General features: G+C 65.5%; 224 protein-coding genes, 4 tRNA genes and 1 pseudogene (2 of these 229 cut by a window edge). 107 read left to right on the forward strand and 122 right to left on the reverse strand.

Annotated elements, in window-relative coordinates; genetic code table 11:
- Positions 1-131: 131 nt before the first annotated feature.
- The 6 genes from HUW43_RS08690 to HUW43_RS08715 form a co-directional block, all read right to left on the reverse strand.
- Positions 132-548: a hypothetical protein gene (locus HUW43_RS08690; RefSeq protein WP_188237030.1), complete on the reverse strand. Its 417-nt coding sequence runs from the start codon at positions 546-548 to the stop codon at positions 132-134.
- Positions 549-669: 121 nt separating this feature from the next.
- Positions 670-1,590 (reverse strand): Hsp33 family molecular chaperone HslO, encoded by a 921-nt coding sequence (locus HUW43_RS08695; RefSeq protein ID WP_188237031.1) that lies wholly within the window; start codon positions 1,588-1,590, stop codon positions 670-672.
- A gap of 10 nt (positions 1,591-1,600) precedes the next feature.
- The gene (gene argF / locus HUW43_RS08700) at positions 1,601-2,524 is read right to left on the reverse strand and encodes an ornithine carbamoyltransferase (protein ID WP_188237032.1); all 924 of its coding nucleotides are present in this window, start codon (positions 2,522-2,524) and stop codon (positions 1,601-1,603) included.
- A 100-nt stretch (positions 2,525-2,624) separates the two neighbouring features.
- Positions 2,625-3,812, reverse strand: coding sequence for an aspartate aminotransferase family protein (locus HUW43_RS08705; RefSeq protein ID WP_188237033.1), 1,188 nt, complete (start codon positions 3,810-3,812; stop codon positions 2,625-2,627).
- Between the two features lie 67 nt (positions 3,813-3,879).
- Complete coding sequence (locus HUW43_RS08710) at positions 3,880-4,905, reverse strand: LLM class flavin-dependent oxidoreductase (RefSeq protein ID WP_188237034.1); 1,026 nt, start codon at positions 4,903-4,905, stop codon at positions 3,880-3,882.
- 70 nt (positions 4,906-4,975) lie between these two features.
- Complete coding sequence (locus HUW43_RS08715; RefSeq protein ID WP_188237035.1) at positions 4,976-5,428, reverse strand: Lrp/AsnC family transcriptional regulator; 453 nt, start codon at positions 5,426-5,428, stop codon at positions 4,976-4,978.
- 43 nt (positions 5,429-5,471) lie between these two features.
- Here HUW43_RS08715 and HUW43_RS08720 point away from each other — a divergent pair, with 43 nt between their 5' ends.
- From HUW43_RS08720 to HUW43_RS08730, 3 genes are all read left to right on the forward strand, one after another.
- Entirely contained in the window at positions 5,472-6,092 is a 621-nt protein-coding gene (locus HUW43_RS08720; RefSeq protein WP_223181396.1) for a LysE family translocator, read from the forward strand.
- Positions 6,093-6,197: 105 nt separating this feature from the next.
- Positions 6,198-7,178 carry an aldo/keto reductase gene (locus HUW43_RS08725; protein WP_317450847.1) on the forward strand — a complete coding sequence of 327 codons (981 nt, stop codon included), beginning with the start codon at positions 6,198-6,200 and terminating at the stop codon, positions 7,176-7,178.
- A gap of 62 nt (positions 7,179-7,240) precedes the next feature.
- A complete protein-coding gene (locus tag HUW43_RS08730; RefSeq protein ID WP_188237037.1) occupies positions 7,241-7,705 on the forward strand; it encodes a DUF411 domain-containing protein in 465 nt (154 codons plus the stop codon).
- A gap of 107 nt (positions 7,706-7,812) precedes the next feature.
- On the opposite strand, the gene HUW43_RS08735 is transcribed toward HUW43_RS08730, so the two are convergent.
- Positions 7,813-8,679, reverse strand: a complete 867-nt coding sequence (locus HUW43_RS08735) for a dienelactone hydrolase family protein (RefSeq protein WP_188237038.1) — start codon at positions 8,677-8,679, stop codon at positions 7,813-7,815.
- Positions 8,680-8,906: 227 nt separating this feature from the next.
- On the opposite strand from HUW43_RS08735, the gene HUW43_RS15850 reads away from it, so the two are divergent.
- A complete protein-coding gene (locus tag HUW43_RS15850; RefSeq protein WP_262926793.1) occupies positions 8,907-9,032 on the forward strand; it encodes a hypothetical protein in 126 nt (41 codons plus the stop codon).
- A gap of 46 nt (positions 9,033-9,078) precedes the next feature.
- Here the strand turns inward: HUW43_RS15850 and glmS are convergent, their stop codons facing one another.
- The 5 genes from glmS to glmU all read right to left on the reverse strand — a co-directional run bounded on the left by glmS (position 9,079) and on the right by glmU (position 13,569).
- Positions 9,079-10,902 carry a glutamine--fructose-6-phosphate transaminase (isomerizing) gene (gene glmS, locus HUW43_RS08740; protein ID WP_188237039.1) on the reverse strand — a complete coding sequence of 608 codons (1,824 nt, stop codon included), beginning with the start codon at positions 10,900-10,902 and terminating at the stop codon, positions 9,079-9,081.
- Between the two features lie 18 nt (positions 10,903-10,920).
- Entirely contained in the window at positions 10,921-11,286 is a 366-nt protein-coding gene (locus tag HUW43_RS08745) for a type II toxin-antitoxin system VapC family toxin (RefSeq protein WP_188237040.1), read from the reverse strand.
- A 3-nt stretch (positions 11,287-11,289) separates the two neighbouring features.
- On the reverse strand, positions 11,290-11,535 hold the full coding sequence (locus HUW43_RS08750; protein WP_188237041.1) for a ribbon-helix-helix protein, CopG family: 246 nt from the start codon (positions 11,533-11,535) through the stop codon (positions 11,290-11,292).
- A 364-nt stretch (positions 11,536-11,899) separates the two neighbouring features.
- Positions 11,900-12,214: a hypothetical protein gene (locus HUW43_RS08755; RefSeq protein WP_188237042.1), complete on the reverse strand. Its 315-nt coding sequence runs from the start codon at positions 12,212-12,214 to the stop codon at positions 11,900-11,902.
- Positions 12,211-13,569: a bifunctional UDP-N-acetylglucosamine diphosphorylase/glucosamine-1-phosphate N-acetyltransferase GlmU gene (glmU, locus tag HUW43_RS08760; RefSeq protein WP_223181397.1), complete on the reverse strand. Its 1,359-nt coding sequence runs from the start codon at positions 13,567-13,569 to the stop codon at positions 12,211-12,213. Before glmU ends, HUW43_RS08755 begins: the two co-directional genes overlap by 4 nt.
- Before the next feature lie 97 nt (positions 13,570-13,666).
- Here glmU and HUW43_RS08765 point away from each other — a divergent pair, with 97 nt between their 5' ends.
- Entirely contained in the window at positions 13,667-14,332 is a 666-nt protein-coding gene (locus HUW43_RS08765; protein ID WP_188237044.1) for an HAD-IA family hydrolase, read from the forward strand.
- A 23-nt stretch (positions 14,333-14,355) separates the two neighbouring features.
- Here the strand turns inward: HUW43_RS08765 and HUW43_RS08770 are convergent, their stop codons facing one another.
- The 8 genes from HUW43_RS08770 to HUW43_RS08805 all read right to left on the reverse strand — a co-directional run bounded on the left by HUW43_RS08770 (position 14,356) and on the right by HUW43_RS08805 (position 22,138).
- Positions 14,356-15,372 (reverse strand): nucleotidyltransferase family protein, encoded by a 1,017-nt coding sequence (locus HUW43_RS08770; protein WP_188237045.1) that lies wholly within the window; start codon positions 15,370-15,372, stop codon positions 14,356-14,358.
- Positions 15,369-16,235: an HprK-related kinase A gene (locus tag HUW43_RS08775; protein ID WP_188237046.1), complete on the reverse strand. Its 867-nt coding sequence runs from the start codon at positions 16,233-16,235 to the stop codon at positions 15,369-15,371. The genes HUW43_RS08770 and HUW43_RS08775 overlap by 4 nt, the downstream gene beginning before the upstream one ends.
- Positions 16,232-16,513 carry an HPr-rel-A system PqqD family peptide chaperone gene (locus HUW43_RS08780; protein ID WP_188237047.1) on the reverse strand — a complete coding sequence of 94 codons (282 nt, stop codon included), beginning with the start codon at positions 16,511-16,513 and terminating at the stop codon, positions 16,232-16,234. Before HUW43_RS08780 ends, HUW43_RS08775 begins: the two co-directional genes overlap by 4 nt.
- On the reverse strand, positions 16,506-16,952 hold the full coding sequence (locus HUW43_RS08785) for a MarR family winged helix-turn-helix transcriptional regulator (RefSeq protein ID WP_188237048.1): 447 nt from the start codon (positions 16,950-16,952) through the stop codon (positions 16,506-16,508). Before HUW43_RS08785 ends, HUW43_RS08780 begins: the two co-directional genes overlap by 8 nt.
- A 147-nt stretch (positions 16,953-17,099) precedes the next feature.
- Complete coding sequence (locus tag HUW43_RS08790) at positions 17,100-19,145, reverse strand: TonB-dependent receptor (RefSeq protein WP_188237049.1); 2,046 nt, start codon at positions 19,143-19,145, stop codon at positions 17,100-17,102.
- Complete coding sequence (gene maiA / locus HUW43_RS08795; protein ID WP_188237050.1) at positions 19,142-19,774, reverse strand: maleylacetoacetate isomerase; 633 nt, start codon at positions 19,772-19,774, stop codon at positions 19,142-19,144. The genes HUW43_RS08790 and maiA overlap by 4 nt, the downstream gene beginning before the upstream one ends.
- A 52-nt stretch (positions 19,775-19,826) precedes the next feature.
- Positions 19,827-20,939, reverse strand: a complete 1,113-nt coding sequence (locus HUW43_RS08800) for an SO2930 family diheme c-type cytochrome (protein ID WP_188237051.1) — start codon at positions 20,937-20,939, stop codon at positions 19,827-19,829.
- A complete protein-coding gene (locus HUW43_RS08805) occupies positions 20,936-22,138 on the reverse strand; it encodes a parallel beta-helix domain-containing protein (protein ID WP_188237052.1) in 1,203 nt (400 codons plus the stop codon). Before HUW43_RS08805 ends, HUW43_RS08800 begins: the two co-directional genes overlap by 4 nt.
- A 76-nt stretch (positions 22,139-22,214) precedes the next feature.
- Here HUW43_RS08805 and HUW43_RS08810 point away from each other — a divergent pair, with 76 nt between their 5' ends.
- Positions 22,215-22,646 (forward strand): DUF2147 domain-containing protein, encoded by a 432-nt coding sequence (locus HUW43_RS08810; RefSeq protein WP_188237053.1) that lies wholly within the window; start codon positions 22,215-22,217, stop codon positions 22,644-22,646.
- Positions 22,647-22,680: 34 nt separating this feature from the next.
- Here the strand turns inward: HUW43_RS08810 and HUW43_RS08815 are convergent, their stop codons facing one another.
- The 6 genes from HUW43_RS08815 to HUW43_RS15855 form a co-directional block, all read right to left on the reverse strand.
- Entirely contained in the window at positions 22,681-23,376 is a 696-nt protein-coding gene (locus HUW43_RS08815) for an aspartate/glutamate racemase family protein (protein ID WP_188237054.1), read from the reverse strand.
- A 110-nt stretch (positions 23,377-23,486) separates the two neighbouring features.
- Positions 23,487-24,971 carry an NAD(P)(+) transhydrogenase (Re/Si-specific) subunit beta gene (locus tag HUW43_RS08820; RefSeq protein ID WP_188237055.1) on the reverse strand — a complete coding sequence of 495 codons (1,485 nt, stop codon included), beginning with the start codon at positions 24,969-24,971 and terminating at the stop codon, positions 23,487-23,489.
- Position 24,972: 1 nt separating this feature from the next.
- A complete protein-coding gene (locus HUW43_RS08825) occupies positions 24,973-25,254 on the reverse strand; it encodes a proton-translocating transhydrogenase family protein (protein WP_120219471.1) in 282 nt (93 codons plus the stop codon).
- Between the two features lie 337 nt (positions 25,255-25,591).
- Positions 25,592-26,203, reverse strand: coding sequence for a fasciclin domain-containing protein (locus tag HUW43_RS08830; RefSeq protein WP_188237056.1), 612 nt, complete (start codon positions 26,201-26,203; stop codon positions 25,592-25,594).
- A gap of 130 nt (positions 26,204-26,333) precedes the next feature.
- Positions 26,334-27,455 (reverse strand): NAD(P) transhydrogenase subunit alpha, encoded by a 1,122-nt coding sequence (locus HUW43_RS08835; protein ID WP_188237057.1) that lies wholly within the window; start codon positions 27,453-27,455, stop codon positions 26,334-26,336.
- 10 nt (positions 27,456-27,465) lie between these two features.
- On the reverse strand, positions 27,466-27,588 hold the full coding sequence (locus HUW43_RS15855; RefSeq protein ID WP_262926794.1) for a hypothetical protein: 123 nt from the start codon (positions 27,586-27,588) through the stop codon (positions 27,466-27,468).
- A gap of 239 nt (positions 27,589-27,827) precedes the next feature.
- Here HUW43_RS15855 and HUW43_RS08840 point away from each other — a divergent pair, with 239 nt between their 5' ends.
- The gene (locus HUW43_RS08840) at positions 27,828-29,258 is read left to right on the forward strand and encodes a sigma-54-dependent transcriptional regulator (RefSeq protein WP_188237058.1); all 1,431 of its coding nucleotides are present in this window, start codon (positions 27,828-27,830) and stop codon (positions 29,256-29,258) included.
- Positions 29,259-29,530: 272 nt separating this feature from the next.
- On the opposite strand, the gene folP is transcribed toward HUW43_RS08840, so the two are convergent.
- The 7 genes from folP to glmM form a co-directional block, all read right to left on the reverse strand.
- Positions 29,531-30,661: a dihydropteroate synthase gene (folP, locus tag HUW43_RS08845; protein ID WP_188237059.1), complete on the reverse strand. Its 1,131-nt coding sequence runs from the start codon at positions 30,659-30,661 to the stop codon at positions 29,531-29,533.
- Positions 30,662-30,753: 92 nt separating this feature from the next.
- The gene (locus HUW43_RS08850; RefSeq protein ID WP_188237060.1) at positions 30,754-31,893 is read right to left on the reverse strand and encodes a site-specific DNA-methyltransferase; all 1,140 of its coding nucleotides are present in this window, start codon (positions 31,891-31,893) and stop codon (positions 30,754-30,756) included.
- Between the two features lie 239 nt (positions 31,894-32,132).
- Positions 32,133-33,029 (reverse strand): oxidoreductase, encoded by an 897-nt coding sequence (locus HUW43_RS08855; RefSeq protein WP_188237061.1) that lies wholly within the window; start codon positions 33,027-33,029, stop codon positions 32,133-32,135.
- Between the two features lie 27 nt (positions 33,030-33,056).
- Positions 33,057-33,653, reverse strand: a complete 597-nt coding sequence (locus HUW43_RS08860; RefSeq protein WP_223181399.1) for a ribonuclease HII — start codon at positions 33,651-33,653, stop codon at positions 33,057-33,059.
- A 142-nt stretch (positions 33,654-33,795) separates the two neighbouring features.
- Positions 33,796-34,944: a bifunctional hydroxymethylpyrimidine kinase/phosphomethylpyrimidine kinase gene (thiD, locus tag HUW43_RS08865; protein ID WP_188237062.1), complete on the reverse strand. Its 1,149-nt coding sequence runs from the start codon at positions 34,942-34,944 to the stop codon at positions 33,796-33,798.
- Positions 34,945-35,178: a DUF1272 domain-containing protein gene (locus HUW43_RS08870; RefSeq protein ID WP_188237063.1), complete on the reverse strand. Its 234-nt coding sequence runs from the start codon at positions 35,176-35,178 to the stop codon at positions 34,945-34,947.
- A 120-nt stretch (positions 35,179-35,298) separates the two neighbouring features.
- Entirely contained in the window at positions 35,299-36,636 is a 1,338-nt protein-coding gene (gene glmM, locus HUW43_RS08875; protein ID WP_188237064.1) for a phosphoglucosamine mutase, read from the reverse strand.
- 169 nt (positions 36,637-36,805) lie between these two features.
- Between glmM and HUW43_RS08880 the strand changes: the two genes are divergently transcribed.
- On the forward strand, positions 36,806-38,053 hold the full coding sequence (locus HUW43_RS08880) for a dicarboxylate/amino acid:cation symporter (protein ID WP_188237065.1): 1,248 nt from the start codon (positions 36,806-36,808) through the stop codon (positions 38,051-38,053).
- On the forward strand, positions 38,050-39,045 hold the full coding sequence (locus tag HUW43_RS08885) for an aldo/keto reductase (protein WP_188237066.1): 996 nt from the start codon (positions 38,050-38,052) through the stop codon (positions 39,043-39,045). The genes HUW43_RS08880 and HUW43_RS08885 overlap by 4 nt, the downstream gene beginning before the upstream one ends.
- Positions 39,046-39,176: 131 nt before the next feature.
- Here the strand turns inward: HUW43_RS08885 and HUW43_RS08890 are convergent, their stop codons facing one another.
- The 4 genes from HUW43_RS08890 to HUW43_RS08905 all read right to left on the reverse strand — a co-directional run bounded on the left by HUW43_RS08890 (position 39,177) and on the right by HUW43_RS08905 (position 44,365).
- Positions 39,177-39,878 carry an NnrU family protein gene (locus HUW43_RS08890; RefSeq protein WP_188237067.1) on the reverse strand — a complete coding sequence of 234 codons (702 nt, stop codon included), beginning with the start codon at positions 39,876-39,878 and terminating at the stop codon, positions 39,177-39,179.
- Between the two features lie 189 nt (positions 39,879-40,067).
- Complete coding sequence (locus tag HUW43_RS08895) at positions 40,068-41,369, reverse strand: amidohydrolase family protein (protein ID WP_188237068.1); 1,302 nt, start codon at positions 41,367-41,369, stop codon at positions 40,068-40,070.
- Positions 41,366-42,778, reverse strand: a complete 1,413-nt coding sequence (locus HUW43_RS08900; protein WP_188237069.1) for an amidohydrolase — start codon at positions 42,776-42,778, stop codon at positions 41,366-41,368. Before HUW43_RS08900 ends, HUW43_RS08895 begins: the two co-directional genes overlap by 4 nt.
- A 3-nt stretch (positions 42,779-42,781) precedes the next feature.
- Entirely contained in the window at positions 42,782-44,365 is a 1,584-nt protein-coding gene (locus tag HUW43_RS08905; protein WP_188237070.1) for a peptide MFS transporter, read from the reverse strand.
- Positions 44,366-44,546: 181 nt separating this feature from the next.
- Between HUW43_RS08905 and HUW43_RS08910 the strand changes: the two genes are divergently transcribed.
- Both HUW43_RS08910 and HUW43_RS08915 read left to right on the forward strand, forming a co-directional pair.
- Positions 44,547-45,128: a nitroreductase gene (locus HUW43_RS08910; protein WP_188237226.1), complete on the forward strand. Its 582-nt coding sequence runs from the start codon at positions 44,547-44,549 to the stop codon at positions 45,126-45,128.
- Between the two features lie 71 nt (positions 45,129-45,199).
- Positions 45,200-45,547: a GntR family transcriptional regulator gene (locus HUW43_RS08915; protein WP_120219486.1), complete on the forward strand. Its 348-nt coding sequence runs from the start codon at positions 45,200-45,202 to the stop codon at positions 45,545-45,547.
- Positions 45,548-45,732: 185 nt separating this feature from the next.
- On the opposite strand, the gene HUW43_RS08920 is transcribed toward HUW43_RS08915, so the two are convergent.
- From HUW43_RS08920 to HUW43_RS08935, 4 genes are all read right to left on the reverse strand, one after another.
- The gene (locus tag HUW43_RS08920) at positions 45,733-47,568 is read right to left on the reverse strand and encodes a tetratricopeptide repeat protein (RefSeq protein ID WP_188237071.1); all 1,836 of its coding nucleotides are present in this window, start codon (positions 47,566-47,568) and stop codon (positions 45,733-45,735) included.
- Between the two features lie 134 nt (positions 47,569-47,702).
- Entirely contained in the window at positions 47,703-49,079 is a 1,377-nt protein-coding gene (prsR, locus tag HUW43_RS08925; protein WP_188237072.1) for a PEP-CTERM-box response regulator transcription factor, read from the reverse strand.
- Positions 49,076-51,193 carry an XrtA/PEP-CTERM system histidine kinase PrsK gene (gene prsK / locus HUW43_RS08930; protein WP_188237073.1) on the reverse strand — a complete coding sequence of 706 codons (2,118 nt, stop codon included), beginning with the start codon at positions 51,191-51,193 and terminating at the stop codon, positions 49,076-49,078. Before prsK ends, prsR begins: the two co-directional genes overlap by 4 nt.
- A 2-nt stretch (positions 51,194-51,195) precedes the next feature.
- On the reverse strand, positions 51,196-52,584 hold the full coding sequence (locus HUW43_RS08935; RefSeq protein ID WP_188237074.1) for a TIGR03013 family XrtA/PEP-CTERM system glycosyltransferase: 1,389 nt from the start codon (positions 52,582-52,584) through the stop codon (positions 51,196-51,198).
- A 187-nt stretch (positions 52,585-52,771) separates the two neighbouring features.
- On the opposite strand from HUW43_RS08935, the gene HUW43_RS08940 reads away from it, so the two are divergent.
- Genes HUW43_RS08940 through HUW43_RS08945 form a run of 3 tightly spaced genes read left to right on the forward strand, consistent with a single transcriptional unit; the run spans position 52,772 to position 56,735 of the window.
- Positions 52,772-54,802, forward strand: coding sequence for a TonB-dependent siderophore receptor (locus HUW43_RS08940; protein ID WP_188237227.1), 2,031 nt, complete (start codon positions 52,772-52,774; stop codon positions 54,800-54,802).
- Positions 54,799-55,380 carry a hypothetical protein gene (locus HUW43_RS15690; RefSeq protein WP_223181400.1) on the forward strand — a complete coding sequence of 194 codons (582 nt, stop codon included), beginning with the start codon at positions 54,799-54,801 and terminating at the stop codon, positions 55,378-55,380. Before HUW43_RS08940 ends, HUW43_RS15690 begins: the two co-directional genes overlap by 4 nt.
- Entirely contained in the window at positions 55,377-56,735 is a 1,359-nt protein-coding gene (locus HUW43_RS08945) for a PepSY-associated TM helix domain-containing protein (protein WP_223181401.1), read from the forward strand. Before HUW43_RS15690 ends, HUW43_RS08945 begins: the two co-directional genes overlap by 4 nt.
- Here HUW43_RS08945 and HUW43_RS08950 read toward each other — a convergent pair.
- Positions 56,732-58,120, reverse strand: a complete 1,389-nt coding sequence (locus HUW43_RS08950; RefSeq protein WP_188237075.1) for a short-chain fatty acyl-CoA regulator family protein — start codon at positions 58,118-58,120, stop codon at positions 56,732-56,734. The two genes, HUW43_RS08945 and HUW43_RS08950, sit on opposite strands and share 4 nt — an antisense overlap.
- A gap of 139 nt (positions 58,121-58,259) precedes the next feature.
- On the opposite strand from HUW43_RS08950, the gene HUW43_RS08955 reads away from it, so the two are divergent.
- Positions 58,260-59,852 (forward strand): isocitrate lyase, encoded by a 1,593-nt coding sequence (locus tag HUW43_RS08955; RefSeq protein WP_188237076.1) that lies wholly within the window; start codon positions 58,260-58,262, stop codon positions 59,850-59,852.
- 155 nt (positions 59,853-60,007) lie between these two features.
- Here HUW43_RS08955 and HUW43_RS08960 read toward each other — a convergent pair whose 3' ends face one another.
- The 6 genes from HUW43_RS08960 to HUW43_RS08985 all read right to left on the reverse strand — a co-directional run bounded on the left by HUW43_RS08960 (position 60,008) and on the right by HUW43_RS08985 (position 65,749).
- Positions 60,008-60,994, reverse strand: a complete 987-nt coding sequence (locus tag HUW43_RS08960; RefSeq protein ID WP_188237077.1) for a TerC family protein — start codon at positions 60,992-60,994, stop codon at positions 60,008-60,010.
- A 72-nt stretch (positions 60,995-61,066) separates the two neighbouring features.
- Positions 61,067-61,249: a hypothetical protein gene (locus HUW43_RS08965; RefSeq protein WP_188237078.1), complete on the reverse strand. Its 183-nt coding sequence runs from the start codon at positions 61,247-61,249 to the stop codon at positions 61,067-61,069.
- 458 nt (positions 61,250-61,707) lie between these two features.
- Positions 61,708-63,021 (reverse strand): amidohydrolase, encoded by a 1,314-nt coding sequence (locus HUW43_RS08970; protein WP_188237079.1) that lies wholly within the window; start codon positions 63,019-63,021, stop codon positions 61,708-61,710.
- A 16-nt stretch (positions 63,022-63,037) separates the two neighbouring features.
- Positions 63,038-63,682: a DUF4893 domain-containing protein gene (locus HUW43_RS08975; RefSeq protein ID WP_188237080.1), complete on the reverse strand. Its 645-nt coding sequence runs from the start codon at positions 63,680-63,682 to the stop codon at positions 63,038-63,040.
- A gap of 97 nt (positions 63,683-63,779) precedes the next feature.
- A complete protein-coding gene (locus HUW43_RS08980; RefSeq protein WP_188237081.1) occupies positions 63,780-64,565 on the reverse strand; it encodes a 3-hydroxybutyrate dehydrogenase in 786 nt (261 codons plus the stop codon).
- 26 nt (positions 64,566-64,591) lie between these two features.
- Positions 64,592-65,749, reverse strand: a complete 1,158-nt coding sequence (locus HUW43_RS08985) for a patatin-like phospholipase family protein (protein WP_188237082.1) — start codon at positions 65,747-65,749, stop codon at positions 64,592-64,594.
- Positions 65,750-65,897: 148 nt separating this feature from the next.
- Between HUW43_RS08985 and HUW43_RS08990 the strand changes: the two genes are divergently transcribed.
- Positions 65,898-66,806, forward strand: coding sequence for a neutral zinc metallopeptidase (locus HUW43_RS08990; RefSeq protein ID WP_188237083.1), 909 nt, complete (start codon positions 65,898-65,900; stop codon positions 66,804-66,806).
- Entirely contained in the window at positions 66,779-68,065 is a 1,287-nt protein-coding gene (locus HUW43_RS08995) for a metal-dependent hydrolase family protein (protein ID WP_188237084.1), read from the forward strand. Before HUW43_RS08990 ends, HUW43_RS08995 begins: the two co-directional genes overlap by 28 nt.
- A 135-nt stretch (positions 68,066-68,200) precedes the next feature.
- On the opposite strand, the gene HUW43_RS09000 is transcribed toward HUW43_RS08995, so the two are convergent.
- Positions 68,201-68,665 carry a PilZ domain-containing protein gene (locus tag HUW43_RS09000; RefSeq protein ID WP_188237085.1) on the reverse strand — a complete coding sequence of 155 codons (465 nt, stop codon included), beginning with the start codon at positions 68,663-68,665 and terminating at the stop codon, positions 68,201-68,203.
- A gap of 233 nt (positions 68,666-68,898) precedes the next feature.
- Here HUW43_RS09000 and HUW43_RS09005 point away from each other — a divergent pair, with 233 nt between their 5' ends.
- The 4 genes from HUW43_RS09005 (at position 68,899) to HUW43_RS09020 (ending at position 75,864) form a co-directional block, all read left to right on the forward strand.
- Entirely contained in the window at positions 68,899-70,965 is a 2,067-nt protein-coding gene (locus HUW43_RS09005; protein WP_188237086.1) for an alpha/beta hydrolase family protein, read from the forward strand.
- A gap of 212 nt (positions 70,966-71,177) precedes the next feature.
- A complete protein-coding gene (locus HUW43_RS09010; RefSeq protein WP_188237087.1) occupies positions 71,178-73,859 on the forward strand; it encodes a valine--tRNA ligase in 2,682 nt (893 codons plus the stop codon).
- A gap of 101 nt (positions 73,860-73,960) precedes the next feature.
- Entirely contained in the window at positions 73,961-75,133 is a 1,173-nt protein-coding gene (locus HUW43_RS09015) for a sensor histidine kinase (RefSeq protein WP_188237088.1), read from the forward strand.
- Positions 75,133-75,864, forward strand: a complete 732-nt coding sequence (locus HUW43_RS09020; RefSeq protein WP_120222191.1) for a LytR/AlgR family response regulator transcription factor — start codon at positions 75,133-75,135, stop codon at positions 75,862-75,864. Before HUW43_RS09015 ends, HUW43_RS09020 begins: the two co-directional genes overlap by 1 nt.
- A gap of 58 nt (positions 75,865-75,922) precedes the next feature.
- On the opposite strand, the gene HUW43_RS15695 is transcribed toward HUW43_RS09020, so the two are convergent.
- A complete protein-coding gene (locus HUW43_RS15695; protein ID WP_317450848.1) occupies positions 75,923-76,522 on the reverse strand; it encodes a UrcA family protein in 600 nt (199 codons plus the stop codon).
- A gap of 11 nt (positions 76,523-76,533) precedes the next feature.
- Between HUW43_RS15695 and HUW43_RS09030 the strand changes: the two genes are divergently transcribed.
- Positions 76,534-77,034, forward strand: coding sequence for a hypothetical protein (locus tag HUW43_RS09030; RefSeq protein ID WP_188237090.1), 501 nt, complete (start codon positions 76,534-76,536; stop codon positions 77,032-77,034).
- Here the strand turns inward: HUW43_RS09030 and HUW43_RS09035 are convergent.
- On the reverse strand, positions 77,015-77,416 hold the full coding sequence (locus HUW43_RS09035; RefSeq protein ID WP_188237091.1) for a hypothetical protein: 402 nt from the start codon (positions 77,414-77,416) through the stop codon (positions 77,015-77,017). The genes HUW43_RS09030 and HUW43_RS09035 overlap by 20 nt on opposite strands.
- A gap of 375 nt (positions 77,417-77,791) precedes the next feature.
- Between HUW43_RS09035 and uvrA the strand changes: the two genes are divergently transcribed.
- The 5 genes from uvrA to HUW43_RS09060 all read left to right on the forward strand — a co-directional run bounded on the left by uvrA (position 77,792) and on the right by HUW43_RS09060 (position 84,520).
- Complete coding sequence (gene uvrA / locus HUW43_RS09040; RefSeq protein ID WP_188237092.1) at positions 77,792-80,701, forward strand: excinuclease ABC subunit UvrA; 2,910 nt, start codon at positions 77,792-77,794, stop codon at positions 80,699-80,701.
- Positions 80,698-81,156 carry a Holliday junction resolvase RuvX gene (gene ruvX / locus HUW43_RS09045; protein WP_188237093.1) on the forward strand — a complete coding sequence of 153 codons (459 nt, stop codon included), beginning with the start codon at positions 80,698-80,700 and terminating at the stop codon, positions 81,154-81,156. The genes uvrA and ruvX overlap by 4 nt, the downstream gene beginning before the upstream one ends.
- A 98-nt stretch (positions 81,157-81,254) precedes the next feature.
- Complete coding sequence (locus tag HUW43_RS09050) at positions 81,255-82,250, forward strand: aspartate carbamoyltransferase catalytic subunit (protein WP_188237094.1); 996 nt, start codon at positions 81,255-81,257, stop codon at positions 82,248-82,250.
- Entirely contained in the window at positions 82,241-83,464 is a 1,224-nt protein-coding gene (locus HUW43_RS09055; RefSeq protein ID WP_188237095.1) for a dihydroorotase, read from the forward strand. The genes HUW43_RS09050 and HUW43_RS09055 overlap by 10 nt, the downstream gene beginning before the upstream one ends.
- Positions 83,465-83,548: 84 nt before the next feature.
- A complete protein-coding gene (locus tag HUW43_RS09060) occupies positions 83,549-84,520 on the forward strand; it encodes an NAD(P)H-dependent flavin oxidoreductase (protein ID WP_188237096.1) in 972 nt (323 codons plus the stop codon).
- A 393-nt stretch (positions 84,521-84,913) separates the two neighbouring features.
- On the opposite strand, the gene HUW43_RS09065 is transcribed toward HUW43_RS09060, so the two are convergent.
- From HUW43_RS09065 to HUW43_RS09115, 12 genes are all read right to left on the reverse strand, one after another.
- On the reverse strand, positions 84,914-86,875 hold the full coding sequence (locus tag HUW43_RS09065) for a potassium transporter Kup (RefSeq protein ID WP_188237097.1): 1,962 nt from the start codon (positions 86,873-86,875) through the stop codon (positions 84,914-84,916).
- A gap of 39 nt (positions 86,876-86,914) precedes the next feature.
- Positions 86,915-87,580 (reverse strand): tetratricopeptide repeat protein, encoded by a 666-nt coding sequence (locus HUW43_RS09070; RefSeq protein ID WP_188237098.1) that lies wholly within the window; start codon positions 87,578-87,580, stop codon positions 86,915-86,917.
- A complete protein-coding gene (locus tag HUW43_RS09075; protein WP_188237099.1) occupies positions 87,577-88,008 on the reverse strand; it encodes a cytochrome c-type biogenesis protein in 432 nt (143 codons plus the stop codon). The genes HUW43_RS09070 and HUW43_RS09075 overlap by 4 nt, the downstream gene beginning before the upstream one ends.
- Positions 88,005-88,535, reverse strand: coding sequence for a DsbE family thiol:disulfide interchange protein (locus HUW43_RS09080; RefSeq protein ID WP_188237100.1), 531 nt, complete (start codon positions 88,533-88,535; stop codon positions 88,005-88,007). The genes HUW43_RS09075 and HUW43_RS09080 overlap by 4 nt, the downstream gene beginning before the upstream one ends.
- The gene (locus HUW43_RS09085) at positions 88,532-90,502 is read right to left on the reverse strand and encodes a heme lyase CcmF/NrfE family subunit (RefSeq protein ID WP_188237101.1); all 1,971 of its coding nucleotides are present in this window, start codon (positions 90,500-90,502) and stop codon (positions 88,532-88,534) included. The genes HUW43_RS09080 and HUW43_RS09085 overlap by 4 nt, the downstream gene beginning before the upstream one ends.
- Positions 90,499-90,621 (reverse strand): hypothetical protein, encoded by a 123-nt coding sequence (locus HUW43_RS15860; protein ID WP_262926795.1) that lies wholly within the window; start codon positions 90,619-90,621, stop codon positions 90,499-90,501. The genes HUW43_RS09085 and HUW43_RS15860 overlap by 4 nt, the downstream gene beginning before the upstream one ends.
- Positions 90,618-91,055, reverse strand: a complete 438-nt coding sequence (gene ccmE / locus HUW43_RS09090) for a cytochrome c maturation protein CcmE (protein WP_188237102.1) — start codon at positions 91,053-91,055, stop codon at positions 90,618-90,620. Before ccmE ends, HUW43_RS15860 begins: the two co-directional genes overlap by 4 nt.
- On the reverse strand, positions 91,052-91,207 hold the full coding sequence (locus HUW43_RS09095; RefSeq protein WP_188237103.1) for a hypothetical protein: 156 nt from the start codon (positions 91,205-91,207) through the stop codon (positions 91,052-91,054). Before HUW43_RS09095 ends, ccmE begins: the two co-directional genes overlap by 4 nt.
- Positions 91,208-91,210: 3 nt before the next feature.
- Positions 91,211-91,942, reverse strand: coding sequence for a heme ABC transporter permease CcmC (gene ccmC / locus HUW43_RS09100; RefSeq protein WP_188237104.1), 732 nt, complete (start codon positions 91,940-91,942; stop codon positions 91,211-91,213).
- A gap of 70 nt (positions 91,943-92,012) precedes the next feature.
- Positions 92,013-92,366 carry a YbaN family protein gene (locus HUW43_RS09105; RefSeq protein ID WP_188237105.1) on the reverse strand — a complete coding sequence of 118 codons (354 nt, stop codon included), beginning with the start codon at positions 92,364-92,366 and terminating at the stop codon, positions 92,013-92,015.
- Positions 92,367-92,489: 123 nt separating this feature from the next.
- On the reverse strand, positions 92,490-93,539 hold the full coding sequence (locus HUW43_RS09110; RefSeq protein ID WP_188237106.1) for a Glu/Leu/Phe/Val family dehydrogenase: 1,050 nt from the start codon (positions 93,537-93,539) through the stop codon (positions 92,490-92,492).
- A gap of 98 nt (positions 93,540-93,637) precedes the next feature.
- A tRNA-His gene (locus HUW43_RS09115) sits at positions 93,638-93,714 on the reverse strand.
- 102 nt (positions 93,715-93,816) lie between these two features.
- Between HUW43_RS09115 and HUW43_RS09120 the strand changes: the two genes are divergently transcribed.
- On the forward strand, positions 93,817-94,497 hold the full coding sequence (locus HUW43_RS09120; protein WP_223181403.1) for a prolyl hydroxylase family protein: 681 nt from the start codon (positions 93,817-93,819) through the stop codon (positions 94,495-94,497).
- A 176-nt stretch (positions 94,498-94,673) separates the two neighbouring features.
- Here HUW43_RS09120 and HUW43_RS09125 read toward each other — a convergent pair whose 3' ends face one another.
- A complete protein-coding gene (locus tag HUW43_RS09125; protein ID WP_188237107.1) occupies positions 94,674-95,417 on the reverse strand; it encodes an SIMPL domain-containing protein in 744 nt (247 codons plus the stop codon).
- Between the two features lie 134 nt (positions 95,418-95,551).
- Here HUW43_RS09125 and HUW43_RS09130 point away from each other — a divergent pair, with 134 nt between their 5' ends.
- Complete coding sequence (locus HUW43_RS09130) at positions 95,552-97,333, forward strand: ABC-F family ATP-binding cassette domain-containing protein (RefSeq protein ID WP_188237108.1); 1,782 nt, start codon at positions 95,552-95,554, stop codon at positions 97,331-97,333.
- A gap of 255 nt (positions 97,334-97,588) precedes the next feature.
- Here the strand turns inward: HUW43_RS09130 and HUW43_RS09135 are convergent, their stop codons facing one another.
- The 4 genes from HUW43_RS09135 to HUW43_RS09150 form a co-directional block, all read right to left on the reverse strand.
- The gene (locus HUW43_RS09135) at positions 97,589-98,335 is read right to left on the reverse strand and encodes a 3'(2'),5'-bisphosphate nucleotidase CysQ (protein ID WP_188237109.1); all 747 of its coding nucleotides are present in this window, start codon (positions 98,333-98,335) and stop codon (positions 97,589-97,591) included.
- Complete coding sequence (gene cysN, locus HUW43_RS09140; protein ID WP_188237110.1) at positions 98,332-100,233, reverse strand: sulfate adenylyltransferase subunit CysN; 1,902 nt, start codon at positions 100,231-100,233, stop codon at positions 98,332-98,334. The genes HUW43_RS09135 and cysN overlap by 4 nt, the downstream gene beginning before the upstream one ends.
- A complete protein-coding gene (gene cysD / locus HUW43_RS09145) occupies positions 100,233-101,138 on the reverse strand; it encodes a sulfate adenylyltransferase subunit CysD (RefSeq protein ID WP_188237111.1) in 906 nt (301 codons plus the stop codon). The genes cysN and cysD overlap by 1 nt, the downstream gene beginning before the upstream one ends.
- Positions 101,139-101,220: 82 nt before the next feature.
- On the reverse strand, positions 101,221-102,123 hold the full coding sequence (locus tag HUW43_RS09150; protein WP_188237112.1) for a LysR family transcriptional regulator: 903 nt from the start codon (positions 102,121-102,123) through the stop codon (positions 101,221-101,223).
- 100 nt (positions 102,124-102,223) lie between these two features.
- Between HUW43_RS09150 and HUW43_RS09155 the strand changes: the two genes are divergently transcribed.
- The 7 genes from HUW43_RS09155 to HUW43_RS09185 all read left to right on the forward strand — a co-directional run bounded on the left by HUW43_RS09155 (position 102,224) and on the right by HUW43_RS09185 (position 108,926).
- Entirely contained in the window at positions 102,224-103,393 is a 1,170-nt protein-coding gene (locus tag HUW43_RS09155) for an isovaleryl-CoA dehydrogenase (RefSeq protein WP_188237113.1), read from the forward strand.
- Positions 103,390-103,737 (forward strand): hypothetical protein, encoded by a 348-nt coding sequence (locus tag HUW43_RS09160; RefSeq protein WP_188237114.1) that lies wholly within the window; start codon positions 103,390-103,392, stop codon positions 103,735-103,737. The genes HUW43_RS09155 and HUW43_RS09160 overlap by 4 nt, the downstream gene beginning before the upstream one ends.
- A complete protein-coding gene (locus tag HUW43_RS09165; RefSeq protein ID WP_188237115.1) occupies positions 103,734-104,012 on the forward strand; it encodes a hypothetical protein in 279 nt (92 codons plus the stop codon). The genes HUW43_RS09160 and HUW43_RS09165 overlap by 4 nt, the downstream gene beginning before the upstream one ends.
- Before the next feature lie 33 nt (positions 104,013-104,045).
- Positions 104,046-105,644, forward strand: coding sequence for a carboxyl transferase domain-containing protein (locus tag HUW43_RS09170; RefSeq protein WP_188237116.1), 1,599 nt, complete (start codon positions 104,046-104,048; stop codon positions 105,642-105,644).
- 5 nt (positions 105,645-105,649) lie between these two features.
- Positions 105,650-107,491 (forward strand): acetyl/propionyl/methylcrotonyl-CoA carboxylase subunit alpha, encoded by a 1,842-nt coding sequence (locus tag HUW43_RS09175; RefSeq protein ID WP_188237117.1) that lies wholly within the window; start codon positions 105,650-105,652, stop codon positions 107,489-107,491.
- 131 nt (positions 107,492-107,622) lie between these two features.
- Entirely contained in the window at positions 107,623-108,075 is a 453-nt protein-coding gene (locus HUW43_RS09180; RefSeq protein ID WP_188237118.1) for a MaoC family dehydratase, read from the forward strand.
- Positions 108,075-108,926: an HpcH/HpaI aldolase/citrate lyase family protein gene (locus HUW43_RS09185; RefSeq protein ID WP_188237119.1), complete on the forward strand. Its 852-nt coding sequence runs from the start codon at positions 108,075-108,077 to the stop codon at positions 108,924-108,926. The genes HUW43_RS09180 and HUW43_RS09185 overlap by 1 nt, the downstream gene beginning before the upstream one ends.
- A gap of 63 nt (positions 108,927-108,989) precedes the next feature.
- Here HUW43_RS09185 and HUW43_RS09190 read toward each other — a convergent pair whose 3' ends face one another.
- From HUW43_RS09190 to hisI, 5 genes are all read right to left on the reverse strand, one after another.
- Positions 108,990-110,486: a phospholipase D-like domain-containing protein gene (locus tag HUW43_RS09190; protein ID WP_188237120.1), complete on the reverse strand. Its 1,497-nt coding sequence runs from the start codon at positions 110,484-110,486 to the stop codon at positions 108,990-108,992.
- Between the two features lie 46 nt (positions 110,487-110,532).
- Positions 110,533-112,335 (reverse strand): acyl-CoA dehydrogenase C-terminal domain-containing protein, encoded by a 1,803-nt coding sequence (locus HUW43_RS09195; protein ID WP_188237121.1) that lies wholly within the window; start codon positions 112,333-112,335, stop codon positions 110,533-110,535.
- A 72-nt stretch (positions 112,336-112,407) separates the two neighbouring features.
- Complete coding sequence (locus tag HUW43_RS09200; RefSeq protein ID WP_120219538.1) at positions 112,408-112,833, reverse strand: MerR family transcriptional regulator; 426 nt, start codon at positions 112,831-112,833, stop codon at positions 112,408-112,410.
- Between the two features lie 66 nt (positions 112,834-112,899).
- Positions 112,900-113,436, reverse strand: a complete 537-nt coding sequence (locus HUW43_RS09205; protein WP_188237122.1) for a hypothetical protein — start codon at positions 113,434-113,436, stop codon at positions 112,900-112,902.
- Entirely contained in the window at positions 113,420-113,803 is a 384-nt protein-coding gene (gene hisI, locus HUW43_RS09210; protein WP_188237123.1) for a phosphoribosyl-AMP cyclohydrolase, read from the reverse strand. The genes HUW43_RS09205 and hisI overlap by 17 nt, the downstream gene beginning before the upstream one ends.
- A 142-nt stretch (positions 113,804-113,945) precedes the next feature.
- Here hisI and purF point away from each other — a divergent pair, with 142 nt between their 5' ends.
- Genes purF through HUW43_RS09225 form a run of 3 tightly spaced genes read left to right on the forward strand, consistent with a single transcriptional unit; the run spans position 113,946 to position 116,586 of the window.
- The gene (gene purF, locus HUW43_RS09215; protein ID WP_188237124.1) at positions 113,946-115,403 is read left to right on the forward strand and encodes an amidophosphoribosyltransferase; all 1,458 of its coding nucleotides are present in this window, start codon (positions 113,946-113,948) and stop codon (positions 115,401-115,403) included.
- A gap of 4 nt (positions 115,404-115,407) precedes the next feature.
- Complete coding sequence (locus tag HUW43_RS09220; protein ID WP_188237125.1) at positions 115,408-116,142, forward strand: SDR family NAD(P)-dependent oxidoreductase; 735 nt, start codon at positions 115,408-115,410, stop codon at positions 116,140-116,142.
- 57 nt (positions 116,143-116,199) lie between these two features.
- The gene (locus HUW43_RS09225; protein WP_188237126.1) at positions 116,200-116,586 is read left to right on the forward strand and encodes a hypothetical protein; all 387 of its coding nucleotides are present in this window, start codon (positions 116,200-116,202) and stop codon (positions 116,584-116,586) included.
- Between the two features lie 37 nt (positions 116,587-116,623).
- Here the strand turns inward: HUW43_RS09225 and HUW43_RS09230 are convergent, their stop codons facing one another.
- From HUW43_RS09230 to HUW43_RS09245, 4 genes are all read right to left on the reverse strand, one after another.
- Entirely contained in the window at positions 116,624-117,799 is a 1,176-nt protein-coding gene (locus HUW43_RS09230; RefSeq protein WP_188237127.1) for a serine hydrolase domain-containing protein, read from the reverse strand.
- Positions 117,800-117,818: 19 nt separating this feature from the next.
- The gene (locus tag HUW43_RS09235; protein ID WP_188237128.1) at positions 117,819-119,099 is read right to left on the reverse strand and encodes an SAM-dependent methyltransferase; all 1,281 of its coding nucleotides are present in this window, start codon (positions 119,097-119,099) and stop codon (positions 117,819-117,821) included.
- A gap of 78 nt (positions 119,100-119,177) precedes the next feature.
- Positions 119,178-120,137, reverse strand: a complete 960-nt coding sequence (locus HUW43_RS09240; protein ID WP_188237129.1) for a metal-dependent hydrolase — start codon at positions 120,135-120,137, stop codon at positions 119,178-119,180.
- 331 nt (positions 120,138-120,468) lie between these two features.
- Positions 120,469-121,095 (reverse strand): Yip1 family protein, encoded by a 627-nt coding sequence (locus tag HUW43_RS09245; protein ID WP_223181405.1) that lies wholly within the window; start codon positions 121,093-121,095, stop codon positions 120,469-120,471.
- Between the two features lie 180 nt (positions 121,096-121,275).
- On the opposite strand from HUW43_RS09245, the gene hspQ reads away from it, so the two are divergent.
- Positions 121,276-121,650, forward strand: a complete 375-nt coding sequence (gene hspQ, locus HUW43_RS09250) for a heat shock protein HspQ (RefSeq protein WP_188237131.1) — start codon at positions 121,276-121,278, stop codon at positions 121,648-121,650.
- A gap of 25 nt (positions 121,651-121,675) precedes the next feature.
- On the opposite strand, the gene HUW43_RS09255 is transcribed toward hspQ, so the two are convergent.
- A complete protein-coding gene (locus HUW43_RS09255) occupies positions 121,676-122,548 on the reverse strand; it encodes an ABC transporter permease (protein ID WP_188237132.1) in 873 nt (290 codons plus the stop codon).
- 118 nt (positions 122,549-122,666) lie between these two features.
- Here HUW43_RS09255 and HUW43_RS09260 point away from each other — a divergent pair, with 118 nt between their 5' ends.
- Both HUW43_RS09260 and HUW43_RS09265 read left to right on the forward strand, forming a co-directional pair.
- A complete protein-coding gene (locus HUW43_RS09260) occupies positions 122,667-123,356 on the forward strand; it encodes a GcrA family cell cycle regulator (protein ID WP_188237133.1) in 690 nt (229 codons plus the stop codon).
- A 9-nt stretch (positions 123,357-123,365) separates the two neighbouring features.
- Entirely contained in the window at positions 123,366-123,761 is a 396-nt protein-coding gene (locus tag HUW43_RS09265; protein ID WP_188237134.1) for a PaaI family thioesterase, read from the forward strand.
- Positions 123,762-123,882: 121 nt separating this feature from the next.
- Here the strand turns inward: HUW43_RS09265 and HUW43_RS09270 are convergent, their stop codons facing one another.
- Entirely contained in the window at positions 123,883-124,716 is an 834-nt protein-coding gene (locus HUW43_RS09270; protein ID WP_188237135.1) for an outer membrane protein, read from the reverse strand.
- Between the two features lie 168 nt (positions 124,717-124,884).
- On the opposite strand from HUW43_RS09270, the gene parE reads away from it, so the two are divergent.
- Together parE and HUW43_RS09280 are read left to right on the forward strand one after the other, a co-directional pair.
- Positions 124,885-126,864: a DNA topoisomerase IV subunit B gene (gene parE, locus HUW43_RS09275; protein ID WP_188237136.1), complete on the forward strand. Its 1,980-nt coding sequence runs from the start codon at positions 124,885-124,887 to the stop codon at positions 126,862-126,864.
- Between the two features lie 33 nt (positions 126,865-126,897).
- Positions 126,898-128,232, forward strand: a complete 1,335-nt coding sequence (locus tag HUW43_RS09280) for a serine hydrolase (protein ID WP_188237137.1) — start codon at positions 126,898-126,900, stop codon at positions 128,230-128,232.
- A gap of 5 nt (positions 128,233-128,237) precedes the next feature.
- Here HUW43_RS09280 and HUW43_RS09285 read toward each other — a convergent pair whose 3' ends face one another.
- From HUW43_RS09285 to uvrC, 7 genes are all read right to left on the reverse strand, one after another.
- Positions 128,238-129,029: a LysR family transcriptional regulator gene (locus tag HUW43_RS09285; protein WP_188237138.1), complete on the reverse strand. Its 792-nt coding sequence runs from the start codon at positions 129,027-129,029 to the stop codon at positions 128,238-128,240.
- A complete protein-coding gene (apaG, locus tag HUW43_RS09290) occupies positions 129,026-129,427 on the reverse strand; it encodes a Co2+/Mg2+ efflux protein ApaG (protein WP_011541389.1) in 402 nt (133 codons plus the stop codon). Before apaG ends, HUW43_RS09285 begins: the two co-directional genes overlap by 4 nt.
- A 17-nt stretch (positions 129,428-129,444) precedes the next feature.
- Positions 129,445-130,650, reverse strand: coding sequence for a trans-sulfuration enzyme family protein (locus tag HUW43_RS09295; RefSeq protein WP_188237139.1), 1,206 nt, complete (start codon positions 130,648-130,650; stop codon positions 129,445-129,447).
- On the reverse strand, positions 130,647-131,702 hold the full coding sequence (leuB, locus tag HUW43_RS09300) for a 3-isopropylmalate dehydrogenase (RefSeq protein ID WP_188237140.1): 1,056 nt from the start codon (positions 131,700-131,702) through the stop codon (positions 130,647-130,649). The genes HUW43_RS09295 and leuB overlap by 4 nt, the downstream gene beginning before the upstream one ends.
- Before the next feature lie 48 nt (positions 131,703-131,750).
- Positions 131,751-132,365, reverse strand: coding sequence for a DNA repair protein RecO (recO, locus tag HUW43_RS09305; protein ID WP_188237141.1), 615 nt, complete (start codon positions 132,363-132,365; stop codon positions 131,751-131,753).
- Positions 132,353-132,745, reverse strand: coding sequence for a PaaI family thioesterase (locus HUW43_RS09310; RefSeq protein WP_188237142.1), 393 nt, complete (start codon positions 132,743-132,745; stop codon positions 132,353-132,355). Before HUW43_RS09310 ends, recO begins: the two co-directional genes overlap by 13 nt.
- Before the next feature lie 105 nt (positions 132,746-132,850).
- On the reverse strand, positions 132,851-134,785 hold the full coding sequence (uvrC, locus tag HUW43_RS09315; protein ID WP_188237143.1) for an excinuclease ABC subunit UvrC: 1,935 nt from the start codon (positions 134,783-134,785) through the stop codon (positions 132,851-132,853).
- A gap of 70 nt (positions 134,786-134,855) precedes the next feature.
- Here uvrC and HUW43_RS09320 point away from each other — a divergent pair, with 70 nt between their 5' ends.
- Entirely contained in the window at positions 134,856-135,575 is a 720-nt protein-coding gene (locus HUW43_RS09320) for an SDR family oxidoreductase (RefSeq protein ID WP_188237144.1), read from the forward strand.
- Between the two features lie 314 nt (positions 135,576-135,889).
- Here HUW43_RS09320 and HUW43_RS09325 read toward each other — a convergent pair whose 3' ends face one another.
- The 8 genes from HUW43_RS09325 to HUW43_RS09360 all read right to left on the reverse strand — a co-directional run bounded on the left by HUW43_RS09325 (position 135,890) and on the right by HUW43_RS09360 (position 142,383).
- Positions 135,890-136,420 carry a F0F1 ATP synthase subunit B gene (locus HUW43_RS09325; protein WP_188237145.1) on the reverse strand — a complete coding sequence of 177 codons (531 nt, stop codon included), beginning with the start codon at positions 136,418-136,420 and terminating at the stop codon, positions 135,890-135,892.
- The gene (locus tag HUW43_RS09330) at positions 136,417-136,914 is read right to left on the reverse strand and encodes an ATPase (protein ID WP_188237146.1); all 498 of its coding nucleotides are present in this window, start codon (positions 136,912-136,914) and stop codon (positions 136,417-136,419) included. Before HUW43_RS09330 ends, HUW43_RS09325 begins: the two co-directional genes overlap by 4 nt.
- Positions 136,915-136,994: 80 nt before the next feature.
- Complete coding sequence (locus HUW43_RS09335; RefSeq protein WP_003044110.1) at positions 136,995-137,222, reverse strand: F0F1 ATP synthase subunit C; 228 nt, start codon at positions 137,220-137,222, stop codon at positions 136,995-136,997.
- Positions 137,223-137,262: 40 nt separating this feature from the next.
- A complete protein-coding gene (locus HUW43_RS09340) occupies positions 137,263-138,048 on the reverse strand; it encodes a F0F1 ATP synthase subunit A (protein WP_188237147.1) in 786 nt (261 codons plus the stop codon).
- 68 nt (positions 138,049-138,116) lie between these two features.
- Positions 138,117-138,437, reverse strand: a complete 321-nt coding sequence (locus HUW43_RS09345; protein WP_188237148.1) for an AtpZ/AtpI family protein — start codon at positions 138,435-138,437, stop codon at positions 138,117-138,119.
- 213 nt (positions 138,438-138,650) lie between these two features.
- Positions 138,651-139,055 (reverse strand): YdbL family protein, encoded by a 405-nt coding sequence (locus tag HUW43_RS09350; RefSeq protein ID WP_188237149.1) that lies wholly within the window; start codon positions 139,053-139,055, stop codon positions 138,651-138,653.
- 14 nt (positions 139,056-139,069) lie between these two features.
- Entirely contained in the window at positions 139,070-139,285 is a 216-nt protein-coding gene (locus HUW43_RS09355; RefSeq protein ID WP_223181406.1) for a YnbE family lipoprotein, read from the reverse strand.
- Positions 139,282-142,383, reverse strand: coding sequence for a YdbH domain-containing protein (locus HUW43_RS09360; RefSeq protein ID WP_223181407.1), 3,102 nt, complete (start codon positions 142,381-142,383; stop codon positions 139,282-139,284). The genes HUW43_RS09355 and HUW43_RS09360 overlap by 4 nt, the downstream gene beginning before the upstream one ends.
- Positions 142,384-142,658: 275 nt before the next feature.
- Here HUW43_RS09360 and radC point away from each other — a divergent pair, with 275 nt between their 5' ends.
- Positions 142,659-143,342: a RadC family protein gene (gene radC / locus HUW43_RS09365; protein WP_188237150.1), complete on the forward strand. Its 684-nt coding sequence runs from the start codon at positions 142,659-142,661 to the stop codon at positions 143,340-143,342.
- A gap of 101 nt (positions 143,343-143,443) precedes the next feature.
- Here radC and HUW43_RS09370 read toward each other — a convergent pair whose 3' ends face one another.
- Complete coding sequence (locus HUW43_RS09370; RefSeq protein ID WP_188237151.1) at positions 143,444-143,908, reverse strand: EF-hand domain-containing protein; 465 nt, start codon at positions 143,906-143,908, stop codon at positions 143,444-143,446.
- Positions 143,909-144,105: 197 nt separating this feature from the next.
- Between HUW43_RS09370 and purB the strand changes: the two genes are divergently transcribed.
- From purB to HUW43_RS09410, 8 genes are all read left to right on the forward strand, one after another.
- Positions 144,106-145,416: an adenylosuccinate lyase gene (gene purB, locus HUW43_RS09375; RefSeq protein WP_188237152.1), complete on the forward strand. Its 1,311-nt coding sequence runs from the start codon at positions 144,106-144,108 to the stop codon at positions 145,414-145,416.
- A 135-nt stretch (positions 145,417-145,551) separates the two neighbouring features.
- Positions 145,552-145,896, forward strand: a complete 345-nt coding sequence (locus HUW43_RS09380) for a lipopolysaccharide assembly protein LapA domain-containing protein (RefSeq protein ID WP_188237153.1) — start codon at positions 145,552-145,554, stop codon at positions 145,894-145,896.
- Positions 145,893-146,567, forward strand: a complete 675-nt coding sequence (pyrF, locus tag HUW43_RS09385) for an orotidine-5'-phosphate decarboxylase (protein WP_120219696.1) — start codon at positions 145,893-145,895, stop codon at positions 146,565-146,567. The genes HUW43_RS09380 and pyrF overlap by 4 nt, the downstream gene beginning before the upstream one ends.
- A gap of 116 nt (positions 146,568-146,683) precedes the next feature.
- A complete protein-coding gene (locus tag HUW43_RS09390) occupies positions 146,684-147,313 on the forward strand; it encodes a phosphoribosylanthranilate isomerase (protein WP_188237154.1) in 630 nt (209 codons plus the stop codon).
- 101 nt (positions 147,314-147,414) lie between these two features.
- Positions 147,415-148,668 (forward strand): tryptophan synthase subunit beta, encoded by a 1,254-nt coding sequence (gene trpB, locus HUW43_RS09395; protein WP_188237155.1) that lies wholly within the window; start codon positions 147,415-147,417, stop codon positions 148,666-148,668.
- Entirely contained in the window at positions 148,665-149,456 is a 792-nt protein-coding gene (trpA, locus tag HUW43_RS09400; RefSeq protein WP_188237156.1) for a tryptophan synthase subunit alpha, read from the forward strand. Before trpB ends, trpA begins: the two co-directional genes overlap by 4 nt.
- The gene (gene accD / locus HUW43_RS09405) at positions 149,453-150,304 is read left to right on the forward strand and encodes an acetyl-CoA carboxylase, carboxyltransferase subunit beta (RefSeq protein ID WP_188237157.1); all 852 of its coding nucleotides are present in this window, start codon (positions 149,453-149,455) and stop codon (positions 150,302-150,304) included. The genes trpA and accD overlap by 4 nt, the downstream gene beginning before the upstream one ends.
- A 129-nt stretch (positions 150,305-150,433) precedes the next feature.
- Positions 150,434-151,765: a bifunctional folylpolyglutamate synthase/dihydrofolate synthase gene (locus HUW43_RS09410; RefSeq protein WP_188237158.1), complete on the forward strand. Its 1,332-nt coding sequence runs from the start codon at positions 150,434-150,436 to the stop codon at positions 151,763-151,765.
- On the opposite strand, the gene HUW43_RS09415 is transcribed toward HUW43_RS09410, so the two are convergent.
- Together HUW43_RS09415 and HUW43_RS09420 are read right to left on the reverse strand one after the other, a co-directional pair.
- Positions 151,762-153,183 carry an AmpG family muropeptide MFS transporter gene (locus tag HUW43_RS09415; protein ID WP_188237159.1) on the reverse strand — a complete coding sequence of 474 codons (1,422 nt, stop codon included), beginning with the start codon at positions 153,181-153,183 and terminating at the stop codon, positions 151,762-151,764. The two genes, HUW43_RS09410 and HUW43_RS09415, sit on opposite strands and share 4 nt — an antisense overlap.
- 100 nt (positions 153,184-153,283) lie before the next feature.
- Positions 153,284-153,721 carry a response regulator transcription factor gene (locus tag HUW43_RS09420; protein WP_188237160.1) on the reverse strand — a complete coding sequence of 146 codons (438 nt, stop codon included), beginning with the start codon at positions 153,719-153,721 and terminating at the stop codon, positions 153,284-153,286.
- Between the two features lie 153 nt (positions 153,722-153,874).
- On the opposite strand from HUW43_RS09420, the gene HUW43_RS09425 reads away from it, so the two are divergent.
- Positions 153,875-154,732 carry a pseudouridine synthase gene (locus tag HUW43_RS09425; protein WP_188237161.1) on the forward strand — a complete coding sequence of 286 codons (858 nt, stop codon included), beginning with the start codon at positions 153,875-153,877 and terminating at the stop codon, positions 154,730-154,732.
- The gene (gene rsmD, locus HUW43_RS09430; RefSeq protein WP_188237162.1) at positions 154,732-155,274 is read left to right on the forward strand and encodes a 16S rRNA (guanine(966)-N(2))-methyltransferase RsmD; all 543 of its coding nucleotides are present in this window, start codon (positions 154,732-154,734) and stop codon (positions 155,272-155,274) included. Before HUW43_RS09425 ends, rsmD begins: the two co-directional genes overlap by 1 nt.
- Here the strand turns inward: rsmD and HUW43_RS09435 are convergent.
- Complete coding sequence (locus HUW43_RS09435) at positions 155,271-155,825, reverse strand: septal ring lytic transglycosylase RlpA family protein (RefSeq protein ID WP_188237163.1); 555 nt, start codon at positions 155,823-155,825, stop codon at positions 155,271-155,273. The two genes, rsmD and HUW43_RS09435, sit on opposite strands and share 4 nt — an antisense overlap.
- A gap of 209 nt (positions 155,826-156,034) precedes the next feature.
- Here HUW43_RS09435 and HUW43_RS09440 point away from each other — a divergent pair, with 209 nt between their 5' ends.
- Genes HUW43_RS09440 through HUW43_RS09450 form a run of 3 tightly spaced genes read left to right on the forward strand, consistent with a single transcriptional unit; the run spans position 156,035 to position 160,611 of the window.
- Entirely contained in the window at positions 156,035-158,326 is a 2,292-nt protein-coding gene (locus HUW43_RS09440) for an ATP-dependent helicase (protein ID WP_188237231.1), read from the forward strand.
- Positions 158,327-158,378: 52 nt separating this feature from the next.
- On the forward strand, positions 158,379-159,428 hold the full coding sequence (locus HUW43_RS09445) for an aspartyl/asparaginyl beta-hydroxylase domain-containing protein (protein WP_223181409.1): 1,050 nt from the start codon (positions 158,379-158,381) through the stop codon (positions 159,426-159,428).
- A gap of 19 nt (positions 159,429-159,447) precedes the next feature.
- Positions 159,448-160,611 (forward strand): acyl-CoA dehydrogenase family protein, encoded by a 1,164-nt coding sequence (locus HUW43_RS09450; RefSeq protein WP_188237165.1) that lies wholly within the window; start codon positions 159,448-159,450, stop codon positions 160,609-160,611.
- A 167-nt stretch (positions 160,612-160,778) separates the two neighbouring features.
- Here HUW43_RS09450 and HUW43_RS09455 read toward each other — a convergent pair.
- Positions 160,779-160,854 (reverse strand) — tRNA-Ala (locus HUW43_RS09455).
- Between the two features lie 99 nt (positions 160,855-160,953).
- Here HUW43_RS09455 and HUW43_RS09460 point away from each other — a divergent pair.
- On the forward strand, positions 160,954-161,967 hold the full coding sequence (locus HUW43_RS09460; protein WP_188237166.1) for an NADP-dependent oxidoreductase: 1,014 nt from the start codon (positions 160,954-160,956) through the stop codon (positions 161,965-161,967).
- A 243-nt stretch (positions 161,968-162,210) separates the two neighbouring features.
- Here HUW43_RS09460 and HUW43_RS09465 read toward each other — a convergent pair whose 3' ends face one another.
- Together HUW43_RS09465 and HUW43_RS09470 are read right to left on the reverse strand one after the other, a co-directional pair.
- A complete protein-coding gene (locus HUW43_RS09465; protein ID WP_188237167.1) occupies positions 162,211-163,569 on the reverse strand; it encodes a DEAD/DEAH box helicase in 1,359 nt (452 codons plus the stop codon).
- Positions 163,570-163,685: 116 nt separating this feature from the next.
- Positions 163,686-164,201 carry a hypothetical protein gene (locus HUW43_RS09470; RefSeq protein ID WP_188237168.1) on the reverse strand — a complete coding sequence of 172 codons (516 nt, stop codon included), beginning with the start codon at positions 164,199-164,201 and terminating at the stop codon, positions 163,686-163,688.
- 188 nt (positions 164,202-164,389) lie between these two features.
- On the opposite strand from HUW43_RS09470, the gene HUW43_RS09475 reads away from it, so the two are divergent.
- Positions 164,390-165,814 carry an FAD-binding oxidoreductase gene (locus HUW43_RS09475; protein WP_188237169.1) on the forward strand — a complete coding sequence of 475 codons (1,425 nt, stop codon included), beginning with the start codon at positions 164,390-164,392 and terminating at the stop codon, positions 165,812-165,814.
- A gap of 111 nt (positions 165,815-165,925) precedes the next feature.
- Positions 165,926-166,705, forward strand: coding sequence for a SapC family protein (locus tag HUW43_RS09480; RefSeq protein WP_188237170.1), 780 nt, complete (start codon positions 165,926-165,928; stop codon positions 166,703-166,705).
- Between the two features lie 56 nt (positions 166,706-166,761).
- Here HUW43_RS09480 and HUW43_RS09485 read toward each other — a convergent pair whose 3' ends face one another.
- Positions 166,762-166,971 carry a DUF1674 domain-containing protein gene (locus HUW43_RS09485; RefSeq protein WP_188237171.1) on the reverse strand — a complete coding sequence of 70 codons (210 nt, stop codon included), beginning with the start codon at positions 166,969-166,971 and terminating at the stop codon, positions 166,762-166,764.
- Positions 166,972-167,023: 52 nt separating this feature from the next.
- Between HUW43_RS09485 and HUW43_RS09490 the strand changes: the two genes are divergently transcribed.
- Positions 167,024-168,325, forward strand: coding sequence for an RsmB/NOP family class I SAM-dependent RNA methyltransferase (locus HUW43_RS09490; RefSeq protein ID WP_188237172.1), 1,302 nt, complete (start codon positions 167,024-167,026; stop codon positions 168,323-168,325).
- On the opposite strand, the gene HUW43_RS09495 is transcribed toward HUW43_RS09490, so the two are convergent.
- The 3 genes from HUW43_RS09495 to HUW43_RS09505 are packed head-to-tail and all read right to left on the reverse strand — an operon-like array spanning position 168,317 to position 171,264.
- The gene (locus HUW43_RS09495) at positions 168,317-169,093 is read right to left on the reverse strand and encodes an adenylate/guanylate cyclase domain-containing protein (RefSeq protein ID WP_188237173.1); all 777 of its coding nucleotides are present in this window, start codon (positions 169,091-169,093) and stop codon (positions 168,317-168,319) included. The two genes, HUW43_RS09490 and HUW43_RS09495, sit on opposite strands and share 9 nt — an antisense overlap.
- A 3-nt stretch (positions 169,094-169,096) precedes the next feature.
- A complete protein-coding gene (locus tag HUW43_RS09500) occupies positions 169,097-170,092 on the reverse strand; it encodes a TRAFs-binding domain-containing protein (protein WP_188237174.1) in 996 nt (331 codons plus the stop codon).
- Positions 170,089-171,264, reverse strand: coding sequence for a TIR domain-containing protein (locus HUW43_RS09505; protein WP_188237175.1), 1,176 nt, complete (start codon positions 171,262-171,264; stop codon positions 170,089-170,091). Before HUW43_RS09505 ends, HUW43_RS09500 begins: the two co-directional genes overlap by 4 nt.
- 119 nt (positions 171,265-171,383) lie before the next feature.
- On the opposite strand from HUW43_RS09505, the gene HUW43_RS09510 reads away from it, so the two are divergent.
- From HUW43_RS09510 to HUW43_RS09535, 6 genes are all read left to right on the forward strand, one after another.
- Positions 171,384-172,697: an MFS transporter gene (locus tag HUW43_RS09510; protein ID WP_223181410.1), complete on the forward strand. Its 1,314-nt coding sequence runs from the start codon at positions 171,384-171,386 to the stop codon at positions 172,695-172,697.
- Positions 172,694-173,614 (forward strand): cysteine synthase A, encoded by a 921-nt coding sequence (gene cysK, locus HUW43_RS09515; RefSeq protein WP_188237176.1) that lies wholly within the window; start codon positions 172,694-172,696, stop codon positions 173,612-173,614. Before HUW43_RS09510 ends, cysK begins: the two co-directional genes overlap by 4 nt.
- A 9-nt stretch (positions 173,615-173,623) precedes the next feature.
- Positions 173,624-174,766 (forward strand): cell wall hydrolase, encoded by a 1,143-nt coding sequence (locus HUW43_RS09520; RefSeq protein ID WP_188237177.1) that lies wholly within the window; start codon positions 173,624-173,626, stop codon positions 174,764-174,766.
- 112 nt (positions 174,767-174,878) lie between these two features.
- A complete protein-coding gene (locus tag HUW43_RS09525; protein ID WP_188237178.1) occupies positions 174,879-175,562 on the forward strand; it encodes an RluA family pseudouridine synthase in 684 nt (227 codons plus the stop codon).
- Positions 175,555-175,956: an alternative ribosome rescue aminoacyl-tRNA hydrolase ArfB gene (gene arfB, locus HUW43_RS09530; RefSeq protein ID WP_188237179.1), complete on the forward strand. Its 402-nt coding sequence runs from the start codon at positions 175,555-175,557 to the stop codon at positions 175,954-175,956. Before HUW43_RS09525 ends, arfB begins: the two co-directional genes overlap by 8 nt.
- A gap of 200 nt (positions 175,957-176,156) precedes the next feature.
- Positions 176,157-176,486: a PilZ domain-containing protein gene (locus HUW43_RS09535; RefSeq protein WP_188237180.1), complete on the forward strand. Its 330-nt coding sequence runs from the start codon at positions 176,157-176,159 to the stop codon at positions 176,484-176,486.
- Between the two features lie 109 nt (positions 176,487-176,595).
- On the opposite strand, the gene HUW43_RS09540 is transcribed toward HUW43_RS09535, so the two are convergent.
- The gene (locus HUW43_RS09540; RefSeq protein ID WP_188237181.1) at positions 176,596-177,021 is read right to left on the reverse strand and encodes an EVE domain-containing protein; all 426 of its coding nucleotides are present in this window, start codon (positions 177,019-177,021) and stop codon (positions 176,596-176,598) included.
- Positions 177,022-177,241: 220 nt separating this feature from the next.
- Here HUW43_RS09540 and HUW43_RS09545 point away from each other — a divergent pair, with 220 nt between their 5' ends.
- The gene (locus tag HUW43_RS09545) at positions 177,242-178,171 is read left to right on the forward strand and encodes an isopenicillin N synthase family dioxygenase (protein ID WP_188237182.1); all 930 of its coding nucleotides are present in this window, start codon (positions 177,242-177,244) and stop codon (positions 178,169-178,171) included.
- Between the two features lie 256 nt (positions 178,172-178,427).
- Here the strand turns inward: HUW43_RS09545 and rpsU are convergent, their stop codons facing one another.
- A complete protein-coding gene (gene rpsU, locus HUW43_RS09550; RefSeq protein ID WP_003047635.1) occupies positions 178,428-178,634 on the reverse strand; it encodes a 30S ribosomal protein S21 in 207 nt (68 codons plus the stop codon).
- A gap of 275 nt (positions 178,635-178,909) precedes the next feature.
- On the opposite strand from rpsU, the gene HUW43_RS09555 reads away from it, so the two are divergent.
- The 3 genes from HUW43_RS09555 to HUW43_RS09565 all read left to right on the forward strand — a co-directional run bounded on the left by HUW43_RS09555 (position 178,910) and on the right by HUW43_RS09565 (position 181,240).
- Positions 178,910-179,674: a class II aldolase/adducin family protein gene (locus tag HUW43_RS09555; protein ID WP_188237183.1), complete on the forward strand. Its 765-nt coding sequence runs from the start codon at positions 178,910-178,912 to the stop codon at positions 179,672-179,674.
- A 27-nt stretch (positions 179,675-179,701) separates the two neighbouring features.
- A complete protein-coding gene (locus HUW43_RS09560) occupies positions 179,702-180,241 on the forward strand; it encodes a (2Fe-2S)-binding protein (protein ID WP_188237184.1) in 540 nt (179 codons plus the stop codon).
- 111 nt (positions 180,242-180,352) lie between these two features.
- Positions 180,353-181,240: an RcnB family protein gene (locus HUW43_RS09565; RefSeq protein WP_223181411.1), complete on the forward strand. Its 888-nt coding sequence runs from the start codon at positions 180,353-180,355 to the stop codon at positions 181,238-181,240.
- A 64-nt stretch (positions 181,241-181,304) separates the two neighbouring features.
- On the opposite strand, the gene HUW43_RS09570 is transcribed toward HUW43_RS09565, so the two are convergent.
- From HUW43_RS09570 to HUW43_RS09590, 5 genes are all read right to left on the reverse strand, one after another.
- On the reverse strand, positions 181,305-181,709 hold the full coding sequence (locus tag HUW43_RS09570) for a ribose-phosphate pyrophosphokinase (RefSeq protein WP_188237185.1): 405 nt from the start codon (positions 181,707-181,709) through the stop codon (positions 181,305-181,307).
- Positions 181,685-182,494, reverse strand: a complete 810-nt coding sequence (locus HUW43_RS09575; RefSeq protein ID WP_188237186.1) for a DUF1295 domain-containing protein — start codon at positions 182,492-182,494, stop codon at positions 181,685-181,687. Before HUW43_RS09575 ends, HUW43_RS09570 begins: the two co-directional genes overlap by 25 nt.
- Positions 182,491-183,123: a lysophospholipid acyltransferase family protein gene (locus tag HUW43_RS09580; protein ID WP_188237187.1), complete on the reverse strand. Its 633-nt coding sequence runs from the start codon at positions 183,121-183,123 to the stop codon at positions 182,491-182,493. The genes HUW43_RS09575 and HUW43_RS09580 overlap by 4 nt, the downstream gene beginning before the upstream one ends.
- Before the next feature lie 71 nt (positions 183,124-183,194).
- Positions 183,195-184,010, reverse strand: a complete 816-nt coding sequence (locus HUW43_RS09585) for a ferredoxin--NADP reductase (protein ID WP_188237188.1) — start codon at positions 184,008-184,010, stop codon at positions 183,195-183,197.
- A 294-nt stretch (positions 184,011-184,304) separates the two neighbouring features.
- Positions 184,305-184,381: transfer RNA gene (locus HUW43_RS09590), tRNA-Arg, on the reverse strand.
- Between the two features lie 74 nt (positions 184,382-184,455).
- Between HUW43_RS09590 and HUW43_RS09595 the strand changes: the two genes are divergently transcribed.
- Complete coding sequence (locus HUW43_RS09595) at positions 184,456-185,205, forward strand: queuosine precursor transporter (RefSeq protein ID WP_188237189.1); 750 nt, start codon at positions 184,456-184,458, stop codon at positions 185,203-185,205.
- A 6-nt stretch (positions 185,206-185,211) separates the two neighbouring features.
- Positions 185,212-185,583 carry a hypothetical protein gene (locus HUW43_RS09600; RefSeq protein WP_188237190.1) on the forward strand — a complete coding sequence of 124 codons (372 nt, stop codon included), beginning with the start codon at positions 185,212-185,214 and terminating at the stop codon, positions 185,581-185,583.
- Here the strand turns inward: HUW43_RS09600 and purQ are convergent.
- A complete protein-coding gene (purQ, locus tag HUW43_RS09605) occupies positions 185,545-186,210 on the reverse strand; it encodes a phosphoribosylformylglycinamidine synthase subunit PurQ (protein ID WP_188237191.1) in 666 nt (221 codons plus the stop codon). The genes HUW43_RS09600 and purQ overlap by 39 nt on opposite strands.
- 21 nt (positions 186,211-186,231) lie before the next feature.
- Positions 186,232-186,462 carry a phosphoribosylformylglycinamidine synthase subunit PurS gene (gene purS, locus HUW43_RS09610; protein WP_188237192.1) on the reverse strand — a complete coding sequence of 77 codons (231 nt, stop codon included), beginning with the start codon at positions 186,460-186,462 and terminating at the stop codon, positions 186,232-186,234.
- Positions 186,463-186,644: 182 nt separating this feature from the next.
- On the opposite strand from purS, the gene HUW43_RS09615 reads away from it, so the two are divergent.
- The 3 genes from HUW43_RS09615 (at position 186,645) to HUW43_RS09625 (ending at position 188,187) form a co-directional block, all read left to right on the forward strand.
- Positions 186,645-186,818: a bacterioferritin-associated ferredoxin gene (locus HUW43_RS09615; RefSeq protein WP_120219178.1), complete on the forward strand. Its 174-nt coding sequence runs from the start codon at positions 186,645-186,647 to the stop codon at positions 186,816-186,818.
- A 100-nt stretch (positions 186,819-186,918) separates the two neighbouring features.
- On the forward strand, positions 186,919-187,401 hold the full coding sequence (gene bfr / locus HUW43_RS09620) for a bacterioferritin (RefSeq protein WP_188237193.1): 483 nt from the start codon (positions 186,919-186,921) through the stop codon (positions 187,399-187,401).
- Positions 187,402-187,767: 366 nt separating this feature from the next.
- Positions 187,768-188,187, forward strand: coding sequence for an addiction module antidote protein (locus HUW43_RS09625; RefSeq protein ID WP_188237194.1), 420 nt, complete (start codon positions 187,768-187,770; stop codon positions 188,185-188,187).
- Between the two features lie 167 nt (positions 188,188-188,354).
- Here HUW43_RS09625 and HUW43_RS09630 read toward each other — a convergent pair whose 3' ends face one another.
- Complete coding sequence (locus tag HUW43_RS09630; RefSeq protein ID WP_188237195.1) at positions 188,355-191,246, reverse strand: M16 family metallopeptidase; 2,892 nt, start codon at positions 191,244-191,246, stop codon at positions 188,355-188,357.
- A gap of 166 nt (positions 191,247-191,412) precedes the next feature.
- A complete protein-coding gene (gene purC / locus HUW43_RS09635) occupies positions 191,413-192,189 on the reverse strand; it encodes a phosphoribosylaminoimidazolesuccinocarboxamide synthase (RefSeq protein ID WP_188237196.1) in 777 nt (258 codons plus the stop codon).
- A gap of 222 nt (positions 192,190-192,411) precedes the next feature.
- Here purC and HUW43_RS09640 point away from each other — a divergent pair, with 222 nt between their 5' ends.
- Positions 192,412-193,335, forward strand: coding sequence for a crotonase/enoyl-CoA hydratase family protein (locus tag HUW43_RS09640; RefSeq protein ID WP_188237197.1), 924 nt, complete (start codon positions 192,412-192,414; stop codon positions 193,333-193,335).
- Here HUW43_RS09640 and HUW43_RS09645 read toward each other — a convergent pair.
- Both HUW43_RS09645 and HUW43_RS09650 read right to left on the reverse strand, forming a co-directional pair.
- The gene (locus tag HUW43_RS09645) at positions 193,332-194,963 is read right to left on the reverse strand and encodes an alkaline phosphatase D family protein (RefSeq protein WP_188237198.1); all 1,632 of its coding nucleotides are present in this window, start codon (positions 194,961-194,963) and stop codon (positions 193,332-193,334) included. The two genes, HUW43_RS09640 and HUW43_RS09645, sit on opposite strands and share 4 nt — an antisense overlap.
- 69 nt (positions 194,964-195,032) lie before the next feature.
- The gene (locus HUW43_RS09650) at positions 195,033-196,166 is read right to left on the reverse strand and encodes a DUF3667 domain-containing protein (protein ID WP_188237199.1); all 1,134 of its coding nucleotides are present in this window, start codon (positions 196,164-196,166) and stop codon (positions 195,033-195,035) included.
- A gap of 80 nt (positions 196,167-196,246) precedes the next feature.
- On the opposite strand from HUW43_RS09650, the gene HUW43_RS09655 reads away from it, so the two are divergent.
- The 14 genes from HUW43_RS09655 to HUW43_RS09720 all read left to right on the forward strand — a co-directional run bounded on the left by HUW43_RS09655 (position 196,247) and on the right by HUW43_RS09720 (position 207,246).
- Positions 196,247-197,536: a glutamate-5-semialdehyde dehydrogenase gene (locus HUW43_RS09655; protein WP_188237200.1), complete on the forward strand. Its 1,290-nt coding sequence runs from the start codon at positions 196,247-196,249 to the stop codon at positions 197,534-197,536.
- 31 nt (positions 197,537-197,567) lie between these two features.
- Positions 197,568-197,840: a CopG family ribbon-helix-helix protein gene (locus HUW43_RS09660; protein WP_188237201.1), complete on the forward strand. Its 273-nt coding sequence runs from the start codon at positions 197,568-197,570 to the stop codon at positions 197,838-197,840.
- Positions 197,837-198,124 (forward strand): type II toxin-antitoxin system RelE/ParE family toxin, encoded by a 288-nt coding sequence (locus HUW43_RS09665; protein WP_188237202.1) that lies wholly within the window; start codon positions 197,837-197,839, stop codon positions 198,122-198,124. Before HUW43_RS09660 ends, HUW43_RS09665 begins: the two co-directional genes overlap by 4 nt.
- On the forward strand, positions 198,121-198,774 hold the full coding sequence (locus HUW43_RS09670) for a nicotinate-nucleotide adenylyltransferase (RefSeq protein ID WP_188237203.1): 654 nt from the start codon (positions 198,121-198,123) through the stop codon (positions 198,772-198,774). The genes HUW43_RS09665 and HUW43_RS09670 overlap by 4 nt, the downstream gene beginning before the upstream one ends.
- The gene (gene rsfS, locus HUW43_RS09675; RefSeq protein WP_188237204.1) at positions 198,771-199,169 is read left to right on the forward strand and encodes a ribosome silencing factor; all 399 of its coding nucleotides are present in this window, start codon (positions 198,771-198,773) and stop codon (positions 199,167-199,169) included. The genes HUW43_RS09670 and rsfS overlap by 4 nt, the downstream gene beginning before the upstream one ends.
- 32 nt (positions 199,170-199,201) lie before the next feature.
- Positions 199,202-199,630, forward strand: a complete 429-nt coding sequence (locus HUW43_RS09680) for a 23S rRNA (pseudouridine(1915)-N(3))-methyltransferase RlmH (RefSeq protein WP_188237205.1) — start codon at positions 199,202-199,204, stop codon at positions 199,628-199,630.
- Positions 199,627-200,844, forward strand: a complete 1,218-nt coding sequence (locus HUW43_RS09685) for a murein hydrolase activator EnvC family protein (RefSeq protein WP_188237206.1) — start codon at positions 199,627-199,629, stop codon at positions 200,842-200,844. The genes HUW43_RS09680 and HUW43_RS09685 overlap by 4 nt, the downstream gene beginning before the upstream one ends.
- Before the next feature lie 246 nt (positions 200,845-201,090).
- Complete coding sequence (locus HUW43_RS09690; protein WP_188237207.1) at positions 201,091-202,479, forward strand: S41 family peptidase; 1,389 nt, start codon at positions 201,091-201,093, stop codon at positions 202,477-202,479.
- 74 nt (positions 202,480-202,553) lie between these two features.
- Complete coding sequence (locus HUW43_RS09695; protein ID WP_188237208.1) at positions 202,554-203,036, forward strand: disulfide bond formation protein B; 483 nt, start codon at positions 202,554-202,556, stop codon at positions 203,034-203,036.
- Entirely contained in the window at positions 203,033-203,566 is a 534-nt protein-coding gene (locus HUW43_RS09700; RefSeq protein WP_188237209.1) for a demethoxyubiquinone hydroxylase family protein, read from the forward strand. Before HUW43_RS09695 ends, HUW43_RS09700 begins: the two co-directional genes overlap by 4 nt.
- Before the next feature lie 176 nt (positions 203,567-203,742).
- Positions 203,743-204,345 carry a hypothetical protein gene (locus HUW43_RS09705; protein WP_188237210.1) on the forward strand — a complete coding sequence of 201 codons (603 nt, stop codon included), beginning with the start codon at positions 203,743-203,745 and terminating at the stop codon, positions 204,343-204,345.
- A 208-nt stretch (positions 204,346-204,553) separates the two neighbouring features.
- Positions 204,554-204,952, forward strand: a complete 399-nt coding sequence (locus HUW43_RS09710; RefSeq protein ID WP_188237211.1) for a hypothetical protein — start codon at positions 204,554-204,556, stop codon at positions 204,950-204,952.
- Between the two features lie 152 nt (positions 204,953-205,104).
- Positions 205,105-206,448 (forward strand): TldD/PmbA family protein, encoded by a 1,344-nt coding sequence (locus HUW43_RS09715; protein ID WP_188237212.1) that lies wholly within the window; start codon positions 205,105-205,107, stop codon positions 206,446-206,448.
- A 6-nt stretch (positions 206,449-206,454) separates the two neighbouring features.
- Positions 206,455-207,246 carry an inositol monophosphatase family protein gene (locus HUW43_RS09720; protein ID WP_188237213.1) on the forward strand — a complete coding sequence of 264 codons (792 nt, stop codon included), beginning with the start codon at positions 206,455-206,457 and terminating at the stop codon, positions 207,244-207,246.
- Positions 207,247-207,388: 142 nt separating this feature from the next.
- On the opposite strand, the gene HUW43_RS09725 is transcribed toward HUW43_RS09720, so the two are convergent.
- Positions 207,389-207,790 carry a MerR family DNA-binding protein gene (locus tag HUW43_RS09725; RefSeq protein WP_411157939.1) on the reverse strand — a complete coding sequence of 134 codons (402 nt, stop codon included), beginning with the start codon at positions 207,788-207,790 and terminating at the stop codon, positions 207,389-207,391.
- A gap of 41 nt (positions 207,791-207,831) precedes the next feature.
- On the opposite strand from HUW43_RS09725, the gene HUW43_RS09730 reads away from it, so the two are divergent.
- Both HUW43_RS09730 and HUW43_RS09735 read left to right on the forward strand, forming a co-directional pair.
- Complete coding sequence (locus HUW43_RS09730) at positions 207,832-208,569, forward strand: MauE/DoxX family redox-associated membrane protein (RefSeq protein WP_188237215.1); 738 nt, start codon at positions 207,832-207,834, stop codon at positions 208,567-208,569.
- A gap of 79 nt (positions 208,570-208,648) precedes the next feature.
- Positions 208,649-210,214 carry an alkaline phosphatase D family protein gene (locus HUW43_RS09735; RefSeq protein ID WP_188237216.1) on the forward strand — a complete coding sequence of 522 codons (1,566 nt, stop codon included), beginning with the start codon at positions 208,649-208,651 and terminating at the stop codon, positions 210,212-210,214.
- Here the strand turns inward: HUW43_RS09735 and HUW43_RS09740 are convergent.
- Both HUW43_RS09740 and mutL read right to left on the reverse strand, forming a co-directional pair.
- Positions 210,211-210,741 carry a hypothetical protein gene (locus HUW43_RS09740; RefSeq protein ID WP_188237217.1) on the reverse strand — a complete coding sequence of 177 codons (531 nt, stop codon included), beginning with the start codon at positions 210,739-210,741 and terminating at the stop codon, positions 210,211-210,213. The two genes, HUW43_RS09735 and HUW43_RS09740, sit on opposite strands and share 4 nt — an antisense overlap.
- Before the next feature lies 1 nt (position 210,742).
- Positions 210,743-212,554 carry a DNA mismatch repair endonuclease MutL gene (gene mutL / locus HUW43_RS09745; protein ID WP_188237218.1) on the reverse strand — a complete coding sequence of 604 codons (1,812 nt, stop codon included), beginning with the start codon at positions 212,552-212,554 and terminating at the stop codon, positions 210,743-210,745.
- A gap of 196 nt (positions 212,555-212,750) precedes the next feature.
- Here mutL and HUW43_RS09750 point away from each other — a divergent pair, with 196 nt between their 5' ends.
- From HUW43_RS09750 to HUW43_RS09775, 6 genes are all read left to right on the forward strand, one after another.
- Positions 212,751-213,797, forward strand: coding sequence for a rod shape-determining protein (locus tag HUW43_RS09750; RefSeq protein ID WP_120219152.1), 1,047 nt, complete (start codon positions 212,751-212,753; stop codon positions 213,795-213,797).
- Between the two features lie 17 nt (positions 213,798-213,814).
- Positions 213,815-214,720 (forward strand): rod shape-determining protein MreC, encoded by a 906-nt coding sequence (gene mreC, locus HUW43_RS09755; protein WP_188237219.1) that lies wholly within the window; start codon positions 213,815-213,817, stop codon positions 214,718-214,720.
- On the forward strand, positions 214,717-215,238 hold the full coding sequence (locus HUW43_RS09760) for a rod shape-determining protein MreD (RefSeq protein ID WP_188237220.1): 522 nt from the start codon (positions 214,717-214,719) through the stop codon (positions 215,236-215,238). The genes mreC and HUW43_RS09760 overlap by 4 nt, the downstream gene beginning before the upstream one ends.
- Before the next feature lie 10 nt (positions 215,239-215,248).
- Positions 215,249-217,159, forward strand: coding sequence for a penicillin-binding protein 2 (mrdA, locus tag HUW43_RS09765; protein ID WP_188237221.1), 1,911 nt, complete (start codon positions 215,249-215,251; stop codon positions 217,157-217,159).
- Positions 217,156-218,262, forward strand: coding sequence for a rod shape-determining protein RodA (gene rodA, locus HUW43_RS09770; protein WP_188237222.1), 1,107 nt, complete (start codon positions 217,156-217,158; stop codon positions 218,260-218,262). Before mrdA ends, rodA begins: the two co-directional genes overlap by 4 nt.
- Positions 218,263-218,372: 110 nt before the next feature.
- Positions 218,373-218,448: transfer RNA gene (locus HUW43_RS09775), tRNA-Lys, on the forward strand.
- 275 nt (positions 218,449-218,723) lie between these two features.
- On the opposite strand, the gene HUW43_RS09780 is transcribed toward HUW43_RS09775, so the two are convergent.
- Positions 218,724-219,752 (reverse strand): AraC family transcriptional regulator, encoded by a 1,029-nt coding sequence (locus HUW43_RS09780; RefSeq protein WP_136174348.1) that lies wholly within the window; start codon positions 219,750-219,752, stop codon positions 218,724-218,726.
- A gap of 547 nt (positions 219,753-220,299) precedes the next feature.
- Here HUW43_RS09780 and HUW43_RS15955 point away from each other — a divergent pair.
- Positions 220,300-220,686, forward strand: a pseudogene (locus HUW43_RS15955) (acyl-CoA dehydrogenase family protein); the annotation flags it as partial.
- Positions 220,687-220,778: 92 nt separating this feature from the next.
- Positions 220,779-221,213: an acyl-CoA dehydrogenase family protein gene (locus tag HUW43_RS15705; RefSeq protein ID WP_317450852.1), complete on the forward strand. Its 435-nt coding sequence runs from the start codon at positions 220,779-220,781 to the stop codon at positions 221,211-221,213.
- A gap of 97 nt (positions 221,214-221,310) precedes the next feature.
- Complete coding sequence (locus HUW43_RS09790; RefSeq protein WP_210727638.1) at positions 221,311-222,534, forward strand: thiolase family protein; 1,224 nt, start codon at positions 221,311-221,313, stop codon at positions 222,532-222,534.
- On the forward strand, positions 222,531-224,144 hold the full coding sequence (locus tag HUW43_RS09795; protein ID WP_136174345.1) for an AMP-binding protein: 1,614 nt from the start codon (positions 222,531-222,533) through the stop codon (positions 224,142-224,144). The genes HUW43_RS09790 and HUW43_RS09795 overlap by 4 nt, the downstream gene beginning before the upstream one ends.
- Positions 224,141-224,688 carry the 5' portion of a saccharopine dehydrogenase NADP-binding domain-containing protein gene (locus HUW43_RS15960; protein ID WP_317450850.1) on the forward strand. It continues 25 nt past the right edge of the window, so the window shows 548 of its 573 coding nt (coding positions 1-548); it begins with the start codon at positions 224,141-224,143; its stop codon lies off the right edge, out of view. The genes HUW43_RS09795 and HUW43_RS15960 overlap by 4 nt, the downstream gene beginning before the upstream one ends.
- Positions 224,611-224,688: the start of a DUF5938 domain-containing protein gene (locus HUW43_RS15715; protein ID WP_317450853.1), read on the forward strand. 561 nt of this gene lie beyond the right edge of the window; only the first 78 of its 639 coding nucleotides appear in the window; its start codon is at positions 224,611-224,613; its stop codon lies off the right edge, out of view. The genes HUW43_RS15960 and HUW43_RS15715 overlap by 103 nt, the downstream gene beginning before the upstream one ends.

Here is a 224,688-nt window from a genome sequence, read left to right on the forward strand (position 1 = left end):
AATACACCATCGCCTACACCGGAAATTACACCACGAGCGCGGACGCTAACCCAAATGCCGTCAGGGAGAAGGGCACACATCGGTATGCCGTGCGTTCCTCTTAAACCCTGATGGTTAACATTTTGATTGGGTCAGCATCCACCGGTCCGGCGCGCCTCGATCGCCTGCGAAAAAGGCTTGCCTTCGGCAATCCCCTGCGTGTCGATCTGGACCAGCCGGTTGGTTTCGCTGCGGATCGTCGTGCGGCCGTGGCCCGCGCCGGGACAGGTATAATGAACCGTCACCGCGTCGGGCGTGTCCTCGATGACATAGCGCGAACAAGTGCCGCGCGGATGGTAGATCTGGATCATCCGGCGCGCGTCGCCGAGGCACATCGTCTGCACCACGCTGTTCGAGCCGCGCTCGCGCAGCTGCCAGCTCCCTTTCTCCAGTCGGTCAAGCATCGCCAGCGACGGCGTCTGCGCCGGAACGGCGCCCGCGCCCGCAAGACCGAGCGCCACCAATGCGATTCGTGCCAGCGGAGAGAAGATCGCCATTCGTTGGTCCATGGGCTGCGTGAGCGACAGATTGCGACCCTGCTCTTTCCCAAGCTAGCAACGCGCTTGCGCTATTTCAACCGCCTGGCGCCGAAACACCCCCGTTCACCGCGCGGCCTGGCGTTGAATATCCTCAATCGCCGCGATCATGCCCGGCGATGGCGGCGAGCGGAATGGGGAAAAAGCGCGAACAAAAGGCGCAATCGACGACGATCTCGCCCTTGTCGTCGGCCATCTCTGCACGCTCGGCCGGCGGAAACTGCGCCAGCACGCCCGCGAAATAATCGGTGCTGCACCGGCAGCCGCGCGCCACCGCAGCGCCGGGTTCGACGCGCACCTCGTCCTCGTGAAACAGCCGCCATGCAAGCGTTTCGAGCGAGGTTGCGGGATCGGTGAGTTCCTCGGCCTTCAGCGTCGCGGCGATCGTCCTGGCATGGTCCCATTCGGGATGATCGTGCCGGACGTGCAGCCGGTCGCGGCCCACCTCGCCTTCGGGCAGATGCTGAAGCAGCAGCCCGCCTGCGACGCAGCCCGCGTCATCGTGGCGCGCGGCAAGCTTGATCAGGCTGGGAATCTGTTCGGACTGTTCAAAATAATGTTCGGCGGCATCACCGATCGACGATCCTTCGAGCGGAACGATGCCCTGGTAGCGCTCGCCCGTCGCCGCCTGGTCAAATGTGATCGCAAGAAAGCCTTCGCCGAACAGCGCGAACAGCGTCGGGTCGGACCCGATTTCGGCGAGCCGGTCGGCATCGAACTTGAGATAACCGCGCAGCTCGCCCGCCTTGTAATCGCACACGAGCAGTTCGACCGGCCCGCCGCCGGTCTGCGCCTGCAAGGTCAGTTGGCTCCCCTCGGTCTTGAGCGTCGAGCCGAGCAGCACGGTCAGCACCAGCGCCTCGGCGAGCAGCTTTTCGGCGACCGGCGGATAGCTGTGCGCCGACATGATGGTGTTCAGCACCGGCCCCAGCCGCACCAGGCGTCCGCGCACATGACGCGCCGCGATGGTGAAGATCAGCGGCTGGTCGAACCAGGTTTCGATCGTTTCGCTCACGCTTTTCGCCTCACAGCTTTCCAAGCGCCCAGAGCAGGATCGACTTTTGCGCGTGGACGCGGTTTTCGGCTTCGTCCCAGACGCGCGACTGCGCGCCGTCGATGACCGCATCGACCACCTCTTCGCCCCGGTGCGCGGGCAGGCAGTGGAGAAAGACCGCATCGTCCTTCGCCCCCGCCATCAGCCGCTCGTCGACCTGAAAGGGCGCCATCGCGGCGACCTTGTTGTGCGCATGGTCCTGCCCCATCGACACCCAGGTATCGGTGACGACCAGGTCGGCGCCCGCGACGGCCTCGCGCGCGTCGCGGACGATGTCGATGCGAACCCCCTTCGCGCGCGCCGCCGCGACAAAGTTCGCGTCGGGCTCATAGCCCTGCGGCACGCCCGCGCGCACGTTGAAACCGAACAATCCCGCCGCCTCGATCAGCGAGGCGAGGACATTATTGCCGTCGCCGAGCCACGCGAGTTCAAGCCCCGGCAGGGCCTTGCCATTCTCCACGATCGTCAGCAGGTCGGCGACGATCTGGCACGGGTGCGACAGATCGGTCAGGCCGTTGATGACGGGGACGCTCGCATATTCGGCCAGTTCCTCGGCCTTGGCGTGATCGTCGGTGCGGATCATGATGGCATCGGCATAGCGCGACAGCACACGTGCGGTGTCGGCGATCGTCTCGCCGCGACCAAGCTGCGTCGTGCCCGCGTCGAGGATCATCGGCACGCCGCCCAACTGGCGGATCGCGATGTCGAACGAGGCGCGTGTGCGCGTCGAGTTTTTCTCGAACACCATCGCCAGCACATGATCGGAAAGCGGCCTGTCGGCGTCGGGCCGCGCCTTGGGCCAGCCGGTGCGCGCCGCCTTGCGGTCAAGCGCGTCGGCGATCATCGCGGCGACGGCATCGCCGCCCGCGTCGGCCAGGTTGAGAAAGTGCCTCATATCCTATCCCCGTTCGTATCGAGCAAAGTCGAGACACCCATGATTCGCACCCGGCGGCGCGGCAGCTCGCCTTCGCTCGATGCGAACGGAACCCTCGGCATCAGGTTTCGGGCGGCGTGTAGCTCGCCGCGCCCGCCGACAATTTCTCGACAAACTCATCGATGTGCGACTGTTCGATGTTGAGCGGCGGCAGCACGCGCACGACATTGTCGCCCGCCGCAACGGTGAGCAGCCCGTGATTGTCGCGCAGATGCGCAACGAAAGCACGGCTGTCCGAGCGCATCTTGAGGCCGAGCATCAGCCCCATGCCGCGCACGCTTTCAAACAACTGGTCGTGGTTGGGAATAAGCTGTTCAAGCGCGCCGCGCAGCCGTTCGCCGGTTGCCTTGACCTGATCGAGGAAGCCGTCCTCCAGGATCACGTCGAACACCGCCTGCCCCGCCGCCATCGCGAGCGGATTGCCGCCATAGGTCGATCCGTGAGTGCCGATCACCATCCCCCGCGCCGCCTTTTCGGTCGCAAGGCACGCGCCCAGCGGGAAACCGCCGCCGATACCCTTGGCGGTGGCCATGATGTCGGGCGCGACCCCATACTGTTCATAGGCGTAAAGCGTGCCGGTGCGCGCAACGCCGCACTGCACTTCGTCAAAGATCAGCATCAGGTCGCGTTCGTTGCAGATGTCGCGCAGCCCCTGGAGGAAGGGCTGCGACGCCGGGCGGATACCGCCCTCGCCCTGCACCGGCTCGACCAGGAAACCCGCCGTATGGTCATCGACCAGGTCGAGCGCGGCGTTGAGGTCGTCGAACGGCGCATAGGCAAAACCCGGCAACAGCGGGTCGAATCCCTTGCGCAGCTTTTCCTGATTGGTCGCCGAAATCGTGCCGAGCGTGCGGCCGTGGAAGGCGTTGTTGAACGTGATGAGATTATGCTTCACGGCGTTGCCCGCGCTCGAATGATAGGCGCGCGCGGTCTTGATTGCGCATTCGACCGCCTCGGCGCCGGAATTGGTGAAAAAGACCGTGTCGGCGAAGGTATTATCGACAAGGCGCTGGGCAAAGGCTTCGCCCTGCGGGCTGCCATAGAGGTTCGACACGTGCATCAACGTCGCCGCCTGCTCCTGAATCGCCCGCGTCAGATGCGGATGGCCGTGGCCGAGCAGATTGACCGCGATGCCGCTTGCGAAATCCAGATAACGCTCGCCCCGTTCGCCGATCAGATAGGCGCCCTCGCCGCGCACCGGACGCACAGCGCACCGGGGATATACGGGCATCAATGGCGTGATCGACATGGCAGGCACCTTTCCGTCAAAAGTAAAAAGGCGACCCACGCGCGGGCCGCCCTTGGTCGGGCCGCCCCTATACTGCCGGTGCTGGAGGCGCGTCAACAAGGGGGCGCCAAAGCGAACCGGCGGCCTCCATCGTCAGCGCCAGCGAATGTTTGCGCGCATCATGGTCATAGATGGACGAAGCAATAATGACCTCATCGACGCCCGTGCGCGCGACAAAGGCCCTGAGCGCCGTGGCAATGTCTTCGACCGTCCCTGCGGCCGAGCATTGCAGCACATGGTCAAGCATCGCGCGCGCATCGGGCGGCAGGCTGTCCTTGTAACCCGCGAGCGGCGGCCGCATCCTGCCGGGATTGCCGGAGCGCAGCGCCACGAACGCCTGTTGCTGCGACGAGGCGAGCAGTTCGGCCGCCTCGCGGCTATCGGCCGCGAAAGCGTTGAACGCCGCTGCGGCATAGGGTTCGGCAAGCTGTGCCGACGGCCTGAACTGGCGGCGATAGATATCGAGCGCCTCGTCGAGCGCGCCCGGCGCGAAATGGCTGGCAAAGGCATAGGGCAAGCCAAGCATCGCTGCGAGCTGCGCGCCGAACGTGCTCGACCCCAATATCCACAGCGGCACATGCGTGCCCGCCCCCGGCACCGCGGTGATGCCAAGCTGTTCGTCGCCGGCCAGAAACGCCTGAAGCTCCAGCACATCCTGGGGAAACTGCCGCTCGTCGCTGGCCAGAGTGCGGCGCAGCGCGCGCGCGACGCGCTGGTCCGATCCCGGCGCGCGGCCCAGGCCCAGGTCGATACGCCCCGGAAACAGCGCTTCAAGCGTCCCGAACTGCTCGGCGACCACGATCGGCGCATGGTTCGGCAGCATGATGCCGCCCGCGCCGATGCGGATTTTCGAGGTCGCCTGCCCGATATGCGCGAGCACCACCGCGGTCGCAGCGCTCGCAATCCCCGTCATGCCGTGATGCTCGGCAACCCAATAGCGATGATAGCCGAGCGTCTCGGCGTGGCGGGCGAGGTCGGCGGCATTGGCGAGCGAGCGGGCGATCGTGCCGCTATCGGTCACGGGCACGAGGTCGAGAAAAGAGAGTTTCGGCATGAAACCGATATGCGGCGGGGAGGTGGATCGTTCAAGGACATCGTCGCCCGGCGAAGGCGGCGACGGCCGATCAGGCCCGCTCGTCCTTGGGCGAATCCATCAGCACATAGGTTGTGATCGAATGCACCTGCGGCAGCACGCCCAGCACCTCGGTATGGAAATGCTTGTAGCTTGCGAGATCCGCGGTCTCGACGCGCAGCAGATATTCGATCGTGCCGGTGACATTGTGACATTCGCGCACTTCGGGCGCATCGGCCATTGCCGCCTCGAAATCGGCCTGCGATTTCTTGGTGTGCGACGACAGGCCGACAGTGACATAGGCGAGGAAGGTCAGGCCGAGCCTGGCCGGGTCGATCACCGCGCGATAGCCCTTGATCACGCCGCTGCGTTCGAGTTCCTGGACCCGGCGCAGGCAAGCCGAAGGGGAAAGGCCGACACGATCGGCGAGTTCGATGTTCGAGATTCGCCCGTCATGCGACAGTTCGCGCAATATCTTGCGGCCGATAGCGTCAGTTTTGATCATGGATTGCACAATCTATCCGAAAACGGTTCATCTTTGCAATCCGTTGCTTATCGGAACCGATTATGGTGAGCGTATGAACCAGACCACGCTCGCCGCACTCTCCGCCTTCGCGCTTGTCTCGTCGATCACGCCGGGACCGAACAATATGATGCTGATGGCATCGGGCGCCAATTTCGGGCTGCGCCGCACGGTGCCGCACGCGCTTGGCGTCGGCATTGGCTTTACGGCGATGATCGTGCTGGTCGGCGTCGGACTGATGGGGCTGTTCGACCTGTTCCCGGCGCTGAACCTCGTGCTCAAGGTGGCGAGCGTCGCCTATCTGCTCTGGCTCGCGTGGAAGATTGCCCATGCCGCCGCGCCCGATGCCGACGGGGGCAGGCGCGGCAAACCGATGAGCTTTTTCCAGGCGGTGCTGTTCCAGTGGGTGAACCCAAAGGCCTGGTCGATGGCGCTGACCGCGATCGCACTCTATGCGCCCGACCGTAATCTGGGCGCGGTGCTGCTCGTCGCGGCGATCTTCGGGATCATTAACCTGCCCTCGACCAGCCTGTGGGCGGTCATGGGCGTGTCGCTGCGCGGCTGGCTGTCCAGCCCGGCGCGCCTCAGGGCCTTCAACTGGACGATGGCGGCGCTGCTCGTGGGATCGCTCGCGCTGCTGATCTGATTGCAAGGTTGCGGTTCGCAACCTAAAGACGGCGCTCCCTCCCCCCCTTCCTGACCGGAGAAGAGAGCCATGCAAAGCCGCCGCCTTGGGCAAAGCGCCATCCATGTGTCCGACATCTGCATGGGGACGATGACCTTCGGCAGTCAGACCGACGAGGCACAAGCGCATCGCATCCTCGATCGCTGCTTCGACGAGGGGATCAATTTCTATGACACGGCCGAAGGTTATCCGGTTCCGCCCGATGCGAAGTGGGTCGGCCGCACCGAAGAGATCGTCGGGCGCTGGCTGAAGACCAAGCCGCGCGACGCGATCATCCTTGCGACCAAGGTGTCGGGGCCGAGCCATGTCTGGTTCAAGTCGCCGTGCCGCAGCGGCATGACCGCGCTCGACCGCAGAAACATCTTTCAGGCGATCGACGACAGCCTGGCCCGACTCCAGACCGACTATGTCGATCTCTACCAGACGCACTGGCCCGACCATGACGCGCCCTATCACGAGATGATGGATGCGCTGGACGAACTGGTGCGCGTCGGCAAGGTGCGCATCCTCGGCTGCTCGAACGAGACGAGCTGGGGGCTGATGAAATCGCTCGCGGTTTCGGAGCGGCTGGGCGTCGCGCGCTACCACACGATCCAGAATAATTTCAGCCTCAACAATCGCCGCTTCGAGGATGAGCTGGCGCAGGTGTGCCGAAAGGAAGGGGTCAGCCTGATCCCTTATTCGCCGCTGGCGGGCGGCGTGCTGTCGGGCAAATATCAGGGCGGCGCGACCCCCGAGGGCGCGCGCTTTTCGCGCTACCTTCAGATGGAAGGGCGACAGGCCGCAATGGGCCGCCGCTTCGTCAATGAAAAGACGCTCGCCGCGACCGAACGCTATCTGACGATCGCGGCGGACGCAGGGCTGCACCCGGTGACGATGGCGACCGCCTGGTCGAAACAGCACGACTTTGTCGCATCGACGATCGTTGGTGTAAGCGCCTATGATCAGCTCCAGCCGATCCTCGATGCAAAGGAACTGGTGCTGGATAGCGATGTGATGAAGGCGCTGCACAAGGTCAGCAAGGACATACTCTACCCGATGGGGTAAGCGCCTTGCACTGCGGCGCGGCGACGTTATCCTGCCGCCACTGAATCCAAGGAGACCTCCTAATGGCCCGTGTCCGCCGCGTCCTCTTCACCATCGCCGCCTCCGCTGCGATCATCGGAACCGCGCACGCCGCGAACCCCGTGATGTTCCGCGACGCGGGCTGCGGCTGCTGCCTCAAATGGCTCGAACAGGTAAAGGCATCCTTCGGGCGCAAAGTCACCGTCGTCAATTCGGCCGACATGGCGGCTGTCAAGGACAAGCAGGGCGTGCCGCAGGCGCTGCGCAGCTGCCACACCGTGCTGGTCGGCGGCTATGTGATCGAGGGTCATGTCCCCGCGAAAGAGATCGCCCGCCTGCTACGCGAAAAGCCGAAAGGCGTGAAGGGCCTTGCGGTCGGCGGAATGCCGATCGGCTCGCCCGGCATGGAGCATGGCGACCACCGCGAAGCCTATAAGGTGATGACCTTTGGCCCGGGCGGCCAGCGCGTCTATGCGAGCTATGCCGCGAGCGGCGGCCACGCGCACTGATGTAGTGCAAACCTTCCCGCTCGCTTCGAGCGAAGTCGAAATGCCGATCGTCAGCTCACGCACTCGGCGTGTTTCGACTGCGCTCGACACGAACGGGTCGGGATTGGTTACAAGCTCGCCTTGAACAGCGCCAGCTGGCGGCTCCACGCCTTTTCGGCCGCCGCTTCGTCATAGACACGGCCGTCGGGCGGGCACCAGCCGTGCTGGGCCGGATAGACTTCGACCTCGTGCCATTCAGGCCGCGGTTCGAGCACCGATTTCAGCAAGAGCTTCTCGTTCGGGTTTTCCTTGTCGTCATCCTCGGCGATCGCGAACAGATAGCCCGCCCTGGTGCCGGGGATCAGCAGGTGCGGGCTATCGGGCTTGTCGGTGCCGACGCCGCCGCCGTGAAAACTCGCCGCCGCGCGCACGCGATCGGGCTTCAGCGCTGCGGTATAAATGACCATAGGACCGCCCATGCAATAACCGCTAGTCCCGATTCCCCGCGCCGTATCGACCTCCGCCTGCGCGTCAAGGAAAGCGATATGCGCCGCGGCGTCGGTTTCGACCAGCGGCCGCGTCAATCGCTTCAGATAGCCGAACAGTTTTTCGCGCACCGCGTCGACGCCCCAATGATTCTCGGCATCGACCACCGGCGCTTTCTGCCAGCGATAGAAGGGATTGACGCACAGCACCGCATAACCCTCGCCCGCCAGCCGCTCGGCCATCTGGCGAAAGGCGGGGCGCAGCCCCCGGATGTCGGGCCATATGATCACGCCGGGATGCTTGCCTTCGGCGGGTGCCACAAACCAGGCGTCGCACACGCCGTCGGCGGTGGCAATCGTGACGTCGCGGCCGTTCACCGGCTTGCCCGCGATGGCGCGCGCGGGAAATGCCGCCATCAGCGCGCCAGCCCCCGCGAGTGCGGCAAAGCTGCGGCGCGCGACGGGCATCCCGGCGCGGTCGCGATCGGCTTCCATTCGTTCGGTACACATGGGGGTTCTCTCCTTGGGGGCGTTTCGGAAAGGTGCAGGAAACTGCGCAATTACTTTCGCGATTTTCATGCTCGTCCCGCGTTCGGGATCAGGCCGGGCGCAAAGCTAATCGAGCGTCGCATTGTAGAACAGCGCTTTTTGGTGACATTGTTGAACGGCGGTGCCGGACAGCCATATATCGTCATGCTGGGGCCTCGCCGCGCGACGATATGGCGAGCGAAAGCACAATGCCGATCCCCGAAACCGCCCCCCGCATCGTCCGCGATGTAGAAGCCGCGCATGGCGATGCGCATACACCGCTGAAAGCAGGCGCGGACAACAAAGCCACCAGTGGCGTGATTATTCCCCTATGACGGCCTGCGGGTCAGTTTCGTGCCGGGCGAGGCTGCGCAGGCGCGGTCACTCCACCGTCACTGACTTCGCCAGATTGCGAGGCTGGTCGACGTCGGTGCCCTTCGCCACCGCCACATGGTAGGCGAGCAACTGCACCGGCACCGCATAGACCAGCGGCGCGATCAGCGGATGGACCTTGGGCATTTCGATTGTCGCCATGCAGCCTTCGCCCGCCTCGGCGATGCCGTCGGCGTCGCTGATCAGCACCACCTTGCCGCCGCGCGCCATGACTTCGTGCATGTTGCTGACCGTTTTTTCAAACAAGGGGCCGCTGGGCGCCAGGACGATCACCGGGACCGCCTCGTCGATCAGCGCGATCGGTCCATGCTTCATTTCGCCGCTCGCATAGCCTTCGGCGTGGATATAGCTGATTTCCTTGAGTTTCAGGGCGCCTTCCAGCGCCAGCGGATAATCGGGACCGCGGCCAAGGTAGAGCACGTCGCGCGCGGGCGCGATCAGGTGCGCCATCGCGGCGATGTCGTCGTCGTGGCCGAGCGCGGCGTTGAGCGCGGCGGGCGCCTCGATCAGATGCCTGACGATCTCGCGCTCGTCGTCAGCGCGGAGCTTGCCCTTCCTGAGCGCGAGATGCGCCGCGAGCGCCGCGAGCACCGCGAGCTGGCAGGTGAAGGCCTTGGTCGAGGCGACGCCGATTTCGGGGCCCGCGTGCGTCGGCAGCAGCAGGTCGGCCTCGCGGGCCATGCTGCTCGTCGGCACGTTGACGACGACGGCAATCGTCTGGCCGTTCGCCTTGCAATGGCGAAGCGCCGCGAGCGTGTCGGCGGTTTCGCCCGACTGCGAGATAAAGAGCGCGAGCCCGCCGGGCTGGAGCACCGGGTCGCGATAGCGGAACTCGCTCGCGACATCGATGTCGACGGGAACGCGCGCAAAGGTTTCGAACCAATATTTCGCAACCATAGCGGCGTAGAAACTGGTGCCGCAGGCGACGATGGTGATGCGATCGATCGCGGACAGGTCGAAATCCATCTGCGGCAGCGCGACCGTCTGTTCGAGCGGCCGGATATAGGAGGAAAGCGTCTGCGCGACGACCGTCGGCTGCTCGAAAATCTCCTTCTGCATGAAGTGACGGTAATTGCCCTTCTCGACCGCCGCGGCCGTGACGCCGCTGGTGGTGATTTCGCGTGTGACGGGGTTATTTCCAGCATCGTAGATCTGGGCACCCGCGCGGGTAATGACGACCCAATCGCCTTCCTCCAGATAGGCGATCTTCTGCGTCAGCGGCGCGAGCGCGAGCGCGTCGGAACCGAGGAAGGTTTCGCCCTCGCCGTAACCGACGACGAGCGGTGAGCCGAGGCGCGCGCCGATCAACAGATCGGGATGCTGGCGAAAGCCGATGGCGAGCGCAAAGGCGCCGCGCAGCTGTGGCAGCACCGCCTGCACCGCCTCCTGCGGCGACTTGCCTGCTTCGACCTGCTCGCTGACGAGGTGCGCGACGACCTCGGTATCGGTCTCGCTCTCGAACGTGCGGCCGCGCGCCTGAAGCGCCTCGCGCAATGGCTTGAAGTTCTCGATGATCCCGTTGTGGACCAGCGCAACCTCGTCCGTGGCGTGCGGGTGTGCGTTGCTTGTCGTCGGCGCGCCATGCGTCGCCCAGCGCGTGTGCGCGATGCCGACGGTGCCGGGCGCGGGATTGCCCGCCAGCTCCTTGACCAGATTGGCGAGCTTGCCCTCGGCGCGGCGGCGGATCAGCCGACCGTCCTCGATCGTGCAGACGCCCGCCGAATCATAGCCGCGATATTCCATGCGCCTGAGTCCGTCGACAAGGCGGTCCGCCACCTGGGTTCGGCCGATGATTCCGATGATACCGCACATGTGGGGATGGCCTTCTTTTCAAAGTGTGTAGGGAATGCGAATACCGGGCATCGAGGCCGGAAAATCCTTGGTGTTGCGGGTGATGAGGATCGCGCCGTTCACCTGCGCCGTGGCAAGGATATAGGCGTCGATCAGCTTCATCCGCGAACGAAATCGAATGTCGGCAGCCGCCAGCGATATGCGCGGGTCAATCTCGACGACATCAAATGGGGCGATCAACTGCTTGACCGTATCGCGCCGTTCGAGGGATTCGCCCGCAACTATTTCGGTCCAGACGATCCGGCTGATACGGTGACGCCGGTAACGCGAAATCTCGGCGATTGCGGGTGCCTCGTCCCGCAACCAGTCGATCAGGATATTGGTGTCGAAAAATGGGTCCGACACGGATTATATGTCTTCGTACGGGCGGCGATCTTCACGCATGGCTCGCTGATATTCGACCGCATCAACGATGTCGGCACGATCCTTCCAATAGCCGGCGCCACGCTTGATCCAGTCGCTGCTATTGTCATTCTGGGCGAGATACAGTTTTACCGCGTCGCGGATCGCGGCGGCGCGCGAGCGCTTTTCCCTCGACGCCAGCGCATCGAGCTTCCTGATGTCCTCGTCGGGAATGTCGGTCAGGATTCGCATTGATATATTGATATCATATCATGATATCATGTCAACAACTCGGTCCGCGGACCGGTTCGAGGCCCGACCGATTGCGATCGAAAGGCGCTCGATTCTCGATATCGTCCCTGTGAACACAAACAACTGTCTCTATACCCGCCGCCGCAAGCGATTCAAATGGCGTGCGCCGAAATCAGGCCGGGGCGAATCCGCGACGTCGATACGGCGTTTGCGGGCGATCGGAATTGCCCTCGCCCTGTCCGGCGCCTGACATCCGACGCGACGCTGGTGGCCGTGCAGGGCGATTTGAGCAGCGGCAAGGCAGTTTTTCGCGCACGCCGTGATTGCCGAGTAACGACCTTTCTCTGGCGCCATTTGTGGTTGTTCACGCGCGTCCGAAGCTGCGGTCGACAAAGATCATCGCGAACTGCACCGGATCGGGCGCCGCGCCATTCCCCTTCGCGAAGCGCGCCTTGCCATCGGTCCAGATTTTCCGAATCTGTGCGGGCAGTTCGGGACCGAAGTTCATCTGCGCAGCGACGATCTGGTCCCAGCGTCCCTTGCGGCCAAAGCTTTGTTCGAGTTGCGGCGTCATCGCGCGGCAATAAGCCTCGGTCGCGTCGTCGAGATGGCCGATCGCCTTCAGCACCCAGGCATCGACAAAGCGCAGAAAAGGTGCATCGGTGTAGCGGTCGCTCATTTTTTCTGCCCCGCCGCCTTTTTCTTGCGCATCGCGTCGTGGAAGCGGTCGGCCCAGCCGGGCTTGACCAGCTGCTCGCCGCGAACGATGCGCAGCTCCCCATCGCCGACGTCGATCGTCACCGTGCTGCCCGCCGCGACGATCGCGTCGGCGCCGATCTTCACCGGGGCGACGAGCGCGCTGTTCGACCCGATGAAGGCGCGTTCGCCAATCTGCGTCTGATGCTTGAAATAGCCGTCATAATTGCAGGTGATCGTGCCCGCGCCGATATTTGCGCCCGCGCCAACCGTCGCATCGCCGAGATAGGTCAGGTGGTTGGCCTTGGCGCCCGCGCCCAGCACCGCTTTCTTGACCTCGACGAAATTGCCGATCTTCGCTTTCTCGCCGAGCTCCGTTCCGGGGCGCAGCCGCGCGAATGGCCCCACCTCGCAGCCCGCGCCGATGGTCGCGCCCTCGATATGGCTGAAAGCACGGATGGTCGCGCCGTCGGCGACCTTGACGCCAGGGCCGAATACGACATTGGGTTCAACCGTCACGTCGCGGCCCAGTTCGGTGTCCCACGAGAACCACACGGTTTCGGGGGCGCGCAGCGATACGCCCGCGGCCATCGCTTCCTCGCGCCTGAAGGCCTGCCACTGCGCCTCGGCGGCGGCGAGTTCGGCGCGGCTGTTGATGCCCTGGACTTCCATTTCGTCCGCCCGCACGGTCACGCACTGCCGCCCGTCGCCGATCGCCAGATTGACGATGTCGACCAGGTAAAACTCCCCTGCGGCATTGTCGTCGGTGATCCGCGCGAGCAGCGCGAACAGATCGCGCGACCGCACCGCCATGAGGCCCGAATTGCATATCTGGCATTGGCGTTCCGTTTCGGTCGCGTCCTTATACTCGACCATCTTTGCGATTCGGTCGCCTTCCGCCTCGATCACTCGCCCATAGTGATGGGGATAGTCTGTAAAAAAGGTAAGAACGACGACAGCCGGGCCATCGTCGGCGTGCAGCCGGTCGACCATCTTGCGCATCGTCGCCGCGGGGACGAAGGGCACGTCGCCGTAAAGGATCAGCACATCGCCATCGAAATCCGCCAGCGCGCGCTCGGCCTGCTGCACCGCATGGCCTGTGCCGAGCTGCGGCTCCTGCACCGCAATTTCCGCGGTGCCGCCCAGCGCCGCCGCAAGCTGGTCGGCCTTGTCGCCGACGATCACCACCTTCTTGGCCGGGCGCAGTTCATCGACGCTCGCCATCAGGTGCAACAGCATCGGCCGCCCGGCGATCGGGTGCAGCACCTTGTGCAGGTCGGACTTCATGCGGGTGCCCTTGCCCGCGGCAAGAACGACGGCGGCGATTGCATTGCTCATGCGCGCCGCCATGCCAGCAAATCGTTGCGGTTTCCAGCACATCGCGCCATGCCCGCGATCAAATCCACCCGTGTCGAACGGATTGAAAGGCGCATGAATGACCTTCCCCTTTGCGATCGTCGGCTTCGACCTTGACGGCACGCTCGTCGACACGCTCGGTGACCTTGCAGCCGCGGTCAATCACGCGCTCGCGCTGATGGACCGCGCGCCCCTGACCGAAGCGGCGGTGCGGCCGATGATCGGGCGCGGCGCCAAACATATGCTCGAACAGGGACTGATCGCGACAGGCGGCGCGCCCGACGGCGCGGTAGGGCGGCTGTATCCCGAACTCATCCGATTCTATGACGCGCATATCGCGGTGCAGAGCCGCCCCTTCCCCGGCGCGATCGCCGCGCTCGACCGGCTCGACGCGCTGGGCGTCCGCACCGCGGTCGTGACGAACAAGGTCGAAGGGCTCGCGCGCAAGCTGCTCGGCGAATTGGGGCTTGCCGACCGTATGGCGACGATCATCGGCGGCGATACGCTGGGTCCGGGCGGCGCCAAACCCTCGCCCGCGCCGATCCGCGCGATGATCGAGCGGTGCGGAGGCGGGCGTGCGGCCTTTGTCGGCGACAGCATCCTCGATGTTCAGGCGGCGCGCGGCGCCGGGGTGACCAGTATCGCGGTCGGCTTCGGCTTTCTCGACGGGCCGGTTGCCGCGCTCGGCGCCGACCATGTCATCGGCGATTTCGACGAACTGGTGCCGCTGCTCCGCGAGCTATAGCCCTCTCCTTCAGGCGAAAGGCTTTATTTGCGCTTCCGCCATTTGGTCCACAGATGCTTGGCCAGCATCATGGGCGGCATCCGCAGCCAATGCGAGCGGATGTAGAAGGCCTGTTCGAGCAACGGATGCGTCACCCGCCCCCAATCGTCGCGCGCGAGCAGGCGGCGGCGATACCAGCGATCGCCGCTGTCCTGCCCGTTCCAGCCCGATGGCAAGACACTCCCGTAAAGATCGCGCGCCAGCCGCGCCGCCCGGCGCAGCGCGGCGCGCAGCCCGTGCAGATCCGCGCGCGCGTCGAGCCTGTCCCAAAAGCCCGTGTCCGCGGCGGCGAAATCGCGCGTCAGACAGTGGAAATCCCAAAGGTTGCGCAGTCCGCCCTGCAAATCGCCGTCGGCGAGCATATGCGCCGCACAGTGCACCGTCATGTCGGCGGGGCACAGCACGGCATGACCGCCATCGACCGCCACAGCATCGCTGACGAGCGCGAGCGCGTCGGGCGTAATCCGGTGCGTGCGCGGCAGGATGGTGTGATGCACGTCAATCATCCGGTCGCGCGCCTTATGGATCATCGGCGGCAGCTCGTGCATATGGGCGCGGTAATAATGATCGTCATAGGGGTCGGACCTTACCCATTCCCACCCCGCGTTGAGCAGCGCATTTTCGGCGCGGCGGATGTCGAGCGCGAGCACCAATATGTCAAGGTCGCCGATCTGGCGCCCGACGCTGCACGAAAGGCCCGCGGCGGCATAGGCGGCGCCCTTCAGCAGCACGAACTCGATTCCTTCGGGGGCGAGCGCGCGGCGCGCCATCTCCGCCTCCCACAGCGCCTGTGCGGTCGCGACCTTCGCCGCGGCGCGCTGGTCGGCAAAGAGCGCGGCGACCGGCGGCGGCAGTGCCGCATCCTCCAGCCGGTGCGCCAGCGTCGCCAGCATCGCCTCGGCGCGTGCGACTCCGATCACCCCGTCCCAATCGCGCGGCGCGAGCGTCGCCGCCTCGCGCCGTCCGGCGAGCAGGTCGACGAAGATGTCCGCTGCGCTCATTGGGTTGCCTCGGCCCAAAGCTGTTCGGCCAGTGCGATGCCGGCGGCGCTGTCGGGATAGGATATGCCGAATGCCGGCACCTCGCGCACCAGCCGCGTCAGCGCGGCGAATCCCGCCTCGCCCAGCGCAACATAGTTGGTCGATGCTTCGGTCAGCCGCACGAACGCTTCGCCCTCGCCCATCGGCTCTATGGCCGTCTCGCCGCCGAAGCGCGGGAACAGGAGGAGCGCGGGGCGCACGGGTTGGTGCATCGCCGCGATGGCGTCGGCGCGCGGGATCAGGTGGCGGATGTCCCCCTTTGGCGTCCCCGTCATCAGCGGCCCCAGCCGCGCCGGATCAACGCGCGCCGCGACCTCCGCGATCGCCTGATTCTTCAGGCTGACCGCGCGTGGAAAGGCCAGCGCGTCGCCGCCCGCGAGATCGATCAGCGTGAACTCGTCGCCCATCAGCCGCCACGCGCCTTCGCCGAGCAGTGCAGCGAGCGTCGATTTTCCCGACCCCGATTGGCCCGACATGATAAGCGCGCGCCCGTCCCTTGCGACCGCGCTCGCGTGGAGCAGCAGGTGGCGCCGCCAGCCCAGCGCGACCTGCAAGTTCATCGCCATCTCGGCCGCGAGCAGCCCCATCGACAGCGGCAGCGGCAATGCGTCGGGGACAACAAAGTCGCCGCCGATATGCACCGATGGGCGCAGCCAGCGCCGCCACGGCCGCGCCGCGAACAGCCGCACGGTGGCATCGGCGGGCCGCGCGTCGTCGCGCGGATAGGCGGCGTAGAGCCGATCAAGCGCTGCGACCGGTTCGCGCCATTCGCTGCCGATACGGAATTGCACCGGGCCGACGGCAATACGGCTCACATATTTCACGCCGCCGCCACCAGCCCCATCGCGGCCAGTTCGGCGAGCCGTTCGGCCACGCGCGCCCGTACGTCCTCGACATCATCAAGGTCGAACGCGGTTTCGAGACGCTTTGCGAGCAGCGCCGCATCGCACGGCCCATCGCCCATCAAAGCCAGCATTTCGGGAAGCGGCGCAACGACCAGGTGCGTTTGCATCGATCGCCGGTCGAAAATCGCGGTCAGTTCACCCAACGGCTCGATGCGCAGTGCGCCCCTCGGCGCGGCGCGATAGGCGCGGTCAGTCATAGGTTTCGGCGGCGGCAATCAGCTTGGCGAGCAGCGCCATCAGCGTCGCGCGTTCGTCCGCGCTCAGGTTCGCCTCAAGCCGCGCCTCGCTCGCCAGCGCTGCGGGGACGATCGCATCATAGAGCGAGCGCCCCGTATCGGTGAGCGCCAGATGGTGCGAGCGCCCGTCGGCCTCGTGCGCCTGCCGTGCTATCAGCTGGCGGTCGGCGAGGCCTTTCGCGGCGCGGTTGACCGTCACCTTGTCCATCCGCGTCGCCTGCACCAGCTCGCGTTGCGTCTTGGGCGTCCCTTCGCCCAGGATCGCCATCAACCGCCATTCGGGGATCTTGAGGCCAAAGCGATTTTCATACTCGGCGGCGATCCGGCTCGACAGCGCGTTGGAAGCGATCGACAAGCGATAGGGCAGAAAATTGTCGAGATTGAGCTTCTTCGCGGCCATGCTGTCCTGTTCCCTCACCACCCCGGCCCGCAAAGCCTAAACGGCGCGCAATCGGTGCGCAATCCCGGTGATCGCGGCATGCGGGGCCGCAAGCGGGCGCAACCGGAGCATTCCGGTTATCGTAGTGCCGCACTTGTTTCAGCACCGTCAGAACACCGCCCGCGCGCCGATCCACAATGTCCGCGGTGTCGCACGCTCGACAATGCCCGACGATGAAATCGCTGTCGGCACCAGCTCGTCGAACAGATTTTCGCCGCGCGCCTCGACACTGATCCCGTTCGCAAAGCGCCACGACAGGCCCGCGTCGAACGTCAGCGCATCGTCCAGCCGCAGCAACCCCAGATCGTCCTCATTCTGCGCGCCGATATAGCGCAGGGTCGCAAAGCCGCCGAGCGGGCCTTCGGCTTTGCTGCGCAGCGACACGCTGCCGCCATGCTTCGCAATCTGCGCCGGTCGCCGCCCGTCGAGCAGCGCCGCCGCGCCCGACGCATCGACGTCGGCATCGGTATAGGCCCAGGTCGCGCGCAGCGACAGCGGGCCGATGCCCTGTTCGGCGCTCGCCTCGACGCCCTTGCTGTCGATTGCGTCCAGATTCTGCCGCTGGTTAAGGTTCGGCGCGAGTGTCACATTGGCGATCGCATCGGTCAGCCGGTTGGCGAACAGCGTCACCGACAGCGTGGTTTTACGCGACGCCCAGTCGATCCCGACCTCGCCGCCCCACAGATGTTCGGGCTTCAGCGCCTCGTTCGCCATCGTGACCTCGGCGCCGACGCGGAACGGCCGATACAGCTCGTTGAGCGTCGGCAGGCGCCAGCCGCGATAGGCCGCCGCGCGCAGCGCGACATTATCGCGGCTCCAGCGCACCCCCGCGCGCCCGCTCGCTTCCCAGCCCTGCCGGTTGGCAAAGCGCGCGGCGCTGATCGGCGCGCCACCGATATTGCCCTCGCGGCGATAGCCTCCGCTCAGCCACCAGCGGTCGACGCGCCCGCTCAGCGTCCAAAGAAAGCCGTCATCGCGGCTCCCCGAAGTCCATTCGGCAAAGGCACCGACTGTATCGCTGCTGCCGCCCGCGCTGCGATGGCGCTGCGGAACGCCCGCGGCAAAGAAAAAATCCTCCTCGGTGCGCCCCGTCGTGCGCCGCCAGTCGGCGCCAAACCGCAGCGGGTTCGTACCGCCGATCGCCGGGCGATATTCGGCGCGCGCACCAAGCCCGGTCGCAGGAACGCGCTGGAACAGCACGGGCGCGGCGCTGCCGCGATCCGCCGCGACACTGGCAAAGCCCGTCGCCAAGTCGCGCAGCTGGACATAGGCGAGCGCGAGCCATTGCGCGCCGCCCGCTGGCTCGCGGACGAAGCGCAGGCTGGCGTCGACGCCGTCGACCTTGCTGCGGGTGAAATCGACGCCGCGGTCGCGCCGGTCGGCAAAGCCGCGCAGGCTGGACTCGATGCGGCTGCTCTCGCCGACATCGAAACGGAGCCGCAGGCCAAGGCCGCCCTGTTCATAGGGGGCAGCACGGTCGGCGCTGCCGCGCTGCCCCTTGGCGATAGGGATAAAGCCATCGCCGCGGCTGTAGCGGCCGTCGATCGCCACCTGCCCGTGGCCGATCGCCCCGCCCACGCTTGCCGACGCGTCCCAGCCGTCGCGGCTGCCATGGGCAAGGCTCGTTTCGGCGCCGTCGGTCATCTCCGAATGCAGCCCGATCGTCCCGGCGAGCGCGCCGGGCCCATCGGCGCCGCTGCCGCCGCCGCGCGTGACGACGATCCCGCCAAGCCGGACCGCGTCATAGGCGCTCCACGCGACCCAACCGCCAAAAGGGTCGGCCTGCGGCACGCCGTCGAGCGTCACCAGCGCGCGGCTCGACGCATTGCCGCCAAGCCCGCGCAGCGTCACCCCCTGGCTGGTCGGATGCGCGCTGCGCCCGTCCGAGCGGCGGAACTGGACGATGCCCGCTTCGTCGCGCAGGCGGTTTTCGATGCGCGTGCCCGGCCCCGACCTTACATCCAGCAATATGTCCGACGATTGGACAAGATCGCTGTCCGATGTTCTCAGCAAGCCGCTTCCCGATACAACAATATCTTCACGCGAAACGACAGGCGCGGGGATGATAATTGCCTCCCCCTTCTTCCCCGCCTCCTGCGCCATCGCCGCCGCCGGCAACGCCAGCGCCGCGGTCCCCACAAGCAGCCGGATCACGCGGGCTTCACCGCATCGGGATGCGCCTTTTGGAAAGCCTCCAGCTCCATGCACGCCGCGTCGATCGCCACCAGCCGCGGATAATCGTCGAGCGGCACCTCGAACCGCCGCGCATTATACATCTGCGGCACGAGGCAGCAGTCGGCGATGCCCGGCGCGTCGCCGCCCAGAAACTTGCCATCGCCCGCCATAGCCTCCAGCGCGTCGAAGCCTTGCACGATCCAGTGGCGATACCAGCGGTCCTTGGCCTGCTCGTTCAACCCCAGGTCGCGCTTCAGATATTTGAGCACGCGCAGATTGTTGAGCGGGTGAATGTCGCTCGCGATCACCTGCGCGCGCGCCAGCGCGACCGCGCGCGGCATCGCGTCTTCAGGGATCAGCCGCGGCTGCGGATAGGCGCGGTCGAGCCAGTCGATGATCGCCATGCTTTGGATGATCGGTTCGCCATCGACGACAAGCATCGGCACAAAGCCCTGCGCATTTTTTTCAAGATAGGCGTCGCTGCGCTGTTCACCCGCGATCAGGCTGACCTCGACGCGCCCATAATCGAGGCCCTTGAGGTTCAGCGCGATACGCACGCGAAAGCTGGCCGAGGAACGGAAATAATCGTGGAGGACGAGCGACGTCATCAAGGGAACCTTTTATCGTCATCCCGGCGAAGGCCGGGATAGGGACGGAGCATCAGGCCGCGACGCTAAGATCCCGGCCTTTGCCGGGATGACGATTATGAGGGTGACGACGTTCGTTCAACCCCGATGGAAGTCGGCGCGAACCATCCTTCACCATGTCCGCAATCCATTGCCGCAGCAGCGCCGCACCCTCCTTGTGCACGGTCGACCGTCCGACCTCCGGCATCGCAATGCCCGGATCGATGCTTTCGAGGCGATAGATCATGAAGCTATGATCGGGCGCGCCCGGCGCGATCGCGAAATCCATCCCCCCGCTGCCGCGTCCCGCCGCCGTGGGACGCTTGCCGATGCCGTAATTCACGCCTGCGGGATCGTCGGTCCAGCGCAGGAACAGCCCGCTGTTCGACGCGCTGCCCCCAGGATTGTGGCAATGCGCGCAATTGACGTCGAGATAGGCGCGCGCGCGATCGGCGACGCTGCCGCTGGCGCGGTCGTCCCACGCAGGCATCGTCGGTTCAAGCGCGGCGGGCTGCGCGAAATAGCGCGCGCGCAGCGCCGCCGACGCGGCAGGGTCGAGCACAAGATTGCGCAGCTTTGGCCCGATCGGCACGATCTCGCCGTTCAGGCTGTGGCATTCCTTGCATTGATTCCTGTTCGGGACGGCATAGCGGATCGAATGTCGGTCGCCCGCGGCGGTGGTAAAACTCACGGGCACGCGCCGCCCGCCCAAGGCCAGCGTCGCATCTTCCCCATCGGCGTCCCAGATATAGGGCAGCGCCACCCAGCCGGAGGCGCGGCGGATCAGCAGCCGCGTTTCGACCGGCCTGCCCCCGTTCCAGTCGGGCCAGCCAAAGCTCTTTACCAGCACCGTTCCGACCGGAAAGTCGATCGCGCCGTCGGCCGTGATCGTGACCCTTTCCCCTTCCGGGATCAGCATGAACCGATGCTTTTCGGCATAATCGCTGAACAGGGGCGTGCGCAGCGTATAGGCGATGCCGGCCACCGGACGCAGCGGATCATTGTCGCGAAACAGGCCAAAGGCCGATAGTTTCGTGGGCATTGCGTCGCTTTCGACCAGCGCCCGATCAACCCCCGGCGGCGCGCCGCCGCTTGCACCGCTCGCGCACAGCAGCGCCGCAGCGATCGCGGCGAAAACGCGTCTCACCGGACCTTCGCCTCCATGCTTGCGGGCAGCGTGATTCCCGGCAGCGGCGCAGGCGCCGCGCCTTTGAGGTCCGCGGGCGAAGGCTTCGCCGCGCTTTGCGGCATCGCCATGTCGGGCAGGTTCAGCGACAGCACGCCGACATCGTCGTTGACGATCGCGTCGCCCGATCCGTCCCACAACACCGGGGGAAGCGTGCCGCCCATCGCGGCCGCGATTTCCGCCCCGCCGGGAAATGCGGGCGCATAGCCCGCCGTGCCATGCTGATTGTCCCGCACGACGATCTGCCGCGGCAATGGCTGATAATTCGGGTCCTTGTGCTCGTAGCGATAGCCGACGATCATCACATTGGCGGTGCCGTTCCGGTCGAGGATATTGTCGAAAATCTCGACATTGCGGTTCGCCATCACCAGCACGCCGGTTCCCGTCGGCACGCTCGCGACAATATTGCCTGCGGGCGCGAAATTGGGGACGCTGTTGTCGCTGACGATATTGGAAAAGACGCGGACATTGTGCCCCCCCTGCATCGGCAGGCTGGGGAGGTCGAACACCAGGATGCCGCCCGTGTTCCGGTTCGCGATATTGTCGTGGACGTCGGCGTCATAGCTGTTCTCGATCTCGATCCCCGCGACATTTTCGGTCGCGACCGATTCGCGCACGACGATATTTTTCGACTGGCCGACATAGATGCCGGCATCCGACGCGCCGCGGACATAGACGCTGTCGACCAGCACGTCGCTGCTTTCGACCGGATAGATGCCATAGGCGCCGTTGGTCGCCTTTGGCCCCGCAGTCCATTCGACGCGCAGCTTGTGATAGACGATGCGGTCGGCGCCCTTCGACTTGATGCCGTCACCTTTCGTATTGAGCACCGCGAAATTGGTGAGCAGCACATCGTCGGACGTGACGAGCAGTCCCTCGCCCGCGCCCTGTTGCCCCGAAAAGTCGAGGATCGATCCGCCCTCGCCCGTCCCCGCGCCGCGCACGGTCACATTGTCAACGTCGAGCGACAGTCCGTCGGTCAGCTTCCATACCCCCGCGCCCAGTTCGACGACATCGCCCGGTTCGGCGAGGATCAGCGCCTCCTGCAATTTTTCATTCGCATCGGCGGCATCCGCGCTGACGCTGATCGTCTTGGCCGACGCGGGCGCGGCAACGACCAGCGCGGCGCAAATAGACACGACGAGATGATGGTATCGCATCCGACTCTCCCTTGTTTTTTGCCAGCATGGTGCAAGAGTGAGGCAATGCCAAGCCATGTTGCTGACATGCTTGTAGATGACCGGGGAGATTGCATTGTTTCACCGAATTGCCGTGGTGCTCGGCGCCCTTGTCGCCGTGCCGTCGCTCGCCGCAGCACCGGCGTCGATCGCGGGCCGCTGGAAAACCGACGACGGCAAGGGCATCGTCGTGATGAGCCCATGCGGCGCCAGAATGTGCGGGCATATCGAGCGCCTTCTCATCAAACAGCCCACGGGCGGCCAGCTCGACGCGCGCAACCCCGACAAGGCCAAGCGCGGCCGCCCGTTAACGGGGCTGCGCATTTATTGGGATCTCGCCCCCGACGGCAATGTCTGGAAGGGTGAAGGCTACAGCCCCGAGGACGGCCGCTATTACAAGGCGCATCTGCGCGTAAACGGCAACAAACTGACGATGAAGGGATGCGTCAGCCTGTTTTGCCGCACCGTAACCTGGACAAAGATCGGGTAACTTTACCCCCTCCCGATTGCGGGAGGGGCGAAAGTCACCTCTCGCCCAGAATCCAGTCGACCCCTGCCGCGACATGAATGCGCGTCGTGTCATAGATCGGCAGGACATTGGCGTCGGGATCGACCAGCATCACCAGTTCGGTGCAGGCAAGGATGATCGCCTGGATATCCTGCTTGGCAATATCGGTGATAAAGGTCTTCATCGTGCGCCGCGACGCTTCGTTGACCTTGCCCAGCATCAGCTCTTCGTAAATGATCCGGTCGATCTCGTCCGCCCGGCTGGCGTCATAGGGCGCGAGCGTCAGCCCGTGGCGCACAAGCCGCTGGCGGAACCAGGGTTCGGTCATCACGCCCCGCGTGCCGATTACCGCCGCCGCCTTGATTCCGTCGGCCTTCATCTTCTCGCCCGTTTCGTCGACGATGTGGATCAGCGGGATCGAGATTGCGGACGCGACGTCCTCGGCGACCTTGTGCATCGAATTGGCGGCAATCATCAACGCGGTGGCGCCGGCCATCTCCAGCCGCTGCGCCGACGCGATCAGCACTTCCTTCGCATGCGCCCATTGTGCATCGGTCGTGATCCGCGACAGTTCGCAATAGTTCAAGCTTTCCATCAGGATCGGTGCCGAACAGGCGGTGCCGAGGCGCTTTTGCACCCCCTTGTTGAGATGGCGATAATAAAGCTCGGTCGACGCCCAGCTCATGCCGCCGATCAGGCCGACTTTGCGCATTATGAAACTCGATCCTCTTCATATTGTCGCCCCCGCGACGGCAGGGGCCGCTGACAGCCTTGGTCAAGGCCGGTGGCGGCCCTCGGCCTGCGCGAGGGCGACGTGTCAACTCAATGCCCGCTTCCGCCGATCGCTTTCACAATGTCATCGGCCATCTTCTTGGCATCGCCGAGCAGCATCATCGTCTGGTCCATGTAGAAGACGTCATTGTCGACGCCGGCATAGCCGACCCCGCCCATCGAACGCTTCACGAACAGCACCGTCTTCGCCTTTTCGACGTCGAGCACGGGCATCCCGTAAATCGGCGATGACTTGTCGGTCTTGGCCGCCGGGTTGGTGACGTCGTTCGCGCCGATGACGAAGGCGACGTCGCACTGCGCGAACTCGCCGTTGATATCCTCCAGCTCGAACACCTCGTCATAGGGGACGTTCGCCTCGGCGAGCAGCACGTTCATATGTCCCGGCATCCGCCCCGCGACGGGGTGGATCGCATATTTGACGTTGACGCCTTCGGCTTTCAGCAGGTCGGCCATCTCGCGCAGCGCGTGCTGCGCCTGCGCGACCGCCATGCCATAGCCGGGGACGATGATGACATTCTCTGCCTGGGTCATCAGGAACGCCGCATCCTCGGCACTGCCCGGCTTCCACGGCCGCTGTTCCTTCGCGCCGCCCGCGCCCGCCGCCGCATCATCCCCGCCAAAGCCGCCCGCGATCACGCTGATGAAGCTGCGGTTCATCGCGCGGCACATGATGTAGGAGAGGATCGCGCCCGACGAGCCGACGAGCGCGCCGGTGATGATCATCGCGCTGTTGCCCAGCGTGAAGCCCATCGCCGCCGCGGCCCAGCCCGAATAGCTGTTGAGCATCGACACGACGACCGGCATGTCGGCGCCGCCGATCGGGATGATCAGCAGGAAGCCGATGGCAAAGCTCAGCGCCGTGACGGTCCAGAAAACCCAGGGCGACTGGTCGAAGGTGAAATAGGCGACAAGGCCGATGATCGCGGCGAGCGTGCCGAGGTTGATGACATGCCGCGCCGGCAGCATGATCGGTGCGCCCGACATATTGCCGTTGAGTTTCAGAAAGGCGATGACCGACCCTGAAAAGGTGATCGCGCCGATCGCGATGCCGAGGCCCATTTCGATGCGGCTGACGGTGTAAATCTGCCCCGCGGCATCAGCGATGCCGAACGCCTGCGGGTTAAGATAAGCCGCCGCCGCCACGGCAACGGCGGCAAGGCCGACAAGGCTGTGGAACGCCGCGACAAGCTGCGGCATGGCGGTCATCGCGATGCGGCGCGCCATGACGATGCCGATGACCGCACCGACACCGATCGCCGCAAGGATTTCGATCAGCGCCACGCCGTCGAGCGCCCCGCCATCGACGCGCGGAACGTGCGTCAGCAAGGTCGTGACGACCGCGATCGTCATGCCGATCATGCCGAAACGGTTGCCGCGCTGCGACGAGGCCGGCGACGACAGGCCGCGCAGCGCAAGGATGAAGAAGACGCCCGACACCAGATAGGCGATCGCCGCCCACGGGTTCACCGCGCCATGATCGCCGGTCGCGGCGGCGAGGATCAGCTGAAAATCCATCTCAGCGCTCCTTCTTCTTGTACATCGCCAGCATCCGCGCGGTGACCGCGAAACCGCCAAAGATATTGATGCTCGCCATCACCACCGCAGCAAGGCCGAGCCATTTCGACGTTGCCGATCCCGCCGCCGCGGCGGCGATCAGCGCGCCGACGATGATGACCGACGAAATTGCGTTTGTGACGCTCATCAGCGGCGTGTGCAGCGCCGGGGTCACTGACCAGACGACGAAATAGCCGACGAAACACGCCAGCACGAAAATCGAAAAAATGGCGATAAAATCCACGGCGCGCTCCCCTGCTGATTCCGCTTGGCGCACCTCTTGCCGTGGCGGCGCCAGCCTGTCGACTCCTAAGCTGTCAAAAAAGACGCGCCAATGTTTCGTCAGGCAAGGAATATGGGCGCGGTTCGACATAAAGTTTCATGGGCGCAGGATCTGGCTTCGGCATGGGATGGATGGAATGGCGGCTTTGAGGTGGGAAGCGGCCTTAAAGCCATCCGCCCTCCCGGGGAGAAGATTGGGAGACGGGAACGCATCAAACCCCTTCTCAACAGGGTCCGGTCGGCAACCGGGCGAAACCCGCCTCACCCACCCGCCGCGCGGCAGCGAGCAGACCAGTCGCCTACATTCCGGGCAGCAATACCGCGTCGATCACATGGACCACGCCATTCGCCTGCGCGACATCGGCTTGCGTGACGATCGCCTTGTTGCCCGACGCGCTGGTCAGCAGGATCGAATCGCCCGATTTGCGCACCATCAGTTCCTGCCCGTCGACGGTTTTCAGCGTCAGCTGCCCGCCCGCAGCGTCGATCTGTGCCCCCAGGTCGGCGGCGGTCAGCTTGCCGGGGACGACGTGATAGTTGAGCACACCCGCAAGCACGCTTTGCTGCGCCGGGCGCATCCACCCGTCGCGCGTCACCGGCGGCACTTGCGTAAAGGCGGCGTCGGTCGGGGCAAAGAGCGTGAAGGGTCCCTCGTTCGACAAGGTCTGCGTCAGACCGGCCTGCGTCAGCGCGGCGGCAAGCGACGTATGAACCGGCGACGCTGCGATATTGTCGGCGATCGTCTTTTCGGCGGCCATTCCGCCCCCCGCCGCGTCGGCGCCGATCGCATCGTCCACCCCCTTCGTCTCGGCCGACGTTTCCGGCTCGCTGCTGCACGCAGCGACGCCGAGCGAAAGAGCGGCGACGGTCAGGGCGAGCGAGGGAAGAAGGGCAAGCTTTGCGCGCGGCATCTGGCAATCTCCGGTTGTTGCGGCAATGGGCCGAAAGGCATCTGCCCTATAGTAGCCAGGCGCCGGATCAAGCAAAGGCCGTAATCGGCCATTGCCGACGTTTATTCCGGCGACCGGCGATCCGCCACGATCACCCCAGCAGCCGTTCGTTGACGACCTTGCCGCCCTGCGTCAGGCGCACGGCATTGCCGATTTCCTCGTCGAGCACGGGCCTGCCCGCCTCCTTGTCCCAGAAGGCCGACAGGAAGTTGAACAGGTTGCGGCTGAACAAGGCGCTGGTGTCGGCGGGCATCAGCGCGGCGATATTCTTTGCGCCGATCACGGTCACGCCATGGATGCGCTTGGTTTCGCCGGGCACCGATCCCTCGACATTGCCGCCGCTTTCGGCCGCCATGTCGACGGTGACGCTGCCCGGGCGCATCGTCGCAAGCTGCGCGTCGGAGATCAGCCGCGGCGCGGGGCGTCCGGGGATCAGCGCGGTGGTGATGACGATGTCCTGCTTGGCGATGTGCGACGAGACAAGCTCAGCCTGCGCCGCCTTATATTCGTCGGACATTTCGGTAGCATAGCCGCCCGCACCTTCGCCCTCGATCCCGGCGACATTTTCGACGAAGATCGGCTTCGCGCCGAGGCTGAGAATCTGCTCCTTGGTCGCCGAGCGCACGTCGGTCGCGCTGACCTGCGCGCCCAGACGCCGCGCGGTCGCGATCGCCTGCAACCCCGCGACGCCGACGCCCATGACGAACGCCTTGGCGGCGCTCACGGTACCGGCAGCGGTCATCATCATCGGGAACGCCCGGCCATAGGCGTTTGCCGCCATCAGCACCGCCTTGTAGCCCGCAAGATTTGCCTGGCTCGACAAGATATCCATCGACTGCGCGCGCGTGATGCGCGGCATGAACTCCATCGCCAGCGCCTCGATCCCCAGCTTCGCATATTCATCGACGCGCGCGCGTTCGCCAAAGGGATTGAGCGCGGCGGCGAGCCAGGCGCCTTCGGCGAAGCCCGACAGCGTCGCCGGGTCCGGCCCCTGGATACCAAGGATGATGTTCGCGCCCTTCAATGTCGCGGCACGGTCGCCGAGTTTCGCGCCGGCCGCTGCATAGTCGGCATCGGCAATCGACGCGGCCTCCCCCGCGCCAGATTCGATCGCAACTTCGGCGCCCAGTGCTATGAATTTCTTGACCGTTTCGGGGGTCGCGGCGACGCGGGTCTCGCCAGCGGCGAGCTCTTTCAGGACAGCGATGCGCATATCGGTTATGTCAGGACGCGATAAGGAGGACGACAACGAGCGTCACAATCCCGGTCAGGATCGTCCCGACCTTCAGCAGGCTGAGAAAACCCGAATAGGTTTCGTTCGCCGACTTCATTTCCTGCTGTCCCATCGTTTTTCCCCTTCACCCGTCCCGGTGACCACGCCCAGCGCGCCGCCCGGTATCGCCAGAATCGGCCGTCGCGCCGGTCTTAGCCACGCCCATGACGATGCTCAATAGCCGGTTTGGGGTGTTCGGGCCGGCATGGCAAAAGGCGAACGGCCTTAATCGCCCTTTTACCCCTCGCGGATAGAAAGGGCGCTCACGTCAGCAATATGATGCACAGCGCTCCAGGGGGCAGATTCGATACCATGGCAAGCACGCGCGATACGCGAATGGTGATGATCGTCGACAGCGAGCCTGCGCAGCAGCGCTTCCTCTCGGCGCTCGTGTCGCGCGGCGGCTGGCGCAGCGTCATCGCCGCCGACACCGATACCGCCCTCGCCAGGCTGGGCACGCAGGAAGGCATGGCGCTCGACGCCGTGCTCATCGACCAGGGCGCGCCGGGCATGGACATCGCCCAATTCGTGATCGAACTGCGCCGCTGGCGCCCCGCGCTTCCGCTTGTCGTCATCACGATGCGCAACGGCGTCGAGGTTGCGGTCGCCGCGATGCGCGCCGGGGCGAGCGATTTTGTTCAAAAGCCCATCGCCCCCGACAGGTTGCTCGAAGCGCTCGACCGTGTGATGGCCGACGGCGGCCCGCAGGGCGAACTGCGCCCGCTCACCGAAAAGCTGCGCGCGCCGCTCGCATTCGAGGAAATCATCGGTTCGAGCCCCAATTTCCGCAGCGCGCTCGCCATCGCCGCCAAGGCCGCGCGCGCGCGTGTGCCGGTGATGATCAACGGCAAGCCCGGCACCGGCAAAGAGGTTTTTGCGCGGGCGATCCATGGCGCCAGCCCCCGCGCGCGCGGGCAGCTGGTCATGGTCGATTGTTCGGCGGTGTCGCCGGGCCTTATCGGATCGGGGCTGTTCGGTCACGAACGCGGCGCTTTTCCAGGCGCCTTCGACCGACAGATCGGTCGGCTTGTGCAGGCTGACGGCGGCAGCCTCATCATCGACCATGTCGAGTGCATCCCGCTCGACACACAGGCCAAGCTCGTCGAGTTTCTGAACACGGGCGAAGTGCAGATGATCGGCGGGTCGATCCGCCAGACCGTCGATGTGCGGATCATCGCGACCAGCGCCAGCCCGCTCGACAAGCTGATCGAGGCAGGCCATTTCCGCGAAGACCTGTTCTATGCCCTGTCGAGCGCGCAGCTTACCCTGCCTTCGCTCAGCGAACGCCGCGGCGATGTCGGCCCGCTCGCGCGCCACCTGCTCGCGCGCATCGGCGGGTTGCCGGGCATGGGGCCGATCGGCATCACCGACGATGCGCTGCGGCTGCTCGCCGCCTATGCCTGGCCTGGCAATGTCCGCCAGTTGCAGGACGTGCTGTTCCGCGCCGCGGTCGGCAGCACCACCGACGTGCTGACCGCCGCCGACTTCCGTGCGATCGAGGCGACGCTTGGCGGCGGCACCGCCAGCGATAGCGAGGTTGCGATCAATGGCGAGGCGATCGGCGTGACGCTTTACCTGCCCGATGGCAATCTGCGTCCGCTCGAAGAGATCGAGGCCGACGTGATCCGCCTGGCGATCGGCCATTATCGCGGCCGCATGAGCGAGGTCGCGCGCCGCCTCGGCATCGGTCGCTCGACCCTCTATCGCAAATTGAGCGACCTTGGGATCGATACGGCGGCGTAACGCCGATCAAGGCAATCTGCGCCGCGGTTGAATCCGTGCCGCCTTGCGGTTCCCTTATCCTATGGCACCGGATTGCAGGGTGGCCCAGCGCCCCGCGGTCGGCTGCATCCGCATGCAAGCTCAGGCGGACCACCGCCGCCAATCGCGCGTCGGCAGTGCTCGTTGTCGCCAACGCCCAATAATGCCGAACGCTTAAGTTCATGTGCGGCAATTGCGAGTCAATCGCGCCCGCAAGCGGCTGAACGCCGTCGGCATCGCCGACAGCGACCGACTCAACCGGTGAGCGCCGCGTCGCGCAGCCCGCGCCACATTCGCAGCGCTTGCCGGTTCTCGGCAATATCATGCACGCGCAGCAACTGCGCGCCCTGCGCCGCGGCATGATAGTGCAGCGCGACCGTCCCGCCGAGCCGCTGGTCGGCCGCCGCTTCGTTGTCGAGCGCGCCGATCAATCGCTTGCGGCTCGCGCCGAACAGGATCGGACAGCCGAGCGTGTGGAACAGCGCAAGGCCGTTCACAAGCGTCAGATTGTCGCCGACGCCCTTGCCGAACCCGATCCCCGGATCGACGATGATCTTCGCCGGGTCGACCCCCGCCGCCTTGCACGCGGCTAGGCGCTCGGCGAGCATGTCATAGACGTCGAACAGGGCGTGCGCATAAGTCCCGCCCTGATGCGGATCGCTCGTCGCCGACGGAGCGTGCATCAGCACCACCGGGCAGCCCGCCTGCACCACCACCTCTATCGCGCGGTCGTCATAGCGCAGCGCCGAAATATCGTTGACGATGCTTGCCCCCGCCGCGAGCGCCGCCTCCATCACTGCCGCCTTGCGCGTGTCGATCGACACCGCAACGCCGCCTTTCGCCAGCGCCGAAACGACGCCCTCGATCCGCTGGATTTCGTCGCCTTCCCAGACAAGCGGCGCGCCGGGTCGCGTCGATTCCCCGCCCACGTCGATGATCGCCGCCCCCGCCGCGCCCATTGCGAAGCCCGCGTCGATCGCCGCCGCGGCATCGATATGCTTGCCGCCGTCGGAAAAGCTGTCGGGGGTGACGTTCAAAATGCCCATCAGCTGGGGTTCGCCCAACCGGATGGTGCGTTCGCCGAGCTGGAGAGTGCCGCGCGGCCGGGTGACGCCCGCGCGCTGCGCTTTTGCCGCTTCACCCAGCCGGTCGGGCATCGCGGCGATCCAGCCGTCGAGTTCGGCGACGGGCACGACCGCTGATTTGACCACATCATTGTCGCGCAGGCTGACCTGCCACGCCGCGAACCAGACCATCGTGTCGGCGATGCGCAGCGCGCCCTCGTCCAGCTCGTGCGGGCGATCGATGAAGCAGGTGGGGCGGCAATAGATGCGCGCGGCCTCCCCGCTTTTGCCGAGATCGGCTTTGGTCAGCGGCTGGAACATCGGTTTTCCTTATGCCTTTGGCCGAAAAACGGCCCGTGCTCCCGCCTTCGCGGGAACAAGGGGTTCTCCCGCTCAACGCTTGTCGAATATTCTTACGCCTCGTTCGCCAGCAGCCAGTCCTGCCGCACCGCGTCGATCACGCGCAGTTCCTTGCCGGTATCGACATGCCAGAACGTCCAGCCGTTGCAGCTCGGCGCGCCCTGCACAAGTGCGCCGACCTTGTGGATCGACCCCGGCGCCTGACCTTCGCAATCGAGGCTGCCGTCGACGCGGACGCTGGCCTTCCAGCGCCGCTTGACGTCGGTCAGCACGGTTCCCGGCGCGATCATGCCGCATTCGACCAGCGTGCCGAAGGCAACGCGCGTCGCCGTCTTGGGCGCCATCATCGTCTTCACCGCGCTTTCGTCGAGCGGCAGCGCCATCTCGATGCGCTCCTTTGCGGCGGCGATATAGTCATTCTCGCGCTCGATGCCGATGTAGTGGCGCCCCAGCCGCTTGGCGACGGCGCCCGTCGTGCCGGTGCCGAAGAAAGGATCGAGGATCACGTCGCCGGGATTGGAGCAGGCGAGCAGGATACGATAGAGAAGCGCCTCGGGCTTTTGCGTCGGGTGGACCTTGTGCCCGTCCTTCTTGAGCCGTTCCTGCCCGCCGCAGATCGGGATCAGCCAGTCGCTGCGCATCTGAAGTTCGTCGTTGAGCGTCTTCATCGCGCGATAATTGAAGGTATAGCGCGCCTTCTCGCCCATCGACGCCCAGATCAGCGTTTCATGCGCGTTGGTAAAGCGCGTGCCCTTGAAGTTGGGCATCGGGTTCGCCTTGCGCCACACGATGTCGTTGAGGATCCAATAGCCTTGATCCTGCAACGCCGCGCCGACGCGGAAGATATTGTGATAGCTGCCGATCACCCAGATGCTGCCGCCGGGTTTCAGAATGCGCTTCGCTTCCTTCAGCCACGCATGGGTGAAGCGGTCATAGGTCGCCAGGCTGTCGAACTTGTCCCAATCATCGTCGACCGCATCGACCTGGCTGCCGTCGGGGCGGACCAGGTCGCCGCCAAGCTGAAGATTATAGGGCGGATCGGCAAAGATCATGTCGACCGACGCCGCAGGCAGACGGCGCATCATCTCGACGCAATCGCCCTGCAGGATGCTGTCGAGCGGCAGGTCCGCGGGGGCAACCCTGGGCATCCGCTGCTTCGTTGCCGGCGCCTTCACCCGTTCCATCACACCCATAAGTCACCCCGCTCTGCGATCGAAAGAAGCCCCTGATGAGTCCGGCAGAGTCCGCCGTCAAGCCAGGGATTCTAGGGATTCCCGGTGTCCTAATGGTTAACGCGGCAGGAACGAAACGAGTCCCCCACGACATATGGAGTCCGCCGCGACGCAGAGACTCAACCTCTGGTGGTGTGGCGGGAAGGACTCACCGGTGAAAAAATAAGGCCCCTCCCCTTCAGGGGGAAAGGGTCGGACCATCATATCCCCGGATCCACCCCGGTCAGATCGATCGACCGTTCCCACAGTTCGCGCGCCAGTTTCGGATCGCGCGCCGCGCGACTGGCGCGCGCCGGGCCCGACCACCCCGTCACTTCGCCCAGTCCCTGCGGCCCCAGATAATCCCCGCCCTGCACATGCGCGCCCGTGGCGGCTTGCAAGGTCGGCCACGCCCCCTGCGCCGCGCTGTTGAAAAAGGGCGCGGCGAGCGGCGTCATGTAGCGGAGCGGCAACGGCAGATGCCGCTGCAATTCGGTAAGTGCGACGCCGGGATGACATCCGATCGCCTGCGTCGCCCGCCCCGCGGCGCCCAGCCGCCGGTCGAGCTCGAACATATGCAGCAGGTTCGCCAGCTTGCTCATCTGATAGCGCGCCCAGTTGTGATAGCTGCGCGCCGCCGACAGGTCGCTGTAATCCATCTCGCCGCTTTTGTGCGCGATACTGCCGGTGATGACGATGCGGTCGTCGACATGGCGATGCACCAGTCCGGTGAAGGCGAAGGGGCCAAGATGATTGACCCCGAATTGCAGTTCGTAACCCTGCTTCGTCAGCGTCCGCGGCGGAATCATCACGCCGGCATTGTTGACCAGCACGTCGATCCGCGGCCCCGCGAGCACCGCCGCGGCTGCGTCCCTCACCTGGTCGAGATCGGCGAGGTCGAGCGGCTGGAACGACAGTTCGGCATTGGGCAGATCGCCGCGGATTCGCGCCATTGCGGCTGCGGCCTTTTCCGCATCACGGCATGCGAGCACAACATGCGCGCCGCGCGCGGCCAGCGTGCGTACGACCTCGAACCCGATGCCGGCATTGGCGCCGGTGACCAGAAAGCGCCGTCCGATTTGCGGCCCGACATCGTCGGCGGAAAATCCCCTGCTCATCGCCTTTCCCTCTCAGGCTGCGGGCGGTCAGACCAGTTGCAATTGCGCGACCGGGGCAAAACTGAACCGGTGGTGCGGCGTCGGCCCATATTGGCGCAGCGCCGCCAGATGCTGCGCCGTACCATAGCCCATGTTGCTCTCCCATCCAAAGGCCGGATAATCGCGCGCCGCCGCGATCATCAGGCGGTCGCGATGCTGCTTGGCCAGGATGCTGGCCGCCGAAATGCAGGGATGCAGTGCGTCGCCGCCCACAATCGCGCGCGCCTTGTAGCGCCAGCGGGGCAGCCGGTTGCCGTCGACCAGGATTTCGTCGGGATCGATCTCCAGCGCTTCGACCGCGCGCGTCATCGCGAGAAAGGTCGCCTGCAAAATGTTAACGCTGTCAATTTCGGCAACGCTGGCCTCGCCGATGCCCCAGCGGCAGCGCGCCCGGATTTCGGCTTCCAACGCAATGCGGCGTTTGGCGGACAGTTTTTTGGAATCATCCAGCCCGGCGATACCTTCTTCACAAAGCAGCACCGCCGCCGCGACCACCGGCCCCGCAAGCGGGCCGCGCCCGGCTTCATCGACACCGACGATCATGTCCGCCACCACGGCAAGCCGGGTTTCAAAACCCGTTCGCATCGAGCCCTTCGACTACCCTGGCGGGCGACCGCGATAGAGATCGGCCTTTGGCCGAAGTCGCGATGCCCGCCGACGTGACGCTTGCCATGCGCGCGTGTGGACGTTGCCGGACACAGCCGGGCCAGCTCGGGGTAGGCGACAGCTATATCCGCCACGGCGGATACCTTCGATATTCACCCGCTTGATACAGGCACAGCCCGTTGCCCGCCGGATCGGTCAGCCGCGCCTCGCGCCAGCCCCAATCCTGGTCCTTCGGCATCTGGTCGAACCTTACCCCGCGCCGCGCCAGATAGGCGACCCACGCATCGAGCGCGCCGCTCTCCAGACAGGCCACCGCGCCGCCCGCCTTGCCATCGCCGACATGGACCGACAGGGTGACCCCGTTCGCCGCCTCGAACCGCGCGTAACCATTGTCGGGGCTATCGACGATCTGCGTCAGCCCGAGTTGTTTGTAGAATGCAACCGATGCGGCATAGTCCCGCGCTGGCAGCGTGATCTGGTTGATCGCCGGCCCGGTGAACAGCCCGTCGTTGCGCACCATCTGCTGCCCCATCGGACCATGCCCCTGCCCCAGTCCCGGCGCATCGAGCAGCGCGAGCCGCACGAAATCGCGCGCGCGCGCGATGGCGGGTTCGAGCGGCATTCCCTGCGCAAGCCCGGTCGCAATCGCGCTCGCGAGCGTGCAGCCGGTGCCGTGGCTGTGCGGCGTGTCGATCCGCGGCGCCTCCCAGCGCGCGACCTCGCCCTCGCTCGCTTCAAGCAGCCGGTCGGTCACCGTTTCGCCCTCGGCGTGGCCTCCCTTGACGAGCAGCGAGCAGCCGTGCGCAAGCACCGCCTCCTCGCCGCCCAGCGCTTCAAGTTCGGACAGGTTCGGCGTCGCGACCATTGCGCGCCGCAGCAGCGCATGGAAGGCGCCGATCGTCGTCGCGTCGGCAAGCACCGATCCGCTCGTCGCGACCATAACCGGGTCGAACACCAGCGCCGCATCGGCCAGGTCGGGGCGCGAAAGACGCTCCGCCACCGCCGCCGCGGTTTCGGCGCCGCCGATCATGCCGATCTTGACAGCGTCAACACCGATGTCGGCCACGACGCTGTCGATCTGCGCCAGCACCATGTCGCTCGGCACCGGATGCACGCCCTGCACGCCCAGCGTGTTCTGAGCGGTGATCGCGGTGATCGCGGTCATCGCGTGCCCGCCGAGCATGGTCACCGCCTTGACGTCGGCCTGAATCCCCGCGCCGCCGCCGCTGTCCGATCCGGCGATGATGAGGACGCGCGCGGTGGTCGCCACCTAACCCCGTGCCCCCGGATGCCGCCGCTCGGTCGACGCCGGAAACTTCGCCAGCGCCGCGCCTTCGCGCAGCGGACGGTCGAGCAGGTCGCCGCCGCAATTGGGGCAGCGTTCGTCGAGCTGATCGGCGCAGTTCGCGCAAAAGGTGCATTCGAACGAGCAGATGAAGGCGCCGTGGATGTCGGCGGGCAAATCGCGTCCGCAGCGTTCGCAATCGGGTCGCATTTCAAGCATACTCAAAACATCCTTCAAAATCCGTTTGGGCCGAGCTTGTCGAAACACCGCATTTTCTTTGGACGCGGAACGACGAACGGCCCTTCGACAAGCCCAGGGCGAATGGAGGGATAATATACATCAGGTCGCCGCGGCGCGGACGGCGTCGCAGATCATGTCGACGACGCGCTCGACCTCGCCCGCATCGTCGCCCTCGGCCATCACGCGGATCAGCGGCTCGGTGCCGGAAGGCCGGATGACGAGGCGCCCGCGGCCGTTCAGCGCCGCCTCTCCCTCGGCAATGGCGGCTATGACGTGCTTGTCGTCGAGCGGCTTTCCCCCTGCGAAGCGGACATTCTTCAACAGCTGCGGCACGGCGTCGAACTGGTGCAACAATTCGCTCGCCGGCCGCTGTGCCACGACGAGCTCGGCCAGCAGCTGGAGCGCCGCCAGCGTGCCGTCGCCCGTCGTCGCATGATCCGACAGGATCATATGTCCCGACTGTTCGCCGCCGACGTTAAAGCCGCCCTCCTTCATCCGTTCGAGCACATAGCGATCGCCGACCTTGGTGCGTTCCAGCCGCAGCCCCCGCCCATTCAGAAAGCGTTCAAGCCCCAGGTTCGACATCACCGTCGCAACGACGCCGCCGCCCTTCAGCCGTCCCTGCCGCGCCCAGCTTGCACCGATCAACGCCATGATCTGGTCGCCATCGACGATCGCCCCCTTTTCGTCGACCACGATCAGCCGGTCGGCGTCGCCGTCCAGGGCAATGCCGATGTCGGCGCCGCTCGCGACGACCGTTTCCTGAAGCAGCGCGGGTGCGGTCGATCCGCATTTGTCGTTAATGTTAACACCGTTCGGGTTCACCCCGATCGCGACCACGTCGGCGCCCAGTTCCCAGAATACCGTCGGCGCACTGTTATAGGCGGCGCCGTTCGCGCAATCGAGCACGATACGCAGCCCGTCGAGGCGCACCGTTTGCGGCAAGCTCTGCTTCACCGCGTGGATATAGCGTCCGCGCGCGTCGTCGATCCGCTTGGCGCGCCCGATATGCGCGGCGTCGGCGAGCCGCGGCGATTTGTCCAGCAATCTTTCGATCGCCGCCTCGTCGGCGTCGGAGAGCTTGTATCCGTCGGGACCGAACAGCTTGATGCCGTTATCATGATAGGGGTTGTGGCTCGCCGAGATCATCACGCCCAGGTCGGCGCGCATCGAGCGTGTCAGCATTGCGATCGCCGGGGTCGGCATCGGACCGACCTGCACCACATCCATACCGACGCTCGTAAAGCCCGCGACGAGCGCATTTTCAAGCATATAGCCCGACAGCCGCGTATCCTTGCCGATCACGACGCGATGCTTGTGGTCACCGCGCAGGAAATGCGCGCCCGCCGCCATGCCGACGCGCATCGCGACTTCGGCGGTCATCGGGGCCTTGTTTGTCAGCCCGCGAATCCCGTCGGTTCCGAAAAATGTGCGCATGCCACCTCTGTTGCTCGATCCGCGCCCCGGCACGGCGTCCTGTGACGCCGCGGCCCCATGGGGGCAATGTCCGGCCCAAAAACCGGTTCCCGTTTCGTCTGCAAGCTGCTCTAAGTCACGCTCAATTGCTTGGCAAGCTGACCACAACGAAGCGTGGGGAGAATCCGTCTTGAAATCCGCCTGGTTCATCCTTTCGGCGCTCGTCGCCGGAATGTTTCTGGGGATCGGCGTCGACATTGCCGCGCCCGGCGCCGCGACCGCGTCGCTCGCCTTTGTCGAACCCGTGGGTCTTCTCTGGCTCAACGCGCTCAAGATGACGATCGTGCCGCTGGTCGTTGCGCTGCTCATCACCGGAATCACAGCGACCGCCGACGCGGCGCGCGCGGGGCATCTCGCCAGCCGCGCGGTGATGACCTTCCTCGCCGCAATCATCCTCTCCGGGCTGATGTCGCTCGCGCTGACGCCGCTGCTGCTCCGCCTGTTCCCGCTGTCTCCCGCCGCGGCGGCGGCGCTGCGCGACGGACTTGGCGGCGGTGGCGAGACGCCGCCATCGCCGACCTTTTCGGATTTCATCCTGGGTCTCGTGCCGACCAATCCGATCGCAGCGGCGGCCGAAACGGCGATCCTGCCGCTTATCGTCTTTACCACCGTCTTCGCTTTCGCCATCACCCGCCTCGAACCCGTCCAGCGCGCAACATTGTCGGGGCTGTTCAAGGCGCTTGGCGACGCGATGCTCATCGTCATCGGCTGGGTGCTCGCGCTTGCGCCGCTCGGTGTTTTTGCGCTGGGATACGCGCTCGCCGTCAAGGCCGGACTCGCGGCGTTCGGCGGGCTTGTCCATTATGTGCTCATCGTCTCCGGCATCGGCGTCGCCTGCATCATCCTCGCATTGCTGCTTGCCCTGTTCGTCGTGCGCATCCCCCTTACCCGTTTCATACCCGCGATGGTGCCGACCCTTGCCGTGGCGATCAGCACGCAAAGCTCGCTCGCCAGCCTGCCCGCGATGCTTAAGGCGTCGGAAGACCTCGGCGTCGATCCAAAGAAGGCCGATGTCGTCCTGCCGCTCGCGGTTGCGCTGTTTCGCTTCACCAGCACAGCCATGAACCTCGCGGTGGTCATTTACGTGGCGACGCTCTTCGGGCTCGAATTGACACCATGGGAAATGGCGGCCGGACTCGCGGTTGCAGTCGGCGCGGCGTTGAGCGCGGTCAGCCTGCCAGGGTCGATCAGCTTCGTCACCTCGATCGCACCCATCGCCACCGCGATGGGCGTGCCCGTCGCCCCGCTCGGCCTGCTTGTCGCGGTGGAAACTTTCCCCGACATATTCCGCACCGTCGGCAATGTCGTCGCCGATGTCACCGCGACCCGCTTCGCCGCTGGCGAAGACGCGCACCCGCCCACAGGAGAAAGGCCATGAAATATCGCACGCTGGGCCACGGCCTCGCCGTTTCCGCCATCGGCATCGGTTGCATGCCGATGATCAGGGGGGGCAACATCCTTTATGGCGAGGCGGCGGATCTCGACGAATCGACGCGCACCATCCACCGTGCGATCGACCTTGGCGTCACCTTTTTCGATACCGCGCAAATCTATGGCCCGTTCAGCAACGAGGAGCTGCTGGGCCAGGCGATCAAGGGCAAGCGCGACGGACTGGTCATCGCGACGAAGTTCGGTTTCCGGTTCGAGGGCAAGCAGATCACCGGTGTCGATGGATCGCCCGAAAATGCGCGCAAAAGTTGTGAAGGCTCGCTTCGGCGGCTCGGCATCGACACAATCGACCTTTTTTACCAGCACCGCGTCGACCCCGACGTGCCGATCGAGGAAACCGTCGGCGGGATGATGGAGCTGGTGAAAGAAGGCAAGGTCCGTCACATCGCGCTTTCGGAAGCCGGTCCCGAAACGCTGCGCCGTGCCGCCGCGGCCGCGCCGATCACCGCGTTGCAAAGCGAGTATTCAATCTGGGAGCGAGAGGTGGAGGACGACATCCTGCCCGTCTGCCGCGAACATGGCATCGGCTTCGTGCCCTATTCGCCGCTTGGGCGCGGCTTCCTCGCGGGCGCGGTGCGCAGCCGCGATGATCTACCCGACCATGACTGGCGGAGGAACGATCCCCGCTATTCGGACGAAAACCTCCCTGCCAACCTCGCGATCGTCGATGCGATCGGCGCGGTCGCCGCCAAGCATGGCGCGTCAAAGGCGCAGGTCGCGCTCGCCTGGCTGCTCGCGCAGGGCAAGGACATTGTCCCCATCCCCGGCACCAAGCGCCGCGCGACGATGGAGGACAGCATTGGCGCCGCCGACATCACGCTGACCGCCGCCGACCTCGCGGCGATCGACGCCGCCGCGCCCAGGGGAGGCACGAGCGGCCCGCGCTATGGCGAACAGGGAATGCGGATGGTGCGGCTTTGACTGCTTCCGGCCGGAAGCGGCCATAACCGGAAACGAAGGACCCTTCGCTGAAGGGGATGAGCCTAAACCCCCGCCACGTCCCGTCGCCACCCCACGGCGGACCTGCAACGCCCCGTGTCTGGCAGGAAAAACTATTCCACCCAGCGCCAGATCCCGGCGACCATATAGCCGAGCGCCCCGTGCGCCCAGCTCGCCGCAAGCCAGACGACGAACCCGCCCAGCAGCGCGTGCGCGCGCGGCATGGCGTCGCTCCACGGCGCGGCGCCGCCAAGCTGCCGCGCAAAGGGAATGAAGCTCGTCCGTGCCGCCCAGCCGCGCCACGCGTCGCCCATCAGCCGCGCCTTCTTGACGTCCTGCCCCGCCGATCCGGCAAGTGCGAGGAAGGCGATCATCGCCGACAATATAATCTGCCCCGGCGTCGGCATCACCATGACATGCGCCAGCGCCCACAAGGCAAAGCCCCACATCATCGGATGCCGCGTAATCGCGAACACGCCGCGCGGCGCCGCGGCGGCGGCCTTTTCGGCACCCGGCGCCGCCAGCGCGGGATTGCCGACCAGCGATCCCACGAACAAGATGCTCGCGAACAGCACGATCATCGACGCCAGGATCCACAGGCCATCGCCGACCGCCCACAGCGGCGGCTCGGGCGGCATCCCGCGCCACGCCTGCACCACCAGGATGAAGGTCGCGATCGCAACGATCGAATAGACGATCTGGAACCCCCGCTCGCCCAACCGGCTCGCCAGCCCCGCGCGCAGCGGATGCGACAGCAGCAAATGGGTGCCGACGAACAGGACGCAGGTGGTAATCAGCAGCGACATCGGTTGCATGGCGGACACCCTGGCTGGTCGTTAATCCGTTCGCGTCTTCGACCGCTGATCCTTCAGGCGAGTCGCGATGTTTGCAGTGACAACATCTTGGACGACAAAGATAACATCGTCAACATGGTGTCGGACAATGAGCTATATATATGCCCCAACACGCCACCCCGGCGGAGGCCGGGATGACGAAACCAATAGCTATCTGTCATACGCCTTCGGCAGCGCGCCCTCCTGCGGCGTCGCATAACGATCGCGCAGGCGGTCCTGCCGCGTGGTCAGCGACTGGGCCTTGCCGTCGATCCAGATCGCGACGGGTCGGCTGCCCAGTTCGAGCGGGTCGTCGTCCCAGATCACGACATCGCCCGCCCGGCCGGGACGCAACGATCCGATGCTGCCGTCCATGCCCGCCGCCCGCGCGGGCGCGCTGCTGATCGCGGCAAAGGCCTGGTCCCACGTCATCCCGCTTGCACCGGGAAGGCGCGTCAGCCCCACGAGATTGCCCGCATATTGCGTCGCATACCCCATCTTGTGCGCATCGTCGTCGTCGAACACGCCGACCGATACATCGACCCCCGCGGCCTTCAGCCGCCCGGCGTTCGATTGCGTCGCCGCCAGCCTTTCGAAACTGTCGGGCAGATCGCTCAGCGGCGAGACGAGCACGGGCACCTTCGCTGCGGCGATCTCGCGCGCGACGAGCCAGCCGTCGGTGACGCCGACGAGCACCAGCTTCATCGCCGGAAACTCGCCCTTCAGTTTCAGCACATTGACGATATCCGCGGCGCGGTCGACGCGCACGAACAGCGGCGTCGTGCCGTTGATCACGCGCACCAGCGCCTCGACATCGGCGCGCTGGAGCATCGCGTCGTTTCCCCATTCGGCGAGTGCCTCGGGATTGCGGGCATAGCTGCGCGCCGCCAGCAATTGTTCGCGGAAGAGCAGGAAGGTCGCCGCGCGGCTGCCGCCCGCCTTTGCCGATCCGTCCTCGCCAAACGCCACAAATTGCAAAGCCCGCGGCTTGGTGACCATATCCATGTCGTCGGCCAGATCGACGACCGCGCCCTGCCCGGCGAACAAATTGCTGCTGCCGCCCGGCACGACGATGGCGCGCGTCACCCCCGACGCGCGGTTGACCGCGACGGGCGACCCCATCGGGTTCAGTGCAGGCGCAATGTCGAGCCCCGCGGAAAAGCGCGTGCGCGGCGCCGAACGGTCGTTGGTGCCGCTGACCGCATCGACCTCGACCAGCCCGACGCGGCTGAACGCCGCGACGATGCCCGGCGTCACATAACGCCCCTCGGCATCGACGCGCTCGATGCCCGCAGGCACCGCGACGCCGGCACCCGCCGCGACGACTTTGCCGCCGCGCACGACAACAGTGCCGCCCTCGATCGGTGCGCTGCCGTCGCCGATGACGAGCCTGGCGTTGGTGATGGCGATGTCCTGGGCGGCGGCGGGAAGCGCGATCAACGCCGCCGCCGAAAGGAGAAGCGTGCGCATCATTTCACATCTCCCTCACCCGGCTGCCCCAGTTCGAAATCGCTCACCGGACGACGTTTCGGGTCCATCGCGTCGAACATCAGCGCGCCGTCGATCCACACTTTTTCAGGGCGGGTATAGGCGCTGAACGGATTGCCGTTCCACAGCACGACGTCGGCCATTTTTCCGACTTTCAGGCTGCCCGTCTGTTCGGAAATGCCCAGCGCCTTGGCCGGGTTATACGACAGCCAGCTCCACGCCACCGCGTCGCTGACGTCGATGCCCATGCGGCGTCCGGCCTTCAGCGCCTTCGCCGCTTCCTGGTTCAGCCGCTGGATCTGGTTCGCATCATCGGAATGGACGATCGCGCAGGCGCCCGCCTTGTGAACCAGCGGGACATTTTCGTTCACGCTGTCATAGGCTTCCATCTTGAAGCCCCACCAGTCGGCCCACATCGCCGAACAAATGCCCTCTTTCGCGAGCAGATCGGCAATCTTGTAGCTTTCGACCGCGTGGTGAAAGGTCGAAACCTTGTAACCAAACTCCTTTGACATATCGATCACCAGCGCCATTTCGTCGGCGCGGTAGCAGTGATTGTGGATCAGGATTTCGCCCGCCAGCACCCCCGCAAGCGTTTCCATCGCCAGGTCGCGGTCCACCGCCTTGCCTTCGTCCATTTTCTTTTTGTACGCGGCTGCCTTTGCCCAGGTCTGGCGGTTGACCGCGAAATTGCCCATGCGGGTCGAAGGCATCCGCCCCTTGCCGCCATAGACGCGCTTCGGATTCTCGCCGCACGCCATTTTCAGGCCATAGGGCGCGCCCGGGAACTTCATCCCCTGCACCGTGCGCGAGGGCACATTCTTGAGCGTGATCGACCGCCCGCCCATCAGGTTCGCGCTGCCCGGCAGGATTTGCAGCGCGGTGACGCCGCCGTTCGCCAGTGCGCGGCTGAACCCCGGATCCTGCGGCCAGACGCTATGTTCGGACCAGACTTCGGGCGTCGTCGGCGACGTCGCCTCATTGCCGTCATCATGCGCATCGACGCCGGGCGAAGGATAGTCGCCAAGGTGGCTGTGAATGTCGATGATACCCGGCGTGACGAACTTGCCGCTGCCGTCGATCACATCGTAACCCGCCGGGACCAAAGTGTCGGCGCCGCCCACCGCTTCGACCTTGCCGCTCGCGAACAGCACGACGCCATCGTCGATCCGCCCGCCCTCGCCGTCAAAGATCGTCACCCCGCGCACCGCCGTCGGCCGCCCCGGATAGGGCGTATAGGTCGACGGATAGGGGTTCTTGTCAAACTTCACCGGTTTGTCGGCGCTGGCGGCGGGTTTGTCCCCCGCCGACGCCGTTGTCTTGCCTGTCGCCGCACAGCCGACGAGCGCCAGCGATACCGCAGCCAGCAGGCCGCCTTTCACGCCAGTCCTCATGGATTACACCCCCTTGGGTTCGGGATGGACGCCTGCGGCCTGCGGCTCGGCCAGTTCCTTGCTGCCCGCCAGTTCATCGGCGTCGCGCAGCGTGTCGAGGTGCATCAGCTTCCTGATCAGCGGCGATACGACGATCACCAGCACGCCAAAGCCGATCGCCCACAGGCCGATCGTCTGATAGACGTCGAGCACCAGCGCCTTGCCCGCGCCTTCGCCACTCGCCCTTTCGGAACCCGTCGCCGCGGCAATCAGGCCCGCGGCGAAATTGCCCGTTGCAGAGGCGAAGAACCACGTCCCCATAATCAGGCTCGCCATGTGCGCGGGCGCCAGCCGGTTCATCGCGCTGAGCCCGACAGGCGACAGGCAGAGTTCGCCGGTCGTGTGGAGCAGATAGATGAGGAAGATGAACAGAACCGGGGTGGCGTTGCCCATGCCGACCGCTTCGGCGCCCCATTTGAGGACGAGGAAGCCGAGGCCGAGCTGGAGCATCGCAAGGCCGAACTTCGCGGGCGCCGACGGTTCCATGTTGCGGCGGCCCAGCCACGTCCAGAGCGCCGCGAACAGCGGCGCCAGCAGGACGATATAACCGGCGTTGAGCGACTGGAACACCGATGCGGGCACTCCGGCACGGTCGACATAGCGATCGGTGAACAGGTTGAGCGACGACCCCGCCTGCTCGAACAGCGCCCAGAACAGGATCGAACCCAGGATCAGGAACATCGCGGCAAAGATGCGGTCGCGATCTTCCGACGGCAGCTTCACCACCGCGGTGAAGATGACATAGGCGACGAGGATCGCCCCCGCAACGCCGAGCAAGGTGCCGACAACCGCCTGATTCTGCACCATCCACCAGCAGACGCCGACGGCGACAATGCCGACGATGTAGAGCAGCCATTCGAGCTTGATACCCATCACCGGTGCGGCAAGCTTCGCCGGATCGGGCGCTTCGCCGCGGCCGAGGAGCAGTGGCTTGCCCCAGATAAAGACGATCAGGCCCAGCAGCATCCCGAAGCCCGCGGCGCCAAACCCATAGGCCCAGCCATAGGTTTCACCGAGATAGCCACAGAGCAGCGAACCGAGGAAGGCGCCAAGATTGATGCCCATATAGAAGATCGTATAGGCCCCGTCGCGGCGCACGTCGGTGCGCGGATAGAGCTGGCCGACGATCACCGAGATATTGGCCTTGAGGAAACCCGAACCGACGATGATGAAGGCGAGCGCCAGCCAGAAGATGTTGAGGCTGGCGGGATCCTGCCCGCCGTCGCCTTCGAACCCCATGATGAAATGACCGAAGGTCAGCAATATTGCGCCATAGAGCACCGCCTTGCGCTGCCCCAGCCATTTGTCGGCCAGATAGCCGCCAAGCACTGGCGTTATATAGACGAGCGCCGTGTAAGCGCCGTAGATGACGCCCGATTCACTGTCCGAAAACAGCCAGTGCTTCGTCAGGTAGAAAATCAGCAGCGCGCGCATCCCGTAATAGGAAAAACGCTCCCACATTTCGGCGAAAAAGAGGACGAAAAGCCCCTTCGGGTGGCCGAGGAACGTCCCGGCGGCATCCCCGTGCTGGGCATAGGCTTTGGTCATGGCGACCCTTCCCTGGATATGATGTTGGCCCCGGAAACGGGGCAGATGGCGGTAACACTAACGCAAAAATTGCGTATGGGAAGAATCTAATTGCGCGCGAAACCATCGCGATCGGGACGGACAATGTTGCGAACCGTTCGCAACACTTGCGCATCGCGGCGCAAAAGGCCACATGGCGGCCATGTTCAACGACACCTCCTCGCTCCTCGCCCATCTCGCGACCCGCCGTTCGGGCAAGGCCCGCGACATGGTGGCGCCCGGCCCCGACGCGGCGCAGCTTCGCCGCATCATCGCGCTGGCGCTCCGCACGCCCGACCATGGCAAGCTGGCGCCCTGGCGGATCGTCACCGTCGCAGACGATCAGCGCGCCGCCTTCGCCGCGCTGCTCAAGCAAGCATGGATCAAGGAAAATCCCGGCGCTGCCGGTATGGATCTCTCGGCGCTCGACCAGTTCGCGCATCAGGCGCCGACCCTGCTCGTCCTCCTCTCCACGCCGGTCAAGGACGCCAAGATTCCGGTGTGGGAACAACAGATGTCGGCGGGCGCGGTCGGCATGAACCTGCTCCACGCCGCACACGCGTACGGTTTCGTCGGCAGCTGGCTCACCGGCTGGGCCGCCTACAGCCCCGACGTCGCCGCAGCATTCGGCGCGGGCGAGGGTGACACGATCGTCGGCTATTTTTTCCTCGGCACCCCAAGCGCCGCGCTGTCCGAACGCCCGCGGCCCGAATATGACGATGTTGTTCGCAGCTGGGACATTTAATGTCGTCGTCACGGCACAATGCGAAATAAGTGGCATTTGACTGTGCTGCTGTCTTATGGCATTAAGTCGCCATGCTCGATCAACCGAAACCCGTTTATCAGCGCCTGCGCGACGTGATTGCCAACGCAATCCTCGACGGCACCTATCGCGACGGCGACATGCTGCCATCGGTGCGCAGCCTCGCCGCTGACGAGGGTGCCAATCCGCTCACGGTCGCCAAGGCGTATCAGACCTTTCAGGACGAAGGGCTGGTTACGGTGAAACGCGGCGTCGGCATGTTCGTCGCCGACGGAGCGACCGATCGCCTGCGCGATCTGATGCGCGAAGATTTCCTGACAAATGTGTGGCCCCCGGTCGCGCAGCAGATGCGGCGCATCGGCCTTGATGCGCGAAGCTTGCTGGATTTGACCGAGGCCTGATCCTTTCGACCGTTTTTCCGGGGGGAGCGGCCGTAGCCCTTTCCCCCCAGGGGAGAGGATAGCGCAGCTTGCTTCGCCAGGAGTTGACCAAGCTTGAAGAGGGGGACCCGCGAGTCCCGACACAACTTCGCTGAAGGGGAGAGGGCCGCCATGACCGCTTGCGGTCGACACCGGCCTCACGCCCGCTACTGCCCGATCTGCGCCGCCTTGTCGCGCAAGTCCGCCGCCGCCTGCCGCTTTCCCCGCCGATCCAGCAGCGCGGCGTAAAATGCCATGATGCCCGCGTTCAGCGGCTGCAGGCGATAGGCGCGGTCGATCAGCGGCAGCGCGCGCGCGTCGTCGCCCTTGGCGGCCCACGCGCGTGCCAACTCGCGCAGGATCACGACGTCGCGGTCGCCGATCCGGCGGCGCACGCGTTCAAAATGCGTGATCGCTGCGTCCCAATGCCCAAGGTCCATCGCCAGATGGCCCGCGATCCGGTCGGCGGCGATGCTTGATGGCTGGCGGTCGCGCAGCGCCATGATTGCCGCGCCCGACCCCGCCGCGTCACCGGCGCGGTAGAGCGCATTCGCGAGGCGCAAGGTGGTCCGCTCGCCCGCGTCCAGGTCGCGCGCGGCGCGATATGCCTCGACCGCCAGCGCATAGCGCCCGCTAGCCAGCGCGGCATCGCCGAGCAGAATATGCGCGTCGGCGACGCCCGGATTGGCATCGCGCAGCCGGATCGCGCGTTCGATTGCCCGCGCAGCATTGCCTCGCGCCATGTCCGCCGAGATCGCCGGAATCGCCTTGGCCGGATCGAGCGGAGCGGCGTCGGCGGCCATCGTCAAAAGGGTGTAATCGCCATCGACGGCAAAGGGCACCGCCTCGCCGCGTGCCAGCGTCGCGGCGCGTGCCTGATAATCGGCCGATTCGATATCACGCCCCTGATCGGCCGCCGCGCGCGCCGCAAGCAGCAGCGACCAGCTATCGGCATCGGGCCGCGCGACGATCGGACGCAGCGCCGCCAGTGCTGCCTCGGCATCGCCCCCCGCCCATTCGGCTGCTCCCAACAGGCGCCGCGCGGTGAAATTATGCGGCTGATCGATGAGCAGCCGCTCGGCCCAGCTCGCCGCGATCGCCTCACCGCCCAGTTCGAGTTCAGTTACGGCGCTCAGCAGCATGAACCCCGGCTCGGCGTCGAGCGCGCCGCGCGTGCGTTGCAGCAGGCTGCGCGCGAGCGGATAATTTCCCGCGCGCGCCGCGAGCACAGCCTGGAGATAATATATCCGCGGCTCGCGCGGGACGATCTGCGCCGCGCGGCGCAACGCCGTCAACATGTCGCGATAGCGACCGAGGTCGCCAAGCGTCGCCGCCTGGTCGATCAGCGCAGTCGCATTGTCGGGATCGACGGCGAGCGCCCGGTCGTACCAGCCCAGCGCCGCGCCCAGCCCTTCGGCCCTCCGCACCAGATTGGCCTTGTAGGCCAGTGCGGCGCTGTTCGCCGCATCGAGTTCGATCGCATAGTCGACGGCATCGCGCGCGCCGCGCGTATCGGCGCTGGCGTCGCGAAAGCGCGCGACATCGACCCACAGCGCGGAGCTGCGCGGCAACTCATGCACCGCGCGGTCATAGGCGTCGCGCGCCGCCTCAAGATTCCCGTTCGCAAGGTGGACGTCGCCCGCGACCCACGCGGCCTCGCCCATCATTTCGGGAATGATCGGCCCCGCGTCGAGCGCCGCAAGCGCGCGCCGCCCGTCGCCCTGCAAGGCATAAGCGCGCGCGAGCAGCGGGCGCAGCGCCGCCGCATTCGCCCCCACCGCGAGCGCGCCCTTCACCGCCGCTTCGGCGCCAATGCCGTCGCCCAGCCGGATCGCAACCCGCGCGAACGCGACGCGGTGCGCTATGTCATGCGGATCGTCGGCAATCGCCGCTTGCAGCGAGGCGCGGCGCTGTTCATCGGCGTGGCGCGGCGTGTCGATGCCCGCACCGTCGCACGCGCCCAGAACAGCCGCGAGCAACGCCCCGAACAGCGGGCCTCTCATCGCTCGTCACCCTGAACATGTTTCAACGTCCATGGCCCGGCTTTTCCGCTGGCTCGGCGCCACGCAAAAGCCAGGGTGACGGATGCGGAAACAGGTTCAGCACAACGGAGGGAAAGAATAGCTCCGGTCCCCATTCAGCCCTGCATCCGATATTGCTTGAGCAGGTCGTAAAGCGTCGGGCGGCTGATCCCGAGCAGTTTCGCCGCATGCGAGATATTGCCTTCGCTCTGCGTCATCGCGCGGCGGATGGCGACGCGATCGGCCGCCTCGCGTGCGCTGCGCAGGTTCAGCCACGCTTCATCGCCTTCCTCCGCGGCGCTGGCCATATCGAGGTCGTCGCGCGTCACCAGCTTGCCGTCGGCCATAATGACCGCGCGCTTGATCCGATTTTCCAGCTCGCGGACATTGCCCGGCCAGCGGGCCTCGTCGATCGCCTGCAGCGCGTCGGGCGCAAAGCCGCGCACGCCGGGGTTCATTTCGGGCGCATATTGGTGAAGAAAGTGCCGCGCGAGCAGCACAGCGTCGCCCGGCCGTTCGGCGAGCGAGGGAATCCTGACCACCATCTCGGCGAGCCGGTAATAAAGATCGTCGCGAAAGCTTTGCTGCGCGATCATCGCGTCAAGGTCGCGGTGCGTCGCACAGACGATGCGGGTATCGACGGCAATCGGCTTGCGTCCGCCGATCCGCTCGATCGTCCGCTCCTGCAAGAAACGCAACAGCTTGACCTGCAAGGGCAATGGAATGTCGCCGACTTCGTCGAGGAACAGCGTGCCGCCGTGTGCCAGCTCGATCTTGCCCTCGGTCGTCTTGACCGCGCCGGTGAACGCCCCCTTTTCGTGCCCGAACAATTCGCTTTCGAGCAGGTTTTCCGGGATCGCGGCGCAGTTGATCGCGACGAATGCGCCATCGCGCCGTCCGCTCGCCTCGTGCAGCCCGCGCGCCAGCAATTCCTTGCCGGTCCCGCTCGCGCCGAGCAGCATCACGCTGACGTCGAGGTTGGCGACGCGCTCGATCGTGCGCGCGACCTTCCGCATTTCGGGTGCCCCCGTAATCATCGCGCCGAGAACGCGATTATCGTTGGCGCCCTGCCCTGCCAGCCGCGCATTCTCCACCTCCAGATCGCGGACATGAAAGGCGCGCGCGACAATCAACCCCAATGCGTCGATGTCGATCGGCTTTTGATAAAAATCCCAGGCCCCGCTGGCAATCGCGGTCAGCGCGCTCGCGCGCTCGCCATGTCCCGACACCACGATCACCTTGGTGTCGGGCTTAGCCTCCACGATGGTTTTCAGGGTGCGGAACCCCTCGCGCGTGCCGTCGGGGTCGGGCGGCAAGCCCAGATCAAGCGTGACGACATCGGGTTCCTCGGCGCGAAGCAGTTCGATCGCCGCGTCATGATCGCCCGCGACGAATACCTCATAATCGTCATAGGCCCATCTGAGCTGGGTCTGCAGCCCCGGATCGTCCTCGACCACCAGCAATTTGCGCTTGGCCGCCACCGCGTCGTTCATGTGCGTCCCGCTTTCATCATCTGCGCATCCATCGCCGCGCCGTCATGTGCGTCGGCAAGCGGCAGCCACAGCGTGAAATTGCTGCCCTTGCCGGGTTCGCTCACCACCTCGATGGCGCCGTTCATCGCCTCGACCAACTGCAACGCTTCGAACGCTCCCAGCCCGAATCCATTGTCCTTTGTCGAAGCAAAGGGCTTGAACAGTTCGTCGCGAATGAACTCGCGCGTCATGCCGCATCCCTGGTCGATCACGTCGATGCGAACGCGCCCCCGTTCGACGACCGCGACGACCTGCACCGGCAGATCGGCGTTGGAGGCGTCGATCGCATTGGCGACGAGGTGCCCGACGATCCGGCGCAGCGAGTCAGGGTCGGCCCACGCGGCAAGGCCAGCCTGGCATCCGACGAACAGTTCGCGGCGCGGCCGCGCTTCGGCGGCGACCTCCTTCAATATCGGTTCGATCAGCACCCGCCCCGGCTCTGCCGAGGAGCCGCGTCCACGCGGCGCCAGGCGGACGAGCAGGTCGGACAATCGCCCTGCCGAAATCTTCAGCGTCTGTGTCATGTCGGCGCGAAAGGCCGGATTGTCCGCGTGCCGCTCGGCGTTGCGCGCGAGCAGCCCGATCTGGCTCGCGAGATTCTTGATGTCGTGCATGATGAAGGCGAAGCGGCGGTTGAACTCGTCGAAGCGCCGCGCTTCGGACAGCGCCTGCTGGCTCTGCGATTCGGCGATATAGCTTGCCGCCTGCTGCCCCGCGATGCGCAGCACGTCGAGGTCTTCCCAGTCGAGCGCGCGCGAAACCGCGGGGCGGTGAAGCACGGCGATCGCGATCATCCGCTGGAAATGCAGCAGGGGCACGGCCACCCAGGCGCGATTGTCGGCGAGCAGCCAGGCGGGGATCGCGAGATCCTGTCCCTCCGGCCCGCGCCGTTCGGCGTCGAGTTCAACGATATGTTGCGTTTCCTGGAGCATGAAGGCCGAGCGCAGCGACAGCGTCGCATCCTCGGCGATGTCTCCCGGCCAGTGCCATTGCTCGGCGATCCGAAACCCGCCCCCGGCGCCAGGCGTCATCAGCAGTGCGCCGGGGCTGCCCGTCAGCTCGGCAAGCGCCCTTGCAACGCGGCGGTAAAGGTTGCGATCGTCCCCGTCCCCATGTCCTTGGGCGCCCTGCGCCAGCGTCGCGGTAAAGCGCATCCATTCGGCCCGATAATCGTAACGATGTTCGAAAAAATGCTTCGATATCATTACCGACAGCCACGCGCGCGACCGCGCCGAAGCAATCATCAGCGCTGCTGCGCCAAGCAGCGCGATCAGCGAAATCGCCTGCGCCAGTTCGGCATAATCGCCCCCGGCGGCGCGCGCGATTGCGACGGTCAGCGCGATCAGGATCAGATAGGCGGCGACGCCAAGCAGAACCAGCGTGCGCGTCGCCGCGGGCCGCGACAAGCGCATTCGCTCGCGCCCGACGTCCATCGCCGCGACGACATAGGTTGGGATCGTCAGCAGCGCGACCGCCGGAATCAGCGCGATCAGCGTCGATGCCTTTTTTCCGGTCAGCGCGCCGATCAGCTCGACATTGAGCTGATAGGCCCAGAGCATCGCAAAGCCGCCGGCCACGGCCATCACCGGCATCCTCAGCCTCGCTCCGTGACGTGTCCCGGCATCGACGATGACCAACCCGCCGGTCGCCACGACCATCGCGGCGAAGGTCAGCGTCGGCCCCATCCAGGGTTCGGCCGCGGCGCCGCCGCGCCAAAAGGCGGCCGCACCCAGCAGCAGGGTCAGCACACAGATGGTCCAGAGCATCGTCAGGATCAGTCGCAGCGGCCGCGACATCGGCGCGTCCGGTGGCCAGAAGGTCGTGCCGAGCCAGGCGAGCATCGCAAGATCGCGCAGCGCCTGCACCAGCACCGCCTGCGGCGCACCGGGCGTAAAAGCCATCATTGCCGCCGCCCATAGCGCGCTCGATCCAGCGGCCAGCGCGAGCAGGCGCGGCGCGGGGATCAGCGCCGCCATGCGCACACGCGGCCGCAGGAAAAGCCACAGCGCGACGCAGGCGAAGCCCGCGAACGCCAGGCCCGACAGCATCTGGGAAAGTCCGTCCAGCGCCGCCACGGTTATCGCGCACCCTCGGGCCACAGCACGACGCGCACCGTCTGGAGCAGGATCAACAGGTCCAGGAAGGGCGAATAGTTTTTGGCGTAATACAGGTCATATTCCAGCTTCACGCGCGCATCGTCGACCGACGCGCCATAGGGGTAGTTGATCTGCGCCCAGCCGGTCAGCCCCGGCTTTACCATGTGCCGTTCGGCATAATAGGGCAGCGCCTGTTCAAGCTCGGCGACGAAGCTCGGCCGTTCAGGGCGCGGCCCGACAAAGCTCATGTCGCCCTTCAGCACGCACCACAGCTGCGGCAGTTCGTCGATGCGCAGCGTGCGGATGACCCGCCCGACGCGCGTGATCCGGGGATCGTTCGCGCTCGCCCAGACCGCCTTGCCCTCGGCTTCGGCGTCGGTTCGCATCGACCGGATCTTCAGAATGTCATAAGGCTGGCCGAACAGCCCGACACGCGGCTGGCGGTAAAGAACCGGCCCGCGGCTGTCGAGCTTTACCGCGATCGCCGCGACGATCATCAACGGCAGGCCGATCACCAGCACGATCAGGCTGGCGGCAATGTCGAACAATCGCTTGCCGACCCTGGAAATCCGCTGTCCCGCCGAAAAACCGTCGGAAAAGATCAGCCCGCTGGGGTTGGTAGTGGCCAGGTCGACGCGCCCCGTCTCGCGTTCGATGAAACTGGCAATGTCGTTGACATGCACCCCCGTCGTCTTGACGCGCAGCAGGTCGGCGAGCGGCAGCGCCTTGCGCCGTTCCTCCAGCGCCAGGACGACTTCGCCGGCGCCGAGTGCGACGACATGATCGGCAAGGCTCGCAATCTGTTGCCGCGGTATCGCGTGCGGCACCGCCGTCTCGGTCGCACTCATCGCGACGAAACCGACAATGTCGAGGCCGCTTCCCGGCGCGTTGGCGAGCGCGGCAAGCCGCGCCGCGCGCGGCCCGGCGCCCAGCACCAGGATGCGGCGGCGAAAGGCGTCGGCGCCCGCCGACTGGGTGAGCGCAAGCCGGATCAGGAACAGCGCGCCGATGGCGATTCCCATCGCATAAAGGCTGTTCGCGCGCCAAAGCGTCGCGGTCGGCAACAGGAAGCCCAGCACCGCCAGAAAAATCACGCCGAGCGAGATGGCGGCCAGCAGGCGCGCGGTCGCAAAACGCATCGAGCGCAGCCCCTCGTTGCCGTACATCCCCGTCGCCATCATCGCCAGCGAGTTGGCGACGGCAAAGGTCGCAACCGGCAACGCGCGCTCGCCCAACGGCCCGGCGTCGAACCCGGATTGCCAGGCGTAAAGATGCCACGCCCCCTCGGCCGCCCCCAGCAGCGCGCAAAACTCGATCAGCGCAAGCCAGACGACCGCATAGGGGACATAATGTTTGAACAGCCGGACCATTTCCGCACAATACTAAAAGCGAGGCGTCAACTGTCGGTTAATTTTACACCTGCCACGCCGGATAATGCGGCAAGTCGGCTCGATTGCTCGCATCTCCTATTGTTAATGCGACTGACTCGCATTAGAGGCCGACGCGACTCGTCGGAACAATCAGGGGAAAATCAAAGTGAACACCGCGCGTATCGCCATGCTTGCCTGCACCGCGCTGGCCAGCGGCACCGCCTTTGCCGCCGACGCCGCATCGGCCGACGTCGAGGATCAGGACCAGATCGTCGTCACGGGCTATGCAGGGACCAAGACCGATACCGCGCTCGTCGAACTGCCCCAGCCGGTCAAGGTCATCACCGCCGATCAATATGAGGCGCAGGGGGCGATCAACATCAGCGATACGGTGAAATATGCCGCCGGCGTTCTCGCCAACCCCTATGGCCGCGATACGCGCGTCGACGGGTTCAACGTCCGCGGCATCGACGCACTGCAATTCCGCGACGGGATGCGCGACATCTTCTCCTACTATGCCAGCATCACTTCGGACCCCTATAATTTCGATCGTGTCGAAATCGTCCGCGGCCCGGCGTCGGTGCTGTTCGGCCAGGGCTCGATCGGCGGCCTCGTCAATCTTGTGTCGAAAAGCCCCGGTTTCGAAACGCAGGGCGAAATCAGCCTCGTCTACGGCAGCCATGACCGCAAGGAAGTGCTCGCCGACGTCAATCTCGCGCTGTCCGACAGCTTCGCGATCCGCGCCGTCGGCCGCGCGCGCGACGCCGACACCTATGTCGACCATGTCCCCGACGACCGGGTGATGTTCGCCCCCTCGCTCCGCTGGCAGCCGACCCCCGACACCGACATCACCCTGACCGGCCTCTATCAGGAGGACGACACCGGATCGACGTCGCAGTTCCTGCCGATCATCGGCACCTTCCGCCCCAACCCCGGCGCGCCGGGGCCGCTTGACCGCTACACCTTCGTCGGCAAGCCCGGCTGGGACCGCTACGCCGGCCGCTCGCTCCAGGGCATGGCCAGCGTCACGCATGATTTTTCACACGCGGTGCGGCTCAGCCTCAAGGCGCGCTATATCGACAGCGACCTGGAATATTTCACCCATTACACGGACAGCTATTCGAACCCCACCGATCCCTTCGCCGCCGACCGGCGCACCATCGGCCTTTACGCCGATGCCAGCGATGCGCGGATGAACGTCTTTTCGACCGACAACAATCTCCAGTTCAATTTCAACACCGGCGCCAACGTCCAGCACAAGCTGCTCGTCGGTATCGACTACAGCTGGAACAAGGTCGGCAAGCGCGGCGTGTTCGGCTTCGAAACAATCGATCTCTACGACATCGATTATGACGCGCTGTTGACCTATGATCCGACCGGCCCCTTTGCCTATGACTCGCAAAAGCAGCTCGGCGTCTATGTGCAGGACCAGATCCGCTTCTTCGACCGCGTGTCGGTCGTGCTCGGCGCGCGGCGCGACCGCGTGACCTCGTCCGCGGGGAACAAGGACAATGCGACGACGTTCCGCGCGGGCATCATCGGCGATATCGGTGCGGACGTGTCGCCTTTCCTCAGCTACACCGAAAGCTTCCTGCCGATCGCCGGGCGGAACGAAAATGCCGACGGCAGCGTGGGCGACCCGTTCCGTCCGCAGACTGGCGAGCAGTGGGAAGCGGGGGTCAAGTGGAACCCGCGCCCCGGCACTTTGGTCACCGTCACCGGCTTTCGCGTCAAGGAACGCAACCGTGTGCTGTATCTGGCGGGCGGCGGCACCGTGCAGTCGGGCAAACTCACCACCAAGGGCATCGAGGTCGAGGCGAGCCACAGCCTGCCCGGCAATTTCGACCTGCTCGTCAACTATGGCTATAACAAGCTGAAATCAGAGGTGAACACCGACCTCGACTATCTGCCGCGCCACATCGCCTCGATCTGGTCGACCAAGACCTTCGGGCTGACGGACGAAGCGCGTCTGCGGCTCGGCGCGGGCGTGGTCTATACCGGCAAGCGCCGCTCGACCGGCCCCGCCTGGTCGCTGGTCACCCCCAGCAACACCACGGTCGATGCGCTCGCCGAAGTGAGCTGGAACAACTGGCGTGTGGCGATCAATGCAACGAACCTGCTCAACAACAAATATTTCGCTTCCTGCCTCGCGCGCGGCGACTGTTTCGTCGGCGCGCCGCGCAATGTGATGGCGACCGTCGGTTACCGATTCCAATGAGTGAGACCGCACCTCTGGTCTGGATCGGCGCCGCGGGACTCGTTGCCGCGGTGTTGCAGCTTCGCCGCGCATGGGGCTTGCCGCGCCGTTCGGCGGCGGCGAACGGCATCGGCTGGGCGCTGATGCTCGTCGGCGCGGCGCTGGCGCTTGCCGGCAATGGCGCATGGGGCCTCGCGGTCGCGTCGCTCTTTGGCATGACGACCGCCGCGCTGCTCCTCGCCCACGCCGGCTGGACATCGCCCAAGGGCAAGGGGCGCGCGTCGGACCGCAAGGCGCATATGCTCCCCGACAAGGGCGAGCCACGCCGCCTCGGCCGCCGCCTGCTCACCTTCGTCCTTACTATCCCGCTCGCCTTTGTCGCGGCGCTGCTCGCCGCGCTCGGTGTGCGCGCGCTCGCGGGGATGGCGGGATGGAGCGAGGCCGACGGCAATGCGACGGCGCTCCTGCTCCTGCCCCTCCTCTGGGGCATCCTCGCCTTCTGGCTGCTCATGCTGCCGCGCCGCGGCGCGCAATGCGCCTTGCTGGCGATCCCCGCCGCCGCCGGATTCGGCCTGATCCTCGTCGGAGGCGCCATATGACGCCCGCCATTTCCAAACAGGCCGTCCAGCGCGCGCTGTCGGGGCACGCCGCGATCGGCCTGCTCGCCTCGGCCCTGCTCTACCTCATCTGCCTCACCGGCACGGTCGTCGTTTTCTATCAGGAATGGCAGCGCATCGAGCAGCCGGACGCCCCCGAAATGGCGGCGATCACCCCCGACGCGGTCCAGCGCGCCGTCGCAGCGGTGCTCGCGAGCGAAAAGGGCAAACCCGCCACGACGCACCTCTATGTCCATATGCCGGTGGACGGTCTGCCGCGCACGACGATCACGACCGACCATCAGGCGGTGCATGTCGACGCTGACGGCAGGATCGCCATGCCCGAGGAGAATGCCTGGTCGGAGTTTCTGCTCCACGCCCATTATGCGCTCAACATTCCCGGCCTCGTCGGCATGACGATCGTCGGCATCTTCGGCGTGATGATCCTCGCGCTGTCGCTGTCGGGAATCGTCGCGCATCCGCGCATCTTCCGCGACGCCTTTCGCCTGCGCGCGCGCGACAATCATGGCGTTGGCCTTGCCGACTGGCACAACAGGCTCAGCGTCTGGACCTTGCCCTTTTCGCTCGCGATCGCGCTCACCGGATCGATGATCGGACTCGGCGCCGTCGGCGCCTATGGCCTTGCCGCCGCCTTCTACAAAAATGATGTCGAAGCCGCCTATGCCCCGATCTTCGGCAAAGAACATGGCGCCGACGCCAGCCCCGCCCCGCTTGCCAATGTTAGCGCGGCGCTCACCTGGCTCGCCAGCAACCACCCCGAAGTGCGTCCGACCTATGTCATCCTTCACGATCCGCAGACGCGCGGCCAGCACATCCAGCTTATCGCCGAACACCCGCGCCGCCTGATCTACGGCGAAACCTATCAGTTCGGCGCCGACGGCAGCTATCACGGCAAGGTCGGCATGTCCGACGGCCACATGGGGCAACAACTCGCCGCCTCGACCTATAATCTCCATTTCGGCAATTACGGCGGTCTGCCCGTCAAGCTCGCCTATATCCTTTTCGGCCTCGCGCTCACCGTCGTCGTCGCCACCGGCACCTCGATCTGGCTCGGCAAGCGCCAGCGGCGCGGGCTTCACGAACCGCGGCTGCGCGCGGGGTGGGATGGCGTGATCTGGGGTGTGCCGATCGCGCTGACGCTGACCTTCCTCGCGCGGCTCCTGCTCGGCAACGGTGCGCCGCTGATCGCGATCTTCTGGACGCTGACGATCGCCATTCCGCTGCTCGCCATGTTCGGCCGCCCCGAACCGCGCCCCAAACGGTTGATCCAGCGCCTGTTCGTCGCCGCGTTGCTGGCCGCCCTGATCGTCGCCGTCACGGGTATGTCGATGGTCTAATCCCCCGCGAAATCGAACGCGCTTACCCCGCGCTCGCCGTCGCGGAACCGCAACGGGCGGCCGCGCGGCGGCGTCGACCGTTGCACGCAGCCCGTGCGCGTGCAGCGCCTGCATCCCAGCCCGATCGGCGTTGCGGGCGATCGCATCAGGTCGATACCGCGCGCCGCGATCAATGGCGCCGCGACCTTGGCGTCGACCCCGACGCACACCGCAAAGCGCGCAGGAGTCCCGCTCCCCGTTGCACCGGGCGCCGCGACCGAGCGCGACTGGGTGAACCAGCGCGACCCATCGTCCAGCTCGACAAGGTCGGCGATCACTTCGCCCGGCCGCGCAAAGGCTTCGTGGATGCCCCACAGCGGGCAACGGGCATCGCCATCGGTCAGCGGCGACTGGCTCGCCCCGGCGTAACGCTTGCTCCCCTGCCCGGCGCGGTCGATGCGCAGCATGAAAAAGGGCAGCCCGCGCGCACCGACGCGCTGGAGCGTCGTCAATCGGTGCGCGACCTGTTCAAAGCTCGCGCCGAAGCGCCGCTGGAGCAGCAGCAGGTCATAGCCCGTCGCATCGCAGGCGCGCAGGAAGCGGCCATAAGGCATCATCAGCGCCGCGGCGAAATAATGAACCAGATGCCGTTCGAACAGGCGCGCCGCGGCGACCTCGGCAAACCCCGCGCCCGCGACCAGCGCGTCAATCTCGCCCTTCGCCTCGATCTGCGCCAGCGTCGCCGCCGCCTGAAACGTCCGCGAGGCGGGACGCAACAGTTCGCTGAGCATCAGTTGCCGCGCGTGCCAGTCGAGCCAGCGGAGGCGATCGGGCATCACGTCGGCGGGCAAGATGCGGATGCCGAGTTGGTGGCGTGCGCGCAAACGCTCGGCAATCGTGCCATAAAGGTCACCGCCCGCGAGCCGCAGCTCGTCGGCCAGTTCCTCGGCGCGTGCGTCGAGGTCGGGGAAATGATTGCGCCATTTCTCGATCGCGCGGCGCACCGTGGCCACTTCGGGCGCATCGCCATCGCCTTCGGTTGCCGTTTCGGGCGCCGCGTCGAACAGCCGCGCAAAGGCCGCGGCGGTCGCGGGGGCGGTCTGAAGCCACTCCTCGACCTCCTCGGCACCGATCCCCAGGTCGGCGAAACGCGGGTCGGCAAGACGCCGCCGCAGCCCCGCCACCCCCCCCGGCACCTCGTCGCCACCCAGCGTGGCGGCGTCGAACGCAAAGCGTTCGGCCAGCCTGACCAGCACCGTCGCGGAAAGCGGCCGCTGGCCATTTTCGATCAAATTGAGGTAACTCGGCGAAATGTCGAGCGCGTCGGCCATGGCCGCCTGCGTCATGCCCGCCTCGCGCCGCACCCGTCGCACCGCCGGTCCCGCAAACACCCGCCGCCCGTTCATGCATGTAACTTTCTTTACTAAGTCACATCATCATTATCACCAGTTCGTCTATATTTACAATAATTATTGACAAATCTTTTCACTTTCCGCGGCAACTTCGCCAACATTCGCTCATCATCTCCGCACAAGGACAAAGACGATGGGTTATCAGGAAGACATGGCGCAGGCTGGCCGCCTTATCCGCGATCATGACGGCACGTGGGACGGCATCAGCGGCGAAAGCGTCGCCCGCATGCGCGCCCAGAACAGGTTCAGGACCGGCCTCGACATCGCCCGCTACACCGCGCGCATCATGCGCGCCGACATGGCCGCCTATGACGCCGATCCCGCCAACTATACGCAGTCGCTCGGCTGCTGGCACGGCTTCATCGCGCAGCAGAAGATGATCGCGATCAAAAAACATTTCGGCACCACCAAGGGCCGTTACATCTATCTTTCGGGCTGGATGATCGCCGCGCTGCGCAGCGAGTTCGGCCCGCTGCCCGACCAGTCGATGCACGAAAAGACCAGCGTTCCCGCGCTGATCGAGGAAATCTACACCTTCCTGCGTCAGGCCGACGCGCGCGAACTTGGGCTGCTGTTCCGCGATCTCGACGCCGCACGCGCCGAAGGCGACGAACTCAAGGCCAAACAGATCCAGGCGGCGATCGACAATCATGAAACGCACGTCGTGCCGATCATCGCCGACATCGACGCGGGCTTCGGCAATGCCGAAGCGACCTATCTGCTCGCCAAGAAGATGATCGAGGCCGGCGCCTGCGCCCTCCAGATCGAGAACCAGGTCTCGGACGAAAAGCAGTGCGGTCATCAGGACGGCAAGGTCACCGTGCCGCACGAAGATTTCCTTCAGAAGATCCGCGCGATTCGTTACGCCTTCATGGAACTGGGCGTCGAAGACGGCATCATCGTTGCGCGCACCGACAGCCTTGGCGCCGGCCTGACCAAGCAGATCGCCTATTCGAAGGAAGCGGGCGACCTTGGCGACCGCTATAACAGCTTCCTTGACTGTGAAGAGGTCGAGGGCGCTGGCAACCCCGGCGACGTGCTCATCAACCGCGATGGCAAGCTGATGCGCCCGAAGCGTCTGCCTTCGAACCTCTATCAGTTTCGTCCGGGAACCGGCGAGGACCGCTGCGTGCTGGATTGCATAACCTCGCTCCAGAACGGCGCCGACCTTATCTGGATCGAGACCGAAAAGCCGCACATCGAGCAGATCGCAGCCATGGTGGACCGCATCCGCGAAGTCGTGCCCAATGCGAAACTTGCCTACAATAATTCGCCTAGCTTCAACTGGACGCTCAACTTCCGCCAGCAGGTTTATGACAGCTGGGCGGAAGAGGGCCGCGACCTGTCGGCATATGACCGCACCAAGCTGATGAGCGCCGATTATGACGACAGCGAGCTTTCGAGGGAGGCCGACAACCGCATCCGCAGTTTCCAACGCGATGCGGCCAAGCGGGCAGGCATCTTCCACCACCTCATCACGCTGCCGACCTATCACACCGCGGCGCTCAGCACCGACAATCTCGCCAGGGAATATTTCGGCGACGAGGCGATGCTCGGTTACGTCAAGGGCGTCCAGCGCAAGGAAATCCGCGAGGGCATCGCCTGCGTGAAGCACCAGAATATGAGCGGAAGCGACATCGGTGACGATCACAAGGAATATTTCGCGGGCGAAGCAGCCCTCAAGGCCGCGGGCAAGGACAATACGATGAATCAGTTCGCCGCTTGACCGAGCTAGGCGCGAGGGGTTCCGTTGCACCCCCTCGCGCCAACCCTCTCGGCGCGGGACGCCTTGCACAACCGTCCCGCGCCTCCCGAGCTTTCCTGGGGAGGAAAGCCTGTCCGCCGGAAGCCCCCCAAGGCCTCCGGCGGACATTTTTTTGCTTATTGCGGCATGCCGGCGTCCTCGTTGCGCGTCCTGATAAGCGACCAGATGACGCCGCCTGCGATCAGCGCGACGGTTACGCCCAGGCTGACCAGCGGCGGGAACTTGTCGCTACCGAGGATGAAATCGGCGATAAAGATTTTCGAACCGATGAACACAAGCACCAGTGCAAGCGCATATTTGAGATAGTGGAAGCGATGAACCATCGCCGAAAGCGCAAAATACAGCGCGCGCAGACCCAGGATCGCCATGATGTTCGAGGTGTAGACGATGAAGGTGTCGGTGGTGATCGCAAAGATGGCCGGCACGCTGTCGACCGCGAACACAAGGTCGGCAAGGTTGATGACAACGAGTGCCAGGAACAGCGGCGTCGCCGCAAGCACCTGCCTGCCCGTCTTGCCGTCGGCTATGCGAACGAAGAAACGCTCGCCATGGAGATCGCTGGTGATCGGGATGTGGCGCGACAACCATCTGACGACGGGATTACCCGCAACGTCCATCGGCTTTTCGCCAACAAACAGCATCTTGACGCCCGTGAAGATCAGGAAGGCGGCAAAGACATAGAGCAGCCAGCCATATTCGCTGACCAGCGCTGCGCCGCCGGCGATCATGATGCCGCGCAGCACGATGACCGCGACGATACCCCACAGCAGCGCGCGATACTGGTATCGCGGCGGGATCGCAAAGGTCGTGAAAATAAGCGAAATGACAAAGATATTGTCGATCGACAGCGCTTTCTCGATAAAGAAGCCGGTGTAATATTGCAGGCCGGCCTCGCCGCCCTTCGCGCTCCACACCCACGCGCCGAATGCGAGCGCGATGCCGATGTAGAACGCCGAAAGCTTGAGGCTCTCGCCGATCCCCATTTCCTTGTTTTCCCTGTTGAGAATACCAAGGTCGAACGCGGTTAGCGCAACGACGATCGCGATAAAGGCCAGCCAGAACCAGGCCGGCGTGCCAAGCCAGTCGGCAAACAGAAACTCCATGATGGCTTTTCCCTGAACATGCCGCGCGCGCGGCTTTTGGCCCGCGCGCGCAGCTTTCGATTATCGGATGATTTAGCGGACGAACGCCGGGCGGGACACGAGTGCCGCGAGCCGCCGTTTGACAGCAAGCTTCAGCGCCTTGAGCCGCAAGAGCCGGAACGGATCGGCGTCGTGGCGCCGCACTTCGCGGCGCTCGGCTTCGTCAAGCCGACGGTGAAGCTGGGACAAACGATAGAAATTGCGACGAAAACGCATCGAAAAGGGCCTCCTGATTGAAAAATCAAGCAGATGACGCCGACGCCGCGCCCCGAACAGGGGGGGAGGCAGGGCCGCAAGCATCGGTGTCACCCGATGCGGTCCGACATCACGTAGCGGGATATATCCCGCCGACGCCAGAGGGGCCCGGCCCGCACGCCTGCTATTTAGGGGGCGGCCGTGCGGCTTGCAAGTCCCCTGCCCCACGCCCGCCGCCGACGAGGTGGAGAACGACCCACAACTGTGGGCCGACAACGGGATATGGACCTCAGAGTAGCGCTTGCCCACGAAACCCTCGCGGGGGGGGGCGCGCCGCTGCGCGCAGACGCGGGAGGCGGCGCAAGTTCGACCACGCCAAGCCGGAAAGACGGCTGAGGCGTGGCGAGCGGACATGGCCCGTTTTCCCTGGAACGGGGAGGAGTTAAACGTCCGCAACCAGCCCAATCAAGCCGATGCGACTAACGCTTCGCCATCAGCTTCATCGTCATCGCCGTCAGCGCCTCGGTGGCGGTCGAGATCACCGCGGGCGCGTCGGGCGCCCAGAAGGGCGAATGGAGACTGGGCAGAGTCCGGCCTTCCTTCCTGGCTGCGTCAAACTCGGCCTGCGGGACGCCGCCCACCCAGATGATCAGGCTCTTGATATCCTTGTCCGCGCGCGCGAAGCGGCCAAAATCCTCGCCGCCCATCACGGGGGGAACCTTGACGACGCGCGCTTCGCCAAAGCTGCTTTTCAGAAAGGCCGCCATCTCTTCGGTGAACTCAGGCGTGTTGAAGGTCGCCGGCGTATATTCGTCCTTCTGCACCGTCACCACGGGCATTCGGTCTTCGGGCATCCCCGCCGCGATCGCCTCGCCTTTCGCAATGCGCGCGATGCCGTCCAGCAGATGATCGCGCACCGCGTCGGTGTAGCTGCGCACGGTCAGTTGCAGCCGCGCCTCATCCGAAATGATATTGTGCTTGGCGCCGGCGTGGAAGCTGCCGACCGTCACCACCGCGCTATCGAGGGGACTGATCTCACGCGACACCAGCGTTTGCAGCGCGCCGACGATGCGGCTCGCCAGCACGATCGGATCCTTGGTCGTCTGCGGATAGGCGCCATGCCCGCCGACGCCCTTCACCAATATGTCGACGCTGTCGACATTGGCGAGCGCATAGCCCGGCGCATAGCCGATCATGCCCGCGGGAAACTGCGCTGCGTCATGGAACGCCAGCACATATTCGGGCTTTGGAAAGCGTGTATAGAGGCCGTCTTCCAGCATCATGCGCGCGCCCGCCCCGCGTTCCTCGGCAGGCTGGCCGATCATCACCAGCGTCCCCGACCATTTGTCCCTGTTCGCCGCCATCAGCCGTGCGACGCCGACCCAGGCGGTCATATGCGTATCGTGGCCGCAGGCGTGCATCACACCTGTTTCGACGCCCTCGGCGGTCGTAACCCGCACCTTCGACGCGCCGGGCAGCCCCGTCTGTTCGGTGACCGGCAGGCCGTCCATGTCGGCGCGTACCATCACGACCGGGCCGGGACCGTTCTTCATCACCGCGACGACGCCGGTGCCGCCCACCTTTTCGGTGACCTCGAACCCCAGCTTGCGCGCCTCGGCGGCCAATATGCCCGCCGAGCGCACTTCCATGAAGCTGAGTTCGGGATTGGCGTGCAGATCGTCGTAAATCGCCATCAGCGACGGCATCTGCGCCTGAACCTCGCCGCGCAGCGTCTGTGCCGACGCGGGCGCTGCCAATGCCAGCGCCGCGGCGCTCATCCAGAAAGTGCGCATTGTCCCATCCCCCTTGTCAGTCCGCCGGAACCAGTTCGATCACGTCGAGCAGCGATTCATAGGCCGGAGCGGGCAGCACCAGCCGCCAGCGATTGTCGTCGATCCGTTCGATCAGCCCCGCCATGTCGCGCATCCTGTCGCTGCCGTAATTGACCGCCATTTTTTCATCGCCGAGTTCGAGCGTGCCAAGGAAAATCTGGCGCTTCAGATTGTCGGGAAAGATCAGCCCGACGGGGCGCTGCGACCCGGTGAGTTTGGTGAGGCTTGACAACCCCTGCTCGGCCGCGACGCGGCAGCGGAACCAGCCATAGGCGATATAGCCTAGCCCGCCGCGTCCCTTCGCGCCGACCTTGATCGTCCGGCAGCGATAGTCCCCCGCCGGCAGATGCGCGTTGGGCAACGCGGCCGTCGGCTGGAGCAATGCTCCCTCGCGGTCGATTTCGACACCATGCCCTTTCGCGCGCGCATCGGCGAGCGCGGCCTGCCAGCTCCTGTACCAGTCGCGAATGCGCTGCTTGTCGGCGTCGGTCGCCGTTGCGCGCCACGTTCCGTTCACCTCCGGCGCGTCGGCCGCCGACGGTGGCATCGTCGGCACGACCGTCTGACACGCGCCAAGGGTGACGCCCAGCGCCACCGCCAGAACCCGATTGGTGCGACCCATGATTCTCCGTTTCTCCCCGACCCCTTTGGTTAACCTTAGGAGAGAGAAAAGGAATGCTCAAGCAACTCTACCCTCTCCCGCCGGGAGAGGATTGCCGTTACGCTGCGGTCCAGCCGCCATCGACGCTGAGGTTCGCGCCGGTGATGTTTGCCGCCTCGTCGCGGGTCAGGAAAGCGGCGAGCGCCGCGACCTGCTCGACGGTGACGAACTGTTTGGTCGGCTGTCCGGCGAGCAGCACATCGTTGATCACCTGCTCGCGCGTCATGCGGCGCGCCTTCATCGTGTCGGGGATCTGGTTTTCGACGAGCGGCGTCCAGACATAGCCTGGACTGATGCAATTGACCGTGATCCCGGCGTCGGCCACTTCGAGCGCGACCGTCTTGGTAAGCCCCGCCAGCCCGTGCTTCGCGGTGACATAGGCCGATTTGAACGGCGAGGCGACGAGCGAATGCGCCGATGCGGTGCCGATGATCCGTCCCCACTTCTTCTTGCGCATCCCCGGCACCGCATGACGGATCGTGTGGAACGCCGCGGTCAGGTTGAGCGCGATGATCATGTCCCATTTTTCGACCGGAAAATCCTCGACCGGCGAGACGAACTGCATCCCCGCATTGTTGACGAGGATGTCGACCCCGCCGAAATCCGCCTCCGCACGCGCGAACATCGCCGCAATCGCGTCGGGCTTGGTAAGGTCGGCGTCGTCATAGGCGGCCTTTCCCCCGCTCGTCGCCTCCAACGCCTTGCGCTCGGCCTCGATCGCGTCGACGTCGCCAAAGCCGTTGAGGATGATGTTCGCGCCATCGGCGGCAAAGGCCTTGGCGATGCCGAGCCCGATGCCCGAAGTCGATCCGGTGACGAGCGCGGTCTTGCCCTTAAGGTGCATGTCCTTGTCCTTTCGGTGGGGGAGAATCAGCGAATTTCCTTGTCGGCCTTAGGCCTCAGCCCGTCGGCCTGCACCGCAAAGCTGTCCGACCGTCCTTCGGCGATGCTTTCGGCGAGCAGGTGGCCGTCCTTCATCGCCGCCTCGACCGCATCGCGGCCGAGCGCCCAGTTGACCTCCATCGTCGGGCGCGAAAACTCGAAATCGCGCGCGCCGGTCTGCCAGACGGGCGGTTCGTGGATGAGCTGAACGACGTTGAGCGCCTTGCAGTCGACCATCCGCCGCACCGCCTTCACCTCCGGCAGATTGGCGAGGTCTTCGGGCAATTTCGCGAGCATCCGGTCGATCAGACGATGCTCCTTGCGGCGCCGCACCAGCCCGTCCGAAATCCGCCGCGTGCGGCTGGAATAACGAATGTCCTTCTCACGCGACCAGGCCTCTTCCAGATCGTGCGGGCGCGTCCCGCGGGCGGGAAACAGGTCGACCTGAAACACCAGCATATCCTCATGCGCCGCCGCGACCACATGTTCGAGCGGGGTGTTCGACACCAGCCCCCCGTCCCAATACCAGTGGCCGTCGATCTCGACCGGCGGCAGGCCGGGCGGCAAGGCACCCGACGCCAGAATATGCCGCGCATCAATTGTATCGGTCGTCGTGTCGAAATAACGGAAATTGCCCGTCTCGACCGCCACGGCGCCGACCGAAAGCCGGACCTTGCCATTGTTCACCCGGTCCCAGTCGACCAGCCGGTTCAGCGTCTGGGCCAGCGGCGCGGTGTCATAAAAGCTGATTGCCTCGGGCGTTTGCCGCTCGGCAAAGGCGGGCGGCGGAAAGCGCGGCGTGAAAAAGCCCGGCACGCCAAAGGCCATCACCTGCCCGGCCGCAGCCATATGCGACCATTCGCGCGCCCAGTCATTGTCGGCGATCGGCAGCGACGGCAGCGCCGACGACACGCCTTCCCAAAAGGCGCGCATCTTGCCGACCGCCTGGTCGCGCTCGTTCCCGGCGATGATCGCGGCATTGACCGCGCCGATCGAGATGCCCGCGACCCAGTCGAGCTCGACGCCAAGCTCGATCAGCGCCTCGTAAACGCCGGCCTGAAATGCGCCGAGCGCGCCCCCGCCCTGCAGGACGAGCACGACCAGATCGGGAAGCGGAAGCGCGGCGCGGGCGGCTCGGCGGGGCATGGACTCGCGATCCTCGGGTTGCGGACGGATGATTTGTGCACCGCAACACGCCCTATTGCAATGGCTTGCCCGCTGCGAAGCCCCTTCCAATTGCCCATCGCTGCTGTAACACTCCGGCTGAAACGACCCTTGCCGGTGGAGAAGCCCGATGCGCCTCGACGATTATGATCCCGGAGACGATATTCGCGACCTGGGCCGGGGCGGCGGCGGGTTCGGCGGAGGCGGAGGCGGCGGCCTTGGCGGGCTGCTTATCGGCTTTCTGCCGATGCTGCTCGGCCGCAAGATGGGGTGCGGGACGATCCTGCTGCTCGGCGCGGTCGCCTTTTTCCTGCTCGGACCCGGCGCCAACATGCTGAGCATGGGCGGCGGCACCGCCGATCCGATGGCGGACAGCCGCGGCGCCCCGCAAGGCGTCGCCTGCGATACGGAAGCCGAGCGTTTCGCGTGCAACGTTTTTGGTTCGACGCATCAGATATGGGGCGACCTTATCAACGGCTATCAACGGCCAACGCTCAATTTCTTCACCGACCAGAACCAGTCCGCCTGCGGCGCGGCGCAGGCTGCAATGGGGCCCTTCTATTGCCCCGCCGATCAGGGCATCTACCTCGACACCAGCTTCTTCCGCGAGCTTGAACAGCGGTTCGGCGCGGCGGGCGACGCCGCGCAGGCCTATGTCGTGGCGCACGAGGTCGGCCATCATATCCAGACGATCAGCGGCATCGCGAATCAGGTGCGCCAGGCGCAGGCGCGCAGCTCGCAGGCGGAAGGCAATCAGCTTCAGGTCCGCATGGAACTTCAGGCCGATTGCTACGCCGGTGTCTGGGCGGCGCGCGCGCGCAACAGCGCGGGTCAGCCCGTGATGGAACCGGGCGACATGGAAGAAGCCATGCGCGCCGCCAATGCGATCGGCGACGACACGCTGATGCGCTCGGCGGGACAGCGCCCGGTGCCCGAAAGCTTTACCCACGGGACGAGCGAACAACGCATGGCCTGGCTGCGCCGCGGCCTGCAAACCGGGGATCCGCGCCAGTGCAATACCTTCGACGCCGCCATCTGAGCGCCGCGCTCGCGGCGGGTCTTTTGGCGGCATCGCCGACGTCGGCCGAAAATCTTTATATCGAAGCCGGACGATTGATCGATGGTATCTCCAGCGAAGTCCGCACCGGCCAGTGCATCACCGTCGGGGCCGAGCGCATCGAGGCGGTCGGTCCATGCGGGCCGACGCCCGATGGCGCGAAGCGGCTCGACTGGTCCGCCTTCACCGTCCTGCCCGGCCTGATCGACCTCCACACCCACCTCGCCGACCTTGGCCAGAGCGCCGACCTCGCCGCGCCGATCAAGGCGTCGCCCGCCGAAACCGCGCTCGTCGGCGCGCGCAATGCACGCGTGACGCTGGAAGCCGGATTCACCAGCGTGCGCGATGTCGGCACCTATCGCGGACTCACCGACGTCGCCTTGCGCAATGCGATCGACCGCGGCGACGTGCCGGGACCGCGCATGTGGGTCGCGGGCGCCTATATCACTGTCCCCAGGGGTGGCGGCGAACTGAACGGCGTCGTCCCGAACGAACAATTGCCATCCGATATGCGCCTCGGCGTCGCCGCGACGGCAGAGGAAGCCGGGGCGAAAGCGGCCTGGCTGCTCGACCATGGCGCCGATTTCATCAAGGCGATCGCCACCGGCGCGGTGCTCGCGATCGGAACCGAGCCAGGCGCGCCCGAACTGACGGTCGATCAACTCCGCGCGGTGGTGCAGGTCGCCCATGCCCGCGGCAAAAAAGTTACCGCGCACGCCCACGGCGCAGAGGGGATCAAGAACGCCATCCGTGCCGGGGTCGACAGCATTGAACACGCCAGCCTTGCCGACGAAGAGGCGTTGCACCTCGCGAAACGGCACGGCACCTGGCTTGCGATGGACATCTACAACGGCAGCTGGATCGACGAGGAAGGCACGAAACAGGGCTGGCCCGCCGAATATCTGCGCAAGAATCGCGAAACCACCGACGCGCAGCGCGCCGCCTTTCGCCGCGCGGTCGAACTGGGCGTCAAGATCGGCTATGCAACCGACGCCGGCGTCTATCCGCACGGGCTTAACGCGCGACAGTTTCGCAATATGGTCCAATATGGGATGACGCCGATGCAGGCGATCCAGTCGGCAACGGGCCGCGCGGCGGAGGAAATGGGCCGCACCGACGTCGGCGCGATCGTCCCCGGCCGCTTTGCCGATTTCATAGCGGTAAAGGCCGACCCGCTCGCCGACATCACGGTTCTTGAGAAAATCGACCATGTGATGAAGGGCGGTGTGCTGGTGCGTTAGGAGGCGCAGCTTTGCCTGACCTTCGATGGTCAGGCGACAACGCCATGCACCAAAGCGGCAACGCCCCTGTTCCGTTTGTGTCGAGCCAGGTCGAGACGCCAGCGGGAATACGGCCCTGATGAAACGCGCGCCGCTCTAATATTCGACGATGATGCGGACCCGGTCGATGCCAAGCCCCGCGGCGCGGGCGATCTGTTCGCGGCTGCGGTCGATCACGTCCTGAAAGGATTCGGGTTCGGTATCGCCACGCGATTCGTCGAGCGCGGGTTCCGGGCGTGCCACGCGAACGCTGGATGCAGGCGTCACTGGGTCAATTGCCTCGGGCGCCGGGGCGGGGGCGCTTTTCAACTCCACCGCGCTCAGCGTCGCCGAAGATACCGGGCCTTCGAACTGGCAGCCGAATAGCCGTCCGCTCGCCCAGATGACGACCGCGGTGATGCCCCCCGCATGGGGAAGCTCGATTTCGATCCGGTCACAGGGTTCCAGCTGGATGTCGCTTTCAAACAGCAGCCCCGTTCCCGATATATTGTGGATCTGGACCGCGATGCCCGTCCCGTCATGCTTCACGCCACGGGCAAGCAGGCTCAGTTTGCGGCGCACGTCCTGGCGTTTGTCGCCATTCGGCGCCAGGGGGAGGAAATGTCCGTAAATGGGCATGAGCTTTTGTTGGGGTTGACTGGTTAAAGGAAGGTTAGCGAGCCCGTCGAAAGGCGGCGTTCGGTGCAGAATATCCGGGTGATCGCCGCGGCGGGCCATGCGGACGCGCTGACCGAAAGCCGCGCGTCCGCGACGAACGCGCTTGAACGCGCTCGCGTCGTCGCTAAACCATTTTCATGCGTAACCTTCTCCTGACCAGCGCGCTCGCGCTCGCCGCCGCCCTTTCGTCCCCCGCCATGGCCCGGCCGATGACCGAGGTGGACCTTGCAACATTGAAGCGCGTCGCCGCGCCCGCCGCATCGCCCGACGGGCGCTGGGTGGTATTCCAGATGACCGAGACCGAGGCGGGCACCTACAAGCGTTCGACCGGCCTCTGGCTCGTTGATCGTCATGCCAAAGGCGCCAAGCCGATTCCGATCGCGGACAGTGTTGGCAAAAACGAAAGCGCCCCTGCTTTTGACAGGAACGGCATCCTCTATTTCCTGTCGAACGCGTCGGGCAAAAGCGAGGTGTGGCGGACCGATCCCAAAGTCGGGGGCGCCGCGATGCAGGTCACCGACACCAGGGCCGACGTCGCGGGTTTCAAGATTTCGCCTGACGCGACGAAGCTGCTTGCCTGGGGCGACATTCCCAAGGAATGCACCGACTTCGGTTGCGAAGCGAAAGACAAGGGCGCGCTCGTCGGCCCTGGCAGCGGCCGACTTTACAAGGATGGCGTCGGCTTCGTCCGCCACTGGGACGAATGGGAAACGCCGGGCACCTACAGCCGCCCCTTCATCTTCAACCTGGACGGCGGCAAGGCGACCGCCGCCCGCCCCGCCGATGCCGGGCTGATCGGCGACACGCCGACCAAACCCTTTGGCGGCGGCGAGGAACTCGCCTGGGGTGCCGACAGCCGCACCGTCTTTTTCACGATGCGCAAGGCCGACCGGAACGAACCGATGTCGACCAACCTCGACATCTATCGCTGGCTTGTCGACAGCCGGATGATGCCGGTCAACCTGACGGCGGACAATCAGGCCACCGACACGCTGCCCACGCCTTCGCCCGATGGGAAATGGCTTGCCTATGCCGCGATGGCGCGGCCGGGTTATGAGGCCGACCGGCTGGTGCTGATGCTCCGCGACCTCGAAAGCGGAAAGACCCGGAAACTCACCGACGCATGGGATCGCTCGGTCGGTTCGATCGCCTGGGCGCCCGACGGCAAGTCGCTCTATGTGACTGCGCAGGATGTGCTTGAACATCCCATGTTCCGCGTCGATGTTGCAACGGGCAGGGTCGAGCGGCTGAAGGCATCGCCCGAGGCGCTGGAGGGCAATATCGGCGACGTCACACCGCTTTCCGGCGGCGCGCTTCTTTATTCGCGCAACAGCGCGCTCGCGCCGACCGACCTGTTCGTGCGCGATGCCAGGGGCAAGGTCCGACAGCTCACCAATGTGAATGCCGATCGCCTTGCCGAGTTCGATCCGGTCAAGCTCGAAAAGATCCGCTTCGCGGGGGCGAACGGCGACACCGTCTGGGGCATGATCCTGAAACCCGCGAACAGCACGGCGAAGCTTCCGGTTGCCTTCATCGTCCATGGCGGCCCGCAGAGCAGCTTTGGCAACAGCTGGTCGACGCGCTGGAACCCGCGTCTGTTCGCGCAGCAGGGCTATGGTGTCGTTACCGTCGATTTCCACGGTTCGACGGGCTATGGTCAGGCCTTCACCGACAGCATCAACCGGGATTGGGGCGGCAAGCCGCTCGAAGACCTGAAACTCGGCCTTGCCGCGGCGGGCCAGCAGGATGCGCAGCTCGACGTCGCCAACGCCTGCGCGCTCGGCGCCTCCTATGGCGGCTATATGATGAACTGGATCGCCGGTCAGTGGACCGACGGCTTCAAATGCCTCGTCCAGCACGACGGCGTATTTGATCTGCGCGCCATGGCGTTCGAGACCGAGGAACTATGGTTCGACGAATGGGATCATGGCGGCCCCTGGTGGGAACGCACCGACCCCGAAAAGTGGAACCCGGTCAATCATGTCGACAAGTGGAAAACCCCGATGCTCGTCATCACCGGCGAAAAGGATTTCCGCATCCCCTACAGCCAGGGCCTCGCCGCCTTCACCGCGCTCCAGCGCCGCGGCGTGCCGTCGCAGCTGCTCGTCTTTCCCGACGAAAACCATTGGGTGCTGAAGGGCGCGAACAGCGTCCAGTGGCACCAGACAGTGTTCAATTGGCTGGATAGCTATTTGAAGAAATAACGACCGCTCCGATTCCGTTCGTGTCGAGCGCTTCGACGGCCTTGCAGGCGCTCAGGATAAGCGTCGATCGTTGGTCGAAGTCGATACACCGCGAGGCCGGGCGCCATCGACGGGCGCCTCGACTTCGCTCGATGCGAACGGAACAGCGGTAACGTCCGCCGGACAGCTTCCCCCTTGCCGCCTCGCCGCCCGGCTGGCAAAGGCGCCCCGCTATGCCGATGGAAAAAACCTTTGATCCCGCCGCCATTGAAGCGAAATGGGCCCATGCGTGGGAAAGCCGCGGGCTGTTCCGTCCGCACCGCCCCGACGCCACCCCCTTCACGATCGTCAACCCACCGCCCAATGTCACCGGCGCGCTGCACATCGGCCACGCGCTCGACAATACGTTGCAGGACGTGCTGATCCGTTACGAACGGCTGCGCGGCAAGGATGCGCTGTGGGTCGTCGGCACCGACCATGCCGGCATCGCGACGCAGATGGTCGTTGAGCGCCAGCTCAATGAACGCCAGCAGAAGCGCACCGATTTCACCCGCGACGAGTTCGTCGACAAGGTGTGGGAATGGAAGGCGGAGAGCGGCGGCCAGATCACCCGCCAGCTTCGCCGCCTCGGCTGCTCGATGGACTGGAGCCGCGAACAGTTCACGATGGACCCGCATTTCACCAAGGCGGTGGTCAAGGTTTTCGTCGACCTGCACAAGAAGGGCCTGATCTACCGCGACAAGCGGCTGGTGAACTGGGACCCCAAGCTCAAGACCGCAATATCCGACCTCGAAGTCGAAACGCACGAGGTGCAGGGCGGATTCTGGCATTTCAAATATCCGCTCGCCGACGGCGTGACGCTCGATGACGGGCGCGACCATATCGTGGTCGCGACAACGCGGCCCGAAACGATGCTTGCCGACATGGCGGTCGCCGTGCATCCGGGCGACGAACGCTACAGGAGCGTGATCGGCAAGCTGGTCAAGCTGCCGATTACGGGCCGCCTTGTGCCGGTCGTCGCCGACGAGCATGCCGACCCCGAACTGGGCAGCGGCGCGGTGAAGATCACGCCGGGGCATGATTTCAACGACTTCGAAGTCGGCAAGCGCGCTGGTTTCAAGCCCGGCGAAATGCTGAACATGCTCGACGGCGACGCGAACGTCATCCAGACCGCCGACGGGCTGATCCCGCAGGAATATCTCGGCCTTCACCGTTTTCGGCGCGACGGTGTCGATGGCGCGCGCGAACTGGTGGTGCGGCGGATGAAGGAAGCCGGCTTCCTGATCCCGCACATCGACAAGGATGGGGGCGAACATGATGCCGAGCCGCGCGCGATCCAGACTCCCTTCGGCGACCGCGGCGGCGTGGTGATCGAACCCTGGCTGACCGACCAATGGTATGTCGACGCCGAAAAACTCGCAGAGCCGCCGATGCGGGCGGTACGCGACGGGCGCATCCAGATCGTGCCAAAGACGTGGGAAAAGACTTTCTTCAACTGGATGGAGAATATCCAGCCCTGGTGCGTCTCGCGGCAATTGTGGTGGGGCCACCGGATTCCGGCCTGGTATGCCGACGACGGCCGCATCTTTGTCGCCGAGACCGAACAGGAAGCACAGGCCGAAGCGGGCGCAGGCGTTACGCTCACGCGCGACGAGGACGTCCTCGACACCTGGTTCTCCTCGGCGCTCTGGCCCTTCGCGACGCTCGGCTGGCCCGAAAATAGCGATCTCCTCAACCGCCACTACCCCAACGACGTCCTTATCTCGGGCTTCGACATCCTCTTTTTCTGGGATGCCCGCATGGCGATGATGGGGATGGAGTTCATGGGGGAAGTCCCGTGGCGGACGCTCTATCTCCATGGCCTCGTCCGCGCGCCCGACGGCGCGAAAATGTCGAAGTCAAAGGGCAATGTCGTCGATCCGATCGGGCTGATCGACCAATATGGCGCCGACGCGCTGCGCTTTTTCATGGCAGCGATGGAAACCCAGGGCCGCGACATCAAGATGGATGACGCGCGCCTGGCAGGCTATCGCAATTTTGCGACGAAGCTGTGGAACGCCGCGCGCTTCTGCGAAGCCAATGGCATTTCGGCCTCGACCAGCCTTGACGCCCCCGCGGCGATGCTGCCGGTCAATCGCTGGATCATCGGCGAGGTCGCGGACACCGTCGCCGCGATGGAGACCGCCTTCGCCGCCTATCGCTTCGACGAAGCCGCGAACGCCATCTACAGCTTTGCCTGGGACCGCTTCTGCGACTGGTATCTGGAGCTGATCAAGGGAAATATCGACGACGAGACCAGAGTGGTCGCGGGCTGGGTGCTCGACCAGATCCTTGTCATGCTCCACCCCTTTATGCCCTTCATCACCGAAGAGCTGTGGACGGGGCTTGGCGAGCGCGCGGATTATCCGCTGATTACGGCCAAATGGCCCGCACCGAATGCGGCGCGCGACGCAGACGCCAGCGCCGACATCGACTGGCTGATCAAGCTGGTGAGCGAATTGCGCGCGGCCAAGGCCGAACTCGGCCTGCCCCCCGGAGCGCGCCTGACCGCGCATTTTCCGCCGTCGCTCAACGCTCGCGCCGACAAGCTCAAGGCACAGCTCGACCGCCTTGCGCGCCTCGAAACCATCCGCTTCGACCCTGCCCCCGCAGGCGCTTCGGCGCAGCTCGTCGTCGAAGGCGAGACGATCACGGTTCCGCTTGAAGGCGTGATCGACATCGCCGCGGAACGCGATCGGCTGACCAGGGCACTCGCCGCCGCAACGAAGGAGCGCGACAGCCTCGCGGGGCGGCTCAATAACCCCTCTTTCGTCGAGCGCGCGAAGCCCGAAGCCGTTGAAAAGGCACGCGCCGACCATGCCGCCAAGGAAGCGGAGGCCGACCGCCTGGCCGCCGCGCTCGCGCGCCTGGGTTAATCGGCGCGCGGCGCAGCTTTCGACCAAGGCGCGGGCGGCTTCGACTGGCGGCCCGCTGCGCACTGGTCAGCGGGCGGGTATTGGCGCTAGAAGCGGGGATAATGAACGCCAATCTCCGCAAAGACGCGCTGCGCGACCAGCGCGCGAAAATGCTCGCGGCGGCGCCTGACTGGCGCGCGTCCGACGCGCGCGTCAATCCGCGCGTCGCGATCGGGTCGATCCTCGCCATGTGGCTGATCTATTTCCTCATCACCACCGGCCTCGCCATGCTGACCGGCGCGAGCGAACAATGGTCCTATGCCGGGCGCCGCGCGATCGTCGTGGTCGCGGGCATCCTGTGCACCTTCGTGCTCTATCAATTGCTCCAGCGCGTGCAGCCGCGCAGCTTCGGTGCGCGGCTCGCCGCGGCGCTCGGCGCGGCGGTGCCGCTCGTGATCCTCTATGCGAGCATCAACCTGTTCGTTTTCTTCTATTGGTTCCCGGCGCCCGACACCGCGAAGATCATCGAAGAGGTGCAGTCGAAGTTCCCGGTGGCGTGGGAAATGGTGCTGATCCTCGACAGTTCGATCCGCTGGTATTTCTTTTTTGCCGTGTGGGCGGCGCTTTATGTCGCTTTCGGCTATGCGAACGAGATGCGCGCGGTCGAACGCCGCGCCAATCATTTCCGTATGGAGGCCAAGAATGCGCAGCTCCGCGCGCTCCATTACCAGGTCAATCCGCATTTCCTGTTCAACACGCTGAACTCGCTCTCGACGCTCGTGCTCAAGGGCTCGAAGAGCGAGGCCGAGACGATGATCATGAACCTGTCGTCCTTCCTGCGCTCAAGCCTTGCGGTCGATCCCGAGCAGCTCGTCAGTCTCGACGAGGAAATCGCGCTCCAGCGCCTTTATCTGGACATCGAGCAAGCGCGCTTTCCTGACCGGTTGCAAGTCGAGGTGTCGATGCCCGACGAGCTCAAACATGCGTGCGTGCCGGTGCTCATCCTGCAACCGATCATCGAAAATGCGATCAAATATGGCGTGTCGCCCAGCAAGGGCAAAATCGCGATTCGCCTGCAAGCCAGCGCCGAATATGGCCTGCTCGTCTTGCGCATCGAAAATGACATCGACCCCAAGGCGCCGGTGCCGGCGTCCGGAACCGGCCTTGGCCTCGGCAATGTTCGCGAGCGCTTGCTGACCCGCTATGGCCCCGCGGCTGGGTGCGAATGGGGCAAATCGGACGATGGCGGCTTTGTCGTTTCGCTATGGCTGCCGCTGGCACGGGAGGCTTGCTGATGCTTCAGACCTTGCGCACATTGATCGTCGATGACGAGCCGCTTGCGATCGAGCGGCTTCAGATCCTTGCCGGGCAACAGGATGGGATTTCGCTCGTCGGCACCGCCAGCGACGGCGCCTCGGCGCTGCGCATGGTCGATGCGCTCGCCCCCGACCTGCTGCTCTGCGACATCGCGATGCCCGACCTCAACGGGCTGGAGGTGGCAGCGGCGATCGAGCGGCTCGACAATCCGCCCGCGATCGTCTTCGTCACCGCCTTCGATCGCTACGCCGTTGCCGCGTTCGAGGTCGCGGCGGTCGACTATCTGCTGAAACCCGTTGCCCCCGACAGGCTGGCGCGCGCCTTGTCGCGCGTACGCGAATGGCGCGCAGCCGAGCGCGCTCCGGCGCAGAAGAGCAAGTGGATCACCGAATTCTGGGTCCAGAACCGCGGCGAGATGCTGCGCATCGACGCGGCGCAGGTCGATCTGATCGAAGCCGAACGCGATTATATGCGCCTGCACGTCGGCGCGCGCAGCTGGCTGATTCACCAGACGATCAAATCGTTGGAAGCACGGATGAACCCCGATCAGTTCATGCGTATCCACCGGTCGAAGATGATCCGGCGGGACGGCATCGTCGGGCTGAAACATCATGGCGACGGCGCGTGGAGCGTCGACCTGGGCGAAGGCGGCGTGCACCGCATCGGCCGCACCTATCTGCACGATGTAAAGGCGATCATGCACGCATGAAAAAGCGGCCATGCCGCCAGGGCATGACCGCCTTCACAAATGATCGCAAGGGACACGATCAGGGCGCGGCGGCGATCACGAGCCGGCCAGCCTCGGCATAGCGCGCGCCATTACCGTTGAAAAGTTCGGCCAGCTTGATCTCCGCGTCAGCCAGCGCCGATTTTTCGCAACGGATCGCGATGGCGCGCTCGTGGAGCGGCTGACGATAATGCGGCCGACTGCCGCACACCTTCTGCACCGCATATTTGACCCGCGTTGTCAGCGATTCGCGGCCGTCTTCGGTTGCAAGGTTGAGGTCATCGTAGCGCACGATAGTCGTTCGCCGTTCGCCTTCTTCGTCGACGGCAGCGGCCGCGGGGACCGCAAGGCCGGTCAGCGCCATCGGTGCCGCCAGCAGGATGAAATTAAGGTTCGCCATGGGGGAGTCCTCTCGCAGGGGATCGGATGCGGGATACGAAGCGCCCGGACCGGGGAGACCGAGGCCCTCCGCATCCCGCAGCGTTGGAATGGCGGATTTGCTCCGTTCGATCACCCCAGGTTCGACCGGATCGGCGGGCACGTCGATCAGACCGACCAATGGCATCCAATCATCGACGAATGGCCGACGGCGCAGTAATTTCGTGACACAATTCTTGCGTCTCGGTGTCAGAACGCCCACTTTTTGTCATCGTGAAGAAATTATCTTGCCAAGCGAGTCGGAAGATCGAAAGCGCACTGCTCCGCGGCGTGCTGCTGGTCGGCGTCGGTGTCCTGTGCGGCGCGCTTCTGGGCGACATGGCCGCAGGAAAGCGGTTGAACGCTGACACGGCCGACATCCCAATGTCCTACACAGCGCTCAGCGCCAACCCCGATGCGGCCGCGAATCCCTTGATCGAACCCGACCCTTGCCGCGCTTGCCCCGACAGCTATGGCGTCGCCGCGCGGCTCCGCGCTGACCGGGAAGATCGCGCGGACGACCTGTTCCGCGCGCTGGGGGCCGTCGAACCGAATGTCGACGACGCCGAGGCCGAGGAAAATTATCAGTATGGCGGCAGTTTTCCTGATCTTGCACCGCGATCGCCCGCGTCAGCCATCGAAAGGCCCACCTCGACACCGGATGGCGAGACGGATCGGGATGCGGAACGCCCCGCCCGAACCGATCCGCCCGATTCTATTGCGGAGGCGTCTTGACCGGCGGCGCGCAGCGCGTCGTGTCACCCGCCTTGCATGCAGCGACGTCGGCTTCCCATTTCATCCGCTCCTCGGCAGACATTGCGGCAAGGCGCGCCTTTTCGGCTTCATAGGCAGCAGTTTCCTCGGCAAAGACTTGCTGGTCGTGCGCAACCTGCTGTGCCGCCGCAGAAACTTCCTGCATATAGAGGAGGTTATCGCTCCGCGCCCGCGCCGCCTGCTCGGCGTTGAGACGTGCGGTGTTGGCCCGCTCTTCGGCCGTGGTGCCATCGGGCAATTTCTTTTGGGCCACAGGCGGCGTGTCGGCTGCCTGCTGCGCGGCGGCCTGACCGGCGGCCAGCAGCGCCAGGGCAAATGAAGCGGTCCATATTGTCCGGGTCATCGAGACTTCTCCTTCGATCCACAGCCTTGCTCCAACGCGCCATCTCGCGCCGCGTTCCGGTCGCTTTTAACCTCGCGTCGGCCAGTCGTCGTGCTTGGCCCATCCTTTCCGCGCAATCGGACCCGCATTTGCGAGCCCGATGAAATATCCACTCAACCGGTCCTTATCGACCCGCTCGCGATCCTGCGCGCCGCAATACTGTTCAGCCTGTGGCAGGGCACGGCGATCGTAGCAACGGGACGCCGACGGGCCGTTGCCACGATGGATCGCTGACCCAAGGGGCCATTGCCGCCGCGCGGCGCCCGTCCTATCCACGCGGCGAAGCGGTATAGACGACCCTTGCGTCTTTAGAACAAATCTGGAACATGCCCATCCATGAGTCTCACCCACATTTCCGTGCGCGGTGCGCGCGAGCATAATCTGAAGGGCGTCGACGTCGATCTTCCGCGCGATGCGCTGATCGTCATCACCGGGCTTTCGGGGTCGGGGAAATCGTCGCTCGCCTTCGACACCATCTATGCGGAGGGGCAGCGGCGCTATGTCGAGTCGCTGTCGGCCTATGCACGCCAGTTCCTCGAAATGATGCAAAAGCCCGATGTCGAGCATATCGACGGCCTCTCGCCCGCGATCAGCATCGAGCAGAAAACGACCAGCCGCAATCCGCGCTCGACCGTCGCGACCGTCACCGAAATCTATGACTATATGCGGCTGCTGTGGGCGCGTGTCGGTATTCCCTATTCGCCTGCAACCGGCGAACCGATCAGCGCGCAGACGGTCAGCCAGATGGTCGACCGCGTAATGCAGCTTCCGGATGGCACGCGCGCCTATCTGCTCGCGCCGGTGGTGCGCGGACGCAAGGGCGAGTATAGGAAAGAACTCGCACAGTGGCAGAAAGAGGGCTTCACCCGCGTCCGCATCGACGGTGAATATTTCGAGATCGAGGACGCCCCGGCGCTCGACAAGAAGTATAAGCATGACATCGAGGTCGTCGTCGATCGCATCGTCGTGCGCGAAGGCATCGAGACGCGGCTTGCCGACAGCTTCGAGACCGCGCTGAAGCTGGCCGAGGGACTCGCTTACGTCGACCTTGCCGACGGTCCGGTGCCGGGGCGCGAGGACGCGGATAGCGGCGGGGCGATGAAGGGCGCAGGCATCCCCGCCAACCGCCTGATTTTCTCTGAAAAATTCGCCTGTCCCGTCAGCGGCTTCACCATCGCCGAGATCGAACCCCGGCTGTTCAGCTTCAACGCGCCACAGGGTGCCTGCCCGGCGTGCGACGGGCTTGGCGAGCGGCTGGAGTTCGACCCCGAGCTGGTGGTCCCGAACCATGCGCTCAGCCTCAGAAAGGGCGCGGTGGTGCCATGGGCGAAATCGAACCCGCCGTCGCCCTATTATATGCAGGTGCTCGAAAGCCTCGGCAAAGCCTATGGCTTCTCGCTCGACACGCCATGGCAGGATCTGCCCGGCGAGGTGCAGCTGATCATCCTCTACGGCACCGGCGGCAAGCCCGTCGAACTGACCTTCAAGGACGGCAAGCGCAGCTATACGACGCACAAGGCGTTCGAGGGGGTAATCGGCAACCTCAACCGCCGGATGCTCCAGACCGAAAGCGCGTGGATGCGCGAGGAGCTGGGCAAATATCAGACGGCACAGCCGTGCGAGACGTGTCACGGCGCGCGGCTGCGCCCCGAACCGCTCGCCGTGAAGATTGCGGGCGAGAATATCAGCATGTCGGCGCAGCGGTCGGTTGCCGACGCGCTCCGATGGTTTTCGACGCTCGACGAAAAGCTGACCGAGCAGCAGCGCCAGATCGCCAGGGCGATCCTGAAGGAAATCAACGAACGGCTGGGCTTCCTCAACAATGTCGGGCTCGACTATCTCAACCTCAACCGCACGTCGGGCACGCTGTCGGGCGGCGAAAGCCAGCGCATCCGCCTGGCAAGCCAGATCGGCAGCGGACTTTCCGGCGTGCTCTATGTGCTCGACGAGCCGAGCATCGGCCTGCACCAGCGCGACAACGACCGGCTGCTGGCAACGCTGAAGCGCCTGCGCGATCTCGGCAACACCGTGATCGTCGTCGAGCATGACGAAGATGCGATCCGCCACGCCGATCATATTGTCGACATGGGCCCCGGCGCGGGCGTCCACGGCGGCGAAATCGTCGCCGAGGGCACGCTCGATGAGGTGCTGACGAACACGAAAAGCCTGACCGCGGCGTATCTGACCGGCGCAAAGAAGATCGAGGTGCCAACGCACCGCCGCCCCGGCAACGGCTTCGACCTGGTGCTCAAGGGCGCGCGCGCGAACAATCTTCAGAATGTCACCGCAAGGATCCCGCTCGGCACCTTCACCTGTGTCACCGGCCTCAGCGGCAGCGGCAAGTCGAGCCTGATCATCGACACGCTCTATGCCGCGGCGGCGCGCACGCTGAACGGAGCGCGGCTTGTCGCGGGGCCGCACGAAAGCCTCACCGGCCTCGAACATTGCGACAAGGTCATCGATATCGACCAGTCACCGATCGGCCGCACGCCGCGCAGCAACCCTGCAACTTATACCGGGGCCTTCACGGTCATCCGCGACTGGTTCGCGGGCCTGCCCGAAAGCCAGGCGCGCGGCTACAAACCCGGTCGCTTCAGCTTCAACGTCAAGGGCGGGCGGTGCGAAACCTGCACCGGCGACGGGCTGATCAAGATCGAGATGCATTTCCTGCCCGACGTCTATGTGACGTGCGAGACATGCCACGGCAAACGCTACAACCGCGAAACGCTGGAGGTGAAGTTCAAGGGGATGAGTATCGCCGACGTGCTCGACATGACCGTCGAGGATGCGGCCGAGTTCTTCAAGGCGGTGCCCGCGATCCGCGACAAGATGGCTATGCTCGTCCGCGTCGGGCTTGGCTATATCAAGGTCGGGCAACAGGCGACGACGCTGTCGGGCGGCGAAGCGCAGCGGGTAAAGCTTGCCAAGGAATTGTCGCGGCGCTCGACCGGGCAGACGCTCTATATCCTCGACGAGCCGACGACGGGGCTGCATTTCGAGGATGTGAGGAAGCTGCTCGAAGTGCTGCAGGCGCTTGTCGAACAGGGCAACAGCGTGATCGTGATCGAGCATAACCTCGATGTCATCAAGACCGCCGACTATATCCTCGATCTCGGCCCGGAGGGCGGGGTGAAGGGCGGCGAAATCGTTGCATGCGGCACGCCCGAACAGGTGGTGAAGGAAAAACGCAGCTTCACCGGGCAGTATCTCAAGCCATTGCTGGAGAAACAGGCGGCGCCGCAATGATCACCACCGCCGCCGCCGACTTTGCCGCCGCCTTGCCGAACGGCGGCCGCCTTGCGGGGCTCGATGTCGGCACCAGGACGATAGGCGTTGCGCTGTGTGATGCGGGCTGGTCCTTTGCAACGCCAGACAAGACGATTACCCGCAAGAAATTCGCCGCCGACCTCGACACGCTGAGGGCGCTCGTCGCCGCGCAATCGGTCGTCGGGCTGGTCGTCGGCCTGCCGCTCAACATGGACGGCAGCGACAGCCCGCGCACCCAGAGCACGCGCGCCTTTGCGCGCAACCTCGCGCCGCTCGGCCTGCCTGTCCTGCTGTGGGACGAACGCTGGTCGACCGCCGCGGTCGAACGCGCGATGATCGCTGCCGATGTCAGCCGTGCCAAACGCGCGGAACGTGTCGACAGCGCAGCGGCGGCGTTCATCCTGCAGGGTGCGATCGACGCGATGGTGCGATAGCGCAACGTCAGGACGAGCCGTGCCCCCCGAAAGAGAGCCGGGGTTCTGTTACGGATCACTTGCGATTTCCGCTTCTCGCCCCTAAACGCTCCCCTTTAATGACAAACGCCACCACCCGACCCGCCAGCGACTATCCGCCCGGCGGCGATGCCTTTCGCCATCGCCACCTTACCGGCATCGCCCAGCTCACCCCATGGGAGATTTCCTATATATTGGACGCCGCCGAACAATGGGTCGAACTCAATCGCAGCGGCGCGGCGAAGCATGACGATCGGCTCGCGGGGCTGACCATCATCAACGCCTTTTTCGAAAACTCCACCCGCACGCTTCTTTCGTTCGAGATCGCCGGGAAACGGCTCGGCGCTGACGTCGTCAACATGCACGCCGCGCAGTCGAGCGTGAAGAAGGGCGAGACGCTGATCGACACCGCGATGACGCTTAACGCGATGCGCGCCGACGCCATCGTCATTCGCCACTCGGCATCGGGCGCGGTGCAACTCATCGCCGACAAGGTCGATTGCCCCGTCCTCAACGCGGGCGACGGCCGCCACGAGCACCCGACACAGGCGCTGCTCGACGCGCTGACCATCCGCCGCCGCCTTGGCAAGGTCGAAGGGCTCACCATCGCGATCTGCGGCGACGTTCTTCACAGCCGCGTTGCGCGCTCGAACATTCTGGCATTGACGCTGCTCGGCAACGAGGTGCGCGTCATTGCCCCCGCGACGCTGACCCCGCCCGCAATGGAACGGATGCACGTCGCCACCTTCACCGACATGGACGAAGGGCTGAAGGACGCCGACGTCGTGATGATGCTGCGCCTCCAGAACGAACGCATGGACGGCGCCTACCTGCCCTCGGCGCGCGAATATCATGCGCTTTACGGCCTGACGCCCCAGCGGCTCGAAAAGGCGAAGCCGGACGCCATCGTCATGCACCCCGGCCCGATGAACCGCGGGGTGGAGATCGACAGCAGCATCGCCGACGATCCCGCGCGCTCGACGATCACCGAGCAGGTCGAAATGGGGGTCGCGGTGCGCATGGCATGCCTCGACATATTGACGCGCCGCCAGCGGGGAGTGCCGGGATGGAACTGAGGCCGCTGCATATCGTCAATGCGCTGCTGGTCGATGGCGCCGCGCCGCGCGCGGGCAGTCTGCTCGCGGTCGATGGCCGCATCGCCGCGATCGACCCGACCGACATCCCCGAAGGCGCGGAGACCGTCGATGCCAGGGGCCAGTGGCTCGCCCCCGGCATCATCGACCTGGGCGTTTTTGCGACCGACAAACCCGCCTTTCACTTCGGCGGCATTACCCGCGCCGCGTTGATGCCCGACACGGGCCCGCTCGACGGCGCGGGCCTCGTCGAGCGCGCGGCCAAGGGCGGCAAGCCCGACCTGTGGGTCCACCCGATCGCCGCGGCGACCAAAGGCCTGGAAGGCCGTGAACTCGCCGAAATCGGCTTGATGAAGGCGGCGGGCGCGCGCGCCGTCGCCACCGGCCGCGGCCGCATCGCCGACAGCGGGGTGATGCGCCGCGTGCTCGCCTATGCCGCTTCGCTCGGCCTTGTCACGATCATTCATGCCGAGGATGAGGGACTCACCGCCGGTGCCGTCGCGACCGACGGCGAAATGGCGACACGGCTCGGCCTGTCGTCTGCCCCCGCAATCGCCGAAGCGATGGCGATCGCGCGCGACCTGGCGCTCGTCGAGGAAACCGGCGCGCCCGTGCATTTCCGCCAGGTCACGACCGCGCGCGGGCTTGACCTGATCCGCGTCGCCAAGGCCAGGGGGATGCCCGTCCTGTGCGGCATCACCCCCGCGCATCTGTTTCTTTCCGACACCGCGATCGGCGATTTCCGCACCTTTGCGCGCCTGTCGCCGCCGCTGCGCAGCGAAGACGACCGGCAGGCCTGCCTTGCCGCGGTGGCCGACGGCACGATCGACATATTGTCGTCAGGGCACGACCCGCGAGGGCCGGAAGACAAGCGCCTGCCCTTCGCCGAGGCGCTGCCCGGCATGGCGGGCGCCGAAACCCTGCTCGCCATGGGCCTGAACCTCGTTCGCGATGGACATATTACGCCGGGTCGCCTGTTCGAGATGCTCGCGACCACCCCCGCCCGCCTGCTCGGTGTCGATGTCGGCAGGCTTGCCATCGGCAAGGAAGCCGATCTCATCCTCGTCGATCCCGATACGCCGTGGCAGGTCGACGCCAAGAAGATGGCGGCGTGGGCGGGCAACACGCCCTTCGATGGCATGCCGGTACAGGGCCGCGCGACGATGATCTGGAAGGGCGGTCAGCGGATACGGTGACCGGGGCCGCGCGGCGGCGTTCCCTCTTGCACGACTTTCCGTTTACGTTAAGGTCAGTTTCAAACCGCAACCGGAGAGTGATTCATGGCCCTTCCCCCGATTTTCGACCGCCTGCGCCTGCCCGTCATCGGATCGCCGCTGTTCATCGTGTCGGGGCCCGATCTTGTCATCGCGCAGTGCAAGGCGGGCATCGTCGGCAGCTTTCCCGCGCTGAACGCGCGTCCGCAATCGCTGCTCGACGAATGGCTGCACCGCATCACCGAAGAACTGGCAGCGTGGGACCGCGACAATCCCGACCGCCCCTCGGCGCCCTATGCGGTCAACCAGATCGTCCACAAATCGAACGACCGGCTGGAAGCGGACATCGCAACCTGCGCCAAATGGAAAGTGCCGATCACGATCACTTCGCTCGGCGCGCGTGAAGAACTCAACCAGGCGGTTCACAGTTGGGGCGGGATCACGCTGCACGACGTCATCGACGATCGTTTCGCGCGCAAGGCGATCGAAAAGGGCGCCGACGGGCTGATCCCCGTCGCCGCCGGCGCGGGCGGCCATGCCGGACGACAATCGCCCTTCGCACTCGTGCAGGAAATCCGCGAATGGTTCGACGGCCCCGTCGCCCTGTCGGGAGCGATCGGCCACGGCCGCTCGATCCTAGCCGCGCAGGCGTGCGGCGCCGACCTCGCCTATATCGGCAGCGCCTTTATCGCGACCGCCGAAGCAAATGCCGACGAAGGCTATAAGAACGGCATCGTCGAGGGGTGCGCCGCCGACATCGTCTATTCGAATCTCTTTACCGGCGTTCACGGCAACTATCTTCGCCAGTCGATCGTCGCGGCGGGCATGGACCCCGACAATCTGCCCGAAGGCGACCTCAAGACAATGAATTTCGGGTCGGGAGGCAACACCAAGGCCAAGGCGTGGAAGGACATATGGGGATCGGGCCAGGGGATCGGCGCCGTATCTGCGGTGCGCCCCGTCGCCGAGTTTGTCGCCGAACTGGAACAGCAATATCTTGCTGCGCGCGACGAACTGGCGGCAAAGGTCCGGCTTTAACGCGGCGAGCAGGACAGGCATCGAGCCGCGCAGGACCAACGGATCATATTTGCGGTTCGCCACGCCATGGCCGATCGACGCACGGAAGCTGGCGATTCGGAACCGAACACGACCGCAGGACATGACGGTGGTTTTCCGCGCCCCGGAGCGCGGCGTGCTTGTTTGCGCCTCAGCACCGCAAGCGCGGCAGGGAGCCAGTTTCAGACCGCCAGAGCGGAATATCGATGGCCGCTGGATCCTGCGCTGGATTCCACCATCGTCGGCAGGATGCGACCGTCGTGACCAGCAAGGTCGACAGGTTGCGCCGCTGAAGGGGCTTACGCCGTGCGTCGCAAGACCAGACGCCACATCCCAGCGCCTGTTCCCCGCATGACTAAAGGCTGATCGCGCCGGTCAGATCGCGACCTGACTCCCCAGCTCGACAACGCGGTTGGTCGGCAGGCGGAAATACTCCATCGCACTTTCCGAATTGCGGAGCATCCACGCGAACAGTTTTTCGCGCCAGATCGGCATTCCGGGCTTTTTCGCCGCGATCAGCGTCTGGCGCGACAGGAAAAAGCTGGTTTCCAGCATCTTGAACTCGCCGCCACAGCTCGACACGCGGCTCAGCGCTTCGGGCACGTCGATCGGCTGCATGAAACCGTAATTGAGCACGAGCCGGTGGAACCCCTGACCCAGATCTTCGAGTTGGCAGAGCTTGCTTTCGGGAACGAAAGGCACGTCGGCAATCTTGATCGTCAGCAGGATGATGCGCTCGTGCAGCACCTTGTTGTGCTTCAGATTGTGAAGCAGCGCGTGCGGCACGCCATCGCTGCTCGACGTCATGAACACCGCGGTGCCGGGCACGCGCGTCGCGCTGTTCGCGGCCGATTTCACGAAAATCGGGATCGGCATCGCGCCTTCGGCCATTTCCTGCTGCATCAGTTTGCGCCCGCGCGACCAGGTGGTCAGCAAGGTAAAGATCACCAGGCCGATCGCCAGCGGCACCCAGCCGCCATCGGGCACCTTGATCAGATTGGCGCCGAAATAGGCAATATCGACGATGAAGAAGACCGCGAGCACCGGCAGCGCCTTCCACGCGGGCCATTTCCACAAGGTAAAGAGAACGACGCTCATCAGGCAGGTGTCGATGAACATCGCGCCGGTCACCGCGATACCATAGGCCGCGGCAAGGTTGCTCGACGAACCGAAGCCCAGGACGAGCAGGATCACCATGATCATCAACCCCCAGTTGACGATCGGAATATAAATCTGACCCGCGGCCGACGCGCTGGTGTGCTCGACGCGCAGGCGCGGCATGAAGCCCAGCTGGATCGCCTGCTGCGTCAGCGAGAAGGCGCCCGAAATCACCGCCTGGCTGGCGATGATCGTCGCGAGCAGCGCAAGTATGACGACGGGCAGCTCCAGGAACTGCGGCATCATCTGGAAAAAGGGGTCGGAAATCAGCTCGGCGCGTGGCCCCGCTTCGGCCGCGAGGACCATCGCCCCCTGTCCCATATAGTTGAGCATCAGCGCGGGGAGCACGAAACTGAGCCACGACAGCCCGATCGGCCCGCGCCCGAAATGCCCCATGTCGGCATAGAGCGCCTCCGCCCCGGTCACGGCGAGCACGACCGCGCCCAGGGCTATGAAGGCGGTGAAGCCGTCGAGATAGAAAAAGCGCAGCGCGTTCACCGGATTGAGCGTCTCGACGATAATCCACGGATTATGGCTGATATGCAGGATGCCAAGCCCCGCGAGCATGAGGAAATAGAGCAGCATGATCGGGCCGAACAGCGCGCCGACCTTGGCCGTCCCGCGCGCCTGGATCGCAAACAGGCCGATCAGGATCGCGAGCGCGATCGGCACGATATAAGGCTCGAACCCCTCGTCGACATAGGACAGGCCCTCGGTCGCCGACAGCACCGACATTGCCGGGGTAATCATGCTGTCGCCATAAAAGAGCGCGGTCGCGAACACGCCCAGCAGGACGATCGGCCACGTCCAGCGCTTGCCCTCCGACGACCGGCTGATCAGCGCGAGCAGCGCGAGGCTGCCGCCCTCGCCCTTGTTGTCGGCGCGCATGATCGTCATCACATATTTGAAGGTGACGACGAGCATCATCGACCAGAAGACCAGGCTCAGAACGCCATAGATATGCAGCCGGTCGGGCTCGATCGGGTGATGACCGGCAAAGGTTTCGCGAAAGGCGTAAAGCGGGCTGGTGCCGATGTCGCCAAAGACGACGCCGATCGCGCCGACGGCAAGCTTCAGCTTGCCATCGCCATGATGCCCGTGGCCGTGATGGCCGGTTTCGGCGGCGGCTTCGATAGCGGTTGCCACGCCCTCGGCCGTCTCTTGCGACTCAGCAGTCATCGCGCGCCTTTAGACGAGCCTGCGATTTTGGAACAGGTTTCAATTCGGGACGCTCGCGGTGGCTTCGTCGTTCGCGTCCGGCGGCACTGGCCCCATCGCCCGTCGAAGCTGTGCCAACCGCATTTCGAGGTCCGCCCGCCATGGCGCATCGGCAGGACTGCGCGCGAGCAATTCGCTCCACACCGCCTCCGCGCCTTTAAGGTCGCCGCCCTGCGCCAGCGCCAGCCCGGCGAAAAAGGGCGGCGCGGGATGCGACGGGTCGCGCCGCGCCGCCTCATCGAACGCCAGCGCCGCGGCGGGCGACATCATCCCGCCGCCATGCGCGGCGAGCGCATTGCCAAGGCCGACCCACAGGTCGACATTGTCGGGGTATTTCTCCAGTCCCTTTTCCAGCGTCCTGGCCGCGAGTTCGGTCTTGCCCGTGCGCGCGAAGCCATCGGACATGCCCAGCCATTGCGCGGCCGGTCCAAAGCGTTCGGCCATGCCCTGCCGCCGGTCGGTAATCGCGTCGCCGAACCCTTCGGGCTCCGCGGGCATGGCGACGGGTTTTCCGGGCAGCGCCGGGCTTCCCTGAAGCGCATAACCTGTCAGGCCCAGCATCACCGCCGCCCCTGCCAGCGGACGCGCGGCGACGGGGATTCGGCCAAGCCAGAAAATGCCGCCGATCGTCAGCATCGCGGCGAGCATCACCCACAGCCAGGTCACGCCTTGTCCTCCGCATCGCCATCGCCGCGGCGAAAGCGGCCGAACGCCAGCCATCCGCCGATCGCAAGAAACAGCAACGGCCCAAGCCAAAGCAGCGCCGTCGCCGCGTCAAACGGCGGATCATAGGTCACCCAATTGCCGTAGCGCGCGACGAGCCACGCCTTGATTTCATCGGGACTTTCGCCGGCGGCGATCTTGCTGCGCACCTCGTGCCGCATGTCGCCTGCCAGCGGCGCGTCGCTGTCGGCAATCGACTGGCCCTGACAGACGAGGCAGCGCAGCTCCTCCATCAAGGCCTTGGCGCGCGCTTCCTTCGCCGGGTCGTTCAATTGCTGATAGGCATAGGGCGCGGGCGGCAGCCGGTCCTGGGCCGCCACCGGCAAGGCGAGCGCGCCGAGCAGGCAAAGGAGAACCAGCCGCAGGCTCATTTCATCGCCTCGATCTTCGCGACGATTTCGGGCACCTGATCGGCCAGGATGACGCCCTGGATCTGCTCGCGGATGATGCCCTTGCCGTCGACAAGGAAGGTTTCGGGCACCCCCGACGATCCCAGCGCAATCTGGACGCTGCTCTGCATGTCGGCCCCGATGCGATCGAAAGGATTGCCATATTCGCTCAGGAACCGGGCGACATCCTCCGGCCGGTCGCGGATCGCGATGCCGTCGATCGGCACGCCCGCGGCCTTGAGCGCCTCGAGTTGCGGCGCCTCGGCCCGGCACGGGATGCACCAGCTGGCGAACACGTTGACGAGCCGCGGTCGCCCGTCGGCAAGATCGCTGCTCTTCAGCCCCGGCACCCCCGCGGTCGCGGGCGGCAGGTCGAACAGCGGCATCGGCTTGTCGATCCATTGGGACTGGATCAGCGTTTCGGCGGGCGTGACCAGCCGATAGATGAAGGCGCCGAACAATAATCCCATGATGGCCAGCGGCACAAACAAGACCCAGCGGTTCTTCATGGCGCAAAACGCTCCTGTGTTTTGCGGTGCCGGCGCGCGCGCCACATGGCGGGCAGTTGCGCACGGCCGAGCAGCGACAGCGTCGCGCCGAGCGCAATCAGTCCACCGCCCAGCCATATCCACCACACCAAAGGTTTCCACCACAGGCGAATCTGATAACGGTCGGCACGGCCGTCATCGCCCGGCACCGGCTGGCCAAGCACCGCGTAAAGCTGCCCCCCCGGCCGCGTCAGCAGCGCGGCTTCGTTGGTTTCGGTCGGTGCGGTGCCCATCAGTCCCGGAAAAGTGCGCGCTTCGGGTTTCATCGTAAAGCGGCCGCCCGATGCGGTTGTCGCGATCAGCGAGCCCTCGATGGCGGTATAGTTCGGCCCGGCCACGGGCTTCACTCCCACGAACTTTACCGAAAAATCGGCGATGCGGATGGTCTCGCCCGGCGCGGCCGCGACCAGCCGCTCCTTGATGAAGGCGCTTTCGGCGCCCATGCCGGCGAGACACACCGCGACGCCGAAATGCGCCACAACCATGCCCCAGGTCGGCAAGGGCACGCGGCGAAGCGTGCGTCCCCACAGCGGTGCCAGGCTCGCCACCGCCACGACAGCCGCAACGGTCATGCCGAGCAGCGGCAATATCCCCACGGCGCCGCCGAACAGGATCAGCGCGAAGAGCACCGCCGCCCCCGCAAAGGCCGATGCGGGCAGGCGCGACCACAATCTCTTGCCGTCATCCTTGCGCCAGCTGAGCAACGGCCCCGCGACCATGACGAGGCAAAGGATCAACGCCAGCGGCCCCGCGACGCGATTATAATAGGGTGGCCCGACCGAAATCTTCTCGCCCATCGCTTCGGCGACGATCGGATAGAGCGTGCCGAGCAGCACGAGCGCGAGAATTGTCGTCAGCAGCAGATTGTTGATGACGAGCGCGCCCTCGCGGCTGAGCAGCGCGAACTTCTTGCCCTCCGCAACCGCCCCGGCGCGCAGCGCGAACAGGGTGAGCGCGCCGCCGATATAGATCGCCATCAGCACGAGCAGAAAGGTGCCGCGTTCGGGATCGACCGCAAAGCTGTGGACGCTCGTGAGCAATCCCGACCGCACGATGAAGGTGCCGACCATCGACATCGAAAAGCCGATCACCGCGAGCATCACCGTCCAGGCGCGCAGCGCGTTGCGCGTCGCCGTCACGGCGACCGAATGGAGCAGCGCCGCCCCCGCAAGCCACGGGACGAGCGAGACATTTTCGACCGGATCCCAGAACCACCAGCCGCCCCAGCCAAGCTCATAATAGGCCCAATAGCTGCCTGCGGTGATGCCCAGGGTCAGGAAGATCCAGCTGCCGAGCACCCAGGGCCGCATCGCGCGCGCAAAGGCGGGGCCGATTTCGCGCGTGATCAGCGCGCCGACGGCAAAGCTGAACGCGACCGACAGCCCGACATAGCCGACGTATAGCGTCGGCGGGTGGAAGGCCAGGCCGATGTCCTGAAGCAGCGGATTGAGCCCCTGCCCGTCGGGCGGCGCCACCGGCAACCGCTTGAACGGGTTGGAGGAGAACAGCAGGAAAGCGAAAAAGCCCAGGCTCAATGCCGCCTGTGCGGTCAGCGTCGCGACCAGCGTATCCTCGCGCAGCCGTTTCTCGAACAGCGCGATCAGCGCCCCCGACAGCGACAGAATCATCAGCCACAGCAACATCGACCCTTCGTGATTGCCCCACGTTCCCGCGATCTTGAAGATCATCGGTTTCAGGCTGTTGCTGTTGCGCGCAACCAGATCGACCGACATGTCGGAACGCACGAAAAGCGCGATCAGCAAGCCGAAGGCAGCGGCGGTGAGCACGCCCTGCGCGACGCTTGCCGGCCGGACGAGCGCCGCCAGATCCTTCGGCCCGCCGCGCAGGAACAAGGTTCCCGCGACGAGCGACAGGCAGGCGAGCGACGCGGCGATCCACAGCAGCGCAAGGCCAAGTTCGGCGATCACAACGCCACCACCCCACCAAAGGTCATCCCGGCGAAGGCCGCGATTGCGCCCTTGGCTTTCGCGCGCGCCGGTGAAATCCCGGCCTTTGCCGGAATGACGGTGCAAGGAAGGTCGTTCATCCCTTCACCGCCGCCTTCATATCCTTTGGCATGTCGCCCATCTGCGGCGGCATATAGCGTTCGTCATGCTTCGCCAGAATACGGTCGGCAACAAAGGTGCCGTCGGCGCGCATCCGCCCGTCGGCAACCATGCCGCTTTCCTCGCCGAACAGGTCGGGGACGATGCCCTTATATTCGACAGGTACCGATGCCTTGCCGTCGGTCGCGACGAAACGGATCGTCAGCCCGTCGGCCTGCCGCACGATGCTGCCTTTCGCGACCATGCCGCCCAGCCGCATCGCTTCGCCGACCGCCGCCTTACCGCCCGCGACTTCGTCAGGCGTGCGGAAATAGGCGGCCTCGTCGCGGAGCGCGCTCGCCGCGAGCACGCCCGCGCCGACGACACCACATAGCGCGACGACCGCCAGGACCAGCCGTTGATGCTTTGCCTTCACCGGCGATCCTTTCGCAGCGCGTGGCTGCGCTTCTCGGCCCGCACCATCGCGCGCCAGCTCGACCAGAGCACTGCGGCGGTCAGCGCGACCGTCAGGCCATAGGCCGCGGCCACATAGGCCCATTGATCGCCGCCGCTGATGACCCCCGCCACGTCTTATTCCTCCTCATCGGCCAGCCGCCGCAGCCGCGCCGCGACGCGGTTGTCGGCGATGATCCGCCGCATCCGCATCAGCACGATAGCCCCGAATAGCAGCGAAAAGCCCGCCAAGGTCAAGCCCAGCGGCCACAGCAGTGCGCCGTCGATGCTCGATCCGCCCAGCGTGATGCTCGGTCCCTGATGCAGGCTGTTCCACCATATGACGCTGCGGTTGATGATCGGGATGTTGATCGCGCCCACCAGCGCATAGATCGCCGCGCCGCGCGACAGCGCCCCGCCCTGCCGCTGCGCATCGTCGCCGTTCGTGAGCGCGATAAAACCAGCATAAAGAAAAAGGAGCACGAGCATCGAGGTCATCCGCCCGTCCCATTCCCACCAGGTGCCCCAGGTCGGCTTGCCCCAGATCGACCCGGTGGCGAGGCACAGCGCCGTGAACAGCATACCCGGCACCGCGATCGCGCGCGCGGCGATGCCCGCCAGCGGATGCCGCCATACCAGCTGGACCAACCCGGCGATTGCCAGCGATGTCCACCCCCCCATGCCGAGCCACGCCGACGGCACATGGACATAAAGGATACGCGCGGTTTCGCCCTGTTTGTAATCGCCCGGCACCAGCGCCAGCCCGGCCAGCCCCCCAGCGAGCACCAGCAACAGGCCAAGGCCAAGCAACCAAGGCGTCAGCGGCCTGGCAATCGCCAGAAAACGGGTCGGATTGGCATAAGCGTGCATCGGTTTCGCGTCGTCCTTAGGTGAGGCGGCGCCTGCGGTCCAGCAATTTGCCGAGCAAAGGCGCCGGGATTCACCGTTCCGGCCGCGTCCAGATCCAACTGCCGGTCACGACCGCAGCGACCACCGGCGCCATCGCCCAAGGCCACGGCGCAAACGCCAGTGCAAGCACAATGCTCGCAACGAAGGCAAGCGACGCGGCGACCTTGGCCTTGCGGCTGATCGCACCATGGTCACGCCACGCGACGATATGGGGTCCAAAGGTTCGATGCGTCAGCAGCCACGCCTCCAGCCGCGGCGACGAACGCGCGAAGCAGAAGGCGGCAAGGATGACGAACGGCACCGTCGGCAGCAACGGCAGCACTGCGCCGATCGCCCCCAGGCCGAGCGACAACCAGCCCGCGACCAGATAGAGATGCCGTTTCATCCGCGATGGCTTAGCGTCTTTTCTCCCCGACGCCATGCGCTTACCGTCGGCGCCGTGCGGGCATGGGCCGCCGTCGGGCCTTGCGCCGCGCCGGTGGCGACGCCGCCTCCGCGCGGGCGACGATTACCCGCGCCCGATCAGCTTTTGCGCCATCCGGTCGGCGACGACCGACGCCGGGGTGCCGCTCGCCTTGCTTTCGGCCCAGATTTCGGCGAGTCGGCCGGGAATCAGCCGGATGCGGCTTTCGACCTCTTCCTGGCTGCCTTGCCCCAGATATTCGAGCGCGACATTGATGATTCCGCCCGCGTTGATGACATAGTCCGGGGCATAGACAATACCGCGATCATGAATCCGCTGACCATCGAGCGCGGTTGCGAGCTGGTTGTTCGCACCGCCCGCGACGATTTGGACCTTCAGCTTGGCGATGCTCGCCTCGGTCAAGATCGCGCCCAGCGCGTTGGGGCTGAGCACGTCGGCCTCGACCTCCATGATCGCCGCCGAATCGGCCAGCTCGGCGCCCAGTTCCTCGGCCAGCGCCTTTGCGCGCGCCAGATTGACGTCGGCAAGGGTCAGCTTTGCGCCTTCGGCCGCCAACCGCCGCGCGACGCCACCGCCGACGCTGCCGACGCCCTGGATCGCGACGCGCACGTCTTTGGCGCTGTCGGTCCCCAGCCCTTCGCGAATCGCCGCCTTGATGCCCAGATACACGCCCAGCGCCGTGAATGGCCCCGGATCGCCGCCCGCCGCACCGCTTGCCACGGGCAGCCCGCTGACATGCCTGGTCTGCTTGGCAATTTCGACCATGTCGGCGTCGGTGATGCCGACATCCTCGGCGGTCACATAGGCGCCGCCGAGCGAATCGACCGCGCGGCCGAATGCCGCGAGCAGTTCGGGGGTCTTCGCCTGCCCTTCGTCGGCCAGGATCACGCCCTTGCCGCCGCCCATCGGCAGCCCCGCCATCGCATTTTTATAGCTCATGCCGCGCGACAGGCGGAGCGCGTCGGTGATCGCCGCCGCGCGCTGCGGATAATGCCAGTATCGCACGCCGCCGGCACCCGGACCGAGGTGCGTCGAATGAACGGCGATCACCGCGGTCAGGCCGCTGGCGCGATCGCGGAACATGTGGACATGTTCGTGATCGTCGAAATCGGCGAAATCCCAGACAGCGGCCATGGTAACTTCCTCACGTTAAAAAATTACGAGAAGATGTAATAATGAAACAGGAGCGACGAGTCACCCCAAAAGCGCCGGTCGGCCATGAAAGCAAAAAATGGGGCGACCAACGGGGCTCGAACCCGTGACCTCCGGTACCACAAACCGGCGCTCTAACCAACTGAGCTATGATCGCCACACGCCGCGCGAACCCGCCTGCGACAGCGCGCGGCGATAGGCGCGACCTCCCCCTTCGTCAAGCATTGTTCGCGTCGGTCGACAACAGTAAAAGCGCGCCATGGCTGGCAACATTCATGTCGACATGGCCGCTTCGGGCGCCGACCGCACCGCCGCGCGGCTGGCGGCCGTCCCCGGCATGCGCCGCGCGCCGACGCCCAAGCTTGAACAGTTCGTGCTGCCGCGCTTCCTCGATGGCGAAAGCTGCGCCGCGCTGATCGAACTGATCGACGGCGATGCGCGTCCCTCGACGATCGCCGACCCCAATGGCGACGATGCGTTCCGCACCAGTTCGACCTGCGACCTTGACCACCGCCTTCCGCTCGTGACCGCCGTGAACAAAAGGCTCCACGATCTGACCGGCATCCCGCTCGAATATGGCGAGCCCTTGCAGGGCCAGCGCTATGACGTCGGCGAGGAGTTCAAGGCGCACACCGACTATTTCGACCCGCACGGCGCCGACTGGGACATCTATTGCGCGGTGCCCGGCCAGCGGAGCTGGACCTTGATGATCTACCTCAACCAGCCCGCCGCGGGCGGCGCGACGCGCTTCCTCGCCACCGGCAAGATGCACCAGCCCGAAGTCGGCAAGCTTCTCGCCTGGAACAATGTCCGCCCCGACGGCACCACCAACCCCGACACGCTCCATCACGGGATGAAGGTGCGCAAGGGGCGCAAATATATCATCACCAAATGGTTCCGCGAACGGCCGTGGCCATGGGCAGAGGGGGAGTTGGGGTAACGACCACCTCAAAAACCGTTCGTGTCGAGCGAAGGCGAGACGCCTAGATGCCGCGCGCTCCCATGGGTGCCTCGACGTCCGGTGCGGCCGGCAATTTATCCTGAGCGCCGGCCAGGGCGGCCGAAGGGTTCGACACGAACGGAAACAGGGGCCGGCATGCGCCGACCCCGTTGGAATTACCGCACCAGCCGATACTGGACGTTCAGCGTCAGCGTATTCGACACCCGCCCCGGTTCGATCGGCGTCGATTTGGCATCGGCCGCCATTTCCATCCGCACATAGGGCATCGGCGGTTGCGGACCGGCAAAGCCGCCCTCGCTGATCGACACCAGTTCGGCGCCGCGATAGCCCGCCAGCCGCGCATAGTCCGCCGCCTTGGCCTCGGCCGCCTTGATCGCCGCGCCGCGCGCGCCGACCAGTTGCGCATCGGGATCCTTCATGCCGAACCACGGCCCTTCGATATTGGTGCCGCCCGCAGCGACCAGCGCATCGAGCAGCGGGCCGATGTCGTCGATCCTGCCCGTCGTCGCGCGCACCGTGTTGCTGACCTGATAGCCCAGAAAGCGCGGCGGCTGGCCGTCGGTGCGGTTGCTGTAGTCATATTGCGGCGACAGGTTGATGCCGCTCGTCTGGATGTCCTCTGCCTTGATCCCGCGCGCCTTGGCCGCGGCGATCAGCCGGTCCATCGCTGCGGCATTGGCGCGCATCGCCTCCACCGCGGTGGGCGCGGTGGTGGTCACTCCGGCGCCGACGGTCGCCTGATCGGGACGCGAACGCACCTCTTCGCTGACGCTGAAGCTCAGGATCGGACCCTGCGTCGTCGCTGCCGTCATCGGCGATCCTCCTTGCTGTGCGATGGCGGGCACCGCCGCGATCAGGGCCAGTCCGGATGCCATAGCGGCAAGCATTTTTTTCGTCATTTCTTTCTCCTGTGAACCGGGCTTGCGGTCATTTGCCATTTCCACCCCGTAACGTCGACGGAGCGGACCCGTTCCCGCCTTTGTGCGGACGGCGCTTGCATGATGCTGAACGCGTCAGTAGCGAGCCGTTCATCATGGCGGCACCGATCTTATCATATGAAGGCCTCGGCCTTGTGCAGGGCAGCGGCTGGCTGTTCCGGGACCTCGACATCTATGTCGGGCCGCGCGACCGGCTCGCGCTGATCGGCCGCAATGGCGCGGGCAAGACGACCTTGCTCAAACTGCTCGCGGGGCGCATCGAACCCGACAAGGGCCAGCGCACGATCGTTCCCGGCACGCATGTCGTGATGCTCGAACAGGAACCCGATTTCCGTCCCTTTGCAACGCTGATGGATTTTGCGGTGGCGGGCGCCGACGGCCCCGCAAGCCATGACGTCGCGGCGATCGCCGACCAGCTCGGCATCGACATGAACCGTGCCGCCGCCAGCGCGTCGGGGGGCGAGCGCCGCCGCGCCGCGCTTGCGCGCGCGCTGGCGCAAAATCCCGACGTGCTGCTGCTCGACGAACCGACCAACCACCTCGACCTTGCCGCGATCGACTGGCTTGAAGGCTGGCTCGCGCGCTACACCGGCGCATTCGTCGTCATCAGCCATGATCGCACCTTCCTGACGCGGCTGACGCGCCAGACCTTGTGGCTCGACCGCGGCAGCATCCGCCGCAAGGAAATCGGCTTCGGCGGCTTCGACGAATGGAGCGACGCCGTCGCCGCCGAGGAAGCACGCGCCGCGCAAAAGCTTGATTCCAGGCTGCGGCTCGAAACGCATTGGCTCCAACGCGGCGTCACCGCGCGCCGCAAGCGCAATCAGGGGCGGCTTGAAAAACTGAAGGAAATGCGCGCGACCCGCGCCGCGATGATCGGCGGGCCGGGCGTTGCCAAACTTGGCCTCGCAAATGACGATGTCCGGTCGAAATCGGTGATCGTTGCAGAGAATATCTCGAAAAGCTTTGGCGACCGCACGATCATCAGGAACTTCGATTTCCGCGTCCAGCGCGGCGATCGCATCGGCATCGTCGGCGCCAATGGCGCGGGCAAGTCGACCCTGCTCAAACTGCTTACCGGAGAGCTGCAACCGGATAGCGGCAGCGTCACTCTCGCCCCGACGCTTGACGGCATCGTCATCGACCAGCAGCGCAGCCTGATGGCGCCCGAAAAGCGGGTGCGCGACGTGCTTGCCGACGGCGGCGACTGGGTCGAGGTGCGCGGGGTGAAAAAGCATATCCAGGGCTATTTGAAAGAGTTTCTCTTTGACCCCGGCGTCGCCGAAGCAAGCGTCGGCGCGCTGTCGGGCGGTGAACGTTCGCGGCTGCTCCTCGCGCGCGAGTTTGCCCGCGAATCGAACCTGCTCGTGCTCGACGAGCCGACCAACGACCTCGACCTCGAAACGCTCGATCTTTTGCAGGAAGTCATCGCCGACTATGCCGGCACCGTGCTCCTCGTCAGTCACGACCGCGACTTTCTCGACCGTACCGTCACCGTCACGCTCGGCCTCGACGGGTCGGGCAAGGTCGACATCGTTGCGGGCGGCTATGCCGACTGGGAAGCCAAGCGCGCAAAGGCGGTAGCCACCAAAAGAAAATCCGCCGCCAGCGACGCAAAGCCACCCCCACCTCCGCAGCCGCGTCGAAAACTCTCCTACAAGGACCAGCGCGACTATGACCTCCTCCCCGCCCGGATCGAGGCGATCGAAGCCGAGATGGCGGCCATCGAAGCCGAATTGTCGGATGCCGCGCTGTTCACGCGCGATCATGCCCGTTTCAACGCGCTGACGGCCAAACTCGACACCCTGCGCACCGAAAAGGCCGCAGCCGAGGATCGCTGGCTGGCGCTGGCGGAAGAGGTCGAGGCCCTGCAATAAGCGGGACAGGCGACGCCGCCTGCGCACGGCTTCGGCTTGGGGGTGACATCGAAACCTTCCAAAATCCTCGCCGCTTGCGGGTCATCGGCCGCGCGGAGCGCTGACGGTGGGGGTTCGCATCCTTACACACAGCGGGCTTTGGGCTGCCGGCCCTTTCCACCGCCTCCGGCGGTCCTTCTACCCTCTTCCGGGGACGAACTTCGATGTCCGCTGCGGTCGATGTCCGTCGTTGTAACGACCATCGCCTGAAAACCCTCACCCCCCGGCGCCAAACTCCCGCGCCAGCCGCAACACCGCCTCCGCCAGTTCCTTGCGGCAGATCAGCAGGTCGGGAAGATAGGTGTCGGCATTGTTGTAGCGCAGCGGCGACCCGTCGGCGCGGCTCACATGCAGACCGGCCGCCGCGGCGACGGCGGCGGGGGCGCAATTGTCCCATTCATACTGCCCGCCGCTGTGCAGATAGATATCGGCTTCGCCGCGCACGACCGCCATGGCTTTCGCGCCGGCCGACCCCATGGCGACAAGCTCGGCGCCCAGATGGTCGGCGACGAACAGCGCTTCGGCGGCGGGGCGCGATCGGCTGACCAGCATCTTCGGCGGGTCGTTCGGCGGTGCGAGCGGCGGCGGCGACGCCGACGTCAGCGTCACCCCCAGCCCCGGCAGCGCGACCGCGCCGACCGCGGCAACGCCGTCGATCGCCAGCGCGACATGCACCGCCCAGTCGCTCCGCCCCTCGCCATATTCACGCGTGCCGTCCAGCGGATCGACGATCCACACGCGCGATCGGGCGCAGCGCGCGACATTGTCCTTCTCTTCTTCGGAGAGCAGGGCATCGTCGGGCCGCGCCGCGCGGATTTCGCGGCAAAGCATCGCGTTCGCGGCTTCGTCGCCCGCCTGCCCCAGCGCCTTGCCGTCAAGGTCGCCGCGCGCGCGAAGGTCGAGCAGGATCGCCCCCGCCGCCGCCGCGAGTCGCTCGGCAAGCTGGTCGTCGGTCTCGCTCATCCGAGCAGGCGCTCGACGATCAGGTCGGCCGCAGATTCGGGTGACATGGCGGTCGTGTCAATGCGGATTTCGGGATTTTCGGGCGCTTCATAGGGGCTGTCGATCCCGGTGAAGTTCTTGAGCTGCCCCGCGCGCGCCTTTTTGTAGAGACCCTTGACGTCGCGGCGCTCCGCCTCCTCCAGCGGCGTGTCGATGAAGACCTCGATGAACTCCCCTTCGGGCAGCATCGACCGCACCATTTCGCGCTCCGCCCGGAACGGCGAGATGAAGGCGGTGATGACGATCAGCCCCGCGTCGGTCATCAGCTTTGCGACTTCGCCGACGCGGCGGATATTCTCGATCCGGTCGGCCTCGGTGAAACCCAGATCCCTGCTGAGCCCGTGGCGCACATTGTCGCCGTCGAGCAGGAAACTGTGCCGGTTCATCCGGTGCAGCTTCTTTTCCACCAGATTGGCGATGGTCGACTTGCCCGACCCCGACAGTCCTGTGAACCACAAGAGCGCCGGCTTCTGATTTTTCAGGTTCGCGCGCATTTCGCGGCTGATGTCGCTGGCCTGCCAATGGACATTCTGCGCGCGGCGCAGGCTGAAATGCAGCATCCCCGCCGCGACCGTCGCATTGGTCAGCTTGTCGATCAGGATGAAACCGCCCAGCGTCCGGTTGTCGGCATAGGCCTCGAACACAATCGGCCTGTCGGTCGCCAGTTCGACGACGCCGATGCCGTTCAGTTCCAGCGTCTTGGCCGCCAGATGGTCGAGCGTGTTGACGTTGATCTCATATTTGGGGGCCTGCACCGTCGCCGACACGCTTTGCGTCGCGAGCTTCAGCCAATAGGCGCGGCCAGGGATCATTGCCTCGTCGGCCATCCACACCAGTGTCGCCTCGAACCGGTCGGCGGCCTCGGGCGGATTGTCCGCCGCCGCGATCACGTCGCCGCGCGAACAATCAACCTCGTCGGCAAGTGTCAGCGTCACCGACTGGCCCGCGGCGGCTTCGTCCAGGTCGCCGTCGAGGGTGACGATGCGGTCCACGGTCGTCGTCTTGCCGCTGGGCAGGATGCGCACCGCGTCGCCCGGCCTGACCTTGCCGCCCGCAAGCTGGCCGGAGAAGCCCCGGAAGTCGAGGTTCGGGCGGTTGACCCATTGCACCGGCATGCGGAAAGGCCTGGCTTCGTCGGCGGCGGCGCCGATCTCGACATTTTCGAGATGCTCGATCAGGGTCGGCCCCGTGAACCAGGGCATGTTCGCTGACAGCGCGGTGATATTGTCGCCCTTGAAGCCCGAAATGGGGATCGCGGTAAAATGGGTGATGCCAATCTCGCTTGCAAAGGCGCGGTAGCTCAGCAGGATGCGCTCGAAAACCGCCTTGTCGTAACCGACAAGATCCATCTTGTTCACCGCGAGCACGATGTGGCGGATGCCGATCAGATGCGCGAGGAAGCTGTGCCGCCGCGTCTGGGTGAGCACCCCCTTGCGTGCGTCGATCAGGATCACCGCAAGGTCGGCGGTCGAGGCGCCGGTGATCATGTTGCGCGTATATTGTTCGTGCCCCGGCGTGTCGGCGACGATGAACTTCCGCTTCTCTGTCGTGAAAAAGCGATAGGCGACGTCGATCGTGATCCCCTGCTCGCGTTCGGCGGCAAGGCCGTCGACGAGCAGCGCGAAGTCGATTTCCTGCCCCTGGGTGCCGACGCGCTTGCTGTCGGCCTCGAGCGCGGCAAGCTGATCCTCGAAGATCATCTTGCTGTCATACAGCAGGCGACCGATCAGCGTCGATTTACCGTCGTCGACCGATCCGCAGGTGATGAAGCGCAGCAGCGATTTCTTTTCGTGGCCCGCGAGATAAGCGTCGATGTCCTCGGCAATCAGCGCGTCGGTGACGTAAACAGGATCGGTCATCAGAAATAGCCCTCCTGCTTCTTCTTCTCCATCGACGCATCGCCGCCGTCCTTGTCGATGATGCGCCCCTGCCGCTCGCTGGTCGTCGTCAGCAGCATCTCCTGAATGACCTCGCTCAGCGTCGCCGCCTCGCTCTCCACCGCACCGGTAAGCGGATAGCAGCCGAGCGTGCGGAAACGCACCGAGCGGAGGGTCGGCACCTCGCCTTCCTTGAGCGGGAAACGCTCGTCATCGACCATCAGCAGCAACCCGTCGCGTTCCACCGTCGGCCGCCGCGCCGCGAAATAGAGCGGGACAATGGGGATATTTTCGCGCGCGATATATTGCCAGATGTCGAGCTCGGTCCAGTTCGAGATCGGAAAGACGCGGATGCTCTCTCCCTTCGCCTTGCGCGCGTTATAGAGGTTCCAAAGCTCTGGACGCTGCTTTTTGGGATCCCAGCCGTGGCTCGCGGTGCGGAAAGAAAAAATGCGCTCCTTGGCGCGGCTCTTTTCCTCGTCACGGCGCGCCCCCCCAAAGGCGACGTCGAAGCCATGGAGGTCGAGCGCCTGTTTCAGCCCCTCGGTCTTCCACATGTCGGTGTGCAAGGGGCCATGATCGAACGGGTTGATCCCGCGCGCCTTCGCCTCCGGGTTCTGATGGACGATCAGCTCCATGCCGCTTTCCGCGGCCATGCGATCGCGAAGCTCGTACATCGCCTTGAACTTCCATGTCGTATCGACATGGAGCAACGGGAATGGCGGCGGCGACGGGTAAAAGGCCTTGCGCGCGAGATGCAGCATCACCGCGCTGTCCTTGCCCACGCTATAGAGCATCACGGGCTTCGCCGCGTCAGCCATCACTTCGCGCATGATATGGATGCTCTCGGCCTCCAGCCGGTCGAGATGGGTCAGCGTATCGGTCATGCCTCGCCCTTGCCGCCCCTCCGAAAACCGATCAAGCTGTATGGCCTTTTGGCGCTGCAAGCCAGGCTTGTAAGGCCGGTGGTCACGGCGCGGCATCGACCTTTGCCTGCCGCCACTCGGCACCGATCGCGCCGATCGTCTCGCGCGCATGCGCCAGCCGCGCGCCAATTTCGGGCAAGGCGGCCCAGGCGGGATCGACAATCAGGCCCAGTTCGCGGCGAAAGTCGTAACCCGTGACCTTCAGCGGCACGATGCCGTCGATCGCGAGCGATACCGGCGCCGTGGTGATGCCGATGCCCGCGGCAACCATGCGGAGACATCGCTCGTCGCTTTCGCTGCGCAAAGCAAAGCGCGGGCGCACACCATGGCGCGTGAAAAAGCGGCTCGTCGCCTCCAGAAACTCGCACGATCGGCGTGCGATCATCGTTTCGGCGGCCAGTTCGTCGGGCGTGACTTCGATCCGGCCGACCAGCGGATGGTCGGCGGCGATGAACATCGTCAGCGGCTCGTCATAGAGCGGGATGATATGGTCGCCGCGCTCGCCCGGACGCAGCCCGGCCAGCGCCATATGGATGCGCGCGCTGCCCAGTGCGGCGCGAAGCTCGGTATCGCCGTTTTCGACGATCTCGATCGCAAAACCGGGGCGCAGCGCCGCGACGATCGCCTGCAACAACTCGCCGGGCACCGATCGGATCACACCCAGCTTCAGCTCGGCCGCGGGCCGTTCGCCGGTACGACCGAAATCGTCCGCGGCGCGAAAACCACGGTCGATATCGCGCGCAATCGGCAGAAAGCGCCCCCCCGCTTCGGTGAGGCGTATCTGCCGCCGGTTGCGCAGGAACAGCCGCGTCCCGACCAGCCGTTCCAGTTCGGCGATCCCCGCTGACAGCGCCGGTTGGGTAACGCGGATGCGCAAAGCCGCCTGGGTAAAGCCGCCGGCATCGACAACGGCAAGGAACTGCCGGATATGCGCGCGCTTTATCATAGATTTTCCTTATGCCGAAATGCGACCTCTTTCAATTTCCATATATTAGGATTTTGATGCACATTGCCGGACCATCCGGCCCTCGATCGACAGGTATTCCATGCGCGCCACCCCCGATTTCGACTTCGCCCTCGGCGAAACCGCCGACATGATCCGCGAAACCACCGCCCGCTTCGCCGACGAACGGATCGCGCCGCTGGCCGCCAGGGCCGACGCCGACGACTGGTTTCCGCGCGATGAACTGTGGACGGCGATGGGCGCGCTCGGCCTGCACGGCATCACCGTTGAAGAGGAATGGGGCGGGCTGGGCCTCGGCTATCTTGAACATGTGATCGCGATCGAAGAAGTCAGCCGGGCCAGCGCGGCGATCGGCCTGTCCTACGGCGCGCACTCCAACCTTTGCGTCAACCAGATTCGCCGCTGGGGCAATGCCGAGCAAAAGGCAAAATATCTGCCCAGGCTGATTTCGGGCGAACATGTCGGCAGCCTTGCCATGTCCGAAGCGGGTGCGGGCAGCGATGTGGTGTCGATGAAGCTCAAGGCCGACAAGGTTCAGGGCGGCTATGTGCTGAACGGCACGAAGTTCTGGATCACCAACGCGAGCCATGCCGACACGCTGGTCGTCTATGCCAAGACGTCGCCCGAGGCGGGATCGCGCGGAATCACCGCCTTCCTGATCGAAAAGGACATGCCGGGGTTCAGCATCGGGCAAAAGATCGACAAGGTCGGCATGCGCGGCAGCCCCACCGCCGAGCTGGTGTTCACCGACTGCGAAGTGTCCGAAGAACAGGTCATGGGCCCCGAAAATGGGGGCGTCGGCGTGCTGATGTCGGGGCTCGATTATGAACGCGTCGTGCTCGCCGGGCTCCAGCTCGGCATCATGCAGGCGTGCCTCGACACGGTCATTCCTTATGTGCGCGAACGCAAGCAGTTCGGCAAGCCGATCGGATCGTTCCAGCTGATGCAGGCGAAGGTTGCCGACATGTATGTCATGCTCCAGTCGGCGCGCTCCTATGTCTACAACGTCGCCAGGGCTTGCGACGCCGGACAGACCACGCGTTTCGACGCCGCGGGCGCGATCCTGCTCGCGAGCGAGAGCGCGGTGAAGGTCGCGGGCGAGGCGATTCAGGCGCTCGGCGGCGCCGGTTACACCAAGGACTGGCCGGTCGAACGCTATTGGCGCGACGCCAAGCTGCTCGACATCGGCGCGGGCACCAACGAGATCCGCCGGATGCTGATCGGCCGCGAACTGATCGGCGCCGGCGCGTGATCTGGCTGTGGCTGTCGGCAGCGTTGATGACGACGACGGCCGCAATCCACGCGATTCTTGGCGAGCGGCGGCTGATGGGGCCGCTGATGACGCTCGATCAGGGCATCATGGGCGTCGACCTTGCGCGGCGCGTCTTTCGCCTCGCCTGGCACGCGCTGTCACTGCTCATGCTCGTATCAGCGGTGTCGGTCGTCTGGCCGGGCACCCCGCGCGGGCTGATCCTGCTGATCGGCGCGGCGTGGCTCGCGACCGGCCTTTTCGACGCCATTTATACGCGCGGACGCCATATCGGCTGGCCCTTCCTTGCCGCATCGGGGGCCTTCGCGCTGCTGGGGGCCACATGAACCAGGCCCTGCTCGACGCGCTTCAATATTATGGCGCCGCGGCGGCGACCTTTGCCGCGCTGATCGTCTCGCTCAACCTGGGCGAGCGGTGGACCGGCTGGGCCTTCGTCATTTTCGTGACCAGCAGCCTCGCGCTGATCGCCTGGGGTTTCCTCCAGTCCGACAGCGAAGGCATCGGGTGGCAGAATATCGCGCTGCTCGGTATCAATTGCGTCGGCGTCTATCGCCACCTTATCCGCAAAAAGGCGGGCGACCCGGCGGCCACGCAGGAATAGCGACATGACATGTTTAATGGGAGGTTCGGCAAGGTGAGCGCTCCGGTCCTGGGAACGATGGTCGATCGCGACGGCGACGCATTCCGCGCCAATGCGGCGCACAACCGCGCGCTGCGCGACGAACTGTACGCGCGCGTCGCGCAGGCGGCGCTGGGCGGCAACGAAAAGTCGCGCGAACGCCATGTTAGCCGCGGCAAGCTGCTCCCGCGCGAGCGCGTCGAGCGATTGCTCGACCCCGGCTCACCTTTCCTCGAAATCGGCCAGCTTGCGGCGTGCGACCTCTATGGCGGTGAGGTTCCGGGCGCCGGGATGATCGCCGGCATCGGCCGCGTGTCGGGGCGACAGGCGATGATCGTCTGCAACGACGCGACGGTCAAGGGCGGCACCTATTATCCGATGACGGTCAAAAAGCATCTGCGCGCGCAGGAAATCGCGCAGGAGAACCGCCTGCCGTGCATCTACCTCGTCGATTCGGGCGGCGCGAACCTGCCGCATCAGGATCAGGTCTTTCCCGACCGCGACCATTTCGGGCGCATCTTCTTCAACCAGGCGAATATGAGCGCGCGGCGCATCCCGCAAATCGCGTGCGTGATGGGAAGCTGCACCGCGGGCGGCGCTTACGTGCCTGCGATGAGCGACGAAACGGTGATCGTGCGGGGACAAGGCACGATCTTCCTCGCCGGCCCGCCGCTCGTGAAGGCGGCGACCGGCGAAGAGATCAGCGCCGAAGATCTGGGCGGCGGCGACCTTCACGCAAGGAAGTCGGGCGTCGTCGATCACCTGGCCGAGAATGACGAACATGCGCTGACGATCGTGCGCGACATCATGTCGCACCTTGGCGCCGATGAAGGGTTCAAGGTCGACGTAAAGGAGCCGCGCCCGCCCAAATATGATGCCGAAGACCTCTACGGCATCATCCCGCAGGACGTCCGCGCCCCCTATGACGTCCACGAAGTCATCGCGCGCATCGTCGACGGCAGCGAGTTTCACGAATTCAAGGCGCAATATGGCAGCACGCTCGTGTGCGGCTTTGCGCATATCTGGGGCATTCCGGTCGCGATCCTCGCCAACAATGGCGTGCTGTTCAGCGAAAGCGCCGTCAAGGGCGCGCATTTCATCGAACTGGCACAGCAGCGGCGCATTCCCCTGCTCTTCCTCCAGAATATCAGCGGCTTCATGGTCGGCGGCAAATATGAGGGCGAAGGCATCGCCAAGCATGGTGCCAAGCTGGTGACGGCGGTTGCCACGGCTACGGTGCCGAAGATCACCGTGCTGATCGGCGGCAGCTTCGGCGCGGGCAATTACGGCATGTGCGGCCGCGCCTATTCGCCACGGTTTCTGTTTACGTGGCCCAATGCGCGGATTTCGGTGATGGGCGGCGAACAGGCGGCATCGGTGCTGGCGACCGTTCACCGCGACGCCGACAAATGGACACCCGAGGAAGCCGAAGCCTTCAAGGCCCCGATCCGCCAGAAATATGAGGATGAGGGCAACCCCTATCACGCGACCGCGCGCCTGTGGGACGATGGCATAATCGACCCCGCGCAGACGCGCGACGTGCTGGGCCTCGCCTTCGCCGCAACGCTGAATGCTCCGGTCGAGGACCGCGGCTTCGGCGTGTTCAGGATGTGATGACCATGATCCAGTCCCTCCTCATCGCCAATCGCGGAGAAATTGCCTGCCGTATCATCCGCACGGCGCGCGATATGGGCATTCGCACCGTTGCGGTCTATTCGGACGCCGACGCGAAGGCGCTGCACGTGCGCGAGGCTGACGAGGCCGTGCATATCGGGCCGTCGCCGGCGCGCGAATCCTATCTGGTCGGCGAGAAGATCATCGCCGCGGCAAAGGCGACCGGCGCCGAGGCGATCCATCCGGGCTATGGATTCCTGTCCGAAAACGCCGGGTTTGCGCAGGCAGTCGCCGACGCGGGGCTGATATGGGTCGGGCCGAAGCCATCGTCGATCAAGGCGATGGGCCTCAAGGATGCCGCGAAGAAGCTGATGGCCGATGCCGGGGTGCCGGTGACGCCGGGCTATATGGGCGAGAATCAGGACCCGGCCTTCCTCGCCGAACAGGCTGCGCAGATCGGCTATCCGGTGCTGATCAAGGCGGTCGCGGGCGGCGGCGGCAAGGGGATGCGCAAGGTGGACAGCGCGGCGGATTTCGCCGATGCGCTCGCCTCGTGCCAGCGCGAGGCGGCCGCGTCGTTCGGCAACGACCATGTGCTGATCGAAAAATATATCCTGACCCCGCGCCATATCGAGGTGCAGGTCTTCGGCGACACCCACGGCAATGTCGTCCACCTGTTCGAACGCGACTGCTCGCTCCAGCGCCGACACCAGAAGGTGATCGAGGAAGCCCCGGCCCCCGGCATGGACGAAGCGACGCGCGCCGAGCTTTGCGCCGCCGCCGTCCGCGCCGCAAAGGCGGTCGATTATGTCGGCGCGGGGACGATCGAGTTCATCGCCGACGCCAGCGAGGGCCTGCGCGCCGATCGCATCTGGTTCATGGAAATGAATACGCGCCTGCAGGTCGAGCATCCGGTGACCGAGGAGATCACCGGGGTGGACCTGGTCGAATGGCAATTGCGCATCGCGTCGGGCGAAGCGTTGCCGCTGACGCAAGACCAGCTGGCGATCAACGGCTGGGCGATGGAAGCCCGCCTTTATGCGGAAGACCCTGCCAGGGGCTTTCTGCCGAGCATCGGGACGCTCGAGCTTTTCCAGCTTCCCGAACAACTCGGCCGCATCGACACCGGCGTCTGTGAAGGCGCCGAGGTGTCGCCCTTCTACGACCCGATGATCGCCAAGGTCATCGCCTGGGGCGAGGACCGCGACGAAGCGCGTGCGATGCTGACGGACATGCTGGACGACAGCGCTATCTGGCCGGTCAAAACCAATTCGGCCTTTCTGATCGCCGCGCTTAATCATCCCGATTTCGTCGCGGGCAGCCTCGATACCGGATTGATCGGCCGCGACGGCGACAGCATGACCGCCGAACCGATGCCGTCCGAACAGGCGCTCACCAACGCCGCAATGGCGATGCTCCCCCGTTCGTTGCAGTCGGGGTTCCGCCTCAACGCGCCCGCCGTGCGCAGCGCCCCCTTTCTGCTGGACGGCAGGCGCGTCGATGTGCGGCTGCATGGGCCGGGCGCCGCGGAACCGGCACCGGCCATGCTCGTCGCCGAAAGCGGCGCGGTGTGGCAACTCATGCCTTGGCGTGCGCAAGGCAGCGCGGGCGGCGCGGCGGGTGACGGCGCGATCCTGTCGCCGATGCCGGGCAAGATTATCGCGGTCGATGTGTCTGTGGGCGACATGGTGTCCAAGGGGCAAAAGCTGCTGACGCTCGAAGCGATGAAGATGGAACACAGCCTGACCGCGCCTTTCGATGGCGTTGTCGCCGAACTCAACGCCTCAGCGGGCGCGCAAGTGCAGGTCGAGGCGTTGCTGGCGCGGATCGACGCGGAGACCGAATAAATCCTGCGCTTCGTCACCCTGAACCTGTTTCGCGGTCCATGGCCCGATGTCCACACCGGCGCCGCGCCAGACGCAGGAACAGGTCATGGGTACGAAAACATGGTCAGCATGACGAATAATGGAGAGACGGGATGGCGGGTAAATATTTCGACGAATGGACCATCGGCGACACGCTGACGCACGAGATCCGCCGCACCGTGACCGAGACCGACAATCTGCTCTTCACCACGATGACGCACAATCCGCAGCCCCTGCACCTCGACATCGAGGCGGCGAAGGCGTCGGAGTTCGGGCAGATCCTCGTCAACGGCACCTTCACCTTCAGCCTGATGGTCGGACTGTCGGTCGGCGACACGACGCTGGGCACGCTCGTTGCGAACCTCGGCTATGACAAGCTCGTCATGCCCAAACCGGTGTTCATCGGCGACACGCTGCGCGCAACAAGCGAAGTCATCGCCCTCAAGGAGTCGAAATCGCGGCCCAATGCGGGTATCGTCACCTTCCTGCACCGCTGCATCAACCAGCGCGACGAAATCGTTTGCCAGTGCGAACGATCGGCACTGCTCAAAAAGAAGGATGCCTGATGCGCCTCCGCTCGCTTCTCTTCGTCCCCGGCGACCGCCCCGAACGCTTTGCCAAGGCCGCAGCGTCGGGCGCCGATGCGATCATCCTCGACCTCGAGGATTCGGTGTCGCCCGCGAACAAGGACGCGGCGCGCGCCGCGATCGCCGATTATCTTGCGGGGACACGCGAAGTCGTGACGCTGGTGCGCGTCAATCCGCTCGATGGCCATATGACCGCCGCCGATGTCGCCGCGGTGGTCGGCGCACGCCCCGACGCGATCATGCTCCCCAAGGCCGAAGGGGCGCCGAGCATCCAGCAACTCGACACCATCCTGCGCAGCGAGGCGGCGGATGACGCGTCACTGCCCGCGATCCTGCCGATTGCCACCGAAACGCCCGCGGCGATCTTCGCGCTCGGCAGCTACCGCGAAGTCAAGGATCGGCTGCTCGGCCTGACCTGGGGCGCCGAGGATCTGCCCGCCGCGATCGGTGCGACGACGAGCCGCGAGGAGGACGGCGGCTATACCGAACCCTATCGTGTCGCGCGCGCGCTCACCCTGTTCGCCGCGCACGCCGCCGGCGCGGCCGCTATCGATACGGTGTTCCCGGCGATCAAGGACGAATCGGGCCTTGCCGCCTATGCCGCCCGCGCGCGGCGCGACGGCTTTACCGGCATGATGGCGATCCACCCGTCACAGGTCGAACCGATCAACGCCGCCTTCACCCCCAGTGCCGAGGAAGCGGCGCGCGCGCAGGCGATCGTCGATGCCTTTGCCGCCAATCCCGGCGCCGGGGTGCTGCAGGTCGACGGAAAAATGGTCGACGCGCCGCATCTGAAACAGGCCCGGCATATCCTGTCGCTGGCGGACTGAGACCCGTCATCCCGGCGAAAGCCGGGGTCGCGCCGGTGCATCAGGGCGCAGGGATGGGGGCGGTTAGCGCCCGCGACGCCGAAACGGCCGGTGCCGCTTCATCCAGCTTTTGCCGCGGCGCCAGCTTTTCCTGAGGCCGCGCTCGGCGAAACTTTCGAACATTGCATCGGGGCTTGTCGGGTCGAGCAATTCATTGTCGGCGATGAAATCGTCCAACGGACCCGGCGCCACCAGGTCGAGCAGTTCGAGCGAACGCCCCGGCCCGCGCAGTGCTTCGATCGCGGCGATCAGCGACCCCGACGCTTCAAAGGCGCGCGCAACCTTTGCCGGATCGACGTCCAGATGCTCGCCGATCAGCGATTCGCGCAGTCTGCGGATCATCGGCCCGGCGCCGCGATTTGCAGGCAGTGCCGCGTCGATCGTGACGTCGCATTCGCTGTCGAGTCCCATCGATCGGTTGTTCATGTTCGACGATCCCACGCGCAGCAGCCGGTCGTCGACGATGGCGGTTTTGGCGTGGACATAGATGGGATCGCCGCCCGCCGTATGCGGCACATAGATTCGCAGCCGGTCGCCATGTTTCGCCTTGGCGATCGCGCGCACCAGCTTCACCCGCGCCGCGTCCATCGCCATCTGCTCCAGCCAGCCGTCGGCGGTTTCGGGCATCACCATGACGAATTCGGGCGCGTCCTCCTCTTCGAGACGCGCGGCGATCGCGGCAGCGATCTTGCCGCTCGTGAAATACTGATTTTCGAAATAGATGAAGCGCTTCGCCGCCGCGATCATGTCGAGATAAAGCTGCTCGATTTCGCGCACGCCGGGATAGCCGTCATATTCGGCGCGCGAACGCGAAATAGCGACATCGACATCGGTGAAGTCGGGTTCAAGCGCGGCGGGCCAGACCTCGCCATCGCCTTTGACGTCGCGCAGCGCCTTTTTCGTCGCGCGTTGCCAGCGCTCATTGCCCAGGTCGGCGAGCGCGCGGCCGACGTCCCCCGCAAGGATCATCGTCGAATCATGCCATGGCATATAGATTTTGCCGTCGGGGTTGGTCCGCCGCGTGTCACCGTCCTTGTGGCCGCGCGTGTCCCAGCGCGACGCGGCGACGTCGATGCCGCCGCACACCGCCAGATGATCGTCGAACACGGCCACCTTCTGATGATGGCTGCACCCTGCCGGATGCGCGCCATCGAGGCGAAAGCTGATCGAGCGCGTCGCTTTCCAGCGCAGGATCATCGCGACGATGCGCGGCACCAGAAAATGTTTCAGGCCGCCGAAGTTCCAGCGCAATATGTCGATGTCGCGGTCGGGCTTTGCGCGCGCAAGAGTCAGAAGATAATGACCGAGCGACTCGCCTTTGCCGAGGGCGTCGGGCTCCAGCGCAATGCGTGGATCAAAGTCCCAGCCGATCAGCAGGATACGCTCCCTGGCGCCCGCCATCAGCTCTTTCAGCAGTCGGAAATATTCGGCGGCATCGACGATCATCCGCGCCTTGTCGGCGCGTTCGATCCGCCAGCAGTTGCGGCCTTCGACGACAATCGGATCCGGATCGCTCCCCATCGCCGCCGACACGCTTGGCGGCGGCGATGGTTGCACCGGCACGACTTCAGGCCGCGAAGAATTGTTCGGGGGTCAGCGCCATCATCGTGTCGCTGCCCGCCTCGATCTTGCGGCGCAGCGATCCGGCGTCGGGCAGGAAGCGTTCGCCGAAATGGCGCGCGGTGACGATCTTGGCGTCAAGGAACTCCTTGGCCCCCCGCCCTTCGTCGAGCGCCTTTTGCGCCGCTTCGGCCATGCGCAACCACATCAGCCCCAGCGCGACGATGCCGGTGATGTGCATATAATGATGCGCGCCGGCGCCGACATGGTTCGGGTTGGTCATGCCGTTCTGCATGAACCACATCGTCGCGGCCTTCAGCTCGCCATTTGCCTTTTCCAGCCGCTCGGCGAAATCGGCAAGCGCGGGCTTTTCTTTCGCGGCCGCGCATTCGGCATCGACGATGGCGAACAGCGTCTGGATCGCCCGGCCGCCGTTCTGCGCCAGCTTGCGGCCGACGAGGTCCATCGCCTGCACACCGTTCGCGCCTTCGTAAATCATCGTGATGCGGGCATCGCGAACATATTGGCTCATGCCATGTTCCTCGATGTATCCATGGCCGCCGAACACCTGCTGCGCATTGGTTGCGACCTCATAGCCCTTGTCGGTGCCATAGCCCTTGATCACGGGGGTAAGCAGGCTGACGAGGTCGTCGGCAAGCTGCCGCTCCTCCTCGGTCTCCGCAACATGCGCCAGATCGACCTGGAGCGCGCCCCACAGGCACAGCGCGCGCAGCCCTTCGACCGTCGCCTTGGCGTCCATCAGCATCCGGCGGACATCGGGGTGAACGAACAGCGGATCGGCCTTTTCCTGGGGGTCTTGCGGCCCGGTCAGCGCGCGGCCCTGGCGGCGATCCTGCGCATAGGCCACGGCATTCTGAAAAGCGATGTCGGCCTGCCCCAACCCCTGAATCCCGACGCCAAGGCGCGCGGCGTTCATCATCACGAACATGGCGGCAAGGCCCTTGTTCTCCTCGCCGACCATCCAGCCCTTCGCGCCGTCATAGTTCATCACGCAGGTCGAATTGGCGTGGATGCCCATCTTGTGCTCGATCGACCCGCATTGCAGCGCGTTGCGCTCGCCCAGCGAGCCGTCCTGATGGACAAGGAACTTGGGCACGATGAACAGCGAAATGCCCTTGACGCTGTCGGGCGCGTCGGGGGTCTTGGCCAGGACGAGGTGGATGATGTTTTCGGTCAGGTCATGCTCGCCCGACGAGATGAAGATCTTGGTGCCCGTGATGTCATAGCTGCCGTCGCCATTGGGCACCGCACGCGTACGGATGAGGCCGAGGTCGGTGCCGCAGTGCGGCTCGGTCAGGTTCATCGTCCCGCCCCATTCGCCCGACACCATCTTCGGGACGTAAAGCGCCTTCTGTTCATCCGATCCTTTGACCAGGATCGCCGCGACGGCCGCCTGCGTCAGGCCGGGATACATTGCAAACGCCTGGTTCGCCGCCATGCGATATTCCTCAACCGGAAAACCAACGACGTGCGGCAGGCCCTGGCCGCCGAATGCTTCGGGCTGCGTCAGCAGCGTCCAGCCGGCGTCGCAATAGGCCTTATAGGCTTCCTTGAACCCCTTGGGCGTCGTCACCGAGCCGTCGTCGTGGCGCGTGCAACCTTCGAGGTCGCCGGGCTGATTGATCGGGAACAGCACCTCTTCGCAAAACTTCCCCGCTTCGGTCAGCACCGCTTCGATCATGTCGGGGGTCGCGTTGGCAAATCCGGGCAGGTTCGCATAGCGTTCGACGCCAAGCACCTCGTTGAGGAGGAACAGGCTGTCCTGCACGGGGGCGCGATAGACGGGCATGGAAAATCCTTCTGATAAGCAGTTGATCGGGTCCAACTTGCCTGGGGAGAGGCAGCATGGGGGGCAAGCCGACTATTTCTTGTCGGCGTCGACCTTTTTCACCATTTCGATGAAACGTGACAATTCATCTACAGCGCTGTCAATATCGTCACGCTGACGGCGGAGCAACGCGATGCGTTGCTCGCACTTCTCGATCGTCACCTGTCGCTGCAACTTGCGACCGTCGCCGACGTCATAGAGGTCGATCATCTCGCGGATATCGGCCAGGCTGAAGCCGGTGCGTTTCGCACGCAGGATCCAGGCCAGCCGCGCGCGGTCGCGCTTGGAATAAATGCGCGACAGCCCCTTGCGCGACGGGCTGATCAACCCTTCATCTTCATAAAAGCGCAGCGCGCGGGCGGTGACGCCGAACTCGGTCGACAAGTCGGTGATGCTGAACTGTTCGCGCCCCAGATGGTCGGGCGTATCGATGTGCGAGTGGCCGTATGGTTCGGTCATGCCGACGAAACTAGTTTCCGTTGACGTGAACGTCAATAGCGCCAGAGCGCCCCGATTCGGGGCGATTCAACCGGCGCAGGGCTGAACGACATTGCCGCGCCCGTCGCCGATCCGCAAGCCCCTTGCGTCGTCGACCGACCAGCTCGCGCGCGGCAGCCGCAGCCCCGACAGCGACGCGCGGTTCGGGCACAGCTGCGCGCATTGCGACGGCAGGCTTCCCGGCAGGCGCAGCTCGTCATTTTCCTCGCGGACCAGGACGGCGCAGCCCTCCGCTCCCGCAAAGCGCATCCGCCACTCATGGCCCTCGCGCACGATCGTCCCGCGCGCCGTGCAGGCGAGGGTGGCACCGAAAGCCGCGGTCACCGCAAAGCGCCACTGCCCCGCGCCGTCGGGAACGACGCACATCGCATCGCGGCCCAGATCGTGCGCTCGCTCGAAAACGCCGACCGGCGTTTCAGCATCGGGCCGCACGACGCCGCGTTCGCGTGCCGCTATCTCCAGCGGATTCCCCGCATCGACCCCCTGGTCGCCGCCCGCCGTCCGCTCGCATCCCGCGAGCAGCAGCCCTGCCAGCGCAACGACGGTGCTAGCCCTGCTGTGCATCGTCCGCAAGAAAGGTCAGGCGGCCGTCGCCCTCGACGCGGCGATAAAAGCACGACCGGCGCCCCGTGTGGCACGCCGGTCCGGCGGGTTTGACGCGCAACAACAGCGCGTCCTGATCGCAATCGACGCGCATCTCGACCAACGTCAAGCCGTTGCCCGACGTCTCGCCCTTGCGCCACAGCGCGCCGCGCGAGCGCGACCAGAAATGCGCCTGTCCCGTCGCGCGCGTCGCCTCGATCGCCTCTTCGTTCATATGCGCGACCATCAGCAGCGCCTGCGTATCCGCATCGACGACGATCGCGATCACCAGTCCGGCGGCGTCGAAACGCGGGAGAAATCGGTCGGTCGTGTCGCGCTGATTGTCCATGTCCGACGCTTTAGAGCAGGATCGAAGCCGCTGTCACCCCGCACGGTGCGACCGATGTGACAATATCGTGATTAGGGGGGCGACAATCGGCTTTCCCCTCCCTATATGCGCCGCAGTCACTGCCCCCTGCCGCTGGAACGCCATGCTGACGACCCATCCTTTCGACGACGACAAGCTCCGCGAGGAGTGCGGCGTCTTTGGCATTCATGGCGCGGACAGCGCATCCGCCGTCGTTGCGCTGGGGCTGCACGCGCTGCAGCACCGCGGACAGGAAGCCGCGGGCATCACCGCGTTCGACGGCAAGGAGTTTCACACCCACCGCGCAATGGGCCATGTCGCGGGCAATTTCGACCGCGACGAGATCATCCGCCAACTGGGCGGCGCGTCGGCGGTTGGCCATGTGCGCTATTCGACGACGGGCGAAACCGCGCTGCGCAATGTCCAGCCTTTGTTCGCCGACCTGTCGACCGGCGGCTTTGCGGTGGCGCACAACGGCAACATCTCGAACGCCGCGGCGCTCCGCAAGCTGCTCGTGCGCCGCGGTTCGATCTTTCAGTCGACCAGCGATACCGAGGTCATCATCCACCTCGTCGCGACATCCAATTATCGCTCCTTGCTCGACCGCTTCATCGACGCGCTGAAACAGGTCGAAGGCGCCTATTCGCTGATCTGCCTCACCGCCGAAGGCATGATCGGCTGCCGCGACCCGCTCGGCATCCGCCCGCTGGTGATCGGCAAGCTTGGCAATGCGCATATCCTGGCATCCGAAACGGTGGCGCTCGACGTCGTCGGCGCCGAGTTCCTGCGCTCGGTCGAGCCCGGCGAGCTCGTCATCGTCCGCGACGGCCAACTGACATCGCACCGCCCCTTTGCGCAGCGGTCGGCGCGGCCGTGCATTTTTGAATATGTCTATTTCTCGCGCCCCGATTCGATCGTCGACGGAACCAGCGTCTATTCGGTGCGCAAGGCGATCGGCGCCGAACTGGCGCGCGAAAATCCGGTCGACGCCGACCTCGTCATCCCGGTCCCCGACTCGGGCACGCCTGCGGCCATCGGCTATGCGCAGGAATCGGGCATTCCGTTCGAACTCGGCATCATCCGGTCGCACTATGTCGGGCGCACCTTCATCCAGCCGGGCGACAAGGTGCGGCACCTTGGCGTCAAATTGAAGCACAACGCCAACCGCGCGCTGATCGCGGGCAAGCGCATCGTGCTGATCGACGATTCGATCGTCCGCGGCACGACCAGCCTCAAGATCGTGCAGATGATGCGCGACGCGGGCGCCGCCGAGGTGCATATGCGCATTGCAAGCCCCCCGACGTCGCACAGCTGCTTCTATGGCGTCGACACGCCCGAACGCGCGAAGCTGCTCGCGGCGCAGATGACGGTCGGCCAGATGGCGAATTTCATCAACGCCGACAGCCTCGCCTTCCTGACGATCGACGGCCTCTATCGCGCGCTGGGCGAGGCCGACCGCCAGCAGGACGCGCCGCAATATTGCGACGCCTGCTTCACCGGCGATTATCCGACCACGCTCACCGACTTTGACGAGCACGGGCTGGACGATCAATTTTCGCTGCTTGCCGAACGGGTTGTCTGACATAATGGTTACAAGGTCTGAAGAACTGGCGGGCCAGATAGCGCTCGTCACCGGGGCGAGTCGCGGCATCGGTGAAGCGATCGCCGAGGCGCTTGCGGCGCGCGGCGCGCATGTCGTCATCACCGCGCGCACTGCTGGCGGACTCGAAGCGCTGGAGGATCGCATCCACGCCGCGGGCGGCACCGCGACGATCGCGCCGCTCGACCTTACCGACGGCGACAGCATCGCTCGTCTCGCCAGCGCGATGGCCGAACGCTGGCAGCATCTCGACATGCTGGTGCTCAACGCCGCGATGCTCGGCACGCTGACCCCCGTTGCCGCGATCGACGGCAAGGAGTTCAACAAGACGCTGACGCTCAATCTGATCGCGCAGCAGGCGCTGATCGCCAATTTCGATCCGCTGCTCCGCCGCGCCGCCAACGGTCGGCTGCTCGCACTATCCTCTGGCGTCGCGCGGACCCCGCGCGCCTATTGGGGCGCCTACGCCGCGTCGAAGGCGGCGTTCGAGGTGCTCGTCACCAGCTATGGCGCCGAAATGCGCAACATCTCGGGCGTCCGCACCGCAATCCTCGACCCCGGCGGCACGCGCACCCAGATGCGCGCGCGCGCCTATCCCGGCGAAGATCCGCAGAGCATCAAGGAACCGGCCGCGGTCGGCGAATATGTCGCGAAGCTGATGGTCGAAGGTTTTGACAGCACCGCCTTCCACGCCCTGCCCAAGGTCATGGAAAAAGCTTGACGCCATCCGCGCTTTCCTGCGCTAAGATTCGCGCAAATCGGGTTGGCGGGGGCGTGAATGACCAGGACTATTCTGCGATCGGCGATTTCCGCGGTGGTCGGCATCGCGGTTGCCTTCGGGCTGATCTGGCTGGCGCAATATGCCGGCAGCGAAATTGCGCCGGCCGAATATGATCCGGCGACGGGCGAAATCCTGATCCCGATTGCCTCCACCATCGCGCTGATCATCGGCTGGTTCATCGCGACCTTTGGCGGCGGCTGGCTTGCGATGCGCGCTTCCGGCGGGACCGGCGCCGGATGGGTCGTCGCGGGCGCCGTGATCGGCGCCGCCCTCTATTCCGCCATCGACTTTGCCGACACCTGGTGGATCATGGCGCTCGGCGTTGCCGTCCCGCTCGCCGCGGCGTGGCTCGCGCAGCGGGCCGTCGGCACCGCCGCCGACTGACCTCAAAACGTCATTCGGGCGAAGGGCCGGGGTGACGCTATTTGTTGGCTGCCTCCCGGTCCACCGCCGCCTGCACGCTTTTGTAAAAGGCCTCGCGCGCCGCGCCGACACCTTCGGGATCGGTGGCCGTCGGCCAGTTGCCGTTCGACGCAATCACCAGCCTGCGCTTGGGATCAATGAAGATGCCCTGCCCGAAAATGCCCTGTGCGGCGAAACTGCCGTCGTCGTTCGTCCACCATTGATAGCCATAGCCGCGACCCGGTATGTCGATTCCCGCCTGCTTCGTCGTCGCCGACGCCAGCCAGTCGTCGGGCAGCACCTTCACGCCGCCCGCGACGCCGCCGTTCAGGATGAACTGGCCGAAGCGCGCATAATCCTTAAGGCTCGCCGATATGCAGCAGCCGCTGATCTCATGCCCCGTCGGACCGAGCATCCACACCGCGTCCTGCTCCATGCCAAAGGGTTTCCAGACCTTTTCCGACAGATATTCGGACAGCGTCTTGCCCGTTGCGCTCGACACGAGCACGCCGATCAAATTGGTCTCGCCAGTCTTGTACACCCACTTCGATCCAGCGGGCGCTTCGCGCGGCAAGCGCTTCATATAGCTGACGGTTATGTCCTCGCCCGCGACCGGCCGTTGCAGGTTGAACTGCGCGACGTCGGACTTGGGATCGGTATAATCCTCGTTCCATTTGACACCCGACGTCATCGTCAGCAGCGCCCGCACGCTGACATCGTCATAGGCCGATCCCTTGAGACCGGGGATATAGGCGGTGACCTTGTCGTCGAGGCTCTTGATATAACCGTCCTTCACCGCCGCCCCAACCAGCGTCGACGTAAAGCTCTTGGCGACCGAAAAGCTCGTCCAGCGACCCGCGGCGCCATAACCGAGCGCATATTTCTCCAGCCGGACCTTGCCGTCCTGCACGATGATCAGCCCCGCGTTGCGCTGTGTCGCCATATGGGCGTCGACGTCGATGCCGAGGTCGATCGGCTCGCCCTGCGGCAAGGGATAGACGCCGTCGCCCGCCTCGATCGTGTTGACGACGACCTTGGGCACCGTTTCCATTGTGCGGAAAGCAAGGTCGCGTTGGTCCTGGGTCCAGAAAAGCACGTTCAGATCCTTTGGCAACTGGTCGGTGGTTTGCGTCGTCGCGGGCGCACTGCACGCCGCCGCGGTGCCGAGCAGCACCGCCGCCAAGAGTCTTCGCATCATCGCTCCTCCCCTGTTTTCAGGCTGGTTTTTCAAGCGTGACCTGCGCAACGTCGATGCCGCCGCCGCGAAAGCCCCCCTCGCAATATTGAAGATAATAGCGCCATAGCCCGACAAAACGCGCGTCGAAACCGGAGGGCAGGCGATCGGCGGCGACCGCGGCGTCGAAACGCTCGCGCCACTGGCGCAGTGTTTCGGCATAGTCGCCGCCAAACCGACGGACATCGCGCCAGACGAGTCCCCTTTCCTCGGCAAGCGCGCGAAAACGGCTTTCGGACAGCAGACAACCGCCGGGAAAGATATAGGCCTGGATGAAATCGCTGCTCGCCGCATAACGCTCGAACAGCGCATCGTTGATCGCGATATACTGGATCGCCGCCTTGCCGCCAGGCCGCAGCAATCGCGCGATCGCGCCCAGGTAGGCGGGCCAATAGGCCTGACCCACCGCTTCGACCATTTCGACGCTGGCGATCGCGTCATACGGCCCCTGGACGTCGCGATAATCACAAAGATCGATCCGCGAGCGTCCCGACAGATCGACCGCCGCAAGCCGCGCATCGGCGACTTCGGCCTGCGCGGGCGACAGGGTGATGCCGGTGTAGATCACATCATGTCGTTCGACCGCGCGCTCGGCAAGCGCCCCCCAGCCGCAGCCGATTTCGAGCAGCCGACACCCCGACCGGAGATCGAGCCGGTCGAGGATCGCATCGACCTTTGCCGCCTGCGCCTCTTCCAGCGACTGCCCCGGATCGGCGAACAGCGCGCTCGAATAATTCATCGAAGAATCGAGCCACAAGCGATAGAAATCATTGCCCAAATCATAATGGGCATGAATGTTCCGCCGCGCGCCGCGGCGGTCGTTGCGGTGGAGTGCGTGGATCGCGCGATTGAGCCAGCGCGACGGGCCGTGCGCGCGCCCCGCATCGCCCAGCGCTTCGCCGTTGCGCATGAACAGGTCGAACAGCGGAACCGGGTCGGGCGACGCCCATTCGCCCTTCTCCCACGCACGATACCATCCGACCGAGCCCGACAGGGCGAGCCGCGCCAGCGCCGCCCAGCTGTGCAGGTGAACAATCGCGGTGGGCCCCTTGCCGCGGCCGCCGAGCAATCGCACGCTGCCGTCGGGCAGATGCCCCTCGATCGTCCCCGCAAGCAACCCGGCGTCGATCCGGTCGAGCAGGCGATGGAACAGCACTGATGGCGCAAGGGCGATCAGCCGCGCCATCACCCCGCCCGCACGATAGGCGCGGTCGGCGCGGAGCAGTTCCTTGCCGCGGCGGGGGCTGACATAGGTGTTCACAAGCCCCTTCCTGCCCCAAAGGCGCGCGGCTGACAATCGCCTGAAACGCCTGTCGCCATGACGTCACACACGCGATGTCTATTCGGGCGCGCTCGCGGTATCGGGAGCGGTCAGCCGGACCTGGAAACGCTCTTCCGCCAACGGGTGCATGAAACGCTGGTCGCGCAGCACCAGCGCATCGCCTTCGCGCTCGGCCACCGGCATCCGCGCCCAGAACAGAAAGGCGCGTGCATCGGGATCGCCCTTGACCCAGATAGCGAGCCGCGGATCGTTCATCCCCGTCGGCGCACCGGTCAGATCGACGGCTCCCCCGACGCCGGGCGTGAAGCTTGCCGTGCCATAACGGTCGGCGGTGCGCCAGAAAATGTCGCGCCGCCAGAAGGCGAGCGGCGGCGGGCTCGCGACGACAAGCGCGTCCGCCTTGCCGCCCGCGGCCAGCGCGCCCGACGCCATCCGTTCCGCCGCGCCGGTGATCAGCCCATTCGCGAAGATATAGGCTGAAACGGCCGCAAAACCGATCCACGCCGGGCGCCGCCAATTCGGCGCGCCGCGCCGTTCACGCCGGAACGACAGCCAGAGCGAAACCGCCAGCGCGATCCAGATCCACAGGTCGATGATGAAGATGCTGTCGCCATAGAACCATTGTGACGAGAAGGGTTCGAGCAGGCGGATGCCGTAATTGTTGAGCCAGTCGAGCGCCGGATGGCTGAGACACCCGATGAACGCGATTGCAAGCAGCCACCCGCGATGGATCGGAAGGCGATCGGCGGGCCGTTTTCCGCGCCTTTCCTGCCAGCGGTCAAAGGCCATCATCAGCACCCAGAGGATGATCGGCAGCACCAGCATGGCCACCGGCCCATGGGTAATCCCGCGCCGAAAACCCAGATGCTGCACCCCGTCGAGCCAGAACAGGCAGGCCGCATCGATATCCGGCAGGTTCGCCGCCACAACCAGCGTCGGAATCGCCAGTCCTGTCTTTTTCTTGAGCCCCATCTGTCCCAGCAATGCGCCGACAAGGCTGTGTGTCAGATTATCCATAGGTCCCGTCGCTCGCATGGAAATGGCTTTGCGTAAAGCCTGAAGCCACTGAATCGTCGCTGGAAATTCGCCGGAAAAACGGGTCGCGCAGGGCGCGCATCCGAAGGACGATCGCGGCGCCAAAGGATCGACCCTTTGAGCATCGAAAGGGCGGGCCTGGATCGCTCACGATCGGAGCTGATGGATGATATCGGGTAATCGACTCGAAGGTCGACTTTCGGGGCCGCTATGGATGACCGGGCGTTGCCGGATATCCTCGCCCTTTCCGATCGTTCCTGCGCCTTCCCCGGATCGACGGCCGCCCCCCCCCGACGGAGGACGGCCGCATGGATCATCGCTGGGCGCCGAGCAGCGACGGCGCGGTAACGGAGGAGACCACGGCGCCGATGATGAGGAACAGCACGATCGCAACGATCACGACAATGGCCGTGTAAGCCGCTGCCTTGTCCTGCGGCACCTTCATCAGCACCGGCAGGCCCAGATAGAGGATATAGAGGCCATAGAGCGCGAACAGCAGCCCGATCAGGCCGAGCATCGGGATCAGCCCGAAAATGCCGCCAACCCACGCCGCGGTGCCCGAATAGGCGGCAACCTTCAACGCCTGGATCTGGTCCTTCTGACCGCCGAAACCGGGTGCCAGTCCGTCGATGACGAGCGCCAGGACAAAAACGGTCGCCAGGGTCAGCCCATAAGACAGAATCGCCGAGGTCAGCGCGGCGCCGATCGGCGGATGCCAGGTCATGCCAAGCGCCTGGAACCCGATGAGCTGGCCGCCGACCAGCGAGGCGAACGGCCCGATCGCCGCCAGGGCGACGACATAGGGGACGTAGATCGACTTCGTCGTCGCCGGTTCGGCCGCGATCACGGGCCAGGTTTCTTTGGGTTTCAGCAATATATCCTTGGCGCGCTGGACGATGCCCGCGGCGGGGCCGGAACCATTGGGTGGTAAATCAGCCATCATGCGTCTCCCCTGCTAGGATGCGGCCCGCAACCCGATCGGGACATGCAAAAGCCACGGGGAATGTTCAGCCCCGATGACCAACGCATCTGCAACCCCGATCGCAACCGATTCGGCAAACCGCGGCTCCCGGGAATGTAACGCACTTGAAACAGTCGTAAACCGCCATAGATTGACGGCATGATACCCAAATCCGCCTCCGAAACCCCGAACAGACCCGTGGCGCCGCTGGTCGGCCGCGCGCGCTTTGCGCCCGGCGACATCGTGCGCCACCGCCTGTTCGGCTTTCGCGGCGTCGTTTTCGACATCGACCCGGTCTTTGCGAACAGCGACGAATGGTATGAAGCGATCCCCGAGGAAATCCGCCCGGCAAAGGAGCAGCCCTATTACCATCTGCTCGCCGAAAATGGCGATTCATCCTATATCGCCTATGTCAGCCAGCAGAATCTGGTCGCCGACGGCGACGGCGGCCCGATCGACCATCCGCAGATCGAAACGATGTTCGACGGGCTGGAGCATGGCCGTTACCGCCTTCGCGCGATCCACCGCCACTAGGTAATGGGCGCCGGGGCGCGGCGCGTCAGGCCTTGAGCTTCCAGCCCGAGGCCAGCAGGCGATAGGTCACAAATCCCAACACGACATTGACCGCGACGAGCACCAGCACCGCGGTCGGCACGGGATTGGCGATTGTCGCATCGACCGTTCCGATAAAGCCGTAACGAAAGCCCATGATCGCATAATAGACGGGGTTCGCGTGGGCGATCCCCTGAAACCAGGGTGCGAGCAGGTCGACCGAATAGAAAGTGCCCGACAGGAGCGCGAGCGGGGTTACGACAAAGTTGGTCACTGCCGCGGCATGATCGAATTTTTCGGCCCAGACCGACGTGATGAGCCCAAGGAAGCCCAGCATCATCGCCCCCAGCACGCCAAAGACCGCGACCGCCCACAGATGATCGGCGCCGACATCGACGCCGGGCCAGAACAGCATCGCGATCCAGAGTGCGAAACCGACAAGGATCGCGCGCGTGATCGCGGCGCCGACCAGCGCGATAACCAGTTCGCCGACCGCAAGCGGCGGCATCAGATAGTCGACGATCGTGCCCTGGATTTTGCCCACAAGCAGCGAAAAGCTGGAATTGGCGAAGCTGTTCTGCAACATCGCCATCATGATGAGGCCGGGCGCGATGAAATCGGCGAAGGGGACGCCGATGACGGTGCGCCCGGCCCCGCCAAGCGCCACGGTAAAAATGACAAGGAAAAGGAGCGTCGTGATCGCCGGCGCCCAGATTGTTTGCAGCTGGACCTTGAAAAAGCGCCGCACCTCCTTGACATATAGCGCCTGCATGCCCGGCACGTTGAGCGCGCGGATGTGCGGGACGCCGGGTTCGGCAAAAGCCGGACCGGAGCGGTTATTCGCTGAGTCGGGGTTCGAATTTTGGGGCTGGCCGTTCATGGCGTTCTCGCCTATCGCCTCCCCGATCTTACCGCAAGCTGGGCCGTCGCGACCTCGATCCCGAAAGGATCGCCAGGCACCGGCCATGGCCCGCGGCGGGCAATGATGAGGAATGATTATGTCGTGGACCGATGAGCGCATCGAACAATTGCGCAGCATGTGGGAAAAGGGCCTGACCGCCAGCCAGATCGCCGACGAACTGGGCGGCGTCAGCCGCAACGCCGTCATCGGCAAGGCGCACCGACTGGGACTGAAATCGCGCCCGTCACCCGTCAAGGCGACCGAAAAGACTGCAAAGCCAGCCAAGCCCGCGGCGCCCGCCGCTCCGAAACCCGCACTCGCCGCGGCCACGGCGCGTCCGGCCACCCCTGCCGCGCCGCGCCCGGAGCCGGTTTCCGCACGCCCCGAACCCAAGCCTGCGGCCGAAGCCCCGCGCGAAACGAGCAGCGACGCCGCGCCGAAACCCGATGCGCCGCGCATCGTTTCGATCGGCCCCGGCGGCTTTATCCGTCAAGGCCCCGGCGACCAGCAGGCGCCGATCCCGCCCGCGCCGCCGCGTCGCCTGGTGCCCGCCAAGCCGAGCCCGGAAATTGCCGACAAGACAAGCCTGCTCGACCTCAACGATCGCATCTGTCGCTGGCCGATGGGGCATCCGGGCGAGCCTGACTTCCATTTCTGTGGCGAAGCGGTGAACCCCGGCTTCCCCTATTGCGTCGAACATTGCGGCCGCGCCTATCAGGCACAGCTGCCGCGCGGCACGCGGCGTCCGCCCCCACCCCCGCCCTTTGGCGGCCCGCGCGTTCGTTAAGCGCGCCCGGTGAGGCCGTTCGGCCAGGATTTTGAGTTCGCGCGCGCGCTCGGCCTGCAAATGGTCGCGCGCGGCGACGGATGCTGCACGATGGCGATCGACATCGAGCGTGAACGGCATTTCAATCCGCAGGGCGTCGCGCACGGCGGCGTCGCCTATTCGCTCGCCGACACCGCGATGGGCGGGGCGCTGTTCAGCACGCTCGACGAGGGGCTGTGGTGCGCGACGCTGGAGATCAAGTTCAACTATCACGTCGGGGTGCGCGAAGGCCGCCTGACTTGCGAGGCCAGCGTGCTCCACAAGGGCAAGCGCGTGGCCAATATCGACGCCCGTTTGTTTCAGCACGACCGGCTCGTCGCGAGCGCCAACGGCAATTTCGCCATTTTTCCGGCGCCAAGGAATTAGCCCAACCTGTTTCGCCCGCCATTCCGCCAGGGCGGCGATAATGGAATAGCGGTCAGGGAAAGCCAGAAAAAAGGGCGCCGGATTATCGATCCGGCGCCCCTCTTTTTCCGTTCCTGATGGATCAGAAACGAAAGCTCAGCGTCCCGCGCACGCTGTGGGTGCGGAAATGCGGGTCGCTGCGGCGGATGTCGGTGCCGCCGCCGTTCAGCAGGAACGGGTTGGTTGCAGGCGCGGTCCCCGGCCCGACATTGACGACATAGTCATTGTCCTTGACGTCGGTGTAGAGATATTCCAGCCCGATGCCGATATTGTTCGTCAGCATCAGCTCGGCGCCGCCACCGACGGTGTAACCCCACGCATTCGTCTTGCCATTATCGGCAAAGCTGTTTGCGGTGTTCGTCGTCGTGAACTTGTTGTCGAGCCGCGCATAAGCGCCGCCGCCGGTGACATAGAAGAGCGCGCCGCCGCCCGGCGTGTAACCCGCGCGCAGGCGGGCATTCGCCTGATAATCGGCCTCGCGGCTCATCGTGTAGCTTGCCGGCGTGGTCGAAAAACCGCTCACGCTGTCGCGCGCGACGCTGTGACCGCCCTCGACCACCGCGCCGAGGACGAAATTGCCCATACGCTTGTCATAGCCGAGGCGCCCGAAAAACTCTGGACCGTCCTTGTCGTTGCGGCAGCCGATATTGGCGGTACTTGTGGCCGCGCCGTTACAGAAGCCCGGCGAGAAAGCATTGGCTCCGCTCACTGTGGTGACGGTGTCGCCATAGCTGCCATCGCGGTTGGTGTCGAACACCAGCGTTTCGCCACGGTCGCTTCCCTGAAGCGTCGCGCCGCCGCCGATCGAGATATAGGGACCGTCGAAGTCCTGCGACGGGTCGCGGTTGTCCTGTGCAACGGCAGGAACAGCCAGCACGGATGCCGCCGTGGCGGCGAGGAGAGCTGCGAGTTTCATTGTTTTACTCCACTTTTTGATGACCTTACAGTCGCCCTCCAAACTCTTGGGGCTGTCAAAGGTTCCGCTGACCCGTCGCAATGCGGTGAAGCGCCCCCGCCGCAGGCCGGATGATGCCCGCCAAAACCGCGCTTGCCAGCGGCCTTTCCCGCCCCGTATAGCCACGCCATGAGTCACGATTTGTTCGACGCCGCGACCCCCGCTTCCGACAGTTACAATGCTTCGCAGATCGAGGTGCTGGAGGGGCTCGAACCCGTCCGCCGCCGTCCCGGCATGTATATCGGCGGCACCGACGAGCGCGCGCTGCACCACCTTGCTGCCGAAGTGATCGACAACAGCATGGACGAAGCCGTCGCGGGCCACGCAACGCGCATCGAGGTGACGCTGGACGTCGGCAACCGGCTGACCATTATCGACAATGGGCGCGGGATGCCCGTCGATCCGCATCCCAAGTTTCCGGACAAGTCGGCGCTTGAGGTCATCATGACCATGCTTCATTCGGGCGGCAAGTTCGAGGGCAAGGCCTATGCGACATCGGGCGGCCTCCACGGCGTCGGCGTCAGCGTCGTCAACGCGCTGTCGATGGAGACCGAGATCGAGGTCGCGCGGGCGAAGCAACTCTATCGCCAGCGCTTCGCGCGCGGCGTGCCGCTCGGCCCGCTCGAAGAGCTGGGGCCGACCCCCAACCGCCGCGGCACAAGCGTATCCTTCGTCCCTGACCCCGAAATCTTCGGCGAACATGGCCGCTTCAAACCGCAGCGCCTTTATCGCATGGCGCGCTCGAAGGCCTATCTGTTCGCGGGCGTCGAAATCCGTTGGAAATGCGCACCCGAGCTGATCGGCGACGACACGCCCGCTGACGCGGTGTTCCAGTTCCCCGGCGGCTTGGCCGACCATTTGAAGGAACAGATCGGCACGCGCGAATGCGCGACCGCCGAACCTTTTGTCGGACGCCAGGATTTTCCGGGCGATCAGGGCCGCGCAGAATGGGCGATCGCCTGGCCGCTCTGGTCGGACGGCTCGTACAGCTGGTATTGCAACACGATTCCCACGCCCGCGGGGGGGACGCACGAGGCGGGGCTGCGCGCGGCGCTGACCAAGGGGCTGCGCGCGTTCGGCGAGCTGATCGGGCAAAAGAAGGCGGCGCAGATCACCGCCGAAGACGTGTTCAACGGCGGCGAGATGATGCTGTCGGTGTTCATCCGTGATCCGCAGTTCCAGAGCCAGACCAAGGACCGCCTGTCGAGCCCCGAAGCGGCGCGCCTGACCGAAAATGCCGTGCGCGACCATTTCGACCATTTCCTGTCGGACAATATGGACCGCGGCCGCGCGCTCCTCGGCCTTGTTCTCGACCGCATGGACGAGCGGCTGAAGCGCAAGGCGGAGCGCGAGGTCAAGCGCAAGACGGCGACGAGCGGCCGCAAGCTGCGCCTTCCCGGCAAGCTTACCGACTGCGCGAACGACGGTCCCGAAGGCACGGAATTATTTATCGTCGAAGGCGACAGCGCGGGCGGCAGCGCCAAACAGGCGCGCGACCGCAGGACGCAGGCGATCCTGCCCATCCGCGGCAAGATTCTGAACGTCGCGAGCGCGAGCGCCGACAAGATCCGCGCCAATCAGGAAATCGCCGACCTCGCGCTCGCGCTGGGTTGCGGGATGCGCAAGGATTGCGACGCCGACCGGCTGCGCTACGAGAAAATCGTCATTATGACCGACGCCGACGTCGACGGCGCGCATATCGCGACCCTGTTGATGACCTTTTTCTTTCAGGAAATGCCCGACATCGTGCGCAACGGGCATGTCTATCTGGCGCAGCCGCCGCTCTATCGCCTGACCGCGGGCGCAACTTCGGCCTATGCACGCGACGACGCGCATCGCGCCGAGTTGGAGGCGACGCTGTTCAAGGGCAAGAAGGTCGAAGTCGGACGTTTCAAGGGTCTGGGCGAAATGAACCCGAATCAGCTGAGGGAAACGACGATGGACCCCGCCACGCGCAGCCTGTTGCGCGTGACGCTGCCGCAGGAATATGAGGAGCGTCATCAGGTCAAGGATCTGGTCGACCGGCTGATGGGCAAACATCCCGAACATCGCTTCCAGTTCATTCAGGCGAATGCCGCCAGCCTCGACGAGGCCGCGATCGACGCGTAACCACGTGCCGGTTCATTGATCCAGGGGACATTAATGATCCGCAAGTCCGTCCTCGGCGCGCTCCTGCTCGCCCTGTCGCTTCCGGTCGCAACCGTCGCGGCGCAGTCACCCGAAAGTCAGACTTCGACCGCGTTCGAGCGACGCGCGGCGCAGCTTGTCGCGCTGCTCAACGGCGAAATCGCCTTTGCCGACTATTTCGACCCGGCCTTTCAGGCCGCACTGCCCGAAGCGCAGTTCAAGGCGACGACCGCCGGCCTGATCGCCCAATATGGTCGGCCGATCGCGGTCGAAAACGCGGCGTCGAGCGACGGCCGATCGGGGTCGCTGTCGCTGCGTTTTGAAAAAGGCGTCGCCGCGGTTCGGCTCGACGTCGGCGCAGCCGCCGATGCGCGCGTGATCGGCCTGCGCCTGACCGGCTTTCAGATGGCGAACGACAGCTTCGACAAGGTGGCCGCGGAAATGGCCGCACTCCCCGGAATGGCGGGCTTCCTCGTCGCCGAACTCGACGGCGACAGCATCCGCCCGCTCGCCTCGGCAAATGCCGACCGGCAATTTGCCGTCGGTTCAACGTTCAAGCTCTATATTCTCGACGAACTGGCGGCCCAGGTCACGGCGGGTGAGCGTCAATGGTCGGACGTCGTGCCGTTGTCGCACCCCAGCTTTTCGTCGGCGGACACCGCAAACTGGCCCACGGATACGCCGGTGACGCTGCAAAGCCTGGCCAACTGGATGATTTCGGTCAGCGACAACAGCGCGGCCGATACGCTGATCCACCTGCTCGGCCGCGACAGGATCGAAGCGCGAATGCGCGCCGCGGGGCATAGCGACCCGTCGCGCAACATCCCCTTCCTGACCACGGTCGAAGCCTTCGCGCTCAAGGGCAATAATTTTGCCGCCGAACGTGAAGCGTTCGTTGCGAGCGAGGACGCGGCGCAGCGTCGGCTGCTCGATGCCAATCGCGATCGACTGACCCTCGCCAATGTCGACGGCGTCAGCTTTACCGGGGGACCGCGCTTTATCGACAGGCTCGAATGGTTTGCCAGCCCCAATGACGTCGCCAGGGTGATGATCGACCTGCGCAACCGACAATCGCCGGCAGCCATGGCGGCGATGGCCATCAATCCGGGCGTCAACCCCGGAGCGGTCAAGGACTGGTCCTGGCTCGGCTACAAGGGTGGGTCCGAACTGGGGGTGATTTCGATGAGCCTGCTGGGGCAACGCAAATCGGACGGCAAATGGGTCGTTGTCACCGCAAGCTGGAACAATCCCGACGCGCCGGTCGCCACCGAAACGCTGGTCGATCTGGTCACGCGGCTGCTTGTGCTGGCGGCGAACCGATCCAGCGCGTCGCCTCCACAGGGGCGATAGCAAAGCTAAGCCGTCAACGCCGCGACCAGCGCCTTGACCTTCGCTTGCCGCCATTGCGGCGTCGGCGCGACGAGCCAGTAACCGCGCTTGACCTCTACCGGATCACCCACCTGTCGCACGCGGCCCGCGGCGATGTCGGCCTCGGCCAGCATCGCGGGAACATTGGCCTGGCCCAGCCCGTTCGCCGCCGCATCGATCGCCAGCCCCGCGTCGCCCAGTCGCAGCGCCGGCTCGCCGTCGGCGACCGGACAGCCGGGCCAGGCAATACGCGTGTCGCTGCCTGCGCCAGGCCCCGCGACGGTGACCATCAGCGGTTCCGACAACGCCACGCCCTCATGCTCGCCCGCACTGTCGGTCCAGAAGATCGCCAGGTCGAGGTTCGCTTCGGTGAAATCGATCCCCGTGTCGGCCGAAACGAGCGTAAAGCGCACGTCGGGCGCCTGCTGGCTGTAGCGTGCAAGCCGCGGTGCGAGCCATTTTGCAGTCAGGTCGCGCGGCGCGGCGATCGTCAGCGATTGCGACGATTGCCCCGCCTGCATCGCGCGCACCGATTCCTCGAACTGCAAAAAACCCTGCCGCAGCGCATCAAGCCCCGCCTGCGCCTCGCCCGTCAGTTCCAGCCCCTTGGGCGTGCGGCGGAACAGCACGACGCCCAGCATATCTTCCAGCGCGCGAATCTGTTGCCCCACCGCCGCGGGCGTCACCGCCAGTTCGTCGGCGGCGCGCGTGAAGCTTAAATGCCGGGCAGCGGCATCGAAGACGCGGAGCGCGTTGAGGGGCAGGTGCGTGCGTTTCATGATGCGGTCGCGGGCGCCACCAGCGGGAAATGCGGGATCGCGACGAGCATCTGCGAACCGTCGCTCATTTCCATTGTATAGCTGCCGACCATCGACCCTTCGGGGGTCGGCAGCGGACAGCCGGAGACATAGTCATAGGCGCCGCCCGCGCCGATCAGCGGCTGTTCGCCGACGACGCCCTCACCCTCGACCTCGCTCACCTGCCCGCGCGCATCGCTGATCCGCCAGTGGCGCGAAAGCAACTGCACCGCACTGTCGCCGTGATTTTCGACGCGGACGTGATAGGCCCAGAACCAGCGGCCGAGCGCCGGGTGCGACTGTTCGGGCAGATAGCTTACCGCCACACGCACGGTGACCGGTCCGGTCGTCGCCGAAAAGGGGAAAAAGGAGTCGATCATCGCGGCGCCAGATTCCCCTAAAGCCCGGCCTGGGTCAATGCCTGGTCCAGATCGGCGATGATGTCGCGCGGGTCTTCCAGCCCGATGTTGATGCGCAGCATTCCTTCGACCACGCCCATATCGGCGCGCGCTTCGGCGCTGATCCCATAATGCGTGGTTGATGCCGGGTGGCAGCAAAGGCTGCGCGAATCGCCGATATTGTTCGAAATATCGACGAGTTCGAGCGCGTTAAGCAACGCCATCGCCTGTTCGCGCCCGTCGAGGATGAAGGAAAAGATCGGCCCGCAATCGGCCATCTGGCTTTTCGCCAGATTATGCTGCGGGTGGCTGGGCAACCCAGGGTGAAGAATATGCGGCACGCGGCTCTCGACGAACTTGCCGACGGCAAGCGCATTTTCCGACTGGCGCCGCGCACGCAGGTCGAGCGTCTCCAGCCCCTTCAGCACGACCCACGCATTGAAGGGCGACAGATTCGGCCCGGTGTTGCGCTGAAAGGGTAACAGCAGCTCGTTGATGAACTTGTCGGATCCGCACACCGCGCCCGCGAGCACGCGCCCCTGCCCCTCCATCAACTTGGTCGCCGAATAGGCGACCACATCGGCGCCGAAATCCATCGGCCGCTGAAGCGCGCTTGTCGCAAAGGCATTATCGACCACGGTGGTGATGCCATGCGCCCTGGCCAGCGCGCACACATGCCGCATATCGACGATGTCCATCGTGGGATTGGCCGGGGTTTCAAAGAAGAATACCCTGGTGTTCGCCCTGATCGCGCGTTCCCACGCATCATTGTCGCGGCCGTCGACGACGCTGGTTTCGATGCCGAAGCGCGGACAGAGATGGTCGATCAGCCAGCGGCACGATCCGAACGCCGCCTTGGCCGCGACGATATGGTCGCCCGCCGACAATTGACAGAGCAGCGCGGCGGTCATCGCCGCCATGCCGGTCGCCTGCGTCCGGCAGGCCTCGGCCCCCTCCATCAACGCAATGCGTTCTTCCAGCATCGCAACGGTCGGGTTCTGGAGCCGCGAATAGGTCATGCCCTGCGCCTCGCCCGCAAAGCGCGCGGCGACCTCTTCGGCGCTGTCATAGGTATAGCCCGAGGTCAGGAAGAGCGCCTCCGACGTCTCGCCATGCTCGCTGCGCCACGTCCCGCCGCGCACCGCCTGCGTCGCGGGATGCCAGTTCTTCGTCTTGCTGCGGTCGAGACCCGTGTTTTTCTTCATCTGCCCTGTCCATTCAAAGCCGCCACAACGGCATCGCCCAATGCCGCCGTGCCCATCGTCCCGCCCAGGTCGGCGCCGCGGCAGCCGTCGGCGAGCACGCGCGCCACCGCCGCCTCGATCCGCGCCGCATTGGCCTCGTCGCCGCCCGAATGGCGCAGCAGCATCGCGAGCGACAATATCATCGCAAGCGGGTTGGCGATGCCCTTGCCCGCGATGTCGGGGGCGCTGCCGTGGATCGGCTCGTACAGTCCCCGCGTCCCCGCGCCCAGCGACGCCGACGCGAGCAGCCCGATCGAACCGACGCACATCGACGCCTGATCGGACAGGATGTCGCCGAACAGATTGCCGGTGACGACGACGTCGAACTGCCCCGGATTGCGCACCAGCTGCATCGCGGCATTGTCGACATACATGTGGGTCAGCGCGACGTCGGGATAGTCGGCGGCCACCTCGACCATCACGTCGCGCCACAGCTGAGAGGTTTCAAGCACATTCGCCTTGTCGACCGAGCAAAGCCGTTTCTTCCGTCCTCGCGCGGCCCTGAACGCGACATGCGCGATGCGCCGCACCTCGCTTTCGCTGTATGACATGACGTCATAACCTTCGCGCTCGCCGCTGGCCGTCGTGCGCGTGCCTTTCTCGCCGAAATAGACATCGCCATTGAGTTCGCGGACGATGAGGAGGTCGATCGCCGAGGCGACTTCGGGGCGCAGCGCCGAGCTGTCTTCCAGACCCGCGAACAGCTTGGCCGGGCGAAGGTTGGCGAACAGGCCCAGCTCGGCCCGCAAACCCAGGATCGCCTGCTCCGGCCGCAAATGCCGTTCGACCGCATCAAAGCGCGGATCGCCGACCGCGCCGAACAATATCGCATCGGCGTCCTTCGCCCTGGCCAGCGTTTCCGCGGGCAACGGGTGGCCGTTCGCCGCATAGGCCGCGCCGCCGACAAGCGCGCGGTCGAGCGTCACCGGCAGTTCAAGCGCGGCGAGCAGCTTCTCGGCCTCCGCCATGATTTCCGGACCGATACCGTCGCCAGCCAGCAGCAGGATTTTCAACGCGTCACCCTTTCGTATCTCGCCCGCCGCTTAGACAGCGGCATCGGTTCACGCAACCGCCCTGCCCAGCCGGTCGGTCAATCTTTGCCTTACGCCTGCCAAGGCCCGGTTGCGTCCGTCGAGCAGATCGCGGTCGATGAAATAGCCGGTGACCGACAGGAGATGGAGCACGTCGGCCATGGAGGAACCGGCCGCCACCATCGGCCTGCTTTCCAGCCCGAACCCCAGTTCGGCGAGCAACAGCAGCTCGTAACGGCCAAGTGCGAGCGCCCATTGGCGCGCCGAGGGTGCAACGCCAATCGCCTCCAGCACCGCCGACAGCACCGTGTAAAGCGCGGGATAGGGCTGTCCTTCGGGCAAGGTCGCCGCGGTCAGGCTGGTCACCCAGTCGATCGCCGCCGCCGCCAGCGGTTCGGCAAGCAAGGGCGCGCGGCTTTCCAGCAGTTCCACGGTCGCGCCGCCAAGCTGCGCCTCGGTGCGCGAACGCAGCTCCAGCGCGACGCGATTGCCCGGCACCAGTATCGGCCGCAGCCGCCGCGACCGCCCGCCGCGAACATAGCCTGCGACCAGCCCCGCATCGTGCGTCAGCGCGCGCAGGATCGCGCCATGCTCGCCATGCGCGCGCACGGCGCAAACGATGGCATCGGCGCTCAGGCTGGCCAAAGCACCAGCTGCGTCTGCGTCACCAGTGCGACGTCGGCGCCCTCTTCGGTGCGAATGCGCGTCTGCCACACCGACAGGCGCTTGCCGATCTTTACCGGAGTTGCTTCACCGACCAGCACCGCGCCCACCGGCCCGCCGCCGAGAAAACTGGTCTTGCTCTCGATCGTCGTCGTGCCGCTGGCACCATCAGGCAAGGCCATGAAAGCACCGACCGCGCCGAGACAATCGGCAAAGGCCATGATCGCGCCCCCGTGCACGATATGCCCTGCGGTGCAGATTTCGGGGCGCACGGGAAGCTTTCCCGCGACGCGATCCTTGCTGGCCTCGTCGATCGTCACGCCGAGCGTGCCCGCAAGCGGCATGGTGGCGGCGAAGTTCATATGGATTCTCCTGTTCGATCAACTCGGTAAAGGTCGGCGTCGCGCCGCTGCGTCCGCACGACAGGGTGAGATTCCGGCATTCGCCGGGATGACGATGAACAATGCTCAACCCCCCGGATTGTAGAAATCATACACGGCCTGCGCCACGGCAGCGCTCACCCCCGGCGCCTTCTGCAAATCCTCCAGGCTTGCCCCCTTGATCGCGCGCGCGGTGCCGAAATGCATCAACAGCGCCTTCTTGCGCGCCGGACCGATGCCCGGAACCTCGTCGAGCGGCGAACTTCCCATCGTCTTCGCGCGCTTCGCGCGGTGCGCGCCGATCGCGAAACGGTGCGCCTCGTCGCGCAGCCGCTGGATATAGAAAAGCACCGCATTGTTCGTCGGCAGCGTGAATTCGCGTCCATCGGGCAAATAGAAGGTTTCGCGCCCGGCATTGCGGTCGGGCCCCTTGGCGACGCCGACATAGGGAATATCGTCGATACCCAGTTCGGCAAGCACCGCGCCCGCCGCCGACACCTGCCCCTTGCCGCCGTCGATCAGCACCAGGTCGGGCCATTCGCCCCTGGTCCGCTCTGGATCCTCCTCGATCGCGCGCGCGAAACGGCGCCGGAACACCTCGCGCATCATCGCGAAATCATCGCCCGGCTGCGTTTCGGCGCGTTTGATGTTGAACTTGCGATAGGCGCCCTTGATCCAGCCGTCCGGTCCCGCGACGACCATCGCGCCCAGCGCGTTGGTCCCCTGGATATGGCTGTTGTCGTAAATCTCGATGCGCTGCGGCGGCGCATCGAGGTCCAGGAGCTCGGCAAGCTCGCGCCCCAGCTTCGCCTGGCTGCTGCTTTCGGCAAGCCGCCGGTCAAGCTCCTCGCCCGCGTTGCGCACCGCCTGTTCGAGCAGCCGCTTGCGGTTGCCGCGCTGCGGCACGCTGATCTCGACCTTGCGCCCCGCCGTCTCGCCCAGCGCCTCGGCGAGCAGCATAGCGTCCTCCGGCTCGCGATCGACGAGGATAAGCTTCGGCGGCGGCACCCCCTCGTAAAATTGCACCAGGAAGCTCGCCATCACCTCCTCCTCTGGCACCCCCGCGACATGCGCGGGAAAAAAGCTGCGATGCCCCCAATTCTGGCCGCCACGGATAAAGAAGCCCGCGATGCACAGCTGCCCGCCCTTCGCCGCCAGGGCGAACACGTCGGCATCGCCCAGCCCGCCGGCGTGGACCGACTGGCTGCCCTGGATGAAGGTCAGCGCCTTCAGCCGGTCGCGCAGCACCGCCGCCTGCTCGAAATCCATCGCATCGGCGGCTTTCGTCATGGCTTCGCCCAAGCGCTTCTGCACCACGGTCGACCGTCCTTCGAGGAAGTCCTGCGCGTCGCTCACCAACGCGGCATAATCCGCCCTGGATATGCGGTCGACGCACGGCGCCGAACAACGGCGGATCTGATAGAGCAGGCATGGACGCGAGCGATTGGCGAAGAAGCTGTCGGTGCAGCTGCGCAGCAGAAACGTCTTTTGCAAGGCATTGAGCGTCCGCCCGACCGACCCCGCGCTCGCGAAGGGGCCATAATAGCGCCCCTTGGCACGCCGCGCGCCGCGGTGTTTCTGCACGCGCGGAAAATCATGGTCGGTGCGCAGCAGGATGAAGGGAAAGCTCTTGTCGTCGCGCAGCAGCACATTGTACGGCGGACGGTATCGCTTGATGAGCTGCGCTTCCAGCAACAGCGCCTCGGCCTCGCTCGTCGTGGTGACGATCTCCATCGCGCGCGTCTGCGCGACCATGCGTTGCAACCGCTGCGGCAGCCGCGCGACCTGCGTATAGTTGGTCACGCGATGCTTGAGCGCGCGCGCCTTTCCCACATAGAGCACGTCGCCGCGCGCATCGAGCATCCGGTATACGCCCGGACGCGCGGGCAATTTGCGCACCACGCTGCGGATCACCTCGGCGCCGCGGTCGAGGTCGGGCCTGTCGCCCTCTTCACCGCCGCCGCGGACGACATAGGTGGCCTTTTCTTCGTTGAACCGATCGGGAGCGTTGGGGCGAACCATGATTTGCATGTAGGCGAAGGCGATGCGAGCCGCCATAGTGCGTGACGTAAAAGCGCATGGGAGGGGTCGCATGAAATTACGTGGAAAACTCGCGCTGGTCACCGGCGGCAGCGACGGCATCGGCCGCGAGATCGCGCTGCAACTGCAAGCCGCGGGCGCCGATGTGATCGTCACCGGCAGGGCACCCGACAAGCTGCGGGCGATGGCCGCGCTCGGCTTCGGAACGATCGCCGGCGACCTGTCGACAGCAGACGGTGTCGACGCGGTGGTGCAGGGGGTCGCCGACAGGCCGCTCGCGCTGCTCGTCAACAACGCCGGGGTCGGCAGCGATTACGACCTCGGCAGGCCCGAAACGCTCGAAAGCGCGGCACATTGCGTCCGCACCAATCTCGACGCCCCCATCGCGCTCTGCACGCGCCTGCTCCCCCTGCTCCGCGCGCAGGATGAGGCGGCGATCGTCAATGTGACGTCGGGCCTTGCCATTGCGCCGCGCGCGGGCGGCGCGATCTATTGCGCGACGAAGGCGGGGCTGCGCAGCTACACCCAGGCCATCCGTCACCTGCTGAAGGACAGCAATGTCCGCGTGATCGAGGCGCTGCCGCCGGTGGTCGACACCAATATGACCGCGGGCCGCGGCGGCAAGAAGATGAGCGCCCACGCCTGTGCCGCCGAAATCGTCCACGGCATCCGCACCGGAAAAAGCGAGGTGAACGTGGGCATGGTGAAGATGCTCCAGCTGGTGCACAGCATCTCGCCCGCGCTGGCGCGGCGGATCATGATCCGGTTCTGACGCGACGGGGCAATTATCCGTTCGAACGGCGGCGTTGGGATGGGAGGCGGCCATAGCCCTTCCCCTTCAGGGCAGAGGGTGGCGCGACTTGCTCCGCCACGGGCCGGCGAAGCTTGATGAGGGGACACCGACAGTCGCCTCTCAACTCCGGCCAGCCGCAAGCGGGCAATCCTGCCTGTCGCTTCCCCGAAAAGCAAGCGAGCCGCTATGACCACGTCCGGTCGCTTTCAGCCATGGCGTCCCGGCGAACCCACCCGCACGGCAAAACGCCCGCGGAAATCCGCGGGCGTCCTGTTTCATCCATGCCGGTGCGATCACCCCTTGGCGACGCTCGCGATCGCCTGGTCGATCAGCGCCTTGTCGGCGGCAGCGTCATGCTTGTCGGCGATCAGCTTCGCCGCGGCTTCGGTTGCGGCCTTCGCGGCGGCGGTGCGGACTTCGGCGAGCGCATTGGCTTCGGCGGCGGCGATCCGTTCCTCGGCCATCTGCTTGCGGCGCGCGATCAGCGCGGTCGCGTCGGCCTTCGCCTTGGCGACGAGCGCCTCGGCCTCGGCGTCGGCGCGGGCGCGCATCTCCTCGGCTTCCTTTGCCGCGTCGGCGAGCTTCGCTTCATATTCGGCCTTGAGCGATTCGGCGTCGAGGCGCAGTTGTTCGGCTTCGTTCAGCTGCTTGGAAATGTCGGCGATGCGTTTGTCGAGCATCGCCGCGATCGCGCCGGGCACGCCCTTCCAGACCAGGATGCCCAGAAATACGAGCATCGCGATCGAGACCCAGACGGTCGCGTTAAGGCCGAAAGCCGTCGGTTCGGCCGCGCCTTCGGCAAGGATCAGCGTCAAATCAGTCATTTCAGAACCGCCTTTACCGCCGCCCTGGCATCCGCCGCGGCAATTTTTACGCCCGACAGCTTGGCGACGAGGTCACCCGCCGCTTCGGCCGCCACGGCTTCGATCTCGGCCATCGCCGAGCTGCGCGCCGCCGCGACATCGGCCTCGGCCGCCGCCAGCTTGGCAGCGAGTTCGGCATCGACCTTGGCCAAACGCTTCTCGGCGTCCTTCGCGGCCTTGTCCTTGGCTTCGGTCACCGCTTTCTGCGCGGCGCCGCGACTTGCCTCGCCTTGCTGGCGATAGCGTTCCTCCAGCGCATCGGCGGCGGCATGTGCCGCTTTCGCCGCCGCCAGATCGTCGGCGACCTTGCGATCACGAGCGTCCACCGTCGCTTCGATCTTGGGCAGCATGCCGCGGCCGATCACGACATAAATGCCGGCGAACACGACCAGCAGCCAGAACAGCTGCGAAGCAAGATACCAATTGTCAGCGGTGAGCTGGGCTATCTGGGGCATGAAAGGCGAACCCTGAAATCTTGGAAAGCTGCTGCCGGCGACGCCGACCCCGCAGGACCGGCATCACCGATCGCCCGGAATCAGACGACGAAGAGCAGGATCATCGCAACGACGAACGCCAGCAGGCCGAGAAGCTCGGCAGCGGCGAAGCCGATGAACAGGCGGCCCTGCTGGCCGTCGGCCGCAGCCGGGTTGCGCAGCGCGCTTTCGAGGAAGCTGCCGAACACATTACCCACCCCGATGGCGGCCATGCCGGCGCCAATCGCCGCGAGACCGGCACCGATCAGCTTTGCTGCTTCTGCGTCCATTATCGTAACTCCTTGGTATAAACGTTTGTTATAAACGGGATTAGTGAAGGTTGACCGCGTCGTTGATATAGAGCGAGGTCAACAGGGCGAAAACATAGGCCTGGATGCCGGCGACGAGCAGCTCGAGCGCGCTGATGCCGATCATCAGCGTGAAGCTGAGCACCGACACGATCGAGCCAAGCCACAGCGTTTCGGCATTGAAACCGTTGATGACAAAGCCCGACAACACCTTGAGCAGCACATGGCCCGCGGTCATCGCGACAAAGAGGCGCAGGCCGAGGCTGAACGGGCGGACCATGAACGACACGAACTCGATCGGCGCGATGATCGGGATCATCGGCAGCGGCGTGCCGTGCGGCACGAAGAGCGAGAAGAAATGCAGGCCATGACGCCAGAAACCGACGACAAGGACGATCGCGAAGCTGATCAGCGCCAGAACGCCGGTGATCGCGATATGGCTGGTGACGGTAAAGGGGTGCAGCCCCAGCACGCCCAGCGGCAACATGCCAAGCAGGTTGCAGAAGAGGATGAACATGAAGAGCGAAAAGACATAGGGCGTATATTTGCGGCCTTCGCTGCCGATATTCGCCATCATCATGCTGGAAATGAAGCCGGTGAAGCCTTCCACCGCGACCTGCCAGCGGCCGGGGACAAGCTGACGACGCATGCCACCCCACATGAACAGGCCGAGCGCGATCGCGGCAACCACCATCCACAGCGCGCTGTTGGTGAACAGAATCTCCTGTCCGCCGAGGTTGAAACCGCCGCCGAGCGGGGTCACCTCGAACTGGTGCATCGGGTCGATCTTGCCGGATTCCGCCGCCACTCTTCACTCCACGCGCAATGCGGGGCGGCGCACCCGGCCGTCCCGCCAATAATATCCTTTGGGCCCCGCTATTTGCCGGGCGTTGTTGTCAGGCGAATGATGTTGCGGAACGCCACGACGATCCCCATGCACAACATGCCCAACAGCCCCCAGGGTTCGGTGCCCGCGACCCGATCGATCAGCCAGCCGAACAGGCCGCCGCCGATCAATCCGCCCAGCAGCTCGGCCAGCACCCGGTTGCCGAGCCGGTAATTGGCATCGGATTCCGGCCCGGCGTTCGCTGCGGTCCGCTTCGCCGCTGCGGCCTCGGCCCGGTCCAACCGCTCTTCGAGCGAGACCAGGCGCGAATCCTCCGAGCCAAGTTCCGGATCGCTGCCCTTGCCCGTCATTCCCTCGCCATCCTTCTGAAACGAAACCGGAAAACTTCGATTCCGCCTGCGAAAAAAGGCCCGAAAAATCGGGACACCCCTAAGGCGCGGCCCGTTTAGGAATGACGCCCGGTGAAGTCAATGCTTGTGCTTGCGCTCGCAAAAATGCCGCCGCGTTTAGGGGCGCGGCGGCATCTGAAGGGCCCCGCAGGACCCCGTTATGCGTCATATGGCTTACGGACAGCGCGCGTCCCGCTCGGGCGGGCTCGCATCGCGCGTTTTCCACGCGCCGCCGGGCGTCATATATTTCTCGCCCGGCTTGGTGCTTGCGATCAGGTTGCAGCCGCTGGTGAAGGCGAACTGCTCGACGGTGCTGCCCGTCGCCTGGGCGCGCTCGGTATAGGCGGCCTTGCGCTTGATGTTGATGTCCTGCACCAGCGCGCGGATCGCCGGGGTCGGCGCGGTGACGAACCCCAGATAGCCGTCGGGCTGCTCGCCGATCTGTCCCGCGGCGCGCGCGGCGGCATAGGCCGGGTCGCGCTGCGCCATCGCCGACGGCACGGCGAACGCAACCGCCGCCGTCGCGGCAATAGCCGCCAGCGCCAGCCCGGTCGGTGTGTCCATTTTCAAACGCATCATATGCTTCCCTGTCATCAGAATATCTCGCTATTCTGCTCGATGAGCTTTTTGGCATCGCCATCAAGCCTGTACACCACTTCCTGACGGATATTGATATTCAGGTTGATTTCGATCGGCTTGTCGGGCGTTTCGATCTGAACGCAGCCCGCAAGGGCCGGGATCGCGATCATTATCGCCAGACAGCGCGCCGTGATGGCCAGCCTCCTTGCTCCGATATTGGACGTCGTCATTGCACAGGCTCGCTTTCTGGGGGCTGAACGGGGGTGGCGGCGCCGCGCGCGGCGGCTTCGGCGTCCTGCTGCGCACGCATCAGCGCCGGCAGATTCTGTTCGATCAGCAGCGACGGGTCGTAAAAGCCTTTCGCCGAGGTAAGCAACTGGCGGAAGGGCGCGGTGATCTTTACGTTGAAGACGAACGGCAGCTTCGCGATCTGATCGGTCAGGAAATTGCGCGTGGCGCCCGCGCCCTGCCCCACGCCGCCAAAGCGGATATCGGTCACCATTTCGCCGTCGAGGTCCCCGTTCAGAATGATTGTCAGATCGTCATATTTCAGGCTGCGCAGCGCGCCAAAGGCAAAATTGGCCATCACGCCGAGGTTGCGGTTCGACAGTTCGCCGACATAGGCGAGCGTGCCGCCGCCGTCGCGCGAATCGATACGCCCGCCGACGATCCGTCCACCCAGCCCGTCGAACTCGACCGGCAGCGTGCCGTCGAACTTGCCCGTCGCATTGATATTCTCGAACCCGAAGCTTTGGAGGAACACCGCCGCATCGACCCCCACCACGTCGAAGGTCATCCGCCGCGGCTGGTCGGCGGCAAAGTTCAGCGTCGCAGGATGGAGCAGCAGTTCGCCACCCGCAAAGGGCCAGCGCCCGCCTTCGATCCGCACGCGATTGTCGCCGAGCAGCCGATACTCGATCTCCCCTTCACGCACCGGAATGCCGGGGTTAACTTCGTCGATCCGCGCAATCTGCCCCGGCGCCGAGCGAAGGCCGATCAGGTCGTCGAAGCGGAGCGTCGCGGTCAGGCCCGTTACCGGGCCGAAGGCGGCGGCAAGGTCGGCGTCGGCGGTCGCAAAGGTGCCGTTGCTGGTGACGCCCGCGGCGTCCCATTCGACCCGGCCGTCGCCGACGACCGATCCCCGCACGTTGGCGATGACACCCTTGGCGAGATAGGTGAGCTGGTCGGGCTGGAAGGCATCGTCGAAGCGCAATTCGCGCACCTTCAGGTCGGCCGCGCCGCTGCCGTCAGCGAAGCGGTGGCGGATAACGGTATCGAGGATTTTCGTCCCGGTCGTCCGTTCGGCAAAGCCCGCAGTCGCCTCGATCGCGCCATCGGCAAAGCGCAGCACGGCATCGCGGCTGACGAGCGGATAGAAGCGGGCGTCGGGCGCGGCACCGTCGGTGAGCGTGAGGCCGCCTTCCAATGTCAGCGCGCCATCCGCCCAGCGCCACGCGCCTGCGATCGCGCTCATGTCAAGGGGAACGGCGCCGATCTTGCCCGCCGCGCCGACAAGCTCACCCGCCATGCCCCGGCCCGACGCGCGTCCGGTGAGCCGCTCGACGCTGAAGCGCGTCACGCTCTCGCCCTCGCCCAGCCGGACGTCGGCACCTGACAGCGACCAGCGCAGCGTGGCCAGGTCGATGGTCGCGGGCCCGCTTGCGATTCGCAGCGGCGATTCGCCGCTGGTTCCGGCGAGCGCGATGCGCGGCACGCGAACAGCGCCGCGCACGCCGCCCGGCCCGACGCTCAGCAGCGGCGCGCCTGCTTGGCTGCACAGGTCGAGCGCACTCCCGGCAATCCGGACGCCGCCGACCGCGATCCGGTCGGCGCCGACGCGGCGGCATCCGCCGTCGAGCGCGAACGCACCGGTCGGGCTCAGCACCCCGGCGAGCGGAACACGCAGTCCTTCGACCCGCCCATCGCCCAGCGGCCCCGACAGCAACGCCGTGGTGGCAAAGCGCAACGCGCCGCCGGGGCGGCTTGAAAAACGCACCGGATCGAGCGCAAGCCGACTGGAGCGGGCTTCATAGGCGGCGAATCGCGCCTCTCCGCGCAGCGTTCCATCGGCGCGCCGGTCAAGGCGGAGCCTCGCCGCGGGCAGGTCGCCGCCACCCAGACTCCATTCGCCCGCCACCAGCCACGTCGGCTGTTCGGCGCCGTAAAGATAGCCGATGCGGCTCTCGGCGTTGCCGGTGAAGCGCGCGCCGCTCGTGCTCGTCAGGCGCGGCGCGATCAGGTCGACGCGCGCCAACGCCCCCTCGCCCGCGAACTGGAAACCGGCGCCGCCGTTCACGCTCGCCAGCGCGCGCGCCGTGGCTGCCGCTGCTTTCGCCGCGAGCGGACCGAGCGGCGTCGCTTCGACCCGGCGCGCACTGTCGACGATTGCGCGCCGCGCCGCCGCGCTCAGGCTGGCACGCGCAAAATCGATCGTCCCGTCGAACCGCGGCGCCGCGCTGCCGACGCTGCCCGCCGCCGCAATTCGCACCCTATCGGCGGTGAAATCGGCGCCGCGTAGCCGCGCCATTGCCGCATCAAGTTCGATTCTGGTTTGCGCCGCGCCGCCATCGAAGCGCGCGAGCACGCCAAGGCGGTCGGCGCGCAGCGACGCGGCTGCAAGCGACGCGATGCCCGCGTCCGCGCTGCCGCGCCACTGGCGCAGATCCTCTGACAAAGTAAGGTTGACGGCGACTTCGGCGGACGCGGCTCGCACCGCGCCATTATCGCAAGCCAGCGACTGCCCGCGCAGCGGCCCCGCCAAGGCGGGACGCACGCCGCGCACGCGCAGATCGCCGTAAAAGCTGACCCCGCGCGCGCTGCATCCCGCCACGGCCAGCTCCGGGGCGACGAGGGCAAGCTTGCCCGCGAAATTGTCGCGCAAATTGCCCGAACCGTTCAACGCGGCGCCGACATCGCCCCACGGCGTTTCGACGCGCGCGCGGGCATCGCGCAGCATCACTGCGAGGTCGGGCAAGGCAAAGGGATCGGTGCTTTCGGGATCGCGGAACCTGTCGAGCGCGCCGAACGACAGGCGGCCATCGACGAAACGGCCATAGAGGCGCACGCCTTCGGCGCGGATCTGCGATACATAGGGGCCGGTGAAGCCATAGCCGAGCAAGACCTCGACCTTTTTGGCGGTGAGGTCAGGCCGTTCCGGGTCGCCGATGACGATGTCCGACAGCCGTTCGCTGCGCAATCCGATCGCGTCGATGCGATATTGCGCGGGCACGCCGCGGTTTTCGAGCTGGCCGCGGATGAACTCGTCGGCGATCGGCTCGCGCGCCAGCCACGTCCCCGCCACCAGCGCGGCGACCGCACCCGCGGTCATCCAGCGCTTCCGAAAGAACAGTTTTCGGGAACGCCATCCCCGCCTTATTGCACCGCCGTCCCCGGTCACGCCGTCGCTCGCGGAATATCGGGCGCTTGCCGGATCGAAAAGGCGTCGAATGCCGTCATGGCGTGCGAAACATCGTCCCTCGGCCCCGGCCTGTGCAGGATAGCAACGCCGGAAATCGCGTTTCGCTCCAGCAAATTGGTCCGCCTTGCCATCCTTTCGTCCTATTGCCGTTGAGTGCACCGAACAAGGCGGTTATTCCCGGCGCCATGGGGGACAGGGACACACTCGACCATCTGGGCCACCGCGGCCGGTTGCGCAGCCGTTTGCTCGACGATCCCGACGGGCTCGCCGATTACGAGCTGGTCGAATATCTCCTCGCGCTTGCGGTGCCGCGCCGCGACACCAAGCCGCTTGCCAAGGCGCTGCTGCGCGAATTCGGCTCGCTGGCGCAGCTCGTCAGCGCCGATCCCGAATCGCTGCGCCGCGTCGACGGGCTGGGCGATACCGGCATTGCCGCACTGAAAATCGTCCAGGCTGCCAGCCTGCGCTTGCTCAAGGGCGCGTTCCGCGACAAGCCGTTGCTTTCCAACTGGGACGCGCTGCTCGACTGGTTGCGCGCCGACATGGGGCCGATCGACGTCGAGCGCGTGCGCATCCTCTATCTCAACGCGCGCAACATGCTGATCCGCGACGAACTGGCGAGCGAAGGATCGGTCGACCAGTCCGCCATCTATGTGCGCGAAGTGATCCGACGCGCGCTCGAACTCGGCGCCTCGGCGATCATCATCGTTCATAACCATCCCAGCGGCAGCCCCGAACCGAGCCGACAGGACATTGCGATCACGCGCGAGATCGCCGAGGCGGGAACGCGGCTGGGCATCGTGCTGCATGACCATATCATCATCGCGGGGTCCGATTATCGCAGCTTCCGCGCCATGGGGCTGTTGTAACCGCAGCAGCCCGCTTCAATCCTAGGCACGAAACAAGGCAGCCGCCGGATCGCTCCGGCGGCTGCATTCCGGCTGCGCGGGCGGCAACCCGCGCAAGGGGATTAATTGCCGCGCGACAGGAAGGCGGTCAGCTCCGCCTTGTTCACTCCGCCCGACTTGTCGGTGTCGGCGGCGGCATAGGCCTGTCCGATCCAAGCCTTTACTTCAGCCGATTCGGGATCGACGCCGGGGTCGGTCGCGGCGCGCAGCTTTTTCATCCACGCGGCGAACTCGGCATCGCTCAACTCGCCATTACCGTCGCCGTCATAGGTCGGAAACTCCTGATCGACGATCCCGGCGATCTGCGCGGGGGTCGCCGCCGTCCCCGACGATGCGGGTTCGCTTGCGTCCGGCGGCGCCGAGGCGTCGGGCGCCGGGGCGGGGCTGGTCGTATCGGGCATTGGCGCGGGGGTGGCCGGCTCCATGGTCGTCGGCGCGTTGGCGGGATCGCTGGTCGGCGGGGTCGCCTGCGCGAACGCCGGGACGGCGACAGCGGCGGCACCGATCAAAAGCAGTTGTTTCAGCACAATCATTCTCCTCTGCGGCGACGTTGAACGGTTTGCGACCTGTCGCCTTGGTGATGGGGGCACCAAGGCAACCCGCCGCATTTCGCCAGGTTGCGGCGCCGCGGCATTTGGCGAAACGTCCCGTCCCTGCTAGGGGGCGCCCCGTCGCGGCTCCGCCGGGATTTTGCGACAAGGCGCCCGATAAGGAAGGAAATTCAATGGTTCCGCGTTATGCACGGCCGGAAATGACGGCGATCTGGTCGGCCGAGAATCGCTATTCCATCTGGTTCGAGATCGAAGCGCACGCGACCGACGCGCTTGCCGAACTGGGCATCGTTCCGCATTCGGCGGCGAAGGCGCTGTGGGACTGGTGGGCGACGCGGCCCGTCATCGACGTCGCCGCAATCGACGCGATCGAGGCGGTGACCAAGCATGACGTGATCGCCTTTCTGACCTGGGTCGCCGAAAATGTCGGCGACGAAGCGCGCTTCATGCACCAGGGGATGACGAGCAGCGACGTGCTCGACACCTGCCTGGCGGTGCAACTGGCTCAGGCCGCCGACATATTGCTCGCGGACCTCGACGCGCTGCTCGACGCGATCAAGCGCCGCGCTTTCGAGCACAAGTTCACGCCGACGATCGGGCGCAGCCACGGCATCCACGCCGAACCCGTCACCTTCGGCCTGAAAATGGCCGAAGCCTATGCCGAGTTTTCGCGCTGCAAGGCACGGCTTCAGGCGGCGCGCGCCGAAATCGCGACCTGCGCCATTTCGGGCGCGGTCGGCACCTTCGCGAATATCGACCCGCGCGTCGAGGCGCATGTCGCGGCGAAGCTGGGCCTTGCGGTCGAACCCGTCTCGACGCAGGTGATCCCGCGCGACCGCCACGCGATGTTCTTTGCGACGCTCGGCGTCATCGCCTCGTCGATCGAGCGGCTGGCGGTCGAGGTCCGCCACCTTCAGCGCACGGAAGTGCTGGAGGCCGAGGAATATTTCTCGCCGGGGCAGAAGGGGTCGTCGGCGATGCCGCACAAGCGCAACCCCGTGCTGACCGAAAATCTGACGGGCCTTGCCCGCATCGTGCGCAGCGCCGCCGTTCCCGCGATGGAAAATGTCGCGCTGTGGCACGAACGCGACATCAGCCATTCGTCGGTCGAGCGCTTCATCGGTCCCGACGCGACGATCACGCTCGACTTTGCGCTCGCACGGCTTACCGGCGTGATCGACAAGCTGCTGGTCTATCCGGCGCGGATGCAGAAGAACCTCGACCGCATGGGCGGGCTGGTCCATTCACAGCGCGTGCTGCTCGCGCTGACGCAGGCGGGGGCAAGCCGCGAGGACAGCTATGCGCTCGTCCAGCGCAACGCGATGAAAGTGTGGGAAAGCGACGGCCAGCTGTCGCTGCTCGAACTGCTCAAAGCCGACGCCGACGTCACCGCGCGCCTTTCGGCCGATCAGCTGACGGAACTTTTCGACCTCGATTATCATATGAAGCATGTGGACACGATCTTCGACCGGGTGTTCGGCTGAACCCGCGCGCCACCCGATCCATTCCATCATCCCGGCAAAGGCCGGGATGATGATGAAGACGGTGGCGTCCGGGCTGGAATCGCCGGGCAATCTGTCATAGTGTCCACGCCGGACCGACAGAGGGAGCAAGACGACGTGGGCATCCTGCGAACGATCATCTGGGTGGTGCTGACCGCGGTTCTGGTCATCTTTGCGATGGCGAACTGGCAGGTCGTCACCGTCACCATCTGGCCAGGCTGGGAGGCCGAGACCAAGCTGCCCGTCGTCATCCTCGCCGCCTTCCTGATCGGCGCGCTGCCCATGTGGATCGCGCTGCGCACGACGCGCTGGTCGCTGAAGCGCCGCCTCGACGCCAGCGAGCGGCAGGCCGCCGACCTGCGCGCGCTCGCGCATCGCCCCGTCGAACCGGCTCCCGCCCCCGCGCCCGTCAACGACGCGCCCCCTGCTCCCACGGACCTTTTCGCCCCGGACAAGCCATGACGTCGCCCATTTATCTCGCCATCGACACGCCGCATCTCGACGCCGCGCTGACACTCGCGCAAAAGGTCCGGCACCATGTTGGCGGGCTGAAGCTGGGGCTCGAGTTTTTTTGCGCCAACGGCCATCATGGCGTGCACGAAATGGCCAGGCTCGGCTTGCCGATTTTCCTCGATCTGAAGCTTCACGATATTCCGAACACGGTGGCAAAGGCGATCCAGGCGCTGCGCCCGCTTGAACCCGCGATCCTGACCGTTCACGCCGCGGGCGGCCGTGCGATGCTGGAGGAGGCAAAGGCGGTTGCGGGCAAGAACACCAGGGTCATCGCCGTCACCGTGCTGACCAGCCTAGACGCGCCCGACCTTGACGACATCGGCGTCGCGGGCACCCCGCACGACCAGGTCGTCCGCCTCGCCGCACTCGCCCGCGAAGCCGGGCTCGACGGCATCGTCTGTTCGGGACAGGAAGTGAAATCGGCGCGCAAGGCGTGGCCCGGCGGCTTCTTCGTCGTCCCCGGCGTCCGCCCCGCGAACGGCCGGACCGGCGACCAGAAACGCATCGTCACGCCCGCTCAGGCGATGTCGGACGGCGCGTCGATCCTCGTCGTCGGCCGCCCGATCAGCCAGTCGCCCGATCCCGACCTTGCCGCGCGCGAGATCGAAGCGACGCTCTAAGACACCGCTTTCCATAACCGTTCGTGTCGAGCGAAGTCGAGACACCCATCGGGACAGCGCAAGTTCGAGGGGCATCTCGGCTTCGCTCGATGCGAACGGGCCAACAAAGGCTTTCCATGCCCCCACTCGTCAAAATCTGCGGCATCTCGACGCCCGAAGGCATAGACGCCGCCATCCGCCTCGGCGCCACGCACATCGGCCTGGTCCATTACGAGCCGAGCCAGCGGCACGTCGACCTCAGGACCGCGGCCGAGCTTCGCAAGCGCGCGGGGTCGCACGTCAAGGTTGCACTTCTGCTCGTCAACGCCTCGCAGAAACTGACCGGCGAGGCGCTCGGCATGGTGCGCCCCGACATCGTCCAGTTTCATGGCAGCGAGACACCCGAATGGCTCGCGGTCGTCAAGAGGCTCGTTCCTGCTGAAATCTGGAAGGCGGTCGGGCTCAAGGATGCCGAAACGCTCACCCGGATGCAGAAATATCACGGGATCGCCGACCGCATTCTGTTCGATGCGCCCGCCGCCGCGCTGCCCGGCGGGACGGGCACGCGCTTTGACTGGTCGCTGCTCAAAAATCACCGGCATACAATGGACTGGGGCATCGCTGGCGGGCTGACCCCCGACAATGTCGCAGAGGCGATCGCCGCAACGGGCGCGCCGCTCGTCGATGTCTCTTCGGGCGTCGAAAGCGCGCCGGGCGTCAAGGATATGGACAAGATCGCCGCTTTCCTTAAAGCGGTCGGCCGATGACGACGCTGCAAACCTTCGTCCTGCGCATCGGGAAACGATGGCGCTGATCGCTTGAGACCTGTCTTCAAGTGAATGCCCACCCGTAACCGATGGAAATGACGATGACCGACGCTTCGACCCTGCCCAACAGCCTTCGCTCCGGCCCCGCCACGCAGGCTAACAGCCTGCGACAACAGCCGGACTCGCGCGGCCATTTCGGACCGTTCGGCGGCCGCTATGTCGCCGAAACGCTGATGCCGCTGATCCTCGACCTTGAACGCCATTATCGCGCCGCGCGAGCCGACCCGGCGTTCAAGGCCGAGTTCGACGAGTTGCTGAAAAATTATGTCGGGCGCCCCAGCCCGCTGTGGCTGGCGCAGCGGCTGACCGAGCATCTCGGCGGCGCAAAGATTTACCTGAAGCGCGAAGATCTGAACCACACCGGTGCGCACAAGATCAACAATTGCATCGGCCAGATCCTGCTCGCGAAACGCATGGGCAAGACGAAGATCATCGCCGAAACCGGCGCCGGCCAGCACGGCGTCGCGACCGCGACCGTCGCCGCGCTGTTCGGCCTGCCCTGCACCATCTTCATGGGCGCGGTCGATGTTGCGCGGCAACAGCCCAATGTGTTTCGCATGAAATTGCTTGGCGCCGAAGTCGTCGCGGTCGAAAGCGGCGCAAAGACGCTGAAGGATGCGATGAACGAGGCGCTGCGCCACTGGGTCGCGAACGTCCACGACACTTTCTACATCATCGGCACGGTTGCGGGTCCGCACCCCTATCCGCAGCTTGTCCGCGATTTCCAGTCGGTGATCGGCGACGAAGCGCGCGAACAGATTTTGGAAGCCGAAGGACGCCTGCCCGACATGCTGATCGCGCCCGTTGGTGGCGGATCGAATGCCATCGGCCTGTTCCATCCCTTCCTCGACGACATGGACGTCGAGATCGTCGGCGTCGAAGCCGCGGGCGAAGGGCTGGACGGCAAGCACGCCGCGAGCCTTGCGGGTGGCAAGCCCGGCATCCTCCATGGCAACAAGACCTATCTGCTGCAGGACGCGGACGGCCAGATCACCGAGGCGCACAGCATTTCGGCGGGGCTCGACTATCCGGGGATCGGTCCCGAACACAGCTGGCTCCACGACATCGGCCGCGTCCGCTACGAACCGGTCACCGACGAAGAGGCGCTGGCAAGCTTCCAGAAGCTGACCAAGCTCGAAGGCATCATCCCCGCGCTCGAAAGCGCGCACGCAATTGCTGCCGCCGAACGCATCGCGCCGACCTTGGGCAAGGACAAGATTATCATCGTCAATTGCTCAGGGCGGGGGGACAAGGACATCTTTACCGTGGCCGAGGCGCTGGGGGTGGCATTGTGACCCGCTTCGCTACTGCCTTTGCAAAGCCGCACCGCGCCCTCGTCGCCTTCATCACCGGCGGCGATGGCGATACCGCCGCGAACCTCGACGCGCTCGTCGCGGGGGGCGCCGATGTGATCGAACTCGGTATGCCCTTCACCGATCCGATGGCCGATGGGCCGGCGATCCAGGCGGCCAATCTGCGCAGCCTTGCCAAGGGCACGACCACCGCCGACATTTTCGCCATCGCCGCCGCGTTCCGCCAGCGCCACCCCGACACCCCGCTCGTGCTGATGGGTTACGCCAACCCGATGACGATCCGCGGCGGTGACTGGTTCGCGGCCGAATGCGGGCGTGCCGGCGTCGACGGCGTCATCTGCGTCGACCTTCCCGCCGAGGAGGATGGTGAACTCGGCCCCGCGCTCCGCGCCGCCGGGGTCGATTTGATCCGCCTCGCCACCCCGACGACCGACACCGCGCGCCTGCCCGCCGTGCTCGATGGCGCGGGCGGTTTCCTCTATTATGTCTCGGTCGCCGGCATCACCGGCCAGCAACAGGCCGCGCAGGCAAGCATCGACGAAGCCGTCGCGCGGCTCAAGGCCGCCACCGACCTGCCCGTCGCGGTGGGTTTCGGCGTTCGCACCGCCGAACAGGCCGCGCAGATTGCGCGCGTTGCCGACGGCGTCGTCGTCGGTTCGGCGTTCGTCGACATCATTGCCCGGCATGGCGACGCCGCAGCGCCCCATGTCGAGGCTTTCACCCGCACCCTCGCCGATGCTATCCATAGCGCCAAGGAGATCGCCGCATGAGCTGGCTCGACCGCGTCCGCAACGCCCTGCCCTTTGGCGCCAAGCGCGATACCGCCGATAATCTGTGGCACAAATGCCGCCAGTGTCATCAGATGGTGTTCGTCAAGGAGTGGGAGGACAATCTGAACGTCTGCCCGCGCTGCGACCATCACGACCGCATCGGCGCCAAGCAACGTTTTGCCCAGCTGTTCGACGGCGGGCTGCACGAGCTGATCGCCGCGCCCGCCGCGCCCGAAGACCCGCTGAAGTTCCGCGACACCAAGAAATATGTCGACCGCATCAAGGCCGCGCGCGCACAGACCGGCGACCGCGACGCCTATCAGAACGCCTTCGGCCGCATTTCGGGCCAGGGTGTCGTGATCGGCGTGCAGGATTTCGCCTTCATGGGGGGGTCGATGGGCGTTGCGGTCGGCGAAGCCTTTGTCGCCGGGGTCGAACAGGCGATCAAGCGCGGCGTGCCCTATATCGCGATCACCGCCGCGGGCGGCGCGCGGATGCAGGAAGGCACGCTGTCGCTGATGCAGATGCCGCGCGCGACGGTGGCCCTGGCCCGCCTGCGCCGCGCCGGGCTGCCCTATATCGTGCTGCTGACCGACCCGACCACCGGCGGCGTCACCGCCAGCTACGCCATGCTCGGCGACGTGCAGATCAGCGAGCCCAAGGCGCTGATCGGCTTCGCCGGCCAGCGCGTGATCGAGAACACGATCCGCGAAAAGCTGCCCGAAGGCTTCCAGCGCGCCGAATATCTGCTCGATCACGGGATGATCGACATGGTCGTGCATCGCAAGGACTTGCCAGAGACGCTCGGCCGGCTGATCGGCTATCTGGCGCCGGAAAAGGCGGCGTGAACCCCCTCTCCCCTTCGGGGGAGAGGGTTGGGGAGAGGGGGACTCTCTTCGCTTTGCCCGACCAAAGGCCGGTTTCGGAGACGCCCCCTCTCCCCGGTCCTCTGCCCTGAAGGGGCAGAGGGAGACGATGTGCCCGACCACGCCCGCAGCACCGACCCCGCCGTCCAGGCCCAGCTCGATCGCCTGACCGCGCTGTCGCCGGGCCGCGACATCCTTGGCCTTGAACGCATCGCCCAGCTCTGCCGTCGCCTCGGCGATCCGCAGCACCGCCTGCCGCCTGTGTTCCATGTTGCCGGGACCAACGGCAAGGGATCGACCTGCGCCTTCCTGCGCGCCGCGATCGAGGCGCGGGGCCTGACCGCGCATGTCTATTCCAGCCCGCACCTCGTCCGCTTCAACGAGCGCATTCGCATCGCCGGTGCGCTGATCGACGACGCGCGCCTCGCCGCGCTGCTCGCCGAAGTGCTCGACGTTGCGCACGACCTGCAAGCCAGCTTCTTTGAAGTGACGACCGCCGCCGCCTTCCTCGCCTTCGCGCGCACCCCCGCCGACGCCTGTATCGTCGAGGTCGGGCTCGGCGGGCGACTTGACGCGACCAACATTATGGCCGCGCCGACCGTCTGCGGCATCGCGTCGCTCGGCATCGACCACGAGGCATTCCTGCTCGCGCCCGAAGCCGATGTGCCCACGGTGCCGCACGACCGCATCGCCTTTGAAAAGGCCGGAATCGCCAAGCCCGGCGCGCCGCTGGTGACACAGGCCTATCCCGCGTCGATGCGCGCGGTGATCGCGGCGCGCGCCGCCGCCGTCGGCGCGCCGCTCGTCGATCGCGGCGCAGCGTGGAACGCGGATATCGCCGACGGCCGCCTGAACTATCGCGACGCGCGCGGCACGCTCGACCTGCCGCTGCCGGCGATGGCGGGCGCGCATCAGGCCGACAATGCCGCGCTGGCGATCGCAATGCTGCGCCATCAGGCCGCTGTTTCAGTCGACGACGCCGCGCTCGCCGCCGCCATGACGCGCGCGACCTGGCCCGCGCGGATGCAGCGGCTCGGCGCCGGACCGCTCACCGCCCTGCTACCGCCGGGAACGGCGGTTTGGCTTGACGGCGGCCACAATCCCGACGCGGGCGTTGCGCTTGCCGCAGCGCTGCGCGACATGCCGCCGCTCCACATCGTCTGCGGCCTGCTGGCGAACAAGGACGCGATGGGCTTTCTCCGCCCTTTCGCCGACCGTATCGCCTCGTTCCGTGCCGTGCCGATCCCCGGCCACGACCATCATGCTCCCAAGGATCTGTGCCAGCGGTTGCAGGACGGGCTTGGTATCGTCGATGCCCGCGCATGCGACAATGTGCTCGCCGCGCTGCGCCAACTCGCGGATGCGCCGGGCGACGTCCTCATCTGCGGCTCACTCTATCTCGCGGGCGAAGTGCTCGCCGCGAACGGCGAGTTTCCTGACTAGGTTCGCGCCGGCGCGGGCCGGTTCTCCTCGCGGCGTGGGCGTTCGTGCCCGTCATCCTCTGTGCTCGGCTGCCTGACGGTCTGAACGACGAAGCCCTTGCGCCACAGCACCCAAAGCAGCAGCATTCCGGGCGCCGCGATGACCACGGTCACGATCCAGAAACCGACCCAGCCCAGCCCTTCGGCAATATAACCGCCAGGCGTTGCCAGCCAGGTACGCCCCACGGCGGCAAAGGACGACAGCAGCGCAAACTGCGTCGCGGTATAAGCCAGGCTTGAAAGCCCCGACAAATAGGTAACGAAAACGGTCAGACCGATCCCGCTGGTAAAGTTTTCGGTCCCAACCGCGATCGCGAGCATCAGCGGCGAATGGCCGACCGCCGCCAGAACGGCGAACAGAAAATTGCTGAACATCATCAGCAGTCCGGATATGAGCAACGCGCGGCCCATGCCAAGCCATGCGATGAAGGGCGCACCGCAGGCCGAACCGACAATCAGCGCCACAAAACCGACGCCCTTGTTGATCGCGACGAACTCGGTATCGGTAAAGCCCAGTTCGACAATCATCGGATTGAGCATCCCCTGCCCCATGGCATCGCCGACCTTGTAGACGAGCACGAACAAAAGGATCAGCACGGCGCCATTACGGCCCAGAAACTCGCGGAACGGATTGACAACCGTGTCTTTCAGCCACGCGGCGAAACCTTCAGCCATTGCATTGGCGCGAGTGGGATCGAAGCGCCCCGATCCGGCGTATAGTGCGCCGAGGAAGGCCGGGAGGACCGCCAGTCCGGTAAAACCATATGCCGCTGCCCACCCCAGATTAAAGCCCTCTGGCGATGCCAGCGCGATGGTGCCGACACCCGCAATCAGATTGCCGGTGCGATACCCGAACTGATTCATCGCGGTGCCATGCGGCAATTCGGCATCCGACAGGATTTCGATGCGATAGGCGTCGATGACGATGTCCTGTGTCGCCGACAGAAAGGCGACCGCGATCGCCCAGAAGGCGAAAGGTGCCAAATTGTCGTTCGTCGGGTTGCTTGTGCCGAGATTCCAGATCGCGATCACAAGCAGCGCCTGAATGAAGAACAGCCAGCCGCGCCGCTGTCCAAAGGCTTTGGTCAAAAAGGGCAGCGGCAGGCGATCGACGAGCGGTGCCCACAGAAACTTGAGCGTGTAGGGCGTCGTAAGCCCGATCGCAAAGCCGATGGTCGATTTGTCGATCCCGACCTTTGACAGCCAGAATGTCATCGTTCCGAGCAGCAGGGTCAGCGGAAAGCCGCTTGAAATGCCAAGAAGGAACGCAACGATCGGCATCGGCTTGCGATAGGGCGAAAAGCTGGGGATCACGAACGCCAGGCCAATCACCAGCGCGATCACCGCGATCAGCACCGCCGTGTCCAGCCCAAGTTGCATATGATGTCCTTTCCCCGCCCGCGGCGCTTATCGCACAGGGCCTAAAGCCTCCCTGCCAAAATGGAAGCGGGTAATTGACCGGCGCGCCGGTCCGCCGTGCTCAGGCCGCGGCGGGGCGCCACCAGGTCGTCAGGCCAGCGACCTTGCGCGGCGCCTGGTTCTTGCAAATCATGGTTTCAAGCGCTTTCAGCGCGGCCACCAGCGCGGACGGGCTGTGCGGCTTGTCAAGGCAGGCCATGGCGATGTCGCTCGCATCCTCGGGGCATTGGCCGGTCACCAGCAGCACCGCGATGCCGCGGTCACGCGCCAGACGGGCGACTTCGCGCCCGCTCATATGCCCCGCAAGGCCAAGGTCGAGCACCAGCGCATCGATCGGTTCCGCCGCGATAAAGCGCACCGCCGCCTCGCCCGAATCGACCGTCGCGACAACATCATAGCCCGCTTGCTTCAAGGTATGTTCATTGTCGAACGCTGTCAGCGGGTCATCCTCGATGACCAGCAGGCGCTTGATGCACGAAGGGCGCGGACCAAAGAGCATGCAATCTCCCTTTCGATGGCCATGACTCGCTCCGCGCCTTCGTGCAATATCGCTTCTGCTTGCCATCGACGAAGCGACACTTTTCCGGCTATGAGCGTGGCCACGACGCCACACTATTTCCCGCATAACGACAAGAAAGCCGCATCCGTTCCGATGACCACCCGCCGCCCGCCCCGCACCGCCCCGCGCCCTGCCGCCGATCGCAACGCCGCCGCGGCGGGCCCGCGCGGCCGCCGCGCCGCGCGCGCCGACGCGCCGCCGCGCAAGCTTCCGGCCGAAGCCGAACGCGAGGACGGGCCGCAACGCATTGCCAAGCTGCTCGCGCGCGCCGGGGTCGGCTCGCGCCGCGACGTCGAACGCATGATCGAGGATGGCCGCATCGCGCTGAACGGCGAGGTGATCGCACAGCCCGCGCCGCTCCTCACCTCGCTCGACGGGTTGACGGTCGACGGCAATCCGGTGGCAAAGCCTGTCTCGACCCGCCTCTATCGCTTTCACAAGCCCGCCGGATGCCTTACCGCCGCGCGCGATCCCAGGGGGCGCAAGACGATCTATGACGTGCTGCCCAAGGGGCTGCCGCGACTGATGCCCGTCGGCCGCCTCGACTATAATACCGAGGGGCTGCTGCTGCTCACCAACGACGGCGCGTTCAAGCGCCAGCTCGAACTGCCCGCAAGCGGGGTAGAGCGCACCTATCGCGCGCGCGCCTTTGGCGACATCAGCCAGGCGCAGCTCGAGGAACTGGTGCTGGGGATCGAGATCGACGGGATTCGCTATGGCAAGATCGACGCCAATCTCGAACGCCGCACCGGGCGCAACCAGTGGATCGAAATGACGCTGACCGAGGGGAAGAATCGCGAAGTGCGCCGCGTGCTCGAACATCTGGGGCTTCAGGTCAGCCGACTGATCCGCACCCGCTATGGCGCGTTCACCCTCGCCGGGCTCGACATGGGGGCGGTCGAGGTCGTGCCGCGCGACGAATTGTTCAGGTTCCGGCGGCATCTCGGCTGATGCGCGTGATCGCCGGCGAATGGCGCGGCCGCAAGCTGCTTGCCCCCAGAAACGACGCCACCCGCCCGACCGCCGACCGCACGCGCGAAACGCTCTTCTCGATGCTCGCAAGCCGCCTCGGCAGTTTCGAGGGGCTTTTTGTCGCCGACCTCTTCGCCGGATCGGGCGCGCTGGGGATCGAGGCCTTGTCGCGCGGCGCCGAACATTGCCTCTTCGCCGAACAGGATCGCGACGCGCTCGATGCTCTCCGCAGGAATCTCGCCGCGCTGGGAGCAAGCCCGCGCGCCGACGTCCGCGCCGGGTCGGTGCTCGCGCTCGGCCCCGCACGGCGGACCTGCGACCTGCTGCTGTTCGACGCGCCCTACGCCACCGGCGCGGGCAGTGTCGCGCTCGACAAGCTCGCCCGCCTCGGCTGGATCGGCCCCGAAAGCTGGATCTCGATCGAAACGGGCGAGCGCGAAACGGTAGAGGTCGCGGGCTTCGAGATCGACGCCGAGCGCAAGGTCGGCAAGGCGAAACTCACGCTGCTGCGCCCGGTTTAGCGCAGCCGCGCGCGCAAACGCTGCAATTCGTCCGCGGGCACCGGCGCCAGCGCAGCGGCGGCCTTGCCCTCGCGCAGCCGCTTGCGGTCCTTCTCCGACGGTTCGACGCGTCGCACGCGCACCGGCGCATGGCCCTCGGCGCGCATCCCCAGCGCCTCGGCCGCGCCGCGCGACAGGTCGATGATCCGCCCGCGCGCAAAAGGGCCGCGATCGTTGACCCGCACGATGATCCGCCGACCGGTGTCAAGCGCGGTCACCTCAACATAGGTCGGCAGCGGCAGCGTGGTGTGCGCAGCGGTGATCCAGCCGGGCCGGAACTTCTCGCCATTCGCGGTCCGGTTGCCCGACTCGCTCCCATACCAGCTCGCATAACCGACGGCGTCATAGGCGGGCGCGGCGGCGGGGACATAGGTGGTGCCGCGGATCGTATAGGCGGGCCCGATTCGCACCGGCGTGTCGGCGACCGGGCGGTAATTGCCCCCGGCGCAGGCGGATAGCGCCAGAAGGATCAGCGCGCTGCCCGACGCCCGGATTGTCGACGATTGCTGCATAAACCGATTCTATAGGGCCGGAATGGCGAGATAAAGTCTGGAGAGGCCCGGACGGGGCGGAAGGGCGCCTTCGATAATCCTCCCCATCATTTGCAATGGGGAGAACTTATGACCAATGCCACGACCGCTGGCCGCCCCCCCCCCGCCCGCACTGGACAGCCCGTGCCCCGTTCCCTAATCGTTCGCGCGTGAACGATACCCCCGCCTCGATGCCCGACCTGACCCGTGCCGACCCCTCGGACCCGCCCTATCTGCGCGGATTGAATGGCCCGCAGCGGCAGGCGGTGCTGACGACCGAGGGCCCCGTGCTCATGCTCGCGGGCGCGGGCACGGGCAAGACCGCTGCGCTCACTGCGCGCCTCGCGCACATCATCGCGACGCGGCGCGCCTGGCCTTCGGAGATTCTCGCCGTCACCTTCACGAACAAGGCCGCGCGCGAGATGCGCGAGCGGATCGGGCGGATGATCGGCGACGCGGTCGAAGGCATGCCATGGCTCGGCACCTTTCACAGCATCGCGGCAAAGATGCTCCGCCGCCACGCCGAGCTGGTGGGGCTGCAGAGCAATTTCACCATCCTTGACACCGACGACCAGCTTCGCGTCCTCAAACAGCTTATCCAGGCCGAAGGGCTGGACGAAAAGCGCTGGCCCGCGCGCCAGCTCGCCGGGCTGATCGACAAGTGGAAGAACCGCGGGCTAAGCCCCGCCGACCTCGATGCCGCCGACAAGGAGGCTTATGCGGACGGCAAGGGCCAGCATTTCTACGCGCTCTATCAGGCGCGGCTGAAAACGCTCAACGCCTGCGATTTCGGCGACCTCTTGCTCCACATGCTCGTCATCCTGAAGTCGCACCGCGACGTGCTCGGACACTATCAGGCGCGATTCAAATATATCCTCGTCGACGAATATCAGGACACCAACGCCAGCCAGTATCTCTGGCTCCGCCTGCTGGCACAGGCGCGCAAAAATATCTGCTGCGTCGGCGACGACGACCAGGCGATCTATTCGTGGCGCGGCGCGGAGGTCGCGAACATCCTGCGCTTTGAAAAGGATTTTCCGGGCGCGACGGTCATCCGTCTCGAACAAAATTACCGCTCGACGCCGCAGATCCTTGCCGCCGCATCGGCACTGATCGCGCAAAACAGCGACCGGCTCGGCAAGACGCTCTGGACCGAGCTCGATGCGGGCGACAAGCTGCGGGTCGTCGGCGTGTGGGACGGACCCGAAGAAGCGCGACGGATCGGCGAGGAGCTGGAAACGCTCCAGCATCGCGGCATCAGCCTCGACCGCGCCGCGATCCTCGTCCGCGCGCAGTTCCAGACGCGCGAGTTCGAGGACCGCTTCATCGCGATCGGCATGCCTTACCGCATCGTCGGCGGCTTCCGCTTTTATGAACGCGCCGAGGTCCGCGATGCACTGGCCTATCTCCGCCTCGTCCAGTCGGCCGCCGACGACCTGGCGTTCGAGCGCATCGTCAACGTCCCCAAGCGCGGGCTCGGCGACAAGGCGCTGCAACGCATCCACCGGTTCGCGCGGGCCGAACGCGCCCCGCTGTTCCACGCCGCCTCGCGCATCACCGAAACCGACGAGCTGACGCCGCAGGCGCGCCGCCAGCTCGCCAGTTTCATCGCGATGATGCGCGGCTGGCAGGCAAAGGCAAGCCAGCTGCCACACCCCGAACTGACGCAGCTCATTCTCGACGAATCAGGCTATACCGCGATGCTCCAGGCCGACCGCAGCGCCGAGGCCGCAGGCCGCCTCGAAAACCTGTCCGAACTCGTCCGCGCGATGGAGGAATATGAATCGCTCGAAGCCTTCCTCGACCATGTCAGCCTTGTCATGGACCGCGACAATGAGGACCAGACCGAAACGGTGACGATCATGACGATCCATGCCGCCAAGGGACTGGAGTTCGACCATGTCTTTCTCGCCGGGTGGGAGGACGGCGTCTTTCCGTCGCAGCGCGCGATGGACGAGGGCGGCACCGCCAGCCTGGAGGAGGAACGCCGCCTCGCCTATGTCGCGATCACCCGCGCCCGCCAGCGCGCGAGCATCTATCACGCCGCGAACCGCCGCATCTATGGCCAGTGGATGAGCAGCATCCCCAGTCGCTTCATCGCCGAGATCCCGCCCGAGCATGTGGAGAGCGAAAACAGCTTCGGCGGCGGGCAGAGCCTGTGGCGCGCCAACTGGTCCGCGCAGGGCGATCCTTTCGCGCATGTCGCCGAACGCCAGCCGTCGCGCATCATGACGCGCGGCCCCGCCTGGCAGCGCGCCATGGCGGCATCGAACACCGTCACCCGCGCGCCCGCGCCTTCCGAACGCGGTCCCGCCGCGGCGGTCGGTGCCAAGCCGCGCGCCGACCTTGCGATCGGGCTTCGCGTCTTTCACGAAAAATTCGGTTATGGCGAGATCATCGACATCGACGGCAACAAGCTGGAGGTCGAGTTCGACCAGGCCGGAACCAAGCGCGTGCTCGACAGCTTCGTCCGCGCGGCCTGAAACATCGGGGCGCTCGCTTGCAAAGCCCGGGTCGCGCGTTATGGCAAGGGCGATGACGGCACCCGCAACATGGCTCGATCAGGCGCGCGACGCCCACCGCCGCGGTGACGTCGCGGCAGAGACGGCGGCGCTCGACGGCGCGATCCGTGCCGACCGCGGCAATATCCCCGCATTGCTGGCGATGGCCGAACTCAAGCGGCGGCTTGCCGACGAACGCGCGGCGGGCAGCTTCTATCGCCTCGCGCTGGCCACTGCGGCGCAGGCGCGCAGCGTCCCGGCCGCGCTCCATGCCGGCCTCCAGCGCGCCGAAGCGTTCATCGCCGCGACCGAGCGCGCTTTCGCTGACCATTTGCTTGCGCAACTCGCCGCAGCGGGCATCGACCGGGGCACCGCCCCGCCGCGCGTCGCCCAGGCGCTCCATATTCTTGCGGGCGAACAGCCGCTCTACCTTCAGCAACCCAGCATGTTCTATTTTCCCGGCCTCGCGCAGCAGCCCTTCTTCGAGCGTTCCAGTTTCGCCTGGGCGGAAGCGATCGAGGCGGCGACCGACATGATCCGTGCCGAGCTTCAGGCCTTGATCGAACAGGCGGCCGACCGCTTCACCCCCTATGTCAGCGCCAGCGCCGACCGCCCGCCGCCGAATAATCCGCTGCTCGACAAGTCCGACTGGGCGGCCGCCTGGCTGTGGAAAGACGGCGCGGTGGCCGACGGCATGGACCGGCTGTGCCCCGCAACCCTTGCCGCGCTCGAACTGGCACCACAGCCCGTCATTCCGAACCGCGCGCCGATCGCGCTCTTTTCGCGCCTTACCCCCGGCACGCATATCCAGCCGCATCACGGCATGCTCAACACGCGGCTTATCTGCCACCTGCCCCTGATCGTTCCCGATGGGTGCGGGCTGCGCGTCGGTGCCGAAACGCGTGCGTGGCGCGAGGGCGAGCTGCTGATTTTCGACGACAGTTTCGAGCATGAGGCGTGGAACCGCGGCACGAGCGACCGCACCATCCTGTTGTTCGAAATCTGGCGCCCCGACATCGACGCCGACGAGCGGGACCAATTGACGCGCATCTTCTCTGCGATCGACACATATGGCGAACAATAGACCAGGGGACACAGAAACGATGAGCAATGCGGGAATGGACGCCGACATCTACGATGCTTTCATCGAACAGCTGCAACGCTATGTCCGCGAGCGGCTGATCCCCGCCGAAGACCGGCTTGAGGAGCTTGGCCGCGTTCCCGATGATATTCTGGCCGAAATGCGCGACATGGGTCTGTTCGGAGTGACGATGCCCGAGCAATATGGCGGCGCGGGCATGAATATCAGCCAATATGTCGGCTTCATCCGCGAACTCGCCTATGCCGCGCCCGCCTATCGTTCGATCGTGTCGATCAACATCGGCATGGTATGCAAATCGATCCTCGGTTTCGGGACCGAGCAGCAAAAGGCGCATTGGCTGCCCAAACTGGCAAGCGGCAGCATCGCCGCCTTCGGCCTTACCGAGCCGGACAGCGGATCGGACAGCGCGGCGATGAAGACGCGCGCGGTGCGCGACGGCAACGGCTATGTGCTGAACGGGACGAAGCGCTATATCACCAACGCCCCCTTCGCCGACGTGATCCTGGTGATGGCGCGCACCAATGCCGAGGCGCTGCCCAAGAATGCGCATGTCAGCGCCTTCCTCGTGCCGCGCGACACGCCGGGCGTGTCGATCGGCAAGCCTGACGGCAAGATGGGTCAGGCGGGATCGCAGATCGCCGACGTGATCCTCGAGGATGTGCATGTCGACGGGGACGCGCTGCTCGGCGGCGAGGAAGGCATCGGTTTCCGCGCCGCGATGCAGAGCCTCGACAATGGCCGCCTGTCGGTTGCCGCGGCCAGCGTCGGCTATGCCAGGCGGATGCTCGACGCGGGGCTCAAATATGCGATGGAGCGCAAGGCGTTCGGTGAACCCATCGCCAATTTCCAGCTGATCCAGGCGATGCTCGCCGACAGCAAGGCCGAAATCTATGCCGCCGACTGCATGTTGAACGACGCCTGTGCGCGCGCCGATCGCGGCGAGCAAATCCTCGTCGAAGCCGCCGCGACCAAGATGTTCGCCAGCGAAATGTGCGGACGCGTCGCCGACCGCGTGGTGCAAATCCATGGCGGAGCGGGCTATCTTAAGGAATATCTGGCCGAACGCTTCTATCGCGACTGCCGCATTTACCGCATTTATGAAGGGACGACGCAGATCCAGCAGCTAGTGATCGCAAAGAATATGATTCGCGATTATGCGGGATAGGCTGGGCTGACATTCCGCAAACCGTCATCGTGAGCAGCGTGGCGACGCGGCAATCCGGCTGCTGGCGACAACCGCTCGGGATTGTTCCGCTCCGCTCGCCATCACGATATGCCAGGATTCCGGCCGCACAGCGGGCAGAGGTTTGGGATGTAGGGAAAAAGGATCGCTGGTGGAGCCGAGGGGAATCGAACCCCTGACCTCTGCAGTGCGATTGCAGCGCTCTCCCATCTGAGCTACGGCCCCGCGACCGGCGGCGTCTTAACGGCACAGTCCGGCAGTGGCAACGGCTTTTCTGACCTTTGCCGTCGCCAGGAAGTTTTTTTGGGGAACGGGGGGATTCCGATGAAAGCCTGGCATTTGACCAGTCGTCCGCAGGGGCTGCCGACAATCGACAATTTCGCGCTTCGCGACCTGCCCGACGCGCCGCTCGAAAAAGATCAGCTCCGCGTGCGCAACCGCTGGCTCTCGGTCGATCCCTATATGCGCGGGCGGATGAACGACGCCAAAAGCTATGCCGCGAGTTTCCGGCTCGACCAGCCGATGACCGGCGGCGCGATCGGCGAAGTCATCGAAAGCCGGATGGACGGCTTTGCCCCCGGCGACCTGATCCTCCACATGGGCGGCTGGCGCGAAGGCGGCGTGATCGGCCTCGACATGATGCCGAACAAGTTGCCGACCGCGCTGCTCGACGCGGGCCTGCCGCCGCAGACTTTCCTGCACAATATGGGCCTCACCGGCGGCACCGCGTGGATCGGCCTGCTCCGCGTCGCGGCGGCGAAACCCGGCGATACCGTCTTCGTCTCGGCGGCCGCAGGGGCGGTCGGATCGGCGGTTGTGCAGATCGCGAAGGCACGCGAGATGACCGTGATCGGTTCGGCCGGCGGCGCCGAAAAATGCGCATGGGTCGCCGAACTCGGCGCCGATGAAGTGGTCGATTACAAGGCGGGGCCGGTGCTGCCCCAGCTCTCCGCCGCGCTGGAACGGCTCGGCAAGAATGGAATCGACATCTATTTCGACAATGTCGGCGGCGAACATCTCGACGCCGCTTTTGCGACCGCCAATGATTTTGCGCGCTTCGCGATCTGCGGGATGATCGACGTCTATAACGACGCAAAGCCGCAGGAGATGAAATATCTCATCCGCACCATCCCCGCGCGCATCCGCATGGAAGGCTTTATCTACACCGACCAGTTTTTCGACTGCATGGAGGAGTTCTACGCCGACATGAGCGGGCTGCTCGCCAGCGGCGCGGTAACGATCCGCGAAACGGTGCATGACGGGATCGAGGCGGCGCCCGACGCCTTCCTTGGCCTGTTTTCGGGCGCGAATATCGGCAAGATGCTGGTGCGGTTGTAAAAATGTCCGGCGGCAGCGGCTAACCCGCGGTTGCCGAGGCTCCGGTTATTTTCTGGAACGGGAAGGTGGCAGCACGCAGGGCTGACGGAAACTCAGAACCTCTCGCCGCGATGCACCGTCCCGCCCCGTTCACCACCGTTTCGCGGCGGTTCCCCGCCCCTTGCCGCAGGGGAATTGGCCATGGTCGCTTCCCAGCCCGAAGCGGCCTTCATATCCGACCGGATTTCGTCCGACCGGTTCGATTCAGGTCCCGAAGCCAACCGACAGGAAGCTCGGCATCGGGCCGTTCCAGCCATCATCGGCGCCATCGTCATCGTCGGGCCGGGCCTGTGGCGCCGGTCTGCGTCCGGCGTCCTTCTTCGGAGCCTCGCGCGGCTTTTCAGCGGCACGCTTCGCCCCTCGCGCGGCTTTCGGTTCCGCGCGGCGTGCGCTGCGGCGCGGTTCGCGCGCGTCCTTGTCGCTTTCCGGGGCCGAAGCCGGGTTCGCCGCGCCGCCACCATGCACCGGGATCTTATAGCCCGTCAGCTTCTCGATATTGTCGATCGCCTCGTCATCCGACGGCGTGACCAATGTGAAGGCGCGCCCCTTCGCTCCCGCGCGGCCCGTGCGGCCGATGCGGTGAACATAATCGTCGGGGTGCCAGGGCGCGTCGAAATTGAACACATGACTGACGCCCTTGACGTCGAGCCCGCGCGCCGCGACGTCCGACGCCACCAATATATTGATCGTTCCCGCCTTGAAGCGATCGAGTTCGGCGATGCGGCTCGACTGGTCCATGTCGCCATGAATCTCGCCTGCCTTGTAGCCGTGGCGCTGAAGCGATTTCGCCAGTTCGCGCACGGTCGTCTTGCGGTTGCAGAAGATGATCGCGGTCGCCATATCCTCGGCCTCGATCAGCCCGCGCAGCGTGTCGCGCTTGCCCCTTTCGCTGGTCTTGACCACGAACTGCTCGATATTCTCGTTGCGGCTCGCCGGACGCGCAACCTCGATCGTCTTGGGGTTCGACAGGAACTTGTCGGCGAGTTTCTTGATCGGCGGCGGCATTGTTGCCGAAAAGAGCAAGGTCTGCCGATTCGCGGGCAGCTTGGTGCAGATATTCTCGATGTCGGGAATGAATCCCATGTCGAGCATCCGGTCGGCCTCGTCGATTACCAACAGGTTGCAGCCGGTGAGCAAAATCTTGCCGCGCTCGAACAGGTCCATCAGTCGGCCCGGCGTCGCGATCAACACGTCGACGCCCTTTTCCAGCGCCTTGACCTGATCGCCCATCTGCACCCCGCCGATCAGCAGCGCCATCGACAGCTTGTGATATTTGCCGTATTTTTCAAAGTTTTCAGCGACTTGCGCGGCCAGTTCGCGCGTCGGCTCCAGGATCAGCGAGCGCGGCATCAGGGCGCGGGCGCGACCATGCGCCAATATGTCGATCATCGGCAGCACAAAGGACGCCGTTTTGCCCGTCCCCGTCTGTGCAATGCCGATTATGTCGCGCATCATCAGCACCGACGGGATCGCCCCCGCCTGGATCGCCGTCGGTTCGCTATAGCCCGACTCGTCGATCGCGCGCAAAAGTTCGTCGGAAAGGCCGAGATCGGCAAATTTCATGTGGTATCATGTCCGGAAAAAGAGAGGCTTCGCCCAGCCGCCCACGCAGGCGAGCGATGCCGCGGCCATTGGGCAAATCGCGGCAAAAAGTCAAGGAATACCGGTGAAAAAGACGCTCAATCGTCGTCGCGGACCGGAACCAGCAGGCGAAACTTGTCGACCTCGCACTTCGCGCCCGTGCGCGCATGGATTTCGTCGCGGTCCTCGCAAAGCTTTCCGTCCTTGCTGCCTTCCATGTAAAAACCGGCGTAGAAATCGAGCGCCCGGCACCCGCGGTTGAGCTGCGCGCGCAATCGCTGCTTCTGCCGCGTGATCAGGTCGATGCTGTCGCGCTGCGCCGCGCTCATCCCCACGATATTGCGCATGGCCACGCATTTCGGAGCCTTTTTTTCTTTCCATACAATGGGAACATCGGCGATGCGCGGCGGCGGCGGGGCGGCAAAATTGTTGAGTTGCGAACGCTGCGCGGGCACGCGGATGATCAGCTGTCGTTCGATCACCATCTGCCAGAAGGACAGCGGTGCATCGGGCGCCGGGGGCGGGGCAGGCATCAACGCCTCTGGAACCGGAACGGGCGACGCCACATCGGCCGCGGGCGCGGCCATGATCCACAGGAAAGCTGCCGTCAGCACCGCCGCGCCACCGCCGTTCGCGCATCGTCACTCATATCGCCGCTCACTCGTCACTCCCGCGCCCATCCCCGCTGGACGTAAAGACATTATTTGTCCATCGCAGCTTTACCGTCCATGATTGAACAACCCATGAACTGCAACACGCGGCCGGGTCGGCCGCGAACCCGGACAAGGCCGAACCGAACGACATGACGCGCCCCCCTTCCCCTTCGCTGCTCCGGGCGCTCGCCGATCTGCTGGGCGCCAAAGGGTTCAGCGCCGACGCCGACGCGATGGCGCCATGGCTCACCGACTGGCGCGGCAAATATCGTGGCCAAGCTGCGGCGATGCTGTCGCCCGCCACCACCGAAGAGGTCGCCGCCGTGGTGCGGCTCTGCGCCGAAGCGGGCGTCGCGATCGTGCCGCAGGGCGGGAACAGCGGCATGGTCGGCGGCGCCACCCCCGACGCCAGCGGCAACCAGCTGCTGCTCAGCCTCCGCCGCATGAACCGCGTCCGCCGGATCGACGTCAAGGCCCGGATCGCAGTCGCCGAGGCGGGCGTGATCCTCCAGGCCTTCCATGACGCCGTGCTCGCGCACGGCTTGCGCTTCCCGCTGACGCTCGGCGGCAAGGGATCGGCGACGATCGGCGGGCTGGTTTCGACCAATGCGGGGGGGACGCAGGTGCTGCGGCACGGCACGATGCGCGCGCTCGTCGCGGGGATCGAGGCCGTGCTGCCCGACGGCGGCATCTTCGACGGCCTCGCGCCGCTCAAGAAGGACAATCGCGGTTACGACCTCAAGCACCTCTTGTGCGGCGCCGAAGGCACGCTCGGCGTCGTCACCGCCGCGGCGCTGCATCTCGTCCCCGCGGCGGCGGCGCGGCGCACCGCGTGGATCGGCGTCGAATCGCCCGACGTCGCCCTGGTGCTTCTCCGCCGCCTCGATGCCGCGATGGGCCGCGCGCTCGAGGGGTTCGAGCTGATCCCGCACGCCTGCCTCGACGCGGTGCTGCGCCATATCCCCGGCACGCGCGCGCCGCTTGCCGCCACGCATCCCTGGCATGTGCTCGCCGAACTGGTCGGCGCCGATGATGCGGCGCTCGGCGACGCGTTTGAAGGGCAGCTCGCCGCCGCGTTCGACGCGGGGCTCGTCCGCGACGTCGCGCTCGCCAAGAATGACCGCGAGAGCGAGGATTTCTGGCGGCTGCGCGACTCGATTTCAGAGGCTGAGCGCGTCGACGGCCCGGCGCTTCAGCACGACGTCAGCGTTCCCGTCGACCTGATGCCCGCCTTCATCGCCGACAACCCTGCCCGTATCGCCGCCGCCTTCCCCGGCGTGCGGACCCTCTCCTTCGGCCATCTGGGCGACGGCAATGTCCATCATCATGTCCAGCCGCCGCGCGGTGGCGACGGGGCGGCGTGGATCGCCGCGCACGGCTCCGACGTCAGCCGCCTCGTCTACACCCATGTGATCGAGCTCGGCGGGTCGATTTCGGCCGAACATGGCATCGGCCAGATGAAGCGCGATATCCTTGCCGAGCTCGACAGTCCGGCGCGGCTCGCGGCATTGCGCGGCGTCAAGCGCGGGCTGGACCCCGCGGGTATCTTCAATCCGGGCAAGCTGATCGCCTGACACTTCACCCGCCTTGCGTCATCGCCCCCTTGCGCCGCACGCGCCGGGCCAATAAGGCGCCTTATCTTTTTGCGTGCCCGCCCGCGCGGGACATCTTACCGGAGTTCGATCATGGCCACCGCGCCCGCACCTGCCAACCTGCCGCTGTTCTACAAAGACCTCACCCCGCTTTCGAGCGTCGATCACGCCGATTTCCACGCGCGCCCGCTCGACAGCGCGGAGTTCCTCGTCGGCCAGCACGCGGTCCCGCTGACCTCGGACGAATTCGTGTCGGCGTGCCGCTTTTACCCGATCGTCTTTTCGGCCGGCGACAATCCCGTTCCGCTTGCGCTGATGGGTCTCAACGAAGGGATCAACACCTTCGTCGACGACCAGGGCAAGCTCATCAATCCGGTTTATGTCCCGGCCTATATCCGCCGCTACCCCTTCCTCCTCGCCAAGCTTCAGCCCAACACCGAAGAGCTGTCGCTCTGTTTCGACCCGACATCGGGCGCGATCGGCAAGTTCGACGAGGGCGACGCGCTGTTCGTCGACGGCCAGCCGTCGGACCAGGTCAAGGCGGTGCTGGAGTTCTGCAAGAATTTCGAGGAAGCCGGTCAGCGCACCGGCATGTTCATGGAAGAGCTGAAGAAGGCCGACCTCCTTATGGACGGCGAAGTCGCGATCCAGCAGGAAGGCCATGACAAGCCCTATATCTATCGCGGTTTCCAGATGGTCGACGAGAACAAGCTGCGCGAACTGCGCGGTGACGTGCTGCGCAAGCTGATGCAGAACGGCATTCTCGGCCTCATCTTCGCGCACCTCTTCTCGCTGCAACTGATGCGCGAGGTTTTCGCCGAACAGGTAAAGAGCGGCAAGATGCAGCTTGTCAGCGAAGCGCCGACGGTCTGACCTGTAACAAAAAAGCCGCCTCCGCACTGCACGGGGGCGGTTTTTTGCAGCGGCGGTCAGAAGTCGACCACAATCCCGTTCAGCTCCCAATCGCCATAGCGCACCGGATTGCGGCCGCCCGGCTGATCCTCGGCGCGATCCTCGCGGATCGGTGCGGGCGATGGCAACGGGCTGTTCGTCCAGCCTGCGGGCGGCTTCACATGCTGCGGGCGCTTTACAGCGCGTGGCGTTCCGCCGATGGTCGCATCGTCACTGATGTCGGTCATGCCCGCCATATAGGATCATCGATGCCTGCCGCCAACCATGCCCTGGCCCGTCATGGCTGATCGCCGCCCTGCCCGGCGCAAACGGCCGCGCGGCGAGGTCGATCCGCCGGGCCTTGCGCCGCGGCGCGCGGCGCTGCGGCTGCTCGACGCGATTCTGCGCCGCGGCGATCCGCTCGACATCGCGATGCATGCCGCGGCGCAGGGGCTGGCCGGCGCCGACCGCGCCTTTGCCGTCGCCATCGCGTCGGAGGCGCTGCGCTGGATGACCGACATCGATGCGCTGATCGACGGCGCGACCGCGCAGTCCTTGCCCGACGACGTGAAATCGCGCGCGGTGCTCAGGATCGCGCTGGCGCAGCTGCTCGTGCTCAAAAGTCCCGCCCACGCCGTTGTCGCGACCGCACTGCCGCTCGTCGACGGCGGCCCGCGCCGCCTCGTCCACGCGATCCTGTCGCGCGCGCAGCAGGAAAATTGGGAACTGCCGGAGCACGCGACCTTGCCGTCCCCTGCCGCCGCGCGCTGGGCTGCGATATGGGGCGCACCCATGGTCGACGCGGCCGCCGCAAGCTGGAGCGCCCCGCCGCCGATCGACCTCAGCTTTGCCGCCGAACCCGGTTCCGACGAATGGCCCGATGCGGTGGCGCTCGCACCGCGCCACCGCCGTCTGCCGCGCGGGCAGGCGGTCGAAGCCATGCCCGGTTTTGCCGAAGGCGGCTGGTGGGTACAGGATCTCGCCGCAAGCCTGCCCGCCCGCCTCCTCGGTGCGGGCGACGGGCGGACCATTCTCGACCTCTGCGCTGCGCCGGGCGGCAAGACGATGCAGCTTGCGGCCGCCGGATGGGCGGTCACTGCGGTCGATGCCAGCGCCCGACGCCTCGAACGGCTGCGCGCCAACCTTGCGCGCACCGGCCTCGCGGCCGAGGTGGTGCAGGGCGACATCCGCAGCTGGGCGCCCGGTTCCGCGGCCGATGCCGTGCTGCTCGACGCTCCCTGTTCGGCGACGGGCATCTTCCGCCGCCACCCCGACGTCCTCCACCGCATCGAGCCGCGCCAGATCGCAGAGATGGCGGTGCTGCAATCTGAACTTCTTGCGCGCGCGGCGGATTGGGTCAAACCGGGCGGCACGCTCGTCTACGCGACCTGCTCGCTCGAACGTGCCGAGGGCGAGGATCAGATCGCCGCCTTCGTCGAGGCCAATACGCGCTGGACAATCGAGCCTGCGCGCGCGGACGAGCTTCCCGCCGGAATCGTGCCCGACGCCAACGGCTTCGTCCGCACGCTTCCCGGCCAGCTTGCCGACGCCGGCGGCCTCGACGGCTTTTTCATCGCGCGCGTTCGTGCGCCGTCAGTCTGACCGCCGCGACAGGCGATACAGCGCCAGTTCGCCATAATCCTTGGCGAGCCGCACCTTGCCGACATAGTCGCACGCGAAATCGCCCACATCGTCCAGCGCCAGCATCGCCGCCAGCGGCTGTGTGCAATAGACCTGCCCGACCAGCGTCACCGGCTCGATCCGCGCGGTGCGCGTAACCTCGGTCCCATACCACAGCTCACCGCCGACTATGGGGTCGATGCCGCGATAAATCGGGCCGAAATGAACGCCGATACGCATTCCCGCGCGCGTCCCTTCCAGCCCCAGCCCCGCGGGCAGCACTCGCAGCGCATCCTGCATCGCCAGCGCAATCCGCGCCGCAGTCGTCGGCGCGTCGATCACCGCATAAACCGCATCGCCCCAGGTGTTGCGGAACAGCACCGCCTCGCCAAACCTGTCGAGAACGCGGCCGACACCGCCCATCACCTCACGCGCGAAAACCGGCAGTTCCGCCTCTCCCAGCCGGGAAAAGCCCGCGAAATCGGCGAACAATATCGCGTAAAGTCCCCGCCGCGCTCCATCGGGCACGGTTGGCGCCGCCGGAAAGTCGAGCGCGCGGTCCAACCCCTTGGCGACAAGCCCGACGGTCCGCCCGCCGCAGCGCTGCCACAGCGCGACATCAGCATCGGTTCCCGCCATCGCATCAACAGACCGCGCATCGCCGTCGATCACCGCAAACTGCATCGCCTCGGTTTCCAGCTCGCGCGCGCGCAGCCGCGCCAACCCCATCATCGTCTGCGCCCCCAGCACGAACTAGCCATCGTCCCCGACATAGCGCGCGCCGCTCGCCAGATGGACCGTGGCCGCCCCGGCGCGGCACGCCTCATATCGCGGCAACCAGTCGGCGCCGCCCGATACGACCGACTGGGCGATAAAATCCTCTTCGGCAAAGGGCAGCACCACCGACAGGTCGATATCGCGCGCCATCGCTTCTTCGGCAAAAAGAATGTCGGCACCGCACGCCAGCGGGCCGATCAGCGCCGACAGCGGCTGTGCGTCGAGCGCAGCGGCGATCGCGGCGCGGGCGCTGGCTTCGCCCGCCCCGCCCGCGCGGAACATCCGCCCGCAATAGACCCCGACCGGCGGCGGACGCAGCACCTCGATCACCGCCGCGGCACCGTCGCCGTCGATCGCACCCGCCGCCGCAAGCCGCGCGATCTGGCGGCAGGTCGCGGCGCGATCGCCGATCCGCCGGGCAGCGACCGCACACGCCGCTTCGGCGGCCTGCCGCGCCTCGGCGCCGCGCCCCGTCAGCAGCAGCGCCTCGGCGAGCGTCGCCTGCTCCCAATAATCCTCACCCGCGCCCGCCATCGCAATCGGCCGCGCCAATGCCGCGACCCGCGCACGATCGCCGAGCAGCGCGCACAGGCTAGCGGCATTGATCGCCGGAAAAGCCGCACCCGACAGCGCAAAGGCCCGCTCATAGGCCGCGGCGGCGCGCGCCAGCAATTCGGTGCGGCGCGCGCCCGCGTGGTCGAAGGCGGCGTCCTTCCAGATCCGCCCGGCAAGCGCGACGCAATCGACGTCGTCCGACGCCGCGAGTCCCAGCCGTTCGTACAGCGCCATCGCGCCCATGCTGTCGCCCGACGCTGCGAGCGCGCGCACCATCAGATAGCACAGCCGCGCGCTGTCGAGCCCGTCGCGGTGCGCCGCCGCCGCGCGGTCGAACGCGGTCAGCGCATCGCCGCGCTCCAGCCGCCACGCGACCTCGGCCTCGACCGCCGCCACCGGGTCGTCGGCCGCGATCACCGCGCTGCGGCTTCGGCCGATCTGAGCAGCGCGACATTGGCCTTTTCGACGTCCGACAACTCCACGGTCACGCTCGCCGGGCGATACCAGTCGAACCGCCCGAAATGCGCGCGCAACGCCGGGTCGCTGAAACGGAACCCGTGCCGCGCGAAAATCTCGTTGCGCGCGATCCGCAGCTCGCCCGCGCTCAGCCCTCTCAGCTCGTCCGGGGAGAGCAGCCGCTCCGACGAATCGGGGATGACCACGCCGCTGCCGCCAACCCCGGCCGGAACGTCCACGACCGCAGGCGCCGCCGCGTCTTCGATCAGGCGGATATATTTTCGGTACATGAAACCCGTCGTGCCGTCGGCCTTGCGCACGCGCCACCAGGCGCCCGGTTGCCGGTAAGTCAGAAACGTCTCGCCCTCCAGCACCTTGCCGATGATCGCGTGTCTGGTCCCGCGACCCGCGCGAATGTTGGTAAAGCCGTCGGGATCGTCGATCACCGCGGCAAGGGTGAAAGCCTCGGCAGGCGCGCTCGCCGTCGGCGCGCCTGCCGCAGCGCTTGGCCTTGCGGCGGCATCGCCTTCTTTCTCCGCCACGACCGGCGGCGCATCGGGCGCCACCGGCGCGGGCTGCGTCAGCTTCCATGCGAGCAGCGCGACGGCGACCACCGCCACCCCCAGCAAAACCCAGGGCAGAAAGGAGGATCTGGGCGGCGTCGCGGCGCCGGGGTCAGCGAACGGCGGCATCGGCGGCGGCGCGGCCGGGATGGGTCTTGGCGGCGGCACTGACGCCGCCTCGCGCCCGCACAACTCTTCCAGACTCATCAGCACCTTGCGCCATCCGCTGTGCGCCGGATCCCCCGTCCAGTCGCTGAGGTCGGCAAACTGGATCTGGTTGAACGGCAGCGGCGGCATGACGTCGTCGATCGCCGTCTGGACCAGCTTCTTCTGGTTGCGCGCGACATCGGCTTCGGCGCGCACCCATTCGGACTGTGCCGATGCCTGCGACCAGACGACGATCGCGGCCTTCGCGCTGCCGATCTTTTCGGTGATGACGTCGCCATAGGAGCGGTGCGGCGGCAATTCGGCGTCCCACCACACGTCATATCCCGCCGCAGTCACCGCTGCGGCAATATCGGCCACCCGCGCCTTGTTGTCGCGCGAATAGGAAATGAAGACATCGACCATGGGCGCGCCCCCCCTCGCGCACAAGGCTAGCCGCGCCGCCCCCGATTCGCCAGCATCTCGGCGCGCGCTGTTCACCAAGCCGTCTGGACAGTCGCGAAAAGCTGTTTAGGTGAGGCGCGATGGCGACGATCCCTCCCCCCGAAGGCGAAGATCCGGTCATGCCGGAGGCGGCGCCCAAAGCGCAGTCGCCGCTCAGCTTTCCCGATTTCCGTTATTTCTGGCTCGCGCGTTTCACCGCGGTAATGGCGACGATCGCGATGGTCGTCGTCATCGGCTACCAGCTCTATGACACGGCGCGCAGCGATTATGGCATGTCGATCAAGGAGGCGTCGTTCCAGCTTGGGCTGCTCGGCCTGTTCCAGTTCGTCCCGCTTGCGGTGCTCACCCCTGTCGCGGGCTGGGCGGCCGATCGCTTCGAGCGGCGGCGCGTCGCCATCTTCTCGAACCTCATCGACCTCCTCATCGCCGCAACGCTCGGCTGGTTCACCTGGACCGACGGACTGACGCTCTGGCTGCTCTTTGCACTCGCCGCCCTGCACGGCGTCGCACGCGTCTTTTCGGGCCCCGCGATGAGCGCGATCGCACCGAACATCGTGCCGCCCGCGGTGCTGCCGCGCGCCATCGCGATGAGCAGCATCGCGTGGCAGTCGGCGTCGGTCATCGGCCCCGCCGCTGGCGGCCTCATCTATGCCGCGCATCCCGCCGCCGTCTATGTCTTCGCTGCCATCCTCCTCGCCGCCTCGGCCTTCACCCTCAGCCGCGTGCGGCCCGTGCAACCCCCGCCCGCCGAAGTGCGCCGCCATCCGCTGCGCGAAATGGTCGACGGTCTGCGATTCGTCTGGGTCGAACGCTTCCTTCTGGGGACGATCACGCTCGACCTGTTCGCCGTGCTGCTTGCCGGCGCGACCGCGATGTTCCCGGTCTTTGCGCGCGACATCCTGGATGCGGGACCGGAAGGAGCCGGATTGATGCGCGCCGCCGTCGCCCTTGGCTCGGTCGCGGTCGCTGTGGGTCTCGCCGTCCGCCCGATCGAGCGCAATGTCGGGGTCAAGATGCTGTGGGCGGTCGCGGTGTTCGGCGCGACGACCGTCGCCTTTGGCTTTTCGACCAGCCTCCTCCTGTCTCTTGGCCTGCTCGTCGTCATGGGCGGCGCCGACATGTTCTCGGTCTTCGTGCGTGGCACCTTGATCCAGCTCAACACGCCCGATCATATGCGCGGCCGCGTCAGCGCCGCATCGGGCCTCGCCATATCGGCATCGAACGAGCTCGGCGAAATGCGCGCGGGCGCGATGGCCGCGGCCCTGGGTCCGGTCGGCGCGGTGGTGATCGGCGGCGCTGGCGCGATCGGCGTGACGGCGCTATGGGCATGGATATTCCCCGAACTGCGCCGGGCGCGTACCTTTGAACCCCAATTCAAGGCAGGATCGACATGAAAGCCAATTCCATCCTCGATACGATCGGCAACACGCCGCACATTCGCATGGCCAAGCTTTTCCCCGATGCCGAAGTCTGGGTGAAGTCCGAACGCAGCAATCCGGGCGGATCGATCAAGGACCGCATCGGCCTGGCGATGATCGAGGCGGCCGAGCGCGACGGCAGCCTGAAAGAGGGCGGCACGATCGTCGAGCCGACATCGGGCAACACTGGCATAGGCCTGGCGATGGCCGCGGCGGTAAAGGGCTACAGGCTCGTGCTCGTCATGCCCGAATCGATGTCGCTCGAACGCCGCCGCCTGATGCTGGCCTATGGCGCGACCTTCGACCTCACCCCGCGCGAAAAGGGAATGAAGGGCGCGATCGAGCGCGCGATCGAGCTGGTCGAGACCACCCCCGGCGCATGGATGCCGCAGCAGTTCGAAAATGAAGCGAACATCGACGTCCATGTCCGCACCACCGGACCCGAAATCCTTGCCGATTTCAAGGATACGCCGATCGACGTGCTGATCACCGGCGTCGGCACCGGCGGCCACATCACCGGCTGCGCGCAGTTCCTGAAAGCGCATTGGCCGAACCTGAAAGTCTTTGCGGTCGAACCCGAAGCCTCGCCGGTGATATCGGGCGGCCAGCCCGCACCCCACCCGATCCAGGGCATCGGCGCCGGATTCATTCCGCGCAATCTCCACACCGACCTGCTTGACGGGGTGATCAAGGTCGATGCCGCCGCGGCAAAGGACATGGCGCGCCGCGCCGCGATTGAGGAAGGGATGCTCGTCGGAATCTCGTCGGGCGCCACGCTCGCCGCGATCCGGCAAAAACTTGCCGACCTGCCGCCGGGCAGCCGCGTGCTCGGTTTCAACTACGACACCGGCGAACGCTACCTGTCGGTGCCCGACTTCCTGCCGGAAATCTGACCTTTCGCCATGAACGCGACAAGCGATCGGCCGGTGCCGCCACGGCGCGACTGGACGGGCTGGCTGTTCGTCCTGCTCGCGGCGCTCGCCGTCGGGGCCGTCCTCGATGCGAGCGGCAACCGCGACACCCGCGGCCCGCGCCCGCATCCCGTCGCGCCGCCCGCCGATGTCGTGCCGCAGGTGCCGCCGATGGTCTTTGCGCCGGTGACCGAGGCCGACGCGCGCGCGCAGAATGCCGCGATTGCGCTTGTCACCAGGGGCTTCGTCGCCCCGCGTCCTTTCGTCTATGCCGGCAACGGTGACGCCCGCGCCCGCGCCCGCGACTGCCTCGCCGCCGCGATGCTCTACGAAGCGGGCGACGATGCGCGCGGGCAGCAGGCGGTGGGACAGGTCGTCATCAATCGGGCGCGCCACCCCGCCTTTCCCAAATCGATCTGCGGCGTTGTCTTTCAGGGGTCCGAACGCGCGACCGGCTGTCAGTTCACCTTCACCTGCGACGGGGCTCTCAACCGTCGCTATTCGGACGCAGCATGGCAGCGCGCGCGCGACAATGCCGATCTGATGCTGTCGGGCGGCACCTATCCGCCGGTCGGACTCGCAACCCATTATCACACCGACTGGGTGCGCCCATATTGGAGTGACAGCCTCGAGAAGATCGCCATCGTCGATACGCACCTCTTTTTCCGTTGGCCCGGCTATTGGGGCACGCCGGGCGCCTTTCGCGGCATGGTGTCGGGCGGCGACGGGCCAGTCGCCAAGCTCGCCGCCATTTCGTCGCTCCATGCTGCCGCGCTGGGCCTGCCCGCCGACACCGCCCCCACGGACGCCAATGCCGCCGTCGGCGCGGCACGCGTCGTGCCGGGTCTTGGCGACGCTGCGGGGCGCGACACCATCTATGTCCAGCTCGATCGCCGCGCCGCGCCCGAAAGCTTCGTCACCACCGCGCTTCGCCTCTGCGGCGACCAGCCCTATTGCAAATTCATGGGCTGGACCAATCCGGTGCTCAAACCCGACAGCGACGCGATGTCCGACACGCAGCGCGCGGCGATGAGCTTTTCCTATCTCCGCGACGACAAGGCGGGGTTTGAAAAGGCGCTGTGGAACTGCGCCGAATACAGGCGCGACGACGCGCGCCAGTGCATGAAGCGCTAGGGCCGAATCCCTTACCCCGTCGTCGCGGCGAAGGCCGGGATGGCCCGACAGGAAGGCAGGGCGAGCAGGCTTGGGGGCTTCCACCCGCGCGCGCCGCGCCCTATAGCGCACCATGCTCCTTTCCGACCGCGTCCTTTTCCTCGACGGCGAAGCGCTCGTCATCGACAAGCCGGCCGGGCTTCCCGTCGACGCCCCGCGCGACGGCAGCCTCAGCATCGAGAACCATCTCGACTCGCTGCGCTTCGGATTCAAGCGCTGGCCGATGCCCGTTCACCGGCTCGACCGCGACACATCGGGCTGTCTGCTCCTCGCGCGCAATCCCAGGGCGCACGGCCGCTTCACCCGCGCGTTCGAGGAGCGCGCGGTCGAAAAACAATATCTCGCCATCCTTGACGGCGTGCCCGCGGACGACGGCGGCACCATCGACCTGCCGCTCGCCAAAACCTCGACCGCCGAGGCAGGATGGCGGATGGTCGTCAATCCCGCCGGAAAGCCCGCGCTCTCACATTGGCAAAAGCTTGCCGTCGTGGACGGCCGCGCGCTGCTGCGCTTCCGTCCCGAAACCGGCCGCACGCACCAACTGCGCGTCCACGCGCTTGAAGGACTTGGTTTTCCGCTCGCGGGCGACCCCGTCTATGGCAGCGGCGGTGCGAAGGACCGCACATTGCTCCACGCCGAACGACTGGTGGTAAAACGTGACGTCAAGCCGTCCATAATTGCCGAGGCGCCCTTTCCCGACGCTTTCGCCGCGCTGGGGTTCGCCGTGCCCGAAGGGGCTGCACCGACCCGTGGCTGACATCCCGGAACATGCGATCCGCGAGAAGTTTCTCGCCGGCTCGGGGCCGGGCGGACAGAATGTCAACAAGGTCGCGACCGCGTGCCAGCTTCGCGTCGACGTCTACGCGCTCGGTCTCGCCCCCGATGCCTTCCGGCGGCTAAAGGTGCTTGCGGGCAGCAGGCTCACCAGCGACGGCGAACTCGTCATCCTCGCACGCCGCTTCCGCACGCAGGAAGCGAACCGCACCGACGCGCGCGCGCGCCTCTCGGAACTGATCGACGCCGCGCTCGTCCGCCCCGAACGCCGCATCAAGACCAGGCCGAGCAAGGCCGCAAAAGCGCGGCGCGTCGATGGCAAGAAGGCGCGGGGCGCAATCAAGGCCGGGCGCGGCCGCGTGCGCGCGCCGGACTAGTCCGCTATCGCGCTTCGCCCCGAGCCTCCATCAAGCGAGCGGCTTGATTTTCCTCGGAACCGGATGGCACTGACCTGCCGAGACCGCCCACGATCCGACCCGTTATGGGACAAGGACGCGCGCGTCTTCACCATATCGCTTCATTTCGGGGTAACCAACACGATCATATCCTGTCCGTCAGACAGAGACAGGCGGGGGTCATGGCCGTGTTGGGATACCACAGCATCGAAACCGGATCGGCGCTCAAAAGAGCACGCGGCGCCGAGCGCGCGCCGGTTCGCGGCCGCGCACGCTACCGGGAACCGGGGCTCAACCCCTTCGACGTCGAATTGTTCGATCTTTCCTCGACCGGCTTTCGCATGGTCACCTTTTTCCGGCCGCAGCTTGGCAAACATATCTGGGTAAGCCTGCCCGGCCTCCAGCCGCTCGAAGCGATCGTTCGCCGCGCCGACGGCAATGATTATGGTTGCGAGTTCGTCTGCCCGCTCCACCCGTCGGTCGCCAGGCATCTGCAAATCAAGCTGCGTTGACGTCGAGGCGGGCGACGGCAAGACCATCGGGAGCATGGTCGGCATCCATTCTCTCGCCATGACGGCGGCGGGGAATGAACCGCGAACACCGCAGCGACATGTCGGCGATTCAACCCGCGGCCGTCTCCGACATCTGCAGAATCAGCTTCCATTCGGCCGGCGTCACGCGCCCGACCGACAGGCGCGACTGGCGGATCAGATCCATGCCGGCAAGCCGCGGCTCGGCCTTGATCGCCGCCAGCGTCACGGGATGCGCCAGCGCGCGCACGGGCGCCACGCGCACCACAACCCAGGGCGATCCTTCTTCGGCGGTCGGGTCGGGGAAGCTCTCCTCGACGATCTCCATGATCCCCACGCATTCCTTGCCGATATTGCTATGATAAAAAAGCGCTTCGTCGCCCTTTTTCATCGCCATCAGATTCAGCTTCGCGGTGTGATTGCGCACACCGTCCCAGATGCCGGTGCCATCCTGGACGAGCTGGCCCCACGCATAGGCGTCGGGTTCGGATTTCATCAGCCAATATTGTTTTGCCATGCCGCTCTCTTATCAACCTGCCCGGCCGTGAAAAGAGCGCAGGATTGTTTTCCGTCATCGTCGCCCTGCCCTGGCGCGCGCAAGCTGCACTTCTGGCATCGGGCGAAATCGGGATGCGCCGTGGGGCGACGCGGCGTCAAACCGCGTTTCGACTTCGCTCGACACAAGGGAAATCTTGGCTAAACAGGCGATCTCCATACCCCTCACTACGGATGTAATGATGACCGCTGCCGTCCCCGTCATTTCCATGGCCCTTCCCGCCGACCAGTTCGCGCGCGATTTCGGGGCGTCGTTCGAGCGTTTCGGCTTTGCGATGATCACCGATCACGGCATCGACGCCGCGCTGGTCGACGAAGCCTGGGCGAAAGCCAAGGCGTTTTTCGCGCTGCCCGAAGCGGTCAAGCGCGCCTATCACATTCCCGGCGGCGGCGGCGCGCGCGGTTACACGCCGTTCGGCACCGAAATCGCCAAGGGCGCCAAAGAGGTCGATCTCAAGGAGTTCTGGCACGTCGGGCGCGACCTGCCGCCCGGCCACCCGCTCGCCGCGCAGCAGCCGAACAATGTCTGGCCAACGGAGATCGAGGGATTCCGCGCCGTTTACGACAAGCTTTTCGCCGAGTTCGACCGTGTCGGCGGTCAGCTCCTGTCGGGAATCGCGCGCTATCTCGGCCTCGCCCCCGATTTCTTCGACGACCCGGTGAAGGACGGGAACAGCGTGATGCGCCTGCTCCACTACCCCCCTGTCGAAGCGCCCGCCAAGGGTATCCGCGCCGAAGCGCATGAGGACATCAACACCATCACCCTGCTGTTGGGCGCCGAGGAAGCGGGGCTCGAAATACTCGACAAGGACGGCAGCTGGCTTCCCGTCTCGCCGCCGCCCGGCGCGATGGCGGTCAATGTCGGCGACATGCTCCAGCGGCTGACCAACAACCGCCTCCCCTCGACGACGCACCGCGTCCGCAACCCCGACGAAGGCCGCGCCAGCATCGCACGCTATTCGATGCCCTTCTTCCTGCATTTCCGTTCGGACTATTTGATCGAAACGCTGGACAACTGCATCGACGCCGACCACCCCAATCTTTACCCGACGCCAATCACCGCCGACGATTATCTGCAGGAACGCCTGCGCGAAATCGGGCTGAAAAAATAGGCGGCCATCCCCATCGAGCGTTGTGCGCCAAATCGGCAACGCTGCAATTCCGTTCGGGTCGAGCGAAGCGAAGCAAGTCCGGAGCAGCGTAAACCGCCCTGGATTGCGTCGCTTCGCTCGCGATGACCGCGAGGGGAGAATGAGGTGAATGTGGGCAGCCGCCCGCTCGTCACGATCGCTTGATCAGCAAACAAAAAAGGGCGCCGCGTTGCCGCAGCGCCCCTTTTTCGATCAGGATCCCGAACGGGAACGGGCCTTACTTGATCCCGTCGCGCTCCATCCGCTTGCGCTCCATCTTGCGGGCGCGGCGAACAGCGGCGGCGCGCTCGCGAGCGCGCTTTTCGCTGGGCTTTTCGTAATGACGGCGCAGCTTCATTTCGCGATACACGCCCTCACGCTGCAGCTTCTTCTTGAGCGCGCGAAGGGCCTGGTCGACATTATTGTCGCGAACGATGATCTGCATAAACCGTGTCGTCTCCTGTTCGTCAAAACAGTCCGGGCCACCGGGTCATCCGGTCCGCCGCAAACCGCCGATATTCGGGCAATAAAAAGAGCGCCGCGAAAACGCGACGTTCCGGTTGAACGCCAACTAGAGGGATTCGCCCCGAAATGCAAGCATAAAGGCGGCGAAGCGCGCTGCCCCCACGGTCGACGCCTTAACCGCACGCGGGATTGTGCGCGCCATGCGCCTTGTGGCATAGGTAGCAGGACGAAACCAATCATCCAGGGGACAGGAACATGGCGACCCAGCTCAAGCGGAACAGCAAATATAGCGAAGCCGAATGGACAGCGCGGCAGGAGCTCGCCGCATGTTACCGCATTTTCGCGATGATGGGTTGGGACGAGATGATCTTCAACCATATCACGGTGAAGGTGCCCGACCAGGACGGCGCCTTTCTCATCAACCCCTATGGCCTGCATTTCAGCGAGGTTTGCGCTTCGAACCTTATCAAGATCGACATCGACGGCAACAAGCTCGACGCGGATAATCCCTGGCACGTCAACAAGGCGGGCTTCGTCCAGCACAGCCTGTTCCACCGCGTCCTGCCCGATGCGCACGCGATCATCCACACCCACACCACCGCGACGATGGCGGTTTGCGGGCTCGAAGGCGGGCTGCAACCGACCAATTTCTATGCCTGCAACTTCATCGGCCAGCTTGCCTATCACGATTTCGAGGGCGTGACGGTGCGCGAGGAAGAGGGCGAGCGGCTGGTCAGGAACCTTGGCGACAAGCGCATCCTGATGCTGCGCAACCACGGCCCGGTCGTGATGGGCAAGTCGCTTACCGACGCCTTCATCAAATATTGGGCGCTTCAGCGCGCGTGCGAAATCCAGCTCGCGACGATGAGCATGGGCAAACCGATCCTGGTAAGCGACGACGTCATCAAGGTCCACCAGCGCGACCTCCATATGGCCGCCATCCCCGGCCAGTCGGGCAAGGCCGAGTTCGACGCCATGGTGCGCAAGGTCGACAAGATCGACACAAGCTGGCGTGACTAATCGGCAAAGGGCGCTAACAGAGGCGGCATGACGCGATTCTCGGTCAACGACCGCCCGGTCGAATATCGCATGGAGCCCGACACGCCGCTGCTGTGGGCGCTGCGCGATGCGTCGAACCTCACCGGCACCAAATATGGCTGCGGCACGGGCGATTGCGGCGCCTGCACCGTCGACATCGATGGCGAAGCGATCCGCAGCTGCCTGGTCACCATTGCCGAATGCGAAGGCCGTTTCGTGACGACGATCGAAGGACTTTCGCGCGACCGCAGCCACCCCGTTCAACAGGCGTGGGTCGCCGAACAGGTGCCGCAATGCGGTTTCTGCCAGTCGGGAATGATCATGGCCGCCGCCGCGCTGCTCCGCAGGAACAACAACCCCAGCGATGCCGAGGTTGATGCAGCCATGACCAATATCTGCCGCTGCGGCACTTATCCGCGCATCCGCAGCGCGATCCGTCTCGCCGCGCGGGTGATGCGCGGCGAGGAACGTATCGCCGCCGCGCCGCCGCCGGGCATCCGCGCGGACGATGCCGCGCGCGCCGTGCCCGCGCTGCGCCCCGAAAGCTGAACCGCAGGCAACGGCACGGTCAGGCATCGATCATCTTGCCGCTGGTAAATATCGATTCATCATCCCGGCTGGCGTCTCCAGCGAACGGGACATGAGTTGGAGAATGGCGAGATGAGAAAGATGTTAGGAGGGGTGCTGATCGCTGCGACGATGCTGACCCCGATCGCGCCCGCCGCCGCGCAGGCATCGGGCGAACGTATCCAGATCGCGCAGCGCGGCGACCGCGACGACCGCGGACCGCGCGGTCCAGAGGTTCGCCGCGGCGGATACCGCGATGGCGAAACCCGTCCGCAGCGTCAGCCACGCAGCGAAATGCGGGCCGAGCGCCACGGCGAACAGCGCCAGCAATGGCAGGGACGAAGCGACCAGCAGCGCCAGCACTGGCAGCAGCAGCGCGAAGCGCGTCAGGCCGAGCGTAATCGCGGCAACGCCTATGATCGCAATCGCGACGGCCACATTGATCGCCGCTGGGATCGCAATCGCAATGGCGAGGTTGACCGTCGCTGGGACCGCAACGACAACGGACGCGTCGATCGCCGCTGGGATCGCAACCGTGACGGAAACCTCGATCGCCGCTGGGATCGCGATAACGACAACCGTGTCGATCGCCGTTGGGACCGCAATGGCAACGGCTATGCCGATCGCCGCTATCGCGACGGGCGCCACGACCGCTGGGACCGGGATCACAATCGCTGGAACCGCGACTGGCGCCACGACCGCCGCTACGACTGGCGCAGCTATCGCGATCGCTATCGCAGCTATTACCGGATGCCGCGCTACTACAACCCCTATCGCGGCTATGGCTACACGCGCTTCAGCATCGGCTTCACGCTTGGCTCGCTGTTCTACAGCCCGCGCTACTGGATCAACAACCCCAGCTACTATCGCCTGCCGCCCGCCTATGGGGGCTATCGCTGGATCCGCTATTATAACGATGCGCTGCTTGTCGATACCTACACCGGCGAGGTGGTCGACGTGATCTATGATTTCTTCTGGTAAACTTCCTTTCGGTTACCGGAATGACAGACTGGGGCCGGTTTTCCGGCCCCTTTTTTGCGCCGTTTCAGCGCCTTGCCCAGTAATCGAACACCGCCTGCTGCTGCGTGCGAATGAAGCGCGCAGCCGCCGCGCCTTCCCATGGCCCGTCGTAACCGAGCAGCAGCGCCGTCCCGCCGGTCCACCACCCCTGCCCCGGCAGCCGGTCGCTCTCGCGCACCACCAGCACCGCAAGGTCGGGTTGGCCGTCGAACGCACACAGCCGGTCGACCTCGGCCAGCGTTTTGCACAGCGCGCGCATCTTGGGCCGCGTGAAGCGGAACCCCAGATCGCCAAGCAGTTCGGAATAGCTGACGCTGCGCCCCGCGCGCGCCGCATCGGTCAGGATCGCGCGGATGCGCGGCGCATCGCCCAGCACCCCCGCGTCGTCGGCGGCGACCGCGCCGCCTAGGCCTTCGTCTTTGGCGGCCATGGCACGAACCCCGACGTGCGCTCGACATAGGCTGCATAATCTGGCCGCGTCTTGTGCAGCCCTTTTTCGAGCAGCGCCTTGCCCGACCATCTGGTGAGCGTGAAGGTCAGAAAGACCGGACCGATCAGGCTTGCCAAGGCTGGTTGCCAGCCGATGTCGAGCACGACGATCCAGATGCCCCACCAGCTCAGCGCGTCGCCGAAATAATTGGGATGGCGCGTATAGCGCCACAGCCCCGTGTCGAGCACCCGCCCCTTGTTCGCCGGATTCCGGCGAAAGACGTGAAGCTGCGCGTCGCCGATGCTCTCGAACGCGATGCCCGTCAGCGCCGCCGCCGCGCCGATCCAGCCTAGGATGCCGACGCCGCCGCCCGCGCTGGCCCAGATGCCGACCTGTGCGGGCAGGCAGGTGATGAACAGCAGCGGAGCCTGCGTCAGAAACACGGTCAGCAGTGACGCCCGCGCCCAGCTCCATCCGCGCGCCTCCATCGTTTTCGCCAGGATTCGGGCATAGCGCGGGTCTTCGCCCTCGCGCACCCAGCGCCACGCCAGATGGATGGCGAGCCGCAGCCCCCACAGCGACGTCAGCCCCAGCAGCAACCCGGCATGCGCGCCCCCTATCCCCGCCTGCGCCGCGCTCCCCCACGCCAGCAGCACCATGCCGAACGCCCAGAAGGCGTCGATGAACGAAACGTCGCGGATGGTCACGGCAAAGGACCAGAGCAGCAGGATCACCGCCAGCAGCCCCGCGAAATTGACCGCCAAAAGCCCCGCTATCTCGGTCATACCGGCTTCTCTCCGTCTGCGGCCGTCCCGACAATATCGTCGATCGAACGCACCGCGCGCTCGGGATATTTCGGGATACAGCTTTTATAGATGTCGAACAGCTTTTGCATGTCGGCGCGAAAATCGCCCGTCGGCCAGATCAGCGGCCCCAGCCCGCCGGTCTTGGTGCCATAATCCATCAACCCGACGACCAGCGGCACCTTGGCGCCCAGCGCTATCTGATAAAATCCGGTGCGCCATCTTGCCGTTTTGCCGCGTGTGCCTTCGGGCGCGACGGTCAGCATGAACTCCTCCCGCCGCGCGAACTCGGCGATCATCTGCGCGACGACATCGCCGCCGCCGCGCCGGTCGACGGGCACCCCGCCCATCTGGCGAATGAACCCGCCGATCGGCCAGCGGAACAACGACAGCTTCGCCATGAAAAAGGGCCGGACCTTGAGGTCGGCGGTCAGCCCCAGAAAGTTGACGAAATCCCAATTGCTCGTGTGCGGCGCCGCGATAATGATGAAGCGCCGCGGCTCGGGCACCACGCCCACCGCTTTCCACCCGCGCGCGCGATAGAGCATCAGCAACAGGCGGCGCACCGCGCGCGCCGCCAGCCCCGGCGGATTGTCGTCAATCCTTGTCACGCCCGCTCCTCTCCCGACGCCGGATTGCGCGAAAGCCGCGCCCGACGCAAGGGGGCCAGGCGTGGGCGGTTTTATCCGACGAACGCCCGTTCGATGACGAAATCGCCCGGCGCGGCGTTCGACCCTTCCTTGAACCCCAGCGCCTCGAACCGGGCCTGGAGGTCGCGGATCATCGCCATGCTGCCGCACATCATCACGCGGTCGGTCGCAGGGTCGAAATGCGCGGGGCCGGTCAGCGGATGGCCGAACAGCCGCCCGCCATCGATCAGCGCGTCGATGCGCCCCGTGGTGCGGAACGGCTCGCGCGTCACCGTCGGCAGGTAATGGAATTGCAGCAGCGCCTGATCCTGAACCAGCGGATCTCCCGCAAGCTGGCTTTCCAGCGCGTCGCGAAAGGCCAGATCGCTCACCTGCCGCACGCAATGGACGAGCTGGATCTGGCTGAATCGCTCGTAAATGTCGGGATCGCGCACCAGGCTCAGAAAGGGCGCCAGCCCCGTTCCCGTCGACAACAGGAACAGCCGCTGACCGGGAAGCAGCGCGTCGGCAACAAGCGTTCCCGTCGGCTTTCGGCCAAGATAGACCGGATCGCCCGGCTGGATTTTCTGAAGCCGCGACGTCAGCGGCCCGTCAGGCACCTTGATGGACAGAAACTCCAGCTCGTCGGCATAGGCGGGGCTGGCGATCGAATAGGCGCGCAGCAGCGGCCGCCCCTCGCCCGGCAGGCCGATCATCACAAACTCGCCCGACCGGAAGCGAAAGCTCGGCGGGCGCGTGATCGTGAAACTGAACAGATGCGCGTTCCAGTGCCGCACCGCGCGCACCTGCTCGACAGTCAGCGAGGCGGAGGGGGCCAGCTTGGCGGCGGCAGCAATACGGTCACTCATCATCTTGGCTTTCTTGACGGTTTTCGCGCCGACTGCGCGACATCAAACCACGCGCCGGCATCCGGGCTTTCCCAGAGCGGAATCGCGGCGCCAGGTCCAAGCAGAATTGCTTGCGCTGCTGAAACCGGAAACCACAGCGAATCGCTCGCCCGATCTGGAACGAATATATTAATACTGCAAATCATTATCAATGATGCACTGACGAGGTTTGCACGCCAATCCTCAGGTTCGGCGACGCCAAGCTGGCTGCATCACGCGGTCGAAGAAAGTCGTCGCCTCACGCGAAGCCGAAGCTGGCGCGCCCGGCAGGATTCGAACCTGCGGCCACCCGCTTAGAAGGCGGGTGCTCTATCCAGCTGAGCTACGGGCGCGCAGAGCCGGGTGTTGACGGCTGCGCGAATAGCGTGGTTTGCGCGGACTGCAAAGCAGGTTAAGCAGCGCGTCGATGAACGACACGCCCTTCCGCCCGCCCCCGCCCGTTCATGCGAACGCCGCGAGCGTCCGCCATTTCCGCTATTACGACCTGTTGATGGCGGCCTTTGTCGCCATCCTGCTGTTGTCGAACATCATCGGCGCCTCGAAACCAAGCTATGTCGTGCTGCCAGACGGCAGCGAATGGGCATTCGGCGCCGGGGTGCTCTTCTTTCCGATCAGCTACATCATCGGCGACGTGCTGACCGAAGTCTATGGCTATGCCCGCGCGCGGCGGGTGATCTGGACGGGCTTTGCCGCGCTGGCGTTCATGGCGTTCATGGCGTGGGCGGTCGTGTCGCTGCCGCCCGCCGACGGCTGGCCGGGCCAGGAAGCCTATGAGTTCGTGTTCGGCAACAGCTGGCGTATCGTGCTCGCCTCGATGACCGCCTTCTGGGTCGGCGAATTCGCCAACGCCTATGTCCTGGCGCGAATGAAGCTGTGGACCCGCGGACGCTTCCTGTGGATGCGCACCATTGGTTCGACCGTGGTGGGTCAGGGTCTTGACAGCCTGATTTTCTATCCGCTCGCCTTTTACGGCCTTGCCGGCTGGCCGCCCGAACAGCTTTATCAGGTCGTGCTGTCGCAATGGTTGATCAAGACTTTGTGGGAAGCGGCGTTGACGCCGGTCACCTATGTCGTGGTTGGCGCGTTAAAGCGGCGCGAAGGTGTCGACCTGTTCGACGAAGGCACCGATTTTACCCCTTTTGCCGCCAAGGTCTGACCCCGCATGACGCTGATCGAGATTGCCGCATTGTTCGTCGAGCGAAAGACGTGGATCGTGGCCACGACCGATCTCAGCAAGGATGCGCTGCACATCTATTTCGGGCTGGCGCTGTTTCTGCTCGTGCGTCTTGCGTGGCGCGGCCGCGGCGGCTGGATCGCCGCGTGGCTTGCGGCGCTGGCGATGGCGTGCGGCGGCGAGCTTCTCGACCTGGTCGTCGAACATGGCACGGCCAAGGTCCAGCCCGACGACGCGCACTGGCACGACATCTGGAACACGATGTTCTGGCCGACGGTGCTGGCGCTCGTCGGGCGCTGGCTGCCGCGACCCGATGCGGCGTCAGGCCAGGGCGCCCAGCGCCGCCTCGAACAGGCGTAGCCCGTCGGTGCCGCCGTGCGCGCGGTCGATCGCGCGTTCGGGGTGCGGCATCATGCCGAGCACATTGCCCGCATCGCTCAGCACGCCCGCAATGTCGCGCGCCGACCCGTTGACGCTGTCCAGATAGCGAAAGGCGACGCGGCCTTCGCCCTCGATTCGGTCGAGCGTGTCTTCGTCGGCGAAATAATTGCCGTCATGGTGCGCAACCGGAATGCGGATTTCCTCATCCGAACTGTAGCTGGCGGTGAACAGCGACTGGCTGTTCTCGACCTTGAGCGGCACCGTGCGACAGACGAAGTTGAGGCCCGCGTTGCGCATCAGCGCGCCGGGGAGCAGCCCCGCTTCGGTCAGCACCTGAAAGCCGTTGCAGACGCCGAGCACCGGCACGCCGCGGCCCGCAGCCGCGGCGACCGCGCGCAGGATCGGCGAGCGCGCCGCCATCGCGCCCGAGCGCAGGTAGTCGCCATAGGAAAAGCCGCCGGGCAACGCGATGAAATCGGTGCCGGCGGGCAGCTCGCTCTCGCGATGCCAGACCATCGCGGGGGCCTTGCCCGTGATCGTTTCAAGCGCGACCGCCATGTCGCGGTCACAGTTGGAGCCGGGAAAGACGATGACGGCGGTCTTCATGAGGCAGCTCCCTGGCGCGGATCAGGCACGTTCGATGCGGTAGTTTTCGATCACCGTGTTCGCAAGCAGCCTGGCGCACATCGCGTCAAGGTCGGCATCGCTCGTGCCGTCGGCAACGTCGAGTTCGATGAAGCGGCCCGCGCGGACGTCGGCGACGCCCGTAAAGCCCAGCCCCTCGAGCGCATGATGGATCGCCTTGCCCTGCGGATCGAGCACCCCCGGCTTGAGCGTCACATAGACATTCACTTTCATGGGAGCGGACCTTTGCGCGTGGGAGGGGGTAAGGATGCGCGCGCCTATGCCCGCGAATCGCTTTTCGGGCAAGGGCGGTGTCGGCGAAAATATGCTTATCCGGACTGCGAACCACTCGCATCTTTCTTGTTGCGAATCTGTCGCACTATCCCTAAATCAGGGTTGTTGAGAAGGATTCGCACATGGTCGTCTGTGTCTGCAACGCAATAAGGGAAAGCCAGCTGCGCGACGTCGCGCGGAATGGCGGATTGCGGTGCGCCAAGGCGGCCTATGCGCAATTGGGTCGCAAACCCAAGTGCGGCCAGTGCCTGTCATTCGCTCGCAATATCATCAGCGACGCGACCGCAGCCGCCTGATTTTTCCCAGATTTCTGCCATTTTCACCCTTGGCCTGGCAGGGTCCGGGGCGGTATAATGCCGCCATTGCCACACAGCAGAAAATGACAGGACTGACACCATGAAGGGCGACGAAAAGGTCATCGACTTCCTCAACGAAGCGCTCAAGAACGAGCTGACCGCGATCAACCAATATTGGCTGCATTACCGGATGCTCGACAATTGGGGCGTCGCGCGGCTGGCGCATTTCGAGCGCGAAGAGTCGATCGACGAGATGAAGCACGCCGACAAGCTCGCCGACCGCATCCTCTTTCTGGGCGGGCTTCCCAATTTCCAGCTGCTTGGCCGCCTGCGCGTCGGCGAGACGGTCGAGGAAATACTGAAGGCCGACCTCGCGCTCGAGGAAGAGGCGATCCCGCTGCTCAAGGATGCGATCGCCCATTCGGAAGGCGTGCGTGACTATGTGAGCCGCGATCTGTTCGCCGCCATCCTCGAAAGCGAGGAGCATCATGTCGACGAACTGGAAAAGCAGTTCGAGATGATCGAGCGCATGGGCATCGAAAATTATATCCAGCTCCAGTCGAAGCCGGCCGGCGACGATTGACGCGATCTTCGCCCTCCCTTTCAGCGGAGGGCGACGAGCCGCGGACTTGATCGGGGGCGCAGCGGATGGGTGTCGGCCGTCTGGCGCAGGGCCGATGGCCCCCACCCCGTTCGGCTAAAGGCCCGGAAAGAGGCGCGCCAGGTCTCGCTGGCCCTCCCCCGAAGCGGATACGGTATTGATGGTTTTCATGGGTGTTTTCAGGCGCCTCCTTTTTTGCTTGTAATTGCGATTAAGTCGCAATAGCATAGTCAGGCAGTCCCCTCCTGCCGGCCGCTGCATCTTCAAGCTGCGACAAGGCGGCCGGCATCTTTTTCCGCTGCGATGCAGCGGACCGGCGGATTGCACCGGGCCGGGAGAGAGGATGCCATGCAAAGCCGCATATTGATCCGCCAGCTTACCGAACAGCCGCTCGTGCGCGGCCTGTCGGCGGAGGCCGCGCAGGCGGTGCTGGCCCTGCGTTATTCGATCCTCTGCCGCCGCAGCGGCCGCGACCCGATGCCCGAGCTTGAGCGGCGCTGGGGCAATATTCTGGCGGCACGCCGCTTTCGCCTGGTGGTCGAGGCAATCGCCCATGTCTGGCCCGACCCCTTTGCGGTGGCGCCGCCCTGCTGCCCGCGGCTCAGCTTCGACGAGGCGCTGCTCGCGGCAATCGTCGGCGCGGCATCGCGCGGCGACCGCGTCGATTTCGACTGGCGAACCGCCGAAATGCTGGGCAGCGACGCACGCGAAATGCTGTTCACGGCGTTGGAGAACTTCCTCCGCGCGCAGGCACCGGGGCGGGTTTAGGCCGCGTTTGTTGGGGTGGGAAGCCGACGCTCCCATATTCCCTTCATGTCGCGCGAGGTCGGGACACCCATCGGTGTCAGACCCGGCCCCAGGGGCAGCGCTGCTTCGCTCGATACGAACGGGCCGGGAAGGGTAACGTCGCCTTTCGACCGAAAACCGACCCTCGCCTACTGCTCTGCCTTGTCGCTCACCGCCTTGATCACCAGCGCCTTGTCGTCGGTCAGATAGCGCTGGGCCAGCGCCTGCAACTCGGCGGGCGTCGCCGCCTCGACCGCGGCGATGCCCTTGCGGCTGCGGTCGAGGCGGTCGGCGCGGCTCGTCGCTTCGGCGACATAGTTCAGCCAATAGCCGTTTTCGCGCCGCGCTTTGGTCATCGCCTCGACCAGCGGTCGCCGCGCACGGTCGAGAAGATCGGCGTCGACGGGCGCGGCGCGCAATTCCCTGGCGATGGCAAAGATCGCCGCGCGCGTCGTCGCCAGATCCTTGTAATCGACATTGCTCGCGGCAAAGAGATGGCCATAGCCTGGAAACTCATCCGACAGGCTGGCGGCGGCACCGGGGCTGTAGCTTTCGCCGAGCCGCTCGCGCAATTCCTCGGTCAGCCTCAGCTGCATCACGCGCGCCAGCAGGTTTAGCCGCATCGCTTCGGCCAGATCGCTGTCGTCGCGCGTGGGCCAATAGACGCGCAGTTCCGCCTGTTCGGCGGCCCCCTTGTGGATCAGCGTGCGCTCGCTGCGGTCGGCGGCATAGTCGCGGATGCGCGCGTCGGTGCGTGGGTCGAAGGCGGCGCGGCGCGGCGGCAACGCGCCAAAGGTCGCCGCGATGGCGTCGATCGCCGCCTGCTCGCTTATGTCGCCGACGACGCCGATCTCGATTGCCCCATGCGCCAGGCTGTCGGCGATCACGGGTTTCAGCTGCGCCCAGTCGAGCGCCATCAGTTTTTCGAGCGGCGGGGTCTGCGCGCGCGGATCGTCGTTGGCAAGGATGCCGCCCGCATCGCGCGCGATCACCGCCGCCGGGGTCGCGTCGTTCGCGGCATATTGCTGCGGCAGCACGCGGCGGATCAGCGCGAGGCCGTCGGGGCGATAGCCGGGATGCGTGAGATATGCGGCGAGCAGCTGCGCCTGGAGCATGAAGTCCCTGGGCGAGGTCGTTGCCGTGCCGCCAAAGGCGTCGATCGCGGCACCGAAGGCAGGGCTGACCGTCCGCCCCGCGAGCACCGAGCGCAGGTCGTCGACGCTATGCGCTTCCAGCCCGCCCAGCATGAACGAATTGGCAAGCGCCACGCGCGTCGGATCGTCGCGCGTCGCGAGCAGTGTCCCGCCATCGACGCGCAGCGACAGCAGCACGCGATCCTTCTGGAAATCGGTCGTCTTGATGTTCAGCATCACATTATTGGCAAAGCGGACGCGGCGGATGCCCAGATCCTCGATCCGGTCGTCGGCGACGATCGCGCCCGGCGCGCCGAAATCATCATAGGCAAAGGCGGTGCTCGCAACCTCGGCGGGCGGCGCAACCGCGACCTGCATCGAGGATTGCAGGCTGGCGAGGATCGCGTCGGCACCGCCCGCGATCGGTGCCTTCGCGGTCACGCGGACGAGCGGTGCGCTCAGCCCCGCCATCCGTTTGCGGAACGCGGCGGTGACGGCGGCGGCATCGAGCGAGGGCGCCACCGCCTCGAACAGCGCCAGGCGCGTTTCGGGGTGGGTGAAGACCGCCTCGCCCTTCGCCGCGACGACCAGCGCGTCGGCCAGCGCGTCGCTGCGCCGCGTCGCGGCACCGGCGACCGCATTCAGCAGCGCGGTGCGCTGATTGGCGAGCTGTTCGGCGACCTCGGCCGCGGTAAAGCCATGTTCGATTGCGCGCCGGCGCTCCTGCTCGACGAGGGCAAGCGCTTCCCGCCACGCACCTTCCTTTGCGGCCGCGCTGATCGTCACCTGATCGAACACCTTCCATCCGTTCGCGTCCGACAGCGCACCGCCGAGGATCGGCGAGTCTTCGCGCAGCGCGATCCTGGCGAGGCGGCGGCTGACGATCGCCTCGCCGATATGTTCGGCAAGCTGCCGTGCACGCTTTGCCCGGGAATCGGGCTCGTCGATCCAGGGCCGGAAGGCGGCGATCGTCACCGAATCCTGGATCGCGGGATCGACGAAATCGTCGGCGGCGACGGGGCGCGCATAATCTATTGTCCCGATGTCGGGATCGGCGCCTGCCGCGCCCTTGCCCGTCCAGTCGGCAAAGCGTGCCCTGATCTTCGCCTCGACCGCCGCCGGGTCGAAATCGCCGACCATCACCAATGTCGCGCGCTCAGGGCGGTAATAGCGTTCGTAAAGGTCGCGCAGGCGCGATGCAGGCGCCGTGCGGATCACCTCTTCGGTGCCGATGGGCAGGCGATCCGCAACCGTCATCTCCGGCATCTGGAAAGCAAGCTGGTCGACGAGGTTGCGGAGCTGATAGGTGTCGCGCGCGCGCCGTTCGGAAAGGATGATGCCGCGTTCGCGGTCGACCGCGGCGGGATCGATCGTCAGCTCGCTCGCTGTTTCGCGCATCAGCATCAGCCCGGTGTCGATCAAATCGTCCGAAGCGCCCGGCAGGTCGAGCTTGTAGATCGTCTCGTCGAATCCCGTCGAGGCGTTGGTGTCGGCCCCGAACGCCAGCCCCTTGCGCTCGAGCAGCTTGATCATCTCGCCCTCGGGCACATTGGTCGAGCCGTTGAACGCCATATGTTCGAGGAAATGGGCCAGCCCGCGCTGGTCGTCGGCCTCGGCAAAGCTGCCGACGTCAAAGCGCATCCGGATGACGACGCTGTTCCGGGGCGTACCGTTCTTCAGCAGCGCATATTTCATGCCGTTGGGGAGCACGCCGAATATCGTTTCGCGATCGACCGGCACGTCGCTGGCGGCGAAGTTCCAGGCCCTTGCGGCGTCGCTTTGCGGATTGATCGCGGCGGCGGCCGCGGGCTTATCCGCTTCTTTGGCAAGCAGCGGTGCCGAGCAGACGGCAAGAAGGGCGAAGGGCGACAGCGCGGTGGCGGCGCGCCGGAGGATCGGGCTGGTCATTCGGTCGTTCTGGCCGACTTTCCCTGCCCGTCAAGGCATGGCAGGGAGCAGGCGGACGCTTTTCGACGAGCGACATGGATTGCCCGAGCACGGGTCCGAAGGAAAAAGGCCATGCGCCCCGGCGAAGGCGCGGATACGACGTGTTTGCTGACCGAAGGGAGGCGGTTCAGCCCTTTTTCTTGCGGTGGCTTTCGAGGTCGAGCACGGCATTGTCGCCGCCTTCGGGCAGCAGGCCAAGGCGGCGCGCGACTTCCTGATAGGCTTCGACCTCGCCGCCGAGGTCGCGGCGGAAACGATCCTTGTCGAGCTTTTCGTTCGTCGACATGTCCCACAGGCGGCAACCGTCGGGGCTGATCTCGTCGGCGAGGATGATGCGGCTGAAGTCGCCGTCATAAAGCCGCCCGAACTCAAGCTTGAAGTCGATCAGGCGGATGCCGACCGCGGCGAACATGCCCGACATGAAATCGTTGATGCGGATCGCCATGTCCTGAATGTCGTGCAGTTCGTCCTGGCTGCACCAGTTGAAGCAGGCGATATGCTCTTCGGCGACGAGCGGATCGCCGAGCGCATCGTCCTTGTAGCAATATTCGATGAGGGTGCGCGGAAGCTGCGTCCCTTCCTCTATCCCCAGCCGCTTGGACAGCGTGCCGGCCGCGACATTGCGCACGATCACCTCGATCGGCACGATCTCGACCTGGCGGATCAGCTGTTCGCGCATGTTCAGGCGGCGGATGAAGTGCGTCGGCACGCCGATGTTGCCGAGCAGGGTAAAGACATGCTCCGAAATCCGGTTGTTCAGCACGCCCTTGCCGTTGATCGTCCCGCGCTTCTGCGCGTTGAACGCGGTGGCGTCGTCCTTGAAATACTGGATCAGCGTGCCCGGTTCGGGGCCTTCATACAGGATCTTGGCTTTGCCTTCGTAGATCTGGCGGCGACGGGCCATGGCGGTCAACTTTCTGTCGGAACCAAATGAATGGCCCCGGCGGTGACGACTCACGGGGGAGACGCGGCGCCGGGGCGGTCGGGGCGCCTATAGCGGCAAAGGTGCGGCGCGTCATCAGTCACGTCGCCCCCCGCAAAAACGACGGTGGGTTTACGTTTACGTAAACAGCTTGCCATCGTCGGCATCGCTTGCAACGATGGCCCAAACCCAAGGGAGAGAGACATGAGCTTTGACCAGATTCGCCTCGACCGCCACGAGGGCATCGCGCTGCTGACCTTGCACCGCCCCGACCGGATGAACGCCTTTACCACCGAAATGATGCTGGAGATCGTCGCCGCGCTCGACGAATGCGACGCCGACGACGCGGTGCGCGCGGTGATCTTCACCGGGTCGGGCGATAAGGCCTATTGCGCCGGTGCCGATCTGGGCCAGGGCGCGGCGACCTTCGATTATGACAAGCGCACCGACAAACGGGCGGTGTTGCCCGACGGCACGGCGGCAAGCCCCGTCGCCGCCGACGGCACGATCGACTGGTCGCACCCGCTGATCCGCGATTCCGGCGGGCGCGTGTCGATGCGCATCTTCGACTGCAAGAAGCCCGTGCTGGGCGCGATCAACGGCGCCGCGGTCGGCATCGGCGCGACGATGACGCTGTCGATGGACGCACGCCTCGCGAGCGACACCGCGCGCTATGGCTTTGTCTTTGCGCGACGCGGCATCGTTCCCGAAGCGGCGTCGAGCTGGTTCCTGCCGCGCCTCGTCGGCATCCAGACCGCGGTCGACTGGTGTTTTTCGGGTCGGCTGATCCCTGCCGACGAAGCGCATGAAAAGGGCCTTGTCCAGTCGGTCCACGCGCCCGGTGAACTGGTCGACGCCGCGATCGCCAAGGCGCGCGAGCTGACCGAACATAGCGCGCCGGTGTCGGTCGCGCTGACGCGCCACATGCTGTGGCGGATGCTCGGCGCACCGCACCCGATGAGCGCGCACCGCTGGGACAGCCGGGCAATCTTTGCCCGCGGCCGCAGCCCCGACGCCGCCGAGGGCGTCACCAGCTTCCTCGAAAAGCGCCCGCCCCGCTTTACGGCGAGCGTCGCCAACGATTATCCCTGGTTCGCCGAGTTCGAGGAAACGCCACCCTATAGCTAGGCGGCGTCGAACCTCCGCCGCCCGCGCACCGCCGTCATGCTGTGCGTTGCCTTCAGCGCCGGGCTATGCGTGCGGATCGTCGCGATATTGTGCCAGTTCGCGATCACGCGCTCGCGCGTCAGTTGCACCGTCACATAGCCGCGATCCTGGGTATTCGCCCATCTGAGCCGGGGCGACGAACGGCGGAGCGCGGCAACGCGCACCTCGTCGCTGATGCCGGGGATATAGGCCTCGAAACCCGGCGAGGTCACGCTTTGACCCGCGATCTCGATGCCCGCAGGGTGGCCATCCTCATCAAGGTCGAAAGCCCAGGCGTTGTGCGTGTCGCCGGTCAATGTGACGAGGTCAGCATCGGCGCGCTGCGCGGCGGCGAGCAGGCGCGAACGCGCGGCGGGATAGCCGTCCCAGGCGTCGAGGTTGAGCGGCAGCCCCGCCTTTGCCGCGAGCTGGCCCATTTCGACGCGGCGGCGGACATAGTCGGGCTGATCACCCGCAAACCAGTCGCGCGTTTCGGGCGGCGAGAAGAGGCTGCCCATCATCACCTGTTGTGCGCAAACCTGCCAGCGCGTTCCCGCCGCGGTGGATCGCGCAAAACCGCCGAACAGCCAGTTTTCCTGTTCGGCGCCAAGCATCTGGCGCGCGGGATCGCGATAGTCGGTTTCGGCAAAGGTCTTGAGCCGCGCCGCCGGGTCGCCGCCTCCGGCGATGATCTCGCCGAGCTCGAACTGGCGGTCGCGGCCGTTGACGCGCGTTTCAGGAAGGAAGATGGTCGCAAGGTCGCCGACCTGATAGTCGCGCCACCGCGTGTCGGCGACGGGCATCCATTCGCGATAGACGCGCTCGGCGACCGCCGCCCGCGCGACCCATTCGCCTTCGCCCTCATTATGGTTTTCGGCCCCGCCCTTCCACGCATCATTGGTCAGTTCATGGTCGTCCCACTGCGCGATCATCGGAAAGAGCGCATGAAGCCGCTGGAGGTCGGGATCGGCGCGATAGGAGGCGTAGCGGAGGCGATAGTCGGCAAGGCTCACCATCTCGTGCGTCGGCTGGATCTCGCGGCCGGGCAGCGCCTGTTTCGCCGACGGATAATCGCCGACCGGATATTCATAGAGATAGTCGCCCGCGTGGACGACCAGGTCGATGTCCTGGCGCGCCGCGGCGTGCGCATAGGCGTTGAACCAGCCGAACGGCAGGTTCGAGCAGGAAAAAAGCGCCAGCGTGAAGGCTCTCGTCGGCCCGGCGGGCAGCGTGCGCGTGCGCCCGGTGTCAGATTTGCTCCCGTCGGGCGCGATGAAGCGATAATAATACCAGCGGCCGGGTTCGAGCCCGTCGATGGCGATTTTCGCGGTGTGATCGCGCTCGGCGGCCGCAGTCACGCTGCCGCCCCCGGCGATGCGCGCGAAGTCGGCGCTTTCGGACAGTTCGGCGGTGAGCACGCTATCGTTCGCCGCGGCGTAGCGCGTCCACAGCAGCACCGAATGCGCGCTGGGCTCGCCGCTCGCGACACCGTGGGTAAAGCCCTGCGCCATCGCGGCGCGCGCGGCGCCGGGCAGCGCGAGCGCCGCGAGTCCCGCCGTCCCCAGCCGGATCAGCAGGCGCCGGTCGATCTCACCCCATGCTGCGTGCATCCCATCATCCTCCTCCTCGCCGGGAATCGCCCCTGCCGCGTCTGTGCCAGCCGATTGTTACGGCCATTGTTACCCACTGATGCCGAGTGCGAGGAGCAACAGCATGAACCAGATCACCGTGAACAGGCTGAAAAAGAGCAGCAGACTGGCACGCACAAAGGCGCCGAAGCGCGACGAGCGATAGGCGCCGCGCAGCTGGCGATACATGTGGAACGGCACATAGAGCATCGCGAGAAAGGTCGCGACCTCGCCAAGGATCGTCAGGTTCAAAAGCCGCACGACGACGAACAGCAGCAGCATGAACGAGATGGAATAAGTGACGAAAACGAAATGATCATATGCATGAAAGCGCCGGCTGAAGGGAAAGAGCAGCCACATGAAGGGCAGCGACAGCGGGATCAGCGCCCAGGCGAACTTATAGGCATTTGCCTGAAGCTTGTAGAACACCAGCGCGGGGTTCGCGAACGCCTTTTTGAGGCCGTTGTCGATGAAGGGAACGCCCGTATCGATCCTGTTGCGCGAGATGAAATCGGCGCTTGTCGCCACCTGGTCGCGTGGATCGTCCAGCACCGGGGGCCCGGCGGCGCGATCGGCCACGCGCTCGCTTTGGCTGCGCGCGCGTGCGACGCCAAGATAGGTGGCGCTTTGCTGGAGGACATCGCGCTCGGCTTCGAGCGCGCGGCGCCGCTCTTCGGCAAGGCCCGCTTTCGCGAGTTCGCCGTCGATGCGATCGACCTCCATCTGGATGCTGTCCTTGATCGCGGTGATGCGCGTCTGCTCGTCGGCGGCCTTGCTCAGCGCAGTGCCGAATCCACCCCCGCTGCCGATCATCGCGAGTATGGCATAGGTCAGAAACACAGCGAAGAGGAACAGCGCGAGCGGAGAGATGAAACGCGCGCGCTCGCCATGGATATAGCGGCGCGTCAGATCGCCCGGCCGCCATGCGAGCAGCGGAAGCGTGTTCCATATCTTGCCCTCGAAATGGAAGATGGCGTGGACCAGGTCGTGCCCGATCGCGCCAAAGCTGCGGTGGACGTCGGCGCGCTGTCCGCAATGGTGGCAATGCGACCCGGCAAGGCTGGTGCCGCAATTGAGGCAGCGCGGCGTATGCCCATGCGATGCCCTGCCATGCGCCGGTTCGACCGCACGCGCTGCCAGTCCGGCGGTCACCGCCGCCCCGATACCCTCGATATCCCCGCTCATACGCCTTTGACTAAAGGTGCAAACCGCACCGCGCAACGGGACTTTCGGCAAGTCGGCGAAACATGATAGAGGCAGTCGCCATGACCATGACAACGCTCACCGCCCCTTCCCCGCTGCCCGGCGATGCCGCCGCGCTGATCGCCGACATGGGCGCGCGCGCGCGCGCTGCCGCGAAACGGCTCGCGCAGACGCCGACCGCCGAAAAGGCAGCGGCGCTGATGGCCGCCGCGGCCGCGATCCGGGCGCAGTCGGCGGAAATACTGGCGGCCAACGCCGAGGACATGGCCGCTGGACGGACGAACGGCCTGTCGGGCGCAATGCTCGACCGGCTGCGCCTTGACGAAGGACGACTGGCGGCAATCGCCGATGCGATCGAGGCGGTTGCGGCGCTGCCCGACCCCGTCGGGCGCGAGATCGACCGCACGACGCGCCCCAACGGATTGGAACTGAGCCGCGTGCGCGTGCCCTTGGGCGTCGTTGGCATCGTCTATGAAAGCCGCCCCAATGTCACCGCCGACGCCGCGGCGCTCGGGCTGATGTCGGGCAATGCGGTGATCCTGCGCGGCGGCAGCGAGGCGGCGCAGTCGAACCGCGCAATCCACGCGGCCTTTGCCGCGGGTCTCGTCGATGCGGGTTTGCCCGCCGATGCCGTGCAACTGGTCCCGACGCAGGACCGCGCCGCCGTCGGCGCGATGCTGCGCGCGCAGGGGCTGATCGACATCATCATTCCGCGCGGCGGCAAGGGGCTGGTCGCGCGCGTGCAGGACGAAGCGCGCGTGCCCGTGCTCGCGCATCTCGACGGGATCAACCATCTCTATATCGACGGCGCCGCCGATCCGGCGAAGGCGGTCGAACTTGCGGTCAACGCCAAGATGCGCCGCACCGGCATTTGCGGCGCGACCGAGACGATCCTGATCGACCGGACCTATGGCGCGCCGCTCGCCATTATCGACGCGCTGATCGCCGCGGGCTGCGAAGTGCGCGGTGACAAGGATATAGCGGCGTTCAGCCCGCATGTCGAACCCGCCGCGGCGAACGACTGGGACAGCGAATATCTCGACGCAATCGTCTCGATCGCGATGGTCGACGGCCTCGATGGGGCGCTCGCGCACATCGACGCGCATTCGAGCCGCCACACCGACGCGATCGTGACCGAGGATGCCGCGACCGCCGAGCGTTTCCTGGCTGGCGTCGACAGCGCGATCGTCATGCACAATGCTTCGACCCAATTTGCCGACGGTGGCGAATTCGGCCTCGGCGCCGAAATCGGCATCGCCACCGGCCGCCTCCACGCGCGCGGCCCGGTCGCGCTCGAAGGGCTTACGACGTATAAATGGCTGGTGCGCGGAAACGGTCAGACACGTCCTTGAATCATTTGTATACAAGTGATATATACGCGATATGGATGCTACGACGCCGATCACGACGCGGCTTGACGCCGTAACCTTGGAAACGCTCGACAGACTTGCGGAACGCTATGACCGATCGCGCTCGTGGCTCGTTGCGCAGGCGGTTCGACAGTTTGTCGAGCGCGAAGCCGAGATGCTCGCGATCATCGAGGAAGGCGAGCGATCTGCCCGCGAGGAGCCGCTTATCTCGCACGAAGAGATGAAAAGGCTGATCGCCGCGAAGCGCGCCGAACTCCGTTCAAAGCGCGATAAAGCGGCGGCGTGATCAATGTCCAATGGTCGCAGGCAGCGACCGAAGACCTCCTGAACAATGCTGACGGCCTCTTTCTGGTCGATTTCGACCTCGCGAACGCCTTGCTGTCCGAATCGGAACGAGCGAGCGACTTTTTGGCGCTTGCACCACGCGCAGGTTCGCCGGTCGATGCACATGGGTTGCGAAAATGGCGTTTGGGCCAGCTCCCTTTTGCCCTGTTGTATGATGTGAATGCTGAACGGCTCCTCATCCTTCGCGTGGTCCATCTTCGCAGCGACTGGCAAACCCTATTGTGATCGCCACCGGCCTCCTCGGCGGCAGCTTCAACCCTGCGCATGGCGGGCACCGTGCGATCAGTTTGAACGCGATCGACGCGCTCTGCCTCGACGAACTGTGGTGGCTCGTTTCTCCCGGCAATCCTCTGAAACCCAAGGCGGGCATGGCGCCCCTCCCCGCCCGCCTCGCCTCGGCGCGGCGCATGGCGCGGCGTTCGCCGATCCGCGCCACCGCGATCGAGACCGAACTCGGCACCCGCTATACCGTCGATACGCTGAAAAAACTGATCCGCCGCTATCCGAATCGGCGCTTCATCTGGATCATGGGGGCCGACAATCTGGTCCAGTTGCCCCAATGGCGCGACTGGCGGGAAATTGCGCGATTGATGCCGATTGCGGTTGTTGCGCGTCCGGGCTATAATGATCGGGCCCATGCAAGACGTGCGATGGGATGGCTGCGGCGCTTTGTCCGGCCCGCAGACCAGAAGAAGCATTGGACAGACTGGAGACCGCCCGCCCTCGTGTTCCTGCGATTTTCGCCCGATGTGCGATCCGCGACTGCGATACGGCAGGCCAACCCCCGCTGGTTCGAACGTTATGAAGGCCGCGCGCTGCGCGACCCGGTCACGCGCTCGCACATTGCGGAATCGACCAAGAAAGGACGCATTTGATCGCCGCCACCCAGGGGGCCGCGCCGGACGCCGCCCCTGCCAACGACAGCGTGGATGCGCTCCACGCGCTGATCCTCCGCCAGCTGGACGAGGATCAGGCCCAGGAAACCATCTCGATCCCGCTTGCCGGCAAAAGCAGCATCGCCGACCATATGGTCATTGCGAGTGGGCGTTCGACGCGCCACGTTTCAGCGATCGCCGAAAAACTGGCGCAGCGGATCAAGCAGGAAGCGGGCCGCAGCGTCCGCGTCGAAGGGCTGCCCAACGCCGATTGGGTGCTGCTCGACGCAGGCGACGTCATCGTCCACCTGTTCCGCCCGGAAGTGCGCAGCTTCTACAACCTCGAACGCATGTGGTCGTTCGGCGACGCACCGCCGGTCGCGACCGCGAATTGACGCGACCGCCGCCCGAAGGTTAGGCGGCGGACATGTTGCTGCACATCATCGCGCGCGGGCGCATCGGACGCGGGCCGGAGGCCGAGCTGGTCGCGCGCTATATGAAGCGCGTGACCTGGCCGCAGAAGATTTCCGAACTTCCCGACACGGGTGGGCGCATGCCCGCCGCCGTCGACAATAGCCGCACGATCCTGCTCGACGAGGGCGGCGAGCAGATGTCGTCGATCGAATTCGCCCGATTGCTCGAACAATGGCGCGACGGCGGCGTGCGCGAGGCGCGCTTCTGCCTTGGCGCCGCCGATGGCTTTACCCCCGAAGAGCGTGAAGGCGCCGACAAGCTCATCGCCTTTGGCCGGGCGACCTGGCCCCATCTGTTGGCGCGCGCGATGCTCGCCGAACAATTGTGGCGCGCCACCAGCATCGTCGCCGGGCACCCCTATCACCGTGAGGGGCGCCAGTGAGGCGCGCGCTCGCGGCGCTCGCCGTCGCCGTCGCCGTCGCGGGCGGCACCTTCGCGCTCGCGCAGAGCGATCTCTTTGACCCGCAGGCGATCGCCGCGCGCGAACGGATGCAGCTGGCCGACGCCCGGCAGCAATCGGTGGCGGCGATGGCGCGCAGCGCTGCGCTCGAAAAACAGGCCGCCGCGGCGAGCAATGAGGCCGACCGGTTGAAGATGCGCAGCGCTGCGCTCGCCGCACGCATCCAGTCAGCCGAAGCCGACATCAGCGCAGGCGAAGCGCGCGTCGCGCTCGTGACCCGCCGCCTGTCGGCGCAGCGCGCGCGGCTCGCCGAACAGCAGCAGCCGTTGCTCGAACTCGCCGCTGCGCTTCAGCAACTCAGCCGCCAGCCGCCGGTCAGCGTGCTCGCGCAGCCGGGATCGCTTCGCGACATGGTTCATGCGCGCGCGGTGATCGACGCCGCGATGCCGGTGATCGCGCGACGCACCGCCGGGGTCCGCCGCCAATTGTCCTTGCTCGACGCCGCACGGCGGCAACAGGCGATCGCCCTCGACGCGCTCGCGGCAAGCAAGGCGCAGCTCGCCGCGCGCCGCGCCGCGCTGACGCGGCTCGAAAACGAAGGACGGCTGCGCTCGCGCGAGCTGATGAGCAGCGCACGGATCGAGGCGGACCGCGCGCTGGGGCTGGGCGAAAAGGCGCGCGACATCGTCGAACTGATGGACGCGCTCGAAGCCGACGGGCTGGTGCGCGCCCAACTCGGCCAGCTCGCGGGACCGCTGCCGCGCCCGCGCAACCCCGCCGCCGGACCGGTGAGCCTTGTCCCACCGCCCACCGCGCGCGAAATCGGCATCACCAGCAGCGCCTACCGCCTGCCCGTCGTCGGACGCATCATCACCGGGCTGGGAGAGGTGAGCGAAAGCGGCGTGCGGTCGCGCGGCGTCACCATCGCGGCGCGGCCGGGCGGACAGGTCGTCGCCCCCGCCCCCGGCCGCGTCAGCTTTGCCGGCGATTATCGCGGCTATGGCAAGATCGTCATCATCGACCATGGCGGCGGCTGGATCTCGCTGCTCGCCGGGATGATCGCGCTGTCGGTAGGGGTCGGCGATATGGTGGAAGCGGGCGCACCCGTCGGCCGCGCGGGATCTGACGACAGCCGCATCACCGTCGAACTGCGCCGCGCGGGCCGCCCGGTCGACATCGTCGCGATGATCGGCTGACCCGTCCCCTTTTTTTTCCGCATCGCCGAGCCATGACGAGGGGCCACGCCGAGCGAAGTCGCGGCTCCACTTCGCTTCTCGCTTCGCTCGAACCAGCGCCTCGCCTTCGATCGGGGACGCGCGGCAGAACGGAATCCCCCTCTGTCCCGCACGGCAATGCCATGCTTGACGGCCGCATTATTGCGTAGGAGGATGTCGCGCCGGGGATTATAAGGCGAGTTTCCCTCGCCTGAGCGAAAGATTGTGATGACCGACTCGACCAAAACCACCGCTTCGCCGCGCCGTCGCTTTGCGCTGTGGCAGGGCGCCGCCGCGCTTTCGACGCTGGCGCTGGTTCCGCTTGCGACCGGCGCGATGGCGAGCGTCGATTCGAAGACGCAGGAAGAAATCGCGCGCTTCATGGACGTTTATCTGGAGGTAAAGTCCAACTATGTCGAACCGGTCGAGGATTCCAAGCTGATCGAGGGCGCGATCAACGGGATGCTGGCCAGCCTCGATCCGCATTCGGGCTATCTCGACGCGCGCGGTTTCTCGAACCTGCGTACGCAGACCGACGGCGAATATGGCGGGCTGGGGCTGTCGGTGACGATGGAGGATGGCGTGGTCAAGGTGATCGCGCCGACCGCCGACACGCCCGCCGACCGGGCCGGGATCAAGGCAGGCGATTTCATCACCCACATCAACGATGAACTGATCTTCGGCATGACGCTGGACGAGGCGGTTGAACAGATGCGCGGGCGGCCGGGCACGCCGATCAACATCACCATCGTGCGCGAAGGTCAGGACAAGCCGATCGAAATGACGCTGACGCGCGAGATCATCGACCTTAAACCCGTCAAATGGGAAGTCAGGGGCGACGTCGGCGTGCTCACCGTCACCAGCTTTTCGGCCGACGCGACCACCGACCTCAAGGCCGCGATGATGGCGGTCGAAAAATCGCTCGGTCGCAAACCGCGCGGCTGGATCCTCGATCTCCGCTCGAACCCCGGCGGGCTGCTCGACGAAGCCGTGGGAATCAGCGACCTTTTCCTCGAAAGCGGCGAGATTGTGTCGCAGCGCGGCCGCCGCAAGGGCGACATCGAACGCTATTTCGCCGAACCGGGTGATCTTGCGGGCGGTGCGCCGGTCATCGTGCTGATCGACGCCGGTTCGGCTTCGGCCTCCGAAATCGTCGCGGGGGCGCTGCAGGACCAGCATCGCGCGGTCGTCATGGGCGAACGCAGCTTTGGCAAGGGTTCGGTGCAGACCGTGCTCCCGCTCAGCGACACTACGGCGCTTCGATTGACGACGGCGCGTTACTATACGCCGTCGGGACGCAGCGTGCAGGAAGGCGGGATCGACCCCGACATCAAGGTGCCGCAGCTCAGCGACCCCGATTATGCGTCGCGCCCCAAGTTCCGCGAAAGCGACCTGCGCCGCCACCTCATCAACGAGAAAAAGGTCGACAACGGCCTCATCGAAAAGGATGAAAAGGCCGACCCGCGCTTCACCGCGACCGCCGCGGAGCTGAAGGCCAAGGGAATCGAGGATTTCCAGCTTCACTATGCGTTGCAGACGATCGGGCGGATCGGCCCCGGAACGCCGCGCATGGCGGCAGCGGGCAAGCCGACCGCAAAGCCTGCGCGCAGCAACTGACGCGCACCCGCCATGCTTCCCCCATCCGTCATCCCGGCGCGCGCCGGGATGACGATAAGTCAGGATCAGTATTGATGCTCCAATCGCGTCTCGCCGCGCCCCTCGTCGCGCTTGCGGCGCCACTGCTTCTCTATGGCGGCGCGCTCGTGTCGCAATATGGCTTCGGGCTGCATCCGTGCGAAATGTGCTATTGGCAGCGCTGGCCGCACCAGGCGGCGATCGTGCTGGCGCTGCTCGCCCTGCTGCTGCGCCGAAACGACAAGGCGATGCGCGCGCTGACCCTGCTCGCTGCCGCCGCCATTGCTGCCAGCGGCGCGATCGGGGTGTTCCACGCCGGGGTGGAATATGGCTTCTGGGAAGGTATTACCACCTGCGCGACGGGCCGCGGTGGGCCGGTGACGCTCGAATCGATCATGGATGCACCGCTCGTCCGCTGCGACGCGGTGCCATGGTCGCTGTTCGGCATCTCGCTGGCGGGTTTCAACGCCATCTTCTCATTCGGCGCCGCGGCCCTTGTCTTGACCTTGCTGCGCGCCAGGCGCACATGGACGGCATGACCGAAGCCCGTGAAAAGAGTGATCGGCGCACCGCATCGATGATCCGCGTCGACCAGGCGGGCGAGTTTGGCGCGACGCGTATCTATGCCGGGCAACTCGCCGTGATGGGCGACCGGCATCCGATGGCACGCGAAATCGCCCATATGGCCGAACAGGAAGAGCGCCACCGCAAGTTTTTCGACGCGATGATCGCGCGGCGGGGCGTGCGTCCGACCGCGCTCCAGCCCTTCTGGAACGTCGCGGGCTTTGCGCTGGGAGCAGCCACCGCCACGATGGGACCGCGCGCCGCCATGGCCTGCACCGCGGCGGTCGAAACCGAGATCGACCGCCACTACCGGCAGCAGCTGGACGAGCTTGGCGACAGCGACCCCGAACTCAGCGCGGCGGTCGCGGATTTCCGGGCCGAAGAGCTTGAACACCGCGACGCCGCGCTCAAGGCCGGGGCGGAAAGCGCGCCCGGCTATCCGCTGCTCAGCCTCGCGATCCGCGCCGGGTGCCGTGCAGCCATCGCGCTGTCGAAACGTATCTGATAGACTGACAAGCAAACGACGCCCCGCCCGTTCGTGTCGAGCGAAGTCGAGACACCCATCCGAATTGCGCCGGGTCGATGGGCATCTCGACTTCGCTCGATGCGAAGGGATATGAGATGTTCATGGCTGATGCAGGAAATGCATGGCATTCGACCAGTGTAACAAAGGAAGATCCGATGACCCGCCCCCTCCTCTTTGCGCTGATCCTCGCGGGAAGCGCCGCCGTGCCCGCCGCCACCCAGCAAACCCCGGCGGACGCCGAAAAGATCAACCAGGTCATCGTGTATGGCGACGACAAATGCGAAGCGTCGAGCGCCGACGAGATCGTCGTGTGCAACCGCCTGCCCGAAAGCGAGCGTTATCGCGTGCCGCCGATGCTGCGCGGCAACCCGCTCGACCCGCGCAACGAAGCCTGGGCGAACAAGGTCGTCGCGCTCGAACGTGTCGGGCGCTTTGGAACCGACAGTTGCTCGCCGACCGGCCTTGGCGGTTTCACTGGCTGCACACAGGCGCTGGTGGCGGGCGCGCGCGCGGAGCAGCGTGCCGCCGACAAGACCGACTGGCAGGCAATGATCGCCGATGAACGCGCCAAGCGCCTGGCCGGCATCGACGCCGCCGCCGCCGAAGTCGAAGCCGCAGTCGTCGCCGAGGAACGCGCGCTGGCGGAGCGGCAAAAGGCCGCCGAGGAACTGGAGCGACAGGCGAACGGCGAAGCGCCCGCTTCGCCCTCGCCCGACGAAGCCGATGCGGGCGAACTGCCGGTGCCCCCGCAGCAATAGCGCACTGCCGCCAGCTTCGCTTTCCGCTGCCCTGAAACGCCTGCGCGCCTGCCGACCGGCGTGATCGGTTCGTCTTGCCGCGATCCCGTTGCGATTCCGCGCCGAACAGAGGAAAAAATTAACGAAACGCTGCCAACCTGTCTTGACTTGGTAATAATTGGGGCAAATCGTGGCGTTTCTGGGAATCGCCGGCCGGGGAGGCTGACACATGGCATCGACGTTCGGACCGCGCCTCTGGCGCCGCTCCACTGCAAGCGTTCCGCCCGCGCGGAGCCTTGGTCGCCGGATGACCTGGCACGCCGCCGCCGCCCTCCTCGCTTTCGCCGCGATCCAGATCTGGCTCGTCACCAGCGCGGTCGCCGCCGGGGCACCGCCCGCCTATATCGTCGTCGCGCTGATCATGTTGGTTGCGCTCGCGCTCCCTGTCGCACGCGCGACCGAGCGCCGCTGGTATCATCTCAGCCGCCAGGCGCTTGCCAGCTGGGGACTTCATGCGCGTTTCCGCCGCGATGTCCGCCGCCTGTGGATCGCCGCGCTGACGCTTCCCTTCCTTTGGATCAGCGGCGCGATGGCCGCGACCAATGCGATCGCGGCGATCATCAAATAAGGCCTTAACCATTGCCGTCGCCGCACAGGCGGGGGCTGCCAACGGTTTCACGCCGCCACCGCGGACAAACCATAGGGTGACATCCGCCTTTCGGGGGCGACGAAAATCACTTAGATTTTGACCCTCGCCCGCGCGCCGTATAGGGCGCGGCGATGCTTTCCGTTTCCGAAGCTCTCGATCGCGCGCAGATGCTGTGCGACGCCGCCGTCAAGGCGGGTGCCGACGCCGCCGACGCGCTTTATTATTGCAACGCCGCGACGTCGGTGACGATGCGCCTCGGCGCGCTCGAGGATGTCGAGCGGTCAGAGGGGCAGGATATTTCGCTGCGCGCCTTCGTCGGGCAGCGCAGCGCGAGCGTTTCCACCGCCGACATGGACGCGGGCGAGCTTGGCAAGCTGGTCGAACGCTGCGTCGCCATGGCGCGCGAAGCGCCCGAAGATCGTTATGCGGGCCTCGCGCCGCAGGAACTGCTGTTCAGGGGTGCGGTGCCCGACCTCGACCTCGATGATGGAAGCGAGGCCGACCCCGCGGCGCTGCGCGAAGCTGCGCTGGCCGTCGAGGACGCGGCACGCGCGGTCGCGGGCGTGACCAACAGCGAAGGCGGCAGCGCGAGCCACAGCCGCACGCGCTTTGCGCTCGCAACCAGCCACGGCTTTGCCGCCGGCTATGGATCGAGCGGCCACAGCCTGTCGGCCAGCGTCATCGCGGGCGAAGGCGCGGCGATGCAGCGCGACTATGCCTGGCACAGCGCGCACCACCTCTCCGACCTTGAAAGCACGGCGGATATTGGCGCGCGCGCGGGCAAGCGCGCGGTCGCGCGGCTGGGCCCAGGCAGGGCGCCGAACGGCAAGCTGCCCGTCTTTTTCGACCCGCGCGTCAGTGGCGGCATCGTCGGCCATTTGCTCGCCGCGATCGCGGGGCCGGCGATCGCGCGCGGGACGAGCTTCCTGCTCGGCAAGGAAGATGACATGTTGTTCGACAGCAGCATCGTCGTGCGCGACGAACCGCACCGCCCGCGCGGCCTGCGCAGCCGCGCCTTTGACGGCGAAGGCCTGCCGACCGCGGCGCGCGATATTGTGGCCGACGGACGGATCACCGGCTGGCTGCTCGACAGTGCATCGGCCCGCCAGCTTGGCCTGACCCCGACCGGCCATGCAAGCCGCGGCGGCGGCGCATCGGGCGTCGCGGCGAGCAACCTTCACCTTGCCGCGGGGACGCAAAGCCCGGCCGAACTGATGGCGGATGTCGCAGAGGGCATCTATGTCACCGAACTGATCGGGCATGGCGTCAACCCGGTGACAGGCGATTACAGCCGCGGCGCGTCGGGCTTTATGATCCGCGGCGGCACAATTGCCGAACCGATTGCCGAGTTCACCGTCGCGGGCAATCTGATCGACATGTTCGCCGCGTTGATCCCCGCCGACGACCTCCGTTTCCGCCACGCCACCAATGCCCCGACGCTGCGGATCGACGGCATGACCGTCGCGTCGAGCTGAGGCGCGATGCCCGGCTGCAATCTCGAAGCGGTGATCGCCGCAACGCGCGAGGTCGGCGACATGGCGATGGCGCGCTGGCGCGGCGAAGGGCGGCCGGTCGATGTCTGGCACAAGTCACACGACAATCCGGTCAGCGACGTCGACCTGGCGGTCGATGCGCGGCTGAAGGCGGTGCTCGGCGCGATGGTGCCCGAAGCGGGCTGGCTTTCGGAGGAAACCGCCGACAATGAAGACCGGCTGGCGCGCCGCGCGATGTGGTGCGTCGATCCGATCGACGGCACGCGCGATTTCATCCGCGGACGCCCCGGATGGTGCGTTTCGGTTGCACTGATCATCGACGGCCTGCCCGAACTCGGCGTTCTCTATGCTCCCGCGCTCGACGAATTGTGGGTCGCGCAAAAGGGCAAGGGCGCGACGCTCAACGGCGAAACGCTGCGCGCCAGCCGCCGGATGATCTTCGACGGTGCGCGCGTTCCCGCCGACAGCCTGCCGCGGATCGACCGCGACCTCATCATGGTGACCAAGCCGAACAGCATTGCGCTGCGCATGGCGCTGGTCGCCGACGACCGCGCCGATCTGGTCGCAACCCTGCGCTGGGGCTTTGAATGGGACGTCGCCGCCGCCGCGCTGATCGCCAGCGAAGCAGGCGCCACGGTGAGCGACGCCTTTGGCGAGCCGCTTATATTCAACACCCCGCGCGCGCAGGCCTTTGGCGTCATCGCATGTGCGCCGGGCATTCACCGGGCGGTCGTTTCGCGCCTGCACGATCGCGCGGTGGCGTTAACGTCGCAGCGTTGAGGCAGCTTTGCCAGGGCGGGTCGTCGTGCGACGCAGTTGACGCCCCTTCCCCGAAAGGAAGGACTGGATATCGAAGCGTCGGCAACCAGATCGTCAGCCGATCCATCGAGGACGGCCTTGACAAAAGGTCATGGTCCGGGCGCTACAGCTCGAACGCCGCGATAATCGGACACGGCCCGGCTTCGTTCGCCGCGCATTGATCGGCAAGGCGCGCCAGCGCGGCGCGGGTTTCGGTCATCTGTGCGATCTTTGCGTCGAGCGCGGCGATGCGCCGCCGCGCGAGTGTGCGGACGCGGGCGCGGTCGTCGCTCTGATCGAGCGCGAGCAACTCGGATATTTCGTCGAGCGTAAAGCCCGCCGTCTGGGCCGCACGAATGAATCGGAGGCGCCTGAGGTCGTCGGCGCCATAACGGCGGATACCGCCGCCCCGCCCCGCGCCTCCGCTCCGAGCAGGGGTGCCCATCAGCCCGCGGCGCTGATAATAGCGCACGGTTTCGACGCCCACGCCGCCTGCGGTGGCGAGTTTCCCTATCGTCATCTGTATCGCTTGACTCCGTACCATGGTACGGATGCTATACGGGAAGCATGACAAAACAGGCAATTCTTCATCGCATGGTCATGCCTGGGCACATCTGTCCTTATGGCCTGAAAGCCAAATATCTTCTCGAACGCCGCGGCTACAGGGTCGACGACCGCTGGCTGACGACGCGCGAGGAGACCGATGCGTTCAAGGCGGCGCATGGCGTCCAGACGACGCCGCAGGCCTTCATCGACGGGGTGCGAATCGGCGGTTATGACGATTTGCGCCGCCATTTCGGGCTGAAGGTCGCCAATCCGGACGCCACCAGCTACACCCCCGTCATCGCGCTGTTTGCGATGACCGCGCTGATGGCGGTGGCGGCAAGTCAGGCCGCTTATGGCAATGCCTTTACCCTGCGCACTGCCGAGTGGTTCATATCGTTCAGCATGATCGTGCTCGCGCTGCTGAAATTGCAGGATGTGGACAGGTTCGCGACGATGTTCCTGAACTACGACCTGCTCGCGCGCCGCTGGGTTCCCTATGCGAGCCTCTATCCATTCGCCGAAGGACTTGCGGGCGTGCTGATGACCGCGCACGCACTGCCCTGGCTTTCGATCCCGCTCGCGCTGTTCATCGGCGGCATCGGCGCGGTGTCGGTGTTCAAGGCGGTCTATATCGACAAGCGCGACATCAAATGCGCGTGCGTCGGCGGCAGCAGCAGGGTGCCGCTGGGGTTCGTATCGCTGACCGAAAATCTGATGATGATCGCGATGGCGCTGTGGATGGCGCGCATGTGGGTGTGAGGATGTCGCCGAACTGTCATTGATGAAACGCAGGGCTCGGCTATCGAGGGGCATCGATTCGCCCGACGGAGCCCAAGCCATGTACAACCGCCGCCATTTCCTTGCCGGAGCGACGATCGCCGGGCTTGCCGCGCCGGCGATCGTCCGTGCGCAGGGGTTGCTCCGCGATTTCCCCTTCCAGCTAGGCGTCGCGGCGGGCGACCCGTCGAGCGACGGTTTCGTTATCTGGACGCGCCTTGCTCCCGAACCGATGGAGCGTCACGGCGGAATGCCGCTGACCAACGTGCCCGTCGAATGGGAGGTCGCCAGCGACGGCGGATTTCGCGACCTGGTGGCAAAGGGCACCGCGCTCGCGCGGCCCGAGCTGGCGCACAGCGTCCATGTCGAACTTGCCGGGTTGCAGCCCGACCGTCCTTATTATTACCGCTTTACCGCCGCAGGCGAGCGCAGCCTGCGCGGGCGCGCGCGCACGCTCCCCGCGCCCGGCGCGCGCGTCGATGCGCTGAAGTTCGGCGTCGCGGGATGCCAGCATTTCGAGTCGGGCTTTTACGGCGCCTATCGCCACATGGCGCGCGAGGAGCTGGCCTTCGTCTATCATTACGGCGATTTCATCTATGAATATCGCCAGGATTATCTGTTCGATGACGGCCTGCCGATCCGTCCCGTGCGCCAATATGCGCAGCGCGCGCTGTTCGACCTTACCGATTTCCGCAACGCCTATGCCCAGACCTTGCTCGACATCGACCAGCAGGCGGTGCGCGCGGTCCACGCGCATCTGTCGAGCTTTGACGATCACGAGATCCGCAACAATTGGGTGTCCGACCACGACAATTGGAAGATGGGACTGGACAAGGACGATCCCGACGCCGTGTCGCCCGAAGTTTTCATGCTGAAGAAACAGGCGGCGATGCAGGCGTGGTACGAACATATGCCCGTGCGGCGTTCGTTGTTGCCGCGCGGCGGCATGGTCGCGGCGCACCGCGAGTTCCGTTATGGCGACCTGATGGCGATGCAGTTGCTCGACACGCGGCAGTATCGCGACGACCAGCCTTGCGGCGACGGATTCAAAGCCGCGTGCCCCGACGTGTTCGCGAAAGACCGGCAGGTGCTTGGCAAGGCACAGGAGGAATGGCTGGCGCGCAACCTGGCGCGCGGCGGCACGACGTGGAATGCGCTGGCGCAGCAGGTGACGATGATGTCGCTCGACCGGCGGCGGCGGCCGGAGGAGCCCGAGAAGATCCTGAACCTCGACAGCTGGGCAGGCTATGAAGCGGCGCGGACGCGGATGCTGTCGCGCTTTGCGGGGCTCGACAATAATATCGTGCTGACCGGGGACGAGCATCAGAACTTCTGCGGCGACCTGGTCTTCAGGGACAAGCTGGTCGGCGCCGAGTTTGTCGCGACGTCGATCTCCAGCGGCGGCGACGGAAGCGACAAGCGCGTCGGCACCGACGAATGGCTGGCGCGCAATCCCGAGCTCAAATTCGCCAACGACCAGCGCGGCTACCTCGTCTGCGAGGTCGGACGCGAGGCGTGGCAGACGCACTTCATGGTCGTCGACAAGGTGACGACGCCGGTAAACACGCTGTCGAAACGCGCGACGGGCATCGTCGAACGCGGCGTGCCGGGCGTAAAAATGGCTTAGCGAAGCACCGCCATCGCGCGGATCGTCGGATCGGGGGCGTTGACGATCTGAAGCAGATAGCGCCCTGGCGTCACATCGAACTCGACGATCTTGCCGATGCCCGAACAGGCAGGGCCGTGGCGATGCGCGGCCGGTTTGACGCGTTGCCCCGCCTGCACCAGATCGATCCACGCGCCCTGATCAAGCGCAACGAGCAGACGGCCGGGCCGTGCGACATCGACAGGAACCATGCCGCCAAATTTGAACGAATGGGGACGGCGCGCGGGCGCGGCCCAATAGCGCAGGCTTTCAAAGCGGTGCAGCACCAGCTGCGTCCGCGCGGCTCCCAGCGGCAGCCATTCGGCGGCGCGCGCGTCGCCATAGGCATAGATGGTCCTGTTCGACGAACTGCGCGCCCAGCCCGCAAGTTCGGGCGGCTGGATCGGCACCGCAGCGCAACCGGCGGCAGGCGCCTTCGCCGCCGTCGCGGGCCCAATCACGCCCGCGAGGGTCAACGCAAGTGCGGCAACAAGACGATCAGCGCCCATCCTATTTCCTCCCGAACAGCCGTTCGACATCGCCCATGGCCAGCTTCACCCACGTCGGGCGCCCGTGGTTGCACTGGCCCGAATGCGGCGTGACTTCCATCTGGCGAAGCAACGCATTCATTTCGGCGACATTCAAGGTCCGTCCAGCCCGCACCGACCCGTGGCACGCCATCGTCGCGGCGACCAGTTCGATCCTTTCGCTGAGGCCAAGCGCGGCGTCATAGCCCGCCAGATCGTCGGCGATGTCGGTGACAAGCTTGTGGCAGTCGATCGCGCCCAGCATCGCCGGGGTCGCGCGCACCATCACCGCGGCGGGACCGAAGCGTTCGAGTTCGACGCCAAGCGCGGCGAGCTGTTCCGCGGCGGCCTCCAGCCGGTCGCACGCGGGTTCGTCGAGTTCGACGACTTCGGGGATCAGCAGGCCCTGCGACGGGACCGCCTGCCCCGCCATGCCGCGCTTGAGCGTTTCGAGCACCAACCGTTCGTGCGCCGCATGCTGGTCGACGATCACCAGCCCGTCCTCGGCCTCTGCAACGATATAGGTTCTGGCGATCTGCCCGCGCGCAATGCCGAGCGGATGCGCCTCGGCGGCGGGCGGCGGCGTCACTGCGACCTCGGCGCGCCCGGCAAGCGGCGCAGGCGCGGTGAAGGGCATCAGCCGGTCATAGACACGCGCAACGTCGGCGGCGGGCAGCGACACTTCGGCGGCGAAAGGATGGGCGGCGGTTTCGGCGCGCTGGTCGAAAAGAAAGCCCGTCGTCGGCGGCGGCGCGACGGGTTCCTGCTGCCACGCCGCCAGCGCCGCCTCGGCGGGGCGCTGGACGCTGCGAAAGCCATGATCGTCAAGCGCGCGGCGCAGCCCGCCGACGATCATGCCGCGGATCAGCTGCGGGTCGCGAAAGCGCACCTCGGTCTTGGCGGGATGGACGTTCACGTCGACCTCGCTCGTCGGCACGTCGAGGAACAGCGCAACGACGGGGTGCCGGTCGCGTGCAAGCAGATCGGCATAGGCACCGCGCAGCGCGCCGACGAGCAGCCGGTCCTTTACCGGGCGGCCGTTGACGAACAGATATTGATGGTCGGCGATACCGCGATTGTAGGTTGGCAGGCTGATGACGCCGCCCAGATGCACCTCGCCGCGTGTCAGATCGACGCCGATGCTGTTCGTCGCAAGGTCGCGGCTGGTCAGCGCGGCGACGCGCGCGACGCGGTCCTGCCCGCCCTGCACGTCGAGCACGCGCCGCCCGTCATGTTCGAGCGTGAAGCCGACATCGGGGCGCGCCATCGCAAGCCGCCGGGCGACGTCGAGGCAGGCGGCATATTCGCTGCGCGCGCTGCGCAGGAACTTGCGCCGTGCGGGGATGCGCGCGAACAGATCCTCGACCACCACGCGCGTGCCCTGGCGAAGCGCCGCGGGTCCTTCGCCGGCCAGCGCGCCATTGTCGACGACCCGCCGCCAGCCGTCGCCGCCCGGCGTCCGGCTTTCAATCGTCAGCCGGGCGACGCTGGCGATCGAGGGCAAGGCCTCGCCGCGGAACCCCAGCGTCGTCACGGCCTCGATCGCGTCATCCGGCAGCTTCGATGTGGCATGACGCTCTAGCGCGAGCGCCATGTCGGCGGCGGTCATGCCGCAGCCGTCATCTTCGACCTCGATCCGCGCGAGCCCCCCCTCGGCGATTCGTACCGATATGCGAGTCGCGCCCGCGTCGATGGCATTTTCGACCAGTTCCTTGAGCGCAGCGGCTGGTCTTTCGACCACTTCACCGGCCGCGATCCGATTTACGAGCGTTTCGGGCAGGCGGCGTATTGACATGGGGCCTGTCCTAGCGCAGTCGGACGCAAATCGCGACCCACCCGCACAGCCCTGATCATTTTATCCGGCCAGCCCTTCGGACGAGCCGGAATCTCCCCCAGATTGGTTCTGTTGCCGGACGGCGAGCGGATAAGAATGCGGCAGGGGCACGGGGTCGTTTGCGTTCCCGTCGGTCCGATGACAGGAAGCAATATAGATGTCTTTCTTTTCCCGGTTTCTGAAGTTCAATTCGCAGGACATGGCCATCGACCTTGGCACCGCGAACACGGTCGTCTATGTGCGCGGCAAGGGCATCGTGCTCAACGAACCGTCGGTCGTCGCGGTCGAGACGCTGAACGGGATCAAGCGGGTCAAGGCGGTCGGCGACGACGCCAAGCTGATGATGGGCAAGACCCCCGACAGCATCGAGGCGATTCGCCCGCTGCGCGACGGCGTCATCGCCGACATCGACGTGGCCGAACAGATGATCAAGCATTTCATCACCAAGGTGCATGGCGGCAAACCCAATGCCTTCCGCAGCCCCGAAATCGTGATCTGCGTGCCGTCTGGCTCCACCAGCGTCGAGCGCCGCGCGATCCGCGATGCGGCGTCGAATGCCGGCGCAAGCGAAGTCTATCTGATCGAGGAACCGATGGCCGCCGCGATCGGCGCCGACATGCCGGTCACCGAACCGATCGGGTCGATGGTCGTCGATATCGGCGGCGGCACCACCGAAGTCGCGGTGCTTTCGCTGCGTGGTCTCGCCTACACCACATCGGTCCGCGCGGGCGGCGACAAGATGGACGAAGCGATCGTCTCCTATGTCCGCCGCCACCATAATCTGCTGATCGGCGAATCGACCGCCGAACGGATCAAGAAGGATTTCGGCATCGCGCGCATCCCTGCCGACGGCACCGGAATGACGATCCACATCAAGGGTCGCGACCTCGTCAACGGCGTGCCCAAGGAAATCTCGATCAACCAGGCCCAGATTGCCGAGGCGCTGTCCGAACCGATCGGCACGATCGTCGAGGGCGTGCGCATCGCACTCGAAAACACCGCGCCCGAACTCGCGGCCGACATCGTCGACCAGGGCATCGTGCTGACCGGCGGCGGCGCGCTGATCGCCGAACTCGATGAGTTGCTGCGCGATGCGACCGGACTGCCGGTGACCGTCGCCGACGATCCACTGACCTGCGTTGCGATCGGCACCGGTCGCGCAATGGAAGACCCCGCCTTCCGCGGTGTGCTCCAGCAAGCCTGATCGAGGGTCTCTGAACCATGGTCCGCCCGGCACATCGGCGTCCGGGGCAATCCCGAAAGGCCCAATACAGCCTGTTCGTCGCCTATGTCATCGCGGTGACCGGCGCGGTGGCCGGGCTGTTGCTTGCCATATTGTCGATCGCGGATCCCGTCGGCTTCGCCCAGCTTCGCATCGCAAGCCAGGAACTTACCGCACCGATCGCGCGCGGAACACGCTCGGTCATCGGCTCGATATCGGGGATTGACGATACGGTGGGCGCCTATGTCGCTGCGGGATCGCAGAATCGGCGGCTGCGCAAGGAACTGGCCGATACACGGCGCCAGCTGGTCGCGACCAGCTCGCTCCAGGAAGAAAATCGCCAGCTCAAGGCGCTGCTCAAACTCCAGGAAACCGACAAGAGCGCGATCGCCAACGGCTACCTGCTTAGTTCGACCTCAACCAGCAGCAAACGCATCGCGCTGCTCAGCATCGGGCGCAATCTGGGCGTCGCGGCGGGCCAACCGGTGCGCGGCGCCGACGGGCTGATCGGCCGCGTGCTGACCGCCGGGCCGTCGGTGTCGCAGGTGCTGTTGCTCACCGACGTCGACAATATCGTTCCCGTGCGCCGCGCACGCGACGGCCTGCCCGCGCTCGCCAGCGGCCGCGGCAACGGAGACCTCGACGTGCGCACGCTCAACATCGCCAATAACCCGTTCAAGCCCGGCGACATTCTGGTCACATCGGGCACCGGCGGGCTTTATCCGCCGAATATCCCGGTCGCGATCGTCGTGCGGCGACAGGACGATGGCGCGCTCGCCCGCCCGCTCGCCGACCCCGGCAAGGTCGACGCGGTCGCGGTGCTGCGGCCCTATACGCCCGACAATATCGAAGCGCCGGGTCGGCCGGGGCCGGCCGCCCCCTCTGCCCCCGCCCCCGCACCGTGAACCGCAAGGGACCGCGCCTTGGCGAACCCGCCTCGCTGTGGCGGATGCGGATCGTGCCGGTCGCGAGCGTGATGCTCGCCTCCGCATTGCCACTGATGCTGCCCGTCATCGCCAGTTCGCCGGTGCTGCCGCCGCTCGGCCTGCTCTTTTTCCTCTGCTGGCAATTGCTGCGCGCGGAAATGTGGCCCGTGTGGATTGGCCTGCCGCTCGGCCTGTGGGACGATCTGTTCAGCGGGGCGCCGATCGGCACCGCCGTCGGGCTGTGGACGCTCGCCAGCATTGCCATCGCTTATTCGTCACAGCGCATCTACTGGCGCGGCTTCTTTCACGACTGGTTGATCGCCGCGCTGCTCATCACCGCGATCCAGTCGCTCGCCGCGCTCATCGCCCACCCCGAAGCCGACGCGCTGCGTGTGCTCGGCCTCGTCGTGCCACAGATCGTGATCTCGGTGCTGCTGGTGCCGCTGGTCATGCGCCTGACCGGCAAGTTTGACAATTTCCGCCTGAAACGCCGATAAAACCGCACAGATGTTCAACAAGAAGCAGCCGCCGATCACCGAAGCGTGGAGGGGTCTCACCTTCACCCGCCGCGCGCTTGTCGTCGGGGGGGCGCAGGCCGCCGTGGGCGTCGCGCTGGCGGCGCGCATGACCTATATTTCGGTAATCGACAACGACCGCTATGTGCTGGAATCGGAAAGCAATCGCGTCAATCTGACGCTCATTCCGCCGCGCCGCGGATGGATCGTCGACCGCAACGGCAAGGCGCTGGCGAACAATCGCGTCAGCCTGCGCATCGACATCATTCCCGACCGTCTGCACAATCGCGAGATGGTGCTAGGCCGACTCCGAACGCTGCTGCGGCTCGACGGCGACACGATGGAGCGGATCAACCGCGACCTCAAGGCCGCATCGGGGTTTCAACCGGTCGCGATCAAGGAGGATATGACCGAGGCCGAATATAGCGCGATCCTCGTCCGGCTGCCCGAACTGCCGGGCGTCGCACCACAGCGCGGCTTTGCGCGAAACTATCCGACCGGCGCGGCGGTCGGCCACCTGATCGGCTATGTCGGCGCGCCCAATGCCGAGGAATATGAAAAGGCGAAAGATCCGCTCTACATCACGCCGGGCTACAAGATCGGCAAGGACGGGCTGGAAAAATATTTCCAGGAGATGCTGAAGGGCAAACCCGGCGCGCGGCGCGTCGAAGTGACCGCGCGCGGCAAGGTGGTGCGCGACCTCGACACCCAGCCCGACGTGCAGGGCAAGACCGTCCACCTGACGATCGACGCCGACCTGCAGGAATATGTCGCGCGGCGCATGGGACGCGAATCGGGCGCGGCGGTGGTGATCGACTGCCGCAACGGCGACATATTGGCGTTCGTGTCGATGCCAAGCTTTGACCCCAACAGCTTTTCCGACGGGATCAGCAATTCCGAATATGCCTGGCTGCGCGCCGACGATCATCAGCCGCTCATCAACAAGGCAACGCGCGGGCTCTATCCGCCCGGATCGACGCTGAAGCCGATGGCCGCGATCGCCGCGATCGAGCATGGCGTCGACCCTGGCGAGCGCCACACCTGCATTGGCGGCTATCGGCTTGGCCGCCGATTCTTCCGCTGCCTTGGCACGCACGGCAGCATCGACATGCCGACGGCGATCGAAAAAAGCTGCAACAGCTATTTTTACTGGCTTGCGCATCGTCTCGGCTATGACGCGATGGCGCCAACCGCGCGGCTGCTGGGACTGGGAGAGGAGTTCCAGCTGGCGGGCAGCAACCAGCGCTATGGCACCATCCCCGACAGCGCGTGGAAACTGCGCAAATATGACCAGCAATGGACCGCCTCGGACTCGCTGAACGCGGTGATCGGCCAGGGTTATGTCAGCGTCAATCCGCTTCAGCTCGCGGTGATGACCGCGCGTATCGCGTCGGGCCGCCGCCTGTATCCGCGGCTGGTCAATCGGCAGTTCCCCAACGAACCGCTGCCCTTCTCCGCCGAAGCGCTGGCGGTGGCGCGGGCCGGCATGGACCGCGTCGTCAACGGAGCGGGAACCGCGGTGCGCAGCCGCCTGCCGCTCGACGGCATCACCATGGCGGGCAAGACCGGCACCGCGCAGGTGCGCGGGCTGGCGTCGGGATCGCGCGGGCAGAGCGGCGCATGGAAATATCGCGACCATGGCCTCTTCGTCGGCTTCGCGCCGGTCGACAATCCGCGCTATGCCACCGGCATCGTTATCGAGCATGGCATGGGCGGCAGCCGCGCCGCCGCGCCTGTCGCGCGCGATTTCATGACCTTCCTGTTCGACCGCGACAAAGGGATGGAGGCGCTCGACACGCTTGAGGCCGGTTGGGGCGGCACGATTACCGAGCGCATGGAGCGCGACTATGCGGCGTGGAAGATGGGCGCGTCGAGCGACCCCGATCCAGGGGTGCCGGAATGATTCCGGTGCCGCCAGCCATCCAGCGCATCCCGTGGAAGCTGATCGCCATTCTGTGCGGCATCACTGGGTTCGGCCTGCTCGTCCTCTATTCGGCAGCGGGCGGCAACTGGTCGCCCTGGGCGTGGCAACAGGGGGTACGGTTCCTCGTCTTTCTGGGCGGAGCGCTCGTCCTTGCTCGCCTCCCCTTGCGAATATTCGAGGATTTTTCCTATCTTGCCTATATCGGCGTGCTCATCCTGCTGTTCGCGGTCGAGCTGCTGGGCTTCGTCGGCGGGGGCAGCCAGCGATGGCTCAACCTCGGATTCATGAACCTTCAGCCGTCGGAGCTGATGAAGGTCACGATCGTCGTGGCACTCGCGCGCTTCTATGCGCAGCTTCCGCCCGCCAGCACGCGCAGCTTTACCGCCCTGTGGCCTGCGCTGGTAATGATCGGCCTGCCCGCCGCGCTGGTGATGCTGCAGCCCGACCTCGGCACCGCGCTGTCGATCTGCATCGGCGGGGTGATCGTGATGTTCGTGGCCGGCCTGCCGCTCTGGTGGTTCGGCAGCACGGCGATTGCGGGCATCGCGGCATTGCCCATCCTCTTTTCCTTCCTCCACGATTATCAGAAGCGACGCGTGCTCATCTTCCTCGACCCCGAAAGCGACCCGCTCGGCTCCGGCTATCACATCAGCCAGTCGAAGATCGCGATCGGGTCGGGCGGTATCGGCGGCAAGGGCTTCCTCAATGGCTCGCAAAGTCACCTCGACTATCTGCCTGAAGGACACACCGACTTCATCTTCGCAACGATGGCCGAGGAATGGGGGCTGATCGGCGGCCTTGCGTTATTGTTCGGCTTTTTCCTGCTGCTGCGCTGGTCGACGCGCGTGGCGCTGAAGGCACGGACGCGCTTCGGCCAGCTCACTGCGGCGGGGCTCACCATGACGATCTTTTTCTACATCGCGATCAACCTGATGATGGTGATGGGCCTGGCCCCCGTCGTCGGCATCCCTCTGCCGCTCTTTTCCTATGGCGGGTCGTCGATGCTCACGATCATGACGTGCGTGGGCATCATTCTCGCGATCGAGAACGACAGCAAGACGGGCACCCGCCGCTTTCACTGAAAAAAATCGTCGAAGCCCATTGCCAAGGATGCGCCGCCATGATAGCGGGCCGCTCTCTTCACGACGCGGGCGGATTTCCTCCGCATCGTGAAAGCCGAAATCCGGCAGATGGACGCATAGCTCAGTTGGTAGAGCAGCTGACTCTTAATCAGCGGGTCCTAGGTTCGAGCCCTAGTGCGTCCACCAATTTTTGTTTTATCACAGTCTCTTAGAAAGGTCTGCCCGTGCATCGAGGGCAGGCGGAGGTTGGCTAGGTAGCTCCCTAGGTAGCATGTCGCCGGTAGCCTGCCGCAGGCGAGCCTGCGAAAGGTTGGTCAAGCACGGTCCTGTAACGGCCTGATGCACCGCCTCAATTCAGGCGTACTCCCATGCTTCGTGCTTGAACTGCCCCTCAAGTGGCGCGAGAGCATGCGGGTCGCCCCGTGCTGCATCGAACGCACCCAAAGGTTGGTATTCTGCTGTCAGACCGATTTCTTGCCGCGCTGGGCAAGCGGCGAATGGCCGACCCACCGTTTGAACGCGCGGGTGAAGCTCGACGGTTCGGAAAAGCCTAACATTTCCGAGATCCGTTCAATCGATAATGTTGATTTATCCAGCAAGTCCAGTGCGCGTTCATGGCGCACCTGGTCCAGCAGCTGCCCAAAGCTGGTATGTGCCGCGACGAGCCGCCGGTGGAGCGTCCGTTCGGATACACGCAATTGCGTGGCGACCTCTGCGGCGGACGGAAAACCTCGTCCGGACCGCACCAGCAAATCAAACACCTGACTGACGAAGGCATCCTTCGCCGGAGCAGCGGCAACCAGCTTCTTGCAAAGGCTGCTGTACGTCTCTTCCAACAAAGGGCTGGCCATTGGCAGCGACAGGTTGCCTGCACCATGTTCGAATACCCATCGAGTCTGCGTGGCACCGAAAATGACCGGCGCGCCCAGCAGCGCATCGCAATTCTGCCATCCGGACGGCCGCTTCAAGACCGATTCGATGCGCCGCAAGGGAAAGCGTGGTGGCTGCATGTCGTTGAGGAACATCGTGACCGAGCCCAATGCGCGTTCCTGATGAAACTCACGCAGGCTGGCGGGTGCATCTCTGTCATGCGCGGTCAATGCAACCGCCTGACCGTCCTCCACCTGCAGTTCGTAATGCATGAGCGAAAATGTCAGACCCTGGAACGCTCCCAGCACCTGAAGTCCCTCGGCAACATTGCTGGCAGCCAGGACCGCCAAGCCAAGGGGGCCATAGGACATAACCCGGTAGCGTAGCCCGGTGCGCATCCAGAGGCCAGGAATGTGGCGGGTCTGCTCAGCAAAATATTGCTGAAACTGCAACTCCTGCGAACAAGTAACGTGACCTTCGGGATCGGCCAGCACGCCCGCTTCAATGCCTGCTTGCGTCAGCAAGGGTGCCGGATCCAACGCATTTTCCCGCATCGCCGCCGACATGATGCGCAGACTCTGATTTGACAGCCTAAGGGTTTCAAGCAGGTGAAGTTGCATCGTTCAGTCCTCCCTGATCCACTAGGCAGTATGTCAGTTTAAGTCAATTATTGGCAGATATGGCCATTCCGTTGCCGCAAAAGCTTTGGCAATTGATTACCAACTCGGAGTTCAACCGAGAACGGCAAGAGAGGATATCATGAACAACACGGCAGTCCTGCAGCCCCCTCGCGCTGAAACTTTCGGCCCACGGCCGTTTGCTCGTTGGGACGCAAATCCCTCCGTGAGGCTTGGCCAGCTCGGTGCCGAGCCGCCGATGGACGACTTGGTCAATCAATTGCATCAGACCGTTCACGGCTTTGCTGACAGGGTGATGCGCCCGATCGGGCGTGATCTTGACCGGCTGTCTGCGGAACAGGTGATCGCAACCGGCTCGCAGCTCTGGTCCTTTCGTGATGCATACGCATCGCTCGGGATCAATATGGAAGCTCTGGCGTCGTTTCCGCCCGAGCTGATGCCCGATATCTTTGCCATCCTTTTCGAGGAACTGGGCTGGGGTGACGCCGGTCTCGCAATCTCTGCGGGCGTAGATCTCATGCCGCATTACATGGCGGCCAAATTCGGCAACGAATTCGTCTTCAAGGCTTACCCGGAAGAGTTGATTGGGTGCTGGGGCATCACCGAGCCCGATCACGGCAGCGACTCGCTCGATGCAAACGGGGCGATCTTCCATGCGCAGGGCAAATATGGGCGGCCCAATTGCGTCGCGAAGATCACCGACGGAAAGGTCATCATTTCAGGTCAGAAATCGGCGTGGGTGTCCAACGGTCCGATCGCAGAGCTGGCAATTCTCTATTGCGCGGCGGAAACAAAGGACGGCGTCGACCCGCGCCGTGGGGCCGTCGTCATCGTTCCGCTGAAATCTCTTGGGGTGTCCAAGGGCAAGCCTCTTGAAAAGATGGGACAGCGCGCTTTGCCTCAGGGCGAAATATTCTTCGACAATGTCGAGTTGGACATCGACCATCTTCTGGTGGCGCCAGAAGACTATAAAAAGGGTGTATACGCGATCCACAGCGAGGCCAACGCATTGATGGGGGGGTATTCACCGGCTGTGCTCGCGCAGCTTACGAGCATGCCTATGCTTATGCCCATGAGCGCAAGCAGGGCGGCGTGCCGATCATCCGCCACCAGGATGTGGCCAAGCGCCTGTTCCACATGGCGCGCAAGGTCGAACTGTCCCGGGCGATAACGCGCCGGGTTACCACCTTCAACATGACGAACGACATGCCTGCATTGCAGGCAGCGATGTTCTCGAAGGTGACCGCCACGCAGCATGCGCTCGAAGTGGCAAGCGATGCCGTGCAGATGTTTGGCGGCAATGGGGTGACGTGCGAATATCCGGTTGAGAAGCTCTTCCGTGACGCCCGTTCGTCGCTGATCGAGGACGGGTGCAACGAGATCCTCGCGATCAAGGGGGGTACGCTGATGATCGATCCTGATCGGCTGACGCCGACCGCCTGACGCCACACCGCGACGGGAACTTTCTTCCCGCGGTTCACACATGTTCACGACCATCACCGCGCCTCCGCATGCGAGGTACGGAACGGGGAGATTTGCTTTGCGCCAGAAGGCGATCATAGCCGGTGTCGGCATCACGCAGTTCGGGAAGCACCTCGATCGCACCCTTGCGGGGCTTGCGCGCGAAGCGATCGAGCAAGCGCTGGCGGATGCCGGAATCGGGCTCGACAAGGTTGAGGCCGCGTGGGCGGGCAATGCCGGCGGGGCGTTGGTGACCGGGCAGGTCTGCGTAGCTGGCCAGGTCGTCCTGCGTCAGATGGGCGTTGGCGGCATCCCGGTCATAAACGTGGAAAATGCTTGTGCCACGTCTTCAACGGCCTTCCAGCAGGCCTGCACGATGGTTTCGCTGGGCGTCTACGACGTGGTCCTCGCCTTCGGGATGGAGAAGCTTTACCACGCGGACAAGGAACGTCCGATGTCGGTCTATGCCGGATGCGTGGATGTCGAGCAGCCCGAGCAGCTCGATCATTACCTGATCGGCGACCTTACCGTGGCCGAACGAGATGCGGCTCCGCGCGACCGGCGCTCGCTGTTCATGGATATCTACGCACGCATGGCGCGCGATTACATGGCAGCGAGCGGCGCGACCCAACGCGATTTCGCGCTCGTCTCTTCCAAGAATTCACGACACGGCAGCCTCAATCCAAACGCTCAGTACCGCGAGGTTTTGAGCGTGGAGGACGTGCTGTCGGCGAAGCCGATCTCGCCTCCTCTGACTTTGCCGATGTGTTCTCCCATCGGTGATGGAGCGGCGGCGGCGGTGATCGTGTCGGAGCGGGCAGCTGCACGATTGGGCGTTGCCGATCCGGTACACGTCCTCTCTTCGATCGTGTCGAGCGGCTTCGACGCGCTTCCTGGCCAGCCTGGCTTGGCCGAGACGGTCTCACGCCAAGCCTATGAAGAAGCGGGGATCGATCCGCACGACATCGGCTGCGTCGAACTGCACGACGCGACATCACCCGCCGAATTGATCTATTACGAAGCGCTGGGTCTGTGCGGTCAAGGCGAAGGACCCGCCTTTCTCGCCAGTGGTGCCACCACGATTGGCGGGCGCGTCCCGGTCAATCCGTCGGGCGGCCTCGTTCGCAAGGGGCACCCGATCGGCGCGACAGGTCTCGGGCAGATCCACGAACTGGTGCAGCAATTGCGGGGCCGCTGCGGTGCGCGCCAAGTTGAAGGCGCCAGGGTTGCGCTCGCCGAGAATGGCGGCGGGTTCATCGGCCGCGATGCCGCAGCGATCGCCATGACGGTGTTGTCACGATGAGTGAGCCCACCCGAACCTTGCTGCAGATGGTGCTTGATGGCGTGGCCACGAACATGGCGACGCCGATCGCTACCTTCGTGGATATCGATGCCGCCGGCGAATTGAGCGAGGAGTCCAGAACCTACGCGGATCTGCTTGACGCGGGTAAACGCATGGCGGGGGCCCTGCTGGCAACCGGGATGGAAGAGGGCGATGCCTTTGCCATCATCATGCGCAATCACCCGGAATTCGTTGAAGCGATGGTCGCGTCCGAGATCGTCGGCACGGTCTTCGTGCCGATCGATCCCCGCACACGGGGTCAGAAATTGGCCTATATGCTGGGATTCTCGCGATGCCGCGGCGCAATCGTTTCGCCTGAGGTCCTGCCGCACCTTGCAACCGTACGCGCTAGCGTGCCGGACCTCGAATGGGTCTGGGTCATCGGCCAGGAGTCAGAGCAGGCAATGTCGCTAGACGCGGCGATCAGGGCCGCTGTTCCCCAAAGCGACGCTGCCCCCCGCCCGCTCGAAACACCCATGCAGATGCTGTTCACTTCGGGGACGACGGGCGACCCAAAGGCGATCCTGGCGCCGCATGCGCGCTTTGCAGCAGTCGCCTCGCTTGGTCCCGTCATCGGGTTGGCTCCGGGTGACCGCCTCTACACCGGGCTGTCCCTGACCCACGCGAATGCCCAGCTCATTACTCTGGGAAACGCTCTTGCGGGGGGGCTCCCGGTAATCATCAGCCGGCAGTTCACGAAGTCGCGGCTGTGGGAAATCCTGAGCCGCTACGGCTGCACCACATTCAATCTGCTGGGGGGCATGGCGACTGCGATCTTCGCAGAGCCGGAAGGCCCATACGATCGGCAGCATAAGGTCCGCTTTGTCCTGAGCGCTGGCATGCCCGCGTCGATGTGGCGTCCGTTCCAGGAACGATTTGGAGTCGATATATTCGAATTCTTCGGTGCGGCGGAGGGCGGTCTTTCGCTCAATCCGCCCGGAACCGGGCCAGTCGGCTCGATCGGCAAGCCACCGCTCGGCGGAATCTGCGAGATTCTGGACAGCGATGGGACCATTCTTGGCCCAGGCGAACCGGGCGAAATCTGCTTCCGCAATGCCGATGGAACGGTGGCACCGGTAACCTACTTCGGCAATCCCGAAGCCTCGGCAGCCAAAACGAAGGGAGGTTGGTTCCGGACGGGCGATATCGGGTGGAAGGATGCCGATGGCTGGCTGTTCTTCTCGCATCGCGATGGGCAAGCGATCCGGCGCAACGGTGATTTCATCGATGGCCGGGCGATCGAAACCGCAATCGCCGCCATGCCCGGCGTAGCCGATGCTTACGTCTATGGCTTGGCCACGCCGCGCAACACGCCCGGCGAGAAGGAGGTGATCGCCGCGATCGTACCCGAAAAAGGCTTCGATCCGGCGACGGTCATTCCCACCTGCGCCAGCGCGCTGGGATCGGCCAACGTGCCAACATATCTCCAGATCGTAGAAGCCATTCCAAAGACCGCTTCGGAAAAGCCCCAGGACCGGCACCTTATAGCGATGCTTGAGCGAAACGATTGCGAATTGTTCGATCGCAACGGCAAAACACAGTGGGAAAAAGAGGAAAGGATTGCATCATGACGGCACCCGTCGTTGTCTATGGCGCCAGCGGTTACACTGGTAAGCTGATCGTCTGGCACCTGGCCCTGGCGGGCATTCCGTTCATAGCCGCAGGCCGGAGCAAGGCCCGCCTCGAAGAGCAGATGGCCAAGGTTCCGGAACTGGCCGGGGCAGACTATGCGATTGCCGAGGTCGAACACGACCGGGCGTCATTGGCCACCCTCTTCCAAGGTGCAAAGATCGTCTACAACGTCACCGGCCCGTTCATGCAGTTGGGCGAACCGGTCGTTCAGGCGGCCCTCGACGCCGGATGTCACTATCTCGACACAACCGGTGAGACCGACTGGATGGCGTTCTGCCGCGATCATTATGGCGCACTGTTCGCGGAGAAGGGCTGCTGCTGGCGCCCGCGTCGTCCTACATGTGGGCGGCCGGCAATATTGCCGCCGAAATCGCCCTCGAAACGCCGGGCGTCGACTCCCTCGACATTCTCTATCTCGCGGATTCAAGCACGAGCGTGGCATCGACCAAGTCGTTCCTGCGGATGTGTACCAAGCCGCAGTAT

The organism is Sphingopyxis sp. LK2115, assembly GCF_014595975.1.
Taxonomy (GTDB): Bacteria; Pseudomonadota; Alphaproteobacteria; order Sphingomonadales; family Sphingomonadaceae; genus Sphingopyxis.

Excerpts from the sequence above, each read along its gene's own strand:
- HUW43_RS08690 (WP_188237030.1), bottom strand. The coding sequence starts at position 548 with ATGGACCAACGAATGGCGATCTTCTCTCCGCTGGCACGAATCGCATTG.
- argF (WP_188237032.1), bottom strand. The coding sequence starts at position 2,524 with ATGAGGCACTTTCTCAACCTGGCCGACGCGGGCGGCGATGCCGTCGCC.
- HUW43_RS08705 (WP_188237033.1), bottom strand. The coding sequence starts at position 3,812 with ATGTCGATCACGCCATTGATGCCCGTATATCCCCGGTGCGCTGTGCGT.
- HUW43_RS08710 (WP_188237034.1), bottom strand. The coding sequence starts at position 4,905 with ATGCCGAAACTCTCTTTTCTCGACCTCGTGCCCGTGACCGATAGCGGC.
- HUW43_RS08715 (WP_188237035.1), bottom strand. The coding sequence starts at position 5,428 with ATGATCAAAACTGACGCTATCGGCCGCAAGATATTGCGCGAACTGTCG.
- HUW43_RS08730 (WP_188237037.1), top strand. The coding sequence starts at position 7,241 with ATGGCCCGTGTCCGCCGCGTCCTCTTCACCATCGCCGCCTCCGCTGCG.
- HUW43_RS08735 (WP_188237038.1), bottom strand. The coding sequence starts at position 8,679 with ATGTGTACCGAACGAATGGAAGCCGATCGCGACCGCGCCGGGATGCCC.
- HUW43_RS15850 (WP_262926793.1), top strand. The coding sequence starts at position 8,907 with ATGCCGATCCCCGAAACCGCCCCCCGCATCGTCCGCGATGTAGAAGCC.
- glmS (WP_188237039.1), bottom strand. The coding sequence starts at position 10,902 with ATGTGCGGTATCATCGGAATCATCGGCCGAACCCAGGTGGCGGACCGC.
- HUW43_RS08750 (WP_188237041.1), bottom strand. The coding sequence starts at position 11,535 with ATGCGAATCCTGACCGACATTCCCGACGAGGACATCAGGAAGCTCGAT.
- HUW43_RS08755 (WP_188237042.1), bottom strand. The coding sequence starts at position 12,214 with ATGAGCGACCGCTACACCGATGCACCTTTTCTGCGCTTTGTCGATGCC.
- glmU (WP_223181397.1), bottom strand. The coding sequence starts at position 13,569 with ATGAGCAATGCAATCGCCGCCGTCGTTCTTGCCGCGGGCAAGGGCACC.
- HUW43_RS08765 (WP_188237044.1), top strand. The coding sequence starts at position 13,667 with ATGACCTTCCCCTTTGCGATCGTCGGCTTCGACCTTGACGGCACGCTC.
- HUW43_RS08770 (WP_188237045.1), bottom strand. The coding sequence starts at position 15,372 with ATGAGCGCAGCGGACATCTTCGTCGACCTGCTCGCCGGACGGCGCGAG.
- HUW43_RS08780 (WP_188237047.1), bottom strand. The coding sequence starts at position 16,513 with ATGACTGACCGCGCCTATCGCGCCGCGCCGAGGGGCGCACTGCGCATC.
- HUW43_RS08785 (WP_188237048.1), bottom strand. The coding sequence starts at position 16,952 with ATGGCCGCGAAGAAGCTCAATCTCGACAATTTTCTGCCCTATCGCTTG.
- maiA (WP_188237050.1), bottom strand. The coding sequence starts at position 19,774 with ATGACGTCGCTCGTCCTCCACGATTATTTCCGTTCCTCGGCCAGCTTT.
- HUW43_RS08805 (WP_188237052.1), bottom strand. The coding sequence starts at position 22,138 with ATGCGATACCATCATCTCGTCGTGTCTATTTGCGCCGCGCTGGTCGTT.
- HUW43_RS08810 (WP_188237053.1), top strand. The coding sequence starts at position 22,215 with ATGACCGGGGAGATTGCATTGTTTCACCGAATTGCCGTGGTGCTCGGC.
- HUW43_RS08815 (WP_188237054.1), bottom strand. The coding sequence starts at position 23,376 with ATGCGCAAAGTCGGCCTGATCGGCGGCATGAGCTGGGCGTCGACCGAG.
- HUW43_RS08820 (WP_188237055.1), bottom strand. The coding sequence starts at position 24,971 with ATGGATTTTCAGCTGATCCTCGCCGCCGCGACCGGCGATCATGGCGCG.
- HUW43_RS08830 (WP_188237056.1), bottom strand. The coding sequence starts at position 26,203 with ATGCCGCGCGCAAAGCTTGCCCTTCTTCCCTCGCTCGCCCTGACCGTC.
- HUW43_RS08835 (WP_188237057.1), bottom strand. The coding sequence starts at position 27,455 with ATGCGCATCGCTGTCCTGAAAGAGCTCGCCGCTGGCGAGACCCGCGTC.
- HUW43_RS15855 (WP_262926794.1), bottom strand. The coding sequence starts at position 27,588 with ATGGGACAGCAGGAAATGAAGTCGGCGAACGAAACCTATTCGGGTTTT.
- HUW43_RS08840 (WP_188237058.1), top strand. The coding sequence starts at position 27,828 with ATGGCAAGCACGCGCGATACGCGAATGGTGATGATCGTCGACAGCGAG.
- folP (WP_188237059.1), bottom strand. The coding sequence starts at position 30,661 with ATGTTCCAGCCGCTGACCAAAGCCGATCTCGGCAAAAGCGGGGAGGCC.
- HUW43_RS08850 (WP_188237060.1), bottom strand. The coding sequence starts at position 31,893 with ATGGGTGTGATGGAACGGGTGAAGGCGCCGGCAACGAAGCAGCGGATG.
- HUW43_RS08855 (WP_188237061.1), bottom strand. The coding sequence starts at position 33,029 with ATGAGCAGGGGATTTTCCGCCGACGATGTCGGGCCGCAAATCGGACGG.
- HUW43_RS08860 (WP_223181399.1), bottom strand. The coding sequence starts at position 33,653 with ATGCGAACGGGTTTTGAAACCCGGCTTGCCGTGGTGGCGGACATGATC.
- HUW43_RS08870 (WP_188237063.1), bottom strand. The coding sequence starts at position 35,178 with ATGCTTGAAATGCGACCCGATTGCGAACGCTGCGGACGCGATTTGCCC.
- glmM (WP_188237064.1), bottom strand. The coding sequence starts at position 36,636 with ATGCGCACATTTTTCGGAACCGACGGGATTCGCGGGCTGACAAACAAG.
- HUW43_RS08885 (WP_188237066.1), top strand. The coding sequence starts at position 38,050 with ATGAAATATCGCACGCTGGGCCACGGCCTCGCCGTTTCCGCCATCGGC.
- HUW43_RS08890 (WP_188237067.1), bottom strand. The coding sequence starts at position 39,878 with ATGCAACCGATGTCGCTGCTGATTACCACCTGCGTCCTGTTCGTCGGC.
- HUW43_RS08895 (WP_188237068.1), bottom strand. The coding sequence starts at position 41,369 with ATGATGCGCACGCTTCTCCTTTCGGCGGCGGCGTTGATCGCGCTTCCC.
- HUW43_RS08900 (WP_188237069.1), bottom strand. The coding sequence starts at position 42,778 with ATGAGGACTGGCGTGAAAGGCGGCCTGCTGGCTGCGGTATCGCTGGCG.
- HUW43_RS08905 (WP_188237070.1), bottom strand. The coding sequence starts at position 44,365 with ATGACCAAAGCCTATGCCCAGCACGGGGATGCCGCCGGGACGTTCCTC.
- HUW43_RS08910 (WP_188237226.1), top strand. The coding sequence starts at position 44,547 with ATGTTCAACGACACCTCCTCGCTCCTCGCCCATCTCGCGACCCGCCGT.
- HUW43_RS08915 (WP_120219486.1), top strand. The coding sequence starts at position 45,200 with ATGCTCGATCAACCGAAACCCGTTTATCAGCGCCTGCGCGACGTGATT.
- HUW43_RS08920 (WP_188237071.1), bottom strand. The coding sequence starts at position 47,568 with ATGAGAGGCCCGCTGTTCGGGGCGTTGCTCGCGGCTGTTCTGGGCGCG.
- prsR (WP_188237072.1), bottom strand. The coding sequence starts at position 49,079 with ATGAACGACGCGGTGGCGGCCAAGCGCAAATTGCTGGTGGTCGAGGAC.
- HUW43_RS08935 (WP_188237074.1), bottom strand. The coding sequence starts at position 52,584 with ATGGTCCGGCTGTTCAAACATTATGTCCCCTATGCGGTCGTCTGGCTT.
- HUW43_RS08940 (WP_188237227.1), top strand. The coding sequence starts at position 52,772 with ATGCTTGCCTGCACCGCGCTGGCCAGCGGCACCGCCTTTGCCGCCGAC.
- HUW43_RS15690 (WP_223181400.1), top strand. The coding sequence starts at position 54,799 with ATGAGTGAGACCGCACCTCTGGTCTGGATCGGCGCCGCGGGACTCGTT.
- HUW43_RS08945 (WP_223181401.1), top strand. The coding sequence starts at position 55,377 with ATGACGCCCGCCATTTCCAAACAGGCCGTCCAGCGCGCGCTGTCGGGG.
- HUW43_RS08950 (WP_188237075.1), bottom strand. The coding sequence starts at position 58,120 with ATGAACGGGCGGCGGGTGTTTGCGGGACCGGCGGTGCGACGGGTGCGG.
- HUW43_RS08955 (WP_188237076.1), top strand. The coding sequence starts at position 58,260 with ATGGGTTATCAGGAAGACATGGCGCAGGCTGGCCGCCTTATCCGCGAT.
- HUW43_RS08960 (WP_188237077.1), bottom strand. The coding sequence starts at position 60,994 with ATGGAGTTTCTGTTTGCCGACTGGCTTGGCACGCCGGCCTGGTTCTGG.
- HUW43_RS08965 (WP_188237078.1), bottom strand. The coding sequence starts at position 61,249 with ATGCGTTTTCGTCGCAATTTCTATCGTTTGTCCCAGCTTCACCGTCGG.
- HUW43_RS08970 (WP_188237079.1), bottom strand. The coding sequence starts at position 63,021 with ATGCGCACTTTCTGGATGAGCGCCGCGGCGCTGGCATTGGCAGCGCCC.
- HUW43_RS08975 (WP_188237080.1), bottom strand. The coding sequence starts at position 63,682 with ATGGGTCGCACCAATCGGGTTCTGGCGGTGGCGCTGGGCGTCACCCTT.
- HUW43_RS08980 (WP_188237081.1), bottom strand. The coding sequence starts at position 64,565 with ATGCACCTTAAGGGCAAGACCGCGCTCGTCACCGGATCGACTTCGGGC.
- HUW43_RS08985 (WP_188237082.1), bottom strand. The coding sequence starts at position 65,749 with ATGCCCCGCCGAGCCGCCCGCGCCGCGCTTCCGCTTCCCGATCTGGTC.
- HUW43_RS08990 (WP_188237083.1), top strand. The coding sequence starts at position 65,898 with ATGCGCCTCGACGATTATGATCCCGGAGACGATATTCGCGACCTGGGC.
- HUW43_RS09005 (WP_188237086.1), top strand. The coding sequence starts at position 68,899 with ATGCGTAACCTTCTCCTGACCAGCGCGCTCGCGCTCGCCGCCGCCCTT.
- HUW43_RS09010 (WP_188237087.1), top strand. The coding sequence starts at position 71,178 with ATGCCGATGGAAAAAACCTTTGATCCCGCCGCCATTGAAGCGAAATGG.
- HUW43_RS09015 (WP_188237088.1), top strand. The coding sequence starts at position 73,961 with ATGAACGCCAATCTCCGCAAAGACGCGCTGCGCGACCAGCGCGCGAAA.
- HUW43_RS09020 (WP_120222191.1), top strand. The coding sequence starts at position 75,133 with ATGCTTCAGACCTTGCGCACATTGATCGTCGATGACGAGCCGCTTGCG.
- HUW43_RS09035 (WP_188237091.1), bottom strand. The coding sequence starts at position 77,416 with ATGACCCGGACAATATGGACCGCTTCATTTGCCCTGGCGCTGCTGGCC.
- uvrA (WP_188237092.1), top strand. The coding sequence starts at position 77,792 with ATGAGTCTCACCCACATTTCCGTGCGCGGTGCGCGCGAGCATAATCTG.
- ruvX (WP_188237093.1), top strand. The coding sequence starts at position 80,698 with ATGATCACCACCGCCGCCGCCGACTTTGCCGCCGCCTTGCCGAACGGC.
- HUW43_RS09050 (WP_188237094.1), top strand. The coding sequence starts at position 81,255 with ATGACAAACGCCACCACCCGACCCGCCAGCGACTATCCGCCCGGCGGC.
- HUW43_RS09055 (WP_188237095.1), top strand. The coding sequence starts at position 82,241 with ATGGAACTGAGGCCGCTGCATATCGTCAATGCGCTGCTGGTCGATGGC.
- HUW43_RS09060 (WP_188237096.1), top strand. The coding sequence starts at position 83,549 with ATGGCCCTTCCCCCGATTTTCGACCGCCTGCGCCTGCCCGTCATCGGA.
- HUW43_RS09065 (WP_188237097.1), bottom strand. The coding sequence starts at position 86,875 with ATGACTGCTGAGTCGCAAGAGACGGCCGAGGGCGTGGCAACCGCTATC.
- HUW43_RS09075 (WP_188237099.1), bottom strand. The coding sequence starts at position 88,008 with ATGAGCCTGCGGCTGGTTCTCCTTTGCCTGCTCGGCGCGCTCGCCTTG.
- HUW43_RS09080 (WP_188237100.1), bottom strand. The coding sequence starts at position 88,535 with ATGAAGAACCGCTGGGTCTTGTTTGTGCCGCTGGCCATCATGGGATTA.
- HUW43_RS15860 (WP_262926795.1), bottom strand. The coding sequence starts at position 90,621 with ATGAACGACCTTCCTTGCACCGTCATTCCGGCAAAGGCCGGGATTTCA.
- ccmC (WP_188237104.1), bottom strand. The coding sequence starts at position 91,942 with ATGCACGCTTATGCCAATCCGACCCGTTTTCTGGCGATTGCCAGGCCG.
- HUW43_RS09105 (WP_188237105.1), bottom strand. The coding sequence starts at position 92,366 with ATGAAACGGCATCTCTATCTGGTCGCGGGCTGGTTGTCGCTCGGCCTG.
- HUW43_RS09110 (WP_188237106.1), bottom strand. The coding sequence starts at position 93,539 with ATGGCCGCTGTCTGGGATTTCGCCGATTTCGACGATCACGAACATGTC.
- HUW43_RS09120 (WP_223181403.1), top strand. The coding sequence starts at position 93,817 with ATGGCTGGCAACATTCATGTCGACATGGCCGCTTCGGGCGCCGACCGC.
- HUW43_RS09125 (WP_188237107.1), bottom strand. The coding sequence starts at position 95,417 with ATGACGAAAAAAATGCTTGCCGCTATGGCATCCGGACTGGCCCTGATC.
- HUW43_RS09130 (WP_188237108.1), top strand. The coding sequence starts at position 95,552 with ATGGCGGCACCGATCTTATCATATGAAGGCCTCGGCCTTGTGCAGGGC.
- HUW43_RS09135 (WP_188237109.1), bottom strand. The coding sequence starts at position 98,335 with ATGAGCGAGACCGACGACCAGCTTGCCGAGCGACTCGCGGCGGCGGCG.
- cysN (WP_188237110.1), bottom strand. The coding sequence starts at position 100,233 with ATGACCGATCCTGTTTACGTCACCGACGCGCTGATTGCCGAGGACATC.
- cysD (WP_188237111.1), bottom strand. The coding sequence starts at position 101,138 with ATGACCGATACGCTGACCCATCTCGACCGGCTGGAGGCCGAGAGCATC.
- HUW43_RS09150 (WP_188237112.1), bottom strand. The coding sequence starts at position 102,123 with ATGATAAAGCGCGCGCATATCCGGCAGTTCCTTGCCGTTGTCGATGCC.
- HUW43_RS09155 (WP_188237113.1), top strand. The coding sequence starts at position 102,224 with ATGCGCGCCACCCCCGATTTCGACTTCGCCCTCGGCGAAACCGCCGAC.
- HUW43_RS09165 (WP_188237115.1), top strand. The coding sequence starts at position 103,734 with ATGAACCAGGCCCTGCTCGACGCGCTTCAATATTATGGCGCCGCGGCG.
- HUW43_RS09175 (WP_188237117.1), top strand. The coding sequence starts at position 105,650 with ATGATCCAGTCCCTCCTCATCGCCAATCGCGGAGAAATTGCCTGCCGT.
- HUW43_RS09180 (WP_188237118.1), top strand. The coding sequence starts at position 107,623 with ATGGCGGGTAAATATTTCGACGAATGGACCATCGGCGACACGCTGACG.
- HUW43_RS09185 (WP_188237119.1), top strand. The coding sequence starts at position 108,075 with ATGCGCCTCCGCTCGCTTCTCTTCGTCCCCGGCGACCGCCCCGAACGC.
- HUW43_RS09190 (WP_188237120.1), bottom strand. The coding sequence starts at position 110,486 with ATGGGGAGCGATCCGGATCCGATTGTCGTCGAAGGCCGCAACTGCTGG.
- HUW43_RS09195 (WP_188237121.1), bottom strand. The coding sequence starts at position 112,335 with ATGCCCGTCTATCGCGCCCCCGTGCAGGACAGCCTGTTCCTCCTCAAC.
- HUW43_RS09200 (WP_120219538.1), bottom strand. The coding sequence starts at position 112,833 with ATGACCGAACCATACGGCCACTCGCACATCGATACGCCCGACCATCTG.
- HUW43_RS09205 (WP_188237122.1), bottom strand. The coding sequence starts at position 113,436 with ATGCACAGCAGGGCTAGCACCGTCGTTGCGCTGGCAGGGCTGCTGCTC.
- hisI (WP_188237123.1), bottom strand. The coding sequence starts at position 113,803 with ATGGACAATCAGCGCGACACGACCGACCGATTTCTCCCGCGTTTCGAC.
- purF (WP_188237124.1), top strand. The coding sequence starts at position 113,946 with ATGCTGACGACCCATCCTTTCGACGACGACAAGCTCCGCGAGGAGTGC.
- HUW43_RS09220 (WP_188237125.1), top strand. The coding sequence starts at position 115,408 with ATGGTTACAAGGTCTGAAGAACTGGCGGGCCAGATAGCGCTCGTCACC.
- HUW43_RS09225 (WP_188237126.1), top strand. The coding sequence starts at position 116,200 with ATGACCAGGACTATTCTGCGATCGGCGATTTCCGCGGTGGTCGGCATC.
- HUW43_RS09230 (WP_188237127.1), bottom strand. The coding sequence starts at position 117,799 with ATGCGAAGACTCTTGGCGGCGGTGCTGCTCGGCACCGCGGCGGCGTGC.
- HUW43_RS09240 (WP_188237129.1), bottom strand. The coding sequence starts at position 120,137 with ATGGATAATCTGACACACAGCCTTGTCGGCGCATTGCTGGGACAGATG.
- HUW43_RS09245 (WP_223181405.1), bottom strand. The coding sequence starts at position 121,095 with ATGGCTGATTTACCACCCAATGGTTCCGGCCCCGCCGCGGGCATCGTC.
- hspQ (WP_188237131.1), top strand. The coding sequence starts at position 121,276 with ATGATACCCAAATCCGCCTCCGAAACCCCGAACAGACCCGTGGCGCCG.
- HUW43_RS09255 (WP_188237132.1), bottom strand. The coding sequence starts at position 122,548 with ATGAACGGCCAGCCCCAAAATTCGAACCCCGACTCAGCGAATAACCGC.
- HUW43_RS09260 (WP_188237133.1), top strand. The coding sequence starts at position 122,667 with ATGTCGTGGACCGATGAGCGCATCGAACAATTGCGCAGCATGTGGGAA.
- HUW43_RS09270 (WP_188237135.1), bottom strand. The coding sequence starts at position 124,716 with ATGAAACTCGCAGCTCTCCTCGCCGCCACGGCGGCATCCGTGCTGGCT.
- parE (WP_188237136.1), top strand. The coding sequence starts at position 124,885 with ATGAGTCACGATTTGTTCGACGCCGCGACCCCCGCTTCCGACAGTTAC.
- HUW43_RS09280 (WP_188237137.1), top strand. The coding sequence starts at position 126,898 with ATGATCCGCAAGTCCGTCCTCGGCGCGCTCCTGCTCGCCCTGTCGCTT.
- HUW43_RS09285 (WP_188237138.1), bottom strand. The coding sequence starts at position 129,029 with ATGAAACGCACGCACCTGCCCCTCAACGCGCTCCGCGTCTTCGATGCC.
- apaG (WP_011541389.1), bottom strand. The coding sequence starts at position 129,427 with ATGATCGACTCCTTTTTCCCCTTTTCGGCGACGACCGGACCGGTCACC.
- HUW43_RS09295 (WP_188237139.1), bottom strand. The coding sequence starts at position 130,650 with ATGAAGAAAAACACGGGTCTCGACCGCAGCAAGACGAAGAACTGGCAT.
- HUW43_RS09310 (WP_188237142.1), bottom strand. The coding sequence starts at position 132,745 with ATGAACTTCGCCGCCACCATGCCGCTTGCGGGCACGCTCGGCGTGACG.
- uvrC (WP_188237143.1), bottom strand. The coding sequence starts at position 134,785 with ATGGTTCGCCCCAACGCTCCCGATCGGTTCAACGAAGAAAAGGCCACC.
- HUW43_RS09320 (WP_188237144.1), top strand. The coding sequence starts at position 134,856 with ATGAAATTACGTGGAAAACTCGCGCTGGTCACCGGCGGCAGCGACGGC.
- HUW43_RS09325 (WP_188237145.1), bottom strand. The coding sequence starts at position 136,420 with ATGACTGATTTGACGCTGATCCTTGCCGAAGGCGCGGCCGAACCGACG.
- HUW43_RS09330 (WP_188237146.1), bottom strand. The coding sequence starts at position 136,914 with ATGCCCCAGATAGCCCAGCTCACCGCTGACAATTGGTATCTTGCTTCG.
- HUW43_RS09335 (WP_003044110.1), bottom strand. The coding sequence starts at position 137,222 with ATGGACGCAGAAGCAGCAAAGCTGATCGGTGCCGGTCTCGCGGCGATT.
- HUW43_RS09345 (WP_188237148.1), bottom strand. The coding sequence starts at position 138,437 with ATGACGGGCAAGGGCAGCGATCCGGAACTTGGCTCGGAGGATTCGCGC.
- HUW43_RS09350 (WP_188237149.1), bottom strand. The coding sequence starts at position 139,055 with ATGATGCGTTTGAAAATGGACACACCGACCGGGCTGGCGCTGGCGGCT.
- HUW43_RS09355 (WP_223181406.1), bottom strand. The coding sequence starts at position 139,285 with ATGACGACGTCCAATATCGGAGCAAGGAGGCTGGCCATCACGGCGCGC.
- HUW43_RS09360 (WP_223181407.1), bottom strand. The coding sequence starts at position 142,383 with ATGACCGCGGGTGCGGTCGCCGCGCTGGTGGCGGGGACGTGGCTGGCG.
- radC (WP_188237150.1), top strand. The coding sequence starts at position 142,659 with ATGGGGGACAGGGACACACTCGACCATCTGGGCCACCGCGGCCGGTTG.
- purB (WP_188237152.1), top strand. The coding sequence starts at position 144,106 with ATGGTTCCGCGTTATGCACGGCCGGAAATGACGGCGATCTGGTCGGCC.
- pyrF (WP_120219696.1), top strand. The coding sequence starts at position 145,893 with ATGACGTCGCCCATTTATCTCGCCATCGACACGCCGCATCTCGACGCC.
- HUW43_RS09390 (WP_188237154.1), top strand. The coding sequence starts at position 146,684 with ATGCCCCCACTCGTCAAAATCTGCGGCATCTCGACGCCCGAAGGCATA.
- trpB (WP_188237155.1), top strand. The coding sequence starts at position 147,415 with ATGACCGACGCTTCGACCCTGCCCAACAGCCTTCGCTCCGGCCCCGCC.
- accD (WP_188237157.1), top strand. The coding sequence starts at position 149,453 with ATGAGCTGGCTCGACCGCGTCCGCAACGCCCTGCCCTTTGGCGCCAAG.
- HUW43_RS09415 (WP_188237159.1), bottom strand. The coding sequence starts at position 153,183 with ATGCAACTTGGGCTGGACACGGCGGTGCTGATCGCGGTGATCGCGCTG.
- HUW43_RS09420 (WP_188237160.1), bottom strand. The coding sequence starts at position 153,721 with ATGCTCTTTGGTCCGCGCCCTTCGTGCATCAAGCGCCTGCTGGTCATC.
- HUW43_RS09425 (WP_188237161.1), top strand. The coding sequence starts at position 153,875 with ATGACCACCCGCCGCCCGCCCCGCACCGCCCCGCGCCCTGCCGCCGAT.
- rsmD (WP_188237162.1), top strand. The coding sequence starts at position 154,732 with ATGCGCGTGATCGCCGGCGAATGGCGCGGCCGCAAGCTGCTTGCCCCC.
- HUW43_RS09435 (WP_188237163.1), bottom strand. The coding sequence starts at position 155,825 with ATGCAGCAATCGTCGACAATCCGGGCGTCGGGCAGCGCGCTGATCCTT.
- HUW43_RS09440 (WP_188237231.1), top strand. The coding sequence starts at position 156,035 with ATGCCCGACCTGACCCGTGCCGACCCCTCGGACCCGCCCTATCTGCGC.
- HUW43_RS09445 (WP_223181409.1), top strand. The coding sequence starts at position 158,379 with ATGACGGCACCCGCAACATGGCTCGATCAGGCGCGCGACGCCCACCGC.
- HUW43_RS09450 (WP_188237165.1), top strand. The coding sequence starts at position 159,448 with ATGAGCAATGCGGGAATGGACGCCGACATCTACGATGCTTTCATCGAA.
- HUW43_RS09460 (WP_188237166.1), top strand. The coding sequence starts at position 160,954 with ATGAAAGCCTGGCATTTGACCAGTCGTCCGCAGGGGCTGCCGACAATC.
- HUW43_RS09465 (WP_188237167.1), bottom strand. The coding sequence starts at position 163,569 with ATGAAATTTGCCGATCTCGGCCTTTCCGACGAACTTTTGCGCGCGATC.
- HUW43_RS09475 (WP_188237169.1), top strand. The coding sequence starts at position 164,390 with ATGACGCGCCCCCCTTCCCCTTCGCTGCTCCGGGCGCTCGCCGATCTG.
- HUW43_RS09480 (WP_188237170.1), top strand. The coding sequence starts at position 165,926 with ATGGCCACCGCGCCCGCACCTGCCAACCTGCCGCTGTTCTACAAAGAC.
- HUW43_RS09485 (WP_188237171.1), bottom strand. The coding sequence starts at position 166,971 with ATGACCGACATCAGTGACGATGCGACCATCGGCGGAACGCCACGCGCT.
- HUW43_RS09490 (WP_188237172.1), top strand. The coding sequence starts at position 167,024 with ATGGCTGATCGCCGCCCTGCCCGGCGCAAACGGCCGCGCGGCGAGGTC.
- HUW43_RS09505 (WP_188237175.1), bottom strand. The coding sequence starts at position 171,264 with ATGGTCGATGTCTTCATTTCCTATTCGCGCGACAACAAGGCGCGGGTG.
- HUW43_RS09510 (WP_223181410.1), top strand. The coding sequence starts at position 171,384 with ATGGCGACGATCCCTCCCCCCGAAGGCGAAGATCCGGTCATGCCGGAG.
- cysK (WP_188237176.1), top strand. The coding sequence starts at position 172,694 with ATGAAAGCCAATTCCATCCTCGATACGATCGGCAACACGCCGCACATT.
- HUW43_RS09520 (WP_188237177.1), top strand. The coding sequence starts at position 173,624 with ATGAACGCGACAAGCGATCGGCCGGTGCCGCCACGGCGCGACTGGACG.
- HUW43_RS09525 (WP_188237178.1), top strand. The coding sequence starts at position 174,879 with ATGCTCCTTTCCGACCGCGTCCTTTTCCTCGACGGCGAAGCGCTCGTC.
- HUW43_RS09535 (WP_188237180.1), top strand. The coding sequence starts at position 176,157 with ATGGCCGTGTTGGGATACCACAGCATCGAAACCGGATCGGCGCTCAAA.
- HUW43_RS09540 (WP_188237181.1), bottom strand. The coding sequence starts at position 177,021 with ATGGCAAAACAATATTGGCTGATGAAATCCGAACCCGACGCCTATGCG.
- HUW43_RS09545 (WP_188237182.1), top strand. The coding sequence starts at position 177,242 with ATGACCGCTGCCGTCCCCGTCATTTCCATGGCCCTTCCCGCCGACCAG.
- rpsU (WP_003047635.1), bottom strand. The coding sequence starts at position 178,634 with ATGCAGATCATCGTTCGCGACAATAATGTCGACCAGGCCCTTCGCGCG.
- HUW43_RS09555 (WP_188237183.1), top strand. The coding sequence starts at position 178,910 with ATGGCGACCCAGCTCAAGCGGAACAGCAAATATAGCGAAGCCGAATGG.
- HUW43_RS09560 (WP_188237184.1), top strand. The coding sequence starts at position 179,702 with ATGACGCGATTCTCGGTCAACGACCGCCCGGTCGAATATCGCATGGAG.
- HUW43_RS09565 (WP_223181411.1), top strand. The coding sequence starts at position 180,353 with ATGAGAAAGATGTTAGGAGGGGTGCTGATCGCTGCGACGATGCTGACC.
- HUW43_RS09570 (WP_188237185.1), bottom strand. The coding sequence starts at position 181,709 with ATGGCCGCCAAAGACGAAGGCCTAGGCGGCGCGGTCGCCGCCGACGAC.
- HUW43_RS09575 (WP_188237186.1), bottom strand. The coding sequence starts at position 182,494 with ATGACCGAGATAGCGGGGCTTTTGGCGGTCAATTTCGCGGGGCTGCTG.
- HUW43_RS09585 (WP_188237188.1), bottom strand. The coding sequence starts at position 184,010 with ATGAGTGACCGTATTGCTGCCGCCGCCAAGCTGGCCCCCTCCGCCTCG.
- HUW43_RS09595 (WP_188237189.1), top strand. The coding sequence starts at position 184,456 with ATGAACGACACGCCCTTCCGCCCGCCCCCGCCCGTTCATGCGAACGCC.
- HUW43_RS09600 (WP_188237190.1), top strand. The coding sequence starts at position 185,212 with ATGACGCTGATCGAGATTGCCGCATTGTTCGTCGAGCGAAAGACGTGG.
- purQ (WP_188237191.1), bottom strand. The coding sequence starts at position 186,210 with ATGAAGACCGCCGTCATCGTCTTTCCCGGCTCCAACTGTGACCGCGAC.
- purS (WP_188237192.1), bottom strand. The coding sequence starts at position 186,462 with ATGAAAGTGAATGTCTATGTGACGCTCAAGCCGGGGGTGCTCGATCCG.
- HUW43_RS09615 (WP_120219178.1), top strand. The coding sequence starts at position 186,645 with ATGGTCGTCTGTGTCTGCAACGCAATAAGGGAAAGCCAGCTGCGCGAC.
- bfr (WP_188237193.1), top strand. The coding sequence starts at position 186,919 with ATGAAGGGCGACGAAAAGGTCATCGACTTCCTCAACGAAGCGCTCAAG.
- HUW43_RS09625 (WP_188237194.1), top strand. The coding sequence starts at position 187,768 with ATGCAAAGCCGCATATTGATCCGCCAGCTTACCGAACAGCCGCTCGTG.
- HUW43_RS09630 (WP_188237195.1), bottom strand. The coding sequence starts at position 191,246 with ATGACCAGCCCGATCCTCCGGCGCGCCGCCACCGCGCTGTCGCCCTTC.
- purC (WP_188237196.1), bottom strand. The coding sequence starts at position 192,189 with ATGGCCCGTCGCCGCCAGATCTACGAAGGCAAAGCCAAGATCCTGTAT.
- HUW43_RS09640 (WP_188237197.1), top strand. The coding sequence starts at position 192,412 with ATGAGCTTTGACCAGATTCGCCTCGACCGCCACGAGGGCATCGCGCTG.
- HUW43_RS09645 (WP_188237198.1), bottom strand. The coding sequence starts at position 194,963 with ATGCACGCAGCATGGGGTGAGATCGACCGGCGCCTGCTGATCCGGCTG.
- HUW43_RS09650 (WP_188237199.1), bottom strand. The coding sequence starts at position 196,166 with ATGAGCGGGGATATCGAGGGTATCGGGGCGGCGGTGACCGCCGGACTG.
- HUW43_RS09655 (WP_188237200.1), top strand. The coding sequence starts at position 196,247 with ATGACCATGACAACGCTCACCGCCCCTTCCCCGCTGCCCGGCGATGCC.
- HUW43_RS09660 (WP_188237201.1), top strand. The coding sequence starts at position 197,568 with ATGGATGCTACGACGCCGATCACGACGCGGCTTGACGCCGTAACCTTG.
- HUW43_RS09680 (WP_188237205.1), top strand. The coding sequence starts at position 199,202 with ATGTTGCTGCACATCATCGCGCGCGGGCGCATCGGACGCGGGCCGGAG.
- HUW43_RS09690 (WP_188237207.1), top strand. The coding sequence starts at position 201,091 with ATGACCGACTCGACCAAAACCACCGCTTCGCCGCGCCGTCGCTTTGCG.
- HUW43_RS09695 (WP_188237208.1), top strand. The coding sequence starts at position 202,554 with ATGCTCCAATCGCGTCTCGCCGCGCCCCTCGTCGCGCTTGCGGCGCCA.
- HUW43_RS09700 (WP_188237209.1), top strand. The coding sequence starts at position 203,033 with ATGACCGAAGCCCGTGAAAAGAGTGATCGGCGCACCGCATCGATGATC.
- HUW43_RS09705 (WP_188237210.1), top strand. The coding sequence starts at position 203,743 with ATGACCCGCCCCCTCCTCTTTGCGCTGATCCTCGCGGGAAGCGCCGCC.
- HUW43_RS09710 (WP_188237211.1), top strand. The coding sequence starts at position 204,554 with ATGGCATCGACGTTCGGACCGCGCCTCTGGCGCCGCTCCACTGCAAGC.
- HUW43_RS09715 (WP_188237212.1), top strand. The coding sequence starts at position 205,105 with ATGCTTTCCGTTTCCGAAGCTCTCGATCGCGCGCAGATGCTGTGCGAC.
- HUW43_RS09720 (WP_188237213.1), top strand. The coding sequence starts at position 206,455 with ATGCCCGGCTGCAATCTCGAAGCGGTGATCGCCGCAACGCGCGAGGTC.
- HUW43_RS09730 (WP_188237215.1), top strand. The coding sequence starts at position 207,832 with ATGACAAAACAGGCAATTCTTCATCGCATGGTCATGCCTGGGCACATC.
- HUW43_RS09735 (WP_188237216.1), top strand. The coding sequence starts at position 208,649 with ATGTACAACCGCCGCCATTTCCTTGCCGGAGCGACGATCGCCGGGCTT.
- HUW43_RS09740 (WP_188237217.1), bottom strand. The coding sequence starts at position 210,741 with ATGGGCGCTGATCGTCTTGTTGCCGCACTTGCGTTGACCCTCGCGGGC.
- mutL (WP_188237218.1), bottom strand. The coding sequence starts at position 212,554 with ATGTCAATACGCCGCCTGCCCGAAACGCTCGTAAATCGGATCGCGGCC.
- HUW43_RS09750 (WP_120219152.1), top strand. The coding sequence starts at position 212,751 with ATGTCTTTCTTTTCCCGGTTTCTGAAGTTCAATTCGCAGGACATGGCC.
- mreC (WP_188237219.1), top strand. The coding sequence starts at position 213,815 with ATGGTCCGCCCGGCACATCGGCGTCCGGGGCAATCCCGAAAGGCCCAA.
- mrdA (WP_188237221.1), top strand. The coding sequence starts at position 215,249 with ATGTTCAACAAGAAGCAGCCGCCGATCACCGAAGCGTGGAGGGGTCTC.
- rodA (WP_188237222.1), top strand. The coding sequence starts at position 217,156 with ATGATTCCGGTGCCGCCAGCCATCCAGCGCATCCCGTGGAAGCTGATC.
- HUW43_RS09780 (WP_136174348.1), bottom strand. The coding sequence starts at position 219,752 with ATGCAACTTCACCTGCTTGAAACCCTTAGGCTGTCAAATCAGAGTCTG.
- HUW43_RS09795 (WP_136174345.1), top strand. The coding sequence starts at position 222,531 with ATGAGTGAGCCCACCCGAACCTTGCTGCAGATGGTGCTTGATGGCGTG.